Origin of the sequence: Nonomuraea aurantiaca (assembly GCF_020215705.1) — a bacterium.
GTDB lineage: Bacteria > Actinomycetota > Actinomycetes > Streptosporangiales > Streptosporangiaceae > Nonomuraea > Nonomuraea aurantiaca.
Genome location: NZ_JAIWNB010000018.1, coordinates 1 through 226291, shown reverse-complemented (window position 1 = coordinate 226291; position 226291 = coordinate 1). Strand labels below are relative to the sequence as shown.

Genomic DNA, 226291 nt, shown 5'->3' with positions numbered 1-226291 from the left:
GTGCACGGTCACCTTGCCACCGGGCTCCGGCCGCTCGACGCGTAGGACGTCCGTGCGGGTCCGCACGTCGATCCCGGCGTCGGCGAACGACTCGGCCAGCAGCTCACCGGCGAACGGCTCCATCTTGGCCAGCAGCGACCCGCCGCGTACGAGGACCGTGGTCTGCCGCGCGCCGAGCCCGTGCATGGCCTGGGCCATCTCACAGGCGACCACCCCGCCCCCGATCACGACCAGCCGCTCCGGCACCGCCTGGGCGGCCGTGACCTCGTGGCTCGTCCAGGGCTTCGCCTCGGCCAGCCCCGGCACCGGGGGGACCAGCGCGGTGCTCCCGGTGGCCAGCACGACGGCGTGCCGCGCGGTCAGCACTCGTTCGGTGGTCTCCTGCCCGTCTTGCGTGGTCACTAGAACCCGCTTGACCCCGTCGAGCCGCCCCCGGCCCCGGACGAACTCGATGGGCACGTTCTTGATCCACTCGACCTGCCCCGAGTCGTTGTAGTGCGACACGGCCTCGTCACGCCGGGCGAGCACCTTGCTCACCTCGAGCGGACCGAGCGACATACCGGGCACTCGCCCCACCTCGGCCGCCAGGTCTATCGGGCGCAGCAGCGCCTTGCTCGGGATGCAGGCCCAGTAGGAGCATTCGCCACCGGCCAGGCGGTCCTCCACGATGGCGGCGGTCAGACCGCCGCGCACGGCTCTGGCCGCGGCGTTCTCGCCGGCGGGGCCGGCGCCGATCACTATGACGTCGAACTCGTCGGTCATGCCTACCTCTCCCGTAACGCTCGCCCCGCTACCGCGGCTCTCACCAGCAGTCTCCCACCGGTCCCTTCCCCCTTCGCCAAGGGGAGGCACTGACGGACCGGTTTCGCCTGGCTGCCCGGGCTGGGGGCTCTTGCCGGTTTCGTACCGGCGGTCGCAGGGTGCCGGGAGCGCCGGGTCAGTTCTGTCCCGGGGCCGACTCGCTCGGGCGGGTCCGCTCAGGTACCGGTCCGGGCGGCCAATGGTCCTCGGGCGTCGTGCCGAGGGGGTCGGCGATGACGAGCATCTCGTTGCCGCCGAAGTCGCCGACCACCTGGAATCCGGCCTGCGCGAGGATCGTGCGCAGGGCGAGCTGTACGGCGGTGCGGATGGTCTCGTACTTCACCATGTCGGCCTTGGCGAGATCGGGAGACGCCTCCCACGAGACGACCACACCGCGACCGGGCTCGCGCCGGAGGCTGAGGCCGCCTTCCCCCGACGGCCCCCCGGATGGCCCGTTCGACCTGGGCGACTTCGGGGGCTCGACGGTGAACCCCGCGTTGGTTAACTCTTGACGGATGAGACGTTCCAGGTTCGCGGGGTCGTACCGTGCGGGGTTCACCTCATCCTGCTGCCCCAACACCGCCCTCTCATGCGGGTATCCCGTCGCGCGGCGGATCACCTCAGCGCGGACAGGCCCCACAGTTCGGCGATGCGGCCGTCACGCACCCGGAAGATCTCCAGCATCGTCGGTGGAGACTGCTCGACGGCACCGGCCGGGAGCCCGTGCAGGGTCGTGCGGACGGCGGCCTTGTCCCCGTCGACGAGCATGTCCTCGACGATCACCTGAACCTCGGGGAACCTCTCGTGGAACCGCGTCCACGCTCGGACGACGCTCTCGGCTCCGGTGGTGCCCAACGGGTGGCTGACGAAATCCGGCGCGAAGATCGTCTCGGCGGCCCCGAAGTCATGGGTGTTGAACGCCTCGTACATGCGCTGCCCGATAGCTCGCACGTCGTCGGTCATCTGCTTTCTCTTTCCTGGGGGTATCGCGGGTTCTGGTGGGTGTGACCGGCCATCAGCCGACCGGGTCGATGCGGGCCATGTTGGCGCGCAGGCGCTCCAGGGCGCGCAGCACGATTTCCCGCTCGTGCGCGCTGATGCCGTCGAGCAGCCGCACCTGGTACGCCTGGTGAGACCGCTCGAGGTCGGCGGCCGCCCGTTCGCCGGTGGATGTCAGGCTGGCCAGGGTGTAGCGGTTGTCCGCCGGATCGATGCGACGGCTGACCAGTCCCTCGGCCTCGAACTCTTTGATCAGCCGGGTGACGCTCGCCCCGTCGAGGGACAGGCCCTGACGCAGGTCGCTGTGACTGGTCTCCCCGTTCCTCCACAGCCGCATCAGCAGCTGCAGTCTGGGCGAGCTCATCCCCACATGCCGCGCGAACGCCTGGCGCGTCTCAGCGCAGGCACCGCCCAACTCGCGGAAGAACCTGTCTTCTGGAGTCTCCACACGCGATCTTTCTGCTGTCGGCGCGCCCACCCCTCCTGGAAGGCGATCGCCTCCGCTCTTTCTATCAACAACTCTTGATGTCATCAAGAGTATGAGCCGTCAAGAGGCCACCGAAACGGCGTGGTGCACGGATGCGGGATCCGCCGCCAGTGCGAGCAGGCAGTGGGCCGTGTCGGCGCGGGTCGTACTGAGGCCGCCCTTGATGTTGGTGTCCCACGCCGTGCGGTAACGGCCCGTCAGCCCGCGGTCGGTCAGGCGGCTCGGCCGCACGATGGTCCAGTCGAGGTTCGTCGCGCGCAGCCGCCGCTCGGCCTCCCGGAGGTCGGCGTAGGAGTGCTTCAGGAGCCGCTGCACGAAGAGCGGCTTGAGCACATAGCGGGTGAACACCCCGTCGCCCGCGTCGGCCACCAGACCACTGGCGCTGGTCATGAGCAGGCGCCGCGTACGGCCTCGCGCCATCGCCGTGGCGATCGCGCTGATGCTGTCGGAGCACACCGTGGTGGGCCCCCGACCGCCGGGACCCATCGCGGACAGTACGGCGTCGCGGTCCCTGACGGCCGGCGCGATGGCGTCCGGGTCCATCAGGTCGGCCTGGACGATGTCGAGGCCGGACGGCAGGTCGGCGGGCAGCCGCCGGGGGTCGCGGACCACCGCGGTCACCTCATGCCCGGCGGCGAGCGCCTGGCGAAGCAGCTCGATTCCGGTACCTCCGGTAGCTCCGAAGATCGTCAACTTCATGGGGCCTCCTCGGCTCCCGCCCATAGTGAGTGAACACCCACTCACCCGTCAAATCGGAGCGAGGCATCGCCAGGATGCGTACGGCGCTTGGGCGAGGTCCGGCGCCCTGTGCTCGACCGCGGGACTGCGCGGTCGAGCACGGTTAAGCGCTTCTGCCCCGTGAGGGCCGCAAGAACTACCAGTAACCCGAGGTCGCCCATGATCTGCCGACATTGGGCCCGAATCCGAAGCCCACCGATGGCCCTACGCCGACGGAGGTCGAGCCGGCCGAGCTTCCGTCACCCTTGTACCACTCTGTGCCGATATCGACCTTGCCCACCCCAAGGCTTGGACTCCGTGGCATGACATAGCTCCCCGTGCCGCCCTGGTTGGCGACGTTGGCATTGGAGCCCTTGACCGACACGTTGGCGTTCGCGCCCACGCCGAGCCCGACGCCGACCTTGACCCCGGCCGAGAAGCCGATCCCGGTGTCGTCGATGGCCACGCACGCCTCGCCGCCCACTTCGACGAAGACCTGAAGCGCCGCGCCCAGACAGATCGACAGCGACACCTGGTCCGTGCCCACGTGCTCCTTGAACTCCTTGAGGTCCGCCGCCCACTTCTTGTCACTGGCGACCTCGGCCTCCTCCAGGACGCAGTAGTCGTTGCAGGAGTCGATGACGAAGTCGCCCGAGGTGGGGCTGAACCAGTAGTGCGCGCATTTCCCGCCGTTGCAGACGATCGCCTTGTCGCGGAAGTCGGGATCCGAGCCTTTCGGCACGGGTATGTGCTTGGGCGGCACCCATTCGGGCTGGGGAGCCGCCGGGCTGTAAGGCAGGTACGGCGGCAGCGCGTTCGGTCCCCGGCACACCGAGGGCTTGAGCTGACAGATGGGCCGTATCGTCCGGTCGGACTTACCTCCACTGATGTCGAGGATGGGAGGCCCCATCTTCGGCTTCGGCGGCGGGCTCTTGGGGTGGTACACGCCGGCGTCGACATAGCCGTAGTCGCCTTCGGTGAGGAACAGCCCGTCGGGGTCGCTCATGGTGGCCGGGCTGTTGTCGGCGTAGGCGTAGGCGTTCATCTGCTGGGGGTCGAAGGGGTCGATGACCGGGTCGACCGAGAGGAACCTGCCGGTCGCGGGGTCGTACTCGCGGGCGCCCAGCCGGGTCAGCCCCGTCGCCGGGTTCGACGCGCCGCCGACGAAGCCGCGCTCGCCCGCGGGCCAGTTCGCCGTCGTGCCGCGTGGAGTGCCGAACAGGTCCACGCGGCGAGAGGTCGCGGCGAGCGTGGTGGCGTCGATGGCGGTCTGGGAGGTGCCGTGATGGTCGGCCACCGTCCAGGTGAACCCGGCGGCGGTGCGGGCGCCGAGGCGGTCGTAGTACCGGGTGCCGGTCTTGACCCCTGTCGCGGTGTTCAGCCGGATCTCGCCGTCACCGGTGAACAGCGTCGCCGAGCCCGGGTCGCGGCGGATGAGCTGCCGGCCCTGGCCGTCGTAGACGTACGACGTGGTGGCCGATCCGGAGGTCACCGAGGCCAGCATGCCCTGTTCGTCCCAGTTCAAAGTCTGGCCGGGCCGGGTCTTGGTGTTCCCGGCGTCGTCGTAGCCGTAGGCGGTGGCGGTGGATCCGGTGGTGATCGCGGTCACCGCGTGCGGCCGATCGACGTTGTCGCCGGGGTTCGGGTAGGTGTACGTGCTGGTAGCGTCCGCAACCCCGCCCAGCCCCTTGACGGTCTTGGTCTGCCGGTTGCCGGTCAGGTCGTAGCCGAACTGCTGCCAGTAAGGCGCCGGGCCGCCGATGACGGAGGCGGACGGGGTGGCCTGGCAGTTGTCCGTCGCGGTCCACGCCGAGGTCACCCGGCGCAGGTAGTCGTAGGCGAAGCACTGGGTGTCGGCCGCCGACCCCGCGGTGCGGTCGGTGATCCTCGTGACCTCGCCGTTCGGGGTGTAGGCGTAGGTCAGGTCGTTGACCATGACGCCGTCGGCCTTCTCGCGTTCGGTGAGCGTCTCGGTGACCCGCCGGGTGCCTTCCTCGTAGTACGTGGTCTGCCACAGCCGCTTGCCGTCGGCGCCGAGCTCCAGTTGGGCCCGTTCGCCCAGTTCGTTGTACTCGGTGTCGGTGACGTAGGTCAGGTCGCCGGTCAGCGTGTCGGGACGGCCCTGGTCGTCGTAGTCGTAGGTCAGCGTCTCGGCGGGCAGGTCGGCGAGCTGGGGCAGGGTCTTGGTCCGCGGGGTGCCGTCGTCGTTGTAGGTCATGGACGTGGTGTAGGTCCCGGCGAAGTCCTGGTCCTCCGGCGGGATGGTCACCGTCGTCCCCGTCAGGAGTCCGGCCGCGTCGTAGCCGGTGGCGGACGTCACGTACGGGTGATCGTTCAGGTACCGGGTCGAGGAGGTCAGGGAACCCTTGGACAGCGTGTCGTACACCGCCTTCGTCAGGAGTGTCCCGGTCCGCGAGCCCAGCCGGGTCTCCACCACGCGCCCGAGGTCGTCGTACAGCGGCACCACGGTCTTGCCGCGCGCGTCCGTGGCGCTGCTGAGCTGCCCGGCGTCGTCGTAGGTCATCGTGGAGGCGCCCTTGTCCGGATCGTCCGAGGTGAGCCTGCGGCCGAGCACGTCGTAGGTGTAGCGCCACACGTTCCCCGCCGGATCGGTGATCTTCGTCAGGTCGCCCCGCTTGGAGTAGCCGTACCGGGTGACGTCGGAGGGGTTGGTGAGGGTCCTGCCGTGGTACTGCACCAGCGCGGTCAGCCGGTCGCGGGCGTCGATCCACTTGGTGGTCGCCGTGCCGCCCTGGGGCGGGATCACGCTGATCCAGTCGGCGCTGTAGGACGTCGTGGTGCGCCACTGCTCGACGTTGAGCTTCAGGTAGATGGCCGCGGTCGGCCGTTCCACGCCGTCATAGGTGTTGACGGTCGCGGTGGGCACCTCTCCGGCGTTCGCCGTGTACATCGTGGTCCCGGCGGCGCCCGTGGTGTAGTACGGCGCCCGGGACACGCTGACCAGGCCTCGCGAGTCGTACAGCGTGTCGGTCAGCACCCTGCCCCCCACCGGACTGGGGTCCTGCGTCTGGCGGGGCCGCAGGAAGCCGTCGAACAGCGTGTATGAGGAGACGTGGTTGCCGTTGGCCCGCAGCGTGCTGGTGCGCACCCAGCTCGGGCCGCCGCTGCGGCGCACCCCGTACTCGTAGAGCATGTGCGGGCTGTCGCCGGCCGCCTCAGTACGGCCCGGCTTCCACACCTTCACCAGCCGGCCGAGCGCGTCGTAGCTCAGAGAGGTGATCCGTCCGTCGGCGTCCTGGACGCGGACGGGCTGGCCCTGCGCCGGATCGATCGTGGTGTTCACCTCGTGGCCGAGCGGGTTGGTCACCTTTGTACCGGTGTTCAGCCCGTTGACGTCGGTGTACGCCGTGGTGGTCGTGCGGGCGAGCGCGTCGCGGGCCTCCTTGACCCGGCCGTAGCCGTCGAACGTTCCGGTCCTGCTCACCAGGTACGCGGGCGTGTCGCCGGCGTAGGACTTGGCGACCTCGGTCTTCGTCACGTCCCCGTGGACCGGCTCCTCGCCGAAGCCCTTGCCGTCATACGACAGCCGCGTGTCGGAGATGGCGTCACCAGGGTACGACGGGGCCGTACCGCAGGCCACGCCCACGACGGTGGTCCGGCTCGGCAGGCTGACCAGCATCGACGCGGTGTCGCGCGCGTACGTCGTGGTGGTGCACCGGTCGTCGCCCGGCCCGCTCACGTCGCCCAGGTCGTTGACCTGCTTGGCGTTGCCGTACTCGTCGTAGGTGGTCTCCACGCGGGTGACCCGGTAGTCGCCGGTGGTCCGCCGTTCGCGGGTGACCGCGCGCGCGGTCTCCACCTGGTACGCCTTGCGGCTGCCCTGGGTGGCGGTGAGCCTGGTCCACGGGTCGTTGATCGTGCCGGTGGACTCGTTGGCGCCGTCGTAGGTGATCTGCTCGCGTACGAAGCCGGACAGCGGCTCGTCGTCGGCCAGTTTCGCGCCGGTGGAGTCGGTGACGTCCACCTGCTTGGCGCCGCCGGAGGCGTTGAGCCGGTCGCCGTTCATGCCCCGGAAGTACTGGTATTGGGTCTTGGACTCGGGCTTGTTCTCGTCGTTGGCCGGGTCGCCCTTGCGTACCACGACCTTCTCGTAGCCTCGCCATTCGGACCAGGTGCGCTTGTCCACGGCGATGAGCGGGTTGTCGTCATAGGCCCAGGCGCCGCCCTTGACGGTGTCGTAGGCGTAGCTGGTCACCATGTCCTTGGTGTCGGACACGAGATCGTCCTGGACGACCTTGGACACCACGTACTTGTGGAACCAGTCGTTGATCGGCGTGGTCGCCGGCGGCAGCGCCCACCGCACCGGGAAGCAGCGCTTGGTGTTGGTCTCGGGGACCGGCAGGGCGCCGGGGGCGCAGTCGGGCGGCGCGTAGGTGACGTTGATCGCGCCGCCTGCCTCGCTGGTGATAGTGGTGATGCGCGGTTTGTTGAGTTTGGGGTAGCCGTCCGTCGGTGTGTTGACCCGGTTGGCCATCATCGTGCCGTCGAACGTCACCGCGGGCAGCGCGATCGGGGCGCCGCCGTCCAGGCCGGTGTGAGTGATGCCGTTGAGCCACAGCGCCGGTGTGGTGCCGTCGCCGGTGGGCGGGTAGGCGGGGGTGAGCTCCCACTGGTCGACGCCGCGGTAGTCGCCGCCGCCCGTGGAGACTTCGGTGATCACTTTGGCCAAGCGTTTGGTGGACCAGAACGTGGGCGCGTAGCGGGTCCCGCACGGGGCCGCGGCGCAGTCGGCGTCCCAGGGGACGTCCGGCCAGGTCACGGCGTCGTGCGTGGCGCAGTTCTGGGTGGCGCAGCGGTCGGCCCGCTCGAAGGTGACCCGGGCGGGCGCCGGGCCCGCGTACTCCTGGCCGGTGCGGGTTCCGTACTCGATGCGCGCCAGCGTACCGCCACGCGTGTAGGTCCCGGTCGAGGCGCCGAGGTTCTGGGCGTACCGGTTGGTCTCCGAGTCGTAGAAGTAGCTCAGCGAGTTGCCGTGCGCGTCCACGACGTAGTCCAGGTTCCAGCGGTAGCCCTGCCGGCACGCCGAGGCCGCGAACGTGGCCTTGTTGCACGGCTCGTCGGTGTCGTTGCCGTAGACCGGCACGGTCCAGACCGACTGCGTGGTGCTTTTCCCCGCCGACCATTCGGGCAGCCGGTTCCTGCCGAAGAAGTACTGGGTGCCGTCGGTGGTCGTGACCTTCCAGTACTCGCCGTTGTCGTCCCCGTTGAGCTCCGCGTCTCCGGTGATCACGTGCTCGACCCGGGTGCCGTCGTCGTGCTGGGGCCGCCACACGCCGTTCTCCACGATCATCCGGCCGGAGTGCCCGCCGAGCGACAGGGTGGCGTTCTCGGTCTCCCAGCACAGGTCGCCGGTCTTGGTCTGGGCGTTGTTGCCGCCCAGGTCGTCCGAGCAGGCCTTGTAGGAGCGCTCGACGAAGCCGGGCGACAGGGTCCAGCCCTCACCCACCCAGGACGGCTGGTTGTTCGTGGACGCGGTGCGCCCGTCCACCCCACTCGAGGAATAGACGGCCGACAGATCGGGCACCAGGCCGCCCGGCACCGGCGGTGTACGCATGGGGTAGGACCAGGAGAATCCCCCCGCCTGCGTCGCGACCTGCCACGTGCCGGACGGCGCCAGCGAGGTCGCCTTGTAGTCGCCGGTGGAGCCCTTGTCGTCGGCGGTCAGCGCGAACGTACCGGCCGCGTCGCCGACCAGCACGTTCGCCGACACCGTGGCCGCCTTGAGATCATTGCGTACGTCCGTGACGGGCGCGCTCCCCTGGGAATTGCGTACGTCCGTGACGGGCACGCTCCCCTGGGAGACGAGCCGTAATCGGGACGCCCAGTCGCCGCCGTAGGCGTCATGGAAGGCGGAGTAGTCGACCGTCACGGTCACCGGCCCGGTCCCGGTCTTGCCGTCGGTACGCCGTACGGACACCAGCAGGCCGTCCCCGGCCGATCGGGCCTCGACCTTCACCCGCCCCGGCCCCTGCCGCCCGACCGGCGCCACCCAGACGGGCAGCGAGCCGGCCTGGGTCTTGGCCGTCAGCGCCACCTCCGCCGTGCCCGCGGCGGGCCAGGAGGCCTTCGCCGCGAGCTTGCGGGCGGACGCCGCCTCGGGGTCGGGCCGGGCGGCGGGCGCCGCGAACGCCTTGCCGCCCACCGCCTTCACCTTGTCCGGCTCGCTCGGCTTCACCGGCCCGGCGGCGGCCGCCGGGGCCGCCGCCTGCGTGATCGCCACCGGCACCAGGAACATGCAGCTCAGGACCGCCGCGAGCGACAGTCTCCACGTGTTGCCGCGCATGAGTGGATTCCCTTTCCCGTACGGGCTCAGGCCCCGGTGATGACGGAGCCGAGGGAGCGGTCGAGCGTCTGGCCCTCGCAGGCCCGATCGCGTGAGTCGAACAGGTCGCCCCGACCGGCCCGGCAGTGGAACAGTTCGGCGCTGACCGCACCCGGAGCCCCGGGCACGTCCTGTGGCGATGTGGTCAAGTAGTCCGGACGTAGGCCTTTGCGGCGCTGACCTGGGGGTAGCCATGAGCCGCTCGGAATGACGATCAACCCCGCGACCAGCGGAGCAAGAAACCACCAGTACATGCCGCCTCCTCCAGGGGCTGCCCGCCTCGCCGCCCGCCGACGATCTACGAGCGAGAGTCTGCGCTCAGGAGGAGCACGGGACCAGGCAATTAACCGGCCATTGACCGGACACTTTCAGCGGACGCTCATGTGGCTGTCGTCGACGGCCACGGCCAGGGGTTCCGGAGCGACGCGGACCTTCGGGGATTCCGGGTCTCCGCGGTCATCCGCTCGGTGAGGCCGCCCTCGCAGTAGACGACGATGGCCGCACTGCGTCGTGGACGACTTCCTCGGCCGGCGATCTCTCGAGCAGTCGTGCGACCGCACCGCTCGCGCTGTGAAGAATCCACGCCTCCCGATGGCAAACCGCATCTAGGCCACCCTCGCGGATCGCTTCTACGTTCAGAGCATGCCCCTCAAACGCCTCGCCGCCACAGCCGGCGCCGCTCTGCTGGTCGTGGGCCTGATCGCGGCCCCGGCCCGCGCGGACGGATCACACGAGTGCTTTTCCGGCGCCCGCACGTCGAACGGCGACTCCTACAAGTTGACCGGCTGGGTGTGCAGCGGCTCCGGCTTCTACCAGGTCACCGTCCTCATCAGGTTCGGTGAAGCCCAGGGCACCTACTCCTGCCCCAGCGTCTTCTCGTGGAACGGGGACCTGTCCGGGGACAACTGCCGCTTGACCTAGGCGACATTCCCCGTCATGCCCGGCCCCACCACCCGGTGTCGCGCACTCCCTGCGGCACGATCCCGAGACGCATCTCAGGAGCGCGCGTCAAGCACGGACGTCGAAGCCCAGTGCGGTGGCCACGACGGTCGCCTGGAAGGAGTCGATGATCGCCTTCTTCAGCGTGACCGTCGACGGGTCCAGGTCGGACAGATCGCTGCCCCGCAGATCGCAGCCCGTGAGGTCGGCTCCGTGAAGCAGAGCCCCGGAAAGATCGCTCCGTAACACCTCGGCCTTCTCCAGCCGGGCGCCCGATAGGTCGGCCTCGCGCAGCCGTACCCCGTGGAAGGCACTCCCCCGCAGGTCGGCGCCGGGCAGGCCGGTGAACGACCAGTCGCCGCCCTCGACCTTCAGCAGCCCGTAGGAGCAGCCGTCGAACATACTGCCCGTCAGCTTGCACCCCTTGAACGTCGCGTCGAAGAACGAGGACCGCGAGAACGTGCAGTTGAGGAACATCGCGTCCTCGTGCACGGACACGTTGAAGCGGACGTTGCTGAACGTGCACTCCTCGAAGACGGATCCGGTGTTGGTCAGCTCCGTCATGTCCACGTCAACGAACAGGACCTGGTGGTAGGTCTCCTGGACCAGCTCGCGACCGTCCCAGTCGGCCGAGCGGACCGCCGTGGTGGTCGAGGACGCCGACCGGCCGCGCTTGCGGTCGGCCGTCATCGGGCGGCCTCCGTCTGCTCGACGACCACCACGGGCAGCTCCCCTACCTCGGCCTGCTCGGCCGTCCAGCCCATCGGACCGTCTGTGCGGGCTTCCACGTAAGCCCTCCTTCCGCGTCCCGCGAGCCTCCCACGCGCCACCGACAGAATCCGCCGCGCCGGCCGGCCGGGAAGACCGGCGGGGGGACTTCTTCGCGCCCGGTGAGCGCCGCCGGTGTTGTCGGTCGGGATGTGCCAGCATGAGCCGGTGAACGAGCCATTGCCGCGGCCTGGCGAGGCCGGTCTTCTGGAAGTCCGCCGGCTCCGCCTGATCGAGGACGTCGCGCCGCTGGTGCCACCTGCCGAGCGGGTGGCCATGGATCGCCTGTGGGAGGAGGCGGTCCAGGCCAACCCCTGTCTCTTCGATGGGCCAGTGGTGGCGTGCGCGGGGCTGGATCGGGATGGGCCGGGCAGCTTGGTTCTCGCCTGGGCGAGGACGACCTACCGGCACCGCGCTCTGCGCCTGGTTCCGGGGGCCACCTCGTGGCTGCCGTCCCTTTTCGTCGCCGTCGCGCAACCGGCAACCGATGGTGGGAGCCTGCTGGTGGGGCGGATGTCGGCGTCGACGGCCACTCCTGGTCGCTGGCAGCTACCTGGTGGAGCGGTCGAACCGCCCGACGAGGGTGCGGGCCTCGATACGGCTGCCCTCCGCCGGCACGCCGCTCGGGAACTGGCCGAGGAGACCGGCCTCGACACAGCGCCGGGTGAGCTGTCCCTGTGGCTGGTCACGCGCGGCGAGAACGGGAGCGTGGGTGTGGTGTTCCTGGCCCCGCACCGGCCGGCATCGCTGCTGCGCGAGCGGTTCGCCGCGCTGACGTCCGCCGAAGTGGCACAGGGTCGCGATCCGGAACTGGAGCAGATCGCTTTCGTCCGCTCCCCCACCGAAGTGGCAGGCCTCAAGGGCGGGTGCGTGGACTACCTAGGGCCGCTCCTCCGCCAGTACGTCAGCTCGGGCTCCTAGAACCCGCCACCACGTCGGAGGCCACGGGCCGTTGCCGTCATTCCCGGCCGCACCCCGTGGCGGCACCCGGCGGAGGTGGAGGGCTCAGGTGAAGTTGACGTCGCTGCAGATGTAGTACGTCTGGTCCATGTGCGAGGCTTTCCAGATCGTGTAGATGACGTGGCGGCCGGTGCGTCCGCCCGAGGTCAGGTTATTGATCATGTACGTCTGGCTCGGCGCGTACTTGGGGGTCTCGCGGACCAGTTCCAGGTGGTTCCAGCCCAGGGCGGTGGTCGTGGCGTTGTAGCCCTGGCGGGTGATGTAGACCCTGATGTAGTCGGCGCCATGGCTGGCCTGGTCGTTCAGGCGGATGTTGAAGGTACTGCCGAGGTTCGTCATGGTCCAGGGGCCTGGCGTGTCCATGGACCGGTAGCGGCCGCCTTGGGTCTGGCCAGCGCTGCACAGTTGGCCGTTGGGGATGACCGCCTGGTGGTTGCCGCCGACGTTGTCGCGGTAGAGCCCGTTCCAGTTCCACATGGCGTTCGTGTTGTCCTGCCATGCCTGCCAGCACATGGGGTCTTTCTGCTGCATGGCGGGGTTCTGGAAGTCGCTGCCCCAGCGCAGCCAGCAACCGTAGTTGCGGGATGCCGGGTCGACGACGGATCCATGCGCTGAAGCGGTGCCGGCCGGCGTGATGGCGTAGAGCGCCGCCGCGAACAGCAGCAGGGCCAGGGCGCGGAGCGCCCAGCGCGGTGTACGGACTCGGGCGTGGGGCATGGTGCGGTCTCCGTTTTCCGGTGGGGGTCGCGGTTATTGGGAGGAGCGCTCCTGCATGGCGGCGACGGTAGATGACTGCATAAGTGAAGACAATGACAAGGGAGAGTCAATATGGTGCCGCCGCAGGCGTGCCGCAGTCGCTTCGGGGGGCGAGCAGCGGAAAGGCGGGGCCGGGGTCGAGCCGGTGATGTCACGAGCTCGGTGAAAGTTTCAGCCGCCGAACGACGCGCCCTCGCCAAGAAGCGTCATGCAAAGCTTTATGGGTGTCCTCTGCTGATTATCTTCCGCAAGTTTTCCTTTTATCAGAGGTGACTCCATCGACAATGGCCACGTCCGAAAAAAGCGTGGCCAAAATTGTTCGTGCCGTGGCGAACGGCCTGGAGTCGCCGGAAGTGCCACGTGAAAGTTTCACCCGTTCTCGGCTGTTTCCGCTGGTGTCGCAGACGGGCCGGAGTGGGGTGGCGAGCGGGCGGGGGAATGGCGGAGCGGTGGCCTAGAGTCGGCTTTGGGAGCGCTCCCAATACGATCTCGGCGCACTGACCAAGAATGGCGGGCCATGAGAAACGCGAGCCTGAAATGGACGGCGCGGGCGGCCGTGGTACTACTGGTCCTCGCCATGCTGGGCGTTCCCGGGGCGGGCGCCGCGCCGGCCGTTTTCGCGTCGGCCGCCTACCCGTACCAGGATCCGAGCCTGCCCGCGGCGACCCGGGTGGCCGACCTGATGGGCCGGATGTCGCTGGACGAAAAGCTCGGTCAGATGACGCAGGCCGAGCGCGGCTCGGTCAGCGCCGCCGACGTCACGACGTACCGGCTCGGCTCGGTGCTGTCGGGCGGCGGCTCCGGGCCGTCCCCGAACACGGCCGCGTCCTGGGCGGACATGTACGACAACTTCCAGAACGCGGCCCTGGCCACGCCGCTGGGCATCCCCATCCTGTACGGCGCCGACGCCGTGCACGGTCACAACAACGTCGGCGGCGCCACGATCTTCCCGCACAACATCGGGCTCGGCGCGACCCGGGACCCCGCGCTGGCACAGCGGATCGGCCGGGCCGTGGCCGAGGAGGTCTCCGGCACCGGCGTGGACTGGGATTTCGCGCCCTGCCTGTGCGTGGCGCGCAACGACCGGTGGGGCCGCACGTACGAGTCCTTCGGCGAGGCGCCCGAGCTGGCCTCGTCCATGGCCACGATCGTGACCGGCCTGCAGGGCGCCACACTGAACGGTCCCGCCTCCGTGCTGGCCACGGCCAAGCACTACCTCGGCGACGGCGGCACCACGAACGGCGTGGACCAGGGCGACACCCAGCTGTCCGAGGCCGACCTGCGGGCGATCCACCTGCCGCCGTTCAAGGCCGCGGTGGAGCGCGGGGTGGGCTCGGTGATGATCTCCTTCAGCAGCTGGAACGGCGCCAAGCTGCACGGGCACCAGTACCTGATCACCACCGTGCTCAAGGGCGAGCTGGGCTTCTCCGGCATTGTGGTCTCCGACTGGGACGGCATCGACCAGATCGACGGCGCCGCCGGCACCTCCGCGCTCGACGTGCGCACGGCCGTGAACGCCGGCATCGACATGGTGATGGTGCCCACCGCCTGGCGGCGCTTCATCGACCTGCTGCGGGCCGAGGTGCAGGCGGGCCGGGTGAGCACGGCCCGGGTCGACGACGCGGTCCGGCGCGTGCTGACGAAGAAGTTCGAGCTCGGCCTGTTCGAGAAACCGCTGACCGACCGGTCCTACACCGCGACCGTCGGCAGCGCGGCGCACCGCGCCCTGGCCCGCGAGGCGGTGGCCAAGTCGCAGGTCGTGCTGAAGAACAGCGGGAACATCCTGCCGCTCGCCCGGGGCGGCAAGATCTTCGTGGCCGGCAAGAGCGCGGACGACATCGGCAACCAGAGCGGCGGCTGGACGATCTCCTGGCAGGGCTCGTCCGGCGCCATCACCCCCGGCACCACCATCCTCCAGGGCATCAGGAACAGCGCGGGCTCGGCCACGACCGTCACCTACAGCCGCGACGGCAGCGGCATCGACGGCTCCTATCGCGCGGCGATCGCCGTGGTCGGCGAAACGCCGTACGCCGAGGGCCAAGGCGACCGCCCAGGCGGGCTGGGCCTGGACACCACCGACCTGAACACCCTCGCCACCCTGCGCGCGGCCGGGGTGCCCGTCGTGGTCGTGCTGGTCTCGGGGCGCCCCCTCGACATCGCGGCCCAGCTGCCCGGCTGGAACGCCCTGGTGGCCGCCTGGCTGCCCGGCACCGAGGGCCAGGGCGTGGCCGACGTGCTGTTCGGCACGGTGCAGCCCACCGGCAAGCTGCCCATGACCTGGATGAGCAGCGCCTCCCAGCAGCCGATCAACGCGGGCGACGGCAAGACGCCGCTGTTTCCGTACGGCTTCGGCCTGACGTACGGGCAGCCGCAGGACGACACCAGCCCGCCCACCGCGCCCGGCACGCCGGTCGCGTCCGAGATCACCTCCTCGTCCACGATCCTGTCGTGGCCCGCCTCCTCCGACAACGTGGGCGTGACCGGCTACGACGTGGTCCGGGTGCAGCCGACGGGCGAGACGACGGTGGCCACGGCCGCGACCGCCACGGCCACCGTCACCGGCCTGGCCGCGAACACGACCCACACCTTCGCCGTCTACGCCAAGGACGCCGCCGGCAACCGCTCGCCGCGCTCGGGGACGGTCACCGTGACCACGCGCGCCGGCGGCGGCACGGGCGGCTGCACGGTCACCGCGACGGTGCAGAGCCAGTGGAGCACCGGCTACGTCATCCAGGCGGCCGTGACCAACACCGGCACGAGCCCCGCGAACGGCTGGGGCGTCACCTTCACCTTGCCGTCCGGCCATCAGATCACCGGGTCGTGGAACGCCTCCCTGACGGTGAGCGGCCAGGCCGCCACGGCGGGCAACGCCGCGCACAACGGGACGCTCGCGCCCGGCGCGAGCGCCTCCTTCGGCTTCCAGGCCAGTCGCCCGGCCGGCGACACCCACCTGCCACCCGGTTACGCCTGCGCGTTAAGACCGCCGGCGGACCGTGAAAATTACATTGTCGGGGACGGCCGAACGCGCAGCTCGCGGGGCCGGCGCCACGACGGGTGACGGATCAGATCATTGTTGACGCGTCGAAAACTGCGTAGGGTACGGGTCTCTCCCGTCATTGACGATGATCTCGACAGATCGGTCAAGGAGCCCGCCATGCGCGTGCGAAAGACCCCGTCCCTGATCATGATCCTCTTGGCCGCCGTGGGGCTCGTAGTCGCGGGCCCCACCGCCGCGCAGGCGATCGGCGGCTTCGACTACTCCCGGGCGCAGGTGACCGCCACCGGCCTGCAGGTGCCGTGGGGGCTGGCCTTCCTGCCCGACGGCAGCGCGCTGGTCTCCGAGCGCGTCACCGCCAGGATTCTCCAGGTACGCCCGGGACAGACCCCGGTTCGGGTGGCCACCGTCAACGGGGTCGCCGCCTCCGGCGAGGGCGGGCTGCTCGGCATCGCCGTGTCGCCCACGTACGCCCAGGACCAGTGGGTCTACGCCTACTTCTCCACGAGCAGCGACAACCGGCTGGTACGGTTCCGGCTGAACGCCCCGCAGACCCAGAACGTCCTGTTCTCCGGCGTGCCGCGGGCCTCCAACCACAACGGCGGCCGCATCGCCTTCGGCCCCGACGGCCAGCTGTACGTGTCCACCGGCGACGCCGGCAACACCGCCAACGCACAGAACCTGAACACCCCGGCGGGCAAGATCCTGCGCATGACGCCGACCGGCGGCGTCCCGGCGGACAATCCCTTCGCCGGCTCCCGGGTCTACAGCTACGGCCACCGCAACGTGCAGGGCCTGGCCTGGGACGCGCTGGGCAGGATGTACGCCGCCGAGCTCGGCCAGGACACCCGGGACGAGGTCAACCGGATCGTCGCGGGCGGCAACTACGGGTGGCCCACCTGCGAGGGCGTCTGCGGCAACCCGTCCTTCCGCGACCCGATCGCCACGTGGCCGACGGCCGAGGCGTCGCCGAGCGGGCTCGCGTATGCCAACGACACGCTGTTCGTCGCCGCCTTGCGCGGGACCCGGCTGTGGACCGTCCCTCTGACGGGCGGCGGCGGGGCCGGGACCCCGGTCGCCGAGCTGCGTGGCGCCTACGGGCGGCTGCGCGCGGCCGCGGTGGGGCCGGACGGCTGGCTGTGGTTGACGACGAGCAACCGCGACGGGCGCGGCGCCCCGGTGGCCCAGGACGACCGCGTCATCCGCATTCCGCCCACCGGCACGCCCTGAGGCGGAAACGCGGGCGTCAGTGTCCGGCGTGCTCCTGGGGTTTGGCAACCACCCAGGCCCGGGCGGAGCCCACCTGCCGCTCCAGGTCGGACAGGAGGGCGGCCAGGTTCTCGTGGTCCATGTACGCGGTCTGCTCGATGCTCGATCGGTGTGTCTCCACCTGCCCCGCCAGGCTGTTGATCTTGCTCAGGGTGTCGCTGAGGGCCCGACTTTCCTGCTGACTCAGATCGCACATGCCTTAACAGTAAATACAGGCCCTCGGGCCGTACATATGTCCGGCAAGTAGCTTGTGCGTGGCCGAAGGCTGCGAGGATGGACGCATGCGCCTCGCCCGAGCCATGGTCTTCGCGGTGGTGTGTGCCGCCGTGACGGCGGCCGGGCATGCCTTCGCGGGCGGCGCGGCGGTCGCGCCCGGCGTCATGGTGGCGGGCGGGCTGGGCGCGCTCGGCCTGGCGTACGTTCTGAGTGGGCGCGAGCGCGGCCCCGAGGTGGTGCTCGGCGCCACGGTGGGGACGCAGGCATCGCTGCACAAGCTGTTCGAGCTGACCGCGCCCAGCACCGGGCACGCGCATTTCGCCGTGGGCATGGTGCTGGTCCACCTGACGATCGCCGTGCTGACGGGCTGGTGGCTGCATCGGGGCGAGAGCGCGTTCTGGCTCATGCTGCGCCTGTCGGGGCGGCCCCGGCTCACCCTGCCGCGGCCGTTCCACCCGATTCCCGCGATCGCGGCGGCTCTGGTACGACCGGCGCCGGCGCGGGCGCCGCTGCGGACGTCGATCACGGTCCAGATCGCGACCGCGGAGCCACGCAGAGGGCCTCCCACGAGGGGAGTCACCGAATCGCCGACACTTCCCTCGTCATGGAGTTCACCTTGCCCATCCTTCTTCGCCCAAGCTTTCTTCGCCCAAGCTTTCTTCGCCCAACCTCTCTTCGCAGAACCCTCGTGGCGGTGATCGGGTGCGGGCTGTTCCTTGCCGCCACCGCGCCCGCCGCCCTCGCCCACGACAGCCTCAAGAGCAGCTCACCCCCCAAGGGCGCCACCGTCTCCGGCGTCCAGACGATCGAGCTGGAATACTCCTCCCGCGTCCGCTTCCCGCTGGTGGTGCTGCGCACCGCCGCCGGCAAGACGATCCAGCTCGGCGAGCCGCAGGCCGACGGCCCCAAGGTGCGGACCGCCGTGCCCAGCCGGCTGGCGGGCGGCCCGTACGTCATCGCCTGGCGGGTGGTCTCGTCCGACGGCCACCCGATCGAGGGCGAGATCCCCTTCACCGTGAAGGGCGCCGCAGGCACGACGGCGTCCGCCACCGAAGCCGCCCCGGCCGCACCCGCCACCTCGGCGGAGGGCACCCGACCTGCCGCTGCGGCGCAGGACGGGGGCGGCATCCCCGGCTGGCTCTGGGGCGGACTCGCCGCGCTGGTGGTGGTCGGCCTGGCGATCTGGCTGCTGTCCAGACGGACGGGCGGACCCGACGAACCCGCCGGGCAGCCGGAGGCACCAGCCCAACCTGCCGGGCAGCCGGACGCACCAGCCGAAGCGGCCGGGCAGCCGGACGGCCCGATCGGACGTACCTGACAATCCGGGCGGACGGCCCCTCCCGTCCGCCCGGCATCAGGGCACCAGCCACCCCAGCACCGGCGTCGACTGCAGGAACACCAGCACGCAGAGGATGAGCAGCAGCACGGCGCTCCAGCCGATCACCCGGCGGAACAGGTTGCCCTCCTCCCCCACCAGGCCGACCGCGGCCGTGCCGATGGCCAGGTTCTGGGGCGAGATCATCTTGCCCATGACGCCGCCGGAGCTGTTGGCCGCGCCGAAGAGCTCCGGCGGGATGTTCAGCTGGCCCGCCGCGGTGGTCTGGAGCTTGGCGAACAGGGCGTTGGCGCCCGCGTCCGTACCGGTGATCGCGACGCCGAACCAGCCGACGAGCGGTGACAGGAACGCGAAGAACGCCCCCGCGCCCGCCAGGAACAGCCCGAGCGTCTGGATCTGCCCCGAGAACTGCATGACGAAGGCCAGGGCGAAGACCGACAGGATGGTGACGATGGCCCAGCCGAACTGGCGGATCGTGGCGCCGTAGGTGGCCAGCGCCGAGACCGGGCTGATCCCCAGCACGAGGAGCGTGAGCAGCCCGGAGACGAACAGCAGCGTTCCCGGGTGCGCGGCCCACGGCAGCTCGTAGACCACGGGCACGGCCTTGCCCGCCGGGTTCACCAGGTCGAACCCGGGCCAGGCGGGCTTGACGGTGAAGCCGGCGAGGAAGGTCTTGATCGCGGGGATCTGCGCGATGGAGAACAGCGCGATGATGATCGCGTAGGGGGCGAAGGCCGCGATCTTGTCGCCGGTGGTGTCGCCGCCGGGGCGGCCGTGGGTGCGGACGAACGCCGGGTCGTCCACGGCCCCGCCCGCGATCGGCGTGGGGGTCGGCGTGAATCCGACCGTCTCGGCCGGCTTCCAGATCTTGCCGAACGCGACCAGGACGATCGCCGAGACCAGGGCCGCCGCGATGTCCGTGAGCAGGTAGTTGACCTGGGACATCAGGATCTGCGTGGCACCGAAGCTGAGCCCGGCGACGAGCGCGGCGGGCCACGCCTGGCGCAGGCCGCGCCGGCCGTCGGCGACGAAGATCAGGATGAACGGCACGAGCAGCGCGATGAACGCGGTCTGCCGGCCCGCCATCGCGCCGAACGGCTCGGGCGGCAGTTCGGTGACGCTGCCCAGGATGGTGATCGGGTTGCCCATGCCGCCGAAGGCGACGGGCGCGGTGTTGGCGATGAGCGCGATGACCGCGGCGCGCATCGGCTCGAAGCCGAGCGCGATGAGCATGACCGCGCAGATGGCGATCGGTGAGCCGCCGCCGGCCAGGGCCTCGATGAGTGCGCCGAACGAGAACGCGATGACGATGGCGGTGATCCGCTTGTCGTCGCTGATGCCCTGGAAGGCCCGGCGCAGCACGGCGAAGTGGCCACTGCGCTCGGTCATCTTGTAGATCCAGATGGCGTTGAACGTGATCCACAAGATCAGTAACACCGCCCTGGCCGCGCCGTACAGGGCGGAGTCGAGAGCCTGGGCGATCGGCATGCCGTACGCGAACGGCAGGACCGCGATCAGGAAGCCGACGACCAGGCCGGAGATGCCCGCCCAGTGCGCCTTCCACTTGAAGACTCCCAGCAACACCAGCACCGCGAGCAGGGGCAGAGCGGCCAGGACAGCGGACAGCCATAAGGAGCCGGTGGGATTGAAGTTCTGCTGGTACACCGCGCGCCTCCACGGTTAGGCGTTCCATTGGATAGAACAGTGTTCCGTGTCTAGGATCGTAGGACGCGGAACAACCGGAGGGAAGAGATGGAAATACGGCATGCCACCGCACCCGACCAGATCCGCCATTTCAACACCGCGGAACTCCGCGCCCGTTACCTCGTCGAGGGCCTGTTCGGGCCGGAGGTGGACGGTGTCTACACCCACCAGGACCGGATGGTCGTCGCCGGGGTCAGGCCGAGCGGGAAGGCCCGGCTGGCGGCGTTCGACCCGCTGCGGTCGGCGCACTTCCTGGAGCGCCGCGAGCTGGGCGTGATCAACATCGGGGAGACGGGCACCGTGGAGGTCGACGGCGTGCCGTACGAGCTGGACCCCAAGGACTGCCTGTACGTCGGCAGGGGCGCGCGCGAGGTGACGTTCGAGCGCGGCACGTTCTACCTGGTCTCCGCCCCCGCACACGAGACGTTCCCGACCACGCACGCGCGGCTGAAGGACGTGGCCCCGGTACGGCTCGGCGGCGCCGACGGCTCGAACGACCGGACCATCTACAAGTACATCCACCTCGACGGCATCCGCAGCTGCCAGCTCGTCATGGGCGTGACCGTGCTGGAGCCCGGCAGCATGTGGAACACCATGCCGTGCCACACCCACGACCGCCGTACCGAGGTCTACCTGTACTTCGACCTGCCGCGCGACGAGCGCGTCGTGCACCTGATGGGCCGCCCCGACGAGACCCGCAACCTGATCGTGGCCAACGAGCAGGCGGTGATCTCGCCGAGCTGGTCGGTGCACTGCGGGTTCGGCACGCGCAGCTACGCGTTCGTGTGGGCGATGGCCGGAGAGAACCAGGCGTTCGACGACATGGACCAGGTCGCGATCACGGAGATGCGGTGACGGATGGAGCTGTTCTCGCTCACCGGCCGGACGGCGCTGGTCACCGGGGCGCGGTCGGGGATCGGCCGGGCGATCGCGGTCGGCCTCGCGCGGGCCGGGGCCGACCTGATCCTGCACGGCCATCGCGACGACCTCGACGAGACCGAGCGCCAGGTGAAGCGGCTCGGCGGAGAGGTACGCAAGCTCGTGCTCGACCTGGGCGACCCGGCCGCCATCAGGCCCGCGCTGGAGCCGGTCCTGGCCCAGGGCGAGGTGGACATCCTGATCAACAACGCGGGCACGATCAGCCGGGGCTCGACCAGCCTGGACGACTGGCGGCGGGTGATGGCCATCGACGTTGACGCCGTGTACGTGCTCAGCCAGGCGCTGCTGGAACACGGCGCCACGAAGGTCATCTCGATCGCGTCGCTGCTGTCCTTCCAGGGCGGGATCAACGTGGCGTCCTACGCGGCGGCCAAGCACGCGGTGGCCGGGCTGACCAAGGCGCTGTCCAACGAGTGGGCGCCACGGGGCGCGCAGGTCAACGCCATCGCCCCCGGCTACATCACCACCGACGTCACCACGGCCCTGCGGGAGGACTCGGAGCGCGAGCGGGAGATCCGGTCGCGGATCCCGGCCGGGCGCTGGGGCGAGCCCGCGGACCTGGAGGGGGCGGCCGTGTTCCTCGCCTCGCGCGCCTCCGACTACGTCACCGGCCACGTGCTCGTCGTGGACGGCGGCTGGCTGGCCCGCTGAGTATGCTTGATCGGGTGGACCCCAGGCCGAGCACCGCCATCGACAAGGCGCTCTGGGTGCTGGAGGCCCTCGCCGAGCACGAGAGCGTCACGAAAATCGCGACGGCGACGGGCCTGCCCAAGTCGACGACCCACCGCATCCTGCAGTCGCTGGCCGAGCACGGCTTCGCCCGGCCCGACGGCGCCGGCGGTTACCTGCCGGGTCCCAAGATCCTCACGCTGGCCGGCCGGATGCTGGCCCGCTTCGACCCCGTACGCCAGGCGTCTCCGGTGCTGCAGCGCCTGCACGACCAGACCGGCTACACCGTGCACCTGGCCGTGCTCAACGGCGACGAGGCCGTCTACGCCGCCAAGCTGGAGGGCCGCAAGCCCTACCAGATGCCCTCGCGGGTCGGCATGTCGCTGTGGCTGCACACCAGCGCGATCGGCAAGGCGATGCTCGCGGCCATGTCCGACGAGGAGGTGGCGGGCATCGCCACCCGCACCGGGCTGACCAGGCGCACGCCCGCCACGATCACCACGCAGGCCGCGCTCCGCCGCCACCTGGCCCGGATACGGGAGTGCGGCTTCGCGATCGACGACGAGGAGAACGAGGCGGGCATCCGCTGCGTCGCCGCGGCCGTCTTCGACCACCTGGGGCACGTGGTGGCCGGGGTGAGCATCTCGACGCTGACCCACGAGCTGTCGTTGGCGGACGCCCAGGAGCTCGGACCGCTGGTCGCGGCCACCGCCCACGAGGTCTCCCGCGCTCTGGGCGCACCGATGGAGCTGCCGGCCGGTTAGGCCGCCCGGTGGCTCTCATACAGCTGGCCGAGCCGGTCGATGCGCCATAGCTGGCCGAGCACGACCAGCGTCGCGCCGAAGACGGCGGGCCATACCTCCAGCGCGACCAGGCCCCAGGCCAGCAGCGCGAAGCCGGCCGACCCCACCGCGATGAGCAGGCGCTGCACCTTGCGATGGTCGCCGGACACGAGCGAGCGGTCCTGGAACCACAGCTTCTCGCCGTAGATGCCCTTGGCCGCCCAGCTCGTCGGCTGCTCGATCGCCGGGAAGGCGTGCGGGTTGACGATCAGCCAGGCCACGACCAGGGCCACGGGCACCAGGGACCACCAGCCGATCCATGCCCTGCTCCAGATGGCCAGCATCATCAGCGGGATCGCGGCGAACCTGGTCCAGACGCTCCACGGGTTGGCGTGCCGCTTCCACGCCTCGTCGGTCATGCCCGCCGCCTGCGCGTATCTCTTCAGCACGCTCATGCGATGAGCCCCCTTGCCAGCGCGTTGATGGTGGCGTCGAGCACCTGCTCAAAGTCGGGTCCGTATCTGTCGCGGTTGACCGCCAGCAGGCCCGCGGTGCGCAGCACGCCCATCAGCACCTCCGGGGGGACGTCCGCGACGATGACGCCGGCGCTCTGCCCCTGGGCGAGGTAGTCGATCAGCGGCGTCACCAGGTGCGGGGTGACCCGGGCGAGCTCCTCGGGGCCGACCCGGCGGGCCACCGCCTCGAGCTCGTCGGGGCGGGTGAGCAGCCGCCGGTAGAACGGGTCGGTGGTGAGCGCTTCGACCATGCCCCGCATGAGGCCGGCCAGCGCCTCCGCACTCGGCGGCCGGTCGAGCGCGGCGGCCAGCAGCTTGCCCATCAGCGGCGCCCGGCGGACCATGACCTCCTTGTAGAGCTCCTCCTTCGACTCGAAGAACGCGTAGAAACTGCCTTTCGCGATGCCCGAGGGGGCGACCAGCTCGTCGAGCGAGGTCTTCTTCAGCCCCTGGGCGGCGAAGAGCTCTTCGGCGGTGTCGAGCAGCCGCGCGGTGATGCGCGCCCGGTCGTCCGCCGTGAACGCCACGGCCATCTATGCCCCTATGACTACTCTGGATATTCAGTCATAGCTTAGCACGAGGCGGGTGTGCCGCTTGGCGATGACGGCCGCGCCCTCCGGAGCCGGGCCGAGGTAGGCGTCGATGCGCAGGTCGCAGGCTTCCGGGCGGCCCGCCGCGTCCCACGCCTGCACGTGCGCGATCAGGTCCGCCGCCAGCGCCGCCCCGCCGGGCCCGAACCCGCGGGCGCGCAGTTCCTCATCGGCCGCCAGTACGGCCAGACCGTCCCGGCCGACGATGCCCACCGTCATGCCGTAGCCATGGGTGGTCACCGGGGCCCACCGCAGCCGCCCGGTCAGGGACCCCCAGCGGGGCTCGTGCAGCGCCAGCCACAAGCCCACCCCACCGCCCATCAGCGACAGGCGGGGCAGCGGCGCCATACCGTCGGCGGCCACCTCGGCGACGGGCTCGTCCAGCATCGCCAGGACGTCGCCCACCTCGCGCGGCTCGGGCAGCGTGAGCACGAGGTCGGCGTCGCCGTCCAGCATCAGCGTGACCTCGGGCCCGGCGGAGGGGCCGCGCATGCGCATGAAGCCGCAGGGCTCCACCGACCGGCTGGACCAGTGGCCGCCGGTGTACTCCATGGCGACGGACACCTGCACGCCGCGCAGGTCGAGCGGCACCACGAGCCGGCCGCCGGGCGCCAGCTGCTCCAGCCAGGCCGGGGCCAGGTCCCACACGCCGACGGTGGCGATCACCCGGTCGTACGGCGCCGCCTCCGGGTGGCCGGCCGCGCCGTCGGCGCACTCGACGGTCACCTCGGGATAGGCGGCGGCGTCGAGATGCCGCCGCGCCGCCGCGACCACGTCGGCGTCGATGTCGACGCTGACCACCCGGCCCTCCGGCCCGGCCAGGTGCGCGAGCAGGGCGGCGTTGTAGCCGGTGCCCGCGCCGATCTCCAGCACCCGGTGGCCGGGCCGGACGTCGAGCTGGTCGAGCATGATGCCCATGATCGCGGGCTGCGAGGAGGAACTGATCGGCCGGCCCTCCGCGTCGCGTTTGGTGACGATGGGCTCGTCCCGGTAGGCCGCCTCCGGGTCGAAGTCCGACAGGAACCGATGCCTCGGGACCAGCCGGAACGCCTCCGCGACCCGCTCGCTCACCTCCCCGCGCTCGAGCAGCTGGGCGACCATGGCCTCGCGGTACTCGTCGAACTCCATACCGACATGATTCCCGCGAGCGGGCAAGGATGCCTGGTAAAGAATTCCAGTTAGGAGGTTTGACCGGCTCAATGGGGGAAGGGCAGGCAGTTCATGTACGTCGATCGTGAGGAGGAGCCGTAGTGCTCACCCTGACAAACAACGCAGCCCAGGCGATTCGCGACTTGACCGCGGCCGCGCCCGAGCCTGCGCAGAGCGGCATCCGCATCTCGTCCCAGGGCGAGGGCTCGAGCTCGCTGACCCTGTCCCTGGCCACCGCGCCGGAGCCGGCCGACGAAGTCGTCGAGACCGAGGGCGCGCGGGTATATCTCGACCCGGTGGCCGCGACCGTCCTGGAGGACAAGTCTCTGGACGCGGGAGCGGACGACCAGGGCTCCGTGTCCTTCCTGGTGACCGACCAGCCCGTCTAGACGGGCTTTATCGGCCTGGCGAGCGGCCAGGCCGTCTGAGACGGACCACCACTGGTCCGGTACGGCCGGATGTACCTTTCGTCGGCCGTACCGGACCAGTGGTTCGTCAGGCGCCGGCGAGCAGCTTGTGCAGGTAGCGGATCTGCTCCTCGTTCTGGAAGCCGCCGCCGCCCTCGTGGCCGTTCCACGGCCAGACGCTGATCTCCTTCGGCCCACGCCAGTGGTTGTAGGCGGCGAAGACCGTGGACGGCGGGCAGATATCGTCCATGAGCGCCACCGAGTAGAGCGCGGGCACCTGCCCGCGGGCGGCGAAGTTCAGGCCGTCGAAGTACGACAGCGTGCGGAACACCTGGTCGGCGCTCTCCCGCCGGGTGGACAGGAAGCGGACGATCTCCTGGTACGGGTCCCGGTCGGTGATCTCCACGGCCCGGCGGAAGTGCGTCATGAACGGCACGTCGATCAGCGCCGCCTTGATCGCCGGATGCAGCGCGGTGGTCGCCTGCGCGATGCCGCCACCCTGGCTGCCGCCCGAGGCGACGATCCGTGAGGCGTCCACGGCCGGGTGGGCGGCGGCCACGTCGACCGCGCGGACCGCGTCGGTGAAGACCCGCCGGTAGTAGTACTGGTCGGGGTCGAGGACGCCACGGGTCATCATGCCGGGGGCCTGGGCGTTGTCGCCACCGTACGGGTCGCCGGTCACACCGGGGCTGCCCGGGTTGGCGCCGCCGTGGCCCCGGGTCTCCATCACGAACACCGCGTAGCCGGCGGCGGGCCAGGTCAGGTGGTGGTGCGGGAAGCCGCGGCCGCCGCTGTAGCCGATGTAGTGCATCACACACGGCACCGGCCCCTCCACCCCGTGCGGCACCAGGAACCAGCCGTTGATCCGATGGCCGCCCCAGCCCGCGAACGAGACGTCGTACACGTCGACCGAGGCGAGCGGCAGGTCGTAGGGAGTGAACTCGGCCGCCGAATCGAACTCCCGTGCTTCCGCGAGCGTGCGCGTCCAGAAGTCGTCGAAGTCGGCGGGCTCGTCACGGTCGGGGAGGTAGGAACGGAGCTGCTCAAGCGGCAGGTCGAACAGGGCCACGTAGGTCTCCAGCCTTGGTAGAGGGTGCAGCTATTTCATAGCATCTGTTGGCCTTCGCGCTATTTGGGCCCCTCTACGGGGTTGACTGGACTTTGACGGAGTGGTCCCATCTCCAGTTGTTAGGAAGCCTTCCTAACGAATTCGGCAGAAGGGCCAGCCGTGCACTCTCCAGCTCGGGCTCGCTTACGCTTACGCCCGCTGATCCTGCTCCCCCTCCTCACCCTCCTGGCCGCCACCCTGACCGCTCTGCCCGCGCGGGCGGCCACGGTCCGCTACGAGGCCGAGAACGCCACCGTCGTCCAGGGCGTCGTCGAGGCCAACCACACCGGCTTCTCCGGCACCGGCTTCGTCAACGGCGACAACGTCGTGGGCCCGTACACCGAATGGACGGTCAACGCTCCCGCGGCCGGCACCGCGACGCTGTCCATCCGCTACGCCAACGGCACCACGTCGGCGCGCACCGCGGACGTCTCGGTGAACGGCACCGTCGTCTCGGCCGGCCGCTCCTTCGGCACCACCGCCAACTGGAACACCTGGGCCACCTCCACGCTCACCGCGACGCTGAACGCGGGCGACAACAAGATCCGCGTCACCTCGTCGAACGCGGGCGGCAACCCGAACCTCGACTACCTGGAGGCCACGGTCGCCGACGCCCCCGCCAACGAGTACCAGGCGGAGGCGGCCACCCTGTCGGAGGCCAGCGTGGCGACCAACCACACCGGCTACACCGGCACCGGCTTCGTCGACTACGTCAACGCCGTCGGCGGGTACATCGAGTGGAGCGTCAGCGTGGCCGACGCGGGCACCCACACCCTGACCTTCCGGTACGCCAACGGCACCACGGCGACCCGGCCGATGGACATCTCGGTCAACGGCTCCGTGGCCGCCGCCGGGGTGAACTTCCCCGGCACCGGCAACTGGGACACCTGGGCCGACGGCACCGTCACGGTCTCCCTGAACGCCGGCGTCAACACCATCCGCGCGACCGGCACCTCCGCCAACGGCGGCCCGAACGTGGACCGGCTGTCCGTCAGCGGCTCCGGCGGCCCGGACGGCCAGGCGCCGAGCGTGCCCGCCAGTCCCCGCGTGACCGGCACCTCGGCCAGCAGCATCTCGCTGGCCTGGAACGACTCCACGGACAACGTCGGCGTGACCGGCTACAAGGTCTACGAGGGCACCACCGTGGTGGCCACCTCGCCGACGGCCAGCGCCACGATCAGCGGCCTGACCTCCGGCTCCACCCACAGCTACACGGTCACCGCCGTCGACTCGGCGGGCAACGAGTCGGGTCACAGCGCCACGGTCACCGGCACCGCCACCGGCGGCACCACCGGGCCCACGGCCGACCAGTTGCTGGCCAAGGTCACGGCGTGCAGCCAGATCTCCAACGGCAAGTACAAGACCGACTCCGACGTCAGCACGGCGACGGTGGCGGTGTGCGAGAAGACCGGCGCGGTGTTCTGGAAGGGAGACATGGACATCGACTGCGACGGCGTACGCACGACGCAGTGCAACGAGGACACCGACTGCTGCTTCCAGAACGAGACGTTCTGCCAGACCAGCTCCGGCGGGGCGCTCAACGCGGCGCAGCTCGCCTACATGGTGGTGCCCAGCCCCAGCAGCACCTGGGACTACCGGACCAAGGGCATCGGCTGCGGGACGGTGGTGGCGATCGTCTACAACGGCCAAGTGGAGTACGCCGTCATGGGTGACACGGGCCCGACGGGCATCATCGGGGAGGCGTCCTACCGTACGGCCGCCGACCTGGGCATCAACCCGGACCCGAGCAACGGCGGCACCGACAGTGGCGTGACGTACATCGTGTTCACCGGCTCGGGCACCAAGGTCTCGACCATCGAGAACCACACCCAGGCCACCAACCTGGGCAGGACGCTCGCCCAGCAGTTCCTCAACAACAACTGAACCCGCCCGGCCGGGGTAGAGGTGTCCGGGTGAACTACCACGTGATCAGGATCCCGGAATCCCACCTCAGCCCCGGCCTCATCCTCGACGCCCCGGCCGAGCCGGTCGACTTCCTGCTGGTGTTCGGCGACGACGCCGCGGAGTCGCGGGCGCGGCTCCTGACCGACGACACGGGGCGTCCGGTGCTCCGGGTGGGCGGATACGTGACCGCCCTGGGCGCCGTGGTGCAGGAGCGGCTGTGGACGGTGCGGGAGATGGCGCCACGCGACGGCCATCTCCGGCTCCGGCTGGGCCGCTCGCTCTCCTGACCCGGGACACGAATCCTGCGGCAAGAATCTTGACCTGGGGCAGGAATGTGGTCCGCCGTTGGCGGTTTCGGCCGCCCGTACGGGCGGTTTGGGGTAGTTTCGCCCTGTGCGTGCTCTCGCCAGACGGGCCGGTCGGCTGCTGACAGGGCTCGCGATCCTGGCGTTCTCGCCGATCGCGGGCCTGGCGGCGCTGGCCGGCATGGCGATGCTCGGTGTCCCGCCGGGCGTCTTCGCCGTCACGGGGCTGGCGGTGTTCGCGTCGGTGTTGTTCCTCGGCCTGCTGCTGTGCGTGCCGAGACCGAGCCCGGCCTGGGGGCGCTGGCTGCGGGCCCTGGTCATCCTGTCGGTGGAGGCCGCCGTGGTCTGGCAGGTCGCGGCCGCCACCCTGCACGCCCCACCGGACGCGTCCGCGCCGCTGCCCGCCGTGGCCGGACAGCGGGAGTGGCGGCTGGCGACGGGCTCCGAGCTGGCCTATGTACGGCTGGCGCCCAAGCGGGTCACCCGGCCGGATCCGGTGGTGTTCCTGCACGGCGGGCCGGGAACGGCCGACCTGGCGGGCGACTCGGCGTTCCTGGCCGGGCTGGCCGCCGACGGCTACACCGTGTACGCCTACGACCAGCTGGGCGCGGGCCGGTCCGCGCGGCTGGCGGACCCGCGAGGGTACGGCCTGCCCCGCGACGTGGCCGACCTGGAGGCGGTACGGCAGGAGATCGGCGCCCGGCGGCTGATCCTGATCGGCCACGACTCCGGTGCCCGGCTGGCCGCCGCCTACCTGGCGGAGCACCCGGACCAGGTGGCCAAGGCCGTCCTCACCTCCCCGGCCCCGCTCGACCGCCAGGAGGCCGCCTCCCCCTCGCCCCTCAACCCCTCGGAGGCACCCCTCAACCCTCCGGAGACGGCCTCCCCCTTGGCCTCGGAGGCGGCCTCGCTGCTCACCCTCACTCGCCCGCCGTCGCCACGGCTCCTCGCGGTCTACACGCTCCTGCGGGCCGACCCCCAGGCCGCGCACGCCTTCGCCGGCGACCGCGAAGTGGAGGCCGCCTACGGCAGCGGCTACGCCGGCCTGGCCCAGCGCGCCGCCCCGGACGGCCTGCGCCGGAGCCTGACGGAATCGGCCGTGCCCGCCCTGATCGTCAAGGGCGCCCACGACCGGCGGGCCTGGTCGGCCGCCGCCGACTACCGCGCCGCCCTCCCCCGGGCCGAGCTCGCCTACGTGGCGGCCGGCTCGTACCGGGGCAAGCCTTACCTGAACGTGCTGCGCGCCTTCCTGGCGGGCCGCCCGGTACGGACCTACGACGGCGCGGACCCGCCACCCGGCTACCTGGGCCCGCGCTGACGAGGGCTCAGGCTTTGGGGGAGCCCGTGGCGCAATGTCCGGCCTTGGCCCCCGCCACCTTCCAGTCGGCGCCGGGGAACGGGGACATGAAGTGCGTCAGCAGGTCCACCGCGTAGTCCGGCACCTGGCCGCCGGGGTCGAGCAGCGACACCATCTGCGGACCGTCCGCGCCGCGCAGCGTGATCGAGTTCGTGCCGTTCGCGGCGAAGCCCGGCTTGGCGTCGACGGTCAGGCAGGCCAGCTGCACGCCCACCGCGCTGATCGCCTGCTTGGCGCCGATGCGGCGCAGCCGCTGGTCGTAGCGGCGCAGGGCGAGCGAGGTCACCGGGCCGATGCGGACCGTGTCGTGGAAGATGTCGTTGCCGAGCTTGCGGCTCAGCTTGACGTCCACGTTGACGTCGGGGCGCAGGCTCACCCCGCTCGCGGCGAGGGCGAGGCGCCCGTAGTTCCCCTCGAAGCCGGGGGCGATGTAGCCCAGCGCGGGCGGCGCCTTCATCCCGAACGGGATCTTGCCGGGCCTGATGCGCAGCCACGCCATACGGCGGATGTCCAGCGACAGGTCCTTGATCGTGCTCTTGCCGAGCCCGAACTGGCCGCCGACCTGGTAGGAGAGGAAGCCGGTGGTGTACGGGATCTCCTTGCTGACCGCGATGCGCTGCCGCGCGACCGGGTCGACGGTCAGCCCGCCGTGCACCTGGACCCGTCCCGTCGGCACCGGCCGGGACACCAGGTCGAGCGACTGGTCCGGGTTCAGCCGCACGGTGGTGTCGGCGGCCAGGTCGGTGACGTCGAGCGACACGTCGCCGAGCCGCCCCGTCCGGTCGATCAGCCCGCCTTCCACGGCGAGGTGGCCGTCGAGCGTGTTGACGCCGCCCAGCGCCTTGTAGGTGAGCGTGGGCATCCGCAGGTTCGCGCCGGACGCGTCAGCGTCCACGCCGAACCGGGCCGGCACGTCGCCGAAGCGCAGCTCGCCGGTGCCCGCCCCGTCCACGGTGACCTTCGCGCTGAGGCGCTTGACGGCCGCGGAGTTCGTCACGCGGATGCGGGTCTGCGCGCCATAGCTGCCCTGTACGGCGACCGCGGCCGGAACCGGATCGATGGCCACGTGACCGCGCAGGGTGCCCGCCTCGGCCAGCAGGTCGAGCGAGCCCAGCGTCGCGGCGGGCTCGATCCGGTAGTTCGCCTGTACGGCGTTGCCCTGCGTCACGTCGAACGGGCCGACGGACATGCTGGTGATCTTGGAGGGCAGGCCGGTGAGTGTGGCCCGCGCCTTGATCGGCACCGGCGCCAGGATCGTACTGGCCAGGTAGACGCCCAGCGAGCGGCGCTTGGGCGCGAATCCGGCGAACGTGAACGCCTTCTTGGCCAGATCCACCGTGACCTGGTCCGGCAGGCCCGACACGTCTAGGTAACCCTGGACGCCGAAGCAGCCGCGCTCCGTACAGAAGGCGCCCTGCCCGCAACCGGCGGACCCGGCGACGCAGCCGCCGTCCACCAGCGAGATGCCGCCGGGCACGGCCGGCGCGGCCGCCATGTTCTTGAGCGCGCCCGCCTTGCCCAGCCAGGCGCGGGCCGTCACGTCGAGCCGGGACCCCGAGTAGGTGAGCGCGCCCCCGGCCGCCGAGACCGCCAGGCGGCCGGGCAGCGGGCCGAGCCTGCCGAGCAGGCCGAAGCGCAGGTCGCCGCGGGTGACGTCGGTGTCCAGGGCGAGCGTCTGCCGGGCCGCCTTGAAGTCGGCGGTGAAGCCCTGGTCCCCCGGGCTGAACTCGACCGTGCGCAGGCCCTTGACCCGCACACTCGCGTCGAGGTCACCGGTGGCCTCGTCGTAGTGGGCCGACAGGTGCGGCCCGGCGGGCGCCTTGGCGCCGTCGTGGTTGGCGAACGCCACGGCCGCCGAGCCGACCGGGCCCGACAGCCCACGGAAGCGGTACGCTGCGCCGCTCCAGGCCGCGTCGAAGCGGGCGGGCACGCCGGTCACCTCGGCGGCGGCGGTGATGTAGCGTCCCTCCACATTCGCGCGGGCCAGCGCGGAGACCGAGCGCACCGGGCCGTCCGAGGTCCAGGTCAGGGTCTTGGCGGCGGTGTCGGCCACCAGCTGGACGTGCTTGCGCACCCCCGACACCTCGGCCTGGACGTCCTCGCCCTGGGGCTTGGTGACGTACGCCTTGTTGGCGTAGATGCGCACCTTGCCCAGCGTGGAGGAGGAGGCGATGTCGACCGTCGAGCGCTCCCCCAGCTCCCAGGTGGCCTTGACGTCGTCGTGCACGCCTTGGATGGTGCCGTCGATCGTGGGCCCCGACCGGGTGTCGGTGTAGGCGGCCCTGATCTTGTCGATCACGCCGCTGGCCTGGTAGACGGCCTTGCGCGCGGCCGGGTCGAGTGTCACGTCGACCTTGGCGGGGGTGTTGGAGATCTCCAGCCTGGCCAGGCGGGTGCCGTCGATGCTGGCCGCGCCGAGGAAGGACCGGCCGCTGGAGCCGACCTCAAGCTGAGCGTGGGGCGCGGCACCGTACGTGACGTCGAATCCGGACAGGCCGGTCAGCAGCCCGGACACGCCGACGGCGTCACCGTTCTTGATCATCGTGACGTGGCTGCCGCGCGGGCTGGAGACGGCGCCTCCGTCGCGCTGGAGCACGACCGCGAACCTGCCGATCTTCGAGCTGGTGGTGTGCGTCACGCGGTGCTCGGCCAGGTCGTTCACCAGGCGTACCTTGGCGGGCAGCCCGCTGAGCTCGGCCCGCAGGACGGTCTTGGCGGCGGCCCGGTCGAAGTAGAGCAGCTTGGCCGACCCGGCCCGCGGGTGGCCCGAGTCGACGGTCAGGATCTGCTTGCCGTTCGTGGTGGTGTACGCGGCGGTCATGGACGGCGGGGCGCCGCGCACCTCGACGCTCGCCGCCCTGGCCAGAGCGCCGTCGGCGTAGACGTAGTTGTGCAGCTCGGCGTGGCGGATCGAGGTCGTGCTGCTGAAGCGGATCCGGGCACCGTCCGTGCCGCGGATCAGCCCGATCTTGGCCTTGGTCGGCATCTTGTCCAGCGTCGCCTGGGTGTAGCGACTGCCGCTGACGGCCAGCGCGTCCAGCCTGGCGGCGGCCGAGCTGGTGACGTCCAGGGTGGTCGAGTCGAGGTCCACGTCGACCGCGAGCTTCTCGGTGGCGGGCGTCTGGCGCAGGCTCACCACGCTGCGGCCGGTCAGGCCGGCCACGATCGCGGCCGACGCGCCGGGATCGGTACGGTCGACGCTCGCCTTCACCCGCTTGCCCGTGAGGTCGACGGTGAAGGTGCCCCAGTCGGAGCCGGACAGCGACGCGCCCCGGTGCAGCCCGTCGAAACCGACCGACACGCGGCCGTCGTACTCCGCCCAGACCTGCGCCTTGAGGTTCGCCTCGGCGCCGGGCAGGCGCCTGACCGCGAAGCCGAGCCCAACGGAGGAGTCCTGGGGACTGGCCGTGGGCACCAGGTCGGCGGCCAGGTCGGGCATGCCGTCCCCGGTCACGTCGGCGGCGGCGGGCACGCCCACCGGGCGGGTGACCGAGCAGGAGACCGGTACGGCCTCGCTCTCCACACAGAGCCGGTAGGTCAGCGCGGACACGACCTTCTGGGAACCGAGCCGGTCGAACAGCCCGGCGACCGGGTTCTTCACCGCCAGCGTGGCCGCCTGACCGGTGTCGGGCAGCAGCCGCTTGGGATCGGGCCGCCGCGCGCCGACACGCTTGGCCGCCTCGGCGGTGATCTCGTTGACCAGCGTGGGACCGGCGGGCGTCGTCACCTCCGGCGCCTGCGGGCCGACGGCCTCCGAGCCCGCGTCCCTGCGGGCCAGCGACGCCTCCATCGGCACGTTCACGGCCGCGGGCGCCGGCTGCCGTACGGCGGGGACCGGGCGGATCTTGGGCTTGGCCACCTGTTCGGCGTGCGGCCGTTCGTACGACGGCGCTGCCGCGTGCGCGGTGACGGGCACGACCACCAGGGTCGCGCTGATCATGGAAGCGGAAACGAGCACGCGCCCCAGGGCGTGCCATGGATACCGCACGGAACAGTTACCCCCGAAGCGGTCTCAATCATCCCATCAGAAACATAAGTCACGAGACGACCACACTTCATCACTCACCGTCAAATCGGATCCGACATGGGACCCCAACCTCGGCGATTGTCCGGAAAGATGTTCTGGCACAACCGGAAAACGGGCGCTGTCGGCTTTCGGGCATGCTGACGAACACGCGAGCGGCGGCCAGGGCTACAACGGCAGCTCACGCCGTATTCGGGACGGCACGCTGTATTCGGTGAGCGGGCCAGCGCCAGTTACGCGTGCCTCATCGTCCGAAGGGACCACCATGGAGGCCCAGGCGCGGCGACGGCGGCGAGCACCGTGCGGGCGTTCTCGCTCTCAGCCGTGTTATAGCGTCCTCGGTCTTCTTCAGCAGGCCGACCAGGGTCGTGGCCTCATTCTCACCGCAGCGGAACTCCTGCTTGAGGTCTTCCCAGGTGTTAAGCCGCAGCGCCTGTGGCTAGCTTGTGCGCGTGCACATCTACCTGGAGACCGACCGCCTGACCTTACGCCGCTTCACCGAGGCCGACGCCGACGACCTCGTCGAGCTGCACAACGACCCCGACGTGATGCGCTACCTCAACGGTGGCAAGGCCACCCCGCGCGAGGTGATCGTCGGCGAGACGCTGCCCGTCCTGATCAGCAGCGGCCACTTTTTCGCCGCCGTCGAGCGGGAGACGGGCGAGTTCCTGGGCTGGTTCCTCCTGCGGCCGCCCAAAGGCGGCGCCGAGGACGAGCTCGAGCTGGGCTACCGGCTGCGCAAGTCGTGCTGGGGCAAGGGCTACGCGACGGAGGGCTCGCGGGCCCTCATCGACAAGGCGTTCGCCGAGCTGGGCGTCCGCCGGATCTTCGCCCAGACGATGACGGTGAACCGCGGCTCCCGGCGGGTGATGGAGAAGTGCGGGTTGCGCTTCGTACGGACGTTCTTCCAGGACTGGCCGGACGTCATCGACGGATCCGATCAGGGCGAGGTGGAGTACGCACTGCTCAGATCGGACTGGGCGGCCCGCCCGAAGCGCTAGGCCGTGATCGGGGATTCCCGCGGGCCTTGCCTCACGAAGCCGCCGCGCGGGCCGGAGTATCCGCGGGTCGGGTGGGGTACGTGATCACCTACTACAGCGGCCGCACGATAAGGAATCCCCCTGTGGCACATACCAGTCCACCCGGCCACCTCGCGACGAACAGCGGCGAGCAGCCCAGCCTGAAGCAGGTGATGGGCCCGGGGCTGTTGCTGCTGTTCATCATCGGCGACATTCTCGGAACCGGCATCTACGCGCTGACCGGCCAGGTCGCGGGCGAGGTGGGGGGCGCCGCCTGGCTGCCCTTCGCCATCGCCTTCTTCGTCGCGTTGATCACGGCGTGCTCGTACCTGGAGCTGGTCACCAAATATCCGCAGGCCGCTGGAGCCGCGCTCTACGTGCACAAGGCTTTCGGCACGCACATCCTGACCTTCATGGTGTGCTTCGCCGTGATGTGCTCCGGCATCACCTCAGCCTCCGCCGCCTCGCGGGCCTTCGCGGCGAACCTCAGCACCGGATTCGGGCTCGACGCCGGCAACGGCGTCATCCTGATGATCGCTCTGGGTTTCATGCTCCTGGTCCTGGCGGTCAACCTGCGGGGCGTCGGCGAGAGCGTCAAGATCAACGTTGTGCTCACCGCGATCGAGCTCTCGGGACTGCTGCTCGTCATCGTGATCAGCCTGTACTTCATCTCCGGCGGGAACGCGGACTTCTCCCGCGTCGTCGCCTTCGAGACCCCCGAGGACAAGAGCGTGTTCCTGGCGGTCAGCGCCGCCACGTCGCTGGCGTTCTTCGCGATGGTCGGGTTCGAGGACTCGGTCAACATGGCGGAGGAGACGAAGAACCCGGCCCGGATTTTCCCCCGCATGATGCTCACCGGTCTCGGGATCACGGGTCTGATCTACGTGCTCGTCTCCATCTGCGCCGTCGCCGTGGTCCCCGTCGGAAAGCTCGCCGACAGCGAGACCCCGCTGTCGCTGGTGGTGCAGACCGCGGCCCCCGGCTTCCCGATCGCCGACCTGCTGCCGTTCATCTCGATGTTCGCCGTCGCCAACTCGGCGCTGATCAACATGCTGATGGCCAGCCGGCTGCTCTACGGGATGGGCAGGCAGGGCGTGCTGCCGGCCTTCCTGTCGAAGGTGCACCCCACGCGCCGCACGCCGCAGGCGGCGATCCTGTTCACCACCGCCATCGCGGGCGGTCTCATCACCTTCGTCTCGCTGGACCCGGAGAGCCCGGTCGTGGCCCTGCTGGGCGGGACGACGTCGCTGCTCCTGCTCGCGGTGTTCGCGCTCGTCAACCTGTCCGTGCTCGTCCTGCGCAAGGACCGGGTGCCCGAGAAGCACTTCAAGGCGGGCCGAATCCTGCCCGTGGTGGGCACGTTCACGTGCCTCTACCTGGTGCTGCCATGGTCCTCCGGGCGTCCGGCCGGCCAGTACCAGATCGCGGGTGTACTGCTGGCGATCGGCCTGGCTCTGTGGATCGTCACCTGGTACGTCCGGCAAAAGGAAAGCGTGAACCGGTCCGCGTGATCTGAACCGGTCGGACAACTCATGCTGAGAGATCGAAGGCACGTCCGTCCCCGGCGTCGACCCTCGAGACCTCCGCTGACGATCACACACCTGCGGAAAACGGGGCTGGAAGACCACTGAAGATCTTGTGTTGGTGGCTGTGGCGCTGCGGTGGGATGGACTTGGGGGCCTTCGGGTGGGCCGCCTGTCGGTGACGGTGTCCACTCCGGCCGGCGAGCTGTCGGCACTGGCCGTCGAGCAGATCGTCTGTACGGTCGACGCCGCCACGCCGGGACGCGCCGCCCAGGTCACCGTCGTCGGCGCCGGGCAGAGCGTCGGCCCCCGCACCTGCTCCCGGTAGCGACGGGCTGCCCGGTCGCGGCCGTGACACGACCATGACACGGCGCGCACGAGGTGAGGACACCGCTGGCCGACAGTGGAGGGCGTTCCGGCGATGTGATCACGAAAGGGAGAAGGCGTTGGCTGACGACGGAGGATGGGACAGGCGTTCGGTGTTGCGGGGCGCCGCGGTGCTGGCCGGCGCGGCAGCGACAGCCCCGCTGCTGGGCGGGGCGGCCACGGCGCTGGCCGCCGGCGGTGACGCGGACGCGCTGTTCAAGGCCGGGAAGTTCGAGCAGGCCGCCCGCGCGTACGAGGAGATTCTGAAAGCGGATCCGAAGAACCTGCACGCGGCCCGGCAGCGCGGCTACGTGGCGCTGCTGTCCAACCGGTTCCCCGAGGCCGAGAAGTACTTCAAGCTGGCCCTCACACTGGCCCCCGACGACAAGGAGACCAACTCCTACTTGGGCGACTGCTACATCCGGCAGGACAAACTAGCTCTCTCCGCACCGCACTGGAAGGCGGCCGGCGAGGACGGCTACGCCAAGTGGTTCGCGGCGGTCAGCGGCGAGGCGTACCAGGTCCACGGCGACTCCGCGCGGCTGCCGATCCAGCAGATGGACCCGATTCCGCTGGTGGAGGGCTCGGTCAACGGCGGGCCGGCCAAACGCTTCATGTTCTATACCGGCGCCCCGAATCTGAGCCTGCGGGGGTCGGTGGCCAAGGAGGCCGGGCTGAACCCCGTCGCCAGCCAGAAGGTCGAGTACGAGAACGGCACCCTCTGGGCGTACTACGGCGTGCTGGAATCCCTCAAGCTGGGCGGCATCGAGCTGCGCAACGTCCCCGTGGGCTGGTCGACGACGGAGTCGGGCGAGGACGTCGGCACCGACAGCGACGGGCTGATCGGCACGTGGGTCTTCTACCACCTGCTGACCACCTTCGACTACGCGGGCCGGTCGCTGATCCTGCGCCGCAGAACCGCCGAAGCGGCCAGGAAGGCGCGCGCGGGCGCCAAGGCCCTGCCGCTGTGGCTGGCCCGCGAGCAGTACCTGCACAGTGTGGGCAGCTTCACCGGCAGCGCCGGCTCCCGCGTCGGGGTGGTGGGCGTGAACTTCGGCGGGACCAGCGAGATCGCCGCCGGCCTACGCGGGAAGACAGGCGAGGAGCTGGGGATCCGCGCCGACTACGACCGCGAGATCGGCACCTTCGGCAACAGCCACCCGGCCGTCGTCTACCCCTGCTACCCGAAGGAGATCCGCCTCGGCGACGCCGTCGCCAAGGAGGTCTACTGCTACACGAACCCGAACTCGGCGATCAACGTGCCGTGGCCGTTCGGGACGGGGTTCGACGCGATGGGCTGGTTCTCCCACTGCTTCTGGAAGCCCTACAACATCACCGTCGACTTCACCGACATGAAGCTCTACGTCGCCCGCGGCAAGGCCACCTGATCACCGCCCCGGGCCGAGCCAGGTCGTGAGGGCCGCCCGGAGCGCGTCCAGATCCGTCCGGCCGCTCCGGGCGACCCAGGCGACGTACCTCGTCACCGACCTCGACGACCTTCCGCTGCGCGCGATCCGCCGCCTCTCCCAAGCCCTCGCCCTGGTCCTTGGCCCACAAGGTCTTCAGTGGTCTTCTAGACACTGAGCGCCGGTGTGCCAGGCCCGCGGCCGAGCAGCAGCGCCCCCAGCCACAGCACGGCCATCCCCACCGCGACCAGCGCCGAGTCGCGGCCGACGCCGAGCATCGCCACGGCCAGCACCACGAGCCCGGCCGCGACGACCACGGCGCTGAGCGAGGTGACCCGCCGCAGCACCGCCATGATCCCGGCCAGCACCAGCAGGGCCACGAAGAACAGCTGGGCGCCCACCGAGTACACGACCAGCTCCACCCCGGGATACCCCTGCACCTGGTCGAAGACCGCCCGCATCGCCTCCCCGTCCGCCGAGGTGAACCCGGCCACCAGGTCGATGACAAGCTGGGCCACATTGGCCAGAACGCTGAACAGCGCCACCCCGGTCACCGCCCACACGGCCGCCTTCTGCCCGCGGGTCGTGGGCGCCGCCATCCGGCGCAGCTCCAGCACCATGACGCCGAACAGCAGGAACCCGAGCAACCACACGGCGTGCGCGGCCGTCCACCAGGGACCGGGCATGAGATCGCCGCCGATGGGACGCATGAGGAGCCAGCCGCCGAGGAAGGCGGCGGGTCCGGCGGTGAAGGAAGCCCTGGCGACGCTGCTCGTGAGGCTGTGCGTGGGGCTGTTCGCAGGGGTGTCGGTGGAGATCATGCCACCACGATGCCGCGCCGCCCTGGCCCGCATCATCGGTGATCGCCCCTGAGCTGTCCCTGGGAAACGCCGACACCATCTCAGGGCAGACCTGGTGTACTGGTCAGACCAGTCGCTAGGCTGGCCGCCATGACGGCATACGACGCGTTGTTCCGCCTGGATGGGCGGCGCGCTGTGGTGATCGGGTCCGGAAGCGGGATCGGGCGGGAGTCGGCGCTGGCGCTGGCCGCGCACGGTGCCGAGGTGGTCTGCGCGGATCTGGACCCCGCCGCCGCCGAGGAGACCGCGAAACGGTGCGGCGGGGCGGCCTCGCGCGAGGTCGATGTCCTCGACGGGGAGGCCGTACGGGCCCTCGCCGCCGAAGCGCCCGCCGACGTGCTGGTGTTCACCGCCGCCACGAATGTGCGCAAGCGGCTGCTGGACTACTCCGGCGAGGAGTTCGAGCGGGTCGTACGCCTGAATCTGCGAGCCTCGTTCGACGTGGTCCGCGCGTTCGGCGCGGGGATGGTGGAGCGCGGGCGCGGCTCGATCATCGGGTTCGCGTCGATCCGGGCGTCGGTGACCGAGCCCGGCCAGGGCGTCTACTCCGCCACGAAAGCCGGGCTGGTGCAGTTGCTGCGCACCGCCGCCGCCGAGTTCGGCCCGTCCGGCGTGCGGGTCAACGCGGTCGCGCCGGGCGTGGTCGAGACGCCGCTGACCCAGCAGATCAAGGACAATCCCGGCTGGTACGACGCGTACGCCGCCAAGAGCGCGCTCGGCCGGTGGGCGCAGGCGGAGGAGATGGCGGGCGCCGTGGTCTACCTGGCGAGCGACGCGGCGAGCTTCGTCACCGGCTCCGTCCTGTACGTGGACGGCGGCTGGACCGCCGTGGACGGACGCTTCGACCCGCCCAACTGAGCGGCCGACGCGCTGGGCCGGCATCGCCAGGTCAGGGCCGGCAGAGTCTGCTGCGCAAGGTCTCGCCGACCCAGCTCTCCCAGCGCTCGCGTGACCAGCCACGCTCCCGGACGAACAGCAGGTACAGCTCCGGACTGAGCAGCCCGTACAGCACATCAGCGGCCTCCTCCACCGGCAGGTCCGCCCGTGCGCCCGGTTTGCCGGCCAGTGCCTTGGCAGCCCCTTGCTGGACGACGTAACGCGGGTCGACGTCGTGCGGCCACAGGGCGGCGACCTCGGGGTCGCTCGCGACCGCCGCCTCCAGCACCTTGCCGATCGGCGCGATCCGCTCCAGGACCGCGGTCGCGCCCGCCACGTAGGCGCGCAGCATGTCCTGGGCCGTGTCGGCGGACAACGCTGTGGTGTACCACGGCCGGTCCATCGTGGCCACCGGCTCGTCATCACCCGCGATCGTGACGTCGACCAGTTCCTTCAGCAGGGCGCGCTTGTTGCCGAAGACGAAGTAGATCGTCTGCACCGCGACCCCGGCCCTGTCGGCGACGTCCTGCAGATTCGTCGCCCCGTATCCGTCCTGCACGAACAGCTCCAATGCCGCCGCGCGGATGCGCCGGCGGGTCTCCTTCGCCTTCTCCGCCCGTTTGTTCGGCCGCTTGACATCGCTCATGCCTAGAGTCTATCTCTAGATTAAGTCGCTAGAAGTCAACTCTAGAGAAATGGTCAAGCAATGTCAGTCATCAGCGTCACCCGTTTCCAGGCCGATCCCGCCGACGCCGAACAGGTTCGGTCTCGGCACGCGACCCTGGTCTCCGCGGTCAGGGCCACACTGCCGGGCCTCACCGAGGCGCGCCTCGGCCGGCTCGACGACGAGACGTGGGTCGGCGTCTGGCGTTGGGACTCAGCCGCCAGCCTGCAAGCGGCCCGCCAGGCACTACCCGGCACCGCCGCGGCCACAGCGGCGTTCGGGGTGGCCCGCGAGGTCACCGCGGAGGACATCGAGATCCTCGACGAACTCTGACCTCTATCCCTGCCCCGGCCCGGGGACCAGAGACCCGAGCCGAGGACCCCACGAACCCCCGGCCTGGGACCCAGGCCAGGACCCCAGGCGGGGGTCGGAGCCCGAGGTCGGGGTGCGGGTGCGGGGCCAGGGTGGGGGTTGCGGAATCGGGGGTCTCCTGGCGCCGAGGATCCGTACATCCCTCCCTCAAGGGCGGATGATCGCCATCCGGGTGACCGTGAGCTCCTCGATGGCGAACCGGGGCCCCTCCCTCCCGGTGCCCGAGTCCTTGACCCCGCCATAGGGCATGTTGTCCGCCCGGAACCCCGGCACCTCGTTGACCACCACGCCACCCGCCTCGATCCGGTCGATCGCGGCGAAGGCCGTGGCCAGCGAGCGGGTGAACACCGCGGCGTGCAGCCCGTACCTGGAGGCGTTGACGGCGGTGAACGCGGCGTCCAGGCCGGGCACCGAGCGTACGCACACCACCGGGCCGAAGATCTCCTCGTCCCAGGCGGCGGCCCCGTCGGGCACGTCGGCGAGCACGGTGGGCGCGATGGCCCGCCCGTCGAGCCCGCCGCCGGTGACCAGCGTCGCGCCCGAGTCGCGTACCCAGCCGAGCACCCGCTCGGTCGCGGCCGGGTCGATCAGCGGCGCGACCCGGGTCCGCGGGTCGCGGGGGTCGCCCACGACCACGTCCTTCATCCACCCGGCCAGCAGCGACAGGAACTCGTCACGGACCGGCTCCTCCACCAGCACCCGCTGCACCGAGATGCACGCCTGCCCGGAGGCGTAGTAGCCGCCCCGCACCACCGCCGCGGCGGCGGCCTCCAGGTCGGCGTCGGCCGCCACCACGAAGGCGGCGTTCGAGCCCAGCTCCAGCAGGACTTTGGTGGGCGCCGCGCTCTTCGCGATGGCGTGCCCGGCGGCGGCCGAGCCGGTGAACGACACGGCCCCGATCCGCCGGTCCTCGACCAGCGTCCGGCCCACCTCGACGTCGCCGGTGACGAGCTGTACCCCGGCGGGAGGCAGCGCGCCCGACTCGCGAAGGAGGTGGACGAGCCAGAGCGTCGCCAGAGGCGTCGCGGGCGCGGGCTTGACGATCACCGGGCAGCCCGCGGCCACCGCCGGGGCGATCTTGTGCGCGGCCAGCAGCAGCGGATAGTTGAAGCCGGTGATCCCGACCACCACCCCGATCGGCCGCCGCGTCCAGAACCCGATCAGCCCCTCCCCCGACGGCAGCAGGTCCAGCGGTACGGTCTCGCCGTGCAGCCGGGCCACCTCCTCGGCGGCGGTGAGGAGCGTGACGAGCGTCCGCGCCACCTCGACCTGGCAGTCGACCAGCGGTTTCCCGGTCTCGAGTACGAGCAGGCGCTCGAACTCCGTACGCCGTGCGGCGAGGGCGTCGTGGGCGGCCATGAGCGCGGCGCGGCGGGCGTGCGAGGGGAGCGCGGCCATGGCGGGGGCGACCGCCAGCGCAGCCTCGACGGCCTGCCGGGCCAGGGCGGCGGTGCCGACGGGGGCGGCCGTCACCACCGAGCCGTCGTACGGGAAGACCACGTCGGCGGTGTCCTCGACCTCGACCCACCCGTCACCCACGGGCAGCCCGCCGGGCCAGTCTCTGGACCAGTTCCCCGGCCAGTCCTGAAATGTCACGCTACTTCCCCCAAGCGCTTGGAAACACGTCTCGATACGCGGGCGCGCCGTCGCGGCCGGTGGCGGCGAGCATCGCGTGCGCCACGGCCCGGCTGAAGACATCGGCCCCGGCGGCCAGCACGTCATGCAGCCCGGCGGCACCGGGCGCGTTCCGCCCGGCACCCACAGGCGCCGGCCCGGCAGCACCTTCAGGGTCCCGGCTGCTTCCGGCGGCGCCCTCGAAACCCCGACTGCTCTCCGCAACGCCCCCGAAAGCCCGGCTGCTTCCGGCAGCGCCCTCAACGCCCCGGGAGCTGCCGGCCGGGCCTTCGAAGCCCGCAGCGCCGGGTTCGGGGCTGCCCGGCGCCGTGGTCCCGAGGAAGGGGAAGGGGAGGGCGCAGGTGGACAGGCCGAAGACGGTGTCGCCGTCGACCATGGTGTGGGCGGGCCTGATCGCCCGGGCCAGCCCGTCGTGCGCCACACCGGCCAGTTTGCCGCACTGCGCCTTGGTGAGCGTCAGATCGGTGGCCACCACGCCGATCGTCGTGTTGAACGACGTCACCGTGGCGCCTGGCCAGGCCGCCACCTCCTCCTCACCGGGCTCGCCGAGGTGGTCGAACTCGCCGGGCAGCCCGTAGCGGGTGCCGGCCAGCCGTCCGCCGGTGGGGTCCAGCACGGATCCGACGGCGTTGACGACCGCCATCGCGGCCACGGTGACCCCGGAGGGCAGGACGACGCTGGCCGTGCCGATGCCGCCGGCCAGCCCGCCCGCCACGGCGCCGGTGCCCGCCCCGACCGACCCGCACGTCCACGGGTCCGGGCCGTGGGAGTGGGCGGCGGCGTCGTACGCCTCGGCGCCCAGCGAGCCGTCAGGAACGGCTCGGAACGCGCCCCCACGGCCCAGGTCGTAGATGACGGCGGCGGGCACGATCGGCACCACGCCGCCCTCCACGGGGAAGCCGATCCCCGCGTCGGCCAGCCGGTCCATGACCCCGCAGGCCGCGCTGAGCCCGTACGCGCTGCCGCCCGTCAGGACGATGGCGTGCACCCGCTCCACCAGGTTGCGCGGGTCGAGAAGCTCGGTCTCCCGGGTGCCGGGCGCGGCTCCCCGCACGTCCACCCCGGCCACCATGCCGCCGGGCGGCGCGAGCACGACGGTGGTCCCCGTGCGGTAACCGTCGCCCACCCGCTGGGCGTGCCCGACCCGCAGCCCGGTGACGTCCACCAGCGAGTTCGTCGCCCCGGCCGTCACGACGACGACCGGGTCAGGAAGCGCCGGGCCGCCTCGGCGAACACCTGGGTGCACCGCACGATCTCCGCCACCTCGACGTACTCGTCCGCCTGGTGCGCGATCCACTTGCCGCCCGGCCCGTACACGACCGACGGGATCCCGCCCCAGTGCGTCAGCACGGTGCCGTCCGTGGATCCGGGCACGCCGCCGTACACGGGCGCGGTGCCCGTCACGTGCTGGTGCGCAACGGCCAAAGCGACCACCACGGGGTCGGAGACGGGCACGTCCACCGGCGGCCGGTCCACCAGGATGGACACCTCCGCCGCGATCCCCTCGAAGGCCGCCAGCGCGGCCACCCGATCGGCCACCGGCTTGTGCTCCACGCCGGGGATCGTCCGTACGTCGATGAAGACCGACGCGGTCGCCGGGATGACGTTCACCTGCTCCTCGGTCCCGGCGCGTACCACGGTCGGCGTCACGTACACCTCCCCGAGGTGCTCGTGCGCGGGGTGCAGCCCCTGCAGCTCCGTCTCCAGCGCGCGCAGCGCCACCAGCAGCGCCCCGACCGCCTGGACGGGGTTGCGGCCGTGCTGCGGCATCGCGCCGTGCGCCATCTTGCCGGTGAAGTCGACCCGCAGCCGCAGCGCGCCCTTGGCCACCGCGCAGATCTCCCCGGCCTCGGGCTCGGCCACGATGGCGCCGTCCACGTCGGCGGCCAGGCCGGTGGCGACGAAGTGGTGGGCGCCGAGCATGAGACCCTCCTCGTCGGCCAGCGCGCACACCTTGATCCGCCCGGGGAACGGCCCGGCCAGCTGCAGGGCGCGGGTGGCGTAGAGGGTGGCGGCCAGGCCCGACTTCATGTCCGCGCTGCCGCGCCCCCACAGCCGCCCGTCACGGATCTCCCCGCCGAACGGGTCCACGGTCCAGGTCGACAGATCGCCCTCGGTGACCACGTCGGTGTGTCCCTCGAACATCAGCGTCGGCCCGTCACCCCCGCCGCCCTCGACCACGGCCACGACGTTGGGCCGGCCGGGCGCGGCCTCGTCCACGACCGGCTCCCACCCCCACTCGCGCATCTTGGCGGCGACCAGCTCGGCGGCGGGCCGCTCGTCGCGGCCGCGCGCCGGGTCGTTGGTGCTCGGGATGCGGACCAGCGCCTGCGTGAACTCCACGACCCCGGCCTCATCCACCTCGATCACAGCAATCCCTCCAATGTCGGTACGGCCTGCAGCAGCGTCCGCGTGTAAGCGTGCTGTGGCGCGGCCCAGACCTCGTCCACGGGCCCGGTCTCCACGATCGAGCCGTCGTTCATGACCGCGACGCTCTCGCAGACGTGCCGTACCACGGACAGGTCGTGCGAGACGAAGACCAGGGTGAGGCCGAGCTCGTCGACCAGGTCGGCCAGCAGGTTGAGGATCTGGCCGCGTACCGACACGTCGAGGGCGCTGACCGGCTCGTCGGCGACCAGCACCTGGGGCCGGGGCGCGAGCGCGCGGGCGATGGCGATGCGCTGCCGCTGCCCGCCGGAGAACTGGTGCGGGTAGCGGTCGGCGGCCGAGGCGGGCAGGCCGACCGCGTCGAGCAGCTCGCCCACCCGGCCGCCGACCGGCTCGCCGAGCGCGACCAGGGGCTCGGCGACGAGGTCGCGCACCCGCATCCGGGGGTCGAGCGAGCTCATCGGGTCCTGGAAGACGATCTGGAGGCTGTGCCGCAGGAACTTCAGCGCCCGCTCCGGCCGCCCGGTGATCTCCTGGCCGTCGAAGCGGATCGACCCGCTGGTGGGCTGGTCGAGCGCGCACAGCAGGCGCAGCAGCGTGGACTTGCCGGAGCCCGACTCGCCGACGATGCCGAACCGCTCGCCCCGCCGTACGGTGAGCGACACCTCGCGCAGCGCGTGCACGGCCTCGCCCTGCCTGGTGAGCGAGCTGCGGGGACGGCGGTAGACCCGCGTGAGGTCGCGGGCCTCAATCAGCGGGGTGCCAGCATGCGTGGGCATGGCCCTCTCCTGTCAGCTCCGGTTCGGTCTCGCACCGCTGGGTGGCGTGCGGGCAGCGGTTGCTGAACACGCAGCCCTCGGGGAACCGCCCGGCGGCGGGCACGCTGCCCTTGATGGTGGGCAGCCGGGTGCCGCGCGGCGTCAGCTTGGAGGCGGCCAGCAGGCCCTCGGTGTAGCGGTGGCGGGGCCGGGTGAAGACCTCACGGATCGGACCGCTCTCGACGACCCGCCCCCCGTACATGACCAGGACCCGCTCGCACACCGAGGCGACCACCGCGAGGTCGTGGGTGATGAACAGCAGCGCGGGCGCGACCTCGGCGATGAGCTCCAGCATCTGCTTCTGCACGGTGACGTCGAGCGCGGTGGTGGGCTCGTCGCAGATGAGCAGGCCGGGCTCGTTGGCCAGGGCGATGGCGAGCATGACGCGCTGCCGCTGGCCGCCGGAGAGCTGGTGGGGATAGGAGCGGGCGAGCTGGGCGGGGCGCGGGAGGCGTACCCGGTCGAGGAGTTCGACCGCGCGGGTCCGGGCCTCGGCGCGGGGGCGGCCGTGCAGGGTCATGACCTCGGCGACCTGCGCGCCGACGCGCATGAGCGGGTTGAGCGCGGTCATGGGCTCCTGGAAGACCATCGACACCTCGCGCCCGCGCAGGTCCTTGATCCGCCCTTCCGGTACGCCGACCAGGTCGCGCCCGCCCAGCCGGGCCGTGCCGGAGGCGCGTACGCCTTCGGGCAGCAGGCCCATCAGCGACAGCGCGGTCAGCGACTTGCCCGAGCCGGACTCGCCGATCAGGCCGACCCGCTCGCCGGGCGCGATGTCGAAGGACACCTCGCGGACCAGCTCCACCGCGTCGGCGCGGACCGTGAGCCCGTCAACGCTCAGCACGGATCCTCCTGAGCTTGGGGTCCAGATAGTCGCGCAGGCCGTCGCCGAGGAGGTTGAACCCGAGTACGGCCAGCGCGATCGCCAGGCCCGGCCACAGGGCCAGGCGCGGGGTGGAGAAGAGCAGTTCCTGCGACTCCTGCAGCATGCGGCCCCACGAGGGGATCGGCGGCCGGGTGCCGAAGCCGAGGAACGACAGCGCCGCCTCGGCCAGGATCGCGATGGCGAACGACACCGACGCCTGCACGATGAGCATCGAGCCGATGTTGGGCAGCACGTGCCGTACGGCGATCGCGGCGCGGCGGCGCCCGGCCGCCCTGGCGGCCAGGATGTAGTCGGTCACCATGACCTGCATCGTGGCAGCCCTGGCCACGCGGGCGAACGCGGGCACGGTCGCCACGCCGATGGCGATCATCGCGGTGAGCGTCCCGGCCCCGTAGACGGCGCCGAGCATGACGGCGAGCAGCAGGGCGGGGAAGGCGAACACGAGGTCGTTGACCCGCATGATCAGCTCCGACAGCCAGCCGCGCGGCGTCATCCCCGCGATCATGCCGAGGGGCGTGCCGATCAGCGCCGCGATGCCGACGGCGACGATGCCCACGTAGAGCGTGGTGCGGGCGCCGACCATGAGCTGGCTGAAGGTGTCGCGGCCGAACTTGTCGGCGCCGAGGAGGTAGCCGCCGCCGGGTTCGCGCAGCTTGTTGGCGGCGTCGACGAGCGTGGGGTCGTGCGGGGTCCACACGAACGACACCAGCGCCGCCAGGACGACGATCCCGACCAGCACGGCCCCGGCGATCAGCCCGGCGTTCACGCGGCCTCTCATCGCAGCCCCCTCATCGCAGCCTCGGATCGAGTACGGCGTACGTCACGTCGACCACGAAATTGATCAGCAGCACGGCCACCACCAGCACCATCACCACACCCTGGACGAGCAGCAGGTCACGCCCGGCGACGCCGTTCAGCAGCAGGTCGCCCAGTCCCGGGATGACGAACACCCGCTCGACCACGACCGCCCCGATGAGCAGCGTGGCCAGTTGCAGGCCGAGGACGGTGACCACGGGGATGGAGGCGTTGCGCAGGCCGTGCCGCCACAGGGCGCCCATCCGGCCCCGGCCCTTGGCGCGGGCGGTGCGCAGGTAGTCCTCGCGCATCACGTCGAGCACGGCGCTGCGGACGTACCTGGTCAGGACGGCGCCCTGCACCAGGCCGAGCGAGAGCCAGGGCAGCAGCAGGCCGAGCAGCCACGCCTGGGGGTCCTCCGCGATGGGCACGTAGCCGCCCGACGGCAGGGCCTGCGCCTTCACCGCGAAGACGAACACCAGCAGGATGCCGGCCAGGAACGCCGGGATCGCGATGCCGACCTGACTGGCCGCGCTGATGGCCACGCCGAGGGGGTTGCGGTGGTGGACGGCGGCGAACGTGCCCGCGGGCACCGCGATGAGCAGCGCGATGACCATGCCGCCGAGCACCAGCACAGCCGTCACGCCGAGGCGGTCACCGATCTGCGGCCCGATGGGCGAGCTGGTCACGTAGGAGGTGCCGAAGTCGCCGTGGAGCAGCCCGCCGAACCAGTCGGCGAACTGGGCCGGCGGCGGCCGGTCGGTGCCGAACCGCTCGCGCAGCGCGGCCACGGCGTCGGGCGTCGCGTTGACGCCCAGCGCGATCTCGGCCGGGTCGCCGGGCAGCAGCGCCATGAAGGCGAAGACGGCCACCCCGGCGACGGCGGTGCTCGCGAGGAGCACCGCCAGCCGCTTCAGCAGGTAAAGGATCACTGCTTGGCGAGGGCCGTGAAGTCGAAGGCCTCCGCGATACCGTTCTTCGGCAGCCCGGTGACGCCCTTCTTCGCCACGATCAGGTTGGGGAAGAGGAAGAGCCAGTCGGCCGCGGCGTCGTCGGAGAGCAGCTTGGCGGCCTTCTTGAGGTCGTCGATCTGCTCCTGCTCGGTGCCCGCGTCGGCGGCGGCGAGCAGCTTGCCGTACTCCGGATTGTCATAACGGAAGTAGTAAGACTTATCCGCAAAAATCCCCATATCCCGGGGCTCTACGTGGTTGATGATGGACATGTCGTAGTCGCCCTGCTTGAACACCACGTCCAGCCACCGCGCCGGGAACTCCAGCGGCTCGATGTCGGCCGTGATGCCCACCTGGGCCAGCTGTGACTTGACCACCTGCGCGCTCGCGACCGCGTAGGGCAGGTTGGGGATGCGCATCTTGACGTTGTACGTCTTGCCGCCGAGCAGTTCCTTGGCCTTGGCCGCGTTGAAGGGGTAGTCGCCGGTGCGGTCCTCGTACCAGGGGTCGGTGGGCGGCACCATCGAGCCGATCAGCTGCCCGCGCCCGGCCCAGGCGGTGTCGAGCAGCGCCTTGTGGTCGATGGCGTAGCGGACGGCCTGGCGTACCTTCTTGTCGTTGAACGGCGGGCGGCCGTTGTTCAGCGACAGCACCACCTCGCCGTTCGTGGTGCCCTCGACCGTCTGGAAGCGGTTGGGGTCGGCGAACTGCTGGAGCGACTCGGGCGCCTGGACGGCGGAGATGACGTCGATGCCGCTGGTCAGCAGCGCGTTGTTCATCGCCGTGGCGTCCTTGAAGTACTTCAGCGTGACGGCCGACAGCTTCGGCTTGGCGCCCCAGTACTTGGGGTTGGCGTTAAGGAGGATGGAGTCGCCGCGCTTCCACGAGCCGAGCTGGTAGGGGCCGGTGCCGACGGGCTTGTTGGCCAGGTCGGCGACGCCGGTGCGGCTGAACATCGCGCCGAGCCGGGTCGCCATCGAGTAGAGGAAGCCGTTGCTCGGGTGCTTGAGCGTCACGATGACGGTCGACTCGTCCTCCTTCTCGACCTTGTCGACCACGTCGAGCTGCGCCTTGATCTTGAGCTGCCAGTCCTTCTTCACCCGGTCCAGCGAGAAGATCACGTCGTCGGCGGTGAAGGGCGCGCCGTTGGTGAACGTGACGCCCTTGCGCAGGGTGAAGGTGTAGGTCTTGCGGTCGGCCGAGACGTCCCACTTCTCGGCGAGCAGCGGCTGGATCTTTCCGTCCTGGTCGAGCTTGACCAGGCCCTCGTACACGTTGACCAGCAGGGCCTGCGGGATCGCGGCGCCCTCGGTGGAGGTGAAGTCCAGGTTGGCCGGCTCGGCCACGAACCCGACCGCCAGCGACGCGCTCTTGGCGGCCTGCCCGCCGTTGGATCCGCCGTTCGATCCACCACCGCCGCCGCAGGCGGCCGTGGCCAGCAGGAGACCGCCCACGGCGATCCAGGTGCCGATTCGCCTCATGTCTTACAGCCTCCTGGCTAGTGCACTGGTCGGACCAGTAGGCTACGCAGATTGCCAGTCCGCGACGGCTCGGGTCAAGGGGGCTTCATGGGTGGTCCACGGTTCGAGCCGGTGCGTACCGTACGCGCCTACGAGCGCATCGTGGAGCAGGTCGAGGAGGCGATCGAGAGCGGCGCGCTGCGTCCCGGCGAACGGCTGCCGAGCGAGCGCGACCTCATGGGCCAGTTCTCGGTGAGCCGCTCCACCGTCCGCGAGGCGCTGCGGGTGCTGCAGGCGCGCGGCCTGGTCAGGTCGCGGCCCGGCGACCCGAACGGCGCCGAGGTGCAGCCCTTCTCCCCCGCCGCATTACACAAGTCGATGACCACGCTGGCCCGGGTGGAGGAGCTGTCGCTCGGGGAGCTGGTGCAGTTCCGCATGGTGCTCGACGCCTCGGCCAACCTGCTGGCGGCGCGGCTGCGCACCGACGAGCAGCTCGCGGAGATGGACGCGGCCATCGCGGCCATGCGGGCGGCGGTGGAGGTGGGCTACGACGCGTTCAGCGCCGCCGACATCGCCTTCCATGACGCGGTGGCGCGGGCCAGCCGCAACAAGCTCATCCAGATCTGCACGGACGTGGTCCGCTCGATCGTCCTCGGCCTGGTCTCCGGCAAGATCGCCGCCGCCGCGGACCGGGAGGCGCTGATGCGGCAGAGCATCGGGCATCACGAGGAGGTGCTGGCCGCCGTCCGGGCCGGCGACGGTCCGCTGGCCGCCCGGCTCTCCCGGCAGACGATGTACGACTATTACGTGGGATATGTCCCGGAGGAGGAGCGGCCCGCTCTGCGTGCGCTCCTGGAGTAGCCAGGTGTTATGTTGCGGTCGTGGCGCGCGAGGATCCGGATGGACTGACGGAGGCATTCCTTCGCGAGCCCCGTCGCTACACCAGCCACCAGGTCGCCGACATGGCCGGCGTGCCCGTCTACCGCGCCCGCCGGTTCTGGCGCGCCCTGGGCTTCGCGAACGTCGCCGACGACGCCGTCGAGTTCACCGACTCCGACGTGGCGGCCCTGCGGACGCTGCTCGGCATGGTGAGCGACGGGGTCTACGACGAGGAGCACGTGCTCCTGATGGCCAGGTCCCTGGGCCGGGCGACGGCCCGGCTCGCCGAGTCGCAGGCCGAGCTGGGCGCCGACGCGCTCGACCAGGCGGGCGTGCCGCTGAGCGAGCGGCCGAGGGCGTGGCGCAGGCGGGCCGATCGGGTGATGCCCGACCTGGCCCGGCTGCTGGTCTACGCGTGGCGGCGCCAGCTGGCCGCCTCCGCCCACCGGCTGGCCGAGCAGGAGACGAGCGCGGTCCGGCTGACGGTGGGGTTCGCCGACCTGGTCGGGTTCACCAGGCTGAGCAGGCAGATCACCGAGACGGAGCTGGCCGGGCTGGTCGACAGGTTCGAGGGCCGCTCGGCCGACGTGGTGACCTCGGGCGGCGGGCGCATCGTCAAGACGTTGGGCGACTCGGTGCTGTTCGTGTCCGGGAAGGCGCACGAGGCGGCGGAGATCGGCCTGCGCCTGATCGAGACCCACGCCAAGGACAAGGGCATGCCGCAGCTGCGTGTGGGCCTGGCCGTGGGTCCGGTGCTCGGCCGGATGGGCGACGTCTTCGGCACCCCCGTCAACCTGGCCAGCAGGCTGACCGCGCTGGCCTATCCGGACACGATCCTGGCGGGCCCGGAGATGGCCGAGGAGCTGGCGGGCGACCGGGCCTTCGAGCTGCGCCCGGTCAGCCGCCTGTCCGTACGGGGGCTGGGCGAGCTGGTGCCCTTCACGCTCAGCCGCCAGATGGACGGGGCAACCTAGGTCCGCACTCGATGCGTCCCTACCGTCGACAGGCGACGACAGGAGGCGGTACGTGGCGGACCGGGGGATATATCAGGACTTCGTGGTCACTCGATCGGATCGGCTGTTACGCACGGCGTACCTGCTGACCCACGACTGGGCGAGCGCGGAGGACCTGCTCCAGGAGTCGCTGGCCAAGGCGTGGTTCGCCTGGGCTCGTGTGGAGGAGCCAGAGGCGTACGTGCGCAAGGTCCTGGTGACCACCTACACCTCGTGGTGGCGCCGGAGATGGCGACGTGAGCTGCCGAGCGACGACCTGCCGGACACCCCGGCAAGCGATCCGGTCTCCGACGACCGCGACGCGCTGTGGCGGGCCGTCGGCCGGCTCCCCGCCAGGCAGCGGGCGGTGGTCGTGCTGCGAGTGGACGAGACCATGGTGAAGGAGCTGCACCGATGACCGTTCATGACCTGCGGGACGTCCTGCGCGAGCACGGTGACGGCCCCTCCCCCGCCAACCCGGCCCGGCACGAAGAGATAGCGGCCCGCATCCGGCGGATCCGCCTGCGCAGGCGCGCGCTGGGCGGCGGCGGGGTGACCGCGGTGGCGGCGGCCGTCGCGCTGGGCGTCTCCCTCCTCCCCGGGTCCCTCTCCAGGCCGACGGAGCCGCGGCCCGCGACCGCCTCCGAGGCCACGCTCGTCCCCAAGCAGCCGGCGGACTTTCTGCCGGAGCGTTTCACCACCTCGGACGGCACGAAGTACCGGCGGATCGCCATCACGGCGATCAAGAGGGCGGGGCCGACCAAGGTATCCGTGACGATCCCGGTCTCTGGCAAGCCGCTCGACGTCGGAGCGGTCTGCGCGGGACCGAGCACCGACGCGCCGAGCGTGTCCACGGGTGACGGCAGGTCCACCTCAGCCGACTTCGGCGGGTGCTCGCGGAGCATGCAACTGCGACCGCTACTGGTGCCGGCCGCCACAAGCGGCTCGAAGCTCACGCTCACGTTCAACACGACGGTCCGTGGCGGTGGTTGCCTCATGCGAAACGGCACGTGCGTGCCGCGGAAACCCACCCGCGGCCTCTGGTCACTGGCCGTGTACGAGTGGACGCCCCCCGCGCGACCGGCCGAGCCACCGCCGCTCAAAGCCCTGCCGGATCACGCGGGTGAGGCACGGCTCGCGGAGACGAAGACCGGCGTCTGGCCTCAGAACGGCTCCGCCACGTTCAAGGTGCGGGGCAAGGTGGGCTTCGACACGTTGTGCACCGGCGACCTGGCCGGTCGCCTGTGGTTCAGCTTCATGGCGAACGGCCACCCGGCGGGGGGCAGCGGCTCCTGCGGCGTATGGGAGGGTGGCGCCTTCCCCTCGGCGGTGAGCGAGTTCAGCTATCCCACGAACAAGACGACCACCGTCAAGGTCACCTGGAAGCTACTGGGCACTGCCACCAACCGCCCGGTCCGCTGGTCGGTCGGCCTCTATCAGAAGTAGCCCGGAAGCAGCCGAGCTCCGGCGCTGTTGCCGACATATGTGATGAAGCTTTCGATCCTCGATCGCTCCCTCGTCCGCGAGGGGCACGACCCGGCGACGGCGCTGCGCGACACCGTCAGGTTCGCCCGGCAGGCGGAGGAGCTCGGCTACCACCGGTTCTGGGTGTCGGAGCACCACAGCGTGCCAGGGGTGGCCGGCTCGGCGCCGACCGTGCTGGCCGCCGCCGTCGCCGCGGCCACCGACCGGATCCGGGTGGGCACGGGTGGCGTGATGCTGCCCAACCACCGGCCGCTGGTGGTGGCCGAGCAGTTCGGCGTGCTGGAGGCGCTGAACCCGGGCCGCGTCGACATGGGGCTCGGCCGCTCGGTGGGCTTCACCGGCGGCATTCGCCGGGCGCTCGGCCATGGCAAGGAGGACGCCGACGAGTTCGGCGGGCAGCTGGCGGAGCTGCTCGGCTATTTCACCGGGGACCAGCGGGGGCATCCCGGTGTGCACGCGCTGCCCGCCGAGGGGCTGCGGCCGCAGGTGTTCGTGCTGGCCATGGGCTCCGGGGCGGACATCGCCGCCGAACATGGGCTGCCGATGGTGATCGGCGGCGGCGGGGCCCGGCTGCGGGAGGCGATCTCGCGCTACCGCACCGGGTTCCGCCCCTCGGCCTGGGCTGCCAGGCCGTATGTCATCGTGGCGGCCAACGTCGCCGTCGGTGAGACGGCCCGCGAGGCGGAGCTGCTGCAGGTGCCGGAGGCGTGGGCGACCGCGCGATCGCGCACGAGCGGCGCCTTCCCGCCGCTGTCCCCCGCCGAACGGGTGCTGGCGACGGAGATGACCGAGCGGGAGCGGGCGCTGTTCGAGGAATCCCGCAAGGGGCAGATCCACGGCACCGCGCACGAGGTCGAGATCGAACTCGGCGCGCTGGTGGAGCTCACCGGCGCGGACGAGATCCTGGTCACCATGAACAGCTTTGACCTGGACCGGAGGCTCGACTCCTACCGGCGGCTCGCTCGGATAGCCGAGGGAGTACGAATTCGATAAAGCTTTTTGGCAATTGACTTACTTGCGCGCCCATCGGTTGGTCAGATAGTCACATTTTGTCACCCTCGCTGACCACTCCAAGGGGGCTTCATGGGGCGCACCCGATTCATCGGAATCGCGGCCTTAATTCTGGCATTACCGCTTTTGTCCGCTGTGCCGGCGCAGGCCGACCCGAAGGCTCCGCCCGCCAGCGACATCCGAGAGCTCTCCCGCAAGGACTTCAAGCTCGACGGCAAGCCCGTCGACGTGCCCGCCAAGTACGAGGCCAAGGCCCAGGCCAGGACGAAGGCCGCCGCCGACACGCCGCCGGTGGGCACGGTCCGGCAGTGGCTCGGGCTGGACGACTTCAACGGCACGCTCTACCGCAAGGACTACACGCTGCGCGGGGTCGGCAACAACATCGAGGTCTGGGTCGCCAACGACCTGTCCTTCCCCGCCGGTGACTGCCGGGCGCAGATCGCCAACTCCACGCAGGTCACCGACGCGCAGGTGGCGGACCTGGTCACTCAGTTCGACACCAACATGTACCCGAAGGAGACCGCCGCCTTCAGCACGCCGCCGGACCGCGACGGCACCAAGGCCGTCCTCGGCCCCGACGCCAACGGCAACGGCGGCGTCTACACCGGCGGCGGCAACAAGACCGTCACCCTGGTCGACAACATCAGGGACGACAACTACTACAGCTTCCCGGCCGCTCCGACGTACATCGCGGGCTTCTTCTCCAGCCAGTTCAACGAGCTGCTGGACCGCAACGTCATGACGATCGACGCCTTCGACTGGGCACACCGCACCGGCGCGAACCCGCCCGACGAGCCGACCGCCGACCTGTGCACCTCGCGCCCGGCCCGGCCGCGCCAGTACGAGGGCACGTTCGCGCATGAATGGCAGCACCTGGCGCACTACTACACCGACCCGCTCGAGACCACCTGGATGAACGAGGGCCTGTCGGACTTCGCGATGTCGCTGGTCGGTTACTCCAACCCCAAGGCGACCGTCAACGAGCGCGGCACCGACACCCACATCTACTGCTTCCAGGGCTTCGGCACGGTCCAGACGCCGTACAACACCAACCCGCGCGACTGCGGCGGCCCGGAGAACTCGCTCAACATCTGGGGTGAGGGCGCCAACGCCAACGGCGTGCTGGCCGACTATGGCAACGCGTACTCGTTCATGCTGTTCCTGTACGACAGGTACGGCACGGCGTTCATGTCGGCGCTGCACCGTGACGGCACGCTGCAGGGCCTGGCCAGCCTGAAGGCGAACCTGGCGGCGGTGGGCGCCAAGAACATGTACCAGGTGATCCACGACTTCCAGACCTCCACCCTGGTGGACCGGATCGTCGGCGGCACCAAGGGCGTCATGCTCGGCGTGCCGAAGAAGCGCGTGACGACCGCCAGCCTGAACTCCACCGTCAACCTGGCGAACCCGGCCACCTACAAGACCCCTGGCGCCGCCCCCAACGGCGCCGACTACGTGCCGCTGCAGAAGGCGGACGGCAAGTTCCTGCGCGGGGTGGACCTGCGCTCGCTGTCGTTCGAGGGCGCCAAGACCCTGCCCGCCCAGCCGCTGACCTGGACCGTCGTCTCCGACGACCCGGACCGCGCGGGCAACCCGGTGCTGTTCTCCGGCAACGCCAGCAACACCAACGCCGCCGCCGTCACCAAGGTGACCGTCCCGGCCGCCGACCCGACGCTGCGCTTCCTCGCCAAGTACGGGGCGGAGCAGGGATTCGACTACGGTTACGTGATCGTCTCCACCGACGGCGGCAAGACCTACACCTCGATCCCCGGCGACAAGACGGTCACGGGCCCGCTCGGCCCCGGCGTCAACGGCACCACGACCGGCTTCGAGCCGCACTCCTACAGCCTGTCGGCCTACGCCGGCAAGGAGATCCTCCTCGGCTTCCGCTACGTCAGCGACGGCGGGGTCAACGAGGGCGGCTGGAAGATCGACGACATCACGGTCGGCGCCACGGCGGTCAGCGACGGCTCGTCGCTCGACCCGTTCGACTCGCCGACCGAGATCTACCCGACTCCGGTCGAGAACTGGAACGTCCGGCTGATCGGCCTCGACGAGAAGCACTCGGTGGCGCTGCAGCTGGAGTCCAACGGCAAGAACAGCGTCAGCCTCAACCGGCTGCAGCTGGCCACGATGCTGCCGTTCCCGACGGTGGTCGCGGTCGTGGCCTACGACGACTCGACGGAGCAGGTCGGCCAGTACGCGCCGTACACGCTCAAGGTCAACGGCGTCGTCCAGCCGGGCGGGAGCCCGCAGAGCTGACGGTGTGACCTTTGAGGGCGCCCGCCGCGTCTCGCGGCGGGCGCTTTCGCGTTCCGCTGAGGGCTAGGATCACCGAACATGGTTCGGTGTTCGCCCCGGCGGAGATGAGGATGCTCATGACGACTCGCCAGCATGCCATCGGCGACCTGCTGCGGCGCTCGGCCGTGCGCTTCCCCGCCAAGACCGCGCTCGTGTACGGCCGGGCACGGTGGACCTACGCCGAGCTGGACCGGACGGTGAACCGCACGGCCAACGCGCTGGCCGCCCGGGGCGTGGGCAAGGGCGACAGGTTCGCCCTGTTCAGCCATAACAACGATGCTTTCGTGGTGGCGTACTTCGCGCTGGCCAGGCTGGGCGCGATCTCCGTGCCGATCAACTTCATGCTGGGGGCCGAGGAGGTCGCCTACATCCTCCGGCACGCGGGAGCGACGGGTCTGCTGGTGGAGGAGGCGCTGCTGCCCGTGGCCGAGCGGGCCGTCTCCGAGGAGATCGCGGTGCGCGGGGTGATCGGGCACGCCGGAGGGTGGGAGCCGGTCACGGACTGGCTGGCGCACGGCGACGACGCCGAGCCGCGGGTGGAGATCGCCGACGACGACCCGATCCAGCTCATGTACACCAGCGGCACCGAGTCCAGGCCCAAGGGCGCCACGCTGTCCAGCCGCGGCCTGATCGCCCAGTACACCTCGTGCGTGATCGACGGCGAGATGAGCCCCGCCGACGTGGAGGTGCACGCGCTGCCGCTCTACCACTGCGCGCAGCTGCACTGCTTCCTCACGCCCGGCCTCTATCTCGGCGCCACCAACGTGGTCCTGCCCGGCGCCGATCCGGCGGCGATCCTGGCGGCGATCGAGGCGGAGGGCGCCACCAAGCTGTTCTGCCCGCCGACCGTCTGGATCGGCCTGCTGCGCCACCCCGACTTCGACCGCCGCGACCTGTCGTCGCTGCGCAAGGGCTACTACGGCGCCTCGATCATGCCGGTCGAGGTGCTGAAGGAGATCGCCGCGCGGCTGCCGGGGGTGCGGCTGTTCAACTTCTACGGCCAGACCGAGATGGCGCCCGTGGCCACCATCCTGGGCCCGGACGAGCAGCTGACCAGGCTCGGCTCGGCGGGCCGGCCCGCGCTGAACGTCGAGACCCGGATCGTCGACGACCGCGACGAGCCGGTGCCGCCCGGGGTGGTCGGCGAGATCGTGCACCGCAGCCCGCACGCCATGCTCGGCTACTGGAACGACCCGGACAAGACCGCCGAGGCCTTCCGCGGCGGCTGGTTCCACAGCGGCGACCTGGGCGTGCTGGACGCCGACGGCTATCTGTCGGTCGTGGACCGCAAGAAGGACATGATCAAGTCCGGCGGCGAGAACGTGGCCAGCCGGGAGGTCGAGGAGGCCATCTACCAGCACCCGGCCGTCGCGGAGGCGGCGGTGTTCGGGGTGCCCGACCCTCGGTGGATCGAGGCGGTGACGGCCGCCGTCGTCCTGCGCGAGGGCGCCGGCCTGACCGCCGACGAGCTGATCTCCTTCCTGCGGGTCCGGCTTGCGGCCTTCAAGACGCCGAAGACGGTGGTGTTCGTGGACTCGCTGCCCAAGAACGCCAGCGGCAAGGTGCTGAAGAGGGAGTTGCGTGACGCGTTCTGACGTCCAGGGTGGCTATTTGCCGAGCAGGTCGGCGGCGATCTGGCGGATGACCACGCGCTGGACCTTGCCGGTGGCGGTCTTGGGGAGCTCCTCCAGTACCAGCACCTCGCGTGGCCGTTTGAAGGTGGCCAGCCCGTCGCGGCAGAAGGCGATGAGCTCCGCCGCGTCCACCGTCTTCCCCGTGGCGGGCACCACGCAGGCGACCGGCTTCTCCAGCCCGTTCGCGTCGGTGTAGGCGACGACCGCGGCCTCGCCGACCGACTCGTGCTGCAGCAGTCGGGACTCGACCTCCGTCGGCGACACCCAGATGCCACTCGCCTTGATCATGTCGTTCGAGCGGCCGAGGCACTGGTAGACGCCGTCGGCGTCGCGCACGTAGGTGTCGCCGGTGCGTAACCACTCCCCCTGGAACACCTGCCGGGTGGTGTCGGTCCGGCACCAGTAGCCGGTGGCGATGGAGTCGCCGCGCACGTACAGGTGGCCCGGTACGCCGTCGGCCACCGGCCTGCCGGAGTCGTCGAGCAGCTTGCACTCGTATCCGGGTACGACGGTGCCCGAGGTGCCGGGCCTGACCTGACCTGGGCGGTTGGAGATGAAGATGTGCAGGGCCTCGGTCGAGCCGATGCCGTCGATGATGTCGACGCCGAACCTCTCGGTGAAGCGCCGGTAGATCTCCGCCGGTAACGCCTCTCCCGCCGAGGCCGCCAGCCGTACCGAGGAGAAGGTGTCGTCGGGCGCGTCGGAGGCGAGCAGGGCCGCGTAGAACGACGGCCCGGCGAAGAACAGCGTCGGCCGCTCGGCCACCACCCGCGCGACCACCCCCGGCGGGGTGGGCCTGAAGGGGTCCAGCACCGTCGTCGCGCCCACCGACAGCGGGAAGAACAGCGAGTTGCCGATGCCGTAGGCGAAGAACAGCCGGGCGACCGAGAAGCACCGGTCCTCCGGCGTGATGCCGAGGACCTGGCGGCCGTAGGTCTCGCAGACGTCCCTGATGGCGCCGTGCCGGTGCATGGCCGCCTTCGGCGCGCCGGTCGTGCCCGAGGTGTAGAGCCACAGCGCGGGCGAGTCCGTCCAGGTCTGGTACGGCTCGCCCACCGTACGGCCGGCGTCCACCACGTCGGCCAGCGAGCACACCGGGACCCCGGTGTCCGCGTCGGACGCCGGGACGACGTCGGCCGCCCGCTGGCCCACGTTGCCGGTGAGGACGAGCAGGGCGACCTCGGGGGTGTTCGCGAGTGCCACCCTGACGATCGGCTCGTACTCGGGCGTCGCCACCACCACGCGGGCCCGCGAGTCGCGGATCAGGGCGCCGAGCTCCACGCCGTTGTACATGGTCGACAACGGCACGGCGACGCCGCCCATGCGCATGACGGCCAGGATGGTGACGAGCGTCTCAGGGCGGTCGGACATGACGAGCGCGACCCGTTCCTCGGGCCGGACGCCGAGCACCCGCAGTCCGGAGGAGAGCTCACCGACACGGGCCGCGAGCTGGGAGTATGTGAGTGTGCCGGCCGAGCCCGCGACCGCGGTGTGCGCACCGCGACCCGCTTCGACCTGACGATCCACGAGATAGAGACTGGCGTTGAACGACTCCGATGACATGGTCGTCCTTACAGGGAGGGAGACACGCCGTACGAGAATCTTCTATACAGAATTGATGCATCGTCAACTACTTGTAGCATTGAATCAGACTTCCGCCCCGAAAGGAGCATGAATGGCCAGGCCGCCCCGCCACCATCAGTCGAGCGCGAGGTCGATGCTGCTGACGGTGCTGGGCGAGCACGTGCTGCCCTCCGATGAGCCGGCGTGGACGTCGGCGCTGCTGCACGTGATGGGCGGGCTCGGGGTGGAGGAGAAGTCGGCCAGGCAGGCGCTGGCGCGGATGGCCGCCGACGGGTGGATCGTGTCGGCGCGCTCCGGGCGGCGGGTGCGGTGGTCGCTGACGCGGCGTGGCCGCGAACTGCTCACAGAGGGGGCCGAGCGGATCTACGCGTTCGGCCGCGACCGCGAGCCGTGGGACGGCCGCTGGGTGGTGCTGATCGCGACCGTGCCCGAGTCCAGGCGCGAGCTACGCCACCGGCTGCGCACCGGTCTGACCTGGGCGGGCTTCGGCAGTCCCGTGCCCGGGGTGTGGGTCAGCCCGCACGCGACCCGCGAGGCCGAGGCCAAGCAGGTGGTCGAGGGGCTGGGGCTGGACGTGGCGGTGTTCTCGTTCAACGGCCCCTACGCGGGGATCGGCTCCGAGCGGACGCTGGTGGAGCAGGCCTGGCATCTGGGGGAGCTGGCGGCGCACTATCAGGAGTTCATCCAGGAGTTCGCCGGCATGCGGCCCGAGCCGGGCGATCCGGTGCTGCTGGCGCAGGTCCGGCTCGTGCACGAGTGGCGGCGCTTCCCGATGCTCGACCCGCGCCTGCCCCTGGAGCTGTCGCCGCCGAACTGGATCGGGGTGCGCGCGGCCAACGTTTTCAACGACCTGCACGGCACCTGGCTGGCGGGCGCCCGGCGGCGGTGGGACGAGCTGCGGAACATGTGACACTTCCCTGGTGGGGCGTCATGGTGATGTCAACACTCTGCCGTCATATCAACGCTCTGCCGGCCATCCGTACAGCGCGAACGGCTCCTCCTCCAGCACCCTGGCGATGGCCGCGGCCGGGTAGCCGATCGTGTCGTCGGGCAGCCGGCCGAGCGGCCGCCAGGCGAGCGCGGCGCACTTGTGCGGCTCGGCGTTGTAGGGCTCGCCGGCCCACTTCCTGACGACGAAGAACAGGCCGACGCGGTCGGGGGCGCGGTGCATCACGTGGACGAACTCCAGGTCCTCCGGCCGGATGGTGACACCGACCTCCTCGCGGGCCTCCCTGACGGCCGCGCCGACCACCGACTCGCCGGGCTCCAGGTGCCCCGAGGGCAGATGCCATTGGCCGTCGCCATAGCCGGTGCCGGCCCGTTTGCCGAGCAGCACCGTGCCGTCACGGACGAGCATCACGTGCACGTCGACGATGGCCCGAAACCGCTCGGGACGCGCCTCCCCGACGGCCTCCGCCGTTTTCGCATCCGTCTCCCCGACGGCCTCCGGCACCGTCTCGTGTGGCTTCGCGGTGTCCTCGGGGCGGCGGTCGAGTGCCTGGGCCCATTTGACGGCGACCGCGGCCACCTGGATCAGCTCGGCGCGCAGTGCCTCGGGGTCCGATTCGGCGAACGCCTCCAGAACCTCCTCGCGCAGGATGTGCCGCCAGGTCAGCTCCCCGCGCCGGGCCGCCTCCTCCGTCTCCTGGCGCGCCCGGTCGGCCTCGGCCACCGCGCCCTCGGCCCCGGTGCCGTCGGGTACGGCCTGCATGCCCCACTTGGCGTCCTGCGCCGCCCGCTCGGCCGCCACGTCGCCGAGCACCACGGCCAGCGACCCCGGCACACCCGCGTCGCCGTCGTGCGCCACCCCGTCGTCATCCCTCACGTCAGGGACATCCCTCGTCATGGACCACGAGTCTGCCCGATCCCCCTGACAGAACCGACCGATGAGAACAGCGGGCGGTCGTCACACCGGGCGGTCGTCCTCCTCCTCCGCCGACAGGTCCACCCCCGGCAGGAGCCGCCGCCAGCTCGCGCCGGAATCCTGCTCCAGTACGGCCAGCAGATCGCAGAACGCCTTGAACGTCGCCCGGGGCATCCGGAAGTACCACTCCCCCACCCGCCCGAAGCAGTGGTGCATGAAGGCCACCAGCGCGTCGTCGTCCACGAGGTACCGCCCGTCCTCGCCGGAGGCGTAGACGAACCGGATCTTGGCCAGCGCCACGTACAGCTCCTCGGCCGTCAGCGCCGCCAGCCGGAGCACCGGCCCACCGTTGTCCACCGGCCCGGCGTGATCCATCAGCCCGGGCTCGGTGAAGGCGCGCGCGCCCAGCCGCCGGCGCAGCGGCACGTGGCTGAAAAGCCCGCTGTGCCCGTCCATGAGGAACTCGGGAGTGCCCCCGAACACGAACCCCAGATGCGGCACTCCCCCGATGATGATGCTCAGGATCTGCTCGTAGTTGGCGTCGCGAGCCTGGGGAGAGGCGAGCCTGAACAGGTTGACCAGCTCGTCCAGGAACACGAGCACCCCGCCGTACCCGGCCAACCGGACGAACCGGCTCATCAGCGCGAGATGATCGAGCACGGTCGAGTCGTCGATGATCGACCGCACGCCGAGCGCCGACCTGGCCTCCGCCGCGGTCGGGTACTCCGCGCGCAGCCAGCGCAGCGCGGCCGACTTGAGGTGCTCGTCGCCCGTGTCGTGGCCGCGCCAGTACGCCCCGACGACCGCGGCGAAGTCGTGGCCGCCCGGCCGCGCCTCCAGATGGGCCAGACGTTCCCTGATCGTCTCGGCGGGGTCGGTGCCCGCCTGCCGGGCCTCGTCGAGCGCGGTGGACAGGAAGCGTTCGACGACGGCGGCGAGCGCGCCGCCGGTGGGCCTGGCGCGGGTGGCCATGCTGCGGGCCAGCTCGGTGTAGAGGGCGCGGGCCTGGCCCTCCTCCGAGTGCAGCCGATGGTCGGCGGTGATGTCGGCGTGCAGGGTGACCAGCCGCTTGTCCAGCGCCACCGAGCGCGCCAGGTGCAGCAGGAACGTCTTGCCCGCCCCGTGCTCGCCGATGACGAGCCGCACGGCCGAGCCGCCCACCACGACCCGTTCGATGTCACCGGTCAGGGCGGCCAGCTCGGCGGTGCGGCCGGCCTGGATGTGGCGCTGCCCGATCAGCGGGACCACCCCTGCCCGCAGCGCCTTGAGGACGGCGTCGCGTTCGCGGGCGCGAACGGTCACTTCAGCATCTCCCCCAGCAGTAGCCGGTCGACCAGGATCGGGTCGTCGCCGTCGAGCAGCGGATCGCCCGCGCTCTCGTAGGCGGCCTCGTTGACGCGGTCGATCGCGCCCTCCGGCAGCAGGTTCCAGGCGTCCGCGAGCATCTCGAACTGGCCCCTGGTGAGCTGCGGCTGATCGACGGCGGCCAGGGCGCGGACCAGGCCGGAGTGGCGGCTGTCCAGCCCCGCGACCGGGGGGACCGGAGGAGGCGGGGCGGCCGGGGGGAGCCGCTCACCGCCGGCGAGCAGCGAATCGAGCAGCGTCCCCACCCTGGCCGTCTCGACCAGCCTGGCGACGGCGCGTCCGTTGGACACCGCCGGGGCGCTGAGGACGGGCACGCCGAACACGGGCGCTCCGGGAACGACCTGCCGCACGGGCATGTGGAACCCGGACGGGTAGGGCATGTCGCCGGAGGTGTAGGGCATGCCGGCGCGTGGCGGAGGCACCGGCTGGGCGGGCGCGTGCGGGAAGTAGGCCAGCTGGATCGGCGCATGCCGCACGGCGGTGTACGGGGAGCTCCCGGTACGCCCGGCGGGCTCGGGATCCCGGTCCAGCCCCAGCAGCCAGTGGATCCGGGTGAGCAGCTCGGCCTCGTCCGGCGTGAGGTGCCCGTTGGCGCCGGCCACGTCCCTCAGAAACTCCGCCACGTGGCCGCGCTCGGCCCGGTCGATCTCCTGGACGCGAGCGGCCAGGCGGGCCAGCGGCACCTCCGCCGCGAGCAGCCACTCCAGATGCGCGCGCAACCGGGCCCGCTCACCGGGCGTGAGACTCAGCGCCCGCTCGAGATGCTCGCTCAGCCGACGGTAGGCGACCTGACGAGCCTGGTCCGCCGCGGGATCCGGCGGCTCCAGCGCGTCCTCGCCCGGCGCGCTCGCGACGGCGGCCAGATGCAGCAGTACGGTGGCCGCCCGGTACGCCTCGGACGCCGCCGCCGTCGGCCCGTCCGGCGCCGCGAACAAGGCCATCACCCCCGTCCCCGGTACCGGACCCCCCAGACCCGCGCCGGGCACCGGCCCTCCCAGACGTGGATCCGGCTCGATCCCTACCCGGGCCCGCCCGAGGATCTGGGCGAGCGCGATGACGTCCTTCCTGGCGGGAGTGGGCGTGGACAGCAGGGCGACGAACTCCTCCGCGGGCACGAGCGCGGTCTCCTGCCCCGCGAGCCTGCCCAGTGCCCACCGCACCGCCCGCCCGGCACCGCCGGAGCCCAGGTCGAGCAGCTCGGCGGGCAGCAGCGCCTGGGCCCGTACGCTCTGCCTCGCGCCGGGCAGCCGCCCCAGGAAGCGGCTGTACGCCTCCAGCTCGGAGCAGCACTCCTCGGCCAGCGCGAACAGCTGCCGGGTGGGCGCGGCGAGCGTCAGCACATCGGGTACGCCCGGCAGCACCGGCGGGGCCCCGGCGAACCCGGAGCTCGCGGGCCGATACTCGAAGGCCAGCTCTTTGGATCCGGGCCGGACGACGAGCCCTTCGCCGTGGCGTGCCGTGTACCGCCGCTGGAACAGCGCCCCGAACTCCGCCGCGCACCGCGTCGCCGGAGCGCCCGGCCGGTAGGCCGGGTGGCCGCGCAGCCAGGCCAGCGCCCATTCGGCGGGCACCGGTTCGCCCCGCGCGGCCAGCTCCCCCAGCCGGGCCCGCAACGCGAACGGCGCGCCGGTCACCTCGGGCGCGCACAGGGTGGCCAGCAGCTCCGCGAACGGGGCCGCGTGCCGCTGGAAGGCGTCGTGCCTGGAATAGACGCCGAGAAGGCGGCGCACCTCCTCGAGGATGACCGGCAGCTCCTCCTGGGCCGTGGAGCGGTCCACGTGCAGGTCGTGTAACACGCGACGTTCGAGGCCGTAGAAATAGAGGAAAACGTAGCCGAGGGGCGTCCGCGAATAGCATCGCCCGTCGGCGAGCCAGCTCAGATAGGCGGCCCGCGACGCCGGCGGGAGGGCGGCGTAGCTGGGCCAGCGGTCGAGCCCCTGACCGTCCCAGTCCGGCTGCGTCATGTCCACCGGCAGTTCAGGGTCGATCAGCGACGGCTCCACCGACATACCGGACGCGGACGGCAGTTCGGAGCCGACGTAGAGCAGGCCGCCGATGATGTTCAGGCCGGCGAGATGGATACCGCTGCCGGCGGGCAGCCACGGCCCCTCCGGGGACGCGGGTGAGGCGGTCTTGGCCTGGCCGGATGACGCATGGCGGCCACGCGCGCGGTACACCACCGGCCCCTCCTCCGCCTCATCACGAAATAGACAGGGATTGCACCCTAACGCCCCTGCCATTGCCCGACATATCGCTCCAGCCCCTCGTTACAATCTTGAATCCCGACCCGCCGCCGATTTAATGGACCGTCCGAAAAACCTTTTCTAACCACCCTGATGACGAGGGTCCCCGGCCATTAGTAATGGAGCTTCCTCGACCAGGCGCTTCCCCCGCCGAAACGGCTTACACGCCCGGAGCCGGAGCGGCCGCCGACGGCCCCGGCCCGCGCCGAGCACGGCACCGGATCGGCACCAATGAGACCGCTGGCGCCGGGCCACACCACGGGTCGCCTCGTCCCCTGCCGACCGACCCCCGACACAGGGCGGCGCCACGCGCCACCGCGGCTTCCGTCGACCGGCTGCCTTTTATAGTGGCCGGGTGACCGACGACCAGTACGGGCTGGCGATGAGCGGCGCGGGCGGTGCCGCCGCCCGGCACTACGACCGGGCGATCGACGAGCTGCTGCACTTCCGCGTGGAGGTCGACGTCGAGGCCGCCGCCGCCCTGGCCGAGGAGCCCGACTTTCCGATGGGCCAGGTCCTGGCCGCCTACCTCGGGCTCCTGACCACGGAGGTGGAGGACGCGCGCACCGCCAGGCAGCGGTTCGCCGCCTGGCGCGGTCGTAGCGGCGCCGCCGCGCTGCTGCCCCGCGAACGCGCGCACGTCGATGCCGTCCAGGCGCTGCTCGACGGCGACTTCCTGACCTGCGGCAGGCTCCTCGGCGCGATCACCGAGCAGTACCCGCGCGACGCCCTGGCGCTGGCGGCGGGGCATCAGGTCGACTTCTTCACCGGCGACGCCCGTTCGCTGCGCGACAGGATCGGCGGCGCGCTCAACGCCTGGCACGAGGAGGACCGGCACTACGGTCACGTGCTCGGGATGTACGCGTTCGGGCTGGAGGAGGCCGGGCACTACGACCGCTCGGAGGACGTGGGGCTGCGGGCGGTCGAGCTGAACGCGCGCGACGTCTGGGGCATCCACGCGGTCGTGCACACCTACGAGATGCAGGGCCGGTTCGGCGACGGCATCCGCTACCTCGACGCCCGGCTCGGCGACTGGTCGACCGGTACGTTCTTCAACGTGCACACCTGGTGGCACTACGCCCTCTACGCGCTGGAGGCCGGCGACACCGGCCGCGCCCTGGCCATCTACGACGCGGCGCTGGCGGGCGGCCAGGGCTCGATGGAGCTGCTCGACGCCGCCGCGCTGCTGTGGCGGCTGCTCCTGGAGGGCTCCGACCAGCCCGAACGCTGGCGGGCGCTGGCCGACGCGTGGCCCGCCAAGGTGGCCGAGCCGTTCTACGCCTTCAACGACATGCACGCCGTCATGTCGTACGTGGGCGCGGGCCGCGTCGCGGAGGCCGAGCGGCTCATCGCGAGCCGGGAGACCTACCTCTCCGAACCCCACCCGAACATCACCAACCACGCCATGACCGCCCGCGTCGGCCTGCCGGTCTGCCGGGCGCTGGTCGCCTTCGGCCGGGGCGACTACGACGTGGTCGTGGACCTGCTCTATCCGATCAGGCATCGGGTCAACGAGTTCGGCGGCAGCCACGCGCAGCGGGACGCCGTACAGAAGACGCTCCTGGAGGCGGCGCTGCGTGGCGGCCGCAGGGATCTGGCGCGAGTGCTGGTCAGCGAGCGGATCAGCGTGCGGCCGTGCAGCCCGTTCAACTGGCTCAAGCAGGGCGCCCTCGCCGAGGCGCTCGGCGACCGCGCGGCGGCCGCGACGGCCCGCCTCCGAGCCGACGAGCTGACCCGCCGCACCCGATCCGTCAGTACGTCCCATCCCGAGCCGACCAGCTGACGACCCACCGGACCTGCCCCTCGGAAGTACGGCTGTCCACCCGTGCGGAACTGTCGGTCCCGCGCAGTAGGGTCTCCACCATGGATCGGCAACTCACCCTGATGGCCGTGCACGCCCACCCCGACGACGAATGCCTGAGCACCGGCGGCGTCTTCGCTCGTTATGCCGACGAGGGCATCCGCACGGTCCTGGTCACCTGCACCAACGGCGAGCAGGGCGACGGACCCGGCGGCGTCAAGCCCGGCGACCCCGGCCACGTCGACACGGAAGTGGCCGAGCGACGGCTGGCGGAGCTGCGCGAGTCGGTGGAGCACCTGGGCATCGACCACCTGGAGCTGCTCGGCTACCGCGACTCCGGCATGGACGGCTGGGAGACCAACGCCCACCCCGACGCGTTCGCCAACGTGCCCGTCGACGTGGCCGCCGGCCGGCTCGGCGAGCTGATAAGGCACTATCGCCCGCAGGTCGTGGTCACCTACGACGAGACCGGCGGCAGCGGCTACAACCACCCCGACCACGTCCAGGCCCATCGCATCACGGTCGCGGCCGTCGAGGCGACCGGCGTCGCCGACAAGCTCTACTACACGGCCATCCCCCGCTCCGCGATGAAGCGCATGTTCGAGCTCGTCCGCAGCAGCGGCATCGACCTGGGCGACTTCGAGCCCTCCGACGACTTCGGCACCCCCGACGAGCTCGTGACCGCCGTCGTCGACGTCGCCCCCTACGTCGAGCGCAAGCTCAAGGCACTGCGGTCGCACGCGAGCCAGGGCGACAACATCTTCCTGTTCCAGATGCCCGAAGAGGCCCAGCAGCAGGCGTTCTCCGCCGAGGCGTTCACCCGGGTCGTCAATCGCGTGACGGCGGCACCGGACCAGGAGGACGACCTGTTCGCGGGGCTGCGCTGACCTGAAAGACCCCGCCGATGGGCGGCTGCTGAGGGTGCCGACGTGGACGCTGCCAACTGAGGTCATTGACGAGATAGTGCGCGGGTGAGACCTGCCACGATGGTCGTCGCGAGGATCCACCCCGCGGTGATCATCGTGGCGGCGAGCCATTGCTGCGGGCCGCGCGGGCGGAAGGCGGTCTCCTGCCCGAAGCCGATGATCGGGAGAAGCAGGTCCAGGGCGTAGAGGAAGGCGTTGAAGTCAGGCGCCTCGCCCGGCTTGAGGGCCGGTGGCGGGTGGACGGTGAAGACGAGCATGCCCATCAGGAGAAGGGCCGCGAGCCAGAGCGCGGCGCGGAACGGGCGATAGCCGTACCCGACGGTCCAGTCCTGCAGGTACCCCCAAAGCCGCGCTCCGAGCCGTTGTCCCGCCCGGCGGCGGCGCTGTTTGGCCAGCAGTACGTCGCGCGCGGCCTCGTCGTGACCGTGTCCGCGGTAGACGGCTGCCAGCTGTTCGTACGGTTGAGGCTGGTATGCCTCCTTGGCCAGCCAGTCAAGGCGCTCCTGGACAGGCAGGGGAGCTTCCAGGCTGTCATAGGTGAAGCCGTTCATCAGCAGGTGAGCGGGCCACTGGCCGGGTACGTCATCGAGCACGCCGACTCGGGTGTGTCGAAGGTCGACGGCGCCGAGCAGCGCCGTCTGCGGCCCGATCTTCAGCGAAGCCGCTTCGACGCCGCGTAGGTGGAGGTCACCGTCGATGGTGGTCTCCGCGAAGCACAGTGTGGCGGCGATCCGGGAACCTCTGATCGAGAGGGTTCCCTTGGCCGTGAAGCCTTCGCAGCAGTCGATGCCACCGCCCGTGATCACCTCCCACAGGGCCAGCACCCGTCCCCCGGGATTGCTGAGGGCGGCGCGGTGAAACTCCATGTTGCCCTCCACCCTGGCGTTGATGAGCACGATCTCCCCGTCGGCGCTGAAGCCCTCGCTACAGCTGAGCCTGCCGCTGACCCCAAGCCGCCGCATGGAAAGTGCCGTCCCACCTGGATTGGACAGTCTTCCGCCGTCGATGTTGACCGAGCCGCGAACCTGCGTCGAGTCCAGGAAGATCTGTCCGGTCGCCACGAAGCCCGGTGTGGCTCGTAGCCCGCTGCCGAGTTCCATCAACGGCGCGTTCAACGCGTGTCCTCCCGGATTGGCGAGGGTCGCGTGAGCGAAGGAGAGCGAACCGGCCACGTGCGCTCCGCGCAGGAGTACTTCTCCTTCGGCGGCGAAGCCCTCATCGATGAGCAGGCGACCCTCGACGACGAGCCTTTCCGCGTTCAGGGCGATGCCGCCGGGGTTGGCCAGCCGGGCTCCGCTGAACACGCATCGGCGTCCTACGCGGGCATCCTGCAGACTCAGCTCGCCGTAGGAGAGGAAGCCGCCACGGCACGACAACCCGCCGTCGATGACGATCCCCTCGGCGGTGAGGCCGTGGCCGCCTGACCGCCCGACCCGCGCGCCATCGAGGGTCATCGTCCCGGCGATCCTGGCGCCCGCGACGCGTATCTCACCGTCGATGACGGCGTTGGCACACAGCAGATCCCGGTCGACGATCAGGCCGTCGGCCAGGATGGCCGGATCCGCGTGGACCACCGTGCCACTGAGATCCATCGTCCCGGACACGTGCGCTCCACCGAACAGCGTCGGGCCATCGATGAGGCATCCTTCCAGGCGCATGCCCCCGCCGATCACGGCGTCCGCGGCCTGGAGCCCGGGCAGCCGGGACGCCCCGAGGTCGACCAGGCCGGTACGGGCTCCGGTGAAGACCGGTGCTTCCTCGAACACACACTGAGTCAAGATCAGAGGGTGGTGAACCTCGGCGTACGACAGGTCCAGCCGGCCGGTGATCCGGGCCCTGGACAGATGCAGGCCGGGCGTCTGTCCTGGGAGGCGTTCCTGGGCGCCGAGCAGCAGCTTCGCGATGATCGCGGCCCGAACGGAGGTGCCGGGAAGATCTATGGGGCGCGCCGCGGGAAACGCCTCCCAGAGGGCGAGTTCCGGCTCTAAAAGATCGTCCACTTCCACAGAGCTCTCCCGGAACGTCGCACGCCTCGACAAGGAGATGCTCCAAGGCCATCACCGGCTTGGCAAGCGCGAGGCTCCGAGATCGGGTCGACCGCTCGAGCAACCAGGATCCAGCTCAGGAGAGCGCCGGCAGTTCCCCCGACCCCCGGACGATCAGCCGGGTGGGCACCAGCGATCGCCGGGCGCGGGAGCGGTCGCCGTCCAGGCGCGACAGCACCAGCTCCGCCGCCACCTCCCCGATCGCCGCCGGATCCTGCGCCACGACGGTGAGCGGCGGGTCCAGGACCTCCGCCAGTGGCAGGTCGTCGAACCCCACCAGCGCCACGTCCCGCCGCCCCGCCCGGGCCAGGGCGACCACCGCCCCCATGGAGGCCAGGTTGTTGGCCGCGAACAGGGCCGTGGGCGGGCGGTCGAGGGCGAGCAGGCGCAGGGTGGCCGCGCGGGCCGCCTCCTGGTCGTGGCCCGTCTCCACCAGGGCGCGGTCGAACGGCAGGCCCGCCCCCTCCAGGGCGTCGCGATAGCCCTGGAAGCGTTCGCGGCGGGTGTAGAGGGTGGCGGGCAGGTCACCGATGAAGCCGATCCGGCGGTGGCCGTACCCGATCAGGTGCTCGATGCCGGCCTGCGCGCCGGCCCGGTTGCCGCTGACCACGCTGTCGGCCGTCAGGCCGACGGCCGGGCGGTCGAGGAAGACGATGGGCAGGCCGGCGATCCGCTCCGTGCGCAGATAGCGGTGGTCGCTGCCGGCCGAGGGGACCACGATGAGGGCGCTGACCCGCCGGGCCAGGAAGGTGGCGATCAGGGACTGCTCCAGCTCGGCGGTCTCGCTGGAGGAGCCGACGATGAGGGTCAGGCCGCGGGCCCGGACGGCGCTCTCGATGCCGCCCGCCACCGTGCCGAAGAACGGGTTGCCCATCTCGGGGATGACCAGCCCGATCGCGGCGTCCCTGGCGCCGACCCGCATGTTGCGCGCCATCAGGTTGGGCTGGTAGCCCAGCTTGCGGACCGCGGCCATGACACGTTCACGCGTCTCGATGGCCACGGGTCCGTCATCGTTGAGCACCCGTGAGACGGTCTTGGCGGTCACGCCCACCTCACGGGCCACGTCTGTCATGGTGGGACGCCGCATTTCGACCATGCTAGAGGCCGATCGCCTCCGCCGCGTCCTTGTCCGTCACGACCGACTTGCCCTCCGACACCTGGAGTGCACCGGTCATGATGGCGACGACCTCGGCCATGCTGTGGTCGCCCGGCTTGATCTGGGCGACGCGGCGGCCCAGCCGCTGGACGTGGATGCGGTCGGCGATCTCGAAGACGTGCGGCATGTTGTGACTGATCAGGACGACGGGCATGCCGCGGTCGCGGACCCGCTTGATCATGTCCAGCACCTGCCCCGACTCCTTGACGCCGAGTGCGGCGGTCGGCTCGTCCATGACCACGACGTGGGAGGCCCACGCCACGGCCCTGGCCACGGCCACGCCCTGCCGCTGGCCGCCGGACAGCGACTCGACGGGCTGGGTGAGCGAGCGCAGGCCGATCTTCAGGTCGGCCATGTGCTTGGCCGACTCCTCGCGCATCCGCTTCTTGTCGAGCATCCGGAAGATCGAGCCGAGCGGTCCTGGCTTGCGGAGCTCGCGGCCGAGGAACATGTTCGTCGAGATGTCGAGCGAGGCCGCGACGGCGAGCTCCTGGTAGACGGTCTCGATGCCGAGCCGGCGCGCCTCCAGGGGGTCGCGGATGCGGACGGGCTTGCCGTCGAGCAGGATCTGGCCCTCGTCCGGCTGCAGCGCGCCGGTCAGCGCCTTGATCAGGCTGGTCTTGCCGGCGCCGTTGTCGCCGATGACGGCGAGCACCTCGCCGGGCATCAGGTCGAAGTCGGCGCCGTCGAGCGCGACCACGTGGCCGTATCGTTTGACCAGGCCACGGGCCTGGAGCACGGGGGTCATCGGGTCCTCCTCCGGGAGAGCTGGTCGACGGCGACGGCGAGGATCACCAGGATGCCGGTGATGAGCGTCTGGTAAATCGACGGTACGCCCATGAGCTGCAGGCCGTTACGGAAGACCCCCACGATGAGCGCGCCGATCAGCGTGCCGAGCACCAGGCCCCGGCCGCCGAACAGGCTGGTCCCGCCGAGTACGACCGCGGTGATGCTGTCGAGGTTGTCCGTCTGGCCGGCCTGCGGGTCGCCCACGCCGGTCCTGGAGACGAGCAGCAGGGCGGCGATGCCGTACACGAGGCCGGCGACGGTGTAGACGCCGACGGTCAGCCGCTGCGTGCGGATGCCGGTCAGCCGCGCGACCTCCTGACTGTTGCCGAGCGCGTACACGTGGCGGCCCCACGCGGTGTACCCCAGCAGGTAGGCGAAGAGCAGGAACAGCAGGATCGTGAGCAGCGACCCGTAGGTGACGTTCGTGCCGCCGACCCGGAACGTCTGCCCCAGGAAAGTCAGCGCGCTCGGGAGGTCGGTGACCGTCTGGTCCTCGGAGTAGATGTGGGTCAGCGCGAACACCACGTTCAGCATGCCCAGCGTGACGATGAACGGCGGCAGCGAGATCCGGGTCACCAGCAGCCCGTTCGCCAGCCCGAACGCGGCGCAGACGGCGAGTCCGGCGGCGACCGCGAGCAGCGGGGGCAGGCCGCTGCCGACGGCCAGCTTGGTCATCACGATGCCGCCGAACGCCATGATCGCGCCGTTGGACAGGTCGATGCCGGCGGTCAGGATGATGAGCGTCTGGCCGATGGCGAGTGTGCCGACGACCATCACCTGCTGGATGATCAGCGAGAAGTTGCCGCCGGTGAGGAACTGGTCGCTGTTGACCGCGAAGAACACGCAGGCCAGCACGAGCGCGGCCAGCGGTCCCGCCGTCGGTGTGGTGATGATGCGGCGCGGCAGCGTCGCTTCCATGACGGCCATGTCAGCCCCAGCAGTTGGCCAGGCCGAAGGTGGTGTCCTTGGACTCCACTCCCGGAACGGCCTTGTCGGTGATCAGCGTGACGCCGGTGTCGATGTAGCCCTTGGGCTTGGCCCCGCCCTTGGCGAAATCGGCGACGGCCTTGACGCCGTCCTCGGCCATCTTCAGCGGGTACTGCTGCGAGGTCGCGGCGATCTGCCCGCTCTTGACGGCCTTGACGCCGGTGCAGCCGCCGTCCACCGAGACGATCAGCACCTCCTTCTCGCGGCCCTTGGCCTTGAGCGCGGTGTAGGCGCCGAGCGCGGCGGGCTCGTTGATGGTGTAGACGAGGTTGATGTCGGGCGCCTTCTGCAGGCAGTTCTCCATCGCCTCCTGGCCCTTGGACTGGTCGCCGCGGGTGTCCTGGGAGCAGGCGATGGACGGGTCGCCGTTGGCGATGCCGAAGCCCTTGAGGAAGCCGTCGTGGCGCAGCTGGCCGACCGTGATGCCGGGCGCCAGGTCCAGCGTGGCGATCTTGGCGGTCTTGCCGGCCATGGCGCCCTTGGCGTACTGGCCGATCAGCTCGCCCGCCTTGAGGTTGTCGGTGGCGAACAGCGCGTCGGTGGCGTCCTGCGGGTCCGTCGGCGTGTCCAGCGCGATCACCACGACGCCGGCGTCCCTGGCCTTCTTGATCGCGGGCACGATCGCCTTGGTGTCGCTGGGCGTGATGAGGATGCCCTTCACCCCGGCCGCGACCATGTTCTCGATGGCGGTGATCTGGGAGGCGTTGTCGCCGTCGAACTTGCCCGCCGCGGTCATCAGCTCCAGACCCGACGTCTTGGCGGCCTGCTGCGCGCCTTCCTTCATCTTGACGAAGAACGGGTTGGTCTCCGTCTTCGTGATCAGACCGACCTTGTTGGTGCTGGTGGAGGCCTTCTGCTCGTTGCCGCCACAGCCTGTGACGAGGAGCGCGGCGGCCAGAAGTCCGGCCGAGAGCCTAGCAATCATGGTGGCTTCCTATCAGGGATGATTCAATGTCATCGTTGACATATGTCAACGTTGACATTCGCCGTGCTGCGATGATGGACTCCGTTTCTAGAAACGTCAATGCCCCCGCGGTGTAACAAATCTGCAAACATGGCTGAAAGGTTGGCCCTGATGATCGCTGTCCTGGGCGAATGCGTCGCGGACGCCTTCGCCGACCGGCGCCCCGGCGAGCTGGAGCTCCGGGTGCTGCCGGGCGGCGGACCCGCGAACACGGCGGTGGCTCTGGCCCGGCTCGGCACCTCGACGCGGTTCCTGGGGCGCGTGTCGGGCGACGTGTTCGGCGAGCTGTTCCGCGAGCACCTCGCCTCCTCCGGGGTGGACCTGTCGGCCTGCGTGCCGGCCGCCGAGCCGAGCACGCTGGCGGTGGCCTCGCTCGACGAGCGGGGTCAGGCGGCCTACACCTTCCACGCCGAGGGCACCGCGGACTGGCAGTGGACGGCCGAAGAGCTCGCCGCCGTCGACCCGAGCGGGTGGTCCTGCCTGCACACGGGGTCTCTCGCCCTGGTCAGGCGGCCGGGCAGCGCCGCGGTGGAGTCGTTCGCGGCGGACGCCCGCGCGCACGCGACGGTCTCGATCGATCCGAACGTACGGCCCAGCCTGGCCGGCCGGGACGCCTACCCGGTGGAGCGCTGGTGCGCGGTGGCCGACATCCTCAAGCTCAGCGACGACGACCTGTCCTTCCTGATGCCGGACCAGCCGTTGGAACGTGCCTGCGACGCCTGGCACGCGGCCGGGGCCAGGCTCATCGTGATCACCCGGGGCGCGGACGGCGCACTGGTGTCACTGGACGGGAAGCGCGCGACGGTACGGGCGCCACAGGTCAAGGTCGTCGACACCGTGGGGGCCGGCGACTCCTTCACCGCCGGGCTGCTGCACCGGCTGGGCGTGCGGGGGCTGCTCGGCGGCCGGCTGGACGGGCTGGACCTGGAGACGGCCGCCGACGCCGCCGCCTTCGCGGCCCGGGTGGCGGCGCTGACGTGCTCGGTCGCGGGGGCCAACCCGCCGTGGGCCCACCAGCTCGACGAGACCGCCGAGCGGTGACGTCGTACAGGACCACCGGTCGGTTCAGGAACCGGCAGGCCAGGTGATCTGCCCGGAGTGGTAGTAGTTCACGCCCAGGACGCGCCAGCGCGGCCCCTGCGCGCCGAGCCGCTGCTTGAAGGCGGTCCAGTCGTGCTTGGCGTACGGGGACCAGCCCAGCTCGGCGATGGCGGGCAGGCGCGGGAAGGCCATGTACTCGATGTCGGCCGGCGTCCTGATCGTCTCGGTCCACAGCGGCGCCTCCACGCCCAGGACCTGCTGGGCCGGCAGGCCGGTCAGGTAGGCGCCGGGGTTCCAGCCGTAGGCGTCCTTGACCTCGATCAGCCCGGCCCAGTCCTGGCCGAGCGGGGTGCGCCGGTTGTACTTCATGTCGAGGTAGGCGCGGCTGGCCGGGGACATGATGACCTTCCGCCCGGCGCCCGCGACGGCGCTGTCGTCCGGCGTGGTGCCCCAGTACTGGGCGACCGTGGAAGGCAGCGGCGTCGCCTTGACGATGTCGTGCCAGCCGATGACGGTCTTGCCGTGCGCGGCCGCGATGGCCTGCGCCCGGTTCATGAACGCGGCGTAGTCGGCCGGCTTGGTGGAGCTGGCCTCGTCGCCGCCGAGGTGCAGGTAGGGGCCGGGAGTGAGCGCGGCCAGCTCGCCGAGCACCTGGTCGATGAAGGTGTAGGTGAGCTCCTTCGACGTGCACAGCGAGCTGAAGCCGACGTCGGTGCCGGTGTAGAGGGGCGGTGCGACGCCGTCGCAGTTCAGCTCGGCGTACGAGGCCAGGGCGGCGTTCGTGTGCCCGGGCAGGTCGATCTCGGGCACGACCGTGATGTTGCGGGCCGCGGCGTAGGCCACGAGCTCCTGGTACTGGGCCTTGGTGTAGTAGCCGCCCGGGTCCCCGCCGACGGCGGTGCTGCCGCCGTAGGTGGCCAGCCTGGGCCATGAGTCGACGACGGTCCGCCAGCCCTGGTCGTCGGAGAGGTGCAGGTGCAGGTAGTTGATCTTGTAGAGGGCGATCTGGTCGATGTACCGCTGGACGGCGGCCAGGGGGAAGAAGTGGCGGGCGACGTCGAGCATGGCACCGCGGTAGGCGTAGCGCGGCGCGTCGGTGATCCGCCCGCCCTGCACGGGCCACGGTCCCGGCTGGACGCTCGCGCTGTCGGCCGCGTACGGCAGCAGCTGCCGCAGCGTCTGCACCCCGTTGAACAGCCCGGCGGCCCCGTTGGCCAGCACGGTGATCCCGGTGGCGGTCACGTCGAGGCGGTAAGCCTCCGCGCCGCCGCTCACGCTGCCCAGCCGCAGCGAGATGCCGCCGGCCGGCGGCGCGGCGACGATCGGCACGGGGTAGCCCGTCGAGCGCCGCAGCTGCCGGGCGAGCTGCTCGCCGACGGCGGGGACGTCGCTGTAGAGGCTGGTGGCCGAGGTGATCCGGTAGGTGACCCCGGCGGCGGGCGTCGCGCTGACCGGGGCGGGGACCACCCCGCCGAAGCTCAGGGGCGCGGCGGCGCGCGCGCCCGGGGACGCGGAGACCGACGTGGCGACGAGCGCCGCCACCAGGACCAGCACTGTACGCAGACTCATGGCCTCACCATACGGACGTGATCCGCGCTAGTAAAGAAACTTTCCAAATACGCTTTCACGCGCTCGGCCAGCGGTCTTCAAGAGCCTCGCAACCACCGGGCCCAACCATCGGAGAGTCACTGAGCGATATCCACTCGGCCGCCAGACGAGGACAGAGATATGCGACGCCTTCTCGGGGTCATCACCCCGTTAGTCATCGGCCTGCTCTCCGCGGGTCTGGTCACCGCCGGGCCCGCGACGGCACAGCCCCCGCGGACGGCCGACACGCCGCCCGGCCTGAGCGCCTACTACGGCCAGCGGCTCGCCTGGACCCCCTGCAAGCAGGGTTTCCAGTGCGCGAAGCTCAAGGTGCCGCTCGACTACACCAGGCCGTCGGGCAAGCGGATCGAGATCGCCGTGATCAAACTGCCGGCGAAGGGCGGCAAGCGCCTGGGCTCCGTGGTGATCAACTTCGGCGGCCCCGGCGGGGCGGGCGTCGACCTGCTGCGAGGTGCCGCGAAGGTGAAGTTCACCGCCGCCCTGCGCTCGCGGTTCGACCTGGTCAGCTTCGATCCGCGCGGCGTGGGCGCCTCCACCCCCGTGCGCTGCATGTCCACCCAGGTGGCCGACTGGTACCACTCGGTCGACGACACCCCGGACTCGCGGGCCGAGGTGAAGATGTACAACTACGCGCAGTCGCGGCTCGCGCAGGCGTGCCAGGCCAACTCCGGCGCGCTCCTGCCCTTCGTGGGCACGCCGAACGCCGCGCGCGACATGGACGTGCTGCGCGCCGGTCTGGGCGAGTCGCGCATGACCTACCTGGGCTTCTCGTACGGCACCCTGCTCGGCGCCACGTACGCGAACCTGTTCCCGGCCAGGGTGCGCGCGATGGTGCTCGACGGCGCCGAGGACCCCACGACGACGGCGACGGAGTTCGGCGCGGGCCAGCAGGACGGCTTCGGCGTGGCCTTCGAGTCCTTCGCGCGGGACTGCTTCACGCACAAGGACTGCCCCTTCAAGAAGCACACGGCCGCCGCGGTCACCAAGCAGATGCGCGCCCTGCACGACCGGACCGAGAAGGCGCCGCTGGTCAACACCTACGACGGCAGGCAGGCCACGCAGGCGCTCGTCTACACCGGCCTCTACAGCCTCCTGTACGACCAGCGGTCGTGGCCGGCCCTGCGGCAGGCGCTCGGCACGGCCTTCAAGGGCGACGGCACGCTCCTGCTGCAGTACGCCGACCAGTACAACGAGCGCGGCCCCGACGCGACCTACGCCAACATGATGGAGGCGCACGCCGCCATCGACTGCCTCGACCATCCGACCTGGCGGCGCGCGGTGCGCCAGGCCAAGGCGATCAGCTCCGGCAAGGTCGTGGCCAGCGCGTGCGACTTCTGGCCGGTCAAGAGCAAGACGGTCAACAAGGCCATCCACGCCAAGGGCGCGCCGCCCATCCTCGTGGTCGGCACCCTGCGCGACCCCGCCACGCCGTACAAGTGGGCCAAGGCGCTGGCCGCCCAGCTGTCCTCGGGAGTGCTGCTGAGCTTCGACGGCGACGGCCACACCGCCTACGGCACCGGGTCGGCCTGCGTGAACACCTCCGTCGACCGCTACCTGATCACCCGGGTGCCGCCGCGTGACGGGAAGATGTGCCCGAAGATCTGACCCCGCCTCCAGCCTGACCCCGGTCGCCCGCGCGGCCGGGGTCAGCTCGTGTCGTCGTCCCCCTTGGTCGAGCGGTCCATCGCCGGTTGCACGAACCAGGTCCACACGGCCAGCGCGGCGATGACGGCGGCCGTGATCAACGCCACCGTGCTGTGGAACAGGTAGTCGACCACCAGCATGGTGGCCGCGGTCATCGAGACGGCCAGCGCCAGCGCCCCGGCGATGCCGTACATGTTGGAGCGGCGGACCAGCATCTCCTTCAACCCTTGGCGGAAGAGCACCCGGTGCTGGGCGGCCGGGGCGATGTAGCAGATCGACGCGATCGCGGCACTGACCAGCGCAACGTAGAACAGCCGCCGATCGGCCAGGCTCAACTTGTCGAACCCCTGCGAGAACGGGACCGTCAGCAGGAACGCGAACAGCACCTGGACGCCGGTCACCGCCACCCGTGCGCTCTGCAGCAGCTCCACGAAATTGCGATCGGCCCGCTCCTTTTGAGTTTCCCTGTCCGGTTCCATGTGCCTTCATCTACCTAGATCAGGAAATTTCATGCAGAAGCGCGATCAATTCGCGTAGGGCCGGCTTCACGTGAGCAGGCGGGCAGGGGTGATCGGCAGGTCGCGGACGCGGATGCCGGTCGCGTGATAGACCGCGTTGCCGATGGCGGCCGCGGTGCCGACGATGCCGATCTCGCCGATGCCCTTGGCGCCCATCGGGTTGAGGTGCCGGTCGTCCTCCTCGATCCAGGCCGCGTCGATCCGCTCGATGTCCGCGCACACCGGGACGTGGTACTGGGCGAAGTCGTGGTTGCTGAACCCGCCGAACTCGTCGTCGATGACGCTCTCCTCCATCAACGCCATGCCCACGCCCATCGTCATGCCGCCGACGAACTGCGACATGGCCAGCTGCTCGTCGATGATCCGCCCGGCGGCGAAGATGCCCAGCAGGTGCGACACGCGGATCTCGCCGGTGTCCATGTCCACCCGTACCCGGGCGAACTGAGCGCCGAAGGCGTGCCTGGCCAGGTCCTGCTGCGCCTTGATGGCGTCGGTGGTGTCGGCGGCCCCGTGCTTGCCGTCACGCAGCGCCTCCTCGCAGGCGGCCACCACGGCCGAGCCCCAGGAGGCGGTGCCCATGGAGCCGCCGGCCAACGGGGCGGGGGGCAGATCGCTGTCGCCCAGCTCGATCCGCACCTGGTCGGGCGGGACGCCGAGCGCGGTCGCGGCGATCTTGGTCAGCGCGGTGCGGGCGCCGGTGCCGAGGTCGACGGCGGCCACGCGGACGACATAGCCGCCGTTCTCGACGGTGGCGGTGGCCTGGGACGGGCGCCGGTAGGCCGGGTAGGTGGAGGAGGCGACGCCGGTGCCGATGAGCCAGCGCCCCTGGCGGCGGACGCCCGGGGTCGGATCGCGCCCCTCCCAGCCGAACCGGCGGGCGCCCTCCAGCAGGCAGGCCACCAGGTTGCGGGAGCTGAACGGGCGGCCGCTCTCCGGCTCGGTCTCCGGGTCGTTGAGCACCCGCAGCTCGACCGGGTCCAGGCCGGCGGCGATGGCCAGCTCGTCCATGGCCGACTCCAGCGCGTACATGCCGGGGCATTCGCCCGGGGCGCGCATCCACGACGGGGTGGCGACGTCGAGGCGGACCAGCCGGTGGGCCGTGCGCAGCGCGGGTGTCTCGTACATGGTCCTGGCCGGAGTGGCGGTCTGCTCGGCGAACTCGACCAGCGTCGAGCTCTGCTCGGCGACCTCGTGCTCGACGGCGGTGAGGCGGCCGTCGGCGTCGGCGCCGAGCCGGACCCGCTGGATCGTCGGCGTCCGGTAGCCGGTGACGTCGAACAGCTGCTGCCGGGTCAGCGCCACCTTCACCGGCCGCCCGACGGCCCGCGCCGCCAGGACGGCGAGCATGGTGCCGGGGCGGATGGTGCCCTTGGACCCGAAGCCGCCGCCGACGTGGCGGCAGACCACGCGCACCCGCTCGGCGGGCAGGCCGAGCGTCTTGGCGATCATGGCGCGGGCGGCGGACACGCCCTGCGTCGAGTCGTAGACGGTCAGGTCGCCGTCACCGCTCCAGACGGCGAGCGTGGCGTGCGGCTCCATCGGGTTGTTGTGCACGGCCGGGGTCGTGTACGTCACGTCCACGGTGACGGCCGCCGCGGCCAGCCCGGCCGCCAGGTCGCCCTTCTCCGTGTCGGCCGGATAGAACGGGTTCACCTTCTCCGGCCGGTAGAGCCCGGGATGGTCGCCGCGCAGCCGTACGTCGTGCGGGTCCTCCTCGTAGGTGACCCGCACCTCCCGCGCCGCCGCGCGGGCGTTCTCGTAGGTGTCGGCGACGACCACGGCGACGAACTGCCCCCGGTAGGCGACCTCGCGGCGCTGGAACAGCGCGAGCTCCGGGTCCGCGTCGGGGGCCAGCTCGGGCGGGTCCTCGCTGGACAGGACGGCCAGCGCGCCCGGCATGGCGAGCGCGCCTGCCGCGTCGATCGAGGTGATGCGGCCCCTGACGATCCCGGCCTGGACCGGGTAGGCGTAGGTGACGCCCTCGATCGGGTATTCGGCCGAGTAGGTCGCGCGGCCGGTGACCTTGTCGTGCCCCTCGATCCGGGTCATGGTGCCAGCTCCAGCAGGGTGAGGACGATGAGGTTGCGGACCAGTGGCACCTTGTGCGCGTTGCGCGGCAGCGGGCGGGCCTGCTCCAGTTCGGCCCCGGCGGCCCGGGTGAAGCTCTCCTCGCCCGCCGGGGCGCCGCGCAGCGCCCGCTCGGCGCGCTCGCACCGCCATGGCGCGTGCGCCACCGCGCCGAGCGCGATCCGGCAGTCGCGTACGGTCCCGTCCTCCGCGACGTCGAGTGCGGCGGCGATCGAGACCAGCGCGAACGCGAACGAGGCGCGCTCGCGGACCTTGCGGTAGCGGGAGGCGCCCGGTGGCGGGGCGGGCAGGTGCACGGCGGTCACCAGCTCGCCGGGCGCCAGCACGGTGTCGCGCTCGGGCTCGTCCCCGGGCAGCCGGTGCAGCCCCGGCATCGGGATCACCCGGTCGCCGCCGGGCCCGGTGACGTGCACGCGGGCGTCGAGCGCGGCCAGCGCCACCGCCATGTCGGACGGGTGGGTGGCCACGCAGGCGGAGGAATGTCCGAAGATCGCGAGGTTGCTGTGGTCGCCGGCGATCGCCGGGCAACCGGATCCGGGCTGCCGCTTGTTGCACGGCTTGGAGACGTCCTGGAAGTACGGGCAGCGGGTGCGTTGCAGCAGGTTGCCGCCCACGGTCGCCATGTTGCGGATCTGCCCGGACGCCCCGGCCAGCACCGCCCGCGCCAGCATCGGGTAGCGCTCGCGGACCAGCGGGTGGGCACCGAGGTCGCTGTTGCGCACGGCGGCGCCGACACGCAGCCCGTCGCCGTCGGGCTCGATCCGGTCGAGCGGCAGCCGGCTCACGTCCACCAGGAACTCGGGCTCGGCCACACCGAGACGCATGAGGTCGACGAGGTTGGTGCCGCCGCCCAGGTACATCGCGCCGGGCCGGAACCTGGCCACGGCGTCGGCGGGGTCGCCGGCCCGCGCGTACTCGAAGGATCTCATCGGGCCACCTCCGCGATCGCGGTGACGATGTTCGGGTAGGCGCCGCACCGGCACAGGTTGCCGCTCATCCGCTCGCGGATCTCCTCGGCCGTCAGCGCGGGGTCGGCGGCCATGTCCTCGGTGACGGCGCTCGGCCCGCCCTCGGCCAGCATCCCGGCGGCCGAGCAGAGCTGGCCGGGGGTGCAGTAGCCGCATTGGAAGGCGTCGTGCTCGATGAAAGCGGCTTGGAGCGGGTGCGGCCGGTCGCCGTCCGCCAGACCCTCGACGGTCGTGATGTCCGATCCGTCCTGCGCCACGGCCAGCGCCAGGCAGGCGTTGGCCCGCCGGCCGTCGATCAGCACGGTGCACGCGCCGCACTGGCCGTGATCGCAGCCCTTCTTCGAGCCGGTCAGTCCGAGCCGCTCGCGCAGCAGATCCAGCAGCGAGACGCGCGGGTCCACCTCCACGGTCCGCCGCGAACCGTTGACCCGAAGGGTGATCTCCATGGCGCTCGCCTACCCGGTGCGCGGACGGCTCAATCCGAGGCCGCCCACGTAATGCGTCCTCGCGCGCGTTCCCTTGGGCGGCGTTGTCCGGAGAAATGCCCAGTGGGAGACTGAAAGATGACGAAGGGGGACGTCATGATCGAAGTCAAGAGCATCGACAAGCCCGACGAGCGCCGGGACTTCCCGATGGGCCACTTCGAGGTGTGCAACCTGACAGGCCTGAGCTTCGGTGTGGCCACGTTCGAACCCGGATGGCGCTGGTCGGCCTCCATCAAGCCGATCGTCGGCACCGATTCGTGCCAGGTCCACCACAACGGGTTCGTCGTCCGCGGCCGGCTCCGCATCCGGATGGACGACGGCGCCGAGGCCGAGATCGGCCCAGGAGAGGTCTTCGTGGCCCCACCCGGACACGACGCCTGGGTGGTCGGGAACGAGCAGGTAGAGGTGTACGACTTCGCGGGCGGCGCCGCCGATTACGCCAAGGCCCGGAGCGCCTGAGGCCTGCCTTGCAGCGGGGGGCCGCCGGCCCGGCGCGCCACGTGGTGGCCGCCGTCGGCCCTTTCGTTCAGACCGTGATGACGACCTTCCCCACGACGTGACCCTCTTCCTGGTAGCGGACGGCCGCCGGGATCTCCTCGAACGGGTAAGTGCGGTCGATGATCGGAGTGATCTCGCCGTCCTCGATGAGCCGGGTCAGCGTCAGCAGATTCTGCCGCTTCTGCGGGCAGTGGACCACGTCCGTCATGACGATCGTCTGGGACACGAACGGCCCGAACGCCAGCGCCGCGAACACGTGAGTGGCGGGCTGGAACCATCGGCCGGGCGGTCCGCCGATGGCGACGTGGGTGCCCTTGGGGGTCAGCACCCGGCGGCAGGCCGCTCCTGAACGGCTTCCCGCGATGTCCAGCAGAAGGTCGTAACGCTGTCCGGTCCGGGTGAAGTCCTCCGTGGTGTAGTCGATGACCTCGGTGGCGCCGAGCGACTTGATCAGGTCCACGTTCCGCGCGCCGCAGACGGCGGTGACCTCCGCGCCGAGCGCTCGGGCGATCTGCACGGCGAACGTCCCCACCCCGCCCGACGCCCCGTTGACGAGGACCTTCTGCCCGGACTGGACGCGGCCCTGGTCGCACAGGCCCATCAGGGCGGTGTTGGCCGCCATCGGCACCGCCGCCGCCTGCTCGAACGACAGGTTCTTCGGTTTCGGCGCCAGGTCGCTCGCCCGGACGCACGCGTATTCGGCGAAGCCGCCCTGGTTGGACTGCGCGAAGACCTCGTCGCCGGGGCTGAACTCCGTCACGTCCTTGCCGACCGCCTCGACCTGCCCCGCCAGGTCGGCGCCCAGGATGTGGATCTTCGGCCCGCGCAGCCCGAGGCTGCCGGGCATCAGGCGCGCGATGTACGGCTCGCCTCTCATGTGGTGCCAGTCGTAGGGCTGTATGGAGGTGGCACGGACCCGGACCAGTACCTCGTCGTCGCCGGGCACGGGCTTGTCGATCTCGGTGACGGCCAGGTCGTCGGGTGAGCCGTACGTGCGTAAGACGATCGCCTTCATCACAGGGGCCTCCGATTCGTACAACGTAAGACGTACGTCGTAAGGTACTCTTACGGCGTAAGACGGTCAAGGGCCTGCCGGAGGCGACCGGCGAGCACGAAGGAGGTCAGGCGGTCTCGCGCATCCTGTCGAGACCGTCGAGGATCAGATCCAGCCCGAACTCGAACTCGGTCTGGTCGTCGCACCACCCCAGCGTGGAGTCGGGGTCGTCGTGAGCGATCTCCCGCAGCATCCCGACGAGGTGGGGCAGTTGCTCGGCCATGGCGTCGAGCATGGCCGCGGATTCGTCACCGGTCCCGTCGCCCGGATCGAACATCTCCTGGGTGAACCCCAGAGCCCGGCTCCCCAGGGCGTGCAGCGCGTGATGGGCCAGGTCGTTGGAGAAGCCACCGTCTCGCATGAGCCCGATCAGGGCGTCGAAGTACTGTACGACGGCCGGACTAACGTCGGTACGGGTCTCGAAGACGCGCGGCGCCCAGGGGTGGCGGAGGAAGACCTGGCGGGCGGTCAGGATCCGCTGCCGCACGGCCGCTTTCCAGGCGGCACCCTGGGAGGGCACGTCGATCCGGCCGACCGCCTCGTTGATCTCGCCGGCGATGACGCCGACGATGCCGTCCAGGACGTCTTCCTTCTTGGCCACGTGGTAGTAGAGCGACATCGCCTCGGCGCCGAGCTCTTCCGCGAGACGACGCATCGTGAGCGACTCGATGCCGCCTTCATCGGCGACCTTGACCGCGGCCCGGAGCACCCGATCTCTGCTCAACGGGGTGCGGGGCTCGGTCCTTGGTCCGTTCCGCGTGGCCACCTAGATCAACCTCCGCGCAATATCGTACAAGGTAAGTTCGGGCCCGATCGCTGCAACGTCAACGTTCGCCGGCGTACTGGCCGGCCAGCTCGGCGCCGATCCGCGCCAGCTCCGCCTGGACCGACCGCGGCTCGACCACCTCGATCATCGAGCCCCAGCCGGCCAGGTTCCTGGCGATGTCGAGCGGGGTCGGCGCGGCCAGGCGGACCCGGACCCGGCCGTGGTCGAGCTCGCCGTCGGTGTGGCAGTGCCGCCCGAAGTGGGTGCGCAGCACCGGCACGAACCTGGCCTCGATGATCACGGTCGCCCACGTACCCGAACGCCGCCGCTCCACCTCCCCCACGACCTGCTCCCACGCGGCGGCGAGCGTGAAGTCGTCCGGCCGTTCGGCGGGCTGGCCGGTCGGCTCGGCCGCGATGATCCGGTCGACCCGGAAGGTTCGCTGTCCGCGTTCGGTCCCGGCGATCAGGTACCAGATGTCGTCCTTGTCGACCAGGCCCCACGGGTCGATCAGCCGTTCGGTCCGCTCCCGGGCGCTGCCGGCGTAGGTCAGGCGGACCTTCCGCCGGCGGACCACGGCGGCCTGCAGCAGATCGACCAGCTCGGGGCGGCGGCGATCACGCTCACCCCACCGGGTGGGGTCGATCATCGTCGCGCCGGCGGCGGCCTCGGCGTCGGCCCGGAAGGTCTGCGGCAGCGCCCGTACGAGCTTGCGCAGCGCCGCCTTGGCCGCACCCGAGACGGCCGCGGCCGGTCCGACGAGCAGGAACAGCGCCTGCGCCTCGGTCGCCGACAGGCCGCTGAGATCGGTACGGGCGCCGCCGACGAGCGACCAGCCGCCACCGCGTCCGGCCTGCGGATAGACCGGGATGCCCGCCGCGGACAGCGCCTCCAGATCGCGGCGGGCGGTGGCGACGGACACCTCGAGCTCGCCGGCCAGCTCGGCGGCGGTCACCCGGCCACGGCTCTGCATGAGCAGGAGGGTGGCAACCAGGCGGTCAGCGCGCATGCCCCCATCGTGCCCAAGAAAGTGGTCAATTGGTGAGCACTTTAGCTTGGAGGATGGTCATAGACACCGACCGGAAGTAAGGAACAAACCCATGTTGCGCGGACTCACCACCGTCAGCTTCTTCGCCGACGATATCCCGGCCGCCCGGGACTGGTACTCCGAACTGCTCGGCATCGAGCCGTACTTCACGCGCCCGGTCGAGGGGCCGCCCGCGTACGTCGAGTTCCGCCTCGGCGACTACCAGCACGAATTCGGCATCGTCGACAGCCGATTCGCCCCGCACAGCCGGTCCGACCAGGCCGGCGGGGCGGTGATCTACTGGCACGTGGACGATGTCCACGCCGCCTTCGAGCGGCTGCTGTCCCTGGGCGCCACCGTGCACGCCAAGCCGGTCGAGCGGGGGCCGGGATTCGTCACCGCGTCCGTGGTCGACCCCTTCGGGAACATCCTCGGCGTGATGTACAACAAGCACTACCTGGAGATCCTCGGCAGGTGACTCCGCGGCCTACGGGGTCCACCTGATGCTGGGATTGATGCCGCCGGTCCAGTTGAAGGTGGCCATGTTGTCCCACTGGTCGCCGGTGCCGTTGATGTTGGCCGGGTCCCAGCCGTTGCCGGAGATGGCGTACCAGGTCGGCTCCCAGTAGAAGACGCCGATCGCACCCGCGCCGCGCGCGGTGTTCTGGACCGCGGCGAACTCGCTCGCCTGCCCCGCCCAGGTGGCCGGGTAGCCCGAGCACGGCGCCGAGCCGTTCACCGCGTTCCCTTCGCTGTCGGCGTTGGCCGCGGTGAAGGGGTAGGCGGTCTCCGCCACGATGACCGGCTTGCCGTACCGGGACCTCGTGTCGCTGATCACCGTGGACAGGGTGGACAGCGGGCCGTGCCACATGCAGTAGTACGACAGGGCGGTGATGTCCCACGGCACGCCCTTGGCCCTGATCCCGTCGTAGAACCAGCGGGCGTTGGCGAGGCTGTCGGCGTCCGCGGTGTGGATGATCACCTGGGTGCCGCCATTGCACGCCTTGGTCGCGTTGTAACCGGCTTTGAGCAGCAGGCTCAGGTTGGTGAAGTCGTTGTTGATGACCTTGCCGTCGTTCCAGAGCATGCCGACGTTGATCTCGTTGCCGATCTGCACGCTGTCGGGCGTGGTGCCCTGTGCCTTGAGGCTGTTGCAGACGTCGTAGGTGTAGTTGTAGACGTCCGTCTGGAGCTGGCCGATGCCGTGGCTCGCCCACGCCGCCGGCTTGAACTGCTTGCCCGGGTCGGCCCAGGTGTCCGAATAGTGGAAGTCGATCATCAGGCCGAGCCCCTTGGCCTTGACCGTCCTGGCGTAGGCCAGAACCTTCGCCTTGTTGTTGTAGCCGCTCGCCGGGTTGTTCCAGACGCGCAGGCGGACGTAGTTGACGCCGACGCCGGCGAGGATGTCCAGCGGGTCGGCGGCCGTACCGGCGGCGTTGTAGTACTTGGCCCCGAGGTCCAGGCTTCGCTGGACCGACGAGACGTCGGCGCCGCGCATGGTCAGCGTGGCGGCCGAGGCGGGGGCGGGGTTCACGAGCGCGACGGCGAGCAGCGTCGCCAGCGCGAGGAAGAGCGTGCCCCCCATCCTCCAGGGTCGGTCCAGGTGGTTGACGGCCATCCCGATCTCCTTGCTCAAGAAATGGGTGGGCTCCTCTGTGAACGTTCACAGACACTCTTGAGCATGAGGATAAAGAAGGACCTCGCGCTGGGAAAGAGAATTCAACCCTCGAAAAAGGTCATCTCCACGCCGGAGATCGTGCGCTGGACGGCGGTGAAGCCGTCCAGATGCATGGCCTCGTTCACTTGCTCACGCACGGCCTCGCTCAGATAGACACGACCAGCCCTGCCGAGATCCTGCGCCATCTTGGAGGCGAGATTCACCGGCGCACCCGCGACATCCCACCCACCACCCGGCGTCTCACCCGCCAGCACCGGCCCGGCGGCCACCCCGATCCGGCAGACGATCTCGCGCTCGGCCAGGTCCGCACGCAGGCGCCGCGCGAAGCGCACGGCCGGCGCGGCCGCCTCGAACAGGTAGAGGGCCAGCGGTCCGGCGATCTTGATCTCCACGGCACCCCGCGCGGGCATGAGCGCCAGTCCCGTCTCCCTCAGCACGGCCGACAGGGCCAGCCCTCTCAGCAGCCCGAGCTCAGGCGTCTCGGCCGCGGCGACGCTCCGCTCGACCAGGACCACCGTCCGGTCCTGGAGATGCTCGGCGGCGAGCCGCCCGGCCAGCTCGACGTCCTCGGGACAGCGCTCCAACCTCAGCAGGTCGGCGTAGAAGGCCGCGGAGTAGGGAATCGGGTAACGCAGCTCCTCGACCGGCCGCACATCGCCCGGACGAGGCCCGTCGAGCACCTGGTACACGCCGCCGACCACGCCCTCGGGGCCGTCCTTGCGTCGCAGGACGAAGGAGTGGCCAGGCGGCAACCGGTCGACGACCGCCCCCGTCACCGCGAGCTCCCCGCCTTCGGTGTGGTTCTCCGCGATGTCCTCGATCGCGTCGGCCTCTGGACCGTACAGCCCACCGGCCAGGCCGTAGAAGCTCCCGTAGTGCGCACCGATGCCGATCCGTACGCGGCAGGAGCGTCCGATCTCGTCCTGGACCTTCAGCAGGACCGACAGCAGCACTCCCGCGTCCGCCGATTCCGGATGGAACATCTGGGCGTTGTCCGCCGCCCACACGCCCACCGCCTCGCCGCCGATGGCTCTGGCGTGGGCGTGCAGGATCCGCTTGGGCCGGTCGATGAGCGCCAGCACCTCCAGCAGGCCCAGCCGCTGACTGAGCTTCGTCAGCCCGGCCGAGTCGGACACCACGCTGTAACCGCGGGCCGCGAATCGGCCCAGCAGCCGCCGCGCGTCGTCGTGGCTTTGACCGGTGTCACGCCACTGCTCGATCAGCGCCAGCGGCAGACCGGCCGCGGAGCGCCGCTCGGTGTCGAAGGTGCCCGGGATGTACGCGCCCGTGGGGGGTTCGGAAGCCACCCGACCACCGTATATCACTCACTGCGATAGTCCAGATGCGTTCTGTAATGAACCGCTGCACCGCGCATTCGGTAGCCGTCCAGCGACGGTTTCCGCACGCGCTCCGGCGTCCAGAAAAGCTATGGGGCAAAAATATACGAGCCCATAATGTATGGCACCAAACAAAACTGATAGCCTGACGAACATGACGTCTGAGCGTTCGGTGGAGTCCGACCTCCAGCAGGCGCCGCTCCCCCATCTGGTGTCGATCGCGGGAAACGTGCTGAACAGCCGGTGGAACGCTCTGTTGAGCCAGGAGCACGGCGTCTCCGTCGCGGGGATGAACGTGCTGCTGGCCCTGAGCCGCGGGTCGGGCACCCACACCGAGATCGCCCGGCGCTGCCGGGTGCACGTCTCCACGCTGACGGGGGTCGTGGACACGCTGGCCCGCGATCACCTCGTGGATCGCCTGCGGGACACCGTGGACCGGAGAAAGGTCCTGCTGGTGCTCACGCCGCGCGGCAAGGAGATCACTGAGCGCGTGGGGAGCGTCCTGAGCCAGGCGCCCCCGCTCACCCCCGGCCTGCCGGATCCCGAGCACGAGGCGATCATCCGCAGGTTCCTCATCGACACCATCCTCTTCGACGAATTCGACGAACGGGAGGCCACTCGTGCCCGGATCGCAGACGCGGAAAGCGGTGAAGGTCAGCAAGGTCGATGACTCCGCCGTCGCCATCGACGCCCTGGTCAAGCGATATCCCGGCGCTCCGGCGAACGCCGTCGACGAGCTCTTCCTCGAGGTCCGCCCAGGAGAGATCTTCGGTCTGTTAGGCCCCAACGGCGCGGGCAAGAGCACCACGATCGGCATCCTCACCACCCGCGTCATCCCCACCGGCGGCACGGCCACCGTCCTGGGCGTGGACGTCGTGGCCCACCCGGTGGCGGCGCGCCGGCTCCTGGGCGTCGTGCCCCAGGTCAACAACCTCGACCGCTCCCTCAACGCCTGGCAGAACCTGGTCTTCCACGCCGCCTACCACGGCGTGCCGCGAGCGCTCCGCAAGGCCCGGGCCACCGAGCTCATGGAGTCCTTCGGGCTCACCGGGCGGGGGCGCGACAGCGTCAACACCTATTCGGGTGGCATGGCCCAGCGTCTGCTGATCGCCCGGGCCCTGATGCACGACCCTCGCGTGCTGTTCCTCGACGAGCCGACGACCGGGCTCGACCCGCAGGCGCGGCTCTTCGTGTGGGACCGGATCCGCGAGCTGCGCGCCGCGGGCGTGACGATCGTCCTGACCACGCACGACATGGACGAGGCCGCCGACCTGTCGGACCGGGTGGGCATCATCGACCACGGCAAGCTGCTCGCGCTCGACACGGTCCACGCGCTCACGCGCGGCCTGGAGGGGAAGAGCATGCTCGACATCACCATCGCGCGGCTGCCTGGACCGGCCGCCCGGGAGCTGCCGGACGTCCTGGCGTTGCCCGACGTCCCGGCGTTGCCCGACCTGTTGGAGTTGCCCGATGTCCCGCTCGGCCTGCTGGAGTTGCCGGACGTCCTGGCCGGTGTCGACGGCGTCGAACGCGTCGAACGCGTGGAGTCCGCACCCGCCGTACGCGGCGGACCGGGCGGCGCGCCGCCCTTCGGCCCCCCACGTCCGGCGGCAGCCCCCGCCGGGCCGGCCACGGGCGAGACGCGTTTCCGGCTCTACGTGAGCCGCGACCCCGCCGCCGTGCTCGGACCGGTGGCGCAACTGCTGGCCAGGCGCGGCTGTCCCATCACCGACGTCCAGATCGGCGAGCCGAGCCTGGAGGACGTCTTCATCGCCCTGACGGGGAGAAGCCTGCGATGAGCGTGTCCGCCCAGGCAGCCGTCCGCAGGGGTGTCAGCCCGCTGCGCGTGGTCCTCGCGATCCTGTGGCGCGATGCCGTCGTGACGTGGCGCGACATCATCTCGGTGCTCGCCCAGGTCGTGCTCCAGCCACTCGTCATGCTCTTCATCTTCGTCGGCGTGCTCGGCCGCCTGGCCTACGTCGACCCCTCCTACGACGACGTGCTGCTTCCCGGCGTGGTCGCGATGAGCGGCTTCGTGGCGGCGCTCCAGGCCGTCGCCCTGCCGCTGATGATGGAGTTCGGCTACACGAAGGAGATCGAGGACCGCCTGCTGGCGCCGGTCCCGATCTCCCTGGTCGGGCTGGAGAAGGTGCTGGCGGCGGCGCTGCGCGCGCTGTTCGCCGCTGCGGTCACGCTGCCCGCCGGCATGCTGATCGTCCAGGACGCGACGTTCCGGGTCGACGGCCTTCCGCTGCTCGTGCTGTCGGTCCTGCTCGGCGGCTGGGCGGCCGGGGCGATCGGGCTGATCATCGGTACGTTGCTGCCGCCCAGCAAGGTCGGCATCATGTTCGCCCTCATCATCGCGCCGATGCTGTTCACCGGCGGTACCCAATACCCGTGGCCCTCGCTCGGCAAGCTGCCCTGGTTCCAGGTCCTGACCGCGCTCAATCCGATGACGTACGCAAGCGAGGGAGTGCGGGCGGCGCTGGAGCCGCAGGTGCCGCACATCGAGCCGTGGATCTCGATGGTCGTCCTCACCGGCTCCTGCGTGGTGCTGACCGCCATCGGGATGGTGAGCTTCCGCCGCCGGTCGCTGACCTGAGAACGCCGCCATGACCTCCACCTGCCTCGGGAAACCGCGGCTCGACCGGATGACGTTTACGTCGTGAGAGGCGCGGGAACCGATGGCGAGGGTGATCAGATGCCTCTGCCTCGCAGGTACACACGCTCCGCGGACGTGCGGGGCGCTCTGCTGCGCGTGTGGCCGGCCGTGCTGGCGATCGCGCTGGCCTTCGGGAGAGGCTATCTCGACGCCTACGGCCCGGGCGGCTGGATCGGGGTCGTCCTGGCGATCATCGGTTTCTTCGTGGCGGTGGCACCGATCGGCCTGGCGTTCTTCAGATGCACCCGGGTGTTACTGAGCCTCGCGATGGCCATGGCGCTGCTCTACTGCCTGAATCTGGCCCACGAGGCCGTGGCGCGGCAGGCGCTGGCCCAGCGCGGCCAGGTGAGCCACTGCCTGGTGCGGCAGGAGACCCCGCAACAGCGCACCGTCACCGACACCCACTTCCAGCCCGGCACCTCACCCGGCGACCCCGGCACCACGTGGACGTCCACGCGCACCGAGATCTCCTACGACTACAGCCTGGCCTGCCCCCAGGCCGGTCCGGACTCGATGACCACCCGCACCTCCGTCGCGAAGGCGGGCACCACCATCGCGGTCCTCTGGGACCCCACCGGACGGATCGACCCGCGTCCGGCCAGGCCCGGTGACACCCCGGCCGAGGACTTCCGCGCCGCCGGGCTGGCGGGAGGAGCAGGTGTCCTGCTCGCCCTGCTCGACGCCACCGGCTTCCATCTCAGGCTGCCCCGCCGGCTGACCGCGCGCCGCTTCCGGCGACGCCGCTGATCGTCAGAAATCGCTGCACGCAGACGCCGGGGTCCTGCCTTCGTGACAGCCGTTCCCCCATTGTGTGATGAAACGATGACAACGCGGTTGACCTCGGGAATCGTCTGCTTGCCTGATGGTCATGCAAGCGACGAACCTCTCCCCTGGCTTCCTGTTTCCTCGAACGTTTCTGGCCGCGGCCGTGGCCGTCGCGGTCGGGGTCACGCTCGCGGGTTGCGGCTCCTCAACCGCCTCCCCCGCCTCCTCTGGCGATGGACAGGCCGCGGCCCAGCAGACTCGGCACGCCGCGACCGGCGTCAGGGTGTTATGGATGGGTGACTCCATCGCGGCCGCGCAGGCCCCGGCCCTGGAGGCGGCGCTGAAGGCCGACGGTGTGGCGTTCAAGAACGCCACTTCCGACGGCGGCGGCAACGTCGTCGCCGGTGACCATCCGGTGACGACCATGGGGGCCCGGGACACGTGGAAGACGCTGAAGGCGAACCTCGCCTCCTTCCGGCCGACGGTGATCGCGTACCAGATCACCAGCTATGACTGGGGCCCCCGCCCGCCAGCAGCTGTCGGCCTACCAGAAGCTCGCGCAGACGGCCAAGGACGCCGGTGCCCGGCTCGTGCTGGTGTCCGCCCCGCCGTTCAAGATCGACGAATTCTTCAAGCCGCACGAGAACGCGATCAAGAGCGCGCCCGCGATGGCCGCCAAGGCCGCCGACGCCGCGCACGTTCGCTACCTGGACGCCTCCGAGCTGTGGGGCAGCGACTACGCCGCCGGCAAGGCCCAGCGCGCCAAGGACGGCATCCACTCCTGCCAGCAGGGGTCGGCTGCCTTCGCCACCTGGTTCGCCAAGCGGCTCGGCAGGCTGGCCGGCTTCACCCCGGCCGCCCCCGGCGTCTGGGCCACCGGTCCGTGGACCGGCGATGAGCGGTTCGCCAAACTCGGCTGCGGCTGATGGTGTCAGCTCCTCGCGGCGAGGGGGTGATGGTTTCTGCCCCTCGCCGCGCGCATATCGGCGCGCTTGACGGGCTGCGCGGGCTCGCCGTCGCCGCGGTCCTGCTGTTTCACGCCGGGCAGCTGCGCGGCGGATTCCTGGGCGTCGACCTGTTCTTCGTCCTGTCCGGCTTTCTGATCACCGGCCTGCTCCTGGAGGATCTCGGCGGAGGCGGCCGTCTCGGACTGATGGCCTTCTGGGAGCGCCGGGCGCGCCGTCTCCTGCCCGCGCTGACCGTCATGGTCATGTCGACGCTGCTGCTGGCCTGGGCGTTCGCCGGGCCGGACATGCTGAGGTTCGCCCTCCAGGACACGCCCTGGGTGGCCGCCCAGAGCGTGAACTGGCACTATATCCACGAACAGCTCGGATACTGGGATGCGTCCGGCACGCGGCTGTTCGCCCACTTGTGGAGCATCGGCGTCGAATGGCAGTTCTACCTCGTCTGGCCGCTGATAGTGGCACTGGCCGGGAAAGGGCCCGGCGGGCAGCGGCGAGTCGCGCTCGTCGCGGTCGCCGGTGCGCTCATCTCGCTGCTGCTCATGATCAAGCTCGGGGTGGCCGTGGACACCACCCGCGCCTACGAGGGCACCGACACCCGGGCCTTCTCCCTCCTGCTCGGCGCGGCCGCCGCCACGGCGCCCGTCCGAGACGCCGTGGCCGGCCTGCCACGCCTGGCCGTGGAGGTGATCTGCGTACCGCTGCTGTGCGTACTGTCCGCCTCATGGCTGCTGACCGGCGGGGAAGAGGCCCCGGGCCTGTTCCAGGGCGGGATGTTCGCGCACTCCCTGGGCAGCGCCGTGCTGATCGCGCTCCTGGCCCGTACGCCGGACGGTCTGGTGGGCAGGGTGGTCGGCAGCGCCGTACCGCGGCGGCTGGGCGAGCTGTCCTACAGCCTGTACCTGTGGCACTGGCCGGTCTACCTGCTGCTGCCCCGTCCGGTGGCCGGGCTCGACGGCTGGGGCTGGACGATCACCGCGGTCGGACTGTCGCTGCTGGCCGCGCTGATCTCGAAGGCCGCGGTCGAGGATCCGGTACGACTGCGCGCCCGGTGGGCCACCGGGCGGCGCGGCTGGGCGGCGCTGGCCGTCGCGGGGATGATGGCGGTGGGGCTGTGGGCGGTGATACCGCGGCCGCAACCCGGCGCCGGGACGGTCGATGTGAGCCTGCTGAACCAGCCGTAGCCGGAGAGACCATGCCGAAGAACGAGAGCGAACACATGCCGGGGGTGCTGCGCCGCATGGCGGCTGTCATGCCGGAGGTGCTCATGCCGGATGTGCTCCGCCGCGTGGCGGCTGTCATGCCGCGGGTGCTGTGCCGCATGGCGGCTGTCCTGATCGCTGCGGCGACGCTGGCGGGCTGCGGGATCACCGACACCGACGCGCTCCCCGCCGGTCAGCCGGCCCGAGGTGGCCTGACCGAGAACAGCAGCCGGCTGCTGCGGGTGTACTTCGTCACACCCCAGGGCACCTGGCCGGTGTCCCGGCCGGCGTCGGCCGGAGACCGGTTGCGGCAGGCCATGGACGCGCTGCTCGCCGGCCCCACAGCGGCCGAGCGGGCCCGGGGGTTGATCACGCGGCTGCCGTCGGCGACCCGGCCGATCCGAGCCAGGACGACCAACGGCCGGGTGGAGCTGCGTTTACCGTGGCTGGTGCGCGACCTGCGGCCGGTGGCGGTGAGCCAGCTGGTGTGTACGGCCGCCGCGGTCCCGGGCCTCGGCGACGACCCCGTCATCAAGGTGTTCGAGCCCGGTCTGGCGGACCCCTGGCCGGTCAGGTGCGATGAGAGCGGGTCGGCCGTCCCGGACGAACAGGGAGCCCCTTCGTGACCCGCGTACTGCTGATAGAAGACGACCCGGCCGTGCGCCGGGGCGTGAGCCTCGGCCTGCGCCACCGAGGCCACGAGACCCTGCTCGTCGCGACCGGCGAGGACGGGCTGGCCGAACTCATCGCGAGCGCTCCCGAGGTCGTACTGCTCGACCTGATGCTTCCCGGCATGAGCTGCCTGGAGACATGCCGCCGAATCCGCGCCTTCAGCCAGGTGCCCATTGTGATCCTTTCCGCGCGCGACGATGACGTGGACGTCGTCGTGGGCCTGGAAGCCGGCGCCGACGACTACGTGATCAAGCCGGCCAGCAGTGAGGTCATCGAGGCCCGCATGCGCGCGGTGCTGCGCCGTACCACCCAGCCCGCCTCCCCCGGCCAGGCCGCCCGCACCACCCACGGCGATCTGCTCATCGACCGGGTCGCCTTACGCGTGCTCAAGCACGACGCGCAACTCGCGCTGGCGCCGACGGAGCTGAAGCTGCTGCTGTTCCTGTCGGCCGCGCCCGAACAGACCTTCAGCCGCCAGCAACTCCTGGAACAGGTGTGGGAGCACAGCTTCCACGGCGACTACCGGCTGGTCGACGCGTGCGTGATGCGGGTGCGGGCCAAAATCGAGGACGACCCTCGCAGCCCCCGCTACATCCAGACCGTGCGCGGCTTCGGCTACCGGTTCGGACCGCTGTGACCCGGCTTCGGCTGCCGGGTCGGGCCGCTGTGACCCGCTGGCCTCTCGCCCGCGGCCTGCGGGCCCAGTTGGTCCTGGTGTTCCTGCTGGTCTCCGCGCTCAGCGCGCTGACCGCCGCCGCGTTCACCTTCCGCCAGGGCCGTACCGCGATCGTGGAACGCGTTCAGGCCGACGCCTTGCAGGAGCTCCGCGCCCACCTCACCGCCCGGGCGCCCGACCTGCCCGCCGACCCGACCGAGGCGGACCTGCGTACGCTGGCGCTGCAGCTGGACCGCGCGGCAGGCACGCGCGGCTGGCGCACCGCCCTGTCCTATCGTGGCGGCCCGCTCATCACCGCCGGGGCGCAGGCGCCGCCGCTGCCCGCGCGACTGCGTACCCAGGCGACCTCGGCGACCACCGCGCTGGCCCAGCGCTTCCACTACGCCCAAACGCCCTGGCTGGCCGTGGCCCTTCCCGTCGTCGCCGCCGCACGCCCGCAGAGCCCCCCGCCGCTCACCGTCTACGCCTCCTTCTCCCTTGCCTCCCAGCAGCAGGACGTGGACACCCTGGCGGCCGCAGCCCGTTCCGGAGCCCTGCCCGTCGCCCTGGCCTCGATCGTCCTCGCGCTGCTGGCCGCGCGCAGGCTGCTGCGACCGGTCCGGCAGTTGCGGACGGCCGCCGAGCGGATGGCGGACGGCGGTCTGGACACCCGTGTGAACGTCACCGGGGATGACGAGCTCGCCGATCTCGGCCGTACCTTCAACACCATGGCGGCCACGCTCCAGGCCGACGCGGCCGCGCTGCGCGCCATGGAAGCGCGGGCGCGCCGGTTCGCCGCCGACGTCTCCCACGAGTTGCGTACGCCGCTGGCGGCCATGGCCGCCGTGACGGAGGTCCTCGACGCCGACGCCGCCTCCGGTCGCCTCGCGCCGCTCACCGCCGAGGCGCTGCACCTGGTCTCCGATGAGACACGCAAGCTCACCCACCTGGTCGAGGACCTGATCGAGGTATCCCGCTTCGACGCCGGTGCCGCCGTACTGCACCTCGACGAGATCGACCTGGCCCAGCTCATCGCCAAGACACTCGCGCTGCGGCACTGGCAGGACCGGGTCCGCACCGATGTTCCCCCAGGGCTGCGTGCCCGCCTCGACCCGCGCCGCGTCGATGTCATCCTCGCCAACCTGGTCGGCAACGCGCTGCGGCACGGCGGCACAGCGGTGTCGGTGCTCATCCGGGTTCGGGCCGATACGGACCGGATCAGCATCGCCGTGTCCGATGACGGGCCCGGCATCCCCGCCGACCTGCTGCCCCACGTCTTCGACCGCTTCACCAAAGCGGACGCCGCCCGTACCCGGACCGACGGCAGCGGCCTGGGCCTGGCCATCGCCACCGAGAACGCGCGCCTGCACGGCGGCACCCTCACGGCGGTCAACGCACCCCACGGCGGAGCCGTCCTGACCCTCACCCTGCCTCGCGACCCACCATGAGGTTCGTACTACCAAGCGTATGCTTGGGGCGCTTCTCCTCCTGGACCCGGCCAGATGTCGTCGAGTTCGCGGAGCGTCTCGTCGGAGAGGGAGATCTCGAGCGCGCGTCGGCCGCGGCCGAGCTCATGGACTACAGCCAGGCCTGCGACACCATCGCCAACGAGGACACCGCCGTCTTCGACGCGTTGCGCGACGCCGACGGAAACGAGGCGGCCCGCCTGTATCGGGTCAAGATCGAACGCTGTGTCCGCTACATGATCGCCCAACTCCCCGAACACGACGCCGCGCCCCAGAGCGTGTTGGCCCGCACCTGCGATCCGGTCCGTGGCATCCGTACCTACGCCTGCGAAGGAACGGCCAGACGCTCGTGGAGCAGTCCAGCTTCCTGGAGCACGAGCACAGCCGCAATGTGCACGCCTCGACGACCTTCAACGTCGAGAGCGGCCACTGGCGCGTGGAGGCTGCCGTAACCAAGACGATGGGATACTGGGGCTTCAACCGCCGCCCTAAAGACGAGGTGGCAATGAGCGACTTCGCGGTCGACATCAACGTCCCCTGACCGGCGCCGAGCCAGGCCAATGAGGGAATTTCCGGCCGGATAACGCCAACGACCGGCAGTTCCGGCGCCCCGAACCCCCTTGGCGAGGGACCGGTGAAGGGTGGCGTGCCGCGCTGACGGTTCTGCCACCCCCTTTGACGTGCGGGGTCCTCAACGAACCGGCAGGCCGGTGACCGCTCTGCCGATGATCAACCGCTGGATCTCCGACGTACCCTCGAAAATCGTGTAGATCTTGGCATCCCGGTGGAAGCGTTCCACGGGATGTTCCCGCGTATACCCCGCCCCGCCCAGGATCTGGATCGCCTGCTCCGTCACCCACACCGCCGTCTCCCCCGCCACCAGTTTCGACATCGAGCCCTCCGCCTGCTCGAACTGCCGGCCCATCCGGGCCATCCAGGCGGCGCGCCAGGTGAGCAGGCGGGCCACGTCCACGCGGGTCGCCATGTCGGCGAGGAGGAAGGCGATCGCCTGGTTCTCGCCGATCTTGCGGCCGAACTGCTCGCGTTCCCGCGCGTAGTCCCTGGCGTACTCGAAGGCGGCCCTGGCGATGCCGACGGCCATCGCGGCCACCGAGGGGCGGGTGGTTTCGAAGGTACGCATCGCCGCCTGCTCGCCGGCGCGTCCGCCGTTGCGGACGCGGGCGAGGCGGGCGTCGAGTTTGTCCTTGCCGCCGAGGAGGCAGGAGCCGGGAACGCGGACGTCGTCCAGGACGACCTCGGCGGTGTGGGAGGCGCGGATGCCGTGTTTGCGGAACTTCTGCCCCATCGACAGGCCGGGGGTGCCGGGTGGGATGACGAAGGTGGCCTGGCCTCGGGTGCCCAGCGATGGTTCGACCGAGGCGACGACCACGTGGACGTTCGCGATGCCGCCGTTGGTGGCCCAGGTCTTGACGCCGTTCAGGATCCAGTCGCCGCCGGAGTACACGGCGCGGGTACGGATGGAGCCGACGTCGGAGCCCGCGTCCGGCTCCGAGGCGCAGAAGGCGCCCAGCTTGACGTCGTTCTCCGTGCCGAACATCTGCGGGAGCCACTCCCCCATCTGCTCCGGCGTGCCGTTCGCGGACAGGGCGGCGGCGGCCAGGCCGGTGCCGACGATGGACAGGCCGATGCCCGCGTCGCCCCAGAAGATCTCCTCGAACGCCACCGGCAGCGCCAGGCCGCTCTCCTCGAACCACTGGGTGGCGAAGAAATCGAGCGAGTACAGACCGATCTTGGCGGCCTCCTGGATGACGGGCCAGGGGGTCTCTTCGCGTTCGTCCCACTCTGCGCCTGCTGGGCGGATCACGTCGCGGGCGAACGTGTGCACCCAGTCGCGTACCTCGGCGACGTCGTCGCTTAACTCCGGACAGAAGCCGCCCATGCTGTTACTCCCTGAAAAATCCTGTTAAAGGCGCCAGGCCATGCTCAGGTACGGCCCACAGAGCCAGCCGTTACCACTGGTAACACCCTACCGGCCGGTAGCCCGCCACCGGAAGCCCGCCCGGTCTTCAGCGTGCGCCGCGGGACAGGGTCGAGGCCAGGACGGCCGCGGCGGCCACGGTCATCGCGATCGCCAGGCCGTACATGAGCGGGCCGAACCCGCCGAACGCGGCAGCCACCTGGGGGCCGACGCTGCCACCGACGGCCAGGGCGAAGGAGAACAGCGCCAGCGCCGTGCCACGCGCCTGCCCCGCCCGCGCGGAGACCGCTTCGTTGAGGCTCGGCAGGCCACCGGTGATCGAGGCGACATAGACGGCGAGCAGGAGCACCAGCCCGAGGGCGGCGGCGGCCGTCCAGCCGATGACGGCCAGCGCGACAGCCCCCGCGAACAGCAGCGACACGGCCCGCGTGGTCGCCGGGATCCGGCCCAGCCAGGGCATGAGCAGCGGTACGAGCACGATCGAGGGCAGGCCGCCGGCGCGCAGGAGGAGCAGCTCGCTCGGCGATGCCATGCCGTAGATCTGCAATCCCGTGTAGACGGCCACGAAGCCGACCATCAGCACGATCGTCGCGACGTACCGGAGCAGCAGCACCCGGTCGAACAGCAGCCCCGGCACCGACCGGTACACCGACAACAGCGACCCCGACCCCTCGCGCGGCAGGTCGGGCAGCATGACGGCGCGCAGCCCGAGCGCGGCCAGCGCGAACCCGGCCGCCGACAGCCCGAACAGCCCTCGCCAGCCGACCGCCCCCACCAGCACCTGGGCGGCGACCTGCAGAACTACGGCCGAGGCGAGGAACGCGCCGGTCACCGCGGCGATCGCCACGACCCTGCGCCGTGGCTCGACCCGTTCGGCCAGGTACGCCATACCCGCCGGCGGGAACATCGCCACGGCCACCCCTTGCAGCGCCCGCAGCGCGAAGGCCGCCTCCGGCGAGGGGCTCAACGCCACCAGCGCGGTGGTGACGGCGGCCAGCGGCAGTCCCAGCAGGAGCAGCCGCCGGCGCCCGAACCGGTCGGACAACGGGCCGAACACCAGGAAGCCAACGCCGTACCCGATGCCGAAGGCGGTGACCAGCCAGGTCAAGGCACCGGTGGACGCGCCCCAACCGGCCGCCATGTCGTGCAGGAGCGGGATCACGACGTACAGCTGGCCGCTGACCAGGACCGCGGTGAGCACGAAGGCCACCATCGTCGGCCCGAACCGGGCGACATCCGCGGCGGGTTCGCCCCGCACGCGCTCACGAGCAGACACGGAACCCACGTCGTCGCCGGAGCGGCGGATCACATGAGGAAAGGAGATAGCCATGTGGCGAGACGGTAGCCAACCAACTAGTTGGATGTCAACCAGACAGTTGGTCATGGCAAGATGGACACCATGGCACCCAAGGTCTCGACCGCCGCCACCCGAGCCGCCCTGCTGGAGGCCGCGCGGGGGGAGTTCGCCGCGTACGGCGTCGCGGGCGCCCGCGTGGATCGCATCGCCGAGCGCGCGGGCGTCAACAAGGAGCGCATCTACGGCCATTTCGGCAGCAAGGAGAAGCTGTTCGACGCCGTCATCACCGAGGCGCTCGACGACCTGACCGCGCGGATCGCGCTACCGGGGGCCGATCCGGCCGACTATGTGGCCAAGCTGACCGACTACTACCACGAGCACCCCGACCTGGTGCGCCTGCTGATGTGGGAGGCGCTCAACTACCGCGGCCAGGACCTGCTCCCCGGCCAGGAGGCCCGCGTCGAGCGCTGCGCGCGCAAGACGGCCTCGCTCGCCGAGGGCCAGGGGGAGGAGCCGGACGCGACGACGGCGCGCAGGTTGTTCCTGCTGACGGGGCTGGCGTTGTTCCAGTCGATGATGCCGCAGCTGGCGCGCATCATCCTGGGCGAGGACGCCGACTCCCCCGCCGGCCGCCGCGCCCTCCGCGATCAGGCCGCCGCCATGGCCGGGCACCGCGGCAAGACGGCCCCCGTCACCTGAACCGGCGCAGCCGCAGGCTGTTGCTCACCACGAAGACGCTCGAGAACGCCATCGCCGCACCGGCGATCATCGGGTTGAGCAGCCCGAGCGCGGCCAGCGGCAGGGCGGCCACGTTGTAGGCGAACGCCCAGAACAGGTTCGTCTTGATCGTGCCGATCGTCCTGCGGGACAGGCGCAGGGCGTCGGCCGCCACGCGCAGGTCGCCGCGGACCAGCGTCAGGTCGGCGGCCTCGATGGCCGCGTCGGTGCCGGTGCCCATGGCCAGCCCGAGATCGGCCTGGGCCAGCGCGGCGGCGTCGTTGACCCCGTCACCCACCATGGCCACGACCTTGCCCTCGGCCTGCAGCCGCTTGACCACGTCGACCTTGTCGGCGGGCAGCACTTCGGCGATCACCTCGTCGATGCCCACCTCGGCCGCGACCGAGCCGGCCACCGCCTCGTTGTCGCCGGTCAGCAGCACCGGGGTCAGGCCCAGGCGGCGCAGCTGCCCGATGGCCTCCCGGCTGGTCGGCTTGACCACGTCGGCCACCACGAGTACCGCGCGGGCCTGACCGTCCCAGCCCACCGCCACCGCCGTACGACCGGCCGTCTGCTCTTCGGCCGAGCGGCGTGCCAGGTCAGCGGGCAGCTGCTGCGACCGCTCGGCCAACAGCTTCGGGCGGCCGACCAGCACCGCGTGCCCGTCGACGACGCCACGCACGCCGAGGCCCTCGATGTTGGCGAAGTCCTCGACCGTGGCGTCAGATCCGGCCGCCCGCGCGATGGCCTGGGCGATCGGGTGCTCGGAGGCGTGTTCGAGCGCGCCCGCCAGCCGCAGCACCTGCTCGCGGTCCTCGCCGTCGGCCAGGTGCACGCCGGTGAGCGTCATCCTGCCCTCGGTGACCGTGCCGGTCTTGTCCAGCACGATCGTGTCGACCTCGCGGGTCGACTCCAGCACCTCGGGTCCCTTGATCAGGATGCCCAGCTGGGCGCCCCGCCCGGTGCCGACCAGCAGCGCGGTCGGCGTGGCCAGGCCCAGCGCGCACGGGCAGGCGATGATGAGGACGGCCACGGCCGCGGTGAACGCCGCCCCCGCCCCGCCGCCGGTGCCGAGCCAGAAGCCCAGGGTGGCGACCGCCAGGCCGATCACGATCGGCACGAAGACGCCGGAGACGCGGTCGGCCAGCCGTTGCACCTGCGCCTTGCCGGTCTGCGCCGCCTCCACCAGCTTGGCCATCTGCGCGAGCCGGGTGTCGGCGCCCACCCTGGTCGCGCGGACCACGAGACGACCGCCCGCGTTGACGGTGGCGCCGGTGACAGCGTCGCCGGGCCGCACCTCCACGGGGATGGACTCGCCGGTCAGCATCGAGGCGTCGACGGCCGAGGAACCCTCCTCGATCACGCCGTCGGTGGCGATCTTCTCGCCCGGCCGTACGACGAAGGTGTCGCACACCTCGAGCCGGTCGGCGGGAACGCGGGTCTCGACGCCGTCGCGCAGCACCGAGACCTCCTTGGCGCCCAGCTCCATCAGCGCCCGCAGGGCGGCTCCCGCGCGGCGCTTCGAACGCGCCTCGAAGTAGCGCCCGGCCAGGATGAACGCCGTCACCCCCGCGGCGGCCTCCAGGTAGATGTTGCCGGAGCCGTCGGTGCGCTCGATCGTGAACTCGAACGGGTGCGTCATGCCGGGCGTGCCGGCCGTACCGAAGAACAGCGCCCACAGCGACCAGCCGAGCGCGGCCAGCGTGCCGACCGAGACGAGCGTGTCCATCGTCGCCGCGCCGTGCCGCAGGTTGGCCCAAGCGGCCTGGTGGAACGGCCGGCCCGCGTAGATCACCACCGGCGCGGCCAGGGTCAGCGACAACCACTGCCAGTTGGTGAACTGCAGCGCCGGGATCATCGCCATCGCGATCACCGGCACGGACAGCACAACCGAGGTGATCAGCCGGTCGCGCAGCGGACGCAGCTCGTCGTCCGGCTCGTGCTCCTCCCCCGCCGCGGCGGCGGGCGGGGCGGGCAGCGCGGCGCTGTAGCCCGCCTTCTCCACCTCGCTGATCAGCAGCCGCGGGTCGACGCCGTCGGGGAAGGTGACCTTCGCCTTCTCCGTCGCGTAGTTGACCGTCGCGGTCACGCCGTCGAGCTTGTTGAGCTTGCGCTCGATCCGGTTGGCGCAGGACGCGCAGGTCATGCCGCCGATCGAGAGCTCGACGGCGTTGCCGTCGGTGAGGGAGGTCATCACCACTCCTAGGCGCGGAGTTTCGCCGCGGTGTTCGTCACTGGTTCGCCACTTCGTAGCCGGCCTCCTTGACGGCGGCGACGATCTTCGCCTCGTCGATCAGGCCCTCGCTGTCCACGGTCAGCAGTCCGCTGGCCAGGTCCACCTCCACGGAGGTGACTCCGGCGACCTCGCCGACCTCTTCCTTGACCGAGCTCACGCAGTGGCCGCAGGTCATGCCCTTGACGGTGTAGGTGGCGGTGCTCATATCGATCTACCTTCCGGATCAGGAACGAACAAGTCGGGCGATGGCGTCACTGGCCTCTTTGACCTTGGCCTGGGCCTCGGGGCCGCCCTTGAGGGTGGCTTCGGCGACGCAGTGACTCAGGTGCTCTTCGAGCAGGGACAGGGCGAACGACTGCAGGGCGCTGGTGGCCGCCGAGACCTGCGTGAGGATGTCGATGCAGTATTTGTCGTCCTCGACCATCCGCTGCAGCCCACGCACCTGGCCTTCGACCCGGCGCAACCGCCGCTGGTGGTCCTGCTTGTTGTCGGTGTAGCCGGCCATTCGCCGCTCCTCTCCCGCGCTCTGCTGTCGATATTACCATACCCCCCTACCCTATTGCGGGCACCTTCATCGCCAGTTCGCGGGCGGGCCGGCCGGGGTGCGGTTCAGGACCGGCCACAGCACCGCCAGCGTGTACGCGCACAGCACGGCGAAGCCGGCCCAGCCGGGCAGCGGGAAGTATCCGGCGGACGGCGCGTAGTGCGCGACCACCTGCGGATACTCCACCGTCGTCTGCTGGACGGCCAAGCCCGCGGCCGGGGTGAGCCGCAGCAGCCACTGCGCCACGGCGTCGGGCAGCAGCGGGAGCGCGGCCACCGTGTAGGGCACGGCGACGAGCGCCAGCGCGAGCAGGATCGCCGCCCAGCCGCGCCGCAGCAGGACCCCGAGCCCGTACGCCAGCACACCGCACAGCGCGAGCACCACCGCGAGGCCGATGACGACCCGGGCGCCGGTCACCGGTGACACCGGCTGCAGGGGGACGCCCCTACCGGCCAGGATCGCGAGGCCGAGTGCCATCGCCACGCCGACAGCGACGAGCCCGGCCACAAAGATCGCGCCGCCGGTCACCACGGCCCGCGCGGCCAGGACCGGGCGGGACGCCGGCGTGCCGGACCGGGCGCCGAACCGGGCGGCCGCGACCAGGACGATGATCAGTGCGATCACCAGACCGCGCAGCGTGTTCACGACGGTCATGCCGCCCTCGTCCCCGATCGGGCCGATGTCGCCGGTCCCGCTCACGGTGATGACGCCGTCCTTCTCGACCGCGCCGGAGGCGGTGTGGTACTTCTCCCAGTCGGTGTGGTTCATCCCGCCGACAGACTCGCTGCGCCACTTGCCGCCGGCCGCGCCCACCACGTTCTTACCGACGGCCGTGTCCGTCACCTCGACGTGGTCGAAGACCCCGGTGGCCTGCGTGAACCGGACCTCCTCGATGGCACCGCCGAGTCCGACCTCCCGTAACGTGAGGTCGCCGGGAGAGGCGGCGAACAGTCCGGCCTGCACCGTCTCCGGCAGGCCCACCAGGCGTACCGTCCCGACCGTGTGCCAGCTCCGGCCGTCGGCGGACTCCGCGCCGGTGATGGTGTCCCCGGACCGTGTCAGCCGCAGCCAGCGCGGGGATCCCGGCGACAGGCCGCCCGGGCTCCCGGCGACGTCGTGCCGATAGTCGTCCTGCATCCGCACGCCGTGGTGGCCGGTCATCATCAGCGCCGCGTACGAGGAGCCCTGCCGGACGCCATCCTTGATGATGATTCCGGCCTTCGCCCACGGCACCAGGCCGGAGACGATCTGGTCATGGTTCGGCGGGGGGTAGGTGATCGTGCCGGTCATCGAGGTCATCCGCACGGTGATGACGCCGTTCGGACCGAGGTCGCGGTGGTGGAACCAGAACCGGTCACTGACGATCGAGCCGTCCGCGGCGGTCGGAGCGACCGGGCAGGGATCGCCGCAGTCGACCGTGGAGGTGAAGAGCAGGCCGGTGGCGATCACGGCGAGGGCCGCCGCCGCCAGGGCGATCAGGCGGCCGGGACGGCGGAAGGCCGTCCATTCCCGATGGAGGAGTTGGGTGCTCAGCATGCGGTCGTTCTATGGGCGCCGGCCTAACACCGCCCGAAGCGGGCCTGTCATACCGCTGTTAGGTCCGTTCGGGCATCCTGGAGGCGTGATCAGGCTGCGTAAGGGGACCGTGGGGGCCCGTTTCACGATCTTGTACGCCGGGGTGTTCCTGCTGTCCGGCATTGTGCTGCTGGCCCTGACCTTCGTGTTGTCCGACACCGAGGTCGCCTCCGTGGGACCGCCCCCGCCGGGCGGCGACGGCATGACCGCGGCGCAGCGGCACATTCTCCAGTTGCAGCGGCAACTGGGCGACACGGAGGCGAACCAGTCCCGGCAGCTGCTGGTCGGCTCCCTGCTCGCGCTGGTGGTGATGGCGATCGTGTCCCTGCTGGTCGGCCGGGCGCTGGCCCGCCGGGTGCTGCGCCCGCTGCGGCTGATCACCGCGGCGACCCGGCACATCTCCGCCGACAACCTGGACCGGCGGCTGGCCGTCAGCGGCCCGGCCGACGAGGTGAAGGACCTCGCCGACACCATCGACGGCCTGCTGGAACGGCTGGAGGCGTCGTTCGCCGCCCAGCGCCGGTTCGTCGCCAACGCCTCGCACGAGTTGCGGACCCCGCTGGCGACCATGCGGGCCTCCCTGGACGTCGCGGTCGCCAAGCCCGGCGTGCCGGCGCAGACGCTCGTCGTGGGTGATCGGCTGCGTACCCAGCTGGACCAGGTGGATCAGCTGCTCGGCGGCTTCCTGGTGCTGGCCCGGGCCCAGCACGGCGCCCTGGCCGAGGCCGCCGTCGTCGACCTGGACGATCTGGTCACGCGGGCGCTGACCGGCCAGGCCACCGCGATCGCGGCGAAACGGCTGGACGTGACCACGCGGCTGCGGGCCGCGGGCACCCGGGGCGATCCCGCGCTGCTCTCCCGGATGGTGCAGAACGTGATCGACAACGCCGTGACCCACAACGAGGAGGACGGCTGGATCCGCGCCGAGACCCTCCGGGAGGGCGCCGAGGTGCGGCTCGTCGTGCGGACCGGCGGACGCGTACTCGACCAGCGGGACGTGGACCGGCTCGCGCGGCCCTTCGAACGGCTCGGCGCCGATCGCACCGGGTCCGAGAACGGCTCCGGCCTCGGGCTGTCCATCGTGGCGGCGATCGCGGCGGCGCACGGCGGCCGACTCGGCCTGCTCGCCCGGCCGCAGGGCGGCCTGGAGGTCTCGATCGCGCTGCCGGCCGGGGCGACGGCATGAGGATCATGGTGGTCGAGGACGCGCGGCCGCTCGCCGAGGTCGTCGCCGAGGGGCTGCGCGACCAGGGGATGGCGGTCGACATCACCTACGACGGGCTGAGCGCCGCCGCCAAGCTGGAGCTCACGGAGTACGACGTGGTGGTCCTGGACCGCGATCTGCCCGGCCTGCACGGCGACACGCTGTGCCAGATGATCAGCGAGCGGCCGGACCGCCCGATGGTGCTGATGCTGACCGCGGCCGGGGCACCCGGAGACCGGGTCAGCGGCCTGACCCTCGGCGCGGACGACTACCTCGCAAAGCCGTTCCACTTCCCTGAGCTGGTCCTGCGCGTCCAGGCGCTGGCCCGCCGCAGGCCGGACGCGCGCCCGCGGACCCTGCGCGCCGCCGGGATCGAGCTGGACCCGATCCACCGCACCGCCCTACGCGACGGGAGGCAGCTGAACCTTTCGGTGAAGGAGTTCGCCCTGCTGCAGGCGCTACTGCGGGCGAGCCCCGGCTTCCTCAGCGCCGAGGAGCTGCTGGAGCGGGTCTGGGACGAGAACGCCGACCCGTTCACCAACACCGTGACCGTGACCATCGGGCGGCTGCGCCGCAAGCTCGGCGAACCACCCGTCATCACCACCACCCCCGGCGTGGGCTATCGGCTCGCCTGATTCGCCTGGATCGCGGCGGCGTGCCGTTCCCGGCCTAGATCGCGGCGGCGTGCCGTTCCAGGAAGGTGTAGACGTCAGCCTCGTCCACGCCCGGGAACGACCCCGGCGGGAGGGCGGCCAGGACGTGTGAGTTGGCGCGGGCCGAGGGCCAGGCGTAGCCCTCCCAGCGTTCGGCCAGCTCGGTGGGCGGGCGGCGGCAGCAGTCGCCGGTCGGGCAGTTGGATTTGGTGCGGTTGGTGGTCTCCCTGCCCCGGAACCACCGCGACTCCCTGAACGGCACCCCGAGCGTGATCGCGAAGTCCCGCTCCCGCGACGGGTCCACGTGCGCGACACAGAAATAGGTGCCGGTGGGCGAGTCCGAGTACTGGTAGAACACCGAGAACCGGTCCGGCGAGGAGAACACCTGGCGGCCCGACCACTGCAGGCACATCCGCTGCCCCTCGATCGCCCCCTGCTCGTCGGCGGGGAAGACGATCCCGTCGTTCTCGTACGCCTTGTAGATCGTGCCGCCCGCATCGTTGCGGACGAAGTGGCAGACCAGATCGAGGTGGTGGGTGGCCAGGTTCGTGAAGCGGTGGGCGGCCATCTCATAGGACACCGCGAACACATCACGCAGGTCCTCCACCGACAGCGCCCGGTCCGACTTGGCCTCCTGGAGGTAGAGGGCCGCGGCCTTCTCCGGTACGAGCACGGCGGCGGCGAAGTAGTTGGCCTCGGTGCGCTGACGCAGGAAGTCGGCGAAGTCGCGCGGCTTGCCGTGGCCGAGCGCGAGGTGACCGAGGGTCTGCAGCAGGATCGTCCGGGGGGTGTGCATGCCGAGCTGCTCGTGCTTGACGTAGATGCGGCGGTTGCGGAGATCGGTGATGGAGCGTACGGATCTGGGGAGATCCTGAGCCGTGTGCACCGTGAAGCCGAAATGGGTGACGAGGCCCTGGACCGTGCTCTGGGACAAGGCGCCGGTGCGGTAGCCGACCGAGGTCAGCGCCTCGGCGGCGGCCTTCTCGATCTCGGGGAAGTAGTTGCCGACCTCGCGCTGCCGGCGTCTCAGCTCGGCGTTCGCGACCCTCGCCTCTTCGGGGGTGGCGGTGCCCCTGGCCTGCCTGGCGCGCAGCTCTCCGTACAGGCCGAGGAGGTGTTCGAGCACGTCGTTCGGCACGCGCGCGGAGACCTTGAGCCGGGGCAGGCCGAGGCTCGCGTAGATCGGGTCGCGCTGGGCCTCTTCCAGGGCGATCTCGAGCTGGGCGCGGCGGTTGGGCGGCTGGCGGCGCAGGAGCTCCTCGACGGGGACGCCCAGCGCGGCCGCCAGCGACTTGAGCAGGGTGAGCTTAGGTTCGCGTTTGCCGTTCTCGAGCAGCGACAGCTGACTGGGCGCCCTGCTGACCCGCGTCCCCAGGTCGGAGAGGGTCAGGCCACGCTGTTTGCGCAGGTGACGGAGGCGTTGCCCAAACGCGATGAGATCGAGCTCTTGCGTCAAAGACAGCGGTTCTTCGCCTAGCAAGGACGCCATGCGAGCATCTTAGACAGAAATTCCGGCCATTTTCTAGACATCGGAGGTCGGAGTGCCAGGGGTGCCGCCGACTTCCGGAACCCCATCACATTGGTCTAGTCCATATGGAAAACTTGCCGTTTATTCTCCGCAGAACAACGGACAAACCTTCATATTTCGCGAAATTTGCTGCTTCTTCTGTTCGCAGGAGGCTATTGGGCGGCGTCGGCCCGGGCACAGACTCGGCACAGGCCCCAGGGGACGACAAAGGAGTGAAAAATGAACGATCGCCTCAAGGGAGCTGCTGAGCAGCTGCAGGACGAATGGGACAACGACCCTCGCTGGGCGGGCGTCGAACGGACCTACAGCGCCGAGGACGTGATCCGGCTACGCGGAAGCGTCCAGGAGGAGCACACGCTGGCCCGGCGCGGCGCCGAGCGGCTGTGGAGCCTGCTGCGGAGCGAGGACTACGTGCACGCGCTGGGCGCGCTCACCGGCAACCAGGCGGTGCAGCAGGTGAAGGCCGGGCTGCAGGCCATCTACCTGTCCGGCTGGCAGGTCGCGGCCGACGCGAACCTCGGCGGCCACACCTACCCGGACCAGAGCCTGTACCCGGCGAACTCCGTGCCCGCCGTCGTGCGCCGGATCAACAACGCGTTGCTGCGGGCCGACCAGATCACCTGGTCGGAGGGCATCCAGGACGGCCCGCACTGGCTCGCGCCGATCGTGGCGGACGCCGAGGCGGGGTTCGGCGGCGTGCTCAACGCCTTCGAGCTCATGAAGGGCATGATCGCCGCGGGTGCGGCGGGCGTGCACTGGGAGGACCAGCTCGCCTCCGAGAAGAAGTGCGGCCATCTGGGCGGCAAGGTGCTGATCCCGACCGGCCAGCACGTCAAGACGCTGAACGCCGCCCGCCTGGCCGCCGACGTGGCCGGGGTCCCGACTCTGATCATCGCGCGGACCGACGCCCAGGCCGCGACGCTCCTGACCAGTGACGTGGACCCCCGCGACCAGGCGTTCGCCACCGGCGAGCGGACCGCCGAGGGCTTCTACCGGGTCCGCAACGGCGTCCAGGCGTGCATCGCGCGCGGCCTGGCCTACTCACCGCACTCCGACCTGCTCTGGATGGAGACCGGTACGCCCGACCTCGACGTGGCCCGCGAGTTCGCCGAGGCGATCAAGGCCGAGTACCCGGACCAGATGCTCGCCTACAACTGCTCACCGTCGTTCAACTGGAAGAAGCACCTGGACGACTCCACGATCGCCAAGTTCCAGCGGGAGCTGGGGCACATGGGGTACAAGTTCCAGTTCATCACGCTGGCCGGATTCCACTCGCTGAACTACTCGATGTTCAACCTGGCTCAGGGGTACGCCTCGGACGGCATGACGGCGTACGTGGACCTGCAGGAGGCGGAGTTCGCGGCGGAGTCGCGCGGCTACACCGCCACGCGCCACCAGCGCGAGGTCGGCACCGGCTACTTCGACCTCGTCAGCACCGCCATCGCCCCGGACTCCTCCACCACAGCGCTCAGGGGCTCCACGGAGGAGGAGCAGTTCGCCCACTAGTTTCCCGATCTCGCCGGCCACTCCAGGGCATGGAATGGTTCCTCCGGCGATGGGCCGCGCCAGTCTCCCCCCGGCCTGGCGCGGCCCACTTTCGTGCGCGCCGTCCGCCCTGGAACCGGACGAACCCGAGCACCGGAAGATCCGCATGATCACCTCTTGCCAGGTTGTAGCCGACTGTCCGGAATCTGCTGGGCATCGTGCGCATGCCGGCGCCCAGCGTCGGTAGGGCGCGTTTTCGTTGGGACACGCCAATGTCAAAACTGCGCGAAAACGTGAGCTCGTACGGCAAGGCCCCGTATCGTGCCAGGTAGAGGGCCTTCTCCTACTGGATCCACCCCGGACGGCGTCCACTGCGCATGCCGCGCATGGAGCCTGCTTCGGATGGGGTTCTTCGTCGGACAGGAGTTGGTTCGTATGGACCTGCAACGTGCGCTTCTCATAGCGCTCGCGATAGTCGCCTCCACCAGCATCGCGACTGCTCTCATGCTCGCGGACGGCTCCACGTGGCCCGCCGCACTCCTAACCGGCCTCGCCGCCGGCGGCGCCGTTTTGTGGGGGCTGCTCGGCTGTTTCAAGCACCACCCATAGACGCAAGGATGGGCCCCAGCCTCTTCCTCGTCACCCCGGCACGGTTGGGGCCGCCACGAACAGCCCGTCCGGCAGCCGCCGCCCTCGCCCGTCGCGCCGTTCGACGCTTGCGACCCAGCCGTGCCGTGCCGGCTCGACGGGCGCTGCCCGCACATCGCTCAGGCTCGCCTACATCTGCGCGCGGTTACGGCAGCTGTCGCCGAACTGGCATCCGGATTTCTCCTCCCGGCACAACCAGGCCGTAGATCACCAATTATGGTGACTTGTCGCCGGGAATTGCAGGGGTTGCCCGCTATCCGGGGCTCAGGAGGAGCCGGTGGCCGGAGCGGTGACCGTTTCCGAGGTCGATGGGGTGATCGACGGGTCCGGCGACTCCCCGGGGCCGTCCTGCGGGATCGTGGTGATGGACGCCGACGGGGGTGGGCAGCCGCGCCTGGCCGCGCCGCCGCGTCTCTTTCCCGCGGGGCCGGCACAGCCGCCGCCCGTGTCCGTGTCGCCCGGTCCGCCCGGTCCGTACGTGGCCGGTGGATGCCAGGCGGTCTTCCGCTCGGGCGACGGGTCGAGCACGATGATCGGGGCGGTCGTACGGGCCCGGGTGGCGGACACCGGCGGCGAGGTGATCGCCGTGCCCGCCACGGTGGCCGGGACGCTGCTCGAAGGGGTGGCCATGGGGCGCCTGGTGGACTGGGCGGTCTCGTACGGCTGGACGGCGGGCTGGTTCTCCGGCAGCGGGGAGGCCCCGCCGATGCTCAGACCACCACCGCCCCCCGACGCCGCGATCACAGTGACGGCCGCGATGGAGACCGTGGCCAGCGCCGCGAAGGTGGCGTGCGACAGGTGCGCCCCGGCCTTGGCCCTGCGTCCGCGCTTCGGCGCGGCCGTCGCCTCCTCGCCGCTCCCGGTCCCAGGCGGGGGCCATACCCCTCCGCCGGTCCCGGGCGCGAGCCGTGCCCCTTCTCCGGTCTCGGGCGCGAGCCGTACCCTGCCCGCTCCCGGCGGATAGGGCACGGGCGTCCAGATCTCCGCGAGTACGCCCGCCACCGCGGCCCGCAGGTCCCACGGATGGCCCACGCCTCCGGCGGCGAGCAGGACGCGTAACAGGTCGGCGGCCTTGGGCCGGTCGCCGGGCGCCTTGGCCAGCGCCGCCTCGACCGCGGGCCGCAGCAGGGCGGGCACGCCCTCGACGCGCGGCGCCTCGAACAGGATGCGGCGGGTCAGCACGTCGGCCTCGCCACCACCGAACGGATGGTGCCCCGTCGCGGCGAACGCCACCAGGCAGCCCCAGGCGAACACGTCCGACGCGGGCATGGCGGGCCCGCCGGTCAGCCGCTCGGGCGCCACCCAGCCCGGACTGCCCATGACCTGTCCCGCCTGCGTGTGCGCACCCAGCGTGTCGACGTCGCGGGCGATGCCGAAGTCGATCACCCGCGGGCCGTCCTCGGACAGCAGCACGTTGCCCGGTTTGAGGTCGCGGTGGACCAGCCCCGCCTCGTGCACGGCGACCAGCGCCGCCGCCACGCCGAGCCCGGCGCCGTAGGCCAGGTCGGGCGTGAGCGGCCCGCGCGCCATCACGACCTGGGACAGGGCGGGGCCCGGAATGTACTCGGTGACGAGGTAGGGGCGGTCCCGGTCGGTGCCGTCCTCGATCACCGCTGCGGTGCAGAAGGGTACGAGTCGCCGCGAAAATGCGACTTCCTCCGCGAAACGGGCCCGCAACGTGGGATCGTTGAGGTGTATCGCGTGCGGCGTCTTCAGCGCCACCAGACCGCCCCGCGGATGTTCGGCCAGGTAGACCACCCCCATGCCCCCGGTGCCGAGGCGTCCGAGGAGCAGGTATCTGCCGATGATGACCGGGTCGCCCACCGTAAGCGGTCGCACACCTGGAGGCATGTCGCTCGCACCACGCGCCATCGGTTCTCCGCTCGCTGTCTGGGACACGGCCAAAGCACACTGTCGTCCCATCCGAGCGGGGTTTCCGCATGGTTTTCACAAGGGGTATCGGAGGTAAGGCGGTCGTGCCTCCAAGGTAAGTAAGCGGTGTGACTCGATGGCCTGAAGTGGCGTTTTACCCAAGAAGCAGCCTAGCCGAGCGCCGCGGCCTCCTCAGCTTCGACCTGGCGGTTCCAGTCGCGCTTCGCGGCCCGCCAGCCCTCGTCGTCGGCGCCGAGCCGCCAGTAGCCGGAGATCGACAGCTGCTCCATCGGCACCTTGCGCTCGACCCGGAGGTGGCGCCGCAGTTCCTTGACGAACCCCGCCTCGCCGTGGACGAACGCATGCACGTCACCGTCGGGGAACTCCAGCTCGCGCACCGCCTTCACCAGCGCCGCACCGACGGGGGCGCCGTCGCGGTGCAGCCAGACGAGCCGTGTCTCACCCGAGACCCGCAGTTTCTGCTCCTCCTCCGGCCCGTCGACCTCGAGGAAGGCGTAGGCGGTGGCGCCGTCGGGCAGCGCCTCCAGCGCGGCCGCGATCGCCGGGAGCGCGCTCTCGTCACCGACGAGCAGGTGCCAGCCCGCCTCCGGGCGCGGCGCGTAGGCGCCGCCGGGGCCGAGCATGAACAGCTCGTCGCCGGGCACGGCCCGCGCGGCCCACGGCCCGGCGATGCCCTCCTCGCCGTGGTAGACGAAGTCGAGCGTCATCTCCCCGGCGTCGGGGTCCCAGGCGCGCACGGTGTAGCTGCGCAGCCGCGGCCAGACCTCCCGCGGCATGGTCTCGCGTACGTGCTGGACATTGAACGGGGTCGGATAGTCGACCCCCTCGTGCGGGAAGACGAGCTTGACGTAGTGATCGGTGAGACCCGAGGTGGCGAAGTCCCGCAGATCCTCACCGCCGACCACGACACGGATCATGTGCGGCGTGATCCGCTCCGTACGGATCACTACGCCGCGATGGTGATCTCTGGGCTTGTCAGCCATCGGACACTCCTCGAAATATTAGGTATGCCTAACCTACACCCGATCCGCGGTCCGGTCGGGGGCGAACGGCAACGGGTAACGACAATGACGGGATTCCTGCACACCGTTCACTCGCCGCGACACATCCAGCATCGCATCACGAAGACCGCCCCGGACCCCAAGGGGTCAGGCCGCGTCCTCCAGCGAGGCCGACCGCACCGCCGCGACCGCGGCGAAGAACCTTGCCATGTGCCGGAAGGCCAGCCTGCCCTCGGGCAGCACGTCGGCCAGGATCGGGAACACGTGCGGCATCCGCCGCCATTCCTCGTACGTCACCGGCACCCCCGCCAGCCTGGCCTTGACCGCCACGCGCCGGGCCTCGTCCCGGAGCACCTCCGTCGAGCCGGTGACGATCATGAGCGGCGGCAGGCCGGTGAAGTCGCCGAGCACGGGCGACACGAGGGGGTCGCGCGGGTCCAGGCCGGAGGTCCAGCGCCGGGCCAGCCAGCGGATGCGACTGGCCGACAGCATCGGATCCTGCCAGCGGTTCGCGCGCTTGGGGAGGTCCGTCAGGTCGGCCCAGGGCGACAGGCAGACCGCCGCGGCCGGCAGTGGCAGGCCGCGGTCGCGCAGGGCGAGCAGGGTGGCGAGCGTGAGGTGCCCGCCCGCCGAGTCGCCGCCGAACAGGACGTCCTCGGGCGCGTACCCGCGCTTCAGCAGGCAGTCATATGCCTCCAGCGCGTCACTCAGGGAGTCCGCCAGCTTGTGGACCGGCCCCTGGCGGTAGTCGAGGCCGAGCACCGGGCGGCGGGCCGCGACGGACAGGCGCCAGGTGATCGGCCGGTGCGTCCTGGGCGAGCAGGAGAAGTAGCCGCCGCCGTGGAAGTACAGCAGCACCTTGCCCTCGTCGAGATCCGCGCCCGCGCGTACCCACTCCCCGCCGCACGCGGAGAAGGCGGCCGGCTCGACGTTCACATGGCCGGGCGGCCGTAACGGCACCAGGCGGCCCAGTTCGCCGAGCCGGGCGGCGCAGTCGATCGTCAGGGGATGGCGCATCAGGAGGTGGGAGGCCGGCTTGAGGGTCCCGCGCATCAGACCGGTGACCGCGCGAGCCTGCCAGCTCAGTGGATAGTCGGGAGCGACGTCCCTGTCCAAGTCCATATATCCCTCCGATGAATCTCCTTCCCCCTAGAACATCGCTCTACTCGCAAGTAAGTATCTCCTCGCTTACGGGACTATTTCGGCCATGTGTCGCACCAGGCCGGATGGCGGCCCGCGCGTCGTTTATCGCGTTGCGGATCGCCGGCCGGAAAGCAGATAATTCATGGCTTCCATCGGCTGACCCGCGTGCGGGTCCGGGCACGGTTCGTCACCGTGCCATCACTCTCCGGAGGTGCAAAACCATACCCCTCTATGCCCGGCTGGTCCGGTACGGCTTCCGCAAGCACGCCACCTACGTCTGGGCCGCGGTCGCGGGCGCCTTCACCAACAGTGTCTTCGGCATCCTGCGCGCCTACATCCTCATCGCCCTCTGGCAGGCCCGACCCGGCCTGGCCGGCTACGACGTCACCCAGGCCGTCACGTTCTGCTTCATCACCCAGGCCCTCATCGGCCCGATGCAGCTGTTCGGCACCGGCCTGGCCATCCCCGAGCGGATCCGCAGCGGCGACATCGCGCTCGACCTCGTCCGCCCCGCCTCGCTCCTGCTCTGGTCCCTGTCGGAGGACCTGGGCCGGGCCTGCTACCTGTTCCTGGTGCGCGGCATCCCGCCGATGCTGCTGGGCGCCGCGCTGTTCGGCGTCACCCATCCCGCCGGACCCGGGCAGTGGCTCGCCTTCCTGGTCAGCTTCCTGGCCGGGATGGTCGCCAGCTTCGGCTGGCGCTACCTGGTCTCGCTGTCGGTCTGCTGGCTGATCGACGAGCGTGGTGTGGGGGCGTTCTCGCTGGTGCTCACCATACTGTTCAGTGGGATGCTGCTGCCGCTCAGCCTGTTCCCCGGCCTGCTCGGCGAGCTGGCCAGGGCGCTGCCGTGGGCCGCGATGGTCCAGGCACCCACCGACCTCTACCTCGGCAAGGCGCCCGTCCTGGAGACCCTGGCCTTCCAGGGCTGCTGGGCCGCCGCGCTGCTCGCCGCCGGCGCGCTCGGCACGCGGGCCATCCGCCACAAGGTGGTGATCCAGGGTGGTTAGGAGCTATTTCCTGCTGGCCTGGACCTGGACCCGCGCCGCGATGGCCTACCCGGCCTCGTTCGCCCTCACGACCGTGCTCGGCCTGTTCGTGGCGGGCACCGACGTGGCGGTGATCCTCATCATCTTCGCCAACACCACCTCCCTGGCCGGCTTCTCCCGCGAGGAGACGCTCTTCCTGTACGGCACGGCCAACCTGGCCTTCTGCCTGTGCGACCTGTTCGTCAGCAACGTCGACCGGATCAGCCAGCACATCAAGGCGGGCACGTTCGACACCATGCTGATCAGGCCCGTGAGCGCCTGGATCCAGCTGGCGACCGACCGCTTCCTGCCGACCCGCGCCGGCCGCGTCCTGCAGGCGGCGATCGTGCTCGGCTACGCGATCAGCGCCCTCGACCTCGGCTCCGGGCGGCTCTGGATGGTCCCCGTCATGATCGCGACCGGTGTGGTCATCTTCGGGGCGCTCTGGACGCTGGCCGGGGCGCTGCAGTTCGTGCTGACCGACGCGCCCGAGGTGACCAACGCCTTCACCTACGGCAGCGGCCAGCTCACCCAATACCCGCTCGCCATCTACGGCCGCGACCTGGTGCGCGGGGTGACCTACGCGCTGCCGCTGGCCTTCATCAACTGGCAGCCCGCCCTCTACGTGCTGGACCGGGACGACCCGTTCGGCACTCCGGGCTTCATGCGCTTCCTCGGGCCGGTCGCGGCCCTGGTCCTCGCCCTGCTCGCCGGGTCCGCCTGGCGCCTGGGCATCCGGCACTACCGATCCACAGGGAGTTAGGGATGATCGAGCTCGATCGGGCCGGGCGCTCGTTCAAGGTGCGAAGGAGCCTCAAGCTCAAGGGGAACCTCGTGCACGCCGTATGCGACCTGTCGTTCACCGTGGCGCCGGGAGAGTTCGTCGGCTACCTCGGCCCCAACGGCGCCGGCAAGTCCACCACGATCAAGATGCTGTGCGGCATCCTGACCCCCACGTCAGGCCGGGTGCGGGTGGCCGGGCTCGACCCCTCGCGCAAGCGCACGACGCTGGCGCGGCGCATCGGCGTGGTGTTCGGGCAGCGGACGACGCTGTGGTGGGACCTTCCGCTGCGCGACAGTTTCGAACTGATCCGGCTCCTTTACAAAGTAGATCGCAAGGTCTTCAAGACGCGGCTCGACGAGCTGATCGAGACGCTCGACCTGGGCGCCTTCACCCGCACGCCGGTGCGTCAGCTCAGCCTGGGCCAGCGCATGCGCGGCGACCTGGCCGCCGCGCTGCTGCACGCGCCCGACGTGCTGGTGCTCGACGAGCCGACGATCGGGCTCGACGTGGTCAGCAAGTCGAGCATCCGGGCGTTCCTGCGCCGGCTCAACGCCGAGCAGGGCACGACCGTGCTGCTGACCACGCATGACCTGGGCGACATCGAACGGCTCTGCCGCCGGGTCATGCTGATCGACCACGGGCGGCTGGCGTTCGACGGCACGCTCGACGAGCTGATGGCCACGGCGCCCGAGCAGTCCACGATCGAGGACGTGGTCACGCGCCTCTACACCGGCAGCCGCTGATGGCGTTCATGCGGACGCCCGCCCGCATGAACGCCGATCTCGAGGACGACGATCAGTAATAGCTGCCCTGGGGGCTCTCCTCGTAGTCCTCATCCTCGTCCTCGTGCCGCCGCGACCAGCGGGAGGGCATCAGCACCGGGATGAACATGGCGACCCCGAGCAGGGCGAACACGCCCGTGGTCAGCAGCGTCTTGTCACCGGTGCCGACGTCCCTGATGATCTGGTTCACCGAGGGCTCGGCGGGGATCAGGGAGAGCGCCCGGTTCACGTCGAGGGAGTAGACCACGGTCCAGGCCAGCAACACCATCGAGGGCACGAACGTGGCCATCGGCGAGACCCGGCCCGCCACCACGAGGCCCACGACCAGCCCTACCGCCGCCATCGCGCCGAGGGCGATCCACATCTTCTGCCCAACCACGGGGTTGGCCGACGCGCTGGATAACGCCTGCTGGACGGCCCAGCCACCGCCTCCCAGCACCGCTGCGGTCACCACGACTCCGATGAGCAATCCTGCAAAGTGCCGCAACGTTCTCACCTCAATGTCAACGTGTTCGGCACGACCCTAGCGACAATTGCCGCAAATCAACCAGGCATTGCACGGCTTGGGAGGAGCGGTCTCCCCGCCCCCTGCCCCCGTGAGAGCATGTGACACACCCATGCGCGCGGAACTTCCCCTCAGACTCGCGCGGACGGCCGCGTTCGCCGCCGTCTGCGTGGGGCTCGCCGCGCTCGCGCACGCGATGGGCGGCGGCTCGGTGCCCGCGCCGCACACGGCCGCGCTCGGCCTCGGCGCCGTGCTGCTGCCGGCCCTGGCGCTGAGCGCCCGGGAGCGCTCGGCCGGGGCGATCAACGTCGCGCTGATGTGCGCCCAGTTCGGGCTGCACGAGCTGTTCGGCGCCGACGGCACCGCCTACGTCATCTCGCACCCGCACGGCCGCGGGCTCGGCCAGGCCGCCGGCATGCTGCTGGCGCACCTGACGGCCACGCTGATCACGGGGTGGTGGCTGGCGCGCGGCGAGAGCGCGCTCTGGGCGCTGCTGCACCGCCTCGGTCACCGTCTGACGTTGCTGCGCCCGGTCGCCGTGCCCGCCGTGCGGCCGGCCGTCCCGAGGGTGATCGTACGGATCGTCCCGGTCGATCCGCTGCTCCTGCACTGTGTCGCCAGGCGTGGACCTCCACTGCCCGCCTGATCCTCTGACACCTTTTCGACCCCCGCTCATCCCAGTGGAGATTCCCCATGTCCTTCATGCGTCTGCCCTTCATGCGTCGTACGGCGACCGTCCTGGCCGCCGCCACCGCCATCACCGCCGGCCTCGCCCTTCCCGCGCTGGCCCATGTCACGATCAACCCGGGCACCGCCGAGCAGGGCGGCTTCAGCAAGGTCGCCTTCCGGGTGCCCAACGAGCGCGACGACGCCTCGACCGTCAAGGTCGAGGTCTCCTTCCCCAGCGATCACCCGCTGGCGTTCGTCTCGGTCAAGCCGGTGCCGGGGTGGAGCGTCAAAGTCACCGAGGGCAAGCTGCCCAAGCCCGTCAAGACCGAGTACGGCGAGCTGAAGGAGGCCGTCACCAAGGTCGTCTGGTCGGGCGGGAAGATCGGTAAGGGCGAGTTCCAGGAGTTCGAGGTGTCCATGGGGCAGCTGCCCACGGACACCGACCAGCTCGCGTTCCCGACGACGCAGACCTACTCGGGCGGCGAGGTGGTCAAGTGGGCGGATGCCCCGAAGGCGGACGGCAGCGAGGCGGAGCACCCGGCTCCGACGCTCAAGCTGACCCCCGCGACGGAGTCCGACTCGCACCACGGCGGCTCCCCGTCGGCCGCCGCGTCGGCTCCTGGCGCCTCGGCGTCGGCCTCCGCTGACGGCATGGCCCCGTCGGCCGGCACGGTGGCGGCCGGCTCGTCCTCGGACGGCACCGCGCGCCTGCTGGGCGGCGCCGGGCTCGTGGTGGGCATCATCGGCATCGTGGTCGCCGTCCTGGCGCTGCGCCGCCGCCCGTCCTGACGTACGGGCGGCTCTCCGCTGATGGCGGACCGCCGAGACGGTCCGGGTCGGATCTCACCGGCCCGGACCGCTCAGGAGGTGATGTCCTTGCCCGAGAAGCGGGCCCACGCGATGGAGCCGAACAGCAGGATGTACGCCCCGAAGACCAGCAGTCCCTGACCGAGGCTCCCGAAGTCGACGGGACTGCGCAGCACCGCGTCGAACTTGGTCCACCAGCTGGGCAGCAGGTAGGGCGTGATCGCCTCGAGCTGCGGGATGGCCCTGAGCACCTGGGTGACGATGACCAGGATCATCGTCGCCGCGATGGCGCCGATGGACACCTCGGTGAACGTCGACAGGGCCACCGCCACGGCCGCCAGGGCCGCCATGCCCGCGCCCACGTACCCGACGGTGACGAGGATCCGCAGCAGGCCCTCGGCCACCGAGATGGTGCTGCCCGACAGCAGCGTCACCGGCCCCACCGGGAACAGGACCAGCCCGGTGACCAGCGCCGACAGCGCCACCACGACGGTGGTCGCGTAGGCGAACACCACCGCGTTGAGGTACTTCACGACCAGCAGCCGCGTCCGGCCGGCGGGCGCGGCGAGCAGGTACCGCAGCGTCCCCGCGCCCGCCTCGCCCGCGATCGAGTCGCCGCCGACCACGCTCACCGCGATCGGCATCAGCAGCAGCACCAGGAAGGAGAACGAGGCGAACGTCAGCATGAGGCTGTTGCCCGCGACGGAGCCGATGAGCCCGCCGACCGCCTCGTCGGCGCTGGCGATGCGCAGCGCGATGCCGATCAGCACCGGCACGCACGCCACGACGGCCAGCATCACCTGGTTGCGCGGCCGCCGGAACGTCAGGCCGAGCTCGGAGCCGAGCAGCCGCCAGAACGCCGACGCCAGCCGCACCGGCGGCCCCGCGGGCTCGGACTGCCCCGACTCCGAGGACGGCCGCCGCTCGGCGGTGCGCATCGTCTCGGCCACAGGCACCAGCCCCGGCGTCCGGCGCTCCTGCGTCTCAGCCGTCGACATCGAATCCCTCCCCTGTCAGTCCCACGAACACGTCCTCCAGGCTCGGCCGTACGACGGCCAGCCCGCGCACGGCGACGCCCTCGCGTACCAGCGCCGCGTTGATGTCCTCGGGCGCGTGCGCGCCCAGGTCCGCCGTCACCGCCGCGGCGCCCCCGTCTGGCATGCGCACGTCGGCCAGGCCGAGCGTGCCGAGCACCCGCGCCGCGTCGGCGACGTCCGGTGTCTCGACCCTGACGCGGGTGGTGAGGCCGCCGTTGAGCGAGGCGATCGTGCCCTGGGCGACCAGGTTGCCGGCGCGCATGATCGCGGCGTGCGTGCACATCTGCTCGACCTCGGTCAGCAGGTGCGAGGAGACGAAGACCGTGGTGCCGTCGGCGGCGATCTCCTTGACCAGCGCGCGCACCTCGCGGGTGCCCTGCGGGTCGAGCCCGTTGGTGGGCTCGTCCAGTATGAGCAGCTCACGGGGTCCGAGCAGGGCGGCGGCGATGGCCAGGCGCTGGCGCATGCCGAGTGAGTAGTTGCGGAAGCGCTTGCCCGCGGCCGCCGACAGGCCGACCCGCTCCAGGGCCTCGGCGACCCGCTTCTTCGCGGTGCCGCCGGGGGCGGTGGGGTCGGCGGCGTCGAAGCGGTACAGGTTCGCCTCGCCCGACAGGTACGGGTAGAACGCCGGCCCCTCGACCAGCGCCCCCACCCGGGGCAGTGCGTCCGCCAGGGGCAGGCCGAGCACGGAGTACTCGCCGGCCGTGGGCGCCACCAGGCCGAGCAGCATGCGGATCGTGGTGGTCTTGCCCGAGCCGTTGGGCCCGAGGAAGCCGAAGACCGAGCCGCGCGGCACGGTCAGGTCCAGTGCGTCGACCGCGACCTGGCCACCGGGGAAGCGCTTGGTCAGGCCCTGGGTGACGATCGCCGAGTCGCCGGAGGGCGGGGCCGCCCCGAAGGGCGCCCCCGCTTCGTGCGTGACAACGGTCACTTGGTGCCCGCCGCCTTGGTGATCTCCTCCGGCGTGACCGCGCCGACCAGCAGCCGGCCGTCGTCGGTCAGCAGCGCGGTGACGAGCTTGGTCTTGATCAGCTTGCCCGACCCCCACGTGCCGCTGACCGGGGTGGCCGTCTTGAGCACGTTCTGGACGAGCGCGCTCGGGTCGGCGCCCTCCGAGCCGCCCTTCCAGTGGCTGCCCGGCTTGCCGTCGGACGGGGTCTCGGCCGGCTTGGCCGTCAGGTCCGCCAGCGTGGCGGGCAGGACCGCGACCCTGGTCCAGCCGGCGCCGACGACCTTCGTGTCCTTGCGGGCCTCCTTGGCCGACTCCGCCTGCTGCTCGGCGTGCTCGGCGTCGCCGCCGGCACCGATCGTCTCCTCCTTGACCTTGGCGCCCGCGGGCGGGGTGAAGGAGAAGTTCTCCTCCGCCGGCGGTGTGAAGGTCACCTGGGTGAAGCCGACCTGGAAGGCCGGCTCGGCCGAGCCCTTGGCGAAGACCTGGACCTGCAACGGCATGTACGTCTCACCGTCGAGCGCCAGCCGCACCTCCTGCACCAGCGAGCCCTCGTCCTTGGGAGCGAGCACCAGCTGGTAGGCGGCACGACCGGCCACCTGGGCGTTGTTGGTCACCCGGATGGCGGTGTGCTCGTCGGCGTTGGCCAGGAGCTTGGCCGCCACCTGCTGCGGGGTCACATCGGCCGGCCCCGGCGTGGGCAGCGCGTGCGGCTTCTCGGCGCCCTTCGCCATCTTGATCTTGGTCGCGGTGTTGTCACCGCTGTCCCAGTACCAGATCTGGTCGCCGTTGACGATCAGGTTGGACTCGTCGAACTGCGTCGGCATGGCGACCCTCAGCTTGTCGCCGGCGCCGTACCAGACCTTCACCTCGTGCGAGCCGGACAACAGGCTCAGCGGCGACGCGCCGCCCATGTCGGGCAGTGCGGGCAGGCCGAGCGAGGCGGTCTGCTGCACGGTGCCGGACATGGGCGGCGGACCGGCCTTGTCCTTGGTGGCCGCCGCGGCGTCGGCGAGCAACTGCTGCGCCGTACGCTCGGGCAGCACGGGATCGCCGCTCACCGCGGCGATGACCGGACCGGCCCCCATCGCTCCGGCGATCACGGCCGCGGCCGCGATCGGAACTCCCCATCTCACGAACGTTCCTCTGCGCATCTCACTCCTTAACGGTATGTCGATGACCAGAGCCTGCGTCATGCATGCTTAGGCGAGCCTGAGACCAGCTGAGACGGCTCTCAGCCTTCTCAGCGTGGTCACAGGGGAGGAACGGGAGAATCGCCACATGAGAGTACTTGTCGTCGAGGATGAGCGGCGGATGGCGGCCGCGCTGCAGCGGGGGCTCCAGGCCGAGGGCTTCGCCGTGGACCTCGCCCACGACGGCGAGCAGGGACTGCACGCGGCCCGGCACGGCGACTACGACATCGTGGTGCTCGACATCATGCTGCCCCGGCTGTCGGGCTACAACGTGTGCAAGCAGTTGCGCGCCGAGGAGAACTGGGTGCCGATCCTCATGCTCTCCGCCAAGGATGGCGAATACGACATGGCCGACGGCCTCGATCTGGGCGCCGACGACTACCTGACCAAGCCCTTCTCGTACGTGGTGCTGGTGGCCAGGCTGCGCGCGCTGCTGCGGCGCGACTCCGGGCGGCGGCCCGCCGTGCTGACGGCCGGCGACCTGACGCTGGACCCCGCCCGGCGCAGGGTGGAGCGGGGCGAGCAGGTGATCGAGCTGACGCCCAGGGAGTTCGCGCTGCTGGAATATCTGCTGCGCCGGCGCGACGAGGTGGTGTCGAAGTCGGAGATCCTGGAACACGTGTGGGACACCTTCGACACCGACCCGAACGTGGTGGAGGTCTACGTGGGCTACCTGCGACGCAAGATCGACGTCCCGTTCGGCAGGAACGCGCTGCAGACCGTGCGGGGCGCGGGCTACCGGCTGGCGGGCGACGGTGGCTGACTCGCCGCTGCTGTGGTGGCGCCGCCAGGGGCTGCGCTTCCGGCTGACGGTCGTGGCCGCCGCCGTCCTCGCGCTGGCGCTGGCCATCTCGGCGTCGGTGCTGCTGACCGTCCTGGACCGGGCCCTCATCGGCACCGTGGACGACTCGACCAGGCAGCAGGCCCAGACCGTGCGGGTGCAGGCCGACGCGGGCACGCTGACCAGCCCGATCGCCACCCACGACGGCACGATCGTGCAGGTGATCGACGCGGCGGGCCGCATCACGGACGTCACGTACGGCGCCGACCGGCTGGTCCCGCTGCTGGACGCGCGGGAGCGGGCCGAGGTGCTGCGCGACGGCCAGGCCACGTTCCTGGACGGCCGGCCGTTCGCGATCTCGGGGCCGCTGCGCGTGGTGGTCATCAGCGCCGACCACGGCAGGACCGTGGTCGCGGCACGGCCCATCGGCGAGATCCAGACCAGCCTCGGTACGGCCGGCCGGGTGCTGCTGGTCGGCACGCCGATGCTCATCGTGGCGCTGGCCGTGGCGAGCTGGGTGGTCATCGGCCGGACGCTGCGGCCGATCGCCGCGCTGCGCAGGGGCGCCGCCGAGATCACGCACACCGCCAGGTCGCGCCGGCTGCCGGTGCCCGAGTCGCGCGACGAGGTGCACTCGCTGGCCACCACGCTCAACGACATGCTGGCCCGGCTGGAGGAGGCCGAGCAGCGTCAGCGGGCGCTGGTCTCCGACGCCGCGCACGAGCTGCGCAGCCCGCTGGCCAGCATCCGGCTGCAGCTGGAGGTGGCGCTCGGGCATCCGGAGGGCCAGGACTGGCCGGAGACGGCCGAGGGCGTGATGGAGGACGCGATGCGGCTGTCCAGGCTCGCCGAGGACTTGCTGGCGCTGGCCCGCCTGGACGAGCGCGGCGGCGTGCCGGCCAGGCGCGAGCCGGTCGACCTCGACGAGGTGGTGCGCCAGACCATCGACAGGTACGGCGAGGCCCGGCTGACCGTGTGCGATCCCGTCGTGGTCCGCGGCGACGCACTGGACCTGAGCCGGGTGCTGACGAACCTGGTGGACAACGCCGTGCGGCACACCTCGTCGAAGGTGGAGGTGGCGCTGACCGCCGACGGGGTGCTGACGGTGACCGACGACGGGCCCGGCATTCCCGAGCAGGATCGCGAGCGGGTGTTCAACCGGTTCACGCGGCTGGACTCGGGCCGCAGCCGCGACGAGGGCGGCGCTGGGCTGGGCCTGGCCATCGTCCGGGAGACCGTGCGGGCGCACGGGGGCGGGGTGCATCTGGAGGACGCCGCACCGGGGCTGCGTGCGGTCGTACGGCTGCCTGTGGCGAGGTGAGGAGGGGGTTCGCGCACGGGGGTGCGTGCGGGGTTCGTGCGGGGTTCGTGCGGGGGTGAGTCCTCGCTTCCGGCCGGGCGCGGCGGCGGCCGAAGGCGATGTGCTCAGGACGGGTCAGGCGGCGCTGCCCTTTTCGGCGGCGGCCAGGAAGTCCTGGGCGATCAGCGGCAGGCGGCGACGGGCGTGCACGACGGCGATGACGCGGCGGACCGCGGGTTCCAGCGAGCGCACCACGAGGCCCGCCCGGCCGGCCTGTTCGGCCATGCCGCGGTACCACAGCAGTGACGCCTGGCCGGTGCGTACGGCGTTCAGCCAGCCGTTGCGCTCGTCGGTTTCGAGCACCACGATCGGGCTGACGGCGTACTTGCCGAACATCGCGTCGAGTTCCCTTCGCCGGACGCTGCCCCGTGCGGGCAGGGCCAGGCGCATCCCGTCGAGCTTGCCCATGGGCACGGGATTGGGCAGGTCGAGGCCGGGCGGGGAGATCAGCACGATCTCCTGGCGTTCGAGCGGATGGGTGATCAGATCGGTGGGTACGGGCAGGTCGGTCAGGCCGAGGTCGGCCCGCTGATCCCTGATGGCGTTGACGACGGCGTCACGGCCGTCGCAACGGACGATGTGCACGCGGACACCTGGGTGCTCGGCGGTGTAGGCGGGCAGCAGCCGTCCGGCCAGGCCGGGTTCGAGGCTGGGTGTGGCGGCGATGCGGAGCTCCGCCTCCCCTGTGCTGCCGTGGTTGGACAGGCTCTCGATCTCGTGTACGGCGTCGAGGGCCTCCCTTGCCAGTTTGACCACCCGCCGGCCTTGTGCGGTGACGACGACACCGCGTCCGGACCTGGCGAAGAGCGTCATGCCGAGTTCCCGTTCCAGATCGCGGATCGCGCGCGAAAGCGCAGGTTGCGCGATATAGAGCGATCTGGCCGCGTCGGTCATGGTGCGGTGCTCCGCAGTCGCGACCACGTAGCGGAGCTGCTGGAGGTTCATGTCAAAGAAGCTAGGACACCAGCTGCCGTGCGGTCCGGGACATAGCAGAGATCACCTCGAATGATTTCGGACCGTAGCCGGGCACCGCGACTTCTGTGACGGGTGATAAATCGGTATGCTTCTGCCCCAAATTCGGCAAATGTCCAACCAGTGACGTACCAAGTCACTCTTTACGGACAACCGAGTAAAAGGGGGCTACACGGTGACAGGCAACGGGCAGCATCCACCCCCGCCTCAGGGGCCAGGTCAGCCCCTGCGGCCACCGTCGCGTCCGTGGCCGCCGCCGGGTCACCGCGGGCCGCAGTCCCAGGGTTACGGTCATCCGGGGCAGCAGGCGCCTCCCCCGCCTGGACCGGTCTATCCGCCGCCTCCGCCGGGGCCCGTCTACCCGCAGGGGCCGGCGTATCCCCCGCAGGGCCAGCCATACGGGCCGCCGCCCCAGGGGCAGCAGTTCCCGCCCCAGGGGCAGCCGTACCCGCCGGGCGGGCCGTATGGGCCGCCACAGGGCGGCCCCTGGCCTCCTCAGCAGCCGCCTCCTCCCCCGCGCCCGCCCATGCCGCCGGGGCCGTGGGGGCCGCCGCCGCGGAAGAAGTCGGGCATGGGGGTGGTCGGCATCCTCGGGGCGGTGTTCGGGTCGATGGCGGCGCTGTTCGTGCTGCTCGTGATCGCCGCGGCGATGCTCAAGGGCTCGTCCAGGCCCGACACGACCACGCCGGTCGCCATCCCCACGTACACCTACAACACCGGGACGCCGTCCCCGTCGGAGTCGTGGAGCCAGACCCGGTCGAGCGAGCCGACGGCGACGGCGACGCGGTCCGCCGAGCCCGAGACGCCGGCCCGGGCCACGCTCAACACGAGCACGAGGAACAACACCCTCTACCGGGCCGGCGCCCTGCCCAGGGTGAGCTGCCCGGCGGGCGGCGCGAGCATCTTCAGCCACAGCCAGCTCAAGGCACTGATCCTGAAGACCGGCAGGTGCATGGACCGGGCCTGGGGGCCGATCATTCAGCGGCAGGGCATCCGGTTCACGCCGCCGAGCTACTCGATCGTGGCCACGCGCGGCAGGGGCGCCTGCGGCGACTATCCGTCGCCGGGGAGCATGGTGCCGTACTACTGCCCGCGCAACAACACCATCTACGCCTCCACCTCGGCCATGGCCAGGGGCAACGGCAACGCCCGCGGCTACGGGGAGATCATCTCCTGGCACGGCGGGATCATCAGCATGCTGGCCCACGAGTACGGGCACCACGTCCAGAACATCTCGGGCGTGATGGACTCCTGGTGGAAGCAGACGGTCGACTCGAGCAGCCGGAGCGGCAAGCTGGCACTGAGCAGGAAGCTGGAGCTCCAGGCGACCTGTTTCGGCGGCATGTGGATGCGGTCGGTGGCCGCCTCCTATCCGGTCAACACCGCGAACCGCGCCCGCCTCTTCTGGTTCTACGGGCAGGTGGGCGACTACCCCGGATATCCCCGCGACCACGGCAACAGGGTGAACAACAACCGGTGGTTCCGTCAGGGCTGGGAGAGGAACCAGGCGTTCCAGTGCAACACCTGGATGGCGGCGTCCTCGACGACTTCCTGATGTCATGGCCTGTTCATCTCAGGTTGGGTACTTGTCTTGGATGTCCCTATATGGGAGCTAGACTCCTGGCAATCTTGTGCCCTACGGGGTGTAAAAACCATGGCTTTCGCCAGGTAGGCGTGTGAAGGAGCCGGTGTGAGCAAGCGCGATGGGGTGGACGCGCCCGAGGGCAGGAAACGGCGCGCTCCCCGCCGCTCGGACACAGGGTCCGAAAACGGGCCGGGAGAGGGTTCGGAAGCCGGTGGTACGGGCGAACCCCCGGACGGGGACGACACCACACAGAACCGCGCACTCTCGGACGGCTCACCCCAGAACGGCGGCCCCTTGGGGGGCCCACCGCAGAACGGCGCTCCCCTGGGCGGCTCACCGCAGAACGGCGCCCCCGCAGCCGCGGGCAGCCACGGCACGCGTGCCGCTTCCTCCGGTGCCGGGCGGCCCAAGGCCCGGCCACGGCCGGGCGCCGCGGCGCCGCAGTTCGCCAAGCCGCTCTCCACGGGCGGCCTGCTCGGCTGGACCCTGCTGTCCGCCATCGCCCCCGGCGTCGCTCACCTGCGCGCCGGGCGCCGTCGCACCGGCCTGATCCTGCTCGGCGCGTACGTGGTGCTGCTGCTCGCCGGGCTGGCGTACGGGCTGACCCGCAACAAGGACAACATCGCCCAATTGGTCGGCGCCGACATGCAGATGACGGTCATCGTCATCGCCACCGTGCTCGCACTGGCCTGGTTCGCCGTCATCGTGCTGTCGTACGTGGCGCTCGGCCCCAACCGGCTGCACCAGCAGGGCCAGATCGTCTCCGGCATCGTGGTCGGCGTGCTCTGCGTCTCGGTCATGGCCCCCTTCGCCTTCATCGCGGACACCGTGCTGACCTTCCGCAACGCCTCCCAGAAGATCTTCGTCCCCCTCGCCCAGAGCACGGACCCGAGCATCGCGCCGATCAAGGAGAACGATCCCTGGAACGGCAAGGACCGGGTGAACTTCCTGCTGATCGGCGGCGACGCGGCCGGCGACCGTACCGGCGTGCGCACCGACAGCATGACGATCGCCAGCGTGCACGTCCCGACCGGCACCACGGTCCTGTTCAGCCTGCCGCGCAACCTGCAGCACGTGCACTTCCCGCCGAGCTCGCCGCTGCGCAAGCAGTTCCCCAACGGCTTCATGGCGGAGCTGCCCAACGGCGGCCTGCTCAACGAGGTCTGGCAGTACGCCACTGACAACCCGCAGATCATGGGCGGCAAGAACAGGGGCCCACGCGCGCTGATGGACGCCATCGGCTACACGCTCAACCTGAAGATCGACTACTACGCCATGATGAACATGTACGGCTTCGCGGACCTGGTCGACGCCATCGGCGGCCTCAAGATCCGCGTGGAGCGCGACATCAAGTGGGGCGGCCACTTCGGCACCGCGGGCACGATCAAGGCGGGCTACAAGAAGCTGACCGGCGAGCAGGCCCTGTGGTACGGCCGGTCGCGGGTGGACAGCGACGACTTCTCGCGCATGGCCCGCCAGCGCTGCGTCATCGGCGCGTTCGCGCAGCAGGCGACGCCCGACAAGATCCTGTTCAACTTCGGCAAGATCGCCGATGCGACGAAGCGACTGGCGCAGACGAACATCCCGCAGGAGCTGGTGGAGCCGCTCGTGGGGCTGGCCGTCAAGGTGAAGAGCGCCAAGATCACCAGCTTGCAGTTCGTGCCGCCGGAGTTCCTGTCGGGGCGTCCCGACTGGCTGAAGATCCGGCGGGCCGCGGACAAGGCGATCAAGGACTCGCTCCGGCCGGCCCGGAGCGCGCAGGCGGCTGACGTCACGTCCTCGCCCGGGACGCCCACGACCAAGCCGACTCATTCGTACGCCGCCGCCAAGCCGACCCAGACGCCCACCCAGAACAGCCAGAAGACCGCCAAGAGCCTGTCGGAGCTCTGCGGGCTGTAAGCCTCGTTGATCTCCGGCCGTACCCACCCGGTGCGGCCGGAGAGCGCTACCCAGTCACTGGATCACTGGATCACTGGGTCACTGGGTCGCGAGGGAGAGGAGCCGGCGCAGGTAGGTGGCCTGCTCGGGGTCGCCGGTGACCGACACCTCGCCGCCCCTGCCCCACACCCAGCGCAGCAACTCGTCGGGCGCCCCCGACACGACGGTCCGCGCCTGCTCGACCGCCCTGTCGGCGGCCTCGTCCGCGACGGTGACCTCGGTGGGCGTGGCCCGTACGAGCCAGGCGCGCTCGCCGCCGACGACCGCGATCGCCCCCTTGAGGTCGGGGCGTAGGGCCTCAGCGAAACTCTCGGGGTAGAGGGCGAACTCGTGCGCGAGCATCACCTTGAGCCCCTCGTCCACCCCGTCGAGGGCCAGGTCGTCGGCGGCGGGCGTCACGGGCAGGCCGGCCGCGAGCTCGGCGTCGACGCGGTGGATCACCGTCTCCTGGGCCATGCGCCTGATCCAGAAACCGACGGTCTGGTCGGGCTCGTACCAGGTGAGCGCGTAGTCCTCCGGGGCCCTCGCGGCGAACTCCGCCATCAGCTCGGCGTAGGCCCGGTCGAGCACCGCGAACGGCTCCTCGCCGGACAGGTCGGGCGGCCACGGCGTCGGCCACTCCCCGCGCAGCATCGTCGCGGCCTTGTGCAGGTAGACCTCGGTGATGTGCGTGACCAGATCGGCGACGGTCCACCCCGGACAGCTCGGCACGGGCGCCGCGTCCGGCGCGGCGGAGGCGGCGGCTCTGAGCAGGCCGTATTCGTCGGCCAGGCAGGCCAGCAAGCGAGGGGCATCCATGAGACCCAGCCAACCACGCATTCCCGGTGGACGGCATCGCATTGAACCGGCGGCGTGTCGGCGTGTGCCGTGGTGAACAGCTCGCGGATCGAACAGGCGCCCCCACAGCGCCCGTTCCTCTCCCGCTCCGGCCTCAGGTGCTAGGCGGCGCTACCGGGCCCGCTCCCCGCGGACAGCCCGCCACGCCGTACGGCCGGCATCCTGAGACGCCGGTACGGCAACGCGAACCACGTCGCCTTCCCGATACGCCCCGGACTGGTGACGTACTTCTGCGGATGGCATCCCCAGAAGCCTTCGGAGAGCGCGGCGACGATGCACAGCCCCCGCCCGCGCTCGGCGTCGGCGTCGACCACACGGGCCACCGGCAGCGGCGGACCGCAGTCCACCACCATGCACACGATCTCCTCGGGATCGGCGTGAAGCACCAGCTCATAGGGCGCCTCTCCATACAGAAAGGCATTTGTCACCAATTCACTGGCCATGAGCACGGCGTCATCGACGAGCTCGGGACTCAGTTCCAGTCCGGTCAGCGCGTCACGGACGACCGTTCGGGCATACCGGACGGCCTGCACGTCTTCGCACAGGGGCCAGGCATGCTGCGGGTGTGTTCGCGGGATGGATCGCAGTGGGGTCATGGCTTCTCCTTCCGCGTTCAACTGTCGAAACGTGTACGGAAGAGAGGTCAAAAAAGGCGGATCTTGAAAAACCGTTTTTCACGCGAGGTGGACGACGGTGGCCCGCGGGGTGACTGCGGCCATCCGGCGATCTTCACGCTCGGCGACTCTCCGTCATAGCGGGCCCGGTGAACCCGGCCGATGGGCCATGTAGCCCCAGACCCTGACTCCTGCAACAGGGACATGTCAGCGCCACGCCAGCGAAACGACAGAGGAAGCGGCGACCATGGTGTCCGCGGCCTCGAAATCCCCTGGAGATTCGCGACAAAAGGAGGGTCGCATTGAGAACGAGAGCACGTTTCCTCGCGATAACGACATTGGTCGCAGGCATGGCGTTCATCGCGGCACCCGCGAACGCCGCCACGGGAACACTGATTCTTACCCGGCAGCCCGCTGGACAAAGAATCGTGTATAACAATCCCACGGCCGGTTGTTACAGCACCACATCAGCCTTCAACAATGTCACAAATCGCACGAATGTCGCCGTCACCGTTTACCAAGGAACGCACTGCCAGGGACTGTCCCTCATCATCGCTCCGGGTACGAGTCCCGTGCAGGTCGGAGACCGTTTCAGCGTCTCCGTCCCCGCCTAAGGGTTTTCGATCCAGAAAGAAGGGATGAAGTATGCACAATCGCATGGCGAGGCGCATAGCCGTCGGCGTAGTCGGCCTGGGCCTGGCGCTGACTCCCGTGGTCCCCGCATTCGCGGCACAGAGCAGCTCGACGAGCCGGCAGGTGGCCGGCCCCGCGCAGGTGGAGAGCCACACGGAATGGGGCGGCTGGTATTCCAGCGTGGACAGCTGCGCCGAAGTCGGCCGGGCCTACGTGCACCAGAACGGCGCCATCGGATTCACCTGCCGACCCCTCAACGGCCAGTGGGCCCTCTGGATCATCTACGACCCCTCTCCCTGACCTTCGATCCGATGAATCAAACTCAGGAGACAACAGTGCGAACAATCAAGAAAGCCGCGGCAACGCTCGCGATCACGGCCGCACTCGCCGCCGGCGGCATGACGCTGGCCGCGCCCACGTGGGCGAACAGCGCACCGTCCGCCACGCAGGCGAACGCCATGGCGGGAGTCTGGTACATCTTCAATTTCTATCCGGACGAGGGGACCTGCGAGGCCCAGCGCAGATGGGGCGCCAGTCAGGGCTGGTGGACCTGGGACCATTCGGCCTGTGCGACCAACGGGCGGGACTGGGCGCTCTTCATCCTTTACGACGCGGCCCCCTCCGCGAAGCAGGCGCCTCTTCCTGAAGGTTGGCAACGGTCCTGATTTTACTCGGCGAAAAATGAGATAGCGCGAGAAAAGGGTGCCTTCCACCCTGTTTGGCGGCGACTTGCTGGGGTCGCCGCTGAGACAGAGTGGAAGGCACCTTCGCGTACCGGAATTCGGGCGCCGGCGTGAAATGCGGTGGTGACAGTGCGTGGTCAGACTTCAGGAGCTGCGGGTCGCGAGGCGGTCCTGAAGGCGGGCGTGGCGGAACTGGCGTTCCCGTGTTTGAGCGTCAAGTAGGCGCACCGCCGACCCCGCGCGGCTTCCCGAACACCCCCATGCGCCAAGACGGCGCCGCCGGCCCCGGAGGCGAATGACCGGACTCGGATTCTCTGGGCTCGCGGGTCTGGTCCCGCGACAACGGGACCAGACCGAGCCCGAGCTTCTGATGGAGCGAGGCGGTCGCGAGCCGTCAGCGGGACACACCCCCGGCGGCGGGCGGCGGGCGCCGTCTGCCTGTCGTGCAGGCATTCGGTTGCGCGCCAGGTCAGCAGGCCCTGACCTCGTCGAGGTAGGAGCCCCAGCCGTGCCGGAAGAAGAAGGTCTTGTGCGGCTTGAGCACCTTGCATTCACTGTCGAAGTTGTACTGGATGACGATCTTGACGCGGATGGTGTGCCCGCAGTCGTTGCGGACCTTGACCCACTTGTTGTAGTCGTGCCCGGTCCAGGTGGTGGCGCAGTCCGGGGCGCCGTCCCGGGCGGCCGACCCGGTCGATGCCGAAGCACTGTAGGCGGCGCCGCTGGACCGCCGCCCCTCGATTCTCAGCCCCCGCCCAGGGGCCTTCTCCCGGATGACGCCATCCACCCGCATCTGCGGATAAGGAGGCTGATACGGCACTCTTGTCGCCTGACGTGCAGCAAAATGTGACCAAGCGGGTATCCGTCCTATCGGGGTGAGGGTGAGGGTTTTGACAATCTCGGTGCCGGCGGCCTCGGAGGCCGCTGGGACGCTGCGCTACCCGGCCGGCTCCCTGGTGATCCTGACCGGCCTGCCCGGTGCGGGCAAGACCACGCTGCTGCGCCGCCTGTACGCCCTGGACGGCACGGAGAGCCGGCCGGTCGTGGCGGGCGGAGTGGTGGTGATCGACTCGGCGCAGTCACGCCTGCGGTGGAGCACGAGTCTGGGCTGGGCGCCCAAGCCGGTGCGTACCGCGGTGGTGTTCACGACGCATGTGTGGCGCATCGGCCGGGCGTTGCGGGGCGGGACCGCGGTGATCGCGCACAATCGCGGCTGCGGATCCGCCGTGCTGCACGGGTTCGCCTGGCTGGCGCGCCGGTCGGCGGTCCCGTTCCACCTGCTGCTGCTCGACGCCCCTCCAGCGGACGCGCTGGCCGGCCAGCAGGCCAGGGGGCGGGTCGTGGCGAGGCGAACGTTCGCGCTGCACCATCGCCGCTGGGAGGCGCTGCTGGGGCGGGTCCGGGCCGGCCGCACCAGCCCGGCTACCGGCGCGCACGTCCTGGACCGGCCGACCGCCGACCTCCTGGAAGGCATCCACTTCGACGGACCTGTCCCCCACTGACCGCACGGCACGGGACCACCGCTGCCCGATCACCACCCCCTGAAGGACCCCCCGTGACCAACATCCCCGGCACCGTGCTGCTGGCCGGCGTCGTCGGCTCCACCGCCTACGGTTTGGCCGGGCCTGACTCCGACGTCGACCGGCTTGGTATCTTCGCCACCCCCACGCTGGCCAGGGTCGGCCTGTCCCGGCCCAAGGACAGCATCGTCCACACGAACCCCGACCGGACCCTCCACGAGGTGGGCAAGTGGTGCTCTCTCGCGCTGAGTGGCAATCCGACCGTGATGGAGCTGGTGTGGCTGCCGGACGACCTGTACGAAACCCGAACCCCGCTCGGTGACCAGCTGATCGCCATCCGGACCGCGTTCCTGTCCGGCCCGCGGGTCCGCAACGCCTATCTCGGGTACGCCACACAGCAGTTCCAGCGCCTCGACCGGCGCGGCGACGGCTCGTTCTCGGCCGACACCCGCAAGCGGACCAGCAAGCACGCCCGCCACCTCGCCCGCCTCGTGCACCAGGGGCGCGAGCTGTACGAGACCGGCCACCTGCCGATCCGGCTCCCCGACCCCGAGGCGATCCACGCCTTCGGCGAAAGGGTCGCGGAAGGCAGCACCCAGGAGGCCCACGACCTCCTGGCGGCCACGGAGAAGGCGTTCGACACCGCCCGCACGCCGCTGCCCGCCGAGCCCGACGCCGCCACGGTCGAAGCCTGGCTGCGCGAGGTCCGCATCGCCCACTGGAACCCACCGGCCGACCGCTGACCGCCCGGCCGCGGCGACGTCCAACGTGTGGGTCTACCGCCCCGACGGCCTGCCCGCGGGCTCCCCCGCCGTCGTCGCCCTGCATGGGTGTACGCAGAGCGCCGACGCCTACTACACCAACTCCGGCTGGCGGAAGTTCGCCGACCTGTACGGCTTCGCGCTGATCTTCCCCGAGGCCACCACCCCGCCGTCGAACTGTTTCCAATGGTTCCAGGAAGGCGACATCGGCCGCGGCCAGGGCGAGGCGCTGTCCATCGCCCAGATGGTGTCGTACGCGACGACCACCTACCAGCTCGACCCCGATCGCATCTCCATCACCGGCCTGTCCGCGGGCGGCGCGATGACCGCGGTCATGGTCGCGGCGTACCCGGAGCTGTTCGACGCGGCCTCCATCGTCGCGGGGCTGCCGTACCGCTGCTCCCCACCCGCCTCGACCAGCACCTGCATGAACGGCCCGGTCACCAAGACCCCCAAGGACTGGGGAGCTCTGGTGCGCGGCGCGTACCCCGGCTACACCGGGCCGCGGCCGAGAGTCTCGATCTGGCACGGCCAGGCCGACTACGTGGTCAACAAGGCCAACGGCGTCGAACTCAGGGACCAGTTCACCGACGTACTCGGCCTGTCGCAGACTCCCGCCTCAACGGCCCCTGCCGGGCGGCACCACGATGGAGACGTACCGCGGCGGTGAGGTCCGCTTCTACCGGATCGCCGGGATGGGCCACGGCACGCCGGTCGATCCGGGCGGCGCTGCGGAGCAGTGCGGCACGGCGGGCGCCTATTTCCTCGACACCATCTGCTCGGCCTACTACGACACCCGCTTCTTCGGCCTCGACACGGGATCACCACCGACCCCCACGCCGACACCCACCCCCACCCCGTCGCCGCAGCCCTGCTTCACCGCCACCAACTACGCGCACACCCAGGCGGGCCGGGCCCACCAGTCCGGCGGCTACGCGTACGCCAACGGCTCCGACCAGGCGATGGGCCTGTGGAACACGTTCGTGACGACGACCTTGCGGCAGACGGGACCGAACTACTACGAGGTGGTCGGCACCACCTGCTAGGTCAGAGGGGGCGGCAGATCCACGCGACCAGAGTCGAGGAGCTTCAACGGACATGCCAGATCCTCGCCGTGCCGATCTGTCCGGCGCCTGAGGATCACAAGGCCGTCCAGGACGGCGCCCTTCTTCCCCTGGCGTAAGGAGGAATCCTGGAGATCAGCAGAGAGCGACTTGAGCAGGTCTTCCCCGCGGAGTGGGTTCATCGCCTCCGGGAGGACCTCGGCGGCGCCCGAGAAGGGTCGTCGGTGTCCCGGGCCTCCCGCGAGCAGTGGGGCGGGCTCGGGTGCGAACTCCTCGGTTCGTTCGAGCTGCTCGGACCGCGCGTACGGGAGCTCCGCCTCCCGCACGAGGTCGAGCAACGGAACGCCGTCGATGACGATCTCAACGAGGTCGTGGCCCACCCGCCGGAACTCGATCTCCTGACGGCCGGACGAGATGCTTTCGTCCTCTCAGCATCGGGGCCGCCGTGCCGTCCCCAGGGTCGCCGGTCATCGCTTCGTCTCGATGCCGGAGACGCTGCGGGTTTCGGGACGCAGGCGACCGCCGGAGCGTACGACCGCCAACGCCGACCTGCCTAGCCTATGTCGACCACCCGTGCCCATGAGGGCGGCGTGTCGGGCACGTAGTCGGGATCGCCCTCGTACGACCGCTTGGTCCTGGAGAACAGCCCCACCACTATGCGGGACGCCGGCCGCTCCTGCGGCCAAGGGGTCTGCCCGTCGGTCAGGACCACGATGACGTCCGGCCGCGGGCCTGCCCGCAGCGCCTTGGCGATGCCCGCACGCAGGTCCGTGCCGCCGCCGCCCACCAGCGTCATCCCCTCGGCCCGGCACAGCGGTTGCGCGACCCGGGCCGCCGCGTCGCAGGACAGCACGCTGACCAGGTCGCGCCGGCCGCCCACGGCGCGGACGATCGCGGCGACCTCCAGCAACGCGCTCCCCAGTTCGGCGTCGCTGACCGATGCCGAGGTGTCGACGACCACGCTGATCCTCGGGGGCCTGCGCCGCAGGCTCGGCAGGATGACGCCGGGCAGGCCGGCCGAGCGCCGCGGTGGCCTGCCGTAGGTGTAGTCCTCGCCCACGCCGGGCCCGGACACCGCCGAGCGGATGGCCGTGCCGAGCAGGTCCCGCCACGGCTGCGGCGGGTGGAAGGCCTCCTCCGCCCACCGCCGCCAGCCCTTGGGCACGTTCCCCGGATGGGCGTTGATGCCCTGCGCCACCCGGAACCGGACCCCCTCCCGCTCGTGGTCGCTGAGCCCGTTCGCGCCCTCCGGCCCGAGATCCCACTCCCGCTCGAGTCCGTCGGCGCCGCTGCCGCAGTCCAGCCAGACCAGACTCTGCGTGTACGGCCCAAGTCGGAACTGGCGGAGATAGTCCTCCATGAGCTCGCCTTCCGGCAGACCCAGCGTCTTCGGCTGGACGGCGCCCTCGGGCCGGGCCAGCCCGTCACCGAACACGTCGTCGTTGATCTCGAGGTCCGCGGCGATGTTCATTCGCAGCCGCTCTCCCCGTCCCGTCAGCTCCCGCTGCCGGGCGACCCGGTCGCTGCGGCCGTGATGGTCGCGCAGCAGGTGGGAGACCTCGTGCACCCACACGCTCGCCAGCTCCTCCACGGGGGTCCGCGTGACGAACGCCGGTGAGACGTAACACCGCCAGTGCCGATCCACGGCCATCGTGGGCACGAACCGCGACTCCACCGGCTGCAGCGCGAACAGCGCCGTCGCCAGATAAGGCCGGGCGCGCGCGGCGTACAACCGGGCGGTGAAGAGCTTGTCCAGGTCCATCAGCCCGACACCCGCGCCGCGACCTCATCCGCCTTCCTGCTCAAGGAGACCACCCCGGCGAGCCTTTCGATCGAGGCCGGAACCGTCCAGTCCGCGCGGCGCAGCGCGGCGAGCGTCGAGGCGGGCACGACCACCAGGTCCGGGGCGCCGGTCTCCAGCGCTCGCACCAGCAGTTCCCATGCCGCCTCCCACCGGCCCTTGTCCGGCCGCTTCCGCACCGCCGCGACCACCCCGTCAAGTACGGCCTGGCGCAGGTCACCTCGCTGGGGCAGCTCGGCCGTCGCCGGGTCGGCCAGCAGCGCCTCGGGGTCGGGCAGGTCCATCCGATCCATGGCGGCAAGCAGCTCCAGCCCGGGCCCGTCTCCCACCGTGCCCCTGACCAGCAGGGACAGCACGTCCTTGGACGCCTTGGCCGCGCCGGCGAAGGCGGTCAGGCACAACGCCATCTCCCAGCTGCGGGGGGAGGGCCACGGGCCACCCCGGTGCGCCTCGTTGTTCGGCAGCCGGTGCACGAGATCGGGGCGGGCGGTGAGGAGCCCGCACACCGCCCGCCGGGCGAACGTCACCGCCTCGGACAGCCGCGCCGGGTCGAGCCACGGCAGGCTCGCGCGCGGCCAGGTCCCGCCGAGGCCGCGTACGACGACGTCGTGATCGTGACGCCACTGCAGGTGGACGAACCGGTTCGCGAGCGGCGGGCTCAGCTCCCAGCCGTCGGCGGCAGAGGAACGCGGGTTGGCGGCCGCCACGATCCGGACACCCGCCGGAAGCCGCAGGGCCCCGACCCGCCGTTCCAGAACCAGGCGGAGCAGGGCGGCCTGTACGGCGGGCGGTGCCGTGGACAGCTCGTCCAGGAAGAGCAGCCCCCGGCCCGCGTGAGCCAGACGTACGGCCCAATCCGGCGGCGCCATCGGGACGCCCTGCACGGCGGGGTCGTCACCGACCACCGGCAGACCGGAGAAGTCGGACGGCTCGTGCACGCTGGCGATCACCGTCGTGAGGGGCAGGCCGAGCGTCTCGGCGAGTTGCCGCAGCGCCGCGGTCTTGCCGATCCCCGGCTCCCCCCACAGCAGGACGGGCAGGTCGGCCGCCACGGCCAGGGTCAAGGCCTCCAGTTGCGTGTCGGTACGTGGCTCGGTGGTGGTGTCGCGGAGCAGGGACAGCAGCTCGCCGGCGACTTCGAGGCGCGAGGCGTGAACAGACGAAAGCATGATGTATCACCTTGGATGTCTAGGAAAGCGTCAGCGGAAGGTGGCGTGGCGCGGGCGTGCCCGGCCCTTGCGGGAGCGACGGTGCGGTCGCTCGGCCGGTCCCGGCCCCGACGCGAGCCCGGCGCGGAACAGCCCTTGGTCGATCCGCCGCCGCGCCGCCTGCTCCAGCACGTCGCGCAGCGCGCCCTCGGGCAGCCGCGTACCAGGTCCGAGGAGACCGTCGACGGTGGCCTGCGCACCGGCGGCGTCGCCGTGCTCCAGCCGCGTACGGACGTCGAGGAGGCACTCCGGGGCGCGGTGAGCCTCCTCGATCAGCCGCAAGCAGGGCAACGGGGTGCCGGTCAACTCGGCCAGCAGTTTCTCGCGCCGGATCTCGGTCGCGTCGTGATCCAGGGCGACCAGCACGCCGTTCACCAGCGCGACCCTGTGCTGGGCGCCGCGGCACTCGATCATGCGCGGCCCGTTCTCGCTCCGGTGACCGTATGGCTTGGTGTCCGGCGAATGGCCGGGGACAAGCGCCGCCGCGACGAGCGGGTGCAGCCTGCCGGCCTCGATCAGCCCGGCACGCAGCAGCGCCAGGTCGGGCAGCACCCAGGTCGCCGCGTCAGGCAAGATCGGCGGCGGCGCGGGTCCTTCGTCGCCGGCCCTGGACGCGTCCACATCCCTACCGGTCCGGGACGCGTCCACATCGAGAATCATCTGACGCCGCCCGCCGACCCGGACGGCGACCGTACCCCCGTCCTGCCCCTCGGCACGGAGCAGCAACCGGGCCTCGGCCGGCCACCGATCGACGGCCCAGCCCCGTGCGTGCGGCGCCGTTTCGGAACGTACACGCAGCTCACCGGCCCTGCGCGCATCCCATAGGTGGCGATGCAGATCGAGGCGGAAGCGCCGATTCGGATGGGGGTGCGGATGCGGTCCGGACCGCGAACCGTCCCACAGCGCCAGGCTGATCCGCTGACCGGCATCCGCCCAGGCCGGCGGGGTCCTGGCCACGAGGTGAACCGGGTTGTCGCTCTCGTGGTACCGGGCCAGCGAGAGGGTCAGGCCCGGACGTATCAGGCCGTCGGGAGCGATCCTGGGCATGTGCCAGCGCAGCAGGTCAGGGGCCAGGTGACGGAGGTCGCTGCGGAGGCGGGCGGCCAGTTCCCGGCCGTGGAGGCGCGCTATGCGGCGCAGATTGAGATCGACGTCCACGTGTGCTGCCGCGCACGCCGCCGCCCAGTCTCCGGTGGTACGGCGGGCGGTCGCTGACTCGATCATGGAGGGCGGCACGGCGAACTCGCGGACGCGCAGCCAGAGGGTTGTGCGGGGATCCTCGTTCGAGGTCGAGTGCGGCATCAGCACTCACCTTGCGTGAACGGGGCCCCCAATCTGATGTTGGAGGTATTCATCGTGATCAGCGTAGCGTCTTCCGGGCCGCGCGAGAAGTGCCCGCTAAATGCCCTGGTCTGGCCTACATGACGGCACAAGCATGGAACGCATATAAACGCGGCCGGACCTGGCTGGCAGCTCTCCCCGAGGCGGCGCCGGCGATGCGGTCGCATGTTCCGGCTCAGCCTGCTTTGACCAGCAGTCGGCGTGGCCAGTAGACGAACCCGTCGCTCCACACCACGGCCGACAGGTCCTCCTGCGCGTGCAGTCCTGGCAGGCGCGTCACCAAGGCGTGGAACGCCTCCTGCAGTTCCATCCTCGCCAGGTTCGCGCCTAAGCAGTAGTGGGGGCCGTGGCCGAATGCCAGGTGCGGGGTGGACGGGGCACCGGTGAACCTCTTCACGTCGAACCGCAGCGGGTCCTGGAACACCGACGGGTCGTGGTCGGCGGCCCAAAGGTTGGGCAGCACGACCGTGCCGGCCGGGATGGTCCCGCCGGACACCTCGACGTCCTCAGTGATCCGCCGGAGCATGCCGTTGGAGCCGGGTCCCTCATGGCGCAGGATCTCCTCCACCGCGGGCTCGACCAGTTCGGGATGGGCAGCGAGTTCGGCGTACTGGTCGGCGTGGCAGAGCAGGCGGAGGGTGCCTCGGACGATCATTGAGGCGGTCGTCTCGTGCCCGGCCATGATCAGCGTGAACACCATGTTGGTCAGCTCGTCCTCGCTGAGCCCATCGCCTTCGTCGCGTGCCGCGATGAGCAAGTCGATCAGGTCCTCGCCGGGCTCGGTCCGGTGCCGCTCGATCAGCTCCCGCGCGTACGCCGTGAACGCGGCGAATCCCTGCGCCCGGGCGTCGGCGCTCGCGTCCGAGGCGGACAGAAACATCTCCGTCCAGCCGCGTACCTGCTCGAAACGGTCCATCGGCACCCCGAGCAGCTCGCAGATCACCCGAGCGGGCAGCGGCAGCGCGAAGTCCGCGACCATATCGAACTCATCACCGACCGCGTCGATCAACTCGCCGGCGATGGCCGCCACGCGGGGCCGCCAGCGTTCGATGTGGCTGGGGGTGAACGTGCCGTGCATGATGCGCCGGTATCGGGTGTGCTCCGGCGGATCCTGGTTGATCAGCGCCGCCGGGAACGTACGTAACAAGCCGCCGACGGTCAAGACCCCATCCAAGCGGGCAGGCAATCAGTTGCTCATGAGCGTTCCAGGTCGGACACCGGCCTTGCGGACGAGGCACCTTTACCGCCATCCGCGCAGATCAGGGCATGAGATCGCGGAGCTGTTCGACCGCGGCGACCCGCTCGGCGGCCGTGTCCGCCAGGGGCTTGACGCTGACCGTGGTGATGCCGCATTCGGCCAGCTCGGCGACCCGTTCGGCCACGTACTCCTTCGGCCCGACGAGGGACGTGGCGCGCAGCAGGTCCTCGGGCACCGCAGCCTCGGCCTCCTGCTTACGACCCGACAGGTAGAGGTCCTGGATCAGCTCGGCCTCGCGCTCGTAGCCGTACCGGCGGGCCAGGTTGTTGTAGAAGTTCTTGCCGCGGGCGCCCATCCCGCCGATGTAGAGCGCGAGAGCCTTGCGGCCCCGGTCGAGCAGGTGGTCGACATCGGCGCCGATGGCCAGGTTCATGGTGACGACGATGTCCAGCGGGCCCAGACTCGGGTCGCGGAGCGCCTGCCCGGCGTCGAGCGATGCTCCCCACACCTCGCGCAGCTTGGCCGGGTGTACGAAGATCGGTAGCCAGCCCTCGGCGATCTCGGCGGCGAGCTGGACGTTCTTGGGCCCGATGGCGGCCAGCATGATCGGGACGCGCTCCCGTACCGGGTGGTTGATGATCTTCAGCGGCTTGCCCAGGCCGGTCCCGCGCTCGGCCGGCAGCGGGAGCTCGTAGTGGGCGCCGTCGTGGACGACCTCCTCGCGTCTCCACACCTTGCGGCAGATCTCCACGATCTCGCGGGTACGGGCGATCGGCGCGTCGTACGGCACCCCGTGAAAGCCCTCGACCACCTGCGGCCCGGACGCACCGATGCCGAGGGTGAACCGGCCGTCCGACACGTAGTCCAGCCCGGCCGCGGTCATCGCCAGGAGCGACGGCGTACGGGTGTAGATCGGCAGGATCGCCGAAGCCAGGTGCATCCGGTCGGTGACCGAGGCCAGGTATCCGAGCTGGCTCACGGCGTCGAAGGAGTACGCCTCCGCCACGAAGGCGATCTCGACTCCGGCGGCCTCCAGATCGCTCAGGCCGACGGCCGTCTGCTTGAAGCCGCCGCTGTAGGCGAGGGTCGTGCCGATGCGCATGGCAAACCTCCTGGTCTGAGTGGGTGCCGGGCCTTGGCGAACCCGCACCACCGGGCTGGAGCTCCGGTGAGAACCGCTCCGGCAACTGTTGACGCTTGTCTCAGCGGCCACCTATATTACGCGTACTTAACGAACGATCGATAGCCCCTACTTAACGAACGATCGATGCATTGCTCGGCACATCGAGGAGGCCGGATGCTCGACATCGAAGGGCTCGTTGTCCGCTACGGCGCACGCGAGCCGGTCCATCACGGAGTGAGTCTCGAAGTGGCCGAGGCAGGCGTGGTCGCGCTGCTCGGAGCCAACGGCGCGGGCAAGACCTCCCTCATGCGTGCCGTCTCGGGCACGCTGCCGTTGCACGGAGGATCCGTCACCGCGGGGTCGATCCGGTTTCTCGGGCAGGAGGTCGCCGGGGCCAACCCGGCCTCCGTCGTGGCCCAGGGGTTGGTGCAGGTACCCGAGGGACGGCACGTGTTCGGCGCTCTCACCGTGGACGAGAACCTGGACGCGGGCGGCATCACCGTCCGCTCGCGCGAGGCTCGGGCGCGTACCCGGCGTCAGCTGTTCGAGATGTTCCCCCGGCTGGCCGAGCGGCGTAAACAGCGCGCCGGGACGCTGTCCGGCGGAGAGCAGCAGATGCTGGCCATCGCCCGCGCGCTGATGGCCCGGCCGAAGCTGCTGCTGCTCGATGAGCCGTCGCTCGGCCTGGCGCCGATGCTGGTCAAGCAGATCGGCGAGACCGTGCGCGACATCAGCCGCGAGGGCGTACCCGTGCTGCTGGTGGAGCAGAACGCGGCCATGGCGCTGTCCGTCGCGCATCGGGCGTACGTGCTGGAACTGGGCCGGGTCGTGCTGAGCGGACCCGCCGACGAGCTGGCGCGCAGCGACGAGGTGCGCCGCCTGTACCTCGGCGAAGAGAGCGGCCCGCGTCCGGGGGAGGCCAGGCCCGTGCCCGAGCTGGACAGGTGGACGGCATGAGCCCGCCCCGCCTGGCGGTGGAGGAGGTGAGCCTGGCCTTCAGCGGCCTGCTGGCGCTGGACGAGGTCTGCTTCACCGTCGAGCCGGGTACGGTGCACGCGGTCATCGGCCCCAACGGGGCAGGCAAGTCGTCGTTGCTCAACACGCTGTGCGGCATCTATCCCGTGACCGGCGGGCGCATCCTGCTCGACGAGCACGAGGTGACCCGGCTGCGGACCGACCGGATCGCGGCGCTGGGGGTCGGCAGGACCTTCCAGAACATCGTGGTCTCGCCGCAGGAGTCGGTGCTGGACAACCTGATGGTCGGACGGCATCGGCTGACCAGCGCGGGGCTGGTGGCGACCGCGTTGTGGCTGGGCCGCCGCGAACAGCGCCGCCACGAGGAGCGGGTACGGGAGATCGCCCACTTCGTCGGTCTCTCGGCGCGGCTGGACAGCACCGCCGGGCTGCTGGCGTACGGCGATCTCAAGCGCCTGGAGTTCGCCAGGGCGCTGTGCCTGGAGCCGCGTCTGCTCATCCTCGACGAACCGGTCGCGGGACTGAACGCCGCGGAGAGCTGGGAGCTGGGACAGCTCGTCCTCACGGCGCGCAAGGCCCTCGACCTCACCGTCGTCTTCGTCGAGCACGACATGGGCGTGGTCATGTCGATCGCCGACCGGATCACGGTCCTCGACTTCGGCCGGGTCGTCGCCGAGGGACTGCCCGCCGAGGTGCGCCGCGACCCGATCGTGGTCAGCGCTTACCTCGGCGCACCCGACCGGCCCGAAGCCACCCCCCAGGCGGAGAGGACGCCACAATGACCCGCCTGCTGGAACTGCTCGTCAACGGCGTGTCCCTGGGCCTGCTGTACGCGCTCATCACGCTCGGATTCGTCATCGTCTTCAAGGCCACCCGAGTGGTCAACTTCGCGCACGCGTCGTTCCTGCTGCTCGGCGTGTACGTGGTCGCCTCCGCCCAGCCGAGCATCGGGTTCGGCGCGGCGGCGCTGCTCGGCCTGGCCGTCGCGGGCCTGCTGGGCCTGGCGACCGAGCGGCTGCTGCTGTCACGCGTCGACCGGCGCAACCACCACGCGATGGCGATCCTGACGATCGGCCTGAACGTCGTGCTGACCGCCGAGCTGACCCGGCGCCTCGGGGAGTCCGTGCTGCCGCTCGGCGCGCCGTGGGACGGCCACGTGGTCAAGCTCGGCCCGTTGACGCTCCCGCTCACGGTGGTGCTCACCATCGTGGCCGTGCCGGTGCTGATCGGCGGCCTCACCGCGCTGCTCACGCTGACCGGCTGGGGCCTGGCCATGCGGGCGTCCATCGCCGACGCCGAAGGCGCGGCACTCGTGGGCATCCGCCTGCGCCGGGTCTCCGCCACCGCCTGGGTGCTGGCCGGGCTGCTGGCCACCGCGGCCGGCATCGGGCTGGCCTCCTTCCCCAGTCCGGGCGTCAGCCTGAGCATCGAGTCCGTCGCGATCGCCGCCTTCCCCGCGGCCATCATCGGCGGGTTCGACTCGCTCGGCGGGGCCATCGCGGGCGGGCTCATCGTCGGGGTCGTCCAGGTGCTCGTCGCCGGGAACCAGGACTCGCTGTCCTTTCTCGGGCTCGGTGCCGGCGACGTCGTGGCCTATCTCGTGATGATCGTCGTGCTGCTGTGGCGGCCGTCCGGACTGTTCGGGTCGAAGGAGTTCAGCCGTGTCTGACGCCACCGCCACCGCTGCCGTCGCCCCCCGCGCGGTGGCGCGCCGGCTGCCGGGCGCCCTCCTCCTGGCCGCCGCCGTCGTGGTGCTGCTGGCGCTGCCCCTGTACCTGGAGGCGTTCTGGCTGCGTATCGGCCTGTTCTCGATGGCCACGGCGGTCGGGGCGCTCGGCCTGACGATCCTGTTCGGGGCGGCGGGGCAACTCTCGCTCGGCCACGCGTTCTTCGTCGCGGTCGGCACGTACGGGTACGCGTTCCTGTCCGGCGGCGACACGGGCCACGTCAAGGGCCTGGGGCTGCCCCCGATCGTCGCGGCCGTGCTCGCCACCCTGCTGGCCGGGGTGTGCGGCCTGCTGTTCAGCCCGGTCGCCGGCAGGCTGCGCGGCATCTATCTCGGGATCGCCTCGCTAGGGCTGGTCTTCCTCGGCCATCACCTGCTGCTGAACCTGCGCCCGGTCACCGGGGGCTACGACGGGCGCTCGGTCACGCCGTTCTCACTGGGCGGCTTCCTCTTCTCCGACTCCTCCGACCTCGCCGTGCTCGGCGTGCCGTTCGGGGCCGTGGAGAGCCTGTGGTACCTGTTCCTGGCGGTCACGGCCGTGGCGACGCTCGTGGCTCGCAACGTGCTACGCGGCCGTCCCGGCAGGGCGTTCCGCCTGATGCGCGACAACGAGGTGGGCGCCGCCGCGATGGGCGTGCGGGTTCAGCGCGCCAAGGCCTCCGCGTTCGTCCTGTCCTCGATGTACGCCGGGGTCGCCGGCGTGCTCACCGCGCTGGCCTTCCAGCGCGCCGTCCCCGACTACTTCGACCTCGGCCTGTCCATCGACTTCCTCGCGATGATCATCCTGGGCGGGCTCGGCTCGACGTCCGGCGCGATCGTCGGCGCGACGTTCGTGGTCGCGCTGCCGATCGTGCTGTCCCGGTACGCGGACGCGCTGCCCCTGGTCGTCGGCCCCGGCCAGGACGGGCTCGACGCGTCGATCGCCGCGCAGTTCGTCTACGGCGCGCTCGTGGTGGTCGTCATGCTCACCCAGCCCGGCGGGCTGCGCGCGATGGTGCACACCCTGCGCCAGCGCCGCCGTCCCCCCTATGCAAGGAGAACCCCATGAAGCGGTCCCGTCCACGCGTCGTCTCAGCCGCCGCCCTCGCGCTCGCCCTGGCCGTCACCGGCTGTTCGAGCAAGGCCACCTCGTCCTCGAAGAACACCACTCCCGGCGTCACCGACACCACCATCAAGCTGGGCATGCTGATGGACCTGTCCGGCGCGTTCGCCACCTCCGGCAAGACCAGCAACACCGCCGGCCAGTTCGCCGTGGACGAGATCAACGCGGCGGGCGGCGTGTGCGGCAGGAAGATCGAGCTGGTCGTCCGTGATCACGCCTACGACGTGCAGAAGGCGGTCACGGCCTACGACGAGGTCGCGCCACAGGTGCTCGGCTTCCTCAACGTCTACGGCTCGGCGATCACCGGGGCGCTGCGGGACAAGATCTCCGCCAACGACATGCTGGTCGGCCTGACGGCGTTCGCGCCCACGCTGCTCGGCGACCCGCACCTCATCGTGGTCGGCTCCACCTACGACATTCAGGCGATCAACGCCGTCGACTGGCTGGTACGCGAGGGCAAGCTGAAGAAGGGCGACACCCTTGGGCACATCTACCTGCAGGGCGAGATCGGCGAGAACAGCCTCAAGGGCAGCACGTACGCCACCCAGCAGCTCGGGCTCAAGCTGGCGAGCCAGCAGATCAAGCCGACCGACGCCGACCTCACCAGCCAGGTGAACGCGGTGAAGGCGGCCGGCGCCAAGGCGATCCTGCTGGACTCCACGGCCAAGCAGACCGCTGCGGTGGTCAGCGAGGCTCAGGCCGCCGGGCTGGACGTGCCGGTCGTGGGCAACGTCGCGTCGTTCGCCGCGAGCCTGCTGTCCACGGCGGCGGCGCCCGCGCTGCTCAAGCAGTACTACCGGGTCTCGGGCATCGGGCTGCTCAGCGCGCAGACGCCCGCGGTGCAGAAGCTCGCCGAGAAGTGGAAGGCCAAGTTCGGCGCGCAACAGCCCGAGTCGGGGGGCGCGGTCGTGCTCTCCTACTTCTCCACCCACCTGTGGGCGAAGATCATCGGCGGGACGTGCGGCGACCTGACGCGCAAGGGGGTGCTCGCGGCCCGCGCCAAGGTGACCGGCTTCAGCATGGACGGGCTCGGCCCGGCGCTGGACCTGTCCGACCCGGCACAGCCGAGCTCGCGGGAGAGCCAGATCCACCGTCCCAACAAATCCGCCTATGCCGGGATGGAGATGGTCGAGGACTTCAAGGTCTCCGACCTCGCCAAGCAGTACCAGATCAAGGCCGGCTAGCCGGCCCTTCCTCGGCGGGCCGCCCGGGATGGCGGGGATGATCAGATGTTCGAAGCACTGGAATAGGATGTGACGATGGCGACACGCGGCACGGCCCATGCGGCGGATCGACAGCCCCGGGCGGTGCCCCGGGGTGACGGGCTCGCCGCGATCATGCGGTCGGCCCGCGACATCTTCGCCGAGCGCGGCTACCACGCCGCCTCGATCCGGGATATCGCCAAGGGGGCGGGACTGAGCCTGTCGGCCCTCTACTACTACTACCACGACGGCAAGCAGGAGCTGCTCCACGCGCTGCTGGAGGACGCGCTCGAAGACTGCTTCCGCGGCTGCCAGACGGCGCTGCACACCGCCGGGGACGACCCGGCGGCGCGGCTGGGCGCCTTCGTGCGGGCGACGGTGGAATATCGGGTGCGGCGGCAGGTCGACAGCCTGCTCGCACTGCGGGAGATCCGCAATCTGGAGCCTGACCGGATGGAGCGCTTCGTCGAGCGGCGCGACGCGCTGTCCAAGCTGCTGCGGGAGATCATCGACGACGGTGTGGCGTGCGGCGTATTCGCCACACCGTACCCCGACGAGGCGCAGCGGGGGATCCTGGCGATGTGCAACGCGGTCGCCCAGTGGTACCAGCCATCCGGTGACATCGGCGTCGGCGACCTGGTGGAGCGGTACGTGCACTTGTCGCTCTCCCTGGTGGAGTGCCGCGACGCCACGGGCTGAGGCGGCCGGAGTCCGGATCTTGACAGCGGCCGGAGTGTCGACCTAACTTAACGATCGTTCGGCAAGTATGGGCAGGGAGCAGATGCGACGCACCGTCTTCGACGAAGACCATGAGGCGTTCCGGACCATCGTCCGCGACTTCCTCACCCGTGAGGTCGTCCCGGTCTTCCCGGAGTGGGAGAAGGCCGGCGCGGCGCCCCGCGACTTCTATCGGCAGGTGGGCAAGCTGGGCATTCTCGGCATGCTGGTCCCCGAGGAGTACGGGGGCGGCGGCCAGCGCAGCTTCAAGTTCAACGCCGTGGTGAACGAGGAGCTGGCACGCGCCAAGCTGGGCCTCGGCACGGTACGGGTGCACGCCGATATCGTGACCCCGTACCTGCTGCGCTACGCCGATGAGGAGCAGAAGCGCCGCTGGCTGCCAGGCGTGGCGAGCGGCGAGCTGATGACCGCGATCGCGATGACCGAGCCGGGCACCGGGTCCGACCTGGCGGGCATCGCCTCGACCGCGGTCCGCGACGGCGACCACTACGTGCTCAACGGAGCCAAGACCTTCATCACCGGCGCCGTCAACGCCGACCTCGTGCTCGTCGTCGCCCGCACCTCCCCACCTTCGGACAACCGCCGTACCGGCCTGAGCATCCTCGTCGTCGAGACGGCGTCGCCCGGCTTCACCGTGGGCCGCAACCTGGCCAAGATCGGGCTCAAGGCGCAGGACACCGCCGAACTGGCCTTCGAGGACGTACCCGTGCCGGTGGCGAACCTGCTGGGCGAGGAGGGCCGCGCGTTCGACTACCTCGGCCACAACCTGGCGCAGGAGCGGCTGTCCATCGCGGTGAACGCGCAGGCGGCCGCGGTGGCCGCGGTGGAGCTGACCGTGGCGTACGTGCGTGATCGCAGCGTCTTCGGCCGGCCGCTGTCCGGCTTCCAGAACACCAAGTTCGTGCTGGCCGAGTGCGCGACCGACGTGGAGGCGGGTCAGGCGCTGGTGGACCGCGCGCTGGAGGAGCACGACGGGGGCGGGCTGAGCGCGGCTGACGCGGCCAAGGTCAAGCTGTTCTGCACCGAGCTGCAGTCCCGCGTCGTCGACAAATGCCTGCAACTTCACGGCGGGTACGGCTACGTGCTGGAGTACCCGATCGCCCGCATGTACGCCGACGCCAGAGTCACCCGCATCTTCGGCGGCACGAGCGAGGTCATGAAGACCATCATCGCCAAGTCCGTCGGCCTATAGGGATGACCGATGAGCACAGTGGATCACCGGATGAGCAGTGGAGGACTGATGAGCACAGTGCTGACGGATTTCGCCGACGGCGTCGCGGTCATCACGATCAACCGACCCGAGGCGCGCAATGCCGTGGACCTGGAGACGACGAAGGCGCTCGCTGCCGCGATCGACGCATTCGAGTCCCGGCCGGATCTGCTGGTCGCGATCCTGACCGGCGCGGGCGGCACGTTCTGCTCCGGCATGGACCTGAAGGCGTTCACGCGCGGTGAGAAGCCCGCCCTGCCGGGGCGCGGCTTCGCCGGGATCACCGAGCGCCTGCCGACGAAGCCACTGATCGCCGCGGTCGAGGGCTGGGCGATCGCCGGGGGCTGCGAGCTGGCGCTGGCCGCCGATCTGGTGGTCGCCGCCAGGGACGCCACGTTCGGGCTGCCCGAGGTCAAGCGGGGCCTGATCGCCGTGGGCGGCGGGCTGGTGCGGGTGGCGAAGGCGCTGCCGTACCACCTGGCCATGCAACTCGTGCTCACCGGCGACCCGCTGCCGGCCACGACGGCGCACTCGTACGGGCTGGTCAACGTGCTCAGTGAGCCCGGCGGCGCGCTGGAGGAGGCGCGGGCTCTTGCCGCGAGGATCGCCGCCAACGCGCCGTTCGCGGTACGCGCGTCCAAGCGGATCGTCGCCTCGTCGGTACGCTACACCGACGAGGAGGCGTTCGCCGAGCAACGGGAGGTGTGGGCCGCGGTGATGGTCTCCGCCGACGCGCAGGAGGGCGCGCGCGCCTTCGCCGAGAAGCGGGCACCGCTCTGGCGGGACCAGTGACGGGCGCCTGGCACATGGGAATGACGATCAGCGACCAACTCGCCCGGCACGCGCGCGTGACGCCTGACGCGGTGGCGTTGACGTTCGACGGTGTCCCCCACACGTACCGGCGCCTGGACGAGCGGGTCTCCCGGCTGGCCGGCGTGTTCGCCGAGCGCGGGGTCGGCGCGGGCGACCGGGTCGCGGTGATGGCGCACAACAGCCCGGAGATGGTGGAGGCGTACTTCGCCTCCGCCCGGATCGGCGCGATCTGCGTGCCGCTCAACTTCCGGCTGGTCGCCGACGAGGTCGCCTACCAGCTTGCCGACAGCGGCGCGGCGCTCGTCCTCGCGGACGCCCGGTTCGCGCCGATCCTCGCCCGGACGGGGGTCGACTGCCTGGTCATCGGCGAGGCCTACGAGGAGGCGCTGCGGTCGGTCTCGCCCGAGCTCGAGCCGCCGACGGTGGACCCGGGCTCGCCCGCGGTCATCATGTACACCTCCGGCACTACGGGCAGCCCCAAGGGCGCGGTGCTCACGCACGACAACCTGCTGGTCCAGACCGTCAGCAAGCTCATCCACATCGGGCATCCGGCGGACGCCAGGACCTGGCTGATCGGCACGCCGCTGTTCCACATCGCCGGACTGGCGGGCCTGTACGCCGTCGTCTTCGTCGGCGGGCGGGCCGTGCTCGGCCGCTCCGCCGCCTTCGACCCGGCCCAGGCCGTGGATCTGCTCGAAGGCGAGCGGGTCACCTCGTGCTTCTTCGTTCCGTCGCAGTGGCAGGCGATCTGCGACCTGCCCGGCATCGCCGAGCGCGACCTCTCGGCGCTGCGCGTGGTCACCTGGGGCGCCTCGCCGGCCTCGACGACGCTGCTGCGCCGGATGAACGAGCTGTTCGGCCACGCCAACATCACCACGTCGTTCGGGCAGACCGAGACCACGGCGGTCACCACGATCCTGCAGGGCCGGGACGCGCTGCGGAAGATCGGCTCCGTCGGCGTGCCGATGCTCAACGTCGAGGTGCGGATCGTCGACGCCGACGGCCACGACGTGCCGCGCGGCCAGGTCGGCGAGATCGTCTACCGGGGCCCGTCGGTGATGCGCGAGTACTGGAACAAGCCCGCCGAGACCGCGGAGGCGTTCGCGGGCGGCTGGTTCCATTCCGGCGATCTGGTGCGGCAGGACGACGAGGGCTACCTCTACGTCGTCGACCGGCTCAAGGACATGATCATCTCGGGTGGCGAGAACATCTACTGCGTCGAGGTCGAGGACGTGCTGGCCGCCCATCCCAAGGTGGCCGAGGTGGCCGTGGTGGGCGCGCCGCACGAGAAGTGGGGCGAGACGCCGCTGGCCATCGTGGTGCCCGCCGACCCCGCTGCCGCGCCCACGCTGGAGGAGATCACCGGGTGGTGCCGGGAGCGGCTGGCGGCCTACAAGTGCCCGCGCCTGCTGTCGGTCGTGGACGCGCTGCCGCGCAACGCGAGCGGCAAGGTTCGCAAGACCGAGCTGCGGCAGAGCGTCAGGGCTTCGTCAGGCGCGGGGTGAGGTTCGACACGAGGAGGGTGACGGTCTCCGCCACGCAGGCGGGCTTCGCTCCCCCGTCGATCTCGATGGTGTAGCGCGTGGTCAAGGCGACGCCCGTGGCGCTCTCCCGCAGGTCGGCGAAGGCCGCCCGCGCCCGCAGGCGCGAGCCGGCGGGCACGGGGGCGGGGAAGCGCGCCTTGTTGACGCCGTAGTTGACGCGTGCCTGGCCCAGGTCGAGCCGGAAGAGCTGCTGCCCGAAGTGGGGTATCAGGGACAGCGTCAGGTAGCCGTGCGCGATCGTGCCGCCGAGCGGCTCTGCCGCGGCTCGTTCCCGGTCCACGTGGATCCACTGGTGATCCCCGGTGGCCTCGGCGAAGGCGTCGATGCGCTCCTGCCCGATCGCCAGCCAAGCGGTGGGCCCGAGCGGCTGGTCGAGCGCGGCCTTGAGCTCGTCCAGGGACGCGAAGACGCGCGCGCTCACGCGGTCACCCGCTCGAAGACCGCCGCCAGGCCCTGGCCGCCGCCGATGCACATGGTCTCCAGGCCGTACCGGGCCTCGCGCCGGTGCAGCTCGCGGGAGAGCGTGGCGAGCATCCGCGCACCTGTCGCGCCGACCGGGTGGCCGAGGGAGATGCCGGAACCGTGGACGTTCGTCCGCTCCAGATCCTTCTCGCCGAACCTCCATTCCCGCATGACAGCCAGCGCCTGGGCCGCGAACGCCTCGTTCAGCTCGATCAGGTCCATGTCGTTCAGAGTGAGGCCCGCGCGATTCAGGGCGGCGGCGCCGGCGGGGACGGGGCCGAGGCCCATGGTCTTCGGCTCGACCCCGGCCACGGCCCAGGACACCAGGCGGACCAGTGGTCGCAGGCCCAGCTCGGCGGCCCGCTCAGGAGTGGTCACAAGGCACAGGGCGGCGGCGTCGTTCTGGCCGCTGGCGTTGCCGGCCGTGACGGTCGCCTCGGGGTCGGAGTCGAGCATGAGCGGCTTGAGCCTGGCCAGAGACTCCAGCGAGGTGTCGGCGCGCGGATGCTCGTCGGTGTCGATGACCACCTGGCCCTCTTTGGCGGCGACGGTGACGGGGATGATCTCCTCGGCCAGGACGCCGCCGGCTTGGGCTTCGACCGCCCTCTGGTGGGACATCAGGGCCAGTTCATCTTGCTCCTGGCGCGGGATCGCGTACGCGCGGCGCAGGTTCTCGGCCGTCTCCAGCATGCCGCCGGAGACCGGATGGTTCCTGCCTCCCGCGGTCTGCCGGGCGCGCGTGAGGCTGTCGTGCACCGCTACGCCGTTTCTGGCTCCCCACCGCATGTCGAGCGAGTAGAACGTGGCGTTGCTCATGCTCTCGGTGCCGCCCGCGACGACGACCTCGTGGGCCCCGGTCTGCACCTGCATGGCGGCGTAGATGACCGCCTGCAGGCCGGAGCCGCAGCGCCGGTCGAGGTGCAGGCCGGGGACCGTGACGGGCAGATCGGCCTCGAGCGCGACGACCCGGCCGATCGCGGGCGCCTCGCTGCTGGCGTTGCAGTGGCCGAGGATGACGTCCTCGATCGCCTCCGGCGCGATGCCCGTACGCTCGATCAGCCCCTTGAGCGCGCTGACCCCGAGATCGACCGCCGTCAGGGCCTTGAACATGCCGCCGTAGCGGCCTATGGGGGTGCGGACGGGCTCGCAGATGACCGCTTCACGCATGGCCGGTACCTTCGATCGTCAAGGTGGTGTGGGGGTCGGGTGAATCCTGACCGAACACGCCCAGAGTGAGCGTGCCGTCCTCGGTCCTCCGCAGTCGCGCGGGCTGTCCGCAGAACAGGGGCCTGCGGCTGCGGTGCCGTACGCGGGTGATCCGCTCGTCGTGCTTCTCGAGGCGGAGCACCTCCGCCAGGGCGAGCGTCATCAGCGGGCCGTGCACCACCAGACCGGGATAGCCCTCGACGCGGGTGGCGTACGGCCAGTCGTAGTGGATCCGGTGCGGGTTCGACGTCGCCGCGCTGAACCGCATCAGCAGGGTCGGGTCCGTGGCAAGGTCCCAGGCCCACTCCCCCGCCCGGGTGAAGGGGGCGCCGACGGAGTCCAGGACGGCCACCCGCTCCGCGGACGAGACCGCTCCGGCCTCCCGGTGGATTCCGGCCTCCCGGTAGATGAGGTCCTGCCGCTCCTCGACCGCGAGCCGGCCGCTGTCGTCGTACAGGCTGGTGGTGACGACCACGACGACCAACCGGCCCGTGCGCCCGGACTTCTCGGTGACCGACTCCACGCGCGCCTCGCGGTGGACCGTGCTCCCCACCGTGAGCGGCGCGTGGAAGGTCACCTCGCCGCCGGCGAACATCCGCCGGGGCAGCCGCACAGGAGGCAGGAACGACCCGCGCGCCGGATGGCCGTCCGCGCCGAGCGCCGAGGAGACGGGCCAGCGGGCCAGGGCCATCCAGTGCCACAGCGGCGGCAGCTCCTCCCCGGGCCTGACCGGGGGCGTGCCGTCGTCGAAGATCGCCGACAGCGCAGCCACAGGATGCGGATCGACCAGCTCGGTCGTGGTCAGCGTGTGCGGTTCCCAGCTCACATGAACCGTCCGCCGGTCACTTCCAGCACCGTGCCGGTCATGTACGACGACAGCCCCGAGGCCAGGAACAGCGCCACGGTGGCGACCTCGCCCGGCTCCCCGGCGCGCTGCATCGGGATCTCGGCCAGCTTCTGGTCCCACGCCTTCTGCGGCATCGCCTCGGTCATGGCCGAGCGGATCAGGCCCGGCTGGATGACGTTGACCCGCACGCCGTGGTGCGCCAGCTCCTTTGCCGCGGCCTTGGACAGGCCGACGATTCCGGCCTTGGCGGCGGAGTAGTTGGTCTGGCCGACCATGCCGACCTTGCCGGACAGGGAGGAGATGTTCACGATCGCGCCGCTCTTGCGCTCGCGCATGACGGCGGCCGCTTTCCTGGTGCCGTTCCATGTGCCCTTGAGGTGCACGTCGATGACCTGGTCGAACTGCTCTTCGGTCATCGTGCGCATGGTGGCGTCGCGGGTGATCCCGGCGTTGTTCACCATGACGTCCAGCGAGCCGAAGGCGTCGAGCGCCGTCTGGATCAGGGCGTCCATGTCGGAGGAGCTGGTGACCTCGCACCGGACCGCCCTGGCCACGCCGGGGCCGCCGAGCTCCTTGGCCGCGGCCTCTGCGGCGTCCAGGTTCAGGTCTCCGAGTACGACCCTAGCGCCCTCCTGGACGAACAGCCCGGCGATGGCCAGCCCGATGCCCTGGGCGCCGCCGGTGATGACCGCGGTCTTGCCGTCGAGCAGCGTCATGCGTGATCAGCTTCTCTCTCGTTCGATGGGTCGCGCGATCTCACTTGATGGGGTTGCGCGCGATGAGCTGTGCTGCGATGACGTTGCGCTGGATCTCGTTGGTGCCCTCGCCCAGGATCATCAGCGGGGCGTCGCGGAAATACCGCTCGACGTCGAACTCCTTGGAGAAGCCGTACCCGCCGTGTACGCGCATCGCGTCCAGTGCCACCTGCATCGCGGCCTCGGAGGCGAACAGCTTGGCCATGCCCGCCTCCATGTCGGCCCGTCCGCCCTCGTCGAGGCGGCGGGCGGCGTCCTCGGTCAGCAACCGCGCCGCCCGTACCTTGGTGGCCATGTCGGCCAGCAGGTTGCCCACCGACTGGTGCTTCCAGATCGGCTTGCCGAACGACTCGCGTTCCTGGGCGTAGCGGACCGCCGCGTCGAGGGCGGCCTGCGCGACGCCGACCGCGCGGGCGGCCACCTGGATCCTGCCGACCTCGAGCCCGCGCATCATCTGCGACCAGCCCTGCCCCGGCTCACCGCCGAGCACGGCGGAGGCGGGGACCCGCATCTCGTCGAAGACGATCTCGCAGGCCTCAACGCCGCGGTAGCCGAGCTTGGGCAGGTTCTTGGAGATCGTCATGCCGTCGCCGGGCTCGACGAGGAGCACGCTCATGCCCTTGTGCGCCGGTTCGGCTTCCGGGTCGGTCAGGCACAGCAGGCCGATCAGTCCGGAGTGCCGGGCGTTGGAGATCCAGGTCTTCGACCCGCTGATCATCAGGTCGCCGCCGTCGGCGACCGCGTGCGTGCGCATGGCCTGCAGGTCGCTGCCGCCGCCCGGCTCGGTGAGCGCCATTGTCGCCCTGACCGAGCCGTCGGCCATCGCGGGCAGGTAGCGTTCGCGCTGCTCAGGGGTGCCGAACGTGCTGATCATATAAGTGATCACCGAGTGCCCGCCGATGGCTCCGGCCAGGCTCATCCAGCCGCGAGCCAGCTCCTCGGTCACGCGGGCGAAGCACGCCGCGCTGACGTCCACGCCGCCGTGCTCGGCGGGACCGAGCAGGCCGAAGAAGCCCAGCTTCTTCATCTCGTCGATGAACTCGGCCGGGTATGCGTCCACCGACTCGTAGTCCCGCACCCGGGGCCGCACCCGCTCGTCGACGAACTCGCCGGCCAGTGCGACGATCTCCCGCTCGTCCTCGGTCAGTGTGCTCATGGCCGCTCTCCACTCACTCCCCTGAGGAGCTGCTTGGCGATGATGACCTTCTGCACCTCGCTGGTGCCCTCGTACAGCCGGAACAGGCGGGCGTCACGGTAGAACCGCTCAACCGGGACCGTCCGCATGTACCCCATGCCGCCGTGGATCTGGACCGCGCGGTCGGCCACCCGGCCCACCATCTCCGAGCAGAACAGCTTCGCGCACGACGGGGCCATGCGGCGGTCGCTGCCGTCGTCGTAGGCCCTCGCCGCTTCCAGCACCATCGCGCGGCCCGCGAACAGCTCGGTCTGCGACTCCGCGAGCATCGCCTGGACCTGCTGGAACTCGGCGATCGGATGGTCGCCCTGCCGGGTCGCCGCGGCGTGGGCGACGCTCTCCTCGACCAGCCGCTGGGCGAGCCCCACGCAGACCGCCGCGATGTGCAGCCGGCCGCGGGCCAGCGAGCGCATGGCGGCCGCGAAGCCGTCGCCCTCGACGCCGCCGACCAGCGCGGAGCCGGGTACGAAGACGTCGTCGAAGAAGACCTCGGCCGTGTGCGCGCCGCGCTGCCCCATTTTGTCGTCCTTGGGGCCGACCGTGACCCCCTGGGAGCCGGCCTCGACCGTGAAGACCGAGATCTGCTCGGCGCCCGTCTTGGCGAAGACCATGAACACGTCGGCGCGGTCGGCGTTGGTGATGAACCGCTTCTGGCCGGTGATCCGGTAGCCGCCCTCGACCCGGGACGCGCGGGTGCGCAGCCCGCTCGGGTCCGAACCCGCCTCCGACTCGGTCAGCGCGAACGAGGCGATCTTGGTTCCGGACGCCAGGTCCGGCAGGTACCGCCGCTTCTGCTCGTCGGTGCCGAAGTTGACCAGCACCTGTCCCGCGATGCCGTTGTTGGTGCCGAGCATCGAGCGGAAGGCCGGTGTCGTGTGGCCGAGCTCCATCGCGAGCTGCACGTCCTCGATCATCGAAAAGCCGAGGCCGCCGTACTCCTCGGGCAGCGCGAAGCCGAACAGCCCCATGTCGGCCGCCTGCGCGCGCAGCGACTCGGGGATCTCGTCGGTCTGCTCGATGACGTCTTCCGCGGGCACGACCTCCTTGCGCACGAAGGTGCGCACGGCCGCGAGCACCTCCTGGAACGCTTCCGTCTCCACTGCCTGTCTCCGTCCTGAAGTGTTCCTGGTCTGCTTCACGTGCGGGTGCCTCACCTGAGCCGGGCCCGCGACTCGGTCGCGCTCACCGCACCACCCCTTCCCCCAGCAGGCTCTCGATGTCCTCGGGGGTGTGGCCCAGCTCGGACAAGATCGCGCGGGTGTCCCGGCCGGGGGCCGGCGCGGGCCGCGGCCTGCTGCTGGGGGTGGCGTCGAACCGGGGCGCGGGCGCGGGGTGGATCGCCCCCTCCGAGTCGGTGAAGAAGCTCTTCCTGCTCGCGTTGTGGGGGTGTGAAAGGACCTCGTCCATGGTCAGCACCGGCGTGACGCAGGCGTCGGTGCCGGAGAACCGCTCGACCCACTCCTCGCGCGTGGCGTCCATGAACGCCTTCGCGAAGCTCTCCCGCATCGCGGGCCAGGTGGCCGGGTCCCGCTGGGCGGCCAGGTCGATCCGGCCGGCGACACCGAGGACGGCCACGAGGTTGGCGAAGAACTGAGGCTCGATCGCCCCCACGGCCATGTGCTTGCCGTCGGCGCACTCGTAGGTGTCGTAGAAGGGGGCGCCGCCGTCGAGCACGTTCTCGCCGCGGTTGACGGTCCAGGCGCCTTGGGCGTACCGGCCGTAGATCATGGACATCAGCAGGCCGGAGCCCTCGACCATCGCGGCGTCCACGACCTGGCCACCCCCCGAGGCGCGCGCGTTCAGCACGGCGGCCAGCACGCCGAGCGCGAGGAGCATGCCGCCGCCCCCGAAGTCGCCGACCAGGTTGAGCGGCGGCGTGGGCGGCTGGCCCGCGCGCCCGATCGCGCCGAGTGCGCCGGACAGGGCGATGTAGTTGATGTCGTGCCCGGCCCGCATCGCCAGCGGCCCGTCCTGGCCGAAGCCGGTCATGCGGCCGAACACCAGCCGCGGGTTGCGCTCGGCGAGCGTCACCGGGTCGAAGCCCAGGCGCTCGGCCACTCCGGGGCGGAAGCCCTCCAGCACCGCGTCCGCCGTGTCGATCAGAGCGCGTACGACCGCCGCGCCGCGCGGGTTCTTCAGGTCCACGACCAAAGACCGGCGGCCCCGGTCGAGCACCGGATTGGGCCGCGCGTCCCGGTCGGCGGGGCGGTGCACGCGGATCACCTCCGCCCCCAGGTCGGCCAGCAGCATCGCGGCGAACGGGACCGGGCCGATGCCACCGAGCTCGACGACCCGCACCCCCGCGAGGGGACCGTGCCCAACCATCGGCCCAACCATCGGCCCGCTCATCGGCCCGCTCATCGGCCCTGCCAGTTCGCTCGGCGCTTCTCGGCGAACGCGCGGGCGCCCTCCTGAGCGTCCGCCGACGCGAAGACGGGCTCGATGATCGCGCGCTGCCGGGCGAACCTCTCCGGCTCCGGCCACTGCCCGTGTTCCTTGATCACCCGTTTGCTGGCGAGGATGGCGAGCGGGCCGTTCTCCGCGATCCTGGCCGCGAGCGCGAGCGCCTCGTCGAGGGCCTTCCCCTCCTCGGCGAGCCGGTTGACCAGGCCGATCTCGTACGCACGCTCGGCGGCGATCAGGTCGCCGGTCAGCGCGAGCTCCATCGCGATCTGCTCGGGAATGCGGTGCGGCAGGCGCAGCAGCCCACCGGCGGCCGCGACCAGGCCGCGCTTGACCTCCGGGATGCCGAACCTGGCCGTCCGCGCCGCGACCACCAGGTCACACGCGAGGACGATCTCGCAGCCTCCCGCCAGCGCGTAGCCCTCGACCGCCGCGATCAACGGCTTGTTCGGCGGCGCCTCGGTCACGCCCGCGAATCCCCTGCCCTCGATGCTCGGCCGCTCGCCGCGCAGGAACCCCTTCAGGTCCATTCCCGCGCAGAAGCTGCCCCCGGCCCCGGTGAGGACGCCGACGGACAGGTCGTCGCGGCGGTCCAGCTCGTCGAGCGCGGCGGCGATGCCCTCGGACACCGCCCGGGTGACGGCGTTCTTCGCGTGCGGCCGGTTGATGGTGATCACCGCGACGCGCGCCTCATGGCGCACCAGCACCTCGTCGCTCTCGGTCGTCATCTGTTCGGAACTCCTGAGTGGGCCGGTGGGATACGGGTCGGCTACTCCTGACTGCATCATCACCGGGCCGGTGAGCGCCAAGACCAGAGTGCGTATGGATCTATCGGCGGCGCCTATGAGCTCAGGTCAGAGATAGTGTCCGAGGTATGGACCTCCGGCTCGTCGCGTACTTCGTCGCGGTCATCGACCACGGTGGCATCACCAAGGCCGCCAAGGAGCTGTACATCGCGCAGCCGTCCCTGTCCCAGGCCATCCGCAGCCTGGAACGCCAGCTCGGCGCCCAGCTCTTCGACCGGTCCGGGCGCGGGCTCACGCTGACCGCCGACGGGCAGGCGTTCGCCGGTCCGGCGCGGCAGATCCTGGCCGACGTCGAGAGCGCCAAGCGCCGGGTGCACGCCGTCCGAGACCTGCTCACCGGACGCCTGGAGATAGCGGTGCTGTCGACGCTGTCCGCCGACCCGCTGCCGAGGTTGATCAGCGAGCTGCGGCGGCTGCATCCCGGCGTCCTGGTCACCGTACGCGATCCGGGCAGCTCGTCCGGAGTGGAGAGCCAGGTCCGCCAGGGCCACGCCGAGCTGGGGCTGACGGACTTCCCGGTGAAAAGCGACATGCTGCGCACCCGCGAGTTGTGGGACCAGGAGATCACCCTGGTCCTGCCGCCCGACCTGGCAGCCACGCTCCCCGACCCGGTCCCGCTGGAGGCGATCGCCGAGATCCCCCTGGTGCTGGAGTACTCCGACGCGGGCGGCCGGGCCGCCATCGACGACGCCCTCGGGCAGGCCATCGACCTCGTCGCCGTCGAGTGCGCGCACCGGCAGGCGATCTGGGAGCTGGTCATGCACGGCGCGGGCGCCACGTTCCTGCCCCGGCCGATCGCCGAGGCCGAGCTGCGCAACGTCGTGGTGCGCTCCACCTCGCCCCAGGTCCGGCGCACGGTACGGCTCGTGCACCGCTCCGGCCCGCTCTCCCCCGCCGCCACGGCGTTCCTGGAGGTCGCGGCGGCCATGAGCGCTTGACGCATAGGTCCGGCCTATCGGACGATGCGGCGTTCGGTCTTTGCGCCCCGCTCCGATGGGTGGTCGACTCTCGGCAGCGGGCCTCGGGCCGGATGCGAAGGAGATTCCACGTGAACACGGCGCTGCCCCCCACCTCCGGAGGCATGACGATCGGCGACCAGCTCGCCCGGCATGCCCGCTCGGTCCCCGGCGCCGTGGCGCTGCGCATGGACGGGGTCGATCGCACGTACCGGGAGCTGGACGAGCGGGTCGACCGGCTCGCCCACGTGCTTCGGACGCGCGGGGTCGAGCCGGGCGACCGGGTCATGGTGATGACGTTCAACCGGCTGGAGATGGTGGAGACGTTCTTCGCCTGCGCCAGGCTGGGCGCCGTCTGCGTTCCGGTCAACTTCCGGCTGCACGCCGAGGAGGTGTCCTACCAGCTGGCCGACAGCGGGGCCGTCGTCGCGGTCGTCGAGTCGGCGCTGGCCGCGACGTTCGCGCAGGCGTGCCAGGACGCGCCGGCGCTGCGTCACAGCCTCATGGTCGGGCCGGGCGACCTGCACGGCGGCATGGAGGCGTACGAGGACGCGCTGCGCGACGCGCCCGCGTCCGGGATCGACGTGGCGGTCGATCTCCACGCCCCGGCCTTCATCATGTACACCTCCGGCACCACGGGACGACCCAAGGGCGCGGTGCTGACGCACTACAACCTTCTCATCCAGACCATGAGCAGGATCGCGCACACCGGGCTGCCCAGCGACTGCCGGGTCTGGCTGATCAGCACTCCGCTCTTCCACATCGGCGGCCTGGCGGCGCTGCTGTCGAGCGTCCTGCTCGGCGCGAAGACCGTGATCGCCAGGTCGGGCCGGTTCGACCCGGCCGAGATCGTGGACACGCTCGAACGCGAGCGCATCGGATACTGCTTCCTCGTCCCCGCCCAATGGCAGGCCATCGTCGATATCCCGGACATCAAGGACAAGGATCTGTCCGCCCTGCGGATCATCTCGTGGGGCGCCGCGCCCGCGACGAAGGCCCTGCTGCACAGGATGATCGACACGTTCCCGGACGCGAAGCTGTCGAGCGTGTTCGGGCAGACCGAGTGCGGCGCGGTGAGCACGATGCTCCGCGGCGAGGACGCGCTGCGCAAGATCGGCTCGGTGGGGACGCCGCTGCTCAACGTCGAGGTCCGCATCGTGGACGAGCGGATGAACGACGTGCCTCAGGGGCAGGTCGGCGAGATCGTCTACCGCGGCCCGTCGATCATGACCGGCTACTGGAACAAGCCCGCCGAAACCGCCGAGGCGTTCGCGGGCGGCTGGTTCCACTCCGGTGATCTCGTCCGCCAGGACGAGGACGGCTACATCTACGTCGTTGACCGCCTCAAAGACATGATCATCTCCGGTGGCGAGAACATCTACTGCGCCGAGGTGGAGGAGGCCATCGCCGCCCATCCGAAGGTGGCCGAGGTCGCCGTGGTGGGCGTTCCGGACGAGCGGTGGGGCGAGACGCCGCTGGCCGTCGTCGTCTCCGCCGGCGCCCCCGGCTCCCCGACCGCGGAGGAGATCGGGCAGTGGTGCCGGGCCCGGCTGGCGGCGTACAAGGTGCCGCGGCTTGTGGTGGTGGTCACGGAGCTGCCGCGCAACGCCAGCGGCAAGGTGCGCAAGAACGAGCTGCGCGAACGCTGGCGGGCTCAGTCCGTGACGCTCGCCTGAGCCAGGTCGACGAACGCGCGGCCCGCAGGCGACAGCGCGGCCGGGTCGTACACCAGTCCATAGGCCCGGCTGATCCGCGGCTCGAGTGAGCGCACCACGGCCCCTCTCGCCGCGGCGGCCTCGGCCATCGACCGTTCCAGGAACGTGGCGCCCACACCGGCCAGCACGAGGGGCAGCCGGGCCTCGCGGTGCTCCACCACGACGGACGGGCTGATGGCACGGCCCGCCGCCGCGACCGCCTGCTCGATCTCGCCGACCGCCAGGGAGCTGCCCCGCGGCACGGTCACCTGCGGGAGGTCCGGCAGCTCCGACAGCGGCAACGGACCGTCGGGACGCGGCGCCGATCCAGGCGGCAGCACCAGCCAGTACTCCTGCAGCCCGAGCTCGCAGACCTCCAGCCCCGCGTGGCCGACCGCGGGCAGATGGCAGACCACGATCTCGCAGTGGCCCTCCCTGATCAGGGACGTCGCCATCGCTTCGTCGCGCAGGTCCCCGATCCTGATCGACACCTTCGGGAACTCCCTGCGGAAGGCGCCCACCAGGCGCGCCACCGAATCGGCCGACAACGCGGGCATGGCGAAGATGTCCAGCCGGCCCCGCGGCCGTCCGGCCGCGTCCACCAGGGATCCCTCGGCGGCGACGACGTCGCGCAGGACACGGCGCGCGGGTCCGACCAGGCTGTGCCCGGCCGAGGTGAGCACCATGCCGCGGCCGATGCGGTGGAACAGCGGGACGCCCAGCTCACGCTCGAGCCCTTGGATGGCCTGCGAGATGGTGGGCTGGGCGACGTCCAGGACGGTCGCGGCCGCGTTGATGCCGTTGTGGTCGACGACCGCCAGGAAGTACTTGATCTGGTGCAGGTCCACGGGCCGACTGTATCGGCGGGCGGCTCGTCCGGTGTGGACGGCCCGTCTGGCGCATAGCGGACAAACTCGGGCGGGCCCTCAGCCGGATCGAGAACTTGACCGGATCAGAGCGGGCAGCGGATCGGAGCGGGCAGCGGGTCAGCGGGGGGCCATGCGGATGGCGCCGTCGAGGCGGATGGTCTCGCCGTTGAGGTAGCCGTTCTCCAGGATCTGGCACGCCAGTTGCCCGAACTCCTCCGGACGCCCGAGCCGCGCCGGGTTGGGCACGCTGGCCTCCAGCGAGGCCCGCACGTCGTCGCGCAGGCGGGCCAGCAGGGGTGTGTCCATGATCCCGGGCGCGATCGTGCACACCCGGATCGACCGGCTGGCCAGGTCGCGGGCCGCTGTCAGGGTCATCCCGACGATGCCGGCCTTCGCGGCGGTGTACGGGATCTGCCCGATCTGGCCCTCGTAGGCCGCGACCGACGCGGTCAACACGATGGCGCCGCGCTCGCCGCCCACCTCGTCATGGCGCGCCATGCGGGCCGCGGCGAGGCGCAGGGCGTTGAACGAGCCGATCAGGTTGAGCCTGATCACCCATTCGAAGTCCTCAAGTGAGCCGGGATTGCCGTCCTTGTCGAGCAACCTGAGCCTGCGGCCGGCACCCGCGCAGTGCACGAGCCCCCGCAACCCGCCGTCCGCGTCGGCCGCGTCGAGCGCCGCCCCGAACTGGCCGGCATCCGTGACGTCCGCGGCGACGAACCTCGCCGCGCCGCCGAGCTCCTTGGCGACGTCGGTGCCCGCGGAAGTGGGCAGGTCGATGAGGGTGACCCGGCCGCCCGCCTCGACCACCCGGCGGGCCGTTGCCAGCCCCAGTCCGGACGCGCCTCCGGTGACGGCGATGGACAGTCCTTCCAACCGCATGCGCGCGGCTCCTCTCAGTCGGGGATCTTTCTGCCGGGATCTCTCAGGCCGGGATCGTTGCCTTCAGAGCAGCTCGAGGATGGTCGCGTTGGCCATGCCGCCCGCCTCACACATGGTCTGCAGGCCGTAGCGCAGGCCCTGGTCCTTCATGTGGTGCACCAGACGAGTCATCAGAACGGCTCCCGAACCGCCCAGCGGGTGCCCCACCGCGATCGCCCCGCCCAGAGGGTTGAGCCGGTCGCCGGAGCCGCCCGTCTCCGCCTGCCAGGCCAGCGGCACGGGTGCGAACGCCTCGTTCACCTCGTACGCGCCGATGTCCTCGATGCGCAGACCGGACTTCTTCAGCACCTTCGCCGTCGCCTCGATCGGCGCGGTCAGCATGATGACCGGATCGTCCCCGGCCAGCGCGACACTGTGCACGCGGGCGATCGGCCGCAGCCCTCGCGTCCGGGCGATCTCGCCGGACGTGATCAGCAGCGCCCCCGCGCCGTCGGAGATCTGCGACGCGTTGCCCGCGGTGATCACGCCGTCCTCGCTGAAGGCGGTCCTAAGCCCGCCCAGCGTCTCCACCGATGATCCGCGAATGCCCTCATCTGTACGGAGAGCACCTGGTACGGGAGCGAGCTGTCCGTCGAGCGCGCCCGAGTCGACGGCCGCGGCCGCCCTGGCGTGGGACCGCGCCGCGTACTCGTCGAGCCGCCGCCGCGAGAAGCCCCACCGCTTGGCCATCATCTCCGCCCCGATGCCCTGGTTGAAGCCGTCCACGCCGTAGCGTTCGAGGACCTCCTCCGGGTACGGGCGGCCGTCGCGCGCGGCCGATCCCATGGGCACCCGGCTCATCGACTCCACCCCACCGGCGATCGCGAAGTCGTAGTGTCCCGCGATCACTCCCGCCGCCGCGAAGTGCACCGCCTGCTGGCTGGAGCCGCACCGCCGGTCGACTGTCGTGCCGGGCACTGATTCCGGCCAGCCCGCCGCCAGCACCGCGACGCGTGCGATGTTGCCGGACTGGTCCCCGGCCTGACTGACACATCCCCAGATGACATCGTCGATCTCCCCCGGCTCCACGCCCGTACGCTCGACGAGCGCCGTCAGGACGTGCGCGGACAGGTTCGCCGGGTGAACACCGGCCAGGGCCCCGTTGCGCTTTCCGACGGGCGTGCGCACCGCGTCGACGATGACCGCGTCCCTCACACGCTTCTCCTCACGTAGGTGCGGGCACCGCTGCCCGCGGTGGACCGCTGGGTGTCATGGATGGATTCGCCGCTCGGAACAGGCCTGCGGGAGCCATCCGAATCAACCACACGCCACCGACCACGCACAAAGCCCTGATTGCGATCGGGCATATCGCCTATACCTATGTGAGCCGCGATTCGGCGTCCAGGCAGGCGACCCGTCTCACTGTCCCCGCCGCTGTCAGCCTGAGGCGTGGGAGCGGGGCGAGTCCGGTCATCGCGCTCACCTCGTCCCGCGGGCGCTGCTCCTCATGGTGGACCGGGGGGTCAAGGCTTCGAGGACCGGTTCCTGCCGGTCCACGGTGGAGCGGCTGCCGCGGACGACCCGGGCCCTGCTGGACGAGCTGCCTGCGTCCTCGTGCAGCGAGGTCCTTCCGGGGTCGGGGCTTTTGCCCGGCTGGAAGCAGCGCCTGAGCTCTGAAGGCGCGAAGCGCCCACAAGCGAAGCCCGTTGTGCGCCGAAGCGCCCCAGAAGAACGCCCGGAGCGAAGTGGAGGCCCTTCTGATAAGTCACGCTCACATGTGTCAACTACCGGCCAGATGCGCGCGGTGGAAGCCTTACCGATCGTAACGTTGTGACTGCTTGGGGTGGGATGGGAGGCGGGATGGCGGGCGTGATCGAGGGTGAGCCGGATCTGCCTGATCCCGGGCGGGTCCGTACCCGGCAGGACTTCGCGCGGGAGCTGACGCTGCTGCGTGAACGGTCGGGGATGACGGTCCGGCAGGTGGCGGTCAAGATCGGTGTCGGTGGCGCGCACAGCACGATAGGCGACTGGTTCGCAGGGCGCGGGTTGCCGTCCACGGCCCTGCGCGATCTGCTGGTACGGCTGCTGACCGTGTGCGGGGTGGACGATCCCGGCGTGCTCGAGCAGTGGTTACGTGCCTGGCTGCGGGTCCGCCGGGCGCCCGGCCGCCGTCCGGCGGGGGCGGAGCCGTACAAGGGGCTGGCGAGCTTCGGGCCTGAGGACGCCGCCTGGTTCTTCGGGCGCGAGGCCCTTACCAGCCTGCTGCTCGACCGGCTGAACGGGCTGCGCGCCGCCGGGGGCGGGGTGCAGGTGGTCGTGGGGGCGTCCGGGGCGGGGAAGTCGTCGCTGCTGCGCGCCGGACTGATCCCCGCTCTCGCGGCCGGCCGGGTGCCGGGCGTGGCCCTGTGGCAGGAGCCGCTGTTCACACCCGGTTCCCACCCGCTGAACGAGCTGGCCGCCCGGCTGACGCCCGCCACGACAGCCACCGAGCCACCCGCCACGACGGCTACCGAGCCGTCCGGCACCGCGACCCCCGAACCGTCCGGCACGGCGACCCCCAGACCGCCCAGCGCCACGGTCGCTGAGCTGGTGGCGGCGCTGCGGGCCGAGCCAAGCCGGTGTGGTGAGCTGCTGCGGCCCGCGCCGGGCGATCCGGCGCCGGTGCTGGTCGTCGACCAGTTCGAGGAGGTCTTCAGCGCGTGCGCCGACGAGGGCGAGCGGCAGGCGTTCATCGGCGCCCTGTGCGCGGCGGCCGACGCCGGTGCGCTGGTCGTGGTGGGCTTGCGAGCCGACTTCTACGGCCAGGTGCTCCGCCACCCCCGCCTCGTCGCGGCGGTGCAGGCCGGTCAGGTCGCGGTCGGCCCGATGAGCGAGGCCGAGCTGCGCGCGGCGATCGTGGAGCCCGCGCGCAAGGCGAAGCTGGAGCTGGAAGAGGGCCTGGTCGAGCTGCTGCTGCGCGATGTGGCACCCCCTGGCGGGCAAGCGCGCGATGCGGCACTTCCTGGCGGGCAAGCGCGCGATGTGGCATCCCCGGTCGGGAAGCAGGGCGCGGCGCACGAGGCCGGGGTGTTGCCGCTGCTGTCCCACGCCCTGTACGCCACCTGGTCCCGCAGCCAGGGCCGACGCCTGACGATCAACGACTATCGCGAGGCCGGCGGGATCGACGGCGCCGTGGCGGCCAGTGCGAGCAAGGTCTACGACGAGCTCGGGGCGCAGGAGCGGGAGCAGGCCCGCCGGTTGTTCCTCAGCCTGGTCCACGTCGCCGCCGACACCGCCGACACACGCCGCCGGATGGTCACCGCCGAGCTGCTCGCCGAGGCCGGGGACGAGGAGGCCGCGCGGCGCGAGGACGTACTCGACAGGTTCGTCGCCCAGCGGTTGATCACGGCCGACGTGGACACCGTGGCGATCAGCCACGAGGCCCTGCTGACGGCCTGGCCGCAGCTGCGAGCGTGGCTGGACACCGACCGTACGGGGCTGGTCGTGGGGCGGCGGCTGGCCGAGGCCGCCGCCAACTGGCACCGCGAGCACCGGGACCCGGCCGCGTTGTACCGGGGCACGCGCCTGGCCGCCGCGCGGGAATGGGTCGGCGGCGCGACGACCGCCGCCGACATGAGCCCGCTGGCGCGCGAGTTCCTCGACGCCTCGGTCCGGCGCGAGCTGGAGGAGCAGCGGGCCGCGCGGCGCGGCACCCGGCGTCTGCGCCGGCTGGTCGCCGGGCTGGTGGTGCTGTTCGTCCTCACGGCCGCGGCGGGCGTCGTCGCCGTCAGGAGCCAGCGCGACACTCAGGAGCAGCGCGACATGGCCCTGGCGGGGAACGCCGCCAAAGAGGCCGCCGGGCTGCGCGCCGTCAATCCGGCGCTGGCGGCGCAGCTCAACCTGGCCGCCTACCGCCTCTCCCCCACCGCGGAGGCCCGCGGCGGCCTGCTCAGCGCCTTCTCCTCCCACTACGCGACGCTTCTGACCGGGCACACCCTCGCCGTGTACGCCGCCGAGTTCAGTCCGGACGCGCGTCTCCTGGTCACCGCCGCGCTCGACGGCGTCGTCCGGCTGTACGACGTCGCCGACCGGCACCGGCCGAGGACCGTGGCGACGCTGACCGGGCACACGGGCGGCGTCACGGCGGCCGTGTTCGCCCCCGGCGGGCGTACGCTGGCCACCGCGAGCAGCGACCGGACCGTACGGCTGTGGGACCTGGCCGACCCGCGCCACCCGCGCGCCGCCGCCACCCTCACCGGGCACACCGGAGATGTCCGGCACGTCTCCTTCAGCCCCGACGGGCGCACGCTGGCCAGCGCGAGCTACGACGCGACCGTACGACTGTGGGACGTCAAGGACCCCTACCACCCCAGCCGGCTGACCGTTCTGACCGGCCGGCGCGACGCCGCCGGGCTGGCCGTCTTCTCCCCCGACGGCCGCACCCTCCTCACCCACGGCCCCTCGTACACCCTCCGCCTGTGGGACGTGACGGACCGGCGCCGGCCGCGCGTGCTGACGGAGCTGGCCGGGCACACCGACCGGGTGCTGTCGGCGGCGTTCGATGCGAGCGGCCGCCTGCTCGCCACCGGCGGGTTCGACGCCACCGTACGGCTGTGGGACGTCTCCGACCCGCGCCGTCCCGGCCGGCCGGTGATCCTCGCCGGGCATCGCAACGGCGTCGTCTCGCTCGCCTTCAGCCCCGACGCCGGCCTGCTGGCCAGCGGCAGCTACGACACCACGGTACGGCTGTGGGACATCTCCGACCCGCGCGCCCCGGACTCCCCGATCACCCTCGAAGGACACGCCGACACCGTCTACACCGTGTCCTTCAGCCTCGACGGCCGCACGCTCGTCAGCGGCGGGCAGGACAACGTGGTCCGCCTGTGGGACCTGCCCGGCCACGTGATCGGCGGCCACAGCGGCGGGGTGAGCTCGGTGGAGTTCGATCCGAGCGGACGTCTCCTGGCCGCCGGCGGCCAGGGCACGGCCGGGTTGTGGAACGTGGCCGACCCCGCCCACCCGGTCAAACTGGCCACGCTGCGCGGCCACACCGACGGCGTGAGCTGGCTGGCGTTCCGGCCGGACGGCCGCGTACTGGCCACCGCCAGCCTCGACGCCACGACCCGGCTGTGGGATCTGTCCGTCCCCGGCCGCCCGGTTCCGCTGGCCACCCTCACCGGCCATATCTCGAACGTCTTCTCGGTGATGTTCAGCCCCGACGGCCGCACGCTCGCCACCGCCGGAGCCGACTCCACCGCCCGGCTGTGGGACGTGTCCGACCCCCGCCACCCCCGGCGACTCGCCACGATCACCGGTCATGGCGCCGCGGTCATCTCGGCGGTCTTCGACCCGTCGGGGCGGGTCCTCGCCACGGCCAGCGCCGACCACACCGCCCGGCTGTGGGACGTGACCGACCCGCGCCGGCCCGCGCCGCTCGCCACCCTCAACGGCCACACCCAGAACGTCTTCAGAGCGCTGTTCCGCCCCGATGGCCGCGTGCTCGCCACCGCCGGAGCCGACCACACCGCGCGGTTGTGGAACGTGACAGATCCGAGCCACCCCGGCCTGCTCTCGGTGCTCTCCGGGCACAGCAACAACATCAACGACCTGGCCTTCACCCCCGACGGCCGGATCCTCGCCACCGCCGGAGCCGATCGCGCCCTGCGCATCTGGGACGTGACCGACCCGCGTACCCCCCGCCCGCCGGTCACCCTGACCGGGCACACCGACGTGCTCAACGCGGTGGCGTTCGCCCCCGACGGACGCACGCTCGTCACCGGCGCCGCCGACTCCACCGCCCGGCTGTGGGACATCGATCCCGGCCGCGTCGCCGCCCAGGTCTGCGCGCTCGCTCATCCGCGCATCACGGCCGGCGAATGGGCGCGATACCTGCCGGGCGTGACGTTCCAGCCCGCTTGCCGGTAACCGCGGAATGTGAGATCGGCTCCTGTACGGGCTTGTACGGACGATCCGTACGCCCTCGATCGGCCCCCTTCGGCCGTGCGACGGTCGTCCCACCAACAGCGACCCAGAAGGAGCCCGAGATGAAACACGCGTTCCGTCGTCGCACGGCGGCCGCCGCTCTCGCTCTCACCGCGGCGTTCTCCACCCAGGTCCTCACGGAGATCGCCACGACGGACGCCTCCTCCGCGGGCGCGGCGCGACTCGCCGAGGCCCCCGGAGAGCGGCACAACATCATCCTCTGGAACACCCGCAGTCACCGCTGCGTCAACGGGCCCGGCACCGACGGGGGGAACGTCCTGCTCCTGCGCTGCAATTCCGGCTGGGGGCACGACCGCTGGGACCTCATCAAGGTCAAGGACGCCGCCGGCAACGACGTACCGCACCAGTACTTCGTCATCAACACCGCCACCAAGGCGTGCCTGGAGGTCGGCGGCTGGTCCACGGCCGACGGCGCCACCGGCATGACGTTCGGCTGCCACCAGGGCACCAACCAGAAGTGGCATCTCGTGGCGCGCGACGACGGGTACTACGAGTTCTGGAACGTGGGGACCAGCAAGTGCCTCGACGCCCGGTTCGTCGAGGAGTGGACGGACATCTACCAGTGGCGCTGCCACCAAGGCGGCGAGCAGCTCTGGTGGATCGACGTCTGAGCGCGGGGGCCGGGCGGGATCGGACGGCGCCGTACGATCCCGCCCGATGGCATTCCGCGGCCACATCGCCGCCCGCCGGGCTGGTCGATGGTCAGGAGGGGGTCATCGCCGGTGTGAGTGCCTGCGCGGGCTGGGCGACGGCCAGCTTGCGGGCCAGGCGCAGCCGGTACGCGTCCAGCACCACGGCGACCAGGATCACCAGCCCGGTGATGATCTGCCGTTCGAAGTCGGAGACGCCCATGAGCAGCAGCCCGTTGGTGAGCACGCCGAGCAGGCACGCCCCGAGGAACGTACCGACCATGGAGCCGCGCCCGCCCATCAGGCTGGCTCCGCCGATGACCACGGCGGCGATCGCGTTGAGCTCGTAGCCCTGGCCCAGGATGGGGCTGGCGATGTTGAGCCTGGCCATGTACAGGATGGCCGCGATGCCCACGGTCAATCCGGCGATCATGAAGGCGGCGATCTTGATGCGGGAGGTCTTGTGGCCGGACAGGCGGACGGCTTCCTCGTTGTTGCCGGTGGCGTAGATCAGCCGCCCGAAGACGGTGCGCGACAGCACGAACCAGCCGGCCCCTGCCAGCAGCAGCGCCACCCAGAACACGGCGGGGATGCCCACGAGCGTGAGAGTGCCGAAGTCGTTGAGCGCGGCGGGCAGGTTGTAGATGGTGGCCGCGTCGGTGTACCGCTCGGCGCCGCCGCGCGCGATGTTGAGCATGGCCAGGGTGACGATGAACGACGGTACCCGCCACTGTTCTGACACGAACCCGTTGACCCAGCCGACCACGCCGCCGACGAGCACGCTCACCAGGATCCCGCCGACCAGCGTCAGGTCGGAGCCGGATCCGGCCATCATGGTGCCCGACACGACCGCGCACAGCGCCATCGCCGAGCCGACCGACAGGTCGATGCCGCCGACCAGGATCACGAACGTCATGCCCACGGCGAGCACGGTGTTCAGCGTGATCTGGGTCATGATGTTGCGCAGGTTCTGCTCGGTCGCGAAGCTCGGGGCGGCGATGACGAAGAAGCCCGCGAGCAGCACCAGGGCGACGCCGATACCGGCCTCGCCGAGCACGAGCCTTTTGATCATTGTGTTTCACCGTTCTTGAGGTAGCCCGAGTAGGCCAGCGTGAGGATGTGCTCGGCGTCGAAGTCAGCCCGGGCGACCTCGCCGGCGATCTTGCCGCGGGAGAAGACCAGGAGGCGGTCGCAGATGCCCATCAGCTCCGGCAGGTCCGAGGAGACGACGAGCAGGGCCTTGCCCTCCGCGGCCAGGCCGAGCAGCAGTTCGTGGATCTCGTACTTGGCGCCGACGTCGATGCCGCGGGTGGGCTCGTCCACGATCAGGATGTCGGATCCGGCGTTGAGCCACTTGGCCAGCACGACCTTCTGCTGGTTGCCGCCCGACAGGGTGCGCACGTGCTGGTCGACGCCCGCGGAGCGCAGGTGCAGGCGCCGGCCGAGGTCCTCGGCGAGCGAGCGTTCCCGGCCGAAGCGCACCAGGAAGCCGCGCAGCTTGGCGAGCGTGACGTTGGCGCTGATCGGCAGGTCGAGGACCAGGCCCTGCGACTTGCGGTCCTCGGTGAGCAGGCTGATGCCGTGCCGTACCGCGTCCTGGGGGTGCCGGATGTGCACCTTCTTGCCGTAAAGCTCGATATTTTCTGACAAGGCGGGGTCAGCGCCGAAGATCGCGCGCATCGCCTCGGTACGGCCGGAGCCGACCAGCCCGGCCAGGCCCACGACCTCGCCGCGCCGTACCGAGAAGGAGAGCGGCCCTTCGAAGCCCGCGACCTTGAGATCGCGCACCTTCAGCGCCACCTCGCCCGGCGCCGTCGGTGGCTTGGCCGGGAACTCCTGCGCCAGGTCGCGCCCCACCATCGACCTGACCAGGTCGGGCGCGGTCACGCCGGCCATCTCGCGGGTCTCGATGCTGCGCCCGTTGCGCAGCACGGTGACCCGGTCGGCCAGCTCCAGCACCTCCTGGAGGTGGTGGGAGATGTAGACGATGGCCACGCCGCGCTCGCGCAGCGCCCGCAGGATGCCGAACAGGCGTCCCGACTCGCGCGAGGTGAGCGTCGCGGTCGGCTCGTCCATGATCAGCAGTTTGCAGTCGGTGGAGATCGCCTTCGCGATCTCCACCAGCTGCATCTGTGCGATGCCGAGCCGCTCGACCAGGGTGTCGGGCGAGACCTCCAGACCGATCTCGGCCAGCAGCCGCGCGGCGTCCGCGCGCAGCCGCTTCCTGTCGACGACGCCCGCCGTGCGCGGCAGTGCGCGCAGGAAAAGGTTCTCCGCCACGGTGAGGTACGGCAGCAGCGCCAGCTCCTGGTGGACCACCGAGATCCCGGCGGCCAGAGCGTCGGCCGCGCCGGCGGGGGTGTACGGCGCGCCGTCGAAGGTCATCGTGCCGCCGTCCGGCGCGTGGATCCCGGCCAGGGCCTTGACCAGCGTGGACTTGCCCGCGCCGTTCTCCCCCACGAGGGCGTGGATCTCGCCCGCGCGGATGTCGAGGTCGACCCCGTCGAGCGCCACCACACCGGGGAAGCGCTTGACGAGGCCGCTGACGGTCATCATCCGACGTTGTCCTTCGTGATGAGCTTGATCTCGGTCTTCTGCCAGCCGCTGAAGTTCTCGCCGGCGATCATCTTCATGGCGTAGTCGATGCCGTTGGAGGCCTGCTGCGCCCCGTACTGGTCCAGGGTGGACACGACGGTGCCGTCCTTGACGTACTGGGCGATGGCCGGGATGTTGTCGAACGCGGCGATCTTGATCTGATCCTTCTTGCCCTGCTCCTCGATCGCCTTCAGCGCGCCGAGCGCCATGTTGTCGTTGCCGGCCAGCACGCCCTTGATGTTCGGGTGCCCGGTGAGCATGTTGCCGAAGACGGTGTGCGCCTCGTCGGTCTCCCAGTGCGCGGTCTTGGAGTCGACGAGCTTGAGCCCGCCCGCCTTGATCGCGTCCTCGAAGCCGGCCTTGCGCTGGGCGGCGTTGGCCGCGCCGGGGTTGCCCTCCAGGATGACGACCTCGGCGCCCTTGCCGACGGCCTTGGCCAGCTCCATGCCCGACTGCTTGGCGCCCTCGCGGTTGTCGGGGCCGACGAAGGGCACCTTGTCGCCGATGCCGGCGGCCTTCATCGCGCCCTCGTCGAGCTGGACGTCGATGTTGACCACCTTCACGCCCGCGTCGACGGCGCGCTTGATCGGCGCGATCAGCGCGCGCGAGTCGGCGGGGGCGATCACGACCGCCTTGGCCTGCTGGGTGACGCACTTCTCGACGGCGGCGACCTGGTTGTCGATGTCGGTCTCGTTCTGGATGCCGACCACGCTGAGCGTGAGGTCGCCGCGCTTGGCGGCGTGCTCCTGAGCGCCCTTCTGCATCTGCTGGAAGAACTCGTTGGCCAGCGACTTCATCACCAGGCAGACGCTCGGCTTCTCACCGGGCTTGGGCGCGGCGGCGGGCTGGGCGGTGGTGCCGCCCTCCTTGCCGCAGGCGGTCAGCGCGAGTGCCAGACCGGCCACGACGATGATCTTCTTGTTCATGTGGTGTTTCTCCTTCAGAAGGGAACGCCCGCTTGGAGGACGACGTTCGCGTACGGCGTCGCCTCGCCGGTCCGCACGACTGCGCGGGCCCGGCCGGTGAGCTTTTTGAGATGGGTGTGGGGGATGCGTTCTGTTCTTGTCAGCACGCCATCGAGGAAGCCGGGCGGCGACTCCTCGGCGACGTAGGCGGTCTCGACGACGAGCTCGCCGAGCACCGCTTCCAGTACGGGCAGGAAGGCAGGCTCGCCCCTGCGCCAGACGAGGTCGACCGTCTCGACGCCGGGCGGGACGGGCAGGCCGGGGTCGGCCACCACGATGAGGTCGGTGTGTCCCGCCGCGGACAGGATGTGCAGCAGACGGGGATGCCAGAGGCCGTCATGACGCATGGGCGAGCAGCCTTTCCACTTGGTCGCCGGTGGGCATGGCGGTTTGGGCTCCGTGGCCGGTGGTGGCCAGCGCGCCGGCCGCGCAGGCCCGCCGTAGCGCCTGGTCGAGGGGCAGGCCGGCCGCGTAAGAGAGCGCGAGCTGCGCGCAGAAGGTGTCCCCCGCGCCGACCGCGTCCACCGCGTGCACGGGGAAGGAGGGCACCTGGCAGACGCCGGAGGCGTCCTGGCCGCGCGCCCCGCGCTCGCCCAGCGTCACCACCGCGGCGCGCGGCCCGAGCGCGAGCAGCGCGGCGGGGTCGGTGCCGCCGCACAGGGCGGCGGCCTCGCCCTCGTTGACGATCAGCAGGTCCACCTGGGTGAGCAGCTCGTCAAGACCCCGCGTGTACGGCGCGGCGTTGAGGATCACCGGCACACCGTGCGCCCTGGCCTGCCGGGCGGCGGCGAGGCAGGCGGCCACCGGGATCTCCAGCTGCAGCAGGAGCGCGCCGGCGCCGGCGAGGTCGAGGTCGGTGAGGCGGAGCAGTCCGTTGGCGCCCCTGGCGACAGTGATCATGTTCTCGCCACCGTCCTCGACGACGATCATCGCCAGCCCGGTGGCGGCGGGCGCCCGCCGTACACCTGAGACGTCCACGCCCTCGCGCGCCACGGCGGCGAGCAGCTCGCCGCCCAGCGCGTCGTCGCCGACCTGGCCCACCAGGCGAACCCGCGCGCCCAGCCGGGCGGCGGCCACCGCCTGGTTGGCGCCCTTGCCTCCGGCGGCCCGCACCGCGGCGGCGCCCGCGACCGTCTCGCCCCGGCCGGGCAGGCGCGTCACCGGAACCGTGAGATCCATGTTGAGGCTGCCGACGACGACCAGCTCCGGCTCACGCATCGTCGACCCCGCCGACCGGGTCGGGGCAGCCACAGGAGCCGCGCCTGATCAGGGCGGCTGACAGGACGACCCGCTCGCCTCCCGATGAGTCACCGATCTGTGCCACCAGCAGCTCCACTGCGCGCCTGCCCAGTACTTCGATCGGCTGGCGCATGGTGCTGAGCGCGGGCACGGTGTAGGAGGAGGCGGCGATGCCGTCGAACGAGCACAGCGCGACGTCGCCGGGCACGCTCAGCCCCAGCTCGGCCGCGGCGCGCATGACGCCGATCGCCTGCTCGTCGCTGGTCACGAAGAGCGCGGTGGGCCGGTCCTCCATTGACAGGAGCTGGTGGCCGCCGAGGTAGCCCTGCCGCCGCCCGAACGGACCGTGGACCAGCGGCATGGAGGCTGGATCGAGGCCGGCTTCGGCCAGCGCCCGCGACCAGCCGGCGACCCGCTCGACGGTAGGATGGATGTCCTTCGGTCCCGCCACGCAGCCGATACGCCGCTGCCCGTGCGCGAGCAGGTGGCCGGTCGCCTCGTACGCGCCGCCCTCGTTGTCGAGAAGCAGGTGGCTCGCCGGGGTGTCGTCGAGCTCGCGGTCGAGCACGATGCACGGCACCCGGGAAGCGGCGAGCTGAGACCGCCAGGCGTGCGGGCCGTGGGCGGGAATCAGGATCAACCCATCCACCTGGCGGTCGATCAGGGTCCGCACGTAGGCGGCCTCGCGATCGTCGTCGTCCATCGCGTTGCCGAGCAGCAGCGTCAGGCCGTGCTCGAAGGCGACGTCCTCGATCTCGCGGGCCAGCTCGGCGAAGAAGGGGTTGGCGTTGTCGGGGACGACAAGCCCGATCGTGTGCGTACGGCTGGTGCGCAACGAGCGTGCGACGGCGTTCGGCCGGTAGCCGAGCTCGTCGATCGCGCGCAGCACCCGTTCGCGGGTGGGCGGCGCGACATTCCTCGGCCCGTTGTTGAGCACGTAGCTGACGACAGCCTCTGAGGTGCCGGCCAGCCGCGCCACATCGCGGCGTGTGACCACTACGGAAGTCCCATCTACTCGTGTTGATGCAGTATTCGGCTACGGATTCCGTAGGAGCAACACGTGTAGATGGGACGTTATGAAGGTGTTATCGCCAGATTTCAGGACGGTCACGAATGGCGGTCTGAGGTTGTGCGCCGACCTGCCGATGCCGCACATTGCATCCTGTGCCCGTCCGGCAGGGTGCGGAGCCCGCGCAGGTCAGGCGGTTCTGGGACCTGCGCAGTGGGGCGTGGGGCCGGTCAGGACGTGAGTCGCCCGCTCGGCACACGTACATGTCCTTCAGTTCCGGGCCGTTGAGCTCGTAGGACTTGGAGATGTGCGGCGCCGGGTCGGCCAGGATCTTCGCGCACACCTCCGCCACGTCGTAACCCGCGATGGGCGCGAGCCGGTGGTCGCCGAAGGGCAGGCGCAGCTCCCCGTTGCCCAGCGGCTCCAGCGCCAGCCAGGTCATCAGGGGGTTCTCGACGAACATGGCCCCCCGGATGTCGACCGTCGGCAGGCCGGACCGCTGCAGCACCCGCGCGGCGATCCAGTGGGCCCGCTGCTGCGGCGACCAGTCCGCGACGAGCCCGCCGAGCCACGAACGCCGCTCTTCCTCCGGTAGTCCGCCCGCAAAGCGGACTTGTCGCCCAGGCCGCCCTGCAAGATCCTGCGGAGGGCGGGCTTGGGCTCCACCCCGGCGACCATCGGGCCCACCACCGGGGTGAGGACACCGCCGACCACCACACGGGCGAGAAGACTGGACCGGGCGATTCCGCCGCGGTAGTCGTAGGCATTCACCGCAACGACGCGCCGTACGCGCTCCGGCAGATCGGCCGCGGTGCTCAGGGCGAGCACCGCCCCATGGACTCCCCGACCAGCGTCACGTCATGGAGGTCGAGTTCGGTGAGCAGCCGTTCGACGCCCGCGCGCATCGCCGGCTCCTGGTACGACGCACCAGGCACGATCTCGGAGTAGCCCATCCCCGGCAGATCGAGGGCGTACACGGTGTACCGGCCGGAGATCAAGGGGATGAGGCCGCGGAAGTGCTCGGCCTGCGTTCGCACGGTGTGCAGCAGGACCAGCGGAGCACCCGAACCCGCTTTGAGGTAACGCAGCCTTCCCCCAAGGCTGTGGCGCCCGCCCTCGATCGCATGCTTGGAGGCGGCGTAGGCGGCCATGTAAGGCGAGGGCAGGAAGCCGACCACGGAGGAGAGGTTGATGATGCGCCCGTGTCCTTGAGCGCGCATGTGGGGCAGGACGGCCTTGGTCATGCGCATCACACCGAAGACGTTGACGTTGAAGAGGGCCTGGGCCTGCGCGACGGAGCTCTCCTCAACGGCACCGATGGCGCCCATGCCGGCGTTGTTGACCAGGACGTCGATTCGCCCGAACCGCTCGATCACCTGCTGGACCACGGCGATGACCGACTCGTCACTGGCCACGTCGAGGTCGGCGAAGGTCACACCGTCGAGCAGGGTGACGCGCGAGGTGTCGCGGCTGGTGCCGACCACGTCGAAGCCCGCTTCGACCAGCGCGAGCGCGGCCGCCTTTCCGATGCCGGATGACGCACCGTCACGAGTGCCATCGGCCGATTCGTCGCCATCCTGGACTCCCTTGCTCAGCAGAAAACCGATCGGTTTCAACCACCGTAAACCGATCGGTTTCCATGCGTAAGCTCAAGGAGGAAGCCGATCCCGCGTCACGCTCCGTCCAGGCTGGTCCGCCAGCAGAGGGTCGGCGTTCGAGCCAGGGACTTGCTCCGACTACCGCATCCCCTTCTAGGGCACATCCTGCTCGAAAAGGGCAACGGGTCAGCGCACGCCTGCCGCATCGAGCAGGGTTGCCACGGTGGGCGCGATGAGCCCCGTCAGACTGTCGGCTCCGATCCCCGCGCGAGCGCTGGCGCCGTCGAAGACCACGCTGAGCTGCCGGGCCAGCAGGTCCGGATCGCTCGCCCCACCCTGCTCGGCCTCGGTACGGAAAAAAGCCGTCAGGTTCCCCTTGACCCGGTGCGCCACCCGGCTCGCAGGGTGGCTCTGATCCTTGAGCTCGATCTGCACCGCCAGATACTGACAACCCCGAAACTCGGGCGCACCCGCCTGCACCTCCACCTGCTCGAAGACGTGCAGGATCCGCTCGCGCGGCGAACGGCCATCACCCGCCGCGGGCAGAAGCCCCGCCACGAAGGCGGCCGAGCGCTCCTCCAGGCTCGCCGCCAGCAGCTCGTCCTTGCTCTCGAACAGCTGGTACATGGAGCGCTTCGACACCCCCGCCGCCTTGCACAGCGCCTCGATGCCGATGCCGACACCGTCTCGGTATGTGAGCGTGGCCGCCGCCTCCAGCAGCCGCTCTCGGGAACTTGGCCTCACGTCGGTAGTCATACAGCGAGGTTAACTCGATTCCAGCGAATTAAAAACCGATCGGTTTCCCGGGCGCGCCGGGACGAAATGGTCTCGGCGGGTATGCGATGCAGCCCCTTGCGGTCGTACCAGGCCGTCACACCGAACCCGAACAGCGCGGCCACCACGGGTCAGGAGGATGCGGGGCGTTTCGCCGGGGGCTGCCAGCCGCCGGTGACTTCTTTGACGGGCTTGTGGGGGAAGCGGCGCTGGGCGTATTCCTGCGCGTGCGAGCCCGGCAGGACGTACAGAGTCTCCTTCTTGTCCTGCAGCGGCCGCAGCACGGTGTCCATGAAGGCCTTGCGGTCCTCCAGGTACGGGCCCAGGACGTCCTCGCCGCCGGGGCAGACGGCCAGGCAGTAGCCGGACTTGTAGCCGGGAGGAGAGGTCAGGCTCTGCCACATCGAGGCGCTCTCGGAATCGGTGACCCGGGAGCGGTAGTCGGCGGCGTCCTGGCTGTCGGCCACGGTCTGCGCCCAGTCGGTGAACCCGCTCATGAACTCACGGTAGTTATGCGTGGTGCAGGCGAAGAAGTCGAAGTCTCCGTCCTTGCCGATGGCGCCGACCGGGCAGGCGGCGACGCACAACTTGCAGTCGATGCACGGGTTGTAATCCAGCGCCTGCCCGTACTCGCTCACCTGGGCGTCCACCAGGACGGTGGCCAGCAGGACGAAGCTACCGAACTTGGGGTGGATGACGTTGCGGTGCAGGCCCATCACGCCGAGCCCCGCGGCCACCGCGACGGTCTTGTGCGCCACCACCCAGATCCGGCCAGGGTAGCGGTCCATCTCCTGGGGGAAGCCGACCGAGGGATTGAGCGCGCGATAGCCGGCGTCCTGCAGTGCCTGGGTGACGCTGCGGGCGGCGTGGTTGGCCTGCTCGTCGGTCTGGTGGAACTCCTGGTTGGCCACGCTGCGGGCCGGGGAGCGGCAGTTGTCGCGGTTCATCCGGGACACCATCGCGATCAGGGTACGGGTGCCAGGCAACGCGGCCAGCGCGTGCTCGCGCTCGCCGGCCAGGTCGGGGTGATCCAGGCTGACCGCGGCCGCGTCGTCCGCACCGGCCGCCAGGCACAGCTCGCGCAGCCAGGCCGCGTCGATCACCGCCGGCGGGCTCGCGATGTCACCGGCTCTGCGCCGGGCGAGTACGGCCTGCACCGACGGGTGCCCAGCCAGCTTCGCCGGCAGCTTCGGATCCGGCGACTGCTGCTCGGCGTCGCGCCTGGTAGTCATCGCTCCCCCAGTGAGTTTCGTTCTCGGACTCGCCCCCACGACGAGAAACCGACCGGTTTCCACTCACCGTAAACCGATCGGTTTCAGCATGCAAGTCCAAGCGGTGAGCCCCCGGCCCACATGGCGACGGCCGGGCGTCAAATCGGCACCCACGCTCCCCGCACACCTAGACGGCGCGGATGGTCCGCACGCCATCGGAAAGGATCAAGGCCACCGCGCCGCTCGGTCGCGTCCCCCGCGCGCCGCCGACTTGCCTCTGACACTGATGTGAGGTCTTAACGTGGCCAGGGGTGGCCTATGGCGTTCCCGGGCGCATGGCGCGGGACGGCCACCACGCAAAGGGAGGAATCGGCGATGCCGACTCTGGGAATCATCGGAAGCGGAAACATCGGCTCCGCGGTCGCGCGGCTGGCGGTGGCGGCGGACATCGACGTGGTGATCGCCAACTCGCGTGGTCCGCAGAGCCTGGCAGCTCTGGTCGAGGAACTGGGGCCACGAGCCACAGCCGGCACCGTGGAGCAGGCCGCGCGCGCCGGCGAGGCAACCCTCCTCAGCATCCCGCTGGCCGCCTACAGCTCGGTGCCCGCCGAACTGCTGCGGGGCCGGACCGTTCTGGACACCGGCAACTACTACCCCTTCCGTGACGGCCGGATCGCCGAACTCGACGCCGAGAAGGTGACCACGACCGAGCTGGCCCAGCAGGTGCTGTCTGGCGCCCTGCTGGTCAAGGTCTTCAACAACATCATGGCCCACCACATCCCCCTGCTCGCCCGGCCGGCCGGGGCCCCGGACCGCAGCGCCCTGCCCATCGCCGGCGACGACCCCGGCGCCAAGGCCCGGGCCGCGCAGCTGATCGAGCGGCTCGGCTTCGACACCGTCGACGCCGGAACCCTCGCCGGCAGCTGGCGCTTCGAGCCCGAGTCCGGCGCCTACACCCAGATCTACCTCGCCGACCCCGACGTACCGGTCGAGCGCATCCTCCAGGCACCCGCCGCGCCGCTGCCGGCCGACAAGCTGCGCGCCGCGTTGCAGGCGAGCCACCGGGTGAAGGTCGCCGACCGCACCTTCTGAGGCTCACACCGAGACCTCCATCGGAGAACCGGCGGAGGCTTCGCCTGTCCGGCGTGCCGCGGATAGTGGAGATCATCTGCTTGGACACCTGGGTCTCGTACACCTCGGCCAGATGCGCGGCGATCTCCCCATGAGTCAGGCCCTTGGCCGACAATGACAACACCATCTCATCCACCCCGGACAGCCGGCGCTGCCGCTTGCGCACCAGCTGGGGCTCGAACGCGCCCGCCACATCGCGTTGCACCCGCACCTCCACCGGGCCGACGTCGGTCAGTACCGTCTTGGCGCGGCTGCCGTTGCCGCTGTTACCGCTGTTCTTCCCTGCCGCGTGGTGCTTGTCATAGCCGAGGTGATCGGTGATCTCACCTTCCAAGGCGGACTCCAGCACCCGCTTGGTCAGCTGCTGCAGCAGGCCGCCCTCGCCAATCAGTTGCAGGCCCTCGCTGCGGGCTTGGTCCACGAGCATCGAGATCAGCTTCTCGTCCGCGATCGAGCGATTCGACTCGGCAAGCGGTTCGTTCATAGATGGCGACTCCACGGCGGTGTCGGACATCAAGTGTCTCTCCCTTGATCATCAGATCCGCCGTTAGTTTGGGTCTGTCCCGTAATCGGTGGTGGCGCTGAGTGATCACCTGCCAGCCTGAGACGTGCTGAAGATCAACAATCTGGTGGGCGTGGTGTTCTCAGGGCTGTCTGACCTGGTCATCGAGGATGTGGTGGACGAGAACGACCTTATTCGGGTCGTGGCCCGCACTCGGGATGAGCCTGTGCCGTGCCCGGTGTGCGGGATGCTGACCTCCCGTGTGCACGGCTTCTGCAGCCGGGCGGTCACGGACGTCCCGGTCGACGGGCGGGGAGTGGTGGTGTCGGTGAGAGTACGTCGCCTGGTCTGCCCGGCGCTGGGGTGTCCACGGCAGATGTTCCGTGAACAGGTGCAGGGGCTGCTGGAGCGCTACCAGCGCCGTACCAACAGGCTCACCGGCCGGCTGGGAGCGGTGGTGAGAGGGCTCGCGGGCCGGGCAGGCGCTCGTCTATCACAGGCGCTGGACGTCCCGGTGTCGAGGTCCACGGCACTGCGGCCGCTCATGCGGCTGCCGCCACCGCGGATCCCCCGAGTGCTCGGGGTCGATGACTTCGCTCTCAAGCGCCGCCAGCGATACGCCACCATTCTCACGAAGGCCGATACTGGCGAGCGCATCGACGTTCTCCCAGGTCGTGGCGCCGATGCTCTTGAGGCGTGGCTGCGTGCCCACCCCGGAGTGGAGATCGTCTGCCGGGACGGGTCGGGTGCCTACGGCGAGGCGATACGGAGAGCGTTGCCCGATGCGGTGCAGGTCAGTGACAGGTGGCACCTGTGGAAAAACCTCTGCGACAAGACCCTCGCCGAGGTCCGCTCCCACAGCTCCTGCTGGGCCATGGTCAACCCGGCCCAGCCCGCCGGCGCCCAGGAGCAGACCACCCGCGAACGCTGGCAGCAGATCCACGACCTGCTGGACAAGGGCGTTGGACTGCTGGAATGCGCCCGCCGTCTCAATCTGTCCCTGAACACCGTCAAGCGCTACGCCCGCACCCGTCAGTCCGAGGCTCTGCGCCGCGCTCCACGCTACCGGCCCACCCTAGTCGACCCTTACCGCGATCACCTGCGGGAGCGGCGCGCCGCCGAGCCGGCCGTCCCGGTTCTCCAGCTGTTCCGCGAGATCAAGGAACTCGGTTACACGGGCAGCCTCAACCTGCTCTACCGCTACATCACCCAGGGCCGAGCCGAGGGCGATCGGCCCGTCATCACACCACGCCGTCTCGCTCGGCTCCTGCTCACCCGCCCCGACAGGCTAGGTGCGCCGACACCACGTTGCTGCAGGAACTCGTGGTCACGTGCCCCGAAATGACCGAACTCGCTCGCCTGGTCCGTGCTTTCGCTGAACTCCTCACCCCGGCCGCAGGCAACGACGCCATGCTCACCGCCTGGCTCACCGATGGCCGGGCCGCTAACCTGCCCCACCTGTACGGCTTCGCCAACGGCCTCGATCTCGACCGCGAGGCTGTGAACGTCGGCATCACCTTGCCGCATCACAACGGCCGAACCGAAGGCGTCAACACGCGAACGAAGAGAATCATGCGGCAGATGCACGGCCGTGCCGGGTTCGACCTCCTGCGCCACCGCATCCTGCTGCAATGAAGATACCTGGATAGATTGACGCGCCCTCGCCTGTCCCATCAGGAGAACTGAACGCCCCCGAGGGCCTTCTTGCGTGCGCGGCCGAGACGACTCGAACCCCTGACCTTGTGTTGCGGCCCAATCGAATTCCGGAGCCACGAGAAGCGGGCGAATGCGTCGTAATTGAGTGCGATGCCCTCAGCAAGGAGGCCCTCAGCGTCGATCGCCCAACCACGGTTGCCGACCCTAGGCATGGTCCCAGGCTGTGGTGAAGAGCTGGAAGGCGTAGTCATACATCAGACCGGGGCGGGGCGCAACAATGCAGGGCGAGTCTCGGCCGTGGGTCGCCCGACGGTAGAGCGTGAGGAAGGCGACGCGATCGGTGAGCACTATTCGGTGGAGGTTGGGGAGGTTGTAGCGGCGCAGCTCGATGTTGTCCCTGTCAGCGGCGGACTCCCTGATGTATTCGGCGTTGATGTCGACCTGCTCGGCCAGCATTCCGCGGGAGAAACCAGGGTCGATACGCCGGATCTCGTCCTCGCGCCACTCCAGCCATGACGCGGAGGGATGGTTGGTATCGGGAAGCAGTACGTGAACGAACTCCAGGCGACGTCCTTCGTCCTCCCACAGGGCCACGAACCCATCGCGGGTGAGTTCATTCCCTCGGCCTGCGAGCACCCGTACCCAGCGGGCTTTGTCGAGTTCTGCTGTGAGATCTTCGGCGGCGACGCGCTGTCGCGGATGCACCCGAGAGATTCCCAAGCCGGTGAATCTGGACAGAAGCAGGGTCGGCCAGAAGCGCACGCGAGGCGACAGCGCCATACCGCCCACAACGGCGAGCGCGGTGGCGACGAGCGAACTCACCACCCCGATTACGAACTCTCCCATTGGGACTTCCCGTCAGGTGTGAGATGGGAGGTAGGGGATTAGGGCTCGCAGTACCTCTGCGGCGTTCCGGGCGGCCGTTTTCTGCAGGATGTCATTCTTTTCTTTGTTCGAATAGTCGGAGATTCCGCGGATCACTACCCATCCGCGCATCTGAGCCAGATTGCCACGCTGGCGTCCGGGACCGAAGGTGGAGCCGCTGCATCTGACGGATGGCGAGCGCGGCGAGCTTGAGCGGTGGGTGCGGCGGCGCAAGGGCGCCCAGGACATGGCGTTGCGGGCCAGATTGGTTCTGGCGTGTGATGCGATCGGCGAGGACGGCCTGCCTGTGTCCACCAAGGTGGTGGCGGAGGAGGTCGGGGTATCGCGGGAGACGGTCTCGAAGTGGCGTCGGCGTTTCCTGGCGGAGCGGCTGGCGGGGTTGACCGACGAGCCGCGGCCGGGGCGGCCGCGGACGGTGAGTGACGAGCAGGTGGCGGAGCTGGTCGCGCGCACCTTGGAGACCAAGCCCGTCAACGCCACGCACTGGTCGACGCGGTCCATGGCCAAGCAGGTGGGCCTGTCGCAGTCGACGGTGTCGCGCGTCTGGCGGGCTTTTGGCCTGCAGCCGCATCGGGCGGAGACGTTCAAGCTGTCAGCCGATCCGTTCTTCGTGGAGAAGGTGCATGACGTGGTCGGCTTGTATCTGGATCCGCCGGAGCGGGCGCTGGTCTTATGTGTGGATGAGAAGTCGCAGATCCAGGCGCTGGATCGATCTCAGCCGGTACTGCCGATGATGCCCGGCGTGCCCGAGCGGGCCACCCATGACTATGTCCGGGCCGGCACCACCACGTTGTTCGCGGCTCTGGACGTGATCTCGGGCAAGGTGATCGGCTCCTTGCATCGCAGGCATCGTGCAGTGGAGTTCAAGAAGTTCCTGATCAAGGTGGACAAGGAGGTCCCGGCCGAGCTCGATGTCCACCTGATCTGCGACAACTACGCCACGCACAAGACGCCCGCGATTAAACGCTGGTTGCTGGCGCACCCCCGATTCCACCTGCACTTCACCCCGACCGGCTCGTCCTGGCTGAACCTGGTGGAACGCTGGTTCGCCGAACTGACGACCAAGCAGCTACGACGCGGCGTGCACAAGACCGTGCAGGCGCTGGAGAAGGACATCCGCACCTGGATCGCGTCCTGGAACGAGGACCCCAAGCCCTTCGTCTGGACCAAGACCGCCGAAGAGATCCTCGACGCCCTAGCCTCATATTGCCGGCGAATTACTGACTCAGAACACTAGATCGCCTTTGACTCGCGGTCGAGCCGTTCACTGTCGCCTTTGAGATGACGGCCGCGTACGCCACCAAGCCCGGCAAAACGCCCGCTGAGGCGACGCAAACCGCGGATAACCCCGCCGACACAGACCGAGCTCGACGCATTACTCGTCGAGAAGAGACAGGAGCTACACGACGCGAGACAGCAGCGACCTTGGCAGCACCTCACATCGCTAGGGCCTGTACGGAGTTGAGATCAGAGGGATTCGCTGCGCTATGGCCTGCGATCCTGGTACGCCTTCGCCATGGCGCGTGGAGACCTTACTGATGAGGAATGGTCCTTGATCGAGCCTCACCTGCCGCTGGGTGAGCGAGGCCCGATCCCGGACCTGCGGCGCCAGTTCAACGCGATGATGTGGCGCTTTCGGACCGGTAGTCCGTGGCGGGATCTGCCCGTCGAGTACGGGCCCTGATCCACCGTCTACGACCGGTTCCGGTCGTGGGCGACGAGCGGCGTGTTCGAGCAGCTGATGCAGGCGATGATCGCCGAGGCCGCTGCCCGTGGGCGGGCTGACCTCGACCTGGTCAGCGTCGACTCCACGACGGCCCGCGCCCACCACCACGCCGCCGGGATGGTCCTGGACGGCGAGTTGGCCGAGGCGCTGGAAGAGGCCGCCGAACAGGAAAGGGGGCTACGCCAAAGGGGCAAAACCCCCACGACGGCGACTCCGGTCAAGACGGCGACTCCGGTCAAGACGGGGACTGCGGTCAAGACGGGGACTGCGGCCAAGACGGGGACGGACGACGGCGGTTACGACGACGGCGCAGATTCCGGCTGACGGCGGCCAAGCTGGGCCGCTCACGGGGTGGACTGACCAGCAAGGTGCATCTGTCCGCCGACCGGCGATGCCGTCCGCTGTCCTTCGTCCTGACCCCCGGCCAGGCCGGAGACAGCCCGCAGTTTCGCGCCGTGCTGGAGCGCATCAAGATCCGCCTGCCCATCGGCCGCCCGCGCACCCGCCCGGGCGCGGTGGCCGCCGACAAGGCCTACTCCTGCCGCGCCAACCGCACCTATCTGCGCCGGCGCCGGATCAAGGCGGTCATCCCGGAGAAGAGCGACCAGGCGGCCAACCGCAAGAAGCGCGGCTCCCGTGGCGGCCGCCCCGTCAGCCATGATCCAGATCTCTACAAGCAGCGCAACACGGCCGAACGGGCGATCAACCGGATCAAAGAGTGGCGCGGGCTGGCCTTCCGCTTCGACAAAACCCCCGACAGCTATCTGGCCGGTCTTCATCTCCGCGGAGCCATCCTGTGGATCCGCAGCCTCCAACCCATCTAAAGATCAGAACTCCGTACAGGCTCTAGGAGTGCTGTTCGGCCTGCTGTTCGCCGCTGGCGGCCTCGTCTACACGGCTAAGTCGTGGGACACCGGCCTGGCCACCCTTGTCGGGACGGTGACGGTCACCCGGTGCGCGTGGCGCGCCCCGGGCGTCCGCAACGTGTATCCGGCGGATGCGGCGTTGTCGCTGCCGGCGGTGCGGCACTCGGCCGGGCTGGCGAAGCTCGCGGTCATCGAGACGGCGCGCGGCTCGTTCGACGCCGCCCACGCGGCGCTGGCGGCGCGCTGCGGCAACGTGATCGGCAAACGGCAGATCGAGCAGGTGGTGGCCCGGGCAGCGGTCGATGTCGATGCCTTCTACGCCGCGCGGTTCCCGGTGCCGTGCACGGCACCGACGGTGCTGGCGCTCAGCGTGGACGGCAAAGGCATCGCAATGCGCCCGGAGGCACTGCGGCCCGCAACCGCGAAGGCCGCCGCCCGCGCCCGGGCCACTTTCCGGACGCGGCTTGCGACCGGGGAGAAACCGGCGCGCAAGCGGATGGCGACATTGGGGGTGGTCTACGACGCCGAAGCGGCACCGCGGCGGCCGCACGATGTGATCGCCGTCCCGGGCGGGCGAGCCGGACGGCGCCGGCCGCGGCCCCGGCCACGCGCGATGCGCAAGTGGTTGTGCGGCTCGGTCATCACCGGCCCCGGCGCTGTGATCGCCAAGGCGTTCGACCACGCCGAGGCCCGCGACCCCGCCCATGTCCGTCCCTGGGTCATCCTCGTCGACGGGGCCCGGCACCAACTCGACCTGATCATCACCGAAGCGGCCCGGCGCGGCGGCCAGCCGGGCTGGTCGGAACCCTTCGGATAGGTCACGTTCAGGCGGTGGACGCGCGTCGGGCGGGTCACCTGTCACTCTCCTCGTTCTCGTTCGTGGCGCCCGCGTCCACTGCGGGCAACGTCAGCACGCGGCTGAACAGCACAGCCAGGACGCCCTGGGCGTGCGCTTCGGCCAGGACCTGCTCGGCATCGGCCGCCGGCGTGAAAGTCGGCGCGAGCGCCGCCACGTTCACCTGCACGCCAGGCACGTTGATGAGCTCGCCCGTGCGCGGATGCACCAGCTTCAGCTCCCGCCGAGCCGCGCCGGACGCCTCAGCCGCCTTGCGCAGCATCGCGAAGAACGCCGGCCGCACCCGCTGCTTGGTCTCCACTTCGGTCGCGAACCCCTCGGCGAGCGCCCACGCGGCGAACCGATCCGGGTCGCTGATCGCGACCGACAGCCGACGCGAAGGCACGGACACGTCGCCGAACTTGCGGCCGCCCACGTACGCGCCCATGCGGTCGCCTTCGCCCATGACCGGCCGCCCGTCCGGCCGTGTGGCGATGAGCGCCCGCTTGGTGAGCTGATCCCGGCGGGTGATCGGGCCGGCCTGCTGTTGAGCCAGCGCATGAACCCGAACTCGTCAACCGCCTGCGCCGCATCCAACGGGGCAGGCGGTTCGCTCACGCTGTCGCTCGTGCCGTCCACGTTGGCGGCCTTGGTCATGCGTCGCTCCCGGTCACTTGAACGACCGTGATCGGATACCGGTCCTCGGCCAGCACGACCAGGCGCCCAGCCTTCTCGTCCCAGCCGATCTGCCGGTCGACGCCCATGCGGTCCTGACGGCCCGGATGCCACGGACGGGTGACCGTCGCGCACGTCAGCCGCCCGGACCTCGGCCCAACGGCCACGCGATGGCGCTTCTGCTTCTACCACCGAGGTCCGTACAGCGAAGGTATCCAGCGCACTGGCACGATGCGGATCAATCGAGACGCGCATGGTCGGTGGCTTGGCTTGGCTTGGCTTGCGGCCCGCCGACGCTGAGATGATTTCTCGTCTCAGGGGGCTCCAGGTTCTGACCCTGCCCGAACGGCGTCGAGCGTGCTGTGCAGGTGCAGCGCCACCTGCACCTCGAGCAGTCGACGCGCGCTCTGCCAATCATCGCCGAGAAGTCGGGTAAGACGATCGAGTCGCTGTCTCATCGTGTTGAGATGGATCTGTAGTGCTCGGCTGGCCCCGGAGACGTTGCGGTCGTGTTCCAGATATACGTGCAAGGTGTGCAGTAGCCGCGATCCACGTCGCGCGTCGTAGTCCAGCACCGCACCGATCGTCGTCCGTACGAACGCTTGCGGATCTGGGCGCTCGGCGAGCATCAGGCCGGCAAAGCCGAGCCGAGCCGCGGTACTCCCAACCCCGACCGCGCCCATTCGAATCATCACGGCCAAGGATCTCTGGGCCTCCTGGAACGCGCGTCGAAGCTGTACCACACCGTGGCCGGGCCCCGCAGAAGCGGCGGTCACCTTCTGCCCGGCGAAGCGCGCGACCTCCGTCGCGACCATTTGGGCAGCGCTGGACGCGTCCGTGCCGGCGATGAGCAAGACCGTATGGCCCTGGTGCTTGCCCACGAGGCTCTCGCCGCGCGACGACGCCCAGGTCGAAGCGGCAATGGTCAAGTCAGCCGAGCGTTCCCCGACCGCGACCGCTACCACATACGGCCGTTCGAGATCCACTCCAAGCGCAATAGCCCGCCGTACCAGTGCCTCTGTGTTGTCGCCGTTTGTAGACAGCAGATCGTCAACAAGATCGCGACGCAGCCGCTTCTCCGTCTCCGCAACAACCGTCCGCATTGTCAGCAGTAGGGCCATGACAAGAGCTGCATGCTCAAGTACGCGCAGGCCCAGCTCGTCGAGATCGCCGTCGCTCTCAGCGACGATCGCCCCGAAGTCCTCCTGCGAGGTACGAACGGAGACCAGGCAGTAACCGTCCACTCGCACGGCTTGCCCTTCGCGCCGGGCGCGCCTCATCCCTTCGTGGATCTTGCTCTCAACCTCTTGGCTCCACCCGCCGGCAACGACCATGGTCGTCCCGCGGCGGTCGACGATGGCCAGTGGTGTACCCCCTAACGCACGGGACAGCGTCTCAGCGAGCACCGCAAGGTCGGATCCGTGAGCCAGCAGCTGCGTCAGACGGAGATGCACCTCGGCTGCGGTGCTGATCAGGTCACTGCGCTGGCGGATGGTCTCGTTCGCATCATTCAGCGCGGCCAGGGCCGTGTGCATGCTTTGGAACAATCGTGCGTTGTCACATGCCACGGCGGCGTGAGCCCCGAGCGACGAGGCAACGGCAATCTCGTCGGCACTAAAGGTCCGCTCGGTACGGTGCGCGGCATACAACACACCAATGACTCGGGTTCCCAGCAGTAGTGGTACGCCAAGGATGGCGACAAGTCCTTCGTCCGCGACCGCTGCGTCGACCGCAGCGACATGGGCGATCCGGGTCTCGTCGAAGTAGTTTCGAGTACTCGCCGGCATACCCGTCTGGAGCACCAAACCGCCCAGACTGTCGCCGATCTGCATACGGAGCTGCTGGAAGGTCGGCGAGACAACGCCACATGTAACCCTAAGGTGAGTGTCGTCAGAGCCTTCATCGATCAGGCTCATGTACGCCACATCGGCATGGAGCAACAGGCGGGTACGACGAACGATGGCCTCGAGAACTCCGTCAAGATCCCGGATGGCCGCCAGGTCGATCGCGGACTGGAACAAAGCCGTGAGTTCGACCTCGCGTCGGCGTCGACGCTCCAGAAGGCCCAGCACATCTCGTGACAAGTCCTTCATCTCGCGCACAGCGTCGGCGTCCTCGGTACTGAGATCACGGCTGGCAACGCAGGCGCCGAGCTCCATGAGCTCCTCAGCGCTGCCATCCCGTGCCAGCAACCGCAGCATGTCGAGAGCCACTCGAACCGGACTCGGTATCTGATTCTGGATTTCTGACGCCACGTCCCTCACCCCACCCAAAGTACACAACCCGCAGGTCATGGGTATGTACAAATTGTACGTAAAGGCGGCGCGAGGGCTCCGTGAACCGCCGTACAGCAGGGCGAAAGCCCGTGCTCTCAGCCGGTGGCAGTACGGCCGGCCCGGCGCATCGTGGCGGGCATCGGCGCCGCCACTCGCGCCGCTTGTGCACACTCCGCACATCTTTTCCGCGAAAATGTGTGGCCGAGTTGTACATATCCCCTGGCCGGACCCCTTCCTAGGTTGCCATACATCATCACCGGCGATGAATAGCCGGGCCCTACAAGAAGGATGTATCCGTGAGCCGCCTGCTGCACATTTCTGCCTCCCCAAGGGGCGCACACTCGGAGTCGCTCGCCTTGGCAGCGACATTCCTCGACGCGTACCGTGCCGCCCATCCCGATGACGTGGTGGACACCTTCGACCTCTGGGACGGCACTCTCCCGGAGTTCGGACCAGTTGCCGCCGACGCGAAAATGGCGGCCTTGGCGGGTCTCGAACTGTCGGCGGAGCAGGCCGCGGTGTGGAACGGCGCACTCGCCGTCGTCGAACGCTTCAAGAGCTACGACAACTACCTGTTCAGCGTGCCGATGTGGAACCACGGCGTGCCGTACGTCCTCAAGCACTTCATCGATGTCGTCTCGCAGAACGGCATGCTCTTTGCCATCGACCCCAGCGTTGGCTATACCGGACTGCTCTCCGGTCGACGAGCCGCCGTCATCTACACCAGCGCCGTGTACGACCACGGCGTCGAGCCGGAGTTCGGCCGGGACTTCCAGGAGTCGTTCTTTGACTATTGGTTGCGGTACTCCGCAGGAATTACGGACATCGTCACGGTCCCGCTTCGCCAGAACCTGTTCTCCGACACAGCCGACAACGACCGCGCTGCGGCCCACGCTCTCGCCCGTGATGCCGGCAAGAGCTTCTGATCCGACCCGCCGCTACGGAGGCACCTATGCCACTCATTCGTATCGACATCTTCAGGGGACGCGACGAACGAAGCGTTCAGGCGATCGCCGACGCAGTTCATAAGGGTGTCGTCGAGGTACTCAAAATTCCGGAACGGGACCGTTTCCAGGTCGTCACGCAGCATGACCCCGGGGAGATCATCGCTCTGGACGCCGGTCTCGGTTTCGAGCGGAGCGTCACTGGCGTGGTGATCGTGCAGATCTTTACTCAGGTCGGCCGGTCGACCGACACGAAACAGCAGGTATACCGCGCATTGGCGCGCCGCCTGGGAGCCGTCGGCGTCTCAGGCAACGACCTCTTCATCAGCTATATCGAAAACTCGGCTGCGGACTGGTCGTTCGCGGAGGGGCGCGCTCAGTACGTCGAGGGTCTGCTCCCTGTGCCCGGCCGTCACGACTAGCGATTCGAGGAGAAGCGATGCAGACCATCCAGCATTGGATTGCGGGGGGCCGCACATCGGGCGGCTCCACCCGTACCAGTCCGGTATGGGACCCAGCAACGGGCCAACAACGGGGTCAGGTTCTTCTGGCCGAGACTGCCGACGTCGACCATGCCGTCGCCGTGGCAGCCGACGCGTTCGAAAGCTGGAGCCAATCGTCGCTGACGCGACGGAGCGCGGTGCTGTTCGAGTTCCGGGAGCTCCTGCGCCGGCGAGCCAACGATCTCGCCGGGCTGATCGCCGACGAGCACGGCAAGGTCTTCGCCGATGCCCTCGGTGAGGTACAGCGCGGACTGGAGGTTGTCGAATTCGCATGCGGCATCCCCCAGCTACTCAAAGGGGAGTACTCCGACCAGGTCTCGACCGGCGTCGACTCATACACATTCCGCCAGCCGGTCGGTGTGGTCGTCGGCATCGCACCATTCAACTTCCCCATGATGGTGCCTGCCTGGATGCATCCGATGGCGATCGCCTGCGGCAACAGTTTCGTGCTGAAGCCAAGCGAACGCGTACCGTCTGCATCGATGCTCATCGCTGAACTGTGGACCCAGGCCGGCCTGCCCGATGGCGTTTTCAACGTGGTCCACGGCGACAAGGTCGCCGTCGACCGCCTGCTGGAAGCCCCGGCTGTCGCAGCCGTCTCGTTCGTCGGCTCGACCGCCGTCGCGCGATACGTACACGAGCGGGCGACTGCAGTGGGCAAGCGGGTGCAGGCACTGGGTGGCGCAAAGAACCACGCTGTCGTACTGCCGGACGCCGACCTGAAATTCGCCGCGGCGCATCTCACCGCCGCTGCTTTTGGCTCAGCCGGCCAGCGGTGCATGGCGATCTCGGTAGCTGTCGCTGTGGAGCCGGTCGGCGACCGCCTGATCGAACTACTACGCAACCGCGCTGCGGCGATCCGAGTCGGTCCCGGCCGGCAGCATGACAGCGAGATGGGACCGCTGGTGACGAACGATGCCCGCCAGCGCGTCACCCGCTACGTCGACTCCGGCGAACGCCAGGGAGCTGTAGTCGCGGTCGACGGACGTCATTTGGTGGTCGACGGGCACGCCGAGGGCTACTTCGTCGGCCCGACGGTGCTCGACCATGTGCAGGTAGACATGGACGTCTACCAGGACGAGATCTTCGGACCAGTTCTCGCGGTTGTCCGCGTGGCGACTCCAGAGGCCGCTATCGCGCTTATCAACGCCAATCAATACGGCAACGGTACCGCCGTGTTCACCAACAGCGGCGAGTCCGCGCGCGCCTTCCAGCGGGCGGTCAACGTCGGCATGGTCGGCATCAACGTGCCGATTCCAATACCCATGGCCTACCACTCGTTCGGCGGCTGGAAGGATTCGGCGTTCGGGGAATCCCGCATGCACGGACCCGATGGGATCCGGTTCTATACCCGTGGCAAGGTCGTAACGCAGCGGTGGCCCCAGGTCGAACAGCACGAGGTGGGGAGCTACCACTTCCCGACCGGTTCCTGACCGCCCCTGCCTCGCCGCCGATGGCAGCCAGGCGAAGAGCTGCCCGGCACCGGCAAGGCCGCCATGGTCGAAGCCGCCTTCGACGACCTGCTCACCATCCCCGGTACCGGCGACACGGTCCTGTAGGACTTCGTCGGCAACTACGTGCCCCTGCCCGCCTGCGGCTACGAGAAACGCCTACGGGCCGCTCGTGGACGCGATGCGAAGGCAGCTGCTGCTGGTCGACGACGCCACCCTCATCCCACCCGCGTGCTGTCCGTGCTCTACCCGGCGATGGACGGACGCCGTGTCATCCACCTGACCGCCTACCGCAACGAACGCGTCGAAGCCGCCGACGGCTTCTACGTCATCGCCGGACACAACCCCGGCGTGCACGGTGCCGTCCTGACCGAAGCACTCGCCTCCCGATTCGGGGTTCACATCGAGGTCACCACCGACTGGGCTCTGGCCCGCCGGCTCGGGGTCGCCGCCCCCGCAGTGGCCGCCGCCGAGGATCTCAACACCGAACTCGCCGCCGGCAACCTCACCTGGGCGCCGCAGCTACGCGCTGTCTGCGCAAGCACGACGAGAGTGTCACGTGATCGGTCTCCGGTACGATCATCGGGTACGCGTGGCACCAGCAGTGTGTCCACTCGCTACCACACCAGAGGATCAGCCTGACCCATCAACAGCAGTATCCGCATTCGTCGGGCGCCTGGGCGACCGGTGGGGTCGGCGACGGCTGTTCGTCGTGGGCGCCGCTGGTTTCACCGCCGCCTCCGCATTGTGCGCCCTGGCTCCTACAAGCCGTCACCATGGTGCAGATCATCTGCAAGGCACGTCAGGCGCTCGACATGCCCGAGGGTGTTTGAACACCGGCAGAGACCGCAGCCAACCAGCGTGCCCGGATCCCCGCTCTGGCCGGATGCCCGGCCGCGGCCGCCTCGAGCATCGACAGCAACCTCTACAGCGGCGCGACCGCCACAATGACGCCAGACACGCCCCGGTGGAGGCTGCCGCAGCGTGCTCACCACGATGACGGCGGGGCAGTTGGCCGCAACAGGGCTATTTTCGGAGGGGCTGACCACGCCGGCGTTCATCGGCCTCTACGGTGAGCGTCATGGACGCAACACCGTCGGCCAAGGTGGAAGTCACTGTTAGGGACTGGGCAGAAGGCGCACGGACAGTGCGCGAGGCGTTCGCGGCGCTCGGGCTCACGTTGCCGGCCTGCCTGCCCGGTGAGCCGGAGGACTGCGGGCACGGGGACGCTCGTGACCACTACGCCAGCTACCTCGGGGCGCTGCAGGGCCATGTCGAATCGCTCATCGAGGCGAGCTTCGCCGGAGACAGCGATGCGCTGGACGAGGTCTACCGAGCCCGCGCGCGTCACCGGGCGATCATGGACGACGTGCTCGGCTGAACATGGACGTGCCGGTAAGAAACGTGTCATGAGCCCCAAACGGCGTTGATCTTGCAGTGACTTGCCTGGTCAATGTGCCTTTCCCGAGCGGGAAACGGGTCCCGGCGCCGCCATCGGCTGAGGTCGCGGGACGCCCGGGCGGCTTGACAGCCGCGGCGCGAGGTTGCATGGTTAGTTACAAGTGTAGCTAACCAGTTGGGCGGCTAAGCCAGCGATGGACGACGACCGACCGATCTTCCTTCAGATCGCGGAGCTGATCGAGAACTCGATCATCGACGGGTCGCTGGTGGAGGAGGCCCAGGTCCCGTCCACCAACGAGCTTGCCGCCTTTCACCGGATCAACCCGGCCACCGCGGCCAAGGGCGTCAACCAGCTCGTGTCGGAGGGAACGCTCTACAAGCGACGCGGCATCGGCATGTTCGTCGCCGGTGGCGCCCGGGCCAGGCTGCGCGAGCGGCGACGGGAACGGTTCACCGAACAGTACGTGGAACCCCTGCTCGCCGAGGCGCGCAAGCTCGGCATCGGCCACGACGAGCTGATGAAGATGATCGATTCATTCGGTGCGGTTGTCGGGAGGGACCTGGGATGACAGCGGTGGTAACCGCACACGGGGTGACCAAGCGCTTTGGTGACGTCACGGCGCTCGACGACGTGAGCTTCGCGCTGGCCGAGCACACGATCTACGGCCTGCTCGGGCGCAACGGGGCGGGCAAGACCACGCTGATGCAGATCCTCACCGGGCAGGCGTTCGCGTCGTCGGGGAACGTGTCGGTCTTCGACGCGCCACCGGTGGAGAACCCGGCCGTCCTGTCGAAGGTCTGTTTCGTCCGGGAGAGCCAGCGCTACCCCCACGTCTACACCGTGCGCCACGTCTTTCACACCGCACGCCGGCTGTTTGCGAACTGGGACGACACCTTCGCGCACGGCCTCGCCGCGGACTTCCAGTTACCGGCCGGGCGGCTGGTCCGCAGGCTCTCGCGGGGCATGCTGTCGGCCCTCGGCGTGACCGTCGGGCTGGCCGCGCGGGCGCCCCTGACGTTCTTCGACGAGCCATACCTCGGGCTCGACCCGGCCGCCCGGCAGCTTTTCTACGACCGCCTGCTCGCCGACTACGCCGCGCATCCCCGCACCGTGGTGCTGTCCACCCACCTCATCGACGAGGTGAGCGATCTGGTCGAGCGGGTGCTGCTCATCGACCGTGGCCGGCTGCTGCTCGATGAGGACGCCGACGACCTGCGCGGGCGGGCGGTGGCGGCCACCGGACGGGCGGAGGCCGTGGACGGGTTCGCCGCCGGACGCACCGAGTTGCACCGCGAGCGGTTGAGCGGCCTGGTCCGGTCGACCATCCTCGATGGGCTCGGACCGCACGCGAAGGCGCTCGCGCAGGCGCTGAACGTCGAGCTGGAGCCGCTGTCGCTGCAGCAACTCGTGGTCCGCCTGACCGTACCGCCGACGACAACGGCGCCGGCGGACCGGGAGGCCGCCCGATGAACCGCATCCGTCAGGTGGCCCGTCTCCAGATGCCGGCCTGGCCGCAGATCCTGGGCTGGACGTGGAGCATGATGGCCGTCGCGTTCGGCATCAACCTGTTGAGCGTCATGGCGAACTACGACCAGGGCGACGGCGTGACGACCACCGGCGGCCTGGTCAGCCTGTGCGGCATCGCGATCGCGATGGCCACCGTCTCGGTCACCCAGATCTTCCCCTACGCGCTGGGCATGAGCGTGACCCGCCGGGAGTTCTACCTGGCCTGGTCGCTGCTCGCGGTCGTCCAGTCGGTGCTCTACGCGCTGGTGCTCTGCCTGCTGCGCGCCGTGGAACAGGCCACCGGCTACTGGGGGATGCGGATGCGCTTCTTCGACCTGCCGTTCATGGATGACGCCAACCCGGTGCTGCTCCTGCTCGGGTACGCGGTACCCATGCTGGTCATGACCCACCTCGGGATCCTGCTCGGCACGTTGCACCTGCGCTGGGGCACCACCGGCGTCCTGGCCAGCCTCACCCTGGCGTTCACAGCGCTCGGGCTGGCCGCCGCGCTGATCACGTGGACCCGGCAATGGCACGCGATCGGCCGCTGGTTGCTCGACCAGTCCCCCACCGCGCTGCTCGCCGGCTGGCCGGTCCTGGTGGCCGCCGCGTTCGCGGCTGGCGGGTACACGCTCATCCGCCGTGCCACGGCGTAGGCGCGGCCAGCACTCGGCCGCTCCGGACACCGGACAACGCGAACGCCAACATCCGCCGTGATGGGCCGCCAGATTGTCAGCCCTGTCCGCCCGCGCCCTTGGGAGAGATGCAATGACGAACAACAACACGCCCCCGCCCGCCGAAGGTCTCGGGATCTGGGCAAATCTCGGGATCTGGATCGCATTTGGCGCTGCCTTCGGCCTCCTCGTCGGCGTCGTCGTCGGGGGTTTCTTCGACAACCTCACTTACGGAGTCGGGCTAGGTTCGTGCTTCGGTCCGGGCCTGGGTGTGGCCGCCTGGGCCGTCTTCATCGCGCCGCGAAGGAATGCCCGCCGCGACTCCTGAGCGTCGCGCCCGAGTATCGGCTACGGGGTCGTAGGCGCCACCGGGAAGCCCAGGAAGCAACGCAACGGCGCCGGCGATGGTGGCCGCGTCAGATGATCGCGCCCCGGCGGGCCGAGATCTGGTGGCGGTTGAGTTCGTCCAGCACTCGGGCCACTTCGGTTTCGTTGGTGTCGTCGCGGCCCGCCTGCGTCGCCAGCCGGCGGGCGTGGCGCCAGGTGAAGTCGGCGAACGGCGCCGAGATCATCGGTAGGTGCGTCCATGATGCGGTGACCCACCCGTCCCAGGTGCGGACGAACACGGGGTGCCTGTAAGACTGCTGTCACCCGGTACACGCGATTGCGTTTGTCCAGCCCGGACAACAGCGCCAGCCGCTCGGCGGTGATCCGATGCGCCTGGCGGGTACGGCCCTCGTTGACGGCGACGGTCCGCGCGGCGTCCAGCGCGGCGCTGACCAGGATCGGATCGCCGGCGGCCCGCGCCGCGTCGACGGCCGCTATGGCCAGGGCCGGGTCGGGCCGTAACAGGTCCGGGCCGGCCGTCCAAGCGGCCGCGCAGGCCAGCCGCGCGGAGACCACCGGATCGTCGCGATCATCGGCCGCCATCGCCTCCCGCAGCAGCTCGCGGCGCCGCTCGTACGGGATCGGGCTGCGGAAGGTGACCGGGAAACGGCCGGCCATCTCCACCGCACGGGCCAGCGCGACCGCCCGCGCGTCGCCGTCTCCCGCCGCGCGGGCCTGATCGGCCGCGGCCAGCCACAGGTCGAAGGCCCGGCTCGAATCGTTGACCACCTGTGCGCCGTCCGCCGCGTGGCCGAGGTCGCGCACCGCCTGCGACGGACTCGGCGCGTAGCGGGCGGCACGCTCGTACAAATCCGCGGACGTACGCAGAAATCCACGCGCGAGCTGAGCCGGGCCAGCAGCCGCAGGAGCCGATGCGCCGACGCGTCCGGGCCCTCAGGTGCTATCGCCGCGGCGGCACGCAGGTCACCCGCTACCCGGTCGAAGTCGTGCCGCCAGTCCTCCTCCAGCCTGTCATCCAGCCGCTCGGTGAGGCCGGCCGCGGTTTCGGCGGCCCAGCTCAGGTAGTGCCGCCGCGCCGCATCCCGTTCGGGGTGGCCGTCGAGCTGTTCGGCGGCGAACGCGCGGATGGTCTCCAGCAGGTGCCAGCCGCCGTCGCGGTGGCGTACCAGGCTCTTGTCGACAAGCCGGCCCAGCAGGTCGGCGGCGCGGGCGGGCGACAGGCCGGTGACGGCGGCGGCCGCCCGCAGGTCGAAGTCGCCGGCGAACACGCTCAGCCGCCGGAAGGCGGCCCGCTCGTCCTCGGCCAGCAGGTCGTGGCTCCAGCCGATCACGGCGCGCAGCGAGCGGTGCCGTACCACCGGCCCTCGGCCGCCGGCCAGCAGCCGCAGGTAGTCGCCCAGCCCACTGAGCAGCCCGGCGGTGCCCAGCGAGGGGCTGCGCGCGGCGGCCAGCTCGATCGCCAGCGGCAGCCCGTCCAGCCGGGCGCACAGGTCCGTCACCGTCGCCGGGTCGAGGTGGTGGCCGGGATGCGCCAGCTCGGCGCGGTCCCGGAATAGCTCCTCGGCGTCCGAGCCGAGCGGCAGCGGCGCGACCGGGCGCACCCGTTCGTCGGGAATGCCGAGCCGTTCCCTGCTGGTCGCCAGGATCGTGGTGGGACAGGTGGCCAGCACCTGGTCGGTGAAGGCGGCCACCGCGTCGGGCAGATGTTCGCAGTTGTCCAGCACCAGCAGCGACGGTCCGCGCCGCAGCCGGGCCAGCACGGCCTGCTCGGCCGGCTGCTCGGCGTGCTCGGACACACCCAGAACTGCGGCGGCCGCCTGAGCGACCAGGCCGTCACGCACCGGCACCAGGTCGACGAACGCCGCGCCGTAGCGGTAGCGCGAGGCCGCCGCCTCCGCCGCCGTCCCGGCCAGCCGCGTCTTGCCCACCCCGCCCGGCCCGGTCAGCGTCACCAGCCCCCCATCGGCCAGCGCTGCCAGGGTTGCCAGCACGGCGTCCAGGTCGCCGCGCCGGCCCACGAAGCTGGTACGAGGGCGCGGCAGCCCGGCGATCGTCCCCGGCGGCGTGATCGTCTCATCGGCCGCCGGGGCACGCGCGGCCAGCGCCTGCCGGTCGGCGACCGCGTACTTGCGCAGCAGCGAAGAGACGTGCCCCTCCACCGTACGGACCGAGATGTGCATCAGGCGGGCGATCTGCGCGTTCGACAGCCCCGCGCCGAGCGCCGCCAGCACCTCGCCCTCCCGCGCCGAGACCTCCGGCCCGCTCACCTGTCCGCTCACGTGGTCTCCAGGTGGTGAGCACGTGGCCACCACGGATGCCCGGCGGCCGCCACCGTGCCAGGCTGGAGTCCCACCACCAAGGAGGAATGACCATGGCGGACAACAACAACGCCTAGGCCGGAAGCCTGCCCGCGACCCCGAACCCGGCGCTGAAGACCCTCGACAGGCTGGTCGGCACCTGGCAGATCACCGGCTCGGCGTTCACCTGCCGGACCACGTTCGCCTGGATGGAAGGAAGCTTCTTCCTCATCCAGCGCTCGACCGCCCAGCACAACGGGGTGTAGATCACCGCGGTGGAGTACATCGGTTTCGATGAGGACACCCAGACCCTGCGCTCGCACGCCATGGACAATCGAGGCAGTAACTTCGCCTACACCTGGGAGCTCGACGGCGACACCCTCACCGTCTGGTTCGGTGATGAAGGCTTCGACACCTACCTGAGGAGCTTCTTCGGCGACGACGGCGACACCGCCACGGGCGGCTGGCGCCGGCCGACCGGCGACGGTGGCACCGGCGGCTACGAGGCAACCATGACCCGCATCTACGGCTGACACGTTCGTACCGCCCCGTTCACCGGACGACGCCGGCGTCCGCCCCGAGGGCCTTTCACCTAGCATTGTCCGGCCTCCCCTCACCACCCGCGGTACACAGACCAACGTTGGCAGCGTAGCCGCTCGCCCGATCTGCACGGGAGGAGCCGAACATACCCAGACAAGGAGTACACACATGAGCAAGGTGATCATCGGTGCGGTCGTGTCCGCGGATGGATTCATCGCCGACCGGAACGACGGCGTGGGACCGCTGTTCGACTGGTACTTCAACGGCCCTCAGGAAGTGCCCGTCGCGCCGCATCAATATCGGCCCAAGGACGGCTACCGCCCGGCCGCCGCCAGCGCCGAGTTCCTGCGCGCCACCTGGGCGAGCGTCGGCGCGACCATCATGGGACGCCGGCTGTTCGACCTCACCGACGGTTGGGGCGGCAAGCCCGCCGTGGGCGATCACGCCATCGTCGTCACCCATCGCTCCCCCGGCGATTGGCCCAGCCGCCACCCCGATGCCCCGTTCCATTTCGTCAGCGATCTGGAAGAAGCCGTGGCTCTCGCCAAGCAGAAGGCAGGCGCCCGCGACGTCTCCCTGCCCGCGGGTGATCTGGCCGGGCAGGCGATCTGTGCCAGGTTGGTGGATCAGATCGACATGTACGTCGTCCCGGTCCTGTTCGGCGACGGGATCCGGTTCTTCGGCGAGCACAAGATCCCCACTACCATGCTGGAGAACCCGCGTATCGTGCAAAGCGACCGGGTCACCCACTTCAGCTATGACCTACGCGCACTGTGATCATCATCACGTCCCACAGCTAATCGACTGCACTGCTGGCAGCCTCAAACAAGCATCCATGGCGAGGAAACAGCAACGCCGGCGTTTCATAAGTGAGCATTATCTTGAGCTGCTGATTGTCACGGGCCGCTGACCTGGGCGGCCTCGTTGGAGACGGTGTCCGCAACGAGGCCGCAGGCGGTCTGGAGAGCGTCGGTCAGCAGGGGCCGATCGTTACTGAAGAGCGGCTGGCAGCTGGTGGGCGGCACTGTGGCGTGATGATCTGCCCGACGACCCGGTCGCCGATGCGCCGCATGTGGGGATCGGCCCGCTGTACGGGCAGCACATCTCCACGGTGAGCTTGCTGGTGCCGCTGATCGCCGCCGCCACGCAGGTGGAGCCGGACCGCATCGACCAGCTGCTCGCCGAGAGCATGAGCTGATCCCCTGGGGCCCCGCCGCTCGCCGGTCCCCCGGCGGGGGACCGGGGGGTCAGCGACTCAGCCCGGGCCCTCGGTCGACTCCCCGTGACGGTGGTGGCGGCCGGTACGGCTGGCGCTGCGGGACGAGCTGCAGGCCGGGCGTGGGCCGGGTGGGTCCGCCGAGTTGGGCGGCCGCCGCGCGCCGGCGTTTGGCGTGCTCGGTGCGGGCGGCGCGTTCGATGTCGCGCTGGTCGGGCGGCAGGTCGGCGCGGCGCCGTGAAGGACGGTGAACAGGATCGTGGCGGCGATCTGAGGGTCGACGGGGCGAAACGCGCCCTCGGCCATGCCGCGGTGCAGCGCCTTGGCGATGCCGCCGGGCCTCGGCCTGTCCGACGGCAACCACGCCAACTACCTGTGGGACGACCACGATCGCCAGGTGCGCATCATCGACTGGGAAGACTCCGGCCGCAGCGACCGCGCCTTCGAGCTCGCCGAAGTCTGCGAGCACATCTCACGCGTCGACGGCGCCCTCGACGCAGAGCAACTGCTGGCCGCCATGAACCTGACCCGGCAGGAGCGCGAACGCGTACGGGACGTTCAAGAGAGACGACCTGTCAGCTCGAGACCGCATTGGCCGGCAGGTTGTTGCCTCGGGTCCGGAAGGTGGCACGGTATGCCGTGGGAGTCGCGCCGACGCGGCGGCGGAACTGTGCGCGCAGCCCGGTCGGATCGGCGAAACCGCAGGCGGTGGCGATCTGGTCGATGCTGTCGTCGGTGTTCTCCAGCAACTCGCACGCGCGCGCGATCCGCTGATGGAGCAGCCACTGGTATGGGCTGATGCCGGCGACGTCGGCGAACCGCCGGACGTACTGGCGGGCGCTCAGGTGGCATCGCGCGGCCTGGTCAGCGACGGTGATCTGCTGGTCAAGGCGGCCGGTCATCCACTTCATCGACGCGCGGATCGGGTCGTCACCTTCCACCGACTGGACCGCCTGCGGTAGGTACTGTGCCTGGCCGCCTTCGCGATGCGCTGGTACGACCAGGTGTCTCGCGATCGCATTGGCGACGGTCGCACCGAACCGCGCACGGACCAGGTGCAGGCAGAGGTCGATGCCGGCCGCCGTCCCCGCCGAGGTGGCGATCGCATCGCGGTCCACGTAAAGCACCGCGGGATCGAGGTGTACGTGGGGAAAGCGGCGCGCGAACGCCGGAGCGTGCCGCCAGTGCGTGGTGGCCGGTTCGCCGTCCAGCAGGCCGGCCGCGGCGACCACAAAGGCGCCGGTGCACAGCGCCACGACGGTAGCGCCGGCGTGCGCAGCGTCGCGTACGGCTTCGACCATGCTCGCCGGCACGTCCTCGGCCGGGTCCCGCCAACCAGCGACCACCAGGAGGTCGGCCGACGTCAGCTCCGGCAGCGACCGGGTCGGCAGGCGCCAGCCGTGCTCGGTCCGCAGCTCACCCGGCTCACCGGACACCAGCACGACCTCGCACCGGTCGGCCAGCTCCGCCGCGCCGAAGACAGCCTGCGGGATGGACAACTCGAAGGTCGGCGCATCGTCGTACGCGAGCACGGCAACGGTGATCATGTCCCAAATCATACGACGTAGGTCATAACTGCCACTTACCGGGAAGCATGTTTTCCGCCGACGATGCATGCCATGATTGATCTCGCTGACTACTGGGACGGCCGCGGTGCCGGCTATTTCAACACCGCGTCCTACGGCCTGCCGCCACGTGCGGCGGTTACCGCCGCGACCGGCTGGATCGAGCAGTGGACGTATGGTGCCGCGCCGCTTGGCAACTGGCTGGGCGCCACCGAGCAAGCGCGAACCTCGTTCGCTGCGCTGGTGGGCGTGGACCCGGCGGACGTGGCCACCGGCACGTCGGTGTCGCAGCTGGCCGGTATCGTGGCCGCCGCTCTGCCTGAACGTAGCACTGTGATCGCCAGTGAGGACGAGTTCAGCTCGCTGCTGTTTCCCTTTCTCAGCCAGGCCGACCGCGGCGTGAAGGTCGACCTGGTCCGCCGGGACCTGCTCGCCGAGACCATCACCGAGCGCGGTGACGCGGTCGTTTTCAGCCTTGTGCATTCCGCCGACGGCGCGCTCGCCGACCACGCCGCGATCCGTACGGCCGCGGCCAGCCGCGGCGCGTTGACCATCGTCGACGCGGCGCAGGCATGCGGCTGGCTAGACGCCGGCTATGCCGGCTTCGACTTCGTGGTGTGCCCAGCCTTCAAATGGCTGTATTCACCGCGCGGTACGGCGTTTCTGACCGTACGGCCAGACCTGCTGGACCGGCTGCGACCCAGCGGCGCGGGCTGGTGGTCCAGCCCGTCCGCCAGCCACTTCTTCGGCGGTCCACTCGATCTCGATCCGGCCGCTCGCCGGCTGGACGTGAGCCCGGTGTGGAACTCCTGGGGCGCCACCGCGGCCGCCCTGGACACGGTGCTGGATCTCGGGGCCGGCCGGATCGCCGGCCACGTGCTAGACCTCGCCGACCGGTTACGGCGATGGCTCGACCTGCCGCCGGGCAGTACGCCGATCGTCTGCGTCCCTCGGCCCGATGCGGCGGACCTGCTGCAGACGGCCGGCCTGGCGGTGTCCCGTACGCCGTCCGGCGCGCGGCTGGCCATCGGGCCCTACACCACCGTTTCCGACCTCGACCGCGTACTGGAGGCGCTTCGTGTCCACTGATTTCGCCAGTCAGTTCGCTTCGGTGTGCGCCGTCGTCGTGACGCCGATGACCACCGACGGGTCGATCGATCTCGACTCGGTACGCCGGCTGGCGCGACACGTCGATGGTGGCCGCGCCGGCACCGTCACCGTTGGCGGCAGTGTCGGAGAGTTTCTCGCTCTGACAGCGCAAGAACGTCTCGATGTCGTCGCCGCGACCGTGGAGACCGTCGGCAAGCCGGTTATCGCCTCGGTCGGTGGCGCGGTCGACGCGGCGATCCAGGAGGCGAAGGCAGCGGCAGCGTACGGTGCCGCCGCCGTCATGATTCACCAGCCCACCAATCCGTTTGCGTCGGTGGCCGGTTGGGTTGCCTACCACCGTGCGATCGCGAGCGCCATTTCTCCGCTGCCGGTGGTGCTGTATCTGCGTGATCCCGCGGTCGGTCCGCCGACGGTCGCCGAGTTGGTCGCCGCCTGTCCGAACGTGGTGGGGATCAAGCACTCGGTGCCTGATCCGACCGCGCTGGCCGCGCACGCCGTCCTCGACCAGGTGGTCTGGTTGTGCGGTCTGGCGGAGAAATGGGCGCCGTACGCGTGGCAGGCTGGCGCCGCCGGCTTCACCTCCGGCCTCATCGCGGTCGACGACACCATTCCGATGGCGCTTTATGACGCCCTGCGGACCGGCGACCTGGACGCGTCGCGGGCCGCCGTCCGACGGGCCACCGCGTTCGAGAACCTGCGGTCGGCAAGGGGAGGCGCGCCCAGCGTCGGTGTGGTAAAGACCGCGCTCGCCCAGCTCGGCGTGATCGCCAGCGCGACCGTACGACCGCCGCTGGAACCGTTGCCACCGGCCGAAACGGAGCAGGTCGCGGCCATGAACCTCGGTTAGCGCCAAGGTCACACGGGAGACGCCAACGCATGAATACGCCACCATCGCCACCCGGAGCGGAGCGGATTGACGGATCATCCGTCCAGATCGGCGCTCTCGTTCCGCTAACTCGGCCTGGCTGGGTCGAGGCAGGCCAACACTTGCTCGCTGGACTCGAGCTGGCCGTCCGCGAAGTTAATGACGCCGGCGGGATCGTCGGAAGACCACTCGAGCTGGTGGTCCGAGACACCGCGGCTGATCCACAAAGGGCCGCAGCGGCCGTAGATGAATTGGCTCGCCTGGGCGTGGCTGCCTTGGCGGGGGAGTATCACAGCGTCGTCGCTCGCGCCGCTGCCGCCAGGGCCGACGCCCTCGGCCTGCCGTTCCTCTGCTCGTCAGCGGTTCTCGACGCGCTTACCGAACAGCCGACGGAATGGGTCGCGCGCCTCGCCCCGGCACAGTCCCACGGCTGGCGGATCTACGCAGACTTCCTCCTCAGCGCGGGCCACAGTCGAATCGCCGTAGCAGCCGAGTCGAGTGTCTACTGGGCAGCTGGGGCCCGCATTCTGCGGGACTACCTCGCTCCACGCGGCGGCACCGTCATCGAACTCGACATGCGCGCGCTGGCCCCCAGGGCCGTGTGCGACGAACTCGTCGACAATCGCGCGACAGCCCTCCTTCTTCTGGTCGGCCACCCGGAGCCGGCAGTGTCGATCGTCAAGTCTGTCCGCCGCGACCAGCGCCTCGCCGAGATCATGATTGGTGCACCGGCCGGGCAACCGGAGTTCGCCGAATGGGCGACGTTGCTGGGCGACGACGGCGCCGCGATCCCGTTCTTGCGCTACCTGCCCGAGCGCCTCAGCCCACTCGGTGCACGAGTCGAGACGGCCCTCCGCGAGCGGCTAGCCCAAGCGCCCTCCTTCGTCGCCTTCGAGGGCTACGACACGGTCGCCGTCCTCGCCGATGTGCTGCGGTCTCACGGCGCGGACCGGGCGCGCACTGCCGAATCTTGGCCACACGTTGCAGCCGAAGGCACCCGCGGGCAGATCCAGTTCTCCCGCACGCCAGGCATCAGCGTTTGGCAATGGGCTTGGACGCCAATCCAAGTCGTTGATCGAGATCCGGCGGAACCCAATCGCCTTCGGATCCTTCACGCCAGCTAGAGAGCACGGACGGTCACCATTGAGCTCCACGTCGCCGATAACTCGCGACAGTTGAATAGGCGAGCTCACCAGTACAAGACCCCGAGGTGGCGCAGGACGCCGCCGCCGTGCCGGACGCAACGCCTCCGGGATCATTGGTGGCAGGCGAACCGTGGCGGAGGGAGACGGGCGGGACGTCCTTTCGTTCACGAGGATGGCGCGGTGGCGAGGCGGGGGAGTGGCGGTTCTACCAGGGCGATCAGGGGCGTCCGGAGGAGAGGGCCAGCAGCGCGACGGCCAGGGCCCGGCCGTGGGCGGGGGCGTGCTCGGGGTTGCCGAGCCGGATCTGGGTGTTCTGGTGGTACAGCACGAGGGCGCCGTCCGCCTCCCGGGTGACGGACTCGATGCCAGCGTCCGGCAGCACCACGCCGGTCACGCCGTCGCCGAGGTCGCGGCTCAGGTCGATCGGCTCGGGCAGCACCAGTCCGGCGGCGGCCTGGGCGGCCTCCAGCCGGGCGGCGGTGACGGCCGCCTCGAGCGCCGCGGCGGCGGCGCGGCTGCCTTCCTCGTCGAGCTGCTCCCGTAGCCGGTCGGCCTGTTCCCGTGCCGCGGTGGTCTCGGCCCGGGCCTCCGTGGTGGCCTGGCGTTCCTGCTCGGCGCGCCGCTCGGCCGCCTCGGTCCGGGCCCGCTCGCGGTCCAGGTCCTGCTGCAGCCGTTCGGCGGTGTGGGTGGCGCTGGCCAGGGCGGTGCGCAGTTCGTCGAGCTCGCGCTCGCGCTCGGCCAGCGTTGCCTGGTGCTCGGCCGCGCTTTGGCGGGCCTGCTCAGCCTGCTGCTCTGCTTCCGTGCGGGCGGCTTCGGCGGCCTGCTGAGCGTCCTGGGCGCTCTTTCGTGCCTGAGTGGCCTGCTGCAGCTGGCCGCGCAGGAGAACCCGTTCCTCCTTGAGGCCTCCAAGGTGTAGCGGTGCCAGCCGCGATACAGCTCCTCGTCATACAGCGGATCGCCAGTCGGGTCTTTCCGCACTCGCCCGGCAGCCACCGCACTGGCGATCCACGTCAACACGCTCTACCAGCGACTGGCCGCAGCCGACCGCCTGCTCGGCGAGGGCTGGCGTTCGCCGCAGCGGGCGCTGGAGTTGCACATGCTCCTGCCCCTCACCGCGGCAAGCGGTCCGCTGGATGGGCCGGACGGCGGCTGAACCTGACGCCCTGCTCAATGCCCCGGGCGGCGTACACGTTCTGTGTGTTGGAGGCGTTGTGGCGGGCGTTGCGTCGCCGCGACGTGTACGCCAAGGGCGCCGATCGGTGGGGCGATCCCCGGGCGCGGTTGCTGGACGACGCCGCCTGGGGCATCGCCCGGCCCGGTGTACTGACCTCGCTCGGCCTGCCTGCAGACCCGGACGAGAAGCTGGCCGAACTGGCGCGGGATCTGGACGCGGCCTACCGGCAGGTCGCCGACGGCCTGGGTAGCAACACCGCGGTGCGCATTGCCGACGGCCGTATTGAGCTGGACCGGCTCGGCCCGGAACCGGAACCGGCGGGCATGGCCGCGGTGCGCGACGCGGTGGCCGGGATGCTGCCGCGCATCGACTACCCGGAGCTGATCCTGGAGGTCAACGCCCACACCGGGATGTTCGACGGGTTCACCCACATCACCGGCAGCGACGCCCGCGTGGAGGACCTGGACATCTCCTTGGCCGGTGTCCTGGTGGCCGAATCGTGCAACGTCGGCATGGGGCCCGTGGTCAAGAAGGGGGTCAAGGCGCTGACCCGGGGCCGGTTGCAGGGTGTGGACCGCGCCTACTTCCGGGCCGAGTGCATCGGCGCGGCCTCGGCGATCCTGGTCGCCGCCCAAGGCGACATCGACATCGCCGCCGACTGGGGCGGCGGGATGATGGCCTCGGCGGACGGGATGCGGTTCGTCGTCCCGGTCAAATCGCTGCACGCCAGGCCGAATCCGAAGTACTTCGGCGCCTCGAAACGCCGGACCGGGGCAACCTGGTTGAACGTGATCTCGGATCGGATCATGGGTTTGGGTGGTGTGGTCGTGCCGGGAACGGTGCGGGACTCGCTGTACATTTTGGACGCGATCCACAACCTGGATGTGCCGGACCGGCCCGAGCAGGTGATCACCGATACCGCCTCGTACTCCGACATCGTGTTCGGGTTGTTCGCGATCTGCGGGTATCAGTTCTCGCCCCGGACCGCGGATATCGGTGACACTCGGCTGTGGCGGATCCCCACGAAGAACCGGCCGCAGCCGCGCTACGGCAAGTTCGAGGATCTGCCTCGGCACACGGTCAAGCTGTCGGCGATCGCCGACCGGTGGGACGACATGCTCCGGGTCGCGGGCTCGCTGGTCACGGGCAAGGTCCGGGCTTACGACCTGATCCGGATGATGTCCGCCGACGGCCGCCCGACCGGGTTGGGTGAGGCGTTCGCCCACTATGGCCGTATCTTCAAGACCCAGCATGTGCTGCAATTCCTGCACGATGAGTCCTATCGGCGAACGATCAACGCCCAGCTGAACATGACCGAGGCGCGTCACGCGCTGGCCCGGCGCATCTTCTTCGGCAACCTCGGCGAGCTACGCCAGAAGTACGTGACGGGCATGGAGGACCAGCTCGGGGCGCTCGGGTTGGGGCTCAACTGCGTGACGTGGTGGAACACCCTGTACATCGACGCGGCGGTAAAGGAGTTGGAAGCGGGCGGGATGCGGATCTCCGAGGAGATCCGCGCTCGGCTTACTCCGTTGCAGTTCGAGCACATCAACTTCAACGGTCGCTATCCGATCGCCCGCCCGGAGCTGACCGGGGCGTTGCGGCCACTACGTGATCCGGGTACCGAGGACGATGACGGCTGACCCGCTGTCGTCCCCAGGGGGACGTGTCGCTGCGTCTCGGCCAGGCCGGATGATCTAGCCTTCGGGTGTCGTGATCGCGGCATTCGGTGGATCGGGGGCTGAGGTCACGGCACAGGTTCGAACGCGCAGACGCGCTGCTCGACCTCCGTACTCCCACTGACCACCACTGCGCCTCGATCGGCTCTGCCGCGGAGAACGACACGTTCCTTGTGGTGGCGTAGCGACCTGGTGCCCCAGAGGGACTGGCCTGTCAGCGTGCGGGCGGGGGCCTGACGGGGGCGCCAAAGAAGGGGCTGCCGCCGCGGTGGCGGCCCCTTCGTCAGGCATGGTCTCAGGCGGTGAAGAAGCGGGTGATGACCGGGACGACGGCCTCCGGGTCGGCGACGTGTCCCTGGTTGGGGATGATCGCCCGCTCGGCCCCCGGGATGGCGGCCGTGACTGCGTCCGCGGCCGCGTCGAAGAAGCCGGCGCCCAGCCCGGCCATCGTCTCCTCGGTGGTGCCGCCGGTGGCCATCAGCACCGGCTGTGTGATGGTGGCCAGCCGCTCGGTCGGTGGGGTGCCGTCGCCGAGACAGACCGCGTCGTAGGCCAGGGTGTGCGCGACGGCGATCGAACCGGCCCACATCGGCGAGTGGTGCGCCTGCGCGATGGCCTCCTCAGGCGCGCCGGCCAACCGCATGAACAACCGCATGGCGTCGTCCCGGCGGTCGTCGGCCAGCAGCGACTGCACCTTCTCGGTGTACGCGATGTGCCTTTCCCTGGCACCCTCGGACACGTCGTAGGGCACCTCGTAGGCGGCGACCTTGGCGATCGGCAGGCCCGCGGCGGCGGCCTCCAGGGCCAGCGCCGCGCCCGAGGACACGCCGTAAAGGTGCGCTGTGCCGCCGGCTTCGTCAATCAGGGCCACGATGTCCTCGAACTCGCGTTCCAGGGTGTAGGGCTGGGTGTCTCCGCTGTCGCCGCGGCCCCGGCGGTCGTAGTTGTACACGGTGAAATGTGTGGCCAGTACCGGGGCCAGTGGGGCGTTCTCCGACCGGTCGACGATGCCGCCGCCCACCAGGATCACCGCCGGACCTTTCCCGAACCGGTCATACGCGATCGACGTGCCGTCTTTCGACGTTACCCGATGCATCTCATCCTCCTCATCGTATGGCAGACCCGCCACGGGCCTGTTCGCCCTGGTTCAGAACCGCCAGCGCATTGCGCTGTACGGTTCCTCGACACCCAGACCGAACACGGTTGTGACGGTCATCCGATACAGGTTCCACGCCTGCGGCCCGGCGCTCGGCGCGCTGAACGGTGCGTAGAACTGGCCGTCCTGTACGCGCGCCGGCCAGCCGTTGGCCCGGTAGACCTCCAGCAGTCGGTCCACAGTGGCCTCGTCGGTGATCCGGCTGGTCACGCCCTGGAAGACCAGGTCGAATCCACCGCCGGAGAAACTGAGTACGCTGCGCGGGTTCGCGGCCAGGTTCCGGCCTTTGCGGGTACGGGCGCCGGAGTTGAAGTAGAAGGCGCCGTCGAACCAGATGGCGCTCAGCGGCATGGTATGCGGCGTGCCGTCCGGGCACGTGGTGGACAGCCAGGCGCGACGCACCCGACCTTGGTCCTGGTCCAGGCACGCCTGTATCTCCGACCACGGGCGGTCCGGGGCAGCGTAGCCGTCGATGGACTCCGCCGTGATCGGGACGATCGCCGTCATGTCATGGCCTCCTGCTTCGCGATTGGTCTGTCTGTGTCGTGCGGATTCCCTGCCGCACGGCCAGCTCCACCTTGCACGTCGCGGTGGCTGTTCGGTGTCGTGGGCAGCGCGGACCTGACGGTCCGGCGCGGCCGACTGACCGAGACATCGAACAGCCACAGCGGACAGTCGTGGGTGTCTGCTCAGGCGCGGTTCACCAGCAGCTCGTCGAGCTTGTCGTAGCCCTCGCGGATCCCGACGTCCATGCCGCTGGAGAGCATGCCGTCCCGGGTCGGGAAGTCCGGCACCACGCTCAGCACCCGCAGCCGCGTCCGCCCGCCCTCGATCTGCTCGAAGGTCATCGTCTCCAGCGCGACGTCGTCCGGCTGGCCGTCGTAGGTGAACGTCCACACGATCCGCTCGTGCTGGCGCACCTCGTGGAAACTGCCGTAAAACGACGCGATCTCCGCACCATCGCGATCGTTGGCGAACGCCCACGCGCCGCCCGTGCAAGCGTCCCACCGGGTGATCCTCGTGGTGACCGAGCGCGGCCCGGCCCAGCGCGCGTAGAGCCCAGGATCCACATGCGCGCGGAACACCTGCTCCACAGGGGCGTCGAACTCCCGGATGATCTCGATCGTCGGGACCTTCTCGTCCGCCACGATCTCGGTCTCATGCCTGGTCACGGTCATGATGCGTCCTTACGGGTGGGTGTGTGGTCTGTGTTGTCAGCCATGTGGTCCAGCAGGGCGTCGAGGCGTCGATAGCGCTCCTCGGCCTGCTGGCGATAGCGCTCGATCCATTTCGTCATCAGGTCGAACACCTCCGCGTCTAGGTGGACCGGCCGGCGCTGGGCATCCTTGCTGCGGGTCACCAGCCCGGCCTCCTCGAGCACCTTCAGGTGTTTGGAGACCGCCTGCAGACTCATGTCATACGGCTCCGCCAGCTCGCCCACGGTCGCGTCCCCGCTCGCCAACCGAGCCACCAGGTCACGCCGGGTCGGGTCGGCCAGCGCCGCGAACACTCGAGTGAGCCGCTCCGCGCTCTCATCCACCATCTGTCCTCAACTCATCGGTTGAATAAGACCGTAGCCACCGGCCCCCGCGTTGTCAACCTGATGGTTGAGAACCTGGCGACGCGCCACCTGGATGATCACGGAAGGTCCCGTCCGGCGGGGACAGGGCCGAGAACTCGGTCCAGCGCGCGGGCGCTGTGTCCACGACACGCTCACGACACACGATCACGACCGTTAACAGCATCGTCGCGACCGTGGGCCCAGCACACACCAAGCCTTGTCACCGGACCCACCCCGCAGGTCCCCCAGTATCCGTGCGCGCGGCCACTCTTCCCCAACGCCCGGTCCCACCCATCGAGCGTCAGTACTGTCCGCCGCATGACAGCACGCCGCTTCACCCTCATCACCGCCTCGGCTACCGCCGTGCTCGCCGGATGCACCAGCCACGTCGCCAGCGACCCGGCCCCGCCCGGCACGGGCGTCAGCACCCCACGCGAGGCGGATGTGGCGATCCGGCTTCCGAAACGGGTCGCCTCTCCTCCGATGGACTGCGCTCCTGTCACCCGGCCATGGTCACTGCCGTGCTCGGCATGCCGGCCGAGCGGGACACCGCGACGTCATCGGACGTCACCTGTGCCTACACCGTGGCGCCCACCGCCGACCGAGGGCGAAGAGGGGTACGTGCTCGCCGGCCTGCTCCGCCATCCCCCGGGCCGGCGACCTGGAAGTCAACACCACCTTCGAGAACCCGCACCAGCCGGCCAACCAGGGCTGCGAGGTCTCCGTAGCGGTGGACAAGGATCACTGGCTCCGCCTGACCGTGGACGTCATACGCCCCTATCACGGCGACCTCTGCGCGACGAGCCGCGAGCTGCTCACGAAGTTCTTCGACGCCACGCCCGCGGGGTGAAGCCGCGTGAACGAGCTACCACCACCATCCCCGCCTCGACGCGGCACGGCGCTCACTGTCGTGCGGCTGCCGCGGGCACACCGAGCACCGGCCGGCCGAGACACGCGGTCGCCCGAATACAAGCCTGTGATAATGGCCTTTATCACAGGAAAGTGCCCCTCCTCGCGGGCGGCGACTAGCCGCAACACCATGATCACCGAGTAGGATACTTCAGCCGTTATCACAGGAACGAGAGGTGCCCATGCCCGCGCGGGTCGAACCGGCCGCCACGCACCCCATGGCCGAGCCGATCGCCGAGTTCCTCACCGACCTGGACAACGCCGCCCGCAGCCGGTACACCGTGCGCTGCTACCGGGGCGATCTGGCCCAGTTCGCCCGCCACCACGACGGTGAGGTGACCGCGATCGACGCCACGGTGCTGCGCGGGTTCTTCACCGGCATCGCCGGCCAAGCCCCCGCCACCCGCGCCCGCAAACGCGCCGCCATCAGCGAATTCCTGGCCTGGTGCCGCCGCAACGACCGGATGGACACCGACCCGATGGCCGTCATCGAGCACGTGTCGGTACCCGAGCGGCTGCCACGCGGGGTCGAACCCGGCCGCGTGCAGCGCGTGCTCGACGCCATCCCCAAGCGCAAGCTGCGCGACCGGGTGCTGTTCGGGTTGATCCACACCACCGGGCTGCGAGCTTCCGAAGCCCTCGGTGTCTACGTCGAAGACCTCACCCTCGACCCGGACGACGAACACCTGACCGTCACGGCCAAGGGCGGCCGGCAACGCACCATTCTGCTCGACGACCCGGCATTGCTCGCCCTGCTGCGCCGCTACCTGCGCGATACCCGCTACACCCGCGGCCCGCTGTTCCGCGCGGAGAAGAACAACATCGGCGGCCCCCCGCGCTACTCCAGCGCGGAGGAACTGTGGCGCAAGTACCGCACGGCCGCGGGCGAGAAGATCGAACTGCACCAACTGCGCCACGGGCACGCCACCGAACTCATCAACGGCGGTGTCCCGGTCGAGACCGTGCGGAAACGCTTGGGACACAAGAAAATCTCCTCCACACTGCTCTACGCCGAGAAGACCGACCGGGCCGCCGACGACGAAATCCGCACCTGGCGACGCCAACGCCGCACACCACGCCAGACTCTCGTCCAGCCGTCCACAAAGGACGCCACTCCGGCAAGGCCCGGCCCCGGTCCCGGCTGAACCGACAACAGCGAAACCCGCTCCAGTACAACGCAACCGGCTCTCCTGCCCCAGCTGCGGACACACACCGCCCCAGCGCGAACAAGCCCAACAGCACCTCGCCGACCTCGCCGTCACCTGGCTGCAATCCGATCCGAACGGCCGTCTCACCGTCGCCCACCACTGCGCCGAGTGCGCCCCGCGCGGACCGGTCGCCGACATCGCCTGCACCCGCTGCGGCGACGGCCTCCTGCTCACCGGACCAGCCGCCGATACCATCGAATCCGGCACGCTGCCCGCCGACGTCCACACCTGACTGCACGCCAACGGCTGGCACCTCGACGACCAGCAGCCGACCTGCCCGGCCTGCGTCCGCACCGCACGACCCCTACCAACTACCGGTCAGTAGGTTTGCCCCAGGGTGTAGCTACCCAAGCACTTGGCCGGGTTCACCGGCCGCGTCGTCGTACAGGCCGGGCATCTGCCGCGGGTCCGGGCCTTCCTCCCAGTCCTCCCGAGCCGGCCAGGCCCACCGGTCCCCGGCCACCGTGATCGCCTGCTGCGCCAACGACTGCGGCCGGACGCGAAGCCGAGGAGAGGTCAGGAGATGGTGAGCGTGCCGTCCGCGTTACGGGCGCATGTGACGACCGCGCGGGGCGACGCGGCGAAGGCGCCGGTCAGGCACTGCCCGAGTACCGCGTGGCCCGCGGCGTTGGGGTGCCACGACTCCTGGCAGGTCTGGAAGTAGGTGACGCAGGTGTTCGCCGCCCGCTGGATACCGATCTTGTCCCAGCCGGACAGGCTGGTGATGAACGTACCGGACGGGCCGTCCTGTACCCGGATCGGCGTCGCGAGCGCGCCCTCCGGGCTGTCGGGGTTCTCGCAGAGCCTGGCGCCGTCGAAGGCCCGCTGGACGTCCAGTACGCGGAGGTCGGCCGCCGGGCGTTCGGCCGCGAGCGTGGTCTGCACGTTTTTGACCAGGGAGCCGAGGTTCTCGGAGAAGACGTGGCCAGGGGCGAGGCTCGCACGGTGGATCGGGCATCCGGCGGCGTAGCGCTCGGCGCCGAGGGCGCGGAACTTGTCGCGGGTGTCGGAGCGGCCGTCCTCCTCGTGGTATCGCGGGTCGAGTTCGGGGGGCAGCGGGTTGGTGTAGGTCTGCAGAATCACCTGGTGGGTGCCGTCGGCGTCGATCTGGGCGAGGGTGTCGAGGATCTGGCGCAGGGCCGCGGTGGTCTCGGTGGTGGCGGCGGCGACCTCGGCGTCGGTGGCCAGGTCCGAGGCGGCGCACGGCTTTTGCGGCACCGGACCCTTCAGATAGGCCCAGAACTCCCACCAGCCCGTCCAGGCGTCGGCGATGAAGCGGTTGGCGCACAGCGTGGCCACGTCGCCGAAGGTGAACTGGGTGTTGTTCGAGCCGAGGCCGACGAGGACGACGTCGATGTCGTACGACTGGGCGAGGGCGCGCAGCTGATCGAGCTGCGAGGCGACGGCGCGGCCCTCGTCCCGGGCGCTGGAGGGGCTGGCGATGTCGGCGGGCTGGGCGCCGGAGCACGCGAGGTTGAAACGTTGCTCAATGCCCGGGAGTGACGCCGCGAACACCGAGGCGTTCGCCGACCGGTGACAGAAGTAGGCGTTGCTGTTGGGCGCCGACCAGCCGGGGAAGGCCTGTGCCGTACCGGAGGCGTCGACGACGGGCTGGTAGTCCCCCGCGCCCTCCCCGCTGACGAAGCTGTCGCCGAGCGCGACGGCGGCGGTGGGCAGAGCCGCCTGCGCCGGCCCACTCTGCATGGCCTGGATGCCCGCCGCGCTGACCAGGAGGATGACGACCGCAGCGGCACGCTGGAGTAACCTCATGACCACCTCATTTCCTACTAAATGAGTACGAAATGCGCATGTGTGGATCACAACATGCCGCGCCAACGGCGTCAACATGCCCGTTTCCGGCAAGAGCGTCCTCACCGCCGGTCCGGGCATGCTCTACCGTCGGCGCGTCATGACCTGGTCACGGTGATGGTCCTGGTGCGCGGGATCTGGTGGATGGTTCGTCGTGGGTGGCCGCCTCCCGCGCCGGCGGCGCCGGAATTCAGGAGCGTGGCGACTTTGGGACGCCGGCTGTCAGCAGAGTGCGGTAGTGGACGAATGTGCTCGTGCTCTGACGCAGCTCGTTTCAGAGGGGTGTCGGCAGACTCGGTCGCGGAGTCGACCGACGACTCACCCGGTAGGCGAAGGTATTGAGGGGCCGCTGCACGCAGCCAGTTCCTCGGTAAGGGCGTTGCCGTCCACTCCGGGTTTCCAGCCGTCGTCAGCCGGTGTCTTGTCCTGCATGATCTGCTCGATGGCTTCCGGTTCGGCGTACTTGATGAATCCGTCGGCCAGGCACTCCACCTGCTTGTCGGTAAAGTCCTTGTATTCGGGGTCCGACCTCAGGTTCTGAACAAGCCGATCTCGCAAGGACGGCGGCTCTGGCTGCGCGGCACAACCGCTTCCTACGATGACCCCGCCGATGAGCACCGTTGCAACCCAGGCAAACCCGCGGTACGCCACCGCACCCCCACCAGTAGCAGCCCATTCTTCCAAATAGTTTATAACTTCATGTGATAGAAATGCTTCATTTCGAGAATCGTCGAAGTCGCATGGGTATCGTCTGCGCGCAGGAAGAGATGTTCGTGCAAATGCTCCACAGCTGACGAAGCTTAAATTCGTGGGTCGGTTCGAATCCGAAGAGCCGAAGCCCACCCCTCCGCCTGAGGGGGGCGACAAGCCTCAGGTTCGTCTGATCATCACCGCGGGAGAGCCGTACCGGCACCCGACTCTTGCCGCAGACCCGGGCGAGGTCCTGATGAGAGGCACACCAGCGGCCGGTGGCCGAGGTGCTCGACGAGATCAGGAAGCGTGATCTCCAGGGGGTGTACCAGCGGGTGACGTCCCATGACGACTCGGGCCCTTGCCGCCGTCCTCGCCGATCCAGCGTCCGTAGGTCGGCCGGGTGCGCCGCCCGCGCGAACGTTTCGGTGATTCCAGAAGTCTGGCCGAGTACCGTGTCAGCCGCGAACTTTCTCGGCACCGACGGACTCCAATCGGCCACGATCGTCATTCGGAACGGGGAAACCAATGAACCTCATCTCACGCCTGCGGGCCACCACGGTGATCACTCTGGTAGCGACCGGCTTCGCCACTCCAGCGGCGGGGGCGGTCGCGCCCTGCCAGCCGCGGCGCATGACGCTGGTCAACCGTCGCCGAACGTATCTGCTGACGGCCTGCGGATCGCGGCTGATTGTGATCGTCTGGCCGTTCACTTCGTCGGCATCGAGGGCGTCGAGGAGGTTCTGGTCGTCGGGCTCTGGTTGGTCGGGCCCTTCCCGGGTGGATCGGCGAGTCCCGACCACGATGCGTACGCCGGGGATTGCGGCCAGCGGCCGCAGCAGCGCCGATGCGATGAACAATGGCTCGGCTGCTTCGTCCAGCGCGTCGACCAGGATCGTAGATACGCCGGCCCGTCGTCGGACTGCCTCCAGGAGCGTGGCGATCCGTGCGGTCACCGGCTTGTCGACTGGGGCTACCTGGTCCAGCGCCAAGCTGGTGCCGAGACGGTCGATCACGTCGCCAAGGGTCAGCCCCACGAGGTGCAGCGCGATATCGAAGATCTCTTTAGGCGGTGTCTGTGGCTCGGGGAGCAGGCCGAACAGGCCGTGATGGGCGAGGATTCGGCTAAGTTCCGGGCGGCTGCGCACGAGAATGTCGCCGAGCAAGGCCGACTTACCTGACCCGGCGGTTCCGGTCACGATCAATAGCCCATCGTCGTGGTCATCGCGAAGCCAGTCGACGATGCGTTGGCGTTCGGCGTCGCGGCCTTCGAAGTACCAGGAGACCTCGCCGAGCTCGGTTCCTTGAGCCTTGGGAACGAAGTGCCGTCGCTCGTCGTCGGACAGGGCTGCAAGGATCTGCAGGACGGTAGCGCGCACATCCAGCGGCACGGTAATGCTGTCGGGTAGCGGAATTCGGCGGCGGAGCACGGCCTGCTCAACGTTCTTGGGGACGACCTCGCTTCCGGGGAGGTTCCGCTTGAGCTCGGCCCAGAGGTCCGTGAACTCGATGGCATCGTTGACGCCGAACGTGTCATGCAGGACCGTGCTGAGCGCTTCGCTGAATCGCCCGAGCGTAGTGGAACCCTCGGCTGAGGTTCCCACCAGCAGGAGGCGCCGGGCGTGACATTTGTTGTCGACTGCTGTGCTGAGCAGCTGGACGAAGCGGGCGGACTTGCAGGCGTCGATGACGACGATCAGCCAGGCCCCGCTTTCCGGGGACTGTGACTCTCGCTCGGCGATATGGTGCGCGAGCCGCTCTGGCGGAACCCCTTCTGCCCCGACGAACCGCGGGCTGTTGGCGTGGGCCAACGCGGCACTATCGCCGTCTGCCCAGCCGTGACCGACCCAGTACAAAAGCGTGTCGTCCGCGGAGCTCGACTAGGCAGCGAGCCGTTCTCCAACGGCGTCGCCTGCTCGTTCAGCCATTGGCGTTTGCCAGGAGACAATCACTTCTCCGCCGAAATCGTTGAGCAGCGTGACGACTCGGTCGGCTTCCTCATCGACATCGAGCCGCGGGTGGTAGTGGTACTCGCCGATCGCCACCGGGAACACGTCAATGCGAGGGGTGGCGCGCATAGTGCCCGTAGTCGGCGGCTCAGTCATCGGCGTCGCCACCGTCATCGGCCAGGACCAACTGAGTGACCGCGATCGTGCCGCCGCCTTCCACGATGACGCTGACCGGGGCCCATCTTGCGTCGGCGTGGCCGTCAGGCCGCCGGTCCGGCATCGAGCCTGGTGCCTCGCGGTACGGCGTCCGGGGACAGGTCCAGCCGCAGACGCCGGTAGCGCATGGGGTGCCGCCACCGGCCGCGTTCGTGGGCGACGTCGACCAGGACCTCGACCACCAGCTCGGGCACGACCTGCCGGTAGGCGATCGGGTCGCCTTGGCCGGGCAGTCCGCTCGCCCACCCGGCGGGCAGCTGTTCGGGCCACGGGTGGTCGGCCGCGGCGGCCGGGCGGAGATGGGGGCCAGCTCGGCGGCCAGGTCGCGGGCGAGGCGGGTGGTCCGGCCGGCGACCCGCAGCCGCCCGCCCTTGTGCGGGTAGCGGCCGAGCAGGAGCCCTGACGGCCGGGCGAGGCTGCCCGTCACGCCTCCCAAGATCGCTTCGGTGGACGTCCGGGACTTGTATTTCCACCAGCTTCGCGCGCCGGGCCGGTAGGGCTCGGCGGCGGCTTTGATCACCAGTCCCTCGATGCCGTGCGCGGCCAGCGAGGTGAACCACAGGCGAGCCTCGACCGGGTCGTTGGTCTGCATGGACAGGGCGAGCGGGCAGGCGGTCGGGATGCCGGCGAACAGGTCCTCCAGGTGGTTGCGCCGCTCAGCCAGAGGTTGGGTGCGGATGTCGACGCCGTCGACCTCCAGGAGATCGAAGATCACGAGGTGAGCGGGTTCCATCATCGACAGGTGGCGGGCGTGGTTGCCGCCGCCCACGCGGCGCTGCAACGCGGCGAAGTCGAGCCTGCCGGCGGCGCTCCAGCGGACGATCTCGCCATCGACTTTTCCAAGCGGCTCAATGGATGTGCGCGACGTTCGTGCAACCGTCTGAGATCGATCTATCTCTGTGCGTAACCTATCGTGTCGTGACGTGTGTGACGTGGGCGATGTGGGAGAGCTCGTGCGGCGTCGGCTGATCGTGGGCGACATGCGAGTCCAGGAGGTGCGTAGCGGGAGCGGCCGCGTGTCGTGGACGATCGTGTGGCCCGAAGGCAACGTCTATAAGGAAGCTGATCGGTATCTGCGCCGGTTCGAGAGCGAGCCAGGGACTCAGCGAACCTATGCCTACCTCCTGGTCGATCATCTGCGGTGGTTGGAGCGTGAGGCGCTGACATTCAACTCGGTCGTGTTGCGGGATCTGGTGCGGTACATGGGCCTGGTCGGTGCCGAAGTGCCCATGCCATTGGGGGAACCGTGGCGGACTGACAAGAAGCCCTACGGCAAGGACGCGCTCAGCGCGTTGGCCTCGGTGCTGAAATCCTTCTACCTGGAACTGGCGAGTACCGGCATCGGCGTGGAGTTAGGGCGGCAACTGGACGTGGTTCGGCTTCCCTCGAAAGCAGATCGAGACCGGTCGCTGCTGGGCCATGTGAAGTCCTCGATGCCGGCCAACCCTTTGACACCCCGGCGAGGGCGGCGTCGGCATCCAAGAATGCTTCCCGAGGGCGCCAGGCCGCTCCTGCTGGAGGCGGTGAACACTGCACAGGACCAGATGGTGGTGACTTGGCTGCTGGACGGCGGTCTTCGGGTCGGTGAACTATGCGGACTGCATCTCGTGGACCTGCACCTGCGTGAGCACGCCGCGTGCGGGCAGGCCAAGCTCGCGCACGCGCATGTATGTCATCGCGAGGGTAACCTCAACGGCGCCCGGGCCAAGTCCAAGCACCCGTGGGAGGTGAGTGGGGGTGTGGTCACAGGAGGGCTGGTCAAGCGGGTCAGCCCGGCGATGATCCACACCTACTTCGAGTACATGACCAACGAATACCCGCGGGCAGGCGCTGAGCACGGGATGTTGCTGGTGCAGTTGGCCGGGCCGGATGCAGGACAGCCGCTGACCACGAGCGCGGTGGCGGCGATGTTCGGGCGAGCCGCCCGTCGGACCGGGCTGGGGCACCTGACCCCGCACCAGTGCCGGCACAACTGGACCACAGCGGTGCTGGATGCCGCCGGAGGCAACCTGGTCATCGCGCGGGACGCTGGCGGGTGGGCGTCAACTGCCGTCGTCGACGAAGTGTACGGCCACGTGGATCTGCATGACCCAGACTTCGAGGCGGCCTTGCGGATGGTGTGGGGTGAGCTGTGGTGAGCGCGGCGCTGGCCCCCTGGGCGGAACACAACGTGCGGGAGCAGCGTGACCGGCTGGAGCTCCTGACAGCGTTGATTGAGGCTCCCAATTTCGAGCCCATGCTCCGTGCGGGGGTCATCAAGATACCGCTTGACCATGCGGTCTTCGCGTGGAACTGCCGGGTGCCCGACTGCGAGCGGACACGGATGGCAAACTCTGATCTGTGCGATGGCCACCGCAGCGAGTGGATGCAGACCCGGCAACGGTGGCCCGATCGAGGAGCGTTTCTGCAGGCGGCTAAGCCGTTGGTGCCTCAGACAATACAGGCATCCATCACGCCGGGTCTTTGCCGCGTGCCCCGCTGCGCCCGCCCTTCCCATCAGGGCAAGCGCAGGTTGTGCAGGCGCCATCAGAATCGGTGGGAGTATCACCGCGCACGTCACCCAGGCGCCGCGATCGAACAATGGGCGCACACGCAATCCCCGTACCCCTCCTGCGGCGTATGCCTGGTGGTGGCCTGTGAGGAAGGGGCGGCCTCACCTATTGGTCTGTGCAACAGACACGAAAAGCGCTACCAACGGGCGGGAAGCCCGGGAGGCGCGGCACTCCCGCCCGGATGGTGGGTGGCCTACGCGGGTTCGGACGAAGCCATCCCGGTAACCATACGTGACCGGGCGGCGTTCACTCGATGGTGTGCCAAGGAGCCCGCGCTGCTATGCAACGGGCAGATCAACCTTCTCGGCCTGCAGCCCTTGGTAGCTGCGGAACTTCGGTGGGGTCTTTTCACCCACGCCCAGCAGATCCGGCGCGCCTATTGGCCGGTGCTCAGGCTGCAGCACGTGGCGACCGCCTGCCGCGGGCTCGCGGCCCTGCAGGACTTCGACCACGCGGGCGCCGCCTACGGGCACTCGGCGATCATCTCCGAGATCCAACGAGAACTGCGGATCATCTATTACACGCCCGAGGACACCAAGCAGGCCGGCTACATCGAGTTCCGCCACTTCGGTAAGGCCTTCCCCAAAGTCCGCACCGAGCACGACCTGACGGCGATCTCGCAGCGGTGGCTTCGGGACCTGGTCTGGGACTTCTTCGCCGACCTGCTCATCCGCGCCAACGGGCCGCGCAGCGACAACATCTTCACCGCAGTGCGTGGCGCCTGCAAGGAACTATCCGCCTTCCTGGAAGCCCACGGCGACGACGGCGGCCACACCCCCGCGCTGCTCACATCAGACCTGATCCGCCGTTTCGTCGCCGACCAGCGCCACCGCGCCGCCCACCAGATGCGCTCGCTGGCGAGGACTCGCAAGGGCAAGCCCTCCCTGGTCACCCAGTCATCCTGCAAGATCCTTCTCGATCGCCTGCACACTCTCACGCGTTGGGCTCTGGACACTGAACGCGACGGCCAGATTGGCGTCGACCGTGCAGTCCTGCGAGCCTTTCCCGGCGGAGGAAAGCTCCCCAACCGGCCCCGCAACCCCTTCACCGATGAGGTGGCCCAGGCACTGGCCGATGAAGGCAACCTGCGCAGGCTGGCCGACAAAGACACCACCGATCGCGGATTCCGCGACATCTGGGAGACCCTCGTGGTCACCGGACGACGGGCCGGAGAGATCATCAAGTTGCGAGTGGATTGCATCGGTCGCTACAACGGCGTCCCGATGCTCTGGCACGACCAGACCAAGGTCGGCAACTTCGACCAGGCCATCCGCATCCCCGAACGCACCTACCAGCGACTCGACCAGCGCCGCCAACTCACCCTGACCCGCTACGCCGAACGGTTCGGCCACTCACCCACCCCACAAGAACGCGTCACGTTGGCTCTGTTTCCGACCAACAACCGCAACCCCGACGGACGGCAAGCAATCGCCTATAGCACCTTCCGGAACAACTTCGCTGAATGGATCGCCGAACTCGATCTCGGCGCACTGGTAGCCCACCAGGCCCGGCACACGTTGGCCACCAAACTCCTGGCCAACGGTGCGGCCCTGCCTCACATCAAGCGATACCTCGGCCAGGTGTCCGAGCGAATGGCTGAGCATTACGCCCACGTCGCGCTGTCCGAGATCGACGACGTCCTCCAGCGCGTCTGGGTCACTGGACCTGGGTCCGCCGAACCCGGGCGGCTGCTCTCCACCGACCTCACTCCGATGACCCGCGAGCAGGCTCAGGCGCTTGCCCTGGACCTCAACCGGCGTAGCACCCCCACCGAGGGCGGCCTGTGCACCTTCCAGCCTGTCGTCGACGGCGGCGCCTGCCCCTGGAACCTGGCCCCATTAACTGACCTAACTCCGATATTTCAGCAGTTCATGGCGGCTTTTCGGTTACCGGCGATAACTTGTCCGCGTGATCGAATCGAACGAGGAACAGGGACGCGATCTGGCGCGGCTCGTGGTGTCGAGGGCGGGTCGGCTCGTGACCACGGGCGATGCCCATGAGCCGTACCGGGTGATCGGGCCAGGTGGCGAGATCGTGGAGGCGGTGTCGGTTTTCCTCCGGGACCTGCTGGCGGCGGGCAAGTCGGAGCCGACGTTGAGGTCGTACTCGGTCGACCTGCTGCGGTGGTGGCGGTTTCTGGATGCCGTTGATGTCGCGTGGGACCTGGCATCGCGGGCCGAAGCCCGGGATTTCAGCTGCTGGATCCAGCTGACGGTCAAGCAGCGGCTGCAGACGTCTCGGCCTCGGGCGGCCCGCCTCTCCTCGCGGGTGCCGGGAGCGCCGAACCCGGTGACCGGCAAGCTCGCTGCCGGCGACGGTTACGCGCCGTCGACCGTGGCGCACAGCGAGACGGTACTGCGCCGGTTCTACGACTTCCACCGCGACTGCGGGACAGGCCCGGTGCTCAACCCGTTCCCGCTGGATGCCTCCCGTCGGATCCAGCGACGCCACGCCCATCACAACCCGATGGACGAGTGGATACCGGAGCGGACGGGACGCTACCGGCCGACGGTGCCGCAGCGGATCCCGCGGGCGATCCCCGACGACTGGTTCAACCAGCTGTTCGCGGCGCTTCCGTCGGACCGGGACCGGGCGCTGGTCGCGTTCTGGATCTCCACCGGGGCCAGGGCTTCGGAGCTGCTGGGCATGCACCAATGCGACTTCAAGCCTGGCGAGCAGCTGATCAGCGTGGTCCGCAAGGGCACCCGGGTCAGGCAGGAGCTTCCTGCGTCGGTGGACGCGTTCGTGTGGCACCGGCTCTATCAGCACGAGCTGCTGCGGGTGGGGGTTCCCCGTGGCTAGCGCCAGCCGGCCTGGTGGACGCTGCGGCGTCCCTACCGGCCGCTGACCTATCACGGTGCCCACCGGATGTTCGAGCGGGTCAACGCCACGCTCGGCACAAACTGGACTTTGCATGACCTAAGGCACAGTGCGGCGTCCAGAATGGCCCGCGACGGCCAGCTCAGCCTGACCGACGTGCAATGGGTCCTTGGTCACGCGCACCTGACCACGACGGAAATTTACCTCACGCCCACCCGGGACGAGGTGATCGAGGGCGTGCTCGCCCACCACGCCCGCCAGTCCCGGGTGCGGGAGGCACCGCCCCCGCAGCCAGCGCCGGGTTATGACCCGAAGTCGCTGTCGGTGCTGTTCGGAAGGCCGTCATGACGTCCGCAGTCAAGCACATGGCTCGCAGGAAACCAGGGGGATCGCCGGCGACCGCCCCGGAGCAGCACCGGCGCAACAGCAAGCTGCGGGAGAAGTTCCCGCCCCGGCCCGCCCAGCCGTGGTGGCCGGAAACCGCCCAAAGCCAGGAGGAGACGCTGCAGCGGCTGACCTCGCCGCCGTTCACGCCGGAAGGCGGCTCTGCCAGGGCAGCGCGGCGCCGCGGGACAGCCAAGATCCTCGACTGGCTGGCCTCGTTCCCCGGCGACACCTGGCAGCAGCGCTGGGAGGCGTCCGGCGCAGAGGCCGGCTTGGGCGCCTCGTGGGTAGAGCCGCCGCTGGCCTGGCTGCGCGAGCACGGGAAGAATGCCTCCTGCGACGCTGGCGACCTGTCGTCCGGGCTGCTGATGCTCGCCTGCGGGGACGTGATCAGGCCCGGCCTGGCATGGATGCTGACTCACCCCAATCACCATCTGGCCCCGGTCATGGCGGTGACACGTGATCCCACTGGGTTCGCCCGGCTGCGCGAGCTGGCCGAGGCCGGGCCGGAGTCGGCCCGGAAGGACGCCCGGCTCGCGGCGACGAGGATCGCCACGCTGCTGGCCTGCAAGGGCGGGGTCATCAGCGACATCGCCGTCGGGGACTGCGTGGAACTGGCCGACACCCAGCGGCAGGTGCAAGCCCGCGGCGGCCAGAAGAAAGTCGACTTCTACCTCCGCCTCCGTGCCCTCGGAACCTTCCCCGGCGACGCCCCGGCCACGATCCGCGTGTTCGGGATGGCCCAGGGCCAGCTCACCGTCGAGGAGCTCGTCGACCGCTACCGGCTTCAGTGCAAGCCGGTCCGCGACCTGCTCGTGGACTACCTGCGGGAACGGCAGCCCGCACTCGACTACGCCAGCATGCAGGCCATCGCCTCGACCCTGGCCGGCCTGTTCTGGGCCAGGGTCGAGGCCCTGTCCCCGGGCATCAGCACGCTGCGGCTGCCGCCGGACGTCGCACGCGCCTGGAAGGAAGACTTGCAGACGGTCAAGCGCACCGTCACCGGCCCCGACGGGGACAAGACCGTCGTCGTGAGCCCCCGGCTGAACGCCAAGGGAGAGCTGCTGCGGGTCCGGGCGTTCTACCTCGACATCGCCCAGTGGGCCACCGAGGAACCCGGGCGCTGGGCGCAGTGGGCAGTGCCGAGCCCGGTCAGCGATACCGAGGTCAGCTGGGCCAAGGAACGCCGGCGTCGCAAGGCCCGGATGGACCAGCGGACCCGGGAGCGTCTTCCCGTTCTGCCCGTGCTCACCCGCACCGCCGCCGAGCGCAAGACCGCGACGGCTGGCCAGCTGCAGGCCGCCGTGGCGACACCGCCCGGGGAGATCATCGAGGGCACCGGCGGAACGCTCCGCCGGGCCGTGGCGCCCAAGGCCAACGGCAGGCACGTGTGGGCGGAGGACACCGCCACCGGCAGGCGCCGCAACCTGTCCTATGAGGAAGAAGAAGCGTTTTGGGCCTTCGCCGCGATCGAGGTGCTGAGGCTGACAGGCATCCGCTGCGAGGAGCTCCTGGAGCTCACCCACCACAGCATCACCGAGTACCGTCTGCCCACTACCGGCGAGCTCGTCCCGCTCCTGCAGATCGCCCCGAGCAAGACTGACACGGAAAGACTTCTTTTGGTCAGCCCCGAGCTCGCCGACGTCTTGTCCGCGATCATCAGCCGACTCCGCGGACCCGGCGGCACCGTCCCGCTGACCGTCTCCTACGACGTCCGGGAACGGGTCTGGAACCCGCCCATGCCGCTGTTGTTCCAGCGCTCCATCGGCAGCGAGACCCGGGCACACACGCCCAACGCAATCCGCAACCTGCTCATCAACGCACTCGCCGCGACCGGCCTCACCGACGCCGCTGGCGACCCGCTGCATTACACGCCGCACGACTTCCGGCGCATCTTTGTGACCGACGCCATCATGAACGGCCTGCCGCCCCACATCGCCCAGGTCATCTGCGGCCACAAGAACATCGACACCACGATCGGATACAAGGCCGTATACCCGGCCGAGACGATCGAGGCGCACAGGGCGTTCATCGCCCGCCGCCGAGCCACCCGACCCAGCGAAGAATACCGCACCCCCACCGACCAGGAGTGGGACGCCTTCCTCACACACTTCGAGAAACGCAAGGTGTCCATCGGCACCTGCGGCCGCGCCTTCTCCACCCCTTGCATTCATGAGCACGCTTGTGTCAGATGTTCACTCCTCAGGCCGGACCCTGCCCAACGCGCCCGCATCGAAGAGATCGGTCGCGTCCGAGATGCGGTGTAAAAGTGAACGAGCGTAGGTTGCCGCGCTGAACCGACCAAAGTTCGCACTACGCAAGGACCTACGCTCGTGGCACGCACACTACCGCCCGTTCAAGCCATTCGCGCCGAGATCGACGCCTTGTTCACCGAAGGCCGTGACCTGGTGGAGGTCATCGAAGACGTCGCCCGTCTCGGTGCCCGCCTGATCATCCAGACCGCTGTGGAGGCCGAGGTGGACGCCT

At 70.3% G+C, this 226291-nt stretch carries 211 protein-coding genes and 7 pseudogenes (1 of these 218 cut by a window edge); 106 read left to right on the top strand and 112 right to left on the bottom strand.

Going from position 1 to position 226291, the window contains the following annotated elements; genetic code table 11:
* From LDL49_RS35620 to LDL49_RS35590, 7 genes are all read right to left on the bottom strand, one after another.
* Positions 1 to 762, bottom strand: partial view of a dihydrolipoyl dehydrogenase family protein gene (locus LDL49_RS35620; RefSeq protein ID WP_225297883.1) — the 5' portion only. The gene continues 663 nt to the left of window position 1, outside the view; only the first 762 of its 1425 coding nucleotides appear in the window; it begins with the start codon at positions 760 to 762; the stop codon falls past the left edge of the window.
* 175 nt (positions 763 to 937) lie between these two features.
* Positions 938 to 1360, bottom strand: coding sequence for a hypothetical protein (locus tag LDL49_RS35615; protein ID WP_225297881.1), 423 nt, complete (start codon positions 1358 to 1360; stop codon positions 938 to 940).
* A gap of 56 nt (positions 1361 to 1416) precedes the next feature.
* Positions 1417 to 1764: an ester cyclase gene (locus LDL49_RS35610; RefSeq protein WP_225297879.1), complete on the bottom strand. Its 348-nt coding sequence runs from the start codon at positions 1762 to 1764 to the stop codon at positions 1417 to 1419.
* A gap of 52 nt (positions 1765 to 1816) precedes the next feature.
* The gene (locus tag LDL49_RS35605; RefSeq protein ID WP_225297876.1) at positions 1817 to 2248 is read right to left on the bottom strand and encodes a MarR family winged helix-turn-helix transcriptional regulator; all 432 of its coding nucleotides are present in this window, start codon (positions 2246 to 2248) and stop codon (positions 1817 to 1819) included.
* Between the two features lie 99 nt (positions 2249 to 2347).
* The gene (locus LDL49_RS35600; protein ID WP_225297874.1) at positions 2348 to 2986 is read right to left on the bottom strand and encodes an NAD(P)-dependent oxidoreductase; all 639 of its coding nucleotides are present in this window, start codon (positions 2984 to 2986) and stop codon (positions 2348 to 2350) included.
* A gap of 175 nt (positions 2987 to 3161) precedes the next feature.
* Entirely contained in the window at positions 3162 to 9308 is a 6147-nt protein-coding gene (locus tag LDL49_RS35595; protein WP_225297872.1) for an RHS repeat domain-containing protein, read from the bottom strand.
* 26 nt (positions 9309 to 9334) lie between these two features.
* On the bottom strand, positions 9335 to 9496 hold the full coding sequence (locus tag LDL49_RS35590) for a hypothetical protein (protein ID WP_225297871.1): 162 nt from the start codon (positions 9494 to 9496) through the stop codon (positions 9335 to 9337).
* A 493-nt stretch (positions 9497 to 9989) separates the two neighbouring features.
* Here LDL49_RS35590 and LDL49_RS35585 point away from each other — a divergent pair, with 493 nt between their 5' ends.
* Positions 9990 to 10268 (top strand): hypothetical protein, encoded by a 279-nt coding sequence (locus LDL49_RS35585; protein ID WP_225297869.1) that lies wholly within the window; start codon positions 9990 to 9992, stop codon positions 10266 to 10268.
* 87 nt (positions 10269 to 10355) lie between these two features.
* On the opposite strand, the gene LDL49_RS35580 is transcribed toward LDL49_RS35585, so the two are convergent.
* Positions 10356 to 10976 (bottom strand): pentapeptide repeat-containing protein, encoded by a 621-nt coding sequence (locus LDL49_RS35580; protein ID WP_225297867.1) that lies wholly within the window; start codon positions 10974 to 10976, stop codon positions 10356 to 10358.
* 246 nt (positions 10977 to 11222) lie between these two features.
* On the opposite strand from LDL49_RS35580, the gene LDL49_RS35575 reads away from it, so the two are divergent.
* Positions 11223 to 11975 carry an NUDIX hydrolase gene (locus LDL49_RS35575; RefSeq protein WP_225297865.1) on the top strand — a complete coding sequence of 251 codons (753 nt, stop codon included), beginning with the start codon at positions 11223 to 11225 and terminating at the stop codon, positions 11973 to 11975.
* Positions 11976 to 12059: 84 nt separating this feature from the next.
* Here the strand turns inward: LDL49_RS35575 and LDL49_RS35570 are convergent, their stop codons facing one another.
* On the bottom strand, positions 12060 to 12731 hold the full coding sequence (locus tag LDL49_RS35570) for a lytic polysaccharide monooxygenase auxiliary activity family 9 protein (protein ID WP_225297863.1): 672 nt from the start codon (positions 12729 to 12731) through the stop codon (positions 12060 to 12062).
* 556 nt (positions 12732 to 13287) lie between these two features.
* Here LDL49_RS35570 and LDL49_RS35565 point away from each other — a divergent pair.
* Both LDL49_RS35565 and LDL49_RS35560 read left to right on the top strand, forming a co-directional pair.
* Positions 13288 to 15828, top strand: coding sequence for a glycoside hydrolase family 3 N-terminal domain-containing protein (locus tag LDL49_RS35565; RefSeq protein ID WP_225297861.1), 2541 nt, complete (start codon positions 13288 to 13290; stop codon positions 15826 to 15828).
* A gap of 96 nt (positions 15829 to 15924) precedes the next feature.
* Complete coding sequence (locus LDL49_RS35560; RefSeq protein WP_225297859.1) at positions 15925 to 16995, top strand: PQQ-dependent sugar dehydrogenase; 1071 nt, start codon at positions 15925 to 15927, stop codon at positions 16993 to 16995.
* Positions 16996 to 17011: 16 nt separating this feature from the next.
* Here the strand turns inward: LDL49_RS35560 and LDL49_RS35555 are convergent, their stop codons facing one another.
* Positions 17012 to 17230, bottom strand: coding sequence for a hypothetical protein (locus LDL49_RS35555; RefSeq protein ID WP_225297856.1), 219 nt, complete (start codon positions 17228 to 17230; stop codon positions 17012 to 17014).
* Between the two features lie 85 nt (positions 17231 to 17315).
* Between LDL49_RS35555 and LDL49_RS35550 the strand changes: the two genes are divergently transcribed.
* Together LDL49_RS35550 and LDL49_RS35545 are read left to right on the top strand one after the other, a co-directional pair.
* A complete protein-coding gene (locus LDL49_RS35550; RefSeq protein WP_225297854.1) occupies positions 17316 to 17948 on the top strand; it encodes an MFS transporter in 633 nt (210 codons plus the stop codon).
* On the top strand, positions 17939 to 18568 hold the full coding sequence (locus LDL49_RS35545; RefSeq protein WP_225297852.1) for a copper resistance CopC family protein: 630 nt from the start codon (positions 17939 to 17941) through the stop codon (positions 18566 to 18568). Before LDL49_RS35550 ends, LDL49_RS35545 begins: the two co-directional genes overlap by 10 nt.
* A gap of 36 nt (positions 18569 to 18604) precedes the next feature.
* Here the strand turns inward: LDL49_RS35545 and LDL49_RS35540 are convergent, their stop codons facing one another.
* Positions 18605 to 20251, bottom strand: a complete 1647-nt coding sequence (locus tag LDL49_RS35540; RefSeq protein ID WP_225297850.1) for an L-lactate permease — start codon at positions 20249 to 20251, stop codon at positions 18605 to 18607.
* An 87-nt stretch (positions 20252 to 20338) separates the two neighbouring features.
* On the opposite strand from LDL49_RS35540, the gene kduI reads away from it, so the two are divergent.
* From kduI to LDL49_RS35525, 3 genes are read left to right on the top strand one after another with little or no spacing between them, the layout of a single operon-like run.
* On the top strand, positions 20339 to 21145 hold the full coding sequence (gene kduI, locus LDL49_RS35535; protein ID WP_225297848.1) for a 5-dehydro-4-deoxy-D-glucuronate isomerase: 807 nt from the start codon (positions 20339 to 20341) through the stop codon (positions 21143 to 21145).
* A 3-nt stretch (positions 21146 to 21148) separates the two neighbouring features.
* Positions 21149 to 21880 (top strand): SDR family oxidoreductase, encoded by a 732-nt coding sequence (locus LDL49_RS35530; RefSeq protein WP_225297846.1) that lies wholly within the window; start codon positions 21149 to 21151, stop codon positions 21878 to 21880.
* Positions 21881 to 21894: 14 nt separating this feature from the next.
* Positions 21895 to 22662, top strand: coding sequence for an IclR family transcriptional regulator (locus LDL49_RS35525; protein WP_225297844.1), 768 nt, complete (start codon positions 21895 to 21897; stop codon positions 22660 to 22662).
* On the opposite strand, the gene LDL49_RS35520 is transcribed toward LDL49_RS35525, so the two are convergent.
* From LDL49_RS35520 to fxlM, 3 genes are read right to left on the bottom strand one after another with little or no spacing between them, the layout of a single operon-like run.
* Positions 22659 to 23135 carry a DUF6653 family protein gene (locus LDL49_RS35520; protein WP_225297842.1) on the bottom strand — a complete coding sequence of 159 codons (477 nt, stop codon included), beginning with the start codon at positions 23133 to 23135 and terminating at the stop codon, positions 22659 to 22661. The genes LDL49_RS35525 and LDL49_RS35520 overlap by 4 nt on opposite strands.
* Complete coding sequence (locus tag LDL49_RS35515; RefSeq protein WP_225297840.1) at positions 23132 to 23728, bottom strand: TetR/AcrR family transcriptional regulator; 597 nt, start codon at positions 23726 to 23728, stop codon at positions 23132 to 23134. Before LDL49_RS35515 ends, LDL49_RS35520 begins: the two co-directional genes overlap by 4 nt.
* Before the next feature lie 27 nt (positions 23729 to 23755).
* Positions 23756 to 24913 (bottom strand): methyltransferase, FxLD system, encoded by a 1158-nt coding sequence (gene fxlM, locus LDL49_RS35510; protein WP_225297838.1) that lies wholly within the window; start codon positions 24911 to 24913, stop codon positions 23756 to 23758.
* Positions 24914 to 25035: 122 nt separating this feature from the next.
* Between fxlM and LDL49_RS35505 the strand changes: the two genes are divergently transcribed.
* The gene (locus LDL49_RS35505; protein WP_225297836.1) at positions 25036 to 25323 is read left to right on the top strand and encodes a HesB/IscA family protein; all 288 of its coding nucleotides are present in this window, start codon (positions 25036 to 25038) and stop codon (positions 25321 to 25323) included.
* Positions 25324 to 25429: 106 nt separating this feature from the next.
* Here LDL49_RS35505 and LDL49_RS35500 read toward each other — a convergent pair whose 3' ends face one another.
* On the bottom strand, positions 25430 to 26410 hold the full coding sequence (locus LDL49_RS35500; RefSeq protein WP_225297834.1) for an acetylxylan esterase: 981 nt from the start codon (positions 26408 to 26410) through the stop codon (positions 25430 to 25432).
* Between the two features lie 159 nt (positions 26411 to 26569).
* Between LDL49_RS35500 and LDL49_RS35495 the strand changes: the two genes are divergently transcribed.
* The 3 genes from LDL49_RS35495 (at position 26570) to LDL49_RS35485 (ending at position 29977) form a co-directional block, all read left to right on the top strand.
* Positions 26570 to 28333, top strand: a complete 1764-nt coding sequence (locus tag LDL49_RS35495) for a glycoside hydrolase family 75 protein (protein ID WP_225297832.1) — start codon at positions 26570 to 26572, stop codon at positions 28331 to 28333.
* A gap of 29 nt (positions 28334 to 28362) precedes the next feature.
* On the top strand, positions 28363 to 28641 hold the full coding sequence (locus tag LDL49_RS35490; protein WP_225297830.1) for a hypothetical protein: 279 nt from the start codon (positions 28363 to 28365) through the stop codon (positions 28639 to 28641).
* A 106-nt stretch (positions 28642 to 28747) separates the two neighbouring features.
* Positions 28748 to 29977, top strand: coding sequence for an alpha/beta hydrolase (locus LDL49_RS35485; protein ID WP_225297828.1), 1230 nt, complete (start codon positions 28748 to 28750; stop codon positions 29975 to 29977).
* Between the two features lie 7 nt (positions 29978 to 29984).
* On the opposite strand, the gene LDL49_RS35480 is transcribed toward LDL49_RS35485, so the two are convergent.
* Positions 29985 to 33974 (bottom strand): hypothetical protein, encoded by a 3990-nt coding sequence (locus LDL49_RS35480; protein ID WP_225297826.1) that lies wholly within the window; start codon positions 33972 to 33974, stop codon positions 29985 to 29987.
* Between the two features lie 518 nt (positions 33975 to 34492).
* Between LDL49_RS35480 and LDL49_RS35475 the strand changes: the two genes are divergently transcribed.
* The 4 genes from LDL49_RS35475 (at position 34493) to LDL49_RS35460 (ending at position 38336) form a co-directional block, all read left to right on the top strand.
* Positions 34493 to 35041, top strand: coding sequence for a GNAT family N-acetyltransferase (locus LDL49_RS35475; RefSeq protein WP_225297824.1), 549 nt, complete (start codon positions 34493 to 34495; stop codon positions 35039 to 35041).
* Positions 35042 to 35163: 122 nt separating this feature from the next.
* Positions 35164 to 36570, top strand: a complete 1407-nt coding sequence (locus LDL49_RS35470; protein WP_225297822.1) for an APC family permease — start codon at positions 35164 to 35166, stop codon at positions 36568 to 36570.
* Positions 36571 to 36703: 133 nt separating this feature from the next.
* Positions 36704 to 36910 (top strand): hypothetical protein, encoded by a 207-nt coding sequence (locus LDL49_RS35465; protein ID WP_225297820.1) that lies wholly within the window; start codon positions 36704 to 36706, stop codon positions 36908 to 36910.
* Positions 36911 to 37028: 118 nt separating this feature from the next.
* Positions 37029 to 38336 carry an aspartyl protease family protein gene (locus tag LDL49_RS35460; RefSeq protein WP_225297818.1) on the top strand — a complete coding sequence of 436 codons (1308 nt, stop codon included), beginning with the start codon at positions 37029 to 37031 and terminating at the stop codon, positions 38334 to 38336.
* A gap of 185 nt (positions 38337 to 38521) precedes the next feature.
* On the opposite strand, the gene LDL49_RS35455 is transcribed toward LDL49_RS35460, so the two are convergent.
* Entirely contained in the window at positions 38522 to 39175 is a 654-nt protein-coding gene (locus tag LDL49_RS35455) for a hypothetical protein (protein WP_225297816.1), read from the bottom strand.
* Between the two features lie 129 nt (positions 39176 to 39304).
* On the opposite strand from LDL49_RS35455, the gene LDL49_RS35450 reads away from it, so the two are divergent.
* The gene (locus tag LDL49_RS35450) at positions 39305 to 40072 is read left to right on the top strand and encodes an SDR family NAD(P)-dependent oxidoreductase (RefSeq protein ID WP_225297814.1); all 768 of its coding nucleotides are present in this window, start codon (positions 39305 to 39307) and stop codon (positions 40070 to 40072) included.
* Positions 40073 to 40103: 31 nt separating this feature from the next.
* Here LDL49_RS35450 and LDL49_RS35445 read toward each other — a convergent pair whose 3' ends face one another.
* Complete coding sequence (locus LDL49_RS35445; protein ID WP_225297812.1) at positions 40104 to 40736, bottom strand: TetR/AcrR family transcriptional regulator; 633 nt, start codon at positions 40734 to 40736, stop codon at positions 40104 to 40106.
* Between the two features lie 60 nt (positions 40737 to 40796).
* Between LDL49_RS35445 and LDL49_RS35440 the strand changes: the two genes are divergently transcribed.
* Complete coding sequence (locus tag LDL49_RS35440; protein ID WP_225297810.1) at positions 40797 to 41087, top strand: antibiotic biosynthesis monooxygenase; 291 nt, start codon at positions 40797 to 40799, stop codon at positions 41085 to 41087.
* 186 nt (positions 41088 to 41273) lie between these two features.
* Here the strand turns inward: LDL49_RS35440 and LDL49_RS35435 are convergent, their stop codons facing one another.
* The 8 genes from LDL49_RS35435 to LDL49_RS35400 are packed head-to-tail and all read right to left on the bottom strand — an operon-like array spanning position 41274 to position 50079.
* Positions 41274 to 42722, bottom strand: coding sequence for an aldehyde dehydrogenase family protein (locus LDL49_RS35435; RefSeq protein ID WP_225297808.1), 1449 nt, complete (start codon positions 42720 to 42722; stop codon positions 41274 to 41276).
* A gap of 1 nt (position 42723) precedes the next feature.
* Positions 42724 to 44007 carry a P1 family peptidase gene (locus LDL49_RS35430; protein ID WP_225297805.1) on the bottom strand — a complete coding sequence of 428 codons (1284 nt, stop codon included), beginning with the start codon at positions 44005 to 44007 and terminating at the stop codon, positions 42724 to 42726.
* Positions 43950 to 45131: a M20 family metallopeptidase gene (locus tag LDL49_RS35425; protein WP_225297803.1), complete on the bottom strand. Its 1182-nt coding sequence runs from the start codon at positions 45129 to 45131 to the stop codon at positions 43950 to 43952. The genes LDL49_RS35430 and LDL49_RS35425 overlap by 58 nt, the downstream gene beginning before the upstream one ends.
* Complete coding sequence (locus LDL49_RS35420) at positions 45128 to 45928, bottom strand: ATP-binding cassette domain-containing protein (RefSeq protein WP_225297801.1); 801 nt, start codon at positions 45926 to 45928, stop codon at positions 45128 to 45130. The genes LDL49_RS35425 and LDL49_RS35420 overlap by 4 nt, the downstream gene beginning before the upstream one ends.
* Positions 45897 to 46811 (bottom strand): ABC transporter ATP-binding protein, encoded by a 915-nt coding sequence (locus LDL49_RS35415; protein ID WP_225297798.1) that lies wholly within the window; start codon positions 46809 to 46811, stop codon positions 45897 to 45899. The genes LDL49_RS35420 and LDL49_RS35415 overlap by 32 nt, the downstream gene beginning before the upstream one ends.
* Positions 46798 to 47631, bottom strand: a complete 834-nt coding sequence (locus tag LDL49_RS35410; protein ID WP_225297797.1) for an ABC transporter permease — start codon at positions 47629 to 47631, stop codon at positions 46798 to 46800. Before LDL49_RS35410 ends, LDL49_RS35415 begins: the two co-directional genes overlap by 14 nt.
* Positions 47632 to 47641: 10 nt before the next feature.
* Positions 47642 to 48580, bottom strand: coding sequence for an ABC transporter permease (locus LDL49_RS35405; RefSeq protein ID WP_225297795.1), 939 nt, complete (start codon positions 48578 to 48580; stop codon positions 47642 to 47644).
* On the bottom strand, positions 48577 to 50079 hold the full coding sequence (locus LDL49_RS35400) for an ABC transporter substrate-binding protein (RefSeq protein ID WP_225297793.1): 1503 nt from the start codon (positions 50077 to 50079) through the stop codon (positions 48577 to 48579). Before LDL49_RS35400 ends, LDL49_RS35405 begins: the two co-directional genes overlap by 4 nt.
* 87 nt (positions 50080 to 50166) lie before the next feature.
* Between LDL49_RS35400 and LDL49_RS35395 the strand changes: the two genes are divergently transcribed.
* The 7 genes from LDL49_RS35395 (at position 50167) to LDL49_RS35365 (ending at position 58321) form a co-directional block, all read left to right on the top strand.
* Entirely contained in the window at positions 50167 to 50919 is a 753-nt protein-coding gene (locus tag LDL49_RS35395) for a FadR/GntR family transcriptional regulator (RefSeq protein ID WP_225297791.1), read from the top strand.
* A 20-nt stretch (positions 50920 to 50939) separates the two neighbouring features.
* The gene (locus LDL49_RS58640) at positions 50940 to 51911 is read left to right on the top strand and encodes an adenylate/guanylate cyclase domain-containing protein (protein ID WP_225297790.1); all 972 of its coding nucleotides are present in this window, start codon (positions 50940 to 50942) and stop codon (positions 51909 to 51911) included.
* Positions 51912 to 51993: 82 nt separating this feature from the next.
* Positions 51994 to 52347 (top strand): sigma factor, encoded by a 354-nt coding sequence (locus LDL49_RS35385; RefSeq protein ID WP_225297788.1) that lies wholly within the window; start codon positions 51994 to 51996, stop codon positions 52345 to 52347.
* Complete coding sequence (locus LDL49_RS35380) at positions 52344 to 53375, top strand: hypothetical protein (protein ID WP_225297786.1); 1032 nt, start codon at positions 52344 to 52346, stop codon at positions 53373 to 53375. Before LDL49_RS35385 ends, LDL49_RS35380 begins: the two co-directional genes overlap by 4 nt.
* Positions 53376 to 53417: 42 nt before the next feature.
* Entirely contained in the window at positions 53418 to 54407 is a 990-nt protein-coding gene (locus LDL49_RS35375) for an LLM class flavin-dependent oxidoreductase (protein WP_225297784.1), read from the top strand.
* 153 nt (positions 54408 to 54560) lie between these two features.
* Positions 54561 to 56687 (top strand): choice-of-anchor J domain-containing protein, encoded by a 2127-nt coding sequence (locus tag LDL49_RS35370; RefSeq protein WP_225297898.1) that lies wholly within the window; start codon positions 54561 to 54563, stop codon positions 56685 to 56687.
* Positions 56688 to 56803: 116 nt separating this feature from the next.
* Positions 56804 to 58321, top strand: coding sequence for an acyl-CoA synthetase (locus LDL49_RS35365; protein ID WP_225297782.1), 1518 nt, complete (start codon positions 56804 to 56806; stop codon positions 58319 to 58321).
* 12 nt (positions 58322 to 58333) lie between these two features.
* On the opposite strand, the gene LDL49_RS35360 is transcribed toward LDL49_RS35365, so the two are convergent.
* Positions 58334 to 59923: a benzoate-CoA ligase family protein gene (locus tag LDL49_RS35360; RefSeq protein ID WP_225297781.1), complete on the bottom strand. Its 1590-nt coding sequence runs from the start codon at positions 59921 to 59923 to the stop codon at positions 58334 to 58336.
* 112 nt (positions 59924 to 60035) lie between these two features.
* Between LDL49_RS35360 and LDL49_RS35355 the strand changes: the two genes are divergently transcribed.
* Positions 60036 to 60854 carry a PaaX family transcriptional regulator gene (locus tag LDL49_RS35355; protein WP_225297779.1) on the top strand — a complete coding sequence of 273 codons (819 nt, stop codon included), beginning with the start codon at positions 60036 to 60038 and terminating at the stop codon, positions 60852 to 60854.
* Between the two features lie 48 nt (positions 60855 to 60902).
* On the opposite strand, the gene LDL49_RS58635 is transcribed toward LDL49_RS35355, so the two are convergent.
* The 3 genes from LDL49_RS58635 to LDL49_RS35340 all read right to left on the bottom strand — a co-directional run bounded on the left by LDL49_RS58635 (position 60903) and on the right by LDL49_RS35340 (position 65353).
* Positions 60903 to 61769: an NUDIX hydrolase gene (locus LDL49_RS58635; protein WP_225297777.1), complete on the bottom strand. Its 867-nt coding sequence runs from the start codon at positions 61767 to 61769 to the stop codon at positions 60903 to 60905.
* Between the two features lie 81 nt (positions 61770 to 61850).
* The gene (locus LDL49_RS35345; protein ID WP_225297776.1) at positions 61851 to 63110 is read right to left on the bottom strand and encodes an ATP-binding protein; all 1260 of its coding nucleotides are present in this window, start codon (positions 63108 to 63110) and stop codon (positions 61851 to 61853) included.
* Positions 63107 to 65353, bottom strand: a complete 2247-nt coding sequence (locus LDL49_RS35340) for a TerB N-terminal domain-containing protein (protein ID WP_225297773.1) — start codon at positions 65351 to 65353, stop codon at positions 63107 to 63109. Before LDL49_RS35340 ends, LDL49_RS35345 begins: the two co-directional genes overlap by 4 nt.
* A gap of 418 nt (positions 65354 to 65771) precedes the next feature.
* On the opposite strand from LDL49_RS35340, the gene LDL49_RS35335 reads away from it, so the two are divergent.
* Positions 65772 to 67199 (top strand): tetratricopeptide repeat protein, encoded by a 1428-nt coding sequence (locus LDL49_RS35335; RefSeq protein ID WP_225297771.1) that lies wholly within the window; start codon positions 65772 to 65774, stop codon positions 67197 to 67199.
* An 80-nt stretch (positions 67200 to 67279) separates the two neighbouring features.
* Positions 67280 to 68104 carry a PIG-L family deacetylase gene (locus LDL49_RS35330; protein ID WP_225297769.1) on the top strand — a complete coding sequence of 275 codons (825 nt, stop codon included), beginning with the start codon at positions 67280 to 67282 and terminating at the stop codon, positions 68102 to 68104.
* Positions 68105 to 68166: 62 nt separating this feature from the next.
* On the opposite strand, the gene LDL49_RS35325 is transcribed toward LDL49_RS35330, so the two are convergent.
* The 5 genes from LDL49_RS35325 to LDL49_RS35305 all read right to left on the bottom strand — a co-directional run bounded on the left by LDL49_RS35325 (position 68167) and on the right by LDL49_RS35305 (position 74045).
* Entirely contained in the window at positions 68167 to 70149 is a 1983-nt protein-coding gene (locus LDL49_RS35325) for a hypothetical protein (RefSeq protein ID WP_225297767.1), read from the bottom strand.
* A gap of 115 nt (positions 70150 to 70264) precedes the next feature.
* Positions 70265 to 71275 carry a LacI family DNA-binding transcriptional regulator gene (locus LDL49_RS35320; protein WP_225297765.1) on the bottom strand — a complete coding sequence of 337 codons (1011 nt, stop codon included), beginning with the start codon at positions 71273 to 71275 and terminating at the stop codon, positions 70265 to 70267.
* A gap of 10 nt (positions 71276 to 71285) precedes the next feature.
* Positions 71286 to 72092: an ATP-binding cassette domain-containing protein gene (locus LDL49_RS35315; protein WP_225297763.1), complete on the bottom strand. Its 807-nt coding sequence runs from the start codon at positions 72090 to 72092 to the stop codon at positions 71286 to 71288.
* Entirely contained in the window at positions 72089 to 73051 is a 963-nt protein-coding gene (locus tag LDL49_RS35310; protein WP_225297761.1) for an ABC transporter permease, read from the bottom strand. The genes LDL49_RS35315 and LDL49_RS35310 overlap by 4 nt, the downstream gene beginning before the upstream one ends.
* A gap of 10 nt (positions 73052 to 73061) precedes the next feature.
* Positions 73062 to 74045 (bottom strand): sugar ABC transporter substrate-binding protein, encoded by a 984-nt coding sequence (locus LDL49_RS35305; RefSeq protein ID WP_225297759.1) that lies wholly within the window; start codon positions 74043 to 74045, stop codon positions 73062 to 73064.
* 150 nt (positions 74046 to 74195) lie between these two features.
* Here LDL49_RS35305 and LDL49_RS35300 point away from each other — a divergent pair, with 150 nt between their 5' ends.
* The gene (locus LDL49_RS35300) at positions 74196 to 75125 is read left to right on the top strand and encodes a carbohydrate kinase family protein (protein ID WP_225297757.1); all 930 of its coding nucleotides are present in this window, start codon (positions 74196 to 74198) and stop codon (positions 75123 to 75125) included.
* A 24-nt stretch (positions 75126 to 75149) separates the two neighbouring features.
* Here the strand turns inward: LDL49_RS35300 and LDL49_RS35295 are convergent, their stop codons facing one another.
* Positions 75150 to 76694 carry a beta-N-acetylhexosaminidase gene (locus LDL49_RS35295; RefSeq protein ID WP_225297755.1) on the bottom strand — a complete coding sequence of 515 codons (1545 nt, stop codon included), beginning with the start codon at positions 76692 to 76694 and terminating at the stop codon, positions 75150 to 75152.
* A gap of 159 nt (positions 76695 to 76853) precedes the next feature.
* On the opposite strand from LDL49_RS35295, the gene LDL49_RS35290 reads away from it, so the two are divergent.
* Positions 76854 to 78338: an alpha/beta hydrolase gene (locus LDL49_RS35290; RefSeq protein WP_225297753.1), complete on the top strand. Its 1485-nt coding sequence runs from the start codon at positions 76854 to 76856 to the stop codon at positions 78336 to 78338.
* Positions 78339 to 78379: 41 nt separating this feature from the next.
* On the opposite strand, the gene LDL49_RS35285 is transcribed toward LDL49_RS35290, so the two are convergent.
* The 4 genes from LDL49_RS35285 to LDL49_RS35270 form a co-directional block, all read right to left on the bottom strand.
* Positions 78380 to 78856 (bottom strand): DUF6328 family protein, encoded by a 477-nt coding sequence (locus LDL49_RS35285; RefSeq protein ID WP_225297751.1) that lies wholly within the window; start codon positions 78854 to 78856, stop codon positions 78380 to 78382.
* A 66-nt stretch (positions 78857 to 78922) separates the two neighbouring features.
* The gene (locus LDL49_RS35280) at positions 78923 to 80944 is read right to left on the bottom strand and encodes a xanthine dehydrogenase family protein molybdopterin-binding subunit (RefSeq protein ID WP_225297748.1); all 2022 of its coding nucleotides are present in this window, start codon (positions 80942 to 80944) and stop codon (positions 78923 to 78925) included.
* Positions 80941 to 81912 carry an FAD binding domain-containing protein gene (locus tag LDL49_RS35275; protein ID WP_225297746.1) on the bottom strand — a complete coding sequence of 324 codons (972 nt, stop codon included), beginning with the start codon at positions 81910 to 81912 and terminating at the stop codon, positions 80941 to 80943. Before LDL49_RS35275 ends, LDL49_RS35280 begins: the two co-directional genes overlap by 4 nt.
* Complete coding sequence (locus tag LDL49_RS35270) at positions 81909 to 82397, bottom strand: (2Fe-2S)-binding protein (RefSeq protein ID WP_225297744.1); 489 nt, start codon at positions 82395 to 82397, stop codon at positions 81909 to 81911. The genes LDL49_RS35275 and LDL49_RS35270 overlap by 4 nt, the downstream gene beginning before the upstream one ends.
* A gap of 135 nt (positions 82398 to 82532) precedes the next feature.
* Between LDL49_RS35270 and LDL49_RS35265 the strand changes: the two genes are divergently transcribed.
* Positions 82533 to 82895, top strand: coding sequence for a cupin domain-containing protein (locus tag LDL49_RS35265; RefSeq protein ID WP_225297742.1), 363 nt, complete (start codon positions 82533 to 82535; stop codon positions 82893 to 82895).
* Between the two features lie 67 nt (positions 82896 to 82962).
* Here LDL49_RS35265 and LDL49_RS35260 read toward each other — a convergent pair whose 3' ends face one another.
* The 3 genes from LDL49_RS35260 to LDL49_RS35250 form a co-directional block, all read right to left on the bottom strand.
* Positions 82963 to 83949 (bottom strand): NAD(P)-dependent alcohol dehydrogenase, encoded by a 987-nt coding sequence (locus LDL49_RS35260; RefSeq protein ID WP_225297740.1) that lies wholly within the window; start codon positions 83947 to 83949, stop codon positions 82963 to 82965.
* 106 nt (positions 83950 to 84055) lie between these two features.
* Positions 84056 to 84697: a TetR/AcrR family transcriptional regulator gene (locus LDL49_RS35255; protein WP_225297737.1), complete on the bottom strand. Its 642-nt coding sequence runs from the start codon at positions 84695 to 84697 to the stop codon at positions 84056 to 84058.
* Positions 84698 to 84812: 115 nt separating this feature from the next.
* The gene (locus LDL49_RS35250; RefSeq protein ID WP_225297735.1) at positions 84813 to 85763 is read right to left on the bottom strand and encodes a helix-turn-helix transcriptional regulator; all 951 of its coding nucleotides are present in this window, start codon (positions 85761 to 85763) and stop codon (positions 84813 to 84815) included.
* 91 nt (positions 85764 to 85854) lie between these two features.
* Here LDL49_RS35250 and LDL49_RS35245 point away from each other — a divergent pair, with 91 nt between their 5' ends.
* Positions 85855 to 86259, top strand: coding sequence for a VOC family protein (locus LDL49_RS35245; protein WP_225297734.1), 405 nt, complete (start codon positions 85855 to 85857; stop codon positions 86257 to 86259).
* A 9-nt stretch (positions 86260 to 86268) separates the two neighbouring features.
* On the opposite strand, the gene LDL49_RS35240 is transcribed toward LDL49_RS35245, so the two are convergent.
* Both LDL49_RS35240 and LDL49_RS58630 read right to left on the bottom strand, forming a co-directional pair.
* Positions 86269 to 87417 (bottom strand): glycoside hydrolase family 53 protein, encoded by a 1149-nt coding sequence (locus LDL49_RS35240; RefSeq protein ID WP_225297732.1) that lies wholly within the window; start codon positions 87415 to 87417, stop codon positions 86269 to 86271.
* 83 nt (positions 87418 to 87500) lie between these two features.
* Positions 87501 to 88766, bottom strand: coding sequence for an adenylate/guanylate cyclase domain-containing protein (locus LDL49_RS58630; protein ID WP_225297730.1), 1266 nt, complete (start codon positions 88764 to 88766; stop codon positions 87501 to 87503).
* A gap of 184 nt (positions 88767 to 88950) precedes the next feature.
* Between LDL49_RS58630 and LDL49_RS35230 the strand changes: the two genes are divergently transcribed.
* The 9 genes from LDL49_RS35230 to LDL49_RS35190 all read left to right on the top strand — a co-directional run bounded on the left by LDL49_RS35230 (position 88951) and on the right by LDL49_RS35190 (position 97162).
* On the top strand, positions 88951 to 89466 hold the full coding sequence (locus tag LDL49_RS35230) for a MarR family winged helix-turn-helix transcriptional regulator (RefSeq protein WP_225297728.1): 516 nt from the start codon (positions 88951 to 88953) through the stop codon (positions 89464 to 89466).
* On the top strand, positions 89417 to 90595 hold the full coding sequence (locus LDL49_RS35225; protein WP_225297726.1) for an ABC transporter ATP-binding protein: 1179 nt from the start codon (positions 89417 to 89419) through the stop codon (positions 90593 to 90595). The genes LDL49_RS35230 and LDL49_RS35225 overlap by 50 nt, the downstream gene beginning before the upstream one ends.
* Positions 90592 to 91398, top strand: a complete 807-nt coding sequence (locus tag LDL49_RS35220) for an ABC transporter permease (protein WP_225297724.1) — start codon at positions 90592 to 90594, stop codon at positions 91396 to 91398. The genes LDL49_RS35225 and LDL49_RS35220 overlap by 4 nt, the downstream gene beginning before the upstream one ends.
* Positions 91399 to 91533: 135 nt before the next feature.
* A complete protein-coding gene (locus LDL49_RS35215; RefSeq protein WP_225297722.1) occupies positions 91534 to 92205 on the top strand; it encodes a hypothetical protein in 672 nt (223 codons plus the stop codon).
* Positions 92206 to 92732: 527 nt separating this feature from the next.
* Positions 92733 to 93149: a hypothetical protein gene (locus LDL49_RS35210; RefSeq protein WP_225297720.1), complete on the top strand. Its 417-nt coding sequence runs from the start codon at positions 92733 to 92735 to the stop codon at positions 93147 to 93149.
* Positions 93150 to 93178: 29 nt separating this feature from the next.
* Positions 93179 to 94369 (top strand): acyltransferase family protein, encoded by a 1191-nt coding sequence (locus LDL49_RS35205; RefSeq protein WP_225297718.1) that lies wholly within the window; start codon positions 93179 to 93181, stop codon positions 94367 to 94369.
* A gap of 11 nt (positions 94370 to 94380) precedes the next feature.
* The gene (locus LDL49_RS35200; RefSeq protein WP_225297716.1) at positions 94381 to 95013 is read left to right on the top strand and encodes a GerMN domain-containing protein; all 633 of its coding nucleotides are present in this window, start codon (positions 94381 to 94383) and stop codon (positions 95011 to 95013) included.
* Complete coding sequence (locus LDL49_RS35195) at positions 95010 to 95696, top strand: response regulator transcription factor (protein ID WP_225297714.1); 687 nt, start codon at positions 95010 to 95012, stop codon at positions 95694 to 95696. The genes LDL49_RS35200 and LDL49_RS35195 overlap by 4 nt, the downstream gene beginning before the upstream one ends.
* A 29-nt stretch (positions 95697 to 95725) precedes the next feature.
* Entirely contained in the window at positions 95726 to 97162 is a 1437-nt protein-coding gene (locus LDL49_RS35190; protein WP_225297712.1) for an ATP-binding protein, read from the top strand.
* An 8-nt stretch (positions 97163 to 97170) separates the two neighbouring features.
* Here LDL49_RS35190 and LDL49_RS35185 read toward each other — a convergent pair whose 3' ends face one another.
* Positions 97171 to 97440: a hypothetical protein gene (locus tag LDL49_RS35185; RefSeq protein ID WP_225297710.1), complete on the bottom strand. Its 270-nt coding sequence runs from the start codon at positions 97438 to 97440 to the stop codon at positions 97171 to 97173.
* Positions 97441 to 97529: 89 nt separating this feature from the next.
* On the opposite strand from LDL49_RS35185, the gene LDL49_RS35180 reads away from it, so the two are divergent.
* A complete protein-coding gene (locus LDL49_RS35180) occupies positions 97530 to 97721 on the top strand; it encodes a hypothetical protein (protein WP_225297708.1) in 192 nt (63 codons plus the stop codon).
* Positions 97722 to 97871: 150 nt separating this feature from the next.
* Here the strand turns inward: LDL49_RS35180 and LDL49_RS35175 are convergent, their stop codons facing one another.
* Together LDL49_RS35175 and LDL49_RS35170 are read right to left on the bottom strand one after the other, a co-directional pair.
* Complete coding sequence (locus LDL49_RS35175) at positions 97872 to 99080, bottom strand: acyl-CoA dehydrogenase family protein (RefSeq protein ID WP_225297706.1); 1209 nt, start codon at positions 99078 to 99080, stop codon at positions 97872 to 97874.
* A 127-nt stretch (positions 99081 to 99207) separates the two neighbouring features.
* Positions 99208 to 100449: an MFS transporter gene (locus LDL49_RS35170; RefSeq protein WP_225297704.1), complete on the bottom strand. Its 1242-nt coding sequence runs from the start codon at positions 100447 to 100449 to the stop codon at positions 99208 to 99210.
* Between the two features lie 69 nt (positions 100450 to 100518).
* Here LDL49_RS35170 and LDL49_RS35165 point away from each other — a divergent pair, with 69 nt between their 5' ends.
* Positions 100519 to 101115, top strand: a complete 597-nt coding sequence (locus LDL49_RS35165; protein WP_225297702.1) for a TetR/AcrR family transcriptional regulator — start codon at positions 100519 to 100521, stop codon at positions 101113 to 101115.
* Here LDL49_RS35165 and LDL49_RS35160 read toward each other — a convergent pair.
* The 4 genes from LDL49_RS35160 to LDL49_RS35145 form a co-directional block, all read right to left on the bottom strand.
* Positions 101108 to 103327 (bottom strand): heavy metal translocating P-type ATPase, encoded by a 2220-nt coding sequence (locus LDL49_RS35160; RefSeq protein WP_225297700.1) that lies wholly within the window; start codon positions 103325 to 103327, stop codon positions 101108 to 101110. The genes LDL49_RS35165 and LDL49_RS35160 overlap by 8 nt on opposite strands.
* A gap of 37 nt (positions 103328 to 103364) precedes the next feature.
* A complete protein-coding gene (locus tag LDL49_RS35155) occupies positions 103365 to 103574 on the bottom strand; it encodes a heavy-metal-associated domain-containing protein (protein ID WP_225297698.1) in 210 nt (69 codons plus the stop codon).
* 18 nt (positions 103575 to 103592) lie between these two features.
* Entirely contained in the window at positions 103593 to 103874 is a 282-nt protein-coding gene (locus tag LDL49_RS35150; protein WP_225297696.1) for a metal-sensitive transcriptional regulator, read from the bottom strand.
* Positions 103875 to 103940: 66 nt separating this feature from the next.
* Positions 103941 to 105449 (bottom strand): DUF1349 domain-containing protein, encoded by a 1509-nt coding sequence (locus LDL49_RS35145; RefSeq protein WP_225297694.1) that lies wholly within the window; start codon positions 105447 to 105449, stop codon positions 103941 to 103943.
* Between the two features lie 85 nt (positions 105450 to 105534).
* Here LDL49_RS35145 and LDL49_RS35140 point away from each other — a divergent pair, with 85 nt between their 5' ends.
* Together LDL49_RS35140 and LDL49_RS35135 are read left to right on the top strand one after the other, a co-directional pair.
* Positions 105535 to 106674: a sensor histidine kinase gene (locus LDL49_RS35140; protein ID WP_225297692.1), complete on the top strand. Its 1140-nt coding sequence runs from the start codon at positions 105535 to 105537 to the stop codon at positions 106672 to 106674.
* Positions 106671 to 107327, top strand: a complete 657-nt coding sequence (locus tag LDL49_RS35135; RefSeq protein ID WP_225297689.1) for a response regulator transcription factor — start codon at positions 106671 to 106673, stop codon at positions 107325 to 107327. The genes LDL49_RS35140 and LDL49_RS35135 overlap by 4 nt, the downstream gene beginning before the upstream one ends.
* A gap of 34 nt (positions 107328 to 107361) precedes the next feature.
* Here LDL49_RS35135 and LDL49_RS35130 read toward each other — a convergent pair whose 3' ends face one another.
* Entirely contained in the window at positions 107362 to 108834 is a 1473-nt protein-coding gene (locus LDL49_RS35130; protein WP_372470500.1) for a helix-turn-helix domain-containing protein, read from the bottom strand.
* Positions 108835 to 109092: 258 nt separating this feature from the next.
* Here LDL49_RS35130 and aceA point away from each other — a divergent pair, with 258 nt between their 5' ends.
* On the top strand, positions 109093 to 110379 hold the full coding sequence (gene aceA, locus LDL49_RS35125; protein WP_225297687.1) for an isocitrate lyase: 1287 nt from the start codon (positions 109093 to 109095) through the stop codon (positions 110377 to 110379).
* A gap of 891 nt (positions 110380 to 111270) precedes the next feature.
* Here the strand turns inward: aceA and LDL49_RS35120 are convergent.
* From LDL49_RS35120 to LDL49_RS35110, 3 genes are all read right to left on the bottom strand, one after another.
* The gene (locus LDL49_RS35120) at positions 111271 to 112845 is read right to left on the bottom strand and encodes a serine/threonine-protein kinase (RefSeq protein WP_225297684.1); all 1575 of its coding nucleotides are present in this window, start codon (positions 112843 to 112845) and stop codon (positions 111271 to 111273) included.
* A 203-nt stretch (positions 112846 to 113048) separates the two neighbouring features.
* Complete coding sequence (locus LDL49_RS35115) at positions 113049 to 113882, bottom strand: siderophore-interacting protein (RefSeq protein WP_225297683.1); 834 nt, start codon at positions 113880 to 113882, stop codon at positions 113049 to 113051.
* A gap of 165 nt (positions 113883 to 114047) precedes the next feature.
* Positions 114048 to 115022, bottom strand: a complete 975-nt coding sequence (locus LDL49_RS35110) for an alpha/beta hydrolase (RefSeq protein WP_225297681.1) — start codon at positions 115020 to 115022, stop codon at positions 114048 to 114050.
* Between the two features lie 104 nt (positions 115023 to 115126).
* Here LDL49_RS35110 and LDL49_RS35105 point away from each other — a divergent pair, with 104 nt between their 5' ends.
* Genes LDL49_RS35105 through LDL49_RS35095 form a run of 3 tightly spaced genes read left to right on the top strand, consistent with a single transcriptional unit; the run spans position 115127 to position 117595 of the window.
* On the top strand, positions 115127 to 116050 hold the full coding sequence (locus LDL49_RS35105) for an ABC transporter permease (RefSeq protein WP_225297679.1): 924 nt from the start codon (positions 115127 to 115129) through the stop codon (positions 116048 to 116050).
* Entirely contained in the window at positions 116043 to 116831 is a 789-nt protein-coding gene (locus LDL49_RS35100) for an ABC transporter permease (RefSeq protein ID WP_225297677.1), read from the top strand. The genes LDL49_RS35105 and LDL49_RS35100 overlap by 8 nt, the downstream gene beginning before the upstream one ends.
* Before the next feature lie 2 nt (positions 116832 to 116833).
* Positions 116834 to 117595 (top strand): ABC transporter ATP-binding protein, encoded by a 762-nt coding sequence (locus tag LDL49_RS35095; protein WP_225297676.1) that lies wholly within the window; start codon positions 116834 to 116836, stop codon positions 117593 to 117595.
* Between the two features lie 52 nt (positions 117596 to 117647).
* Here the strand turns inward: LDL49_RS35095 and LDL49_RS35090 are convergent, their stop codons facing one another.
* Entirely contained in the window at positions 117648 to 118130 is a 483-nt protein-coding gene (locus tag LDL49_RS35090) for a hypothetical protein (protein WP_372470499.1), read from the bottom strand.
* 121 nt (positions 118131 to 118251) lie between these two features.
* Between LDL49_RS35090 and LDL49_RS35085 the strand changes: the two genes are divergently transcribed.
* Together LDL49_RS35085 and LDL49_RS35080 are read left to right on the top strand one after the other, a co-directional pair.
* Complete coding sequence (locus LDL49_RS35085; RefSeq protein ID WP_225297671.1) at positions 118252 to 118785, top strand: MFS transporter; 534 nt, start codon at positions 118252 to 118254, stop codon at positions 118783 to 118785.
* A 47-nt stretch (positions 118786 to 118832) separates the two neighbouring features.
* The gene (locus LDL49_RS35080; RefSeq protein ID WP_225297669.1) at positions 118833 to 119597 is read left to right on the top strand and encodes a YcnI family copper-binding membrane protein; all 765 of its coding nucleotides are present in this window, start codon (positions 118833 to 118835) and stop codon (positions 119595 to 119597) included.
* Positions 119598 to 119668: 71 nt separating this feature from the next.
* On the opposite strand, the gene LDL49_RS35075 is transcribed toward LDL49_RS35080, so the two are convergent.
* The 3 genes from LDL49_RS35075 to LDL49_RS35065 are packed head-to-tail and all read right to left on the bottom strand — an operon-like array spanning position 119669 to position 122737.
* Entirely contained in the window at positions 119669 to 120613 is a 945-nt protein-coding gene (locus tag LDL49_RS35075) for an ABC transporter permease (protein WP_225297667.1), read from the bottom strand.
* Positions 120600 to 121583, bottom strand: a complete 984-nt coding sequence (locus LDL49_RS35070) for an ABC transporter ATP-binding protein (protein ID WP_225297665.1) — start codon at positions 121581 to 121583, stop codon at positions 120600 to 120602. Before LDL49_RS35070 ends, LDL49_RS35075 begins: the two co-directional genes overlap by 14 nt.
* Positions 121580 to 122737 (bottom strand): LolA family protein, encoded by a 1158-nt coding sequence (locus tag LDL49_RS35065; protein ID WP_225297663.1) that lies wholly within the window; start codon positions 122735 to 122737, stop codon positions 121580 to 121582. The genes LDL49_RS35070 and LDL49_RS35065 overlap by 4 nt, the downstream gene beginning before the upstream one ends.
* A gap of 145 nt (positions 122738 to 122882) precedes the next feature.
* On the opposite strand from LDL49_RS35065, the gene LDL49_RS35060 reads away from it, so the two are divergent.
* On the top strand, positions 122883 to 123557 hold the full coding sequence (locus LDL49_RS35060; RefSeq protein WP_225297661.1) for a response regulator transcription factor: 675 nt from the start codon (positions 122883 to 122885) through the stop codon (positions 123555 to 123557).
* On the top strand, positions 123550 to 124896 hold the full coding sequence (locus tag LDL49_RS35055; RefSeq protein WP_225297659.1) for a sensor histidine kinase: 1347 nt from the start codon (positions 123550 to 123552) through the stop codon (positions 124894 to 124896). Before LDL49_RS35060 ends, LDL49_RS35055 begins: the two co-directional genes overlap by 8 nt.
* A gap of 114 nt (positions 124897 to 125010) precedes the next feature.
* On the opposite strand, the gene LDL49_RS35050 is transcribed toward LDL49_RS35055, so the two are convergent.
* Positions 125011 to 125880 carry a LysR family transcriptional regulator gene (locus tag LDL49_RS35050; RefSeq protein ID WP_225297656.1) on the bottom strand — a complete coding sequence of 290 codons (870 nt, stop codon included), beginning with the start codon at positions 125878 to 125880 and terminating at the stop codon, positions 125011 to 125013.
* Positions 125881 to 126478: 598 nt separating this feature from the next.
* Between LDL49_RS35050 and LDL49_RS35045 the strand changes: the two genes are divergently transcribed.
* Both LDL49_RS35045 and LDL49_RS35040 read left to right on the top strand, forming a co-directional pair.
* Positions 126479 to 127462, top strand: coding sequence for a neutral zinc metallopeptidase (locus tag LDL49_RS35045; protein ID WP_225297654.1), 984 nt, complete (start codon positions 126479 to 126481; stop codon positions 127460 to 127462).
* Between the two features lie 135 nt (positions 127463 to 127597).
* Positions 127598 to 129391, top strand: coding sequence for an LCP family protein (locus tag LDL49_RS35040; RefSeq protein ID WP_225297652.1), 1794 nt, complete (start codon positions 127598 to 127600; stop codon positions 129389 to 129391).
* 78 nt (positions 129392 to 129469) lie between these two features.
* Here LDL49_RS35040 and LDL49_RS35035 read toward each other — a convergent pair whose 3' ends face one another.
* Both LDL49_RS35035 and LDL49_RS35030 read right to left on the bottom strand, forming a co-directional pair.
* A complete protein-coding gene (locus LDL49_RS35035; protein WP_225297650.1) occupies positions 129470 to 130228 on the bottom strand; it encodes a maleylpyruvate isomerase family mycothiol-dependent enzyme in 759 nt (252 codons plus the stop codon).
* Positions 130229 to 130368: 140 nt separating this feature from the next.
* Positions 130369 to 130863 (bottom strand): ATP-binding protein, encoded by a 495-nt coding sequence (locus LDL49_RS35030; RefSeq protein ID WP_225297648.1) that lies wholly within the window; start codon positions 130861 to 130863, stop codon positions 130369 to 130371.
* Between the two features lie 675 nt (positions 130864 to 131538).
* Here LDL49_RS35030 and LDL49_RS35025 point away from each other — a divergent pair.
* Positions 131539 to 131814 carry a hypothetical protein gene (locus LDL49_RS35025; protein WP_225297646.1) on the top strand — a complete coding sequence of 92 codons (276 nt, stop codon included), beginning with the start codon at positions 131539 to 131541 and terminating at the stop codon, positions 131812 to 131814.
* 35 nt (positions 131815 to 131849) lie between these two features.
* Positions 131850 to 132179 carry a hypothetical protein gene (locus LDL49_RS35020; protein ID WP_225297644.1) on the top strand — a complete coding sequence of 110 codons (330 nt, stop codon included), beginning with the start codon at positions 131850 to 131852 and terminating at the stop codon, positions 132177 to 132179.
* A gap of 487 nt (positions 132180 to 132666) precedes the next feature.
* Here LDL49_RS35020 and LDL49_RS35015 read toward each other — a convergent pair whose 3' ends face one another.
* Positions 132667 to 132990, bottom strand: a complete 324-nt coding sequence (locus LDL49_RS35015; RefSeq protein WP_225297642.1) for an alpha-amylase inhibitor — start codon at positions 132988 to 132990, stop codon at positions 132667 to 132669.
* 97 nt (positions 132991 to 133087) lie between these two features.
* Between LDL49_RS35015 and LDL49_RS35010 the strand changes: the two genes are divergently transcribed.
* From LDL49_RS35010 to LDL49_RS34995, 4 genes are read left to right on the top strand one after another with little or no spacing between them, the layout of a single operon-like run.
* Positions 133088 to 133699 carry an AAA family ATPase gene (locus tag LDL49_RS35010; RefSeq protein ID WP_225297640.1) on the top strand — a complete coding sequence of 204 codons (612 nt, stop codon included), beginning with the start codon at positions 133088 to 133090 and terminating at the stop codon, positions 133697 to 133699.
* Positions 133700 to 133752: 53 nt separating this feature from the next.
* On the top strand, positions 133753 to 134460 hold the full coding sequence (locus LDL49_RS35005) for a nucleotidyltransferase domain-containing protein (RefSeq protein ID WP_225297639.1): 708 nt from the start codon (positions 133753 to 133755) through the stop codon (positions 134458 to 134460).
* Between the two features lie 25 nt (positions 134461 to 134485).
* Positions 134486 to 135148: an extracellular catalytic domain type 1 short-chain-length polyhydroxyalkanoate depolymerase gene (locus LDL49_RS35000; RefSeq protein ID WP_225297637.1), complete on the top strand. Its 663-nt coding sequence runs from the start codon at positions 134486 to 134488 to the stop codon at positions 135146 to 135148.
* Positions 135126 to 135524, top strand: coding sequence for a hypothetical protein (locus LDL49_RS34995; RefSeq protein ID WP_225297635.1), 399 nt, complete (start codon positions 135126 to 135128; stop codon positions 135522 to 135524). Before LDL49_RS35000 ends, LDL49_RS34995 begins: the two co-directional genes overlap by 23 nt.
* On the opposite strand, the gene LDL49_RS34990 is transcribed toward LDL49_RS34995, so the two are convergent.
* From LDL49_RS34990 to LDL49_RS34965, 6 genes are all read right to left on the bottom strand, one after another.
* Complete coding sequence (locus tag LDL49_RS34990; RefSeq protein WP_225297633.1) at positions 135521 to 135922, bottom strand: hypothetical protein; 402 nt, start codon at positions 135920 to 135922, stop codon at positions 135521 to 135523. The genes LDL49_RS34995 and LDL49_RS34990 overlap by 4 nt on opposite strands.
* A gap of 173 nt (positions 135923 to 136095) precedes the next feature.
* Complete coding sequence (locus LDL49_RS34985; RefSeq protein WP_225297631.1) at positions 136096 to 137304, bottom strand: vWA domain-containing protein; 1209 nt, start codon at positions 137302 to 137304, stop codon at positions 136096 to 136098.
* On the bottom strand, positions 137304 to 138512 hold the full coding sequence (locus LDL49_RS34980; protein WP_225297629.1) for an AAA family ATPase: 1209 nt from the start codon (positions 138510 to 138512) through the stop codon (positions 137304 to 137306). The genes LDL49_RS34985 and LDL49_RS34980 overlap by 1 nt, the downstream gene beginning before the upstream one ends.
* A 30-nt stretch (positions 138513 to 138542) precedes the next feature.
* Entirely contained in the window at positions 138543 to 139853 is a 1311-nt protein-coding gene (locus LDL49_RS34975) for a hypothetical protein (RefSeq protein ID WP_225297627.1), read from the bottom strand.
* A 214-nt stretch (positions 139854 to 140067) separates the two neighbouring features.
* Positions 140068 to 141039 (bottom strand): cytochrome P450, encoded by a 972-nt coding sequence (locus tag LDL49_RS34970; RefSeq protein ID WP_225297625.1) that lies wholly within the window; start codon positions 141037 to 141039, stop codon positions 140068 to 140070.
* A gap of 112 nt (positions 141040 to 141151) precedes the next feature.
* Positions 141152 to 142192, bottom strand: a complete 1041-nt coding sequence (locus tag LDL49_RS34965) for an LLM class F420-dependent oxidoreductase (protein WP_225297623.1) — start codon at positions 142190 to 142192, stop codon at positions 141152 to 141154.
* A 195-nt stretch (positions 142193 to 142387) separates the two neighbouring features.
* On the opposite strand from LDL49_RS34965, the gene LDL49_RS34960 reads away from it, so the two are divergent.
* The 9 genes from LDL49_RS34960 (at position 142388) to LDL49_RS34920 (ending at position 151484) form a co-directional block, all read left to right on the top strand.
* Positions 142388 to 143170, top strand: a complete 783-nt coding sequence (locus tag LDL49_RS34960; RefSeq protein ID WP_225297621.1) for an ABC transporter ATP-binding protein — start codon at positions 142388 to 142390, stop codon at positions 143168 to 143170.
* Entirely contained in the window at positions 143167 to 143970 is an 804-nt protein-coding gene (locus tag LDL49_RS34955) for an ABC transporter ATP-binding protein (RefSeq protein WP_225297619.1), read from the top strand. Before LDL49_RS34960 ends, LDL49_RS34955 begins: the two co-directional genes overlap by 4 nt.
* Entirely contained in the window at positions 143967 to 144857 is an 891-nt protein-coding gene (locus LDL49_RS34950) for a branched-chain amino acid ABC transporter permease (RefSeq protein WP_225297617.1), read from the top strand. Before LDL49_RS34955 ends, LDL49_RS34950 begins: the two co-directional genes overlap by 4 nt.
* Positions 144850 to 145962 (top strand): branched-chain amino acid ABC transporter permease, encoded by a 1113-nt coding sequence (locus LDL49_RS34945; RefSeq protein WP_225297615.1) that lies wholly within the window; start codon positions 144850 to 144852, stop codon positions 145960 to 145962. Before LDL49_RS34950 ends, LDL49_RS34945 begins: the two co-directional genes overlap by 8 nt.
* Complete coding sequence (locus LDL49_RS34940; protein ID WP_225297613.1) at positions 145959 to 147200, top strand: ABC transporter substrate-binding protein; 1242 nt, start codon at positions 145959 to 145961, stop codon at positions 147198 to 147200. The genes LDL49_RS34945 and LDL49_RS34940 overlap by 4 nt, the downstream gene beginning before the upstream one ends.
* Positions 147201 to 147275: 75 nt before the next feature.
* Positions 147276 to 147917 (top strand): TetR/AcrR family transcriptional regulator, encoded by a 642-nt coding sequence (locus LDL49_RS34935; RefSeq protein ID WP_225297611.1) that lies wholly within the window; start codon positions 147276 to 147278, stop codon positions 147915 to 147917.
* Positions 147918 to 147999: 82 nt separating this feature from the next.
* On the top strand, positions 148000 to 149148 hold the full coding sequence (locus LDL49_RS34930; protein ID WP_225297609.1) for an acyl-CoA dehydrogenase family protein: 1149 nt from the start codon (positions 148000 to 148002) through the stop codon (positions 149146 to 149148).
* Between the two features lie 45 nt (positions 149149 to 149193).
* Entirely contained in the window at positions 149194 to 149958 is a 765-nt protein-coding gene (locus LDL49_RS34925; protein ID WP_372470504.1) for a crotonase/enoyl-CoA hydratase family protein, read from the top strand.
* A gap of 20 nt (positions 149959 to 149978) precedes the next feature.
* The gene (locus LDL49_RS34920) at positions 149979 to 151484 is read left to right on the top strand and encodes a long-chain-fatty-acid--CoA ligase (RefSeq protein WP_263655884.1); all 1506 of its coding nucleotides are present in this window, start codon (positions 149979 to 149981) and stop codon (positions 151482 to 151484) included.
* Here LDL49_RS34920 and LDL49_RS34915 read toward each other — a convergent pair.
* The 8 genes from LDL49_RS34915 to LDL49_RS34880 all read right to left on the bottom strand — a co-directional run bounded on the left by LDL49_RS34915 (position 151459) and on the right by LDL49_RS34880 (position 159119).
* On the bottom strand, positions 151459 to 151944 hold the full coding sequence (locus LDL49_RS34915) for a MaoC family dehydratase (protein WP_225297604.1): 486 nt from the start codon (positions 151942 to 151944) through the stop codon (positions 151459 to 151461). The two genes, LDL49_RS34920 and LDL49_RS34915, sit on opposite strands and share 26 nt — an antisense overlap.
* Positions 151941 to 153152, bottom strand: coding sequence for an acetyl-CoA C-acetyltransferase (locus tag LDL49_RS34910; RefSeq protein ID WP_225297602.1), 1212 nt, complete (start codon positions 153150 to 153152; stop codon positions 151941 to 151943). The genes LDL49_RS34915 and LDL49_RS34910 overlap by 4 nt, the downstream gene beginning before the upstream one ends.
* Positions 153145 to 154017: an HTD2 family dehydratase gene (locus tag LDL49_RS34905; protein WP_225297600.1), complete on the bottom strand. Its 873-nt coding sequence runs from the start codon at positions 154015 to 154017 to the stop codon at positions 153145 to 153147. Before LDL49_RS34905 ends, LDL49_RS34910 begins: the two co-directional genes overlap by 8 nt.
* A complete protein-coding gene (gene fabG, locus LDL49_RS34900; protein WP_225297598.1) occupies positions 154014 to 154754 on the bottom strand; it encodes a 3-oxoacyl-ACP reductase FabG in 741 nt (246 codons plus the stop codon). Before fabG ends, LDL49_RS34905 begins: the two co-directional genes overlap by 4 nt.
* A 40-nt stretch (positions 154755 to 154794) precedes the next feature.
* Entirely contained in the window at positions 154795 to 155949 is a 1155-nt protein-coding gene (locus LDL49_RS34895) for an acyl-CoA dehydrogenase family protein (protein WP_225297596.1), read from the bottom strand.
* Entirely contained in the window at positions 155946 to 157088 is a 1143-nt protein-coding gene (locus LDL49_RS58625; RefSeq protein ID WP_225297594.1) for an acyl-CoA dehydrogenase family protein, read from the bottom strand. The genes LDL49_RS34895 and LDL49_RS58625 overlap by 4 nt, the downstream gene beginning before the upstream one ends.
* A gap of 82 nt (positions 157089 to 157170) precedes the next feature.
* Positions 157171 to 158313 (bottom strand): CaiB/BaiF CoA transferase family protein, encoded by a 1143-nt coding sequence (locus LDL49_RS34885; protein WP_225297592.1) that lies wholly within the window; start codon positions 158311 to 158313, stop codon positions 157171 to 157173.
* A 32-nt stretch (positions 158314 to 158345) separates the two neighbouring features.
* Positions 158346 to 159119 (bottom strand): crotonase/enoyl-CoA hydratase family protein, encoded by a 774-nt coding sequence (locus tag LDL49_RS34880; RefSeq protein ID WP_225297590.1) that lies wholly within the window; start codon positions 159117 to 159119, stop codon positions 158346 to 158348.
* A gap of 146 nt (positions 159120 to 159265) precedes the next feature.
* Here LDL49_RS34880 and LDL49_RS34875 point away from each other — a divergent pair, with 146 nt between their 5' ends.
* Positions 159266 to 160135, top strand: a complete 870-nt coding sequence (locus LDL49_RS34875) for a LysR family transcriptional regulator (RefSeq protein ID WP_225297588.1) — start codon at positions 159266 to 159268, stop codon at positions 160133 to 160135.
* A gap of 110 nt (positions 160136 to 160245) precedes the next feature.
* Complete coding sequence (locus tag LDL49_RS34870) at positions 160246 to 161829, top strand: long-chain-fatty-acid--CoA ligase (protein WP_225297586.1); 1584 nt, start codon at positions 160246 to 160248, stop codon at positions 161827 to 161829.
* On the opposite strand, the gene LDL49_RS34865 is transcribed toward LDL49_RS34870, so the two are convergent.
* From LDL49_RS34865 to LDL49_RS34855, 3 genes are all read right to left on the bottom strand, one after another.
* The gene (locus tag LDL49_RS34865; RefSeq protein WP_225297584.1) at positions 161808 to 162695 is read right to left on the bottom strand and encodes a LysR family transcriptional regulator; all 888 of its coding nucleotides are present in this window, start codon (positions 162693 to 162695) and stop codon (positions 161808 to 161810) included. The two genes, LDL49_RS34870 and LDL49_RS34865, sit on opposite strands and share 22 nt — an antisense overlap.
* Positions 162696 to 162833: 138 nt before the next feature.
* The gene (locus LDL49_RS34860) at positions 162834 to 163598 is read right to left on the bottom strand and encodes an SDR family NAD(P)-dependent oxidoreductase (protein ID WP_225297582.1); all 765 of its coding nucleotides are present in this window, start codon (positions 163596 to 163598) and stop codon (positions 162834 to 162836) included.
* Positions 163599 to 163661: 63 nt separating this feature from the next.
* A complete protein-coding gene (locus LDL49_RS34855) occupies positions 163662 to 164792 on the bottom strand; it encodes a thiolase family protein (protein WP_225297580.1) in 1131 nt (376 codons plus the stop codon).
* A 645-nt stretch (positions 164793 to 165437) separates the two neighbouring features.
* Here LDL49_RS34855 and LDL49_RS34850 point away from each other — a divergent pair.
* Entirely contained in the window at positions 165438 to 169481 is a 4044-nt protein-coding gene (locus LDL49_RS34850) for an nSTAND1 domain-containing NTPase (protein ID WP_225297578.1), read from the top strand.
* Positions 169482 to 169600: 119 nt separating this feature from the next.
* Positions 169601 to 170170, top strand: coding sequence for an RICIN domain-containing protein (locus LDL49_RS34845; RefSeq protein ID WP_225297576.1), 570 nt, complete (start codon positions 169601 to 169603; stop codon positions 170168 to 170170).
* 91 nt (positions 170171 to 170261) lie between these two features.
* Here LDL49_RS34845 and LDL49_RS34840 read toward each other — a convergent pair whose 3' ends face one another.
* From LDL49_RS34840 to LDL49_RS34790, 11 genes are all read right to left on the bottom strand, one after another.
* The gene (locus LDL49_RS34840; RefSeq protein ID WP_225297574.1) at positions 170262 to 171260 is read right to left on the bottom strand and encodes an ABC transporter permease; all 999 of its coding nucleotides are present in this window, start codon (positions 171258 to 171260) and stop codon (positions 170262 to 170264) included.
* The gene (locus LDL49_RS34835) at positions 171257 to 172744 is read right to left on the bottom strand and encodes a sugar ABC transporter ATP-binding protein (protein ID WP_225297572.1); all 1488 of its coding nucleotides are present in this window, start codon (positions 172742 to 172744) and stop codon (positions 171257 to 171259) included. The genes LDL49_RS34840 and LDL49_RS34835 overlap by 4 nt, the downstream gene beginning before the upstream one ends.
* Entirely contained in the window at positions 172741 to 173709 is a 969-nt protein-coding gene (locus tag LDL49_RS34830; RefSeq protein ID WP_225297570.1) for a sugar ABC transporter substrate-binding protein, read from the bottom strand. The genes LDL49_RS34835 and LDL49_RS34830 overlap by 4 nt, the downstream gene beginning before the upstream one ends.
* A gap of 14 nt (positions 173710 to 173723) precedes the next feature.
* Positions 173724 to 174095 carry an RbsD/FucU domain-containing protein gene (locus LDL49_RS34825; protein WP_225297568.1) on the bottom strand — a complete coding sequence of 124 codons (372 nt, stop codon included), beginning with the start codon at positions 174093 to 174095 and terminating at the stop codon, positions 173724 to 173726.
* Complete coding sequence (locus LDL49_RS34820; protein ID WP_225297566.1) at positions 174085 to 174966, bottom strand: ribokinase; 882 nt, start codon at positions 174964 to 174966, stop codon at positions 174085 to 174087. Before LDL49_RS34820 ends, LDL49_RS34825 begins: the two co-directional genes overlap by 11 nt.
* Positions 174959 to 175984 carry a LacI family DNA-binding transcriptional regulator gene (locus tag LDL49_RS34815; protein ID WP_225297564.1) on the bottom strand — a complete coding sequence of 342 codons (1026 nt, stop codon included), beginning with the start codon at positions 175982 to 175984 and terminating at the stop codon, positions 174959 to 174961. Before LDL49_RS34815 ends, LDL49_RS34820 begins: the two co-directional genes overlap by 8 nt.
* An 88-nt stretch (positions 175985 to 176072) precedes the next feature.
* The gene (locus LDL49_RS34810) at positions 176073 to 176504 is read right to left on the bottom strand and encodes a Rossmann-fold NAD(P)-binding domain-containing protein (protein ID WP_225297562.1); all 432 of its coding nucleotides are present in this window, start codon (positions 176502 to 176504) and stop codon (positions 176073 to 176075) included.
* A gap of 307 nt (positions 176505 to 176811) precedes the next feature.
* Complete coding sequence (locus tag LDL49_RS34805) at positions 176812 to 177612, bottom strand: SDR family NAD(P)-dependent oxidoreductase (RefSeq protein WP_225297560.1); 801 nt, start codon at positions 177610 to 177612, stop codon at positions 176812 to 176814.
* 168 nt (positions 177613 to 177780) lie between these two features.
* Positions 177781 to 178350, bottom strand: a complete 570-nt coding sequence (locus LDL49_RS34800; protein ID WP_225297558.1) for a TetR/AcrR family transcriptional regulator — start codon at positions 178348 to 178350, stop codon at positions 177781 to 177783.
* Positions 178347 to 178496 (bottom strand): hypothetical protein, encoded by a 150-nt coding sequence (locus LDL49_RS34795; RefSeq protein ID WP_225297556.1) that lies wholly within the window; start codon positions 178494 to 178496, stop codon positions 178347 to 178349. Before LDL49_RS34795 ends, LDL49_RS34800 begins: the two co-directional genes overlap by 4 nt.
* Before the next feature lie 3 nt (positions 178497 to 178499).
* On the bottom strand, positions 178500 to 179600 hold the full coding sequence (locus tag LDL49_RS34790; RefSeq protein WP_225297554.1) for a 4Fe-4S binding protein: 1101 nt from the start codon (positions 179598 to 179600) through the stop codon (positions 178500 to 178502).
* 297 nt (positions 179601 to 179897) lie between these two features.
* Here LDL49_RS34790 and LDL49_RS34785 point away from each other — a divergent pair, with 297 nt between their 5' ends.
* Entirely contained in the window at positions 179898 to 180671 is a 774-nt protein-coding gene (locus LDL49_RS34785; protein WP_225297551.1) for an NADPH-dependent F420 reductase, read from the top strand.
* A gap of 61 nt (positions 180672 to 180732) precedes the next feature.
* On the opposite strand, the pseudogene LDL49_RS34780 reads toward LDL49_RS34785, so the two are convergent.
* Positions 180733 to 181137 (bottom strand): annotated as a pseudogene (locus LDL49_RS34780) (transposase); the annotation flags it as partial.
* 181 nt (positions 181138 to 181318) lie between these two features.
* Here LDL49_RS34780 and LDL49_RS34775 point away from each other — a divergent pair.
* Positions 181319 to 182847 (top strand): annotated as a pseudogene (locus LDL49_RS34775) (ISL3 family transposase).
* 225 nt (positions 182848 to 183072) lie between these two features.
* Here the strand turns inward: LDL49_RS34775 and LDL49_RS34770 are convergent.
* Positions 183073 to 183714 carry a hypothetical protein gene (locus LDL49_RS34770; protein ID WP_225297549.1) on the bottom strand — a complete coding sequence of 214 codons (642 nt, stop codon included), beginning with the start codon at positions 183712 to 183714 and terminating at the stop codon, positions 183073 to 183075.
* Positions 183715 to 183874: 160 nt separating this feature from the next.
* Here LDL49_RS34770 and LDL49_RS34765 point away from each other — a divergent pair, with 160 nt between their 5' ends.
* The 3 genes and pseudogenes from LDL49_RS34765 to LDL49_RS34755 all read left to right on the top strand — a co-directional run.
* The gene (locus tag LDL49_RS34765; RefSeq protein WP_372470496.1) at positions 183875 to 184990 is read left to right on the top strand and encodes an IS630 family transposase; all 1116 of its coding nucleotides are present in this window, start codon (positions 183875 to 183877) and stop codon (positions 184988 to 184990) included.
* 279 nt (positions 184991 to 185269) lie between these two features.
* A pseudogene (locus LDL49_RS34760) lies at positions 185270 to 186303 on the top strand (IS5 family transposase).
* A 109-nt stretch (positions 186304 to 186412) separates the two neighbouring features.
* Positions 186413 to 187138, top strand: a pseudogene (locus LDL49_RS34755) (ISKra4 family transposase); the annotation flags it as partial.
* A 58-nt stretch (positions 187139 to 187196) separates the two neighbouring features.
* Here the strand turns inward: LDL49_RS34755 and LDL49_RS34750 are convergent.
* The 3 genes from LDL49_RS34750 to LDL49_RS34740 all read right to left on the bottom strand — a co-directional run bounded on the left by LDL49_RS34750 (position 187197) and on the right by LDL49_RS34740 (position 190056).
* Entirely contained in the window at positions 187197 to 187646 is a 450-nt protein-coding gene (locus tag LDL49_RS34750) for a hypothetical protein (protein ID WP_225297545.1), read from the bottom strand.
* Between the two features lie 187 nt (positions 187647 to 187833).
* Complete coding sequence (locus tag LDL49_RS34745) at positions 187834 to 188022, bottom strand: hypothetical protein (RefSeq protein ID WP_225297543.1); 189 nt, start codon at positions 188020 to 188022, stop codon at positions 187834 to 187836.
* A 147-nt stretch (positions 188023 to 188169) separates the two neighbouring features.
* On the bottom strand, positions 188170 to 190056 hold the full coding sequence (locus LDL49_RS34740) for a helix-turn-helix domain-containing protein (protein WP_225297541.1): 1887 nt from the start codon (positions 190054 to 190056) through the stop codon (positions 188170 to 188172).
* Positions 190057 to 190427: 371 nt separating this feature from the next.
* On the opposite strand from LDL49_RS34740, the gene LDL49_RS34735 reads away from it, so the two are divergent.
* The 9 genes from LDL49_RS34735 to LDL49_RS34695 all read left to right on the top strand — a co-directional run bounded on the left by LDL49_RS34735 (position 190428) and on the right by LDL49_RS34695 (position 196939).
* Positions 190428 to 191057, top strand: coding sequence for an FMN-dependent NADH-azoreductase (locus tag LDL49_RS34735; RefSeq protein ID WP_225297539.1), 630 nt, complete (start codon positions 190428 to 190430; stop codon positions 191055 to 191057).
* Positions 191058 to 191083: 26 nt separating this feature from the next.
* A complete protein-coding gene (locus tag LDL49_RS34730) occupies positions 191084 to 191497 on the top strand; it encodes a tautomerase family protein (protein ID WP_225297538.1) in 414 nt (137 codons plus the stop codon).
* A gap of 17 nt (positions 191498 to 191514) precedes the next feature.
* Positions 191515 to 193011, top strand: coding sequence for a CoA-acylating methylmalonate-semialdehyde dehydrogenase (locus LDL49_RS34725; RefSeq protein WP_225297536.1), 1497 nt, complete (start codon positions 191515 to 191517; stop codon positions 193009 to 193011).
* 249 nt (positions 193012 to 193260) lie between these two features.
* Positions 193261 to 193671: a P-loop NTPase family protein gene (locus tag LDL49_RS34720; RefSeq protein WP_225297902.1), complete on the top strand. Its 411-nt coding sequence runs from the start codon at positions 193261 to 193263 to the stop codon at positions 193669 to 193671.
* A gap of 439 nt (positions 193672 to 194110) precedes the next feature.
* On the top strand, positions 194111 to 194410 hold the full coding sequence (locus tag LDL49_RS34715; protein ID WP_225297534.1) for a hypothetical protein: 300 nt from the start codon (positions 194111 to 194113) through the stop codon (positions 194408 to 194410).
* Between the two features lie 214 nt (positions 194411 to 194624).
* Positions 194625 to 194999, top strand: coding sequence for a GntR family transcriptional regulator (locus tag LDL49_RS34710; protein ID WP_189140698.1), 375 nt, complete (start codon positions 194625 to 194627; stop codon positions 194997 to 194999).
* A complete protein-coding gene (locus LDL49_RS34705; RefSeq protein ID WP_225297532.1) occupies positions 194996 to 195901 on the top strand; it encodes an ABC transporter ATP-binding protein in 906 nt (301 codons plus the stop codon). The genes LDL49_RS34710 and LDL49_RS34705 overlap by 4 nt, the downstream gene beginning before the upstream one ends.
* Positions 195898 to 196593, top strand: coding sequence for a hypothetical protein (locus tag LDL49_RS34700; protein ID WP_225297531.1), 696 nt, complete (start codon positions 195898 to 195900; stop codon positions 196591 to 196593). The genes LDL49_RS34705 and LDL49_RS34700 overlap by 4 nt, the downstream gene beginning before the upstream one ends.
* A 112-nt stretch (positions 196594 to 196705) precedes the next feature.
* Positions 196706 to 196939: a hypothetical protein gene (locus LDL49_RS34695; RefSeq protein ID WP_225297530.1), complete on the top strand. Its 234-nt coding sequence runs from the start codon at positions 196706 to 196708 to the stop codon at positions 196937 to 196939.
* A gap of 88 nt (positions 196940 to 197027) precedes the next feature.
* On the opposite strand, the gene LDL49_RS34690 is transcribed toward LDL49_RS34695, so the two are convergent.
* The 3 genes from LDL49_RS34690 to LDL49_RS34680 form a co-directional block, all read right to left on the bottom strand.
* Positions 197028 to 197237 (bottom strand): hypothetical protein, encoded by a 210-nt coding sequence (locus tag LDL49_RS34690; protein WP_225297529.1) that lies wholly within the window; start codon positions 197235 to 197237, stop codon positions 197028 to 197030.
* 195 nt (positions 197238 to 197432) lie between these two features.
* On the bottom strand, positions 197433 to 199238 hold the full coding sequence (locus LDL49_RS34685) for an ATP-binding protein (protein WP_225297528.1): 1806 nt from the start codon (positions 199236 to 199238) through the stop codon (positions 197433 to 197435).
* A 112-nt stretch (positions 199239 to 199350) separates the two neighbouring features.
* Complete coding sequence (locus tag LDL49_RS34680; RefSeq protein WP_225297527.1) at positions 199351 to 199542, bottom strand: hypothetical protein; 192 nt, start codon at positions 199540 to 199542, stop codon at positions 199351 to 199353.
* Between LDL49_RS34680 and LDL49_RS34675 the strand changes: the two genes are divergently transcribed.
* From LDL49_RS34675 to LDL49_RS57395, 3 genes are all read left to right on the top strand, one after another.
* A complete protein-coding gene (locus LDL49_RS34675; RefSeq protein WP_225297526.1) occupies positions 199532 to 199789 on the top strand; it encodes a hypothetical protein in 258 nt (85 codons plus the stop codon). The genes LDL49_RS34680 and LDL49_RS34675 overlap by 11 nt on opposite strands.
* Before the next feature lie 175 nt (positions 199790 to 199964).
* Positions 199965 to 200573, top strand: coding sequence for a dihydrofolate reductase family protein (locus LDL49_RS34670; RefSeq protein ID WP_225297525.1), 609 nt, complete (start codon positions 199965 to 199967; stop codon positions 200571 to 200573).
* A gap of 295 nt (positions 200574 to 200868) precedes the next feature.
* Positions 200869 to 200994 carry a hypothetical protein gene (locus tag LDL49_RS57395; RefSeq protein ID WP_263655883.1) on the top strand — a complete coding sequence of 42 codons (126 nt, stop codon included), beginning with the start codon at positions 200869 to 200871 and terminating at the stop codon, positions 200992 to 200994.
* A gap of 57 nt (positions 200995 to 201051) precedes the next feature.
* Here LDL49_RS57395 and LDL49_RS34665 read toward each other — a convergent pair whose 3' ends face one another.
* Positions 201052 to 201372, bottom strand: a complete 321-nt coding sequence (locus LDL49_RS34665; RefSeq protein ID WP_225297900.1) for a hypothetical protein — start codon at positions 201370 to 201372, stop codon at positions 201052 to 201054.
* Between LDL49_RS34665 and LDL49_RS59370 the strand changes: the two are divergent.
* Positions 201317 to 201502: pseudogene (locus LDL49_RS59370) on the top strand (phosphotransferase); the annotation flags it as partial. The gene LDL49_RS34665 and the pseudogene LDL49_RS59370 sit on opposite strands and share 56 nt — an antisense overlap.
* An 85-nt stretch (positions 201503 to 201587) precedes the next feature.
* Here the strand turns inward: LDL49_RS59370 and LDL49_RS34655 are convergent.
* On the bottom strand, positions 201588 to 202559 hold the full coding sequence (locus LDL49_RS34655; RefSeq protein WP_225297524.1) for a GlxA family transcriptional regulator: 972 nt from the start codon (positions 202557 to 202559) through the stop codon (positions 201588 to 201590).
* 72 nt (positions 202560 to 202631) lie between these two features.
* On the opposite strand from LDL49_RS34655, the gene LDL49_RS34650 reads away from it, so the two are divergent.
* From LDL49_RS34650 to LDL49_RS34640, 3 genes are read left to right on the top strand one after another with little or no spacing between them, the layout of a single operon-like run.
* Positions 202632 to 203666 carry an aminotransferase class V-fold PLP-dependent enzyme gene (locus LDL49_RS34650; RefSeq protein ID WP_225297523.1) on the top strand — a complete coding sequence of 345 codons (1035 nt, stop codon included), beginning with the start codon at positions 202632 to 202634 and terminating at the stop codon, positions 203664 to 203666.
* Positions 203656 to 204534 (top strand): dihydrodipicolinate synthase family protein, encoded by an 879-nt coding sequence (locus LDL49_RS34645; protein WP_225297522.1) that lies wholly within the window; start codon positions 203656 to 203658, stop codon positions 204532 to 204534. The genes LDL49_RS34650 and LDL49_RS34645 overlap by 11 nt, the downstream gene beginning before the upstream one ends.
* A 29-nt stretch (positions 204535 to 204563) precedes the next feature.
* The gene (locus LDL49_RS34640) at positions 204564 to 205676 is read left to right on the top strand and encodes an ABC transporter substrate-binding protein (RefSeq protein WP_225297521.1); all 1113 of its coding nucleotides are present in this window, start codon (positions 204564 to 204566) and stop codon (positions 205674 to 205676) included.
* A 238-nt stretch (positions 205677 to 205914) separates the two neighbouring features.
* Here LDL49_RS34640 and LDL49_RS34635 read toward each other — a convergent pair whose 3' ends face one another.
* Positions 205915 to 206136, bottom strand: a complete 222-nt coding sequence (locus LDL49_RS34635) for a hypothetical protein (protein WP_225297520.1) — start codon at positions 206134 to 206136, stop codon at positions 205915 to 205917.
* A 243-nt stretch (positions 206137 to 206379) separates the two neighbouring features.
* On the opposite strand from LDL49_RS34635, the gene LDL49_RS34630 reads away from it, so the two are divergent.
* The 3 genes and pseudogenes from LDL49_RS34630 to LDL49_RS34620 all read left to right on the top strand — a co-directional run bounded on the left by LDL49_RS34630 (position 206380) and on the right by LDL49_RS34620 (position 208514).
* Complete coding sequence (locus LDL49_RS34630) at positions 206380 to 206613, top strand: hypothetical protein (protein ID WP_225297519.1); 234 nt, start codon at positions 206380 to 206382, stop codon at positions 206611 to 206613.
* A 75-nt stretch (positions 206614 to 206688) separates the two neighbouring features.
* A pseudogene (locus tag LDL49_RS34625) lies at positions 206689 to 206850 on the top strand (helix-turn-helix domain-containing protein); the annotation flags it as partial.
* Positions 206851 to 206867: 17 nt separating this feature from the next.
* Positions 206868 to 208514: a Tn3 family transposase gene (locus LDL49_RS34620; RefSeq protein WP_225297517.1), complete on the top strand. Its 1647-nt coding sequence runs from the start codon at positions 206868 to 206870 to the stop codon at positions 208512 to 208514.
* Positions 208515 to 208845: 331 nt separating this feature from the next.
* Here the strand turns inward: LDL49_RS34620 and LDL49_RS34615 are convergent, their stop codons facing one another.
* The 4 genes from LDL49_RS34615 to LDL49_RS34600 all read right to left on the bottom strand — a co-directional run bounded on the left by LDL49_RS34615 (position 208846) and on the right by LDL49_RS34600 (position 211249).
* The gene (locus tag LDL49_RS34615; protein ID WP_225297514.1) at positions 208846 to 209646 is read right to left on the bottom strand and encodes an alpha/beta fold hydrolase; all 801 of its coding nucleotides are present in this window, start codon (positions 209644 to 209646) and stop codon (positions 208846 to 208848) included.
* 51 nt (positions 209647 to 209697) lie between these two features.
* Positions 209698 to 210213, bottom strand: coding sequence for a pyridoxamine 5'-phosphate oxidase family protein (locus LDL49_RS34610; RefSeq protein WP_225297512.1), 516 nt, complete (start codon positions 210211 to 210213; stop codon positions 209698 to 209700).
* A gap of 182 nt (positions 210214 to 210395) precedes the next feature.
* Complete coding sequence (locus LDL49_RS34605; RefSeq protein WP_225297510.1) at positions 210396 to 210884, bottom strand: SRPBCC family protein; 489 nt, start codon at positions 210882 to 210884, stop codon at positions 210396 to 210398.
* Positions 210881 to 211249: an ArsR/SmtB family transcription factor gene (locus LDL49_RS34600; protein ID WP_225297508.1), complete on the bottom strand. Its 369-nt coding sequence runs from the start codon at positions 211247 to 211249 to the stop codon at positions 210881 to 210883. The genes LDL49_RS34605 and LDL49_RS34600 overlap by 4 nt, the downstream gene beginning before the upstream one ends.
* 1109 nt (positions 211250 to 212358) lie before the next feature.
* Here LDL49_RS34600 and LDL49_RS34595 point away from each other — a divergent pair.
* A complete protein-coding gene (locus LDL49_RS34595) occupies positions 212359 to 213321 on the top strand; it encodes a tyrosine-type recombinase/integrase (protein ID WP_225297506.1) in 963 nt (320 codons plus the stop codon).
* Between the two features lie 579 nt (positions 213322 to 213900).
* Here LDL49_RS34595 and LDL49_RS34590 read toward each other — a convergent pair.
* The 5 genes from LDL49_RS34590 to LDL49_RS34570 form a co-directional block, all read right to left on the bottom strand.
* A complete protein-coding gene (locus tag LDL49_RS34590; protein WP_225297504.1) occupies positions 213901 to 215154 on the bottom strand; it encodes an SGNH/GDSL hydrolase family protein in 1254 nt (417 codons plus the stop codon).
* Positions 215155 to 215511: 357 nt separating this feature from the next.
* The gene (locus tag LDL49_RS34585; RefSeq protein ID WP_225297502.1) at positions 215512 to 215844 is read right to left on the bottom strand and encodes a hypothetical protein; all 333 of its coding nucleotides are present in this window, start codon (positions 215842 to 215844) and stop codon (positions 215512 to 215514) included.
* Between the two features lie 497 nt (positions 215845 to 216341).
* Positions 216342 to 217694 carry a P-loop NTPase family protein gene (locus LDL49_RS34580; RefSeq protein ID WP_225297500.1) on the bottom strand — a complete coding sequence of 451 codons (1353 nt, stop codon included), beginning with the start codon at positions 217692 to 217694 and terminating at the stop codon, positions 216342 to 216344.
* A gap of 69 nt (positions 217695 to 217763) precedes the next feature.
* Positions 217764 to 217961, bottom strand: a complete 198-nt coding sequence (locus tag LDL49_RS34575) for a hypothetical protein (protein ID WP_225297498.1) — start codon at positions 217959 to 217961, stop codon at positions 217764 to 217766.
* Between the two features lie 19 nt (positions 217962 to 217980).
* On the bottom strand, positions 217981 to 219030 hold the full coding sequence (locus LDL49_RS34570) for an ATP-dependent DNA ligase (RefSeq protein WP_225297496.1): 1050 nt from the start codon (positions 219028 to 219030) through the stop codon (positions 217981 to 217983).
* Here LDL49_RS34570 and LDL49_RS58620 point away from each other — a divergent pair.
* The 6 genes and pseudogenes from LDL49_RS58620 to LDL49_RS59795 all read left to right on the top strand — a co-directional run.
* Positions 218981 to 220186 (top strand): tyrosine-type recombinase/integrase, encoded by a 1206-nt coding sequence (locus LDL49_RS58620; protein WP_225297494.1) that lies wholly within the window; start codon positions 218981 to 218983, stop codon positions 220184 to 220186. The genes LDL49_RS34570 and LDL49_RS58620 overlap by 50 nt on opposite strands.
* Before the next feature lie 602 nt (positions 220187 to 220788).
* On the top strand, positions 220789 to 222600 hold the full coding sequence (locus LDL49_RS58615) for a tyrosine-type recombinase/integrase (protein WP_225297492.1): 1812 nt from the start codon (positions 220789 to 220791) through the stop codon (positions 222598 to 222600).
* Positions 222578 to 223402: a site-specific integrase gene (locus LDL49_RS34555; protein ID WP_225297490.1), complete on the top strand. Its 825-nt coding sequence runs from the start codon at positions 222578 to 222580 to the stop codon at positions 223400 to 223402. Before LDL49_RS58615 ends, LDL49_RS34555 begins: the two co-directional genes overlap by 23 nt.
* A gap of 21 nt (positions 223403 to 223423) precedes the next feature.
* Positions 223424 to 223768, top strand: a complete 345-nt coding sequence (locus LDL49_RS34550; RefSeq protein WP_225297892.1) for a tyrosine-type recombinase/integrase — start codon at positions 223424 to 223426, stop codon at positions 223766 to 223768.
* Positions 223765 to 226071 carry a tyrosine-type recombinase/integrase gene (locus LDL49_RS34545; RefSeq protein WP_225297488.1) on the top strand — a complete coding sequence of 769 codons (2307 nt, stop codon included), beginning with the start codon at positions 223765 to 223767 and terminating at the stop codon, positions 226069 to 226071. Before LDL49_RS34550 ends, LDL49_RS34545 begins: the two co-directional genes overlap by 4 nt.
* A 66-nt stretch (positions 226072 to 226137) precedes the next feature.
* Positions 226138 to 226291, top strand: a pseudogene (locus tag LDL49_RS59795) (IS256 family transposase); the annotation flags it as partial.

What these genes read in the sequence shown, in the direction of transcription:
- LDL49_RS35610 (WP_225297879.1), bottom strand. Translation starts at nt 1,764, where the DNA reads ATGACCGACGACGTGCGAGCTATCGGGCAGCGCATGTACGAGGCGTTC.
- LDL49_RS35600 (WP_225297874.1), bottom strand. Translation starts at nt 2,986, where the DNA reads ATGAAGTTGACGATCTTCGGAGCTACCGGAGGTACCGGAATCGAGCTG.
- LDL49_RS35595 (WP_225297872.1), bottom strand. Translation starts at nt 9,308, where the DNA reads ATGCGCGGCAACACGTGGAGACTGTCGCTCGCGGCGGTCCTGAGCTGC.
- LDL49_RS35585 (WP_225297869.1), top strand. Translation starts at nt 9,990, where the DNA reads ATGCCCCTCAAACGCCTCGCCGCCACAGCCGGCGCCGCTCTGCTGGTC.
- LDL49_RS35580 (WP_225297867.1), bottom strand. Translation starts at nt 10,976, where the DNA reads ATGACGGCCGACCGCAAGCGCGGCCGGTCGGCGTCCTCGACCACCACG.
- LDL49_RS35570 (WP_225297863.1), bottom strand. Translation starts at nt 12,731, where the DNA reads ATGCCCCACGCCCGAGTCCGTACACCGCGCTGGGCGCTCCGCGCCCTG.
- LDL49_RS35565 (WP_225297861.1), top strand. Translation starts at nt 13,288, where the DNA reads ATGAGAAACGCGAGCCTGAAATGGACGGCGCGGGCGGCCGTGGTACTA.
- LDL49_RS35560 (WP_225297859.1), top strand. Translation starts at nt 15,925, where the DNA reads ATGCGCGTGCGAAAGACCCCGTCCCTGATCATGATCCTCTTGGCCGCC.
- LDL49_RS35555 (WP_225297856.1), bottom strand. Translation starts at nt 17,230, where the DNA reads ATGTGCGATCTGAGTCAGCAGGAAAGTCGGGCCCTCAGCGACACCCTG.
- LDL49_RS35550 (WP_225297854.1), top strand. Translation starts at nt 17,316, where the DNA reads ATGCGCCTCGCCCGAGCCATGGTCTTCGCGGTGGTGTGTGCCGCCGTG.
- kduI (WP_225297848.1), top strand. Translation starts at nt 20,339, where the DNA reads ATGGAAATACGGCATGCCACCGCACCCGACCAGATCCGCCATTTCAAC.
- LDL49_RS35530 (WP_225297846.1), top strand. Translation starts at nt 21,149, where the DNA reads ATGGAGCTGTTCTCGCTCACCGGCCGGACGGCGCTGGTCACCGGGGCG.
- LDL49_RS35520 (WP_225297842.1), bottom strand. Translation starts at nt 23,135, where the DNA reads ATGAGCGTGCTGAAGAGATACGCGCAGGCGGCGGGCATGACCGACGAG.
- LDL49_RS35515 (WP_225297840.1), bottom strand. Translation starts at nt 23,728, where the DNA reads ATGGCCGTGGCGTTCACGGCGGACGACCGGGCGCGCATCACCGCGCGG.
- fxlM (WP_225297838.1), bottom strand. Translation starts at nt 24,913, where the DNA reads ATGGAGTTCGACGAGTACCGCGAGGCCATGGTCGCCCAGCTGCTCGAG.
- LDL49_RS35455 (WP_225297816.1), bottom strand. Translation starts at nt 39,175, where the DNA reads ATGATCTCCACCGACACCCCTGCGAACAGCCCCACGCACAGCCTCACG.
- LDL49_RS35450 (WP_225297814.1), top strand. Translation starts at nt 39,305, where the DNA reads ATGACGGCATACGACGCGTTGTTCCGCCTGGATGGGCGGCGCGCTGTG.
- LDL49_RS35445 (WP_225297812.1), bottom strand. Translation starts at nt 40,736, where the DNA reads ATGAGCGATGTCAAGCGGCCGAACAAACGGGCGGAGAAGGCGAAGGAG.
- LDL49_RS35440 (WP_225297810.1), top strand. Translation starts at nt 40,797, where the DNA reads ATGTCAGTCATCAGCGTCACCCGTTTCCAGGCCGATCCCGCCGACGCC.
- LDL49_RS35420 (WP_225297801.1), bottom strand. Translation starts at nt 45,928, where the DNA reads ATGCCCACGCATGCTGGCACCCCGCTGATTGAGGCCCGCGACCTCACG.
- LDL49_RS35410 (WP_225297797.1), bottom strand. Translation starts at nt 47,631, where the DNA reads ATGAGAGGCCGCGTGAACGCCGGGCTGATCGCCGGGGCCGTGCTGGTC.
- LDL49_RS35400 (WP_225297793.1), bottom strand. Translation starts at nt 50,079, where the DNA reads ATGAGGCGAATCGGCACCTGGATCGCCGTGGGCGGTCTCCTGCTGGCC.
- LDL49_RS35395 (WP_225297791.1), top strand. Translation starts at nt 50,167, where the DNA reads ATGGGTGGTCCACGGTTCGAGCCGGTGCGTACCGTACGCGCCTACGAG.
- LDL49_RS35380 (WP_225297786.1), top strand. Translation starts at nt 52,344, where the DNA reads ATGACCGTTCATGACCTGCGGGACGTCCTGCGCGAGCACGGTGACGGC.
- LDL49_RS35375 (WP_225297784.1), top strand. Translation starts at nt 53,418, where the DNA reads ATGAAGCTTTCGATCCTCGATCGCTCCCTCGTCCGCGAGGGGCACGAC.
- LDL49_RS35365 (WP_225297782.1), top strand. Translation starts at nt 56,804, where the DNA reads ATGACGACTCGCCAGCATGCCATCGGCGACCTGCTGCGGCGCTCGGCC.
- LDL49_RS35360 (WP_225297781.1), bottom strand. Translation starts at nt 59,923, where the DNA reads ATGTCATCGGAGTCGTTCAACGCCAGTCTCTATCTCGTGGATCGTCAG.
- LDL49_RS35355 (WP_225297779.1), top strand. Translation starts at nt 60,036, where the DNA reads ATGGCCAGGCCGCCCCGCCACCATCAGTCGAGCGCGAGGTCGATGCTG.
- LDL49_RS35330 (WP_225297769.1), top strand. Translation starts at nt 67,280, where the DNA reads ATGGATCGGCAACTCACCCTGATGGCCGTGCACGCCCACCCCGACGAC.
- LDL49_RS35320 (WP_225297765.1), bottom strand. Translation starts at nt 71,275, where the DNA reads ATGCGGCGTCCCACCATGACAGACGTGGCCCGTGAGGTGGGCGTGACC.
- LDL49_RS35315 (WP_225297763.1), bottom strand. Translation starts at nt 72,092, where the DNA reads ATGACCCCCGTGCTCCAGGCCCGTGGCCTGGTCAAACGATACGGCCAC.
- LDL49_RS35310 (WP_225297761.1), bottom strand. Translation starts at nt 73,051, where the DNA reads ATGGAAGCGACGCTGCCGCGCCGCATCATCACCACACCGACGGCGGGA.
- LDL49_RS35305 (WP_225297759.1), bottom strand. Translation starts at nt 74,045, where the DNA reads ATGATTGCTAGGCTCTCGGCCGGACTTCTGGCCGCCGCGCTCCTCGTC.
- LDL49_RS35300 (WP_225297757.1), top strand. Translation starts at nt 74,196, where the DNA reads ATGATCGCTGTCCTGGGCGAATGCGTCGCGGACGCCTTCGCCGACCGG.
- LDL49_RS35295 (WP_225297755.1), bottom strand. Translation starts at nt 76,694, where the DNA reads ATGAGTCTGCGTACAGTGCTGGTCCTGGTGGCGGCGCTCGTCGCCACG.
- LDL49_RS35290 (WP_225297753.1), top strand. Translation starts at nt 76,854, where the DNA reads ATGCGACGCCTTCTCGGGGTCATCACCCCGTTAGTCATCGGCCTGCTC.
- LDL49_RS35285 (WP_225297751.1), bottom strand. Translation starts at nt 78,856, where the DNA reads ATGGAACCGGACAGGGAAACTCAAAAGGAGCGGGCCGATCGCAATTTC.
- LDL49_RS35280 (WP_225297748.1), bottom strand. Translation starts at nt 80,944, where the DNA reads ATGACCCGGATCGAGGGGCACGACAAGGTCACCGGCCGCGCGACCTAC.
- LDL49_RS35275 (WP_225297746.1), bottom strand. Translation starts at nt 81,912, where the DNA reads ATGAGATCCTTCGAGTACGCGCGGGCCGGCGACCCCGCCGACGCCGTG.
- LDL49_RS35270 (WP_225297744.1), bottom strand. Translation starts at nt 82,397, where the DNA reads ATGGAGATCACCCTTCGGGTCAACGGTTCGCGGCGGACCGTGGAGGTG.
- LDL49_RS35265 (WP_225297742.1), top strand. Translation starts at nt 82,533, where the DNA reads ATGATCGAAGTCAAGAGCATCGACAAGCCCGACGAGCGCCGGGACTTC.
- LDL49_RS35260 (WP_225297740.1), bottom strand. Translation starts at nt 83,949, where the DNA reads ATGAAGGCGATCGTCTTACGCACGTACGGCTCACCCGACGACCTGGCC.
- LDL49_RS35250 (WP_225297735.1), bottom strand. Translation starts at nt 85,763, where the DNA reads ATGCGCGCTGACCGCCTGGTTGCCACCCTCCTGCTCATGCAGAGCCGT.
- LDL49_RS35245 (WP_225297734.1), top strand. Translation starts at nt 85,855, where the DNA reads ATGTTGCGCGGACTCACCACCGTCAGCTTCTTCGCCGACGATATCCCG.
- LDL49_RS35230 (WP_225297728.1), top strand. Translation starts at nt 88,951, where the DNA reads ATGACGTCTGAGCGTTCGGTGGAGTCCGACCTCCAGCAGGCGCCGCTC.
- LDL49_RS35220 (WP_225297724.1), top strand. Translation starts at nt 90,592, where the DNA reads ATGAGCGTGTCCGCCCAGGCAGCCGTCCGCAGGGGTGTCAGCCCGCTG.
- LDL49_RS35210 (WP_225297720.1), top strand. Translation starts at nt 92,733, where the DNA reads ATGACTGGGGCCCCCGCCCGCCAGCAGCTGTCGGCCTACCAGAAGCTC.
- LDL49_RS35205 (WP_225297718.1), top strand. Translation starts at nt 93,179, where the DNA reads ATGGTTTCTGCCCCTCGCCGCGCGCATATCGGCGCGCTTGACGGGCTG.
- LDL49_RS35200 (WP_225297716.1), top strand. Translation starts at nt 94,381, where the DNA reads ATGCCGAAGAACGAGAGCGAACACATGCCGGGGGTGCTGCGCCGCATG.
- LDL49_RS35175 (WP_225297706.1), bottom strand. Translation starts at nt 99,080, where the DNA reads ATGGGCGGCTTCTGTCCGGAGTTAAGCGACGACGTCGCCGAGGTACGC.
- LDL49_RS35170 (WP_225297704.1), bottom strand. Translation starts at nt 100,449, where the DNA reads ATGGCTATCTCCTTTCCTCATGTGATCCGCCGCTCCGGCGACGACGTG.
- LDL49_RS35165 (WP_225297702.1), top strand. Translation starts at nt 100,519, where the DNA reads ATGGCACCCAAGGTCTCGACCGCCGCCACCCGAGCCGCCCTGCTGGAG.
- LDL49_RS35160 (WP_225297700.1), bottom strand. Translation starts at nt 103,327, where the DNA reads ATGACCTCCCTCACCGACGGCAACGCCGTCGAGCTCTCGATCGGCGGC.
- LDL49_RS35155 (WP_225297698.1), bottom strand. Translation starts at nt 103,574, where the DNA reads ATGAGCACCGCCACCTACACCGTCAAGGGCATGACCTGCGGCCACTGC.
- LDL49_RS35150 (WP_225297696.1), bottom strand. Translation starts at nt 103,874, where the DNA reads ATGGCCGGCTACACCGACAACAAGCAGGACCACCAGCGGCGGTTGCGC.
- LDL49_RS35145 (WP_225297694.1), bottom strand. Translation starts at nt 105,449, where the DNA reads ATGCTGAGCACCCAACTCCTCCATCGGGAATGGACGGCCTTCCGCCGT.
- LDL49_RS35135 (WP_225297689.1), top strand. Translation starts at nt 106,671, where the DNA reads ATGAGGATCATGGTGGTCGAGGACGCGCGGCCGCTCGCCGAGGTCGTC.
- LDL49_RS35130 (WP_372470500.1), bottom strand. Translation starts at nt 108,834, where the DNA reads ATGGCGTCCTTGCTAGGCGAAGAACCGCTGTCTTTGACGCAAGAGCTC.
- aceA (WP_225297687.1), top strand. Translation starts at nt 109,093, where the DNA reads ATGAACGATCGCCTCAAGGGAGCTGCTGAGCAGCTGCAGGACGAATGG.
- LDL49_RS35115 (WP_225297683.1), bottom strand. Translation starts at nt 113,882, where the DNA reads ATGGCTGACAAGCCCAGAGATCACCATCGCGGCGTAGTGATCCGTACG.
- LDL49_RS35110 (WP_225297681.1), bottom strand. Translation starts at nt 115,022, where the DNA reads ATGGACTTGGACAGGGACGTCGCTCCCGACTATCCACTGAGCTGGCAG.
- LDL49_RS35105 (WP_225297679.1), top strand. Translation starts at nt 115,127, where the DNA reads ATGGCGGCCCGCGCGTCGTTTATCGCGTTGCGGATCGCCGGCCGGAAA.
- LDL49_RS35095 (WP_225297676.1), top strand. Translation starts at nt 116,834, where the DNA reads ATGATCGAGCTCGATCGGGCCGGGCGCTCGTTCAAGGTGCGAAGGAGC.
- LDL49_RS35085 (WP_225297671.1), top strand. Translation starts at nt 118,252, where the DNA reads ATGCGCGCGGAACTTCCCCTCAGACTCGCGCGGACGGCCGCGTTCGCC.
- LDL49_RS35080 (WP_225297669.1), top strand. Translation starts at nt 118,833, where the DNA reads ATGTCCTTCATGCGTCTGCCCTTCATGCGTCGTACGGCGACCGTCCTG.
- LDL49_RS35075 (WP_225297667.1), bottom strand. Translation starts at nt 120,613, where the DNA reads ATGTCGACGGCTGAGACGCAGGAGCGCCGGACGCCGGGGCTGGTGCCT.
- LDL49_RS35060 (WP_225297661.1), top strand. Translation starts at nt 122,883, where the DNA reads ATGAGAGTACTTGTCGTCGAGGATGAGCGGCGGATGGCGGCCGCGCTG.
- LDL49_RS35050 (WP_225297656.1), bottom strand. Translation starts at nt 125,880, where the DNA reads ATGAACCTCCAGCAGCTCCGCTACGTGGTCGCGACTGCGGAGCACCGC.
- LDL49_RS35045 (WP_225297654.1), top strand. Translation starts at nt 126,479, where the DNA reads ATGGGGGTGGTCGGCATCCTCGGGGCGGTGTTCGGGTCGATGGCGGCG.
- LDL49_RS35035 (WP_225297650.1), bottom strand. Translation starts at nt 130,228, where the DNA reads ATGGATGCCCCTCGCTTGCTGGCCTGCCTGGCCGACGAATACGGCCTG.
- LDL49_RS35030 (WP_225297648.1), bottom strand. Translation starts at nt 130,863, where the DNA reads ATGACCCCACTGCGATCCATCCCGCGAACACACCCGCAGCATGCCTGG.
- LDL49_RS35025 (WP_225297646.1), top strand. Translation starts at nt 131,539, where the DNA reads ATGGCGAGGCGCATAGCCGTCGGCGTAGTCGGCCTGGGCCTGGCGCTG.
- LDL49_RS35015 (WP_225297642.1), bottom strand. Translation starts at nt 132,990, where the DNA reads ATGCGGGTGGATGGCGTCATCCGGGAGAAGGCCCCTGGGCGGGGGCTG.
- LDL49_RS34995 (WP_225297635.1), top strand. Translation starts at nt 135,126, where the DNA reads ATGGAGACGTACCGCGGCGGTGAGGTCCGCTTCTACCGGATCGCCGGG.
- LDL49_RS34985 (WP_225297631.1), bottom strand. Translation starts at nt 137,304, where the DNA reads ATGGACCTGGACAAGCTCTTCACCGCCCGGTTGTACGCCGCGCGCGCC.
- LDL49_RS34980 (WP_225297629.1), bottom strand. Translation starts at nt 138,512, where the DNA reads ATGCTTTCGTCTGTTCACGCCTCGCGCCTCGAAGTCGCCGGCGAGCTG.
- LDL49_RS34975 (WP_225297627.1), bottom strand. Translation starts at nt 139,853, where the DNA reads ATGCCGCACTCGACCTCGAACGAGGATCCCCGCACAACCCTCTGGCTG.
- LDL49_RS34965 (WP_225297623.1), bottom strand. Translation starts at nt 142,192, where the DNA reads ATGCGCATCGGCACGACCCTCGCCTACAGCGGCGGCTTCAAGCAGACG.
- LDL49_RS34960 (WP_225297621.1), top strand. Translation starts at nt 142,388, where the DNA reads ATGCTCGACATCGAAGGGCTCGTTGTCCGCTACGGCGCACGCGAGCCG.
- LDL49_RS34955 (WP_225297619.1), top strand. Translation starts at nt 143,167, where the DNA reads ATGAGCCCGCCCCGCCTGGCGGTGGAGGAGGTGAGCCTGGCCTTCAGC.
- LDL49_RS34950 (WP_225297617.1), top strand. Translation starts at nt 143,967, where the DNA reads ATGACCCGCCTGCTGGAACTGCTCGTCAACGGCGTGTCCCTGGGCCTG.
- LDL49_RS34940 (WP_225297613.1), top strand. Translation starts at nt 145,959, where the DNA reads ATGAAGCGGTCCCGTCCACGCGTCGTCTCAGCCGCCGCCCTCGCGCTC.
- LDL49_RS34935 (WP_225297611.1), top strand. Translation starts at nt 147,276, where the DNA reads ATGGCGACACGCGGCACGGCCCATGCGGCGGATCGACAGCCCCGGGCG.
- LDL49_RS34930 (WP_225297609.1), top strand. Translation starts at nt 148,000, where the DNA reads ATGCGACGCACCGTCTTCGACGAAGACCATGAGGCGTTCCGGACCATC.
- LDL49_RS34920 (WP_263655884.1), top strand. Translation starts at nt 149,979, where the DNA reads ATGACGATCAGCGACCAACTCGCCCGGCACGCGCGCGTGACGCCTGAC.
- LDL49_RS34910 (WP_225297602.1), bottom strand. Translation starts at nt 153,152, where the DNA reads ATGCGTGAAGCGGTCATCTGCGAGCCCGTCCGCACCCCCATAGGCCGC.
- fabG (WP_225297598.1), bottom strand. Translation starts at nt 154,754, where the DNA reads ATGACGCTGCTCGACGGCAAGACCGCGGTCATCACCGGCGGCGCCCAG.
- LDL49_RS34895 (WP_225297596.1), bottom strand. Translation starts at nt 155,949, where the DNA reads ATGAGCACACTGACCGAGGACGAGCGGGAGATCGTCGCACTGGCCGGC.
- LDL49_RS34885 (WP_225297592.1), bottom strand. Translation starts at nt 158,313, where the DNA reads ATGGTTGGGCACGGTCCCCTCGCGGGGGTGCGGGTCGTCGAGCTCGGT.
- LDL49_RS34880 (WP_225297590.1), bottom strand. Translation starts at nt 159,119, where the DNA reads ATGACGACCGAGAGCGACGAGGTGCTGGTGCGCCATGAGGCGCGCGTC.
- LDL49_RS34875 (WP_225297588.1), top strand. Translation starts at nt 159,266, where the DNA reads ATGGACCTCCGGCTCGTCGCGTACTTCGTCGCGGTCATCGACCACGGT.
- LDL49_RS34860 (WP_225297582.1), bottom strand. Translation starts at nt 163,598, where the DNA reads ATGCGGTTGGAAGGACTGTCCATCGCCGTCACCGGAGGCGCGTCCGGA.
- LDL49_RS34850 (WP_225297578.1), top strand. Translation starts at nt 165,438, where the DNA reads ATGGCGGGCGTGATCGAGGGTGAGCCGGATCTGCCTGATCCCGGGCGG.
- LDL49_RS34845 (WP_225297576.1), top strand. Translation starts at nt 169,601, where the DNA reads ATGAAACACGCGTTCCGTCGTCGCACGGCGGCCGCCGCTCTCGCTCTC.
- LDL49_RS34840 (WP_225297574.1), bottom strand. Translation starts at nt 171,260, where the DNA reads ATGATCAAAAGGCTCGTGCTCGGCGAGGCCGGTATCGGCGTCGCCCTG.
- LDL49_RS34835 (WP_225297572.1), bottom strand. Translation starts at nt 172,744, where the DNA reads ATGATGACCGTCAGCGGCCTCGTCAAGCGCTTCCCCGGTGTGGTGGCG.
- LDL49_RS34830 (WP_225297570.1), bottom strand. Translation starts at nt 173,709, where the DNA reads ATGAACAAGAAGATCATCGTCGTGGCCGGTCTGGCACTCGCGCTGACC.
- LDL49_RS34825 (WP_225297568.1), bottom strand. Translation starts at nt 174,095, where the DNA reads ATGCGTCATGACGGCCTCTGGCATCCCCGTCTGCTGCACATCCTGTCC.
- LDL49_RS34820 (WP_225297566.1), bottom strand. Translation starts at nt 174,966, where the DNA reads ATGCGTGAGCCGGAGCTGGTCGTCGTCGGCAGCCTCAACATGGATCTC.
- LDL49_RS34800 (WP_225297558.1), bottom strand. Translation starts at nt 178,350, where the DNA reads ATGACTACCGACGTGAGGCCAAGTTCCCGAGAGCGGCTGCTGGAGGCG.
- LDL49_RS34790 (WP_225297554.1), bottom strand. Translation starts at nt 179,600, where the DNA reads ATGACTACCAGGCGCGACGCCGAGCAGCAGTCGCCGGATCCGAAGCTG.
- LDL49_RS34785 (WP_225297551.1), top strand. Translation starts at nt 179,898, where the DNA reads ATGGCGTTCCCGGGCGCATGGCGCGGGACGGCCACCACGCAAAGGGAG.
- LDL49_RS34770 (WP_225297549.1), bottom strand. Translation starts at nt 183,714, where the DNA reads ATGGGAGAGTTCGTAATCGGGGTGGTGAGTTCGCTCGTCGCCACCGCG.
- LDL49_RS34750 (WP_225297545.1), bottom strand. Translation starts at nt 187,646, where the DNA reads ATGGGCGAAGGCGACCGCATGGGCGCGTACGTGGGCGGCCGCAAGTTC.
- LDL49_RS34740 (WP_225297541.1), bottom strand. Translation starts at nt 190,056, where the DNA reads ATGCTGCGGTTGCTGGCACGGGATGGCAGCGCTGAGGAGCTCATGGAG.
- LDL49_RS34730 (WP_225297538.1), top strand. Translation starts at nt 191,084, where the DNA reads ATGCCACTCATTCGTATCGACATCTTCAGGGGACGCGACGAACGAAGC.
- LDL49_RS34725 (WP_225297536.1), top strand. Translation starts at nt 191,515, where the DNA reads ATGCAGACCATCCAGCATTGGATTGCGGGGGGCCGCACATCGGGCGGC.
- LDL49_RS34715 (WP_225297534.1), top strand. Translation starts at nt 194,111, where the DNA reads ATGGACGCAACACCGTCGGCCAAGGTGGAAGTCACTGTTAGGGACTGG.
- LDL49_RS34710 (WP_189140698.1), top strand. Translation starts at nt 194,625, where the DNA reads ATGGACGACGACCGACCGATCTTCCTTCAGATCGCGGAGCTGATCGAG.
- LDL49_RS34705 (WP_225297532.1), top strand. Translation starts at nt 194,996, where the DNA reads ATGACAGCGGTGGTAACCGCACACGGGGTGACCAAGCGCTTTGGTGAC.
- LDL49_RS34700 (WP_225297531.1), top strand. Translation starts at nt 195,898, where the DNA reads ATGAACCGCATCCGTCAGGTGGCCCGTCTCCAGATGCCGGCCTGGCCG.
- LDL49_RS34695 (WP_225297530.1), top strand. Translation starts at nt 196,706, where the DNA reads ATGACGAACAACAACACGCCCCCGCCCGCCGAAGGTCTCGGGATCTGG.
- LDL49_RS34680 (WP_225297527.1), bottom strand. Translation starts at nt 199,542, where the DNA reads ATGTACTCCACCGCGGTGATCTACACCCCGTTGTGCTGGGCGGTCGAG.
- LDL49_RS34670 (WP_225297525.1), top strand. Translation starts at nt 199,965, where the DNA reads ATGAGCAAGGTGATCATCGGTGCGGTCGTGTCCGCGGATGGATTCATC.
- LDL49_RS34655 (WP_225297524.1), bottom strand. Translation starts at nt 202,559, where the DNA reads ATGATCACCGTTGCCGTGCTCGCGTACGACGATGCGCCGACCTTCGAG.
- LDL49_RS34650 (WP_225297523.1), top strand. Translation starts at nt 202,632, where the DNA reads ATGATTGATCTCGCTGACTACTGGGACGGCCGCGGTGCCGGCTATTTC.
- LDL49_RS34640 (WP_225297521.1), top strand. Translation starts at nt 204,564, where the DNA reads ATGAATACGCCACCATCGCCACCCGGAGCGGAGCGGATTGACGGATCA.
- LDL49_RS34620 (WP_225297517.1), top strand. Translation starts at nt 206,868, where the DNA reads ATGCCCCGGGCGGCGTACACGTTCTGTGTGTTGGAGGCGTTGTGGCGG.
- LDL49_RS34615 (WP_225297514.1), bottom strand. Translation starts at nt 209,646, where the DNA reads ATGCATCGGGTAACGTCGAAAGACGGCACGTCGATCGCGTATGACCGG.
- LDL49_RS34610 (WP_225297512.1), bottom strand. Translation starts at nt 210,213, where the DNA reads ATGACGGCGATCGTCCCGATCACGGCGGAGTCCATCGACGGCTACGCT.
- LDL49_RS34605 (WP_225297510.1), bottom strand. Translation starts at nt 210,884, where the DNA reads ATGACCGTGACCAGGCATGAGACCGAGATCGTGGCGGACGAGAAGGTC.
- LDL49_RS34600 (WP_225297508.1), bottom strand. Translation starts at nt 211,249, where the DNA reads ATGGTGGATGAGAGCGCGGAGCGGCTCACTCGAGTGTTCGCGGCGCTG.
- LDL49_RS34595 (WP_225297506.1), top strand. Translation starts at nt 212,359, where the DNA reads ATGCCCGCGCGGGTCGAACCGGCCGCCACGCACCCCATGGCCGAGCCG.
- LDL49_RS34590 (WP_225297504.1), bottom strand. Translation starts at nt 215,154, where the DNA reads ATGAGGTTACTCCAGCGTGCCGCTGCGGTCGTCATCCTCCTGGTCAGC.
- LDL49_RS34575 (WP_225297498.1), bottom strand. Translation starts at nt 217,961, where the DNA reads ATGCGCGCCACCCCTCGCATTGACGTGTTCCCGGTGGCGATCGGCGAG.
- LDL49_RS34570 (WP_225297496.1), bottom strand. Translation starts at nt 219,030, where the DNA reads ATGTCGCCCACGATCAGCCGACGCCGCACGAGCTCTCCCACATCGCCC.
- LDL49_RS34545 (WP_225297488.1), top strand. Translation starts at nt 223,765, where the DNA reads ATGACGTCCGCAGTCAAGCACATGGCTCGCAGGAAACCAGGGGGATCG.